Source organism: Myxococcales bacterium (genome assembly GCA_016706225.1).
Classification (GTDB): domain Bacteria; phylum Myxococcota_A; class Polyangia; order Polyangiales; family Polyangiaceae; genus JADJKB01.
The window spans coordinates 399,109-629,794 of sequence record JADJKB010000021.1 but is presented as its reverse complement, the minus strand read 5'-3'; the positions used below and the strand labels follow the sequence as shown (position 1 = coordinate 629,794).

The 230,686-nt window shown below is 66.5% G+C and carries 190 protein-coding genes, 1 other RNA gene, 2 pseudogenes and 2 riboswitches (2 of these 195 running past the window's edge); of the genes and pseudogenes, 93 read left to right on the top strand and 100 right to left on the bottom strand.

Going from position 1 to position 230,686, the window contains the following annotated elements; genetic code table 11:
- Both IPI67_27505 and IPI67_27500 read right to left on the bottom strand, forming a co-directional pair.
- Positions 1-551 carry the 5' portion of an ABC transporter ATP-binding protein gene (locus IPI67_27505; GenBank protein MBK7583929.1) on the bottom strand. 409 nt of this gene lie to the left of the window's left edge, so only the first 551 of its 960 coding nucleotides appear in the window; its start codon is at positions 549-551; its stop codon lies beyond the left edge, outside the window.
- Complete coding sequence (locus tag IPI67_27500) at positions 548-1,519, bottom strand: HlyD family efflux transporter periplasmic adaptor subunit (protein MBK7583928.1); 972 nt, start codon at positions 1,517-1,519, stop codon at positions 548-550. The genes IPI67_27505 and IPI67_27500 overlap by 4 nt, the downstream gene beginning before the upstream one ends.
- A 122-nt stretch (positions 1,520-1,641) precedes the next feature.
- Between IPI67_27500 and IPI67_27495 the strand changes: the two genes are divergently transcribed.
- Positions 1,642-2,520, top strand: coding sequence for a hypothetical protein (locus IPI67_27495; GenBank protein MBK7583927.1), 879 nt, complete (start codon positions 1,642-1,644; stop codon positions 2,518-2,520).
- A 30-nt stretch (positions 2,521-2,550) separates the two neighbouring features.
- Here the strand turns inward: IPI67_27495 and IPI67_27490 are convergent, their stop codons facing one another.
- From IPI67_27490 to IPI67_27440, 11 genes are all read right to left on the bottom strand, one after another.
- The gene (locus IPI67_27490; protein ID MBK7583926.1) at positions 2,551-4,104 is read right to left on the bottom strand and encodes a VWA domain-containing protein; all 1,554 of its coding nucleotides are present in this window, start codon (positions 4,102-4,104) and stop codon (positions 2,551-2,553) included.
- A complete protein-coding gene (locus IPI67_27485; GenBank protein MBK7583925.1) occupies positions 4,101-5,708 on the bottom strand; it encodes a hypothetical protein in 1,608 nt (535 codons plus the stop codon). The genes IPI67_27490 and IPI67_27485 overlap by 4 nt, the downstream gene beginning before the upstream one ends.
- Before the next feature lie 152 nt (positions 5,709-5,860).
- Positions 5,861-7,153 (bottom strand): hypothetical protein, encoded by a 1,293-nt coding sequence (locus IPI67_27480; GenBank protein MBK7583924.1) that lies wholly within the window; start codon positions 7,151-7,153, stop codon positions 5,861-5,863.
- A gap of 23 nt (positions 7,154-7,176) precedes the next feature.
- On the bottom strand, positions 7,177-7,569 hold the full coding sequence (locus IPI67_27475) for a hypothetical protein (protein ID MBK7583923.1): 393 nt from the start codon (positions 7,567-7,569) through the stop codon (positions 7,177-7,179).
- Complete coding sequence (locus tag IPI67_27470) at positions 7,569-8,627, bottom strand: hypothetical protein (protein MBK7583922.1); 1,059 nt, start codon at positions 8,625-8,627, stop codon at positions 7,569-7,571. The genes IPI67_27475 and IPI67_27470 overlap by 1 nt, the downstream gene beginning before the upstream one ends.
- Positions 8,624-10,015, bottom strand: coding sequence for a serine/threonine protein kinase (locus IPI67_27465; GenBank protein ID MBK7583921.1), 1,392 nt, complete (start codon positions 10,013-10,015; stop codon positions 8,624-8,626). The genes IPI67_27470 and IPI67_27465 overlap by 4 nt, the downstream gene beginning before the upstream one ends.
- Before the next feature lie 141 nt (positions 10,016-10,156).
- Positions 10,157-12,760 carry a hypothetical protein gene (locus tag IPI67_27460; GenBank protein MBK7583920.1) on the bottom strand — a complete coding sequence of 868 codons (2,604 nt, stop codon included), beginning with the start codon at positions 12,758-12,760 and terminating at the stop codon, positions 10,157-10,159.
- A 69-nt stretch (positions 12,761-12,829) separates the two neighbouring features.
- Positions 12,830-13,843: a hypothetical protein gene (locus tag IPI67_27455; GenBank protein MBK7583919.1), complete on the bottom strand. Its 1,014-nt coding sequence runs from the start codon at positions 13,841-13,843 to the stop codon at positions 12,830-12,832.
- Between the two features lie 97 nt (positions 13,844-13,940).
- A complete protein-coding gene (locus tag IPI67_27450) occupies positions 13,941-14,276 on the bottom strand; it encodes a hypothetical protein (GenBank protein MBK7583918.1) in 336 nt (111 codons plus the stop codon).
- A gap of 55 nt (positions 14,277-14,331) precedes the next feature.
- A complete protein-coding gene (locus IPI67_27445; GenBank protein MBK7583917.1) occupies positions 14,332-15,375 on the bottom strand; it encodes a hypothetical protein in 1,044 nt (347 codons plus the stop codon).
- A 31-nt stretch (positions 15,376-15,406) separates the two neighbouring features.
- Positions 15,407-17,659, bottom strand: a complete 2,253-nt coding sequence (locus IPI67_27440) for a HAMP domain-containing histidine kinase (GenBank protein ID MBK7583916.1) — start codon at positions 17,657-17,659, stop codon at positions 15,407-15,409.
- Positions 17,660-17,805: 146 nt separating this feature from the next.
- Here IPI67_27440 and IPI67_27435 point away from each other — a divergent pair, with 146 nt between their 5' ends.
- Both IPI67_27435 and IPI67_27430 read left to right on the top strand, forming a co-directional pair.
- Positions 17,806-18,549: a FadR family transcriptional regulator gene (locus IPI67_27435; protein ID MBK7583915.1), complete on the top strand. Its 744-nt coding sequence runs from the start codon at positions 17,806-17,808 to the stop codon at positions 18,547-18,549.
- A 2-nt stretch (positions 18,550-18,551) separates the two neighbouring features.
- The gene (locus IPI67_27430; GenBank protein ID MBK7583914.1) at positions 18,552-20,258 is read left to right on the top strand and encodes a hypothetical protein; all 1,707 of its coding nucleotides are present in this window, start codon (positions 18,552-18,554) and stop codon (positions 20,256-20,258) included.
- 83 nt (positions 20,259-20,341) lie between these two features.
- Here IPI67_27430 and IPI67_27425 read toward each other — a convergent pair whose 3' ends face one another.
- Both IPI67_27425 and IPI67_27420 read right to left on the bottom strand, forming a co-directional pair.
- Entirely contained in the window at positions 20,342-20,722 is a 381-nt protein-coding gene (locus IPI67_27425) for a hypothetical protein (GenBank protein MBK7583913.1), read from the bottom strand.
- 87 nt (positions 20,723-20,809) lie between these two features.
- Positions 20,810-21,676: a Crp/Fnr family transcriptional regulator gene (locus tag IPI67_27420; GenBank protein MBK7583912.1), complete on the bottom strand. Its 867-nt coding sequence runs from the start codon at positions 21,674-21,676 to the stop codon at positions 20,810-20,812.
- A 250-nt stretch (positions 21,677-21,926) separates the two neighbouring features.
- Here IPI67_27420 and IPI67_27415 point away from each other — a divergent pair, with 250 nt between their 5' ends.
- Positions 21,927-22,571, top strand: coding sequence for a hypothetical protein (locus IPI67_27415; GenBank protein ID MBK7583911.1), 645 nt, complete (start codon positions 21,927-21,929; stop codon positions 22,569-22,571).
- A 130-nt stretch (positions 22,572-22,701) separates the two neighbouring features.
- Here the strand turns inward: IPI67_27415 and IPI67_27410 are convergent, their stop codons facing one another.
- Positions 22,702-23,766, bottom strand: coding sequence for a dienelactone hydrolase family protein (locus IPI67_27410; GenBank protein ID MBK7583910.1), 1,065 nt, complete (start codon positions 23,764-23,766; stop codon positions 22,702-22,704).
- Positions 23,767-23,919: 153 nt separating this feature from the next.
- On the opposite strand from IPI67_27410, the gene IPI67_27405 reads away from it, so the two are divergent.
- The 3 genes from IPI67_27405 to IPI67_27395 all read left to right on the top strand — a co-directional run bounded on the left by IPI67_27405 (position 23,920) and on the right by IPI67_27395 (position 26,987).
- Entirely contained in the window at positions 23,920-24,651 is a 732-nt protein-coding gene (locus IPI67_27405; GenBank protein ID MBK7583909.1) for a hypothetical protein, read from the top strand.
- A 41-nt stretch (positions 24,652-24,692) separates the two neighbouring features.
- Positions 24,693-25,658, top strand: coding sequence for a glycerophosphodiester phosphodiesterase family protein (locus IPI67_27400; protein MBK7583908.1), 966 nt, complete (start codon positions 24,693-24,695; stop codon positions 25,656-25,658).
- Between the two features lie 132 nt (positions 25,659-25,790).
- Positions 25,791-26,987: an acetyl-CoA C-acetyltransferase gene (locus tag IPI67_27395; GenBank protein MBK7583907.1), complete on the top strand. Its 1,197-nt coding sequence runs from the start codon at positions 25,791-25,793 to the stop codon at positions 26,985-26,987.
- Between the two features lie 81 nt (positions 26,988-27,068).
- Here the strand turns inward: IPI67_27395 and IPI67_27390 are convergent, their stop codons facing one another.
- Positions 27,069-27,560: a hypothetical protein gene (locus tag IPI67_27390; GenBank protein MBK7583906.1), complete on the bottom strand. Its 492-nt coding sequence runs from the start codon at positions 27,558-27,560 to the stop codon at positions 27,069-27,071.
- A 135-nt stretch (positions 27,561-27,695) separates the two neighbouring features.
- On the opposite strand from IPI67_27390, the gene IPI67_27385 reads away from it, so the two are divergent.
- Complete coding sequence (locus tag IPI67_27385) at positions 27,696-28,001, top strand: hypothetical protein (protein ID MBK7583905.1); 306 nt, start codon at positions 27,696-27,698, stop codon at positions 27,999-28,001.
- A gap of 195 nt (positions 28,002-28,196) precedes the next feature.
- Positions 28,197-28,421, top strand: a complete 225-nt coding sequence (locus IPI67_27380; protein ID MBK7583904.1) for a hypothetical protein — start codon at positions 28,197-28,199, stop codon at positions 28,419-28,421.
- 61 nt (positions 28,422-28,482) lie between these two features.
- Here the strand turns inward: IPI67_27380 and IPI67_27375 are convergent, their stop codons facing one another.
- Positions 28,483-29,688 (bottom strand): MFS transporter, encoded by a 1,206-nt coding sequence (locus IPI67_27375; protein ID MBK7583903.1) that lies wholly within the window; start codon positions 29,686-29,688, stop codon positions 28,483-28,485.
- Between IPI67_27375 and IPI67_27370 the strand changes: the two genes are divergently transcribed.
- Positions 29,663-30,619 carry an MOSC domain-containing protein gene (locus IPI67_27370; GenBank protein ID MBK7583902.1) on the top strand — a complete coding sequence of 319 codons (957 nt, stop codon included), beginning with the start codon at positions 29,663-29,665 and terminating at the stop codon, positions 30,617-30,619. The two genes, IPI67_27375 and IPI67_27370, sit on opposite strands and share 26 nt — an antisense overlap.
- Positions 30,620-30,624: 5 nt before the next feature.
- On the opposite strand, the gene IPI67_27365 is transcribed toward IPI67_27370, so the two are convergent.
- The 5 genes from IPI67_27365 to IPI67_27345 are packed head-to-tail and all read right to left on the bottom strand — an operon-like array spanning position 30,625 to position 38,342.
- Complete coding sequence (locus IPI67_27365; GenBank protein MBK7583901.1) at positions 30,625-32,391, bottom strand: glycosyltransferase family 39 protein; 1,767 nt, start codon at positions 32,389-32,391, stop codon at positions 30,625-30,627.
- On the bottom strand, positions 32,388-33,368 hold the full coding sequence (locus IPI67_27360; protein ID MBK7583900.1) for an NAD-dependent epimerase/dehydratase family protein: 981 nt from the start codon (positions 33,366-33,368) through the stop codon (positions 32,388-32,390). Before IPI67_27360 ends, IPI67_27365 begins: the two co-directional genes overlap by 4 nt.
- Complete coding sequence (locus IPI67_27355; protein ID MBK7583899.1) at positions 33,365-34,510, bottom strand: radical SAM protein; 1,146 nt, start codon at positions 34,508-34,510, stop codon at positions 33,365-33,367. Before IPI67_27355 ends, IPI67_27360 begins: the two co-directional genes overlap by 4 nt.
- Before the next feature lie 11 nt (positions 34,511-34,521).
- Positions 34,522-37,428, bottom strand: a complete 2,907-nt coding sequence (locus IPI67_27350; GenBank protein ID MBK7583898.1) for a glycosyltransferase — start codon at positions 37,426-37,428, stop codon at positions 34,522-34,524.
- Positions 37,425-38,342: a glycosyltransferase family 2 protein gene (locus IPI67_27345; protein MBK7583897.1), complete on the bottom strand. Its 918-nt coding sequence runs from the start codon at positions 38,340-38,342 to the stop codon at positions 37,425-37,427. The genes IPI67_27350 and IPI67_27345 overlap by 4 nt, the downstream gene beginning before the upstream one ends.
- Before the next feature lie 111 nt (positions 38,343-38,453).
- Between IPI67_27345 and IPI67_27340 the strand changes: the two genes are divergently transcribed.
- Complete coding sequence (locus tag IPI67_27340; protein ID MBK7583896.1) at positions 38,454-38,651, top strand: hypothetical protein; 198 nt, start codon at positions 38,454-38,456, stop codon at positions 38,649-38,651.
- A gap of 184 nt (positions 38,652-38,835) precedes the next feature.
- On the opposite strand, the gene hflX is transcribed toward IPI67_27340, so the two are convergent.
- On the bottom strand, positions 38,836-40,215 hold the full coding sequence (gene hflX / locus IPI67_27335) for a GTPase HflX (GenBank protein ID MBK7583895.1): 1,380 nt from the start codon (positions 40,213-40,215) through the stop codon (positions 38,836-38,838).
- Positions 40,216-40,226: 11 nt separating this feature from the next.
- Positions 40,227-40,676: a CBS domain-containing protein gene (locus IPI67_27330; GenBank protein MBK7583894.1), complete on the bottom strand. Its 450-nt coding sequence runs from the start codon at positions 40,674-40,676 to the stop codon at positions 40,227-40,229.
- Positions 40,677-40,910: 234 nt separating this feature from the next.
- Here IPI67_27330 and IPI67_27325 point away from each other — a divergent pair, with 234 nt between their 5' ends.
- The gene (locus IPI67_27325) at positions 40,911-42,308 is read left to right on the top strand and encodes a TIGR03790 family protein (GenBank protein MBK7583893.1); all 1,398 of its coding nucleotides are present in this window, start codon (positions 40,911-40,913) and stop codon (positions 42,306-42,308) included.
- Between the two features lie 27 nt (positions 42,309-42,335).
- Here the strand turns inward: IPI67_27325 and IPI67_27320 are convergent, their stop codons facing one another.
- Entirely contained in the window at positions 42,336-42,947 is a 612-nt protein-coding gene (locus IPI67_27320; protein ID MBK7583892.1) for a hypothetical protein, read from the bottom strand.
- A gap of 145 nt (positions 42,948-43,092) precedes the next feature.
- A complete protein-coding gene (locus IPI67_27315) occupies positions 43,093-44,400 on the bottom strand; it encodes an aminotransferase class I/II-fold pyridoxal phosphate-dependent enzyme (protein ID MBK7583891.1) in 1,308 nt (435 codons plus the stop codon).
- 294 nt (positions 44,401-44,694) lie between these two features.
- On the opposite strand from IPI67_27315, the gene purT reads away from it, so the two are divergent.
- Positions 44,695-45,876 carry a formate-dependent phosphoribosylglycinamide formyltransferase gene (gene purT / locus IPI67_27310; protein ID MBK7583890.1) on the top strand — a complete coding sequence of 394 codons (1,182 nt, stop codon included), beginning with the start codon at positions 44,695-44,697 and terminating at the stop codon, positions 45,874-45,876.
- Between the two features lie 91 nt (positions 45,877-45,967).
- On the opposite strand, the gene IPI67_27305 is transcribed toward purT, so the two are convergent.
- Entirely contained in the window at positions 45,968-46,567 is a 600-nt protein-coding gene (locus tag IPI67_27305; GenBank protein ID MBK7583889.1) for a transposase, read from the bottom strand.
- A 143-nt stretch (positions 46,568-46,710) separates the two neighbouring features.
- Here IPI67_27305 and IPI67_27300 point away from each other — a divergent pair, with 143 nt between their 5' ends.
- Both IPI67_27300 and IPI67_27295 read left to right on the top strand, forming a co-directional pair.
- Positions 46,711-46,911, top strand: a complete 201-nt coding sequence (locus tag IPI67_27300; protein ID MBK7583888.1) for a hypothetical protein — start codon at positions 46,711-46,713, stop codon at positions 46,909-46,911.
- Positions 46,912-47,297: 386 nt separating this feature from the next.
- Positions 47,298-48,947 carry a SagB/ThcOx family dehydrogenase gene (locus IPI67_27295; GenBank protein ID MBK7583887.1) on the top strand — a complete coding sequence of 550 codons (1,650 nt, stop codon included), beginning with the start codon at positions 47,298-47,300 and terminating at the stop codon, positions 48,945-48,947.
- A gap of 2 nt (positions 48,948-48,949) precedes the next feature.
- On the opposite strand, the gene IPI67_27290 is transcribed toward IPI67_27295, so the two are convergent.
- Positions 48,950-50,917, bottom strand: coding sequence for a beta-propeller domain-containing protein (locus IPI67_27290; protein MBK7583886.1), 1,968 nt, complete (start codon positions 50,915-50,917; stop codon positions 48,950-48,952).
- A gap of 126 nt (positions 50,918-51,043) precedes the next feature.
- Between IPI67_27290 and IPI67_27285 the strand changes: the two genes are divergently transcribed.
- The 3 genes from IPI67_27285 (at position 51,044) to egtD (ending at position 54,114) form a co-directional block, all read left to right on the top strand.
- On the top strand, positions 51,044-51,682 hold the full coding sequence (locus IPI67_27285) for a hypothetical protein (protein ID MBK7583885.1): 639 nt from the start codon (positions 51,044-51,046) through the stop codon (positions 51,680-51,682).
- Positions 51,683-51,853: 171 nt separating this feature from the next.
- Positions 51,854-53,110, top strand: a complete 1,257-nt coding sequence (locus tag IPI67_27280; GenBank protein MBK7583884.1) for an ergothioneine biosynthesis protein EgtB — start codon at positions 51,854-51,856, stop codon at positions 53,108-53,110.
- Positions 53,107-54,114 (top strand): L-histidine N(alpha)-methyltransferase, encoded by a 1,008-nt coding sequence (gene egtD, locus IPI67_27275; GenBank protein ID MBK7583883.1) that lies wholly within the window; start codon positions 53,107-53,109, stop codon positions 54,112-54,114. The genes IPI67_27280 and egtD overlap by 4 nt, the downstream gene beginning before the upstream one ends.
- A gap of 53 nt (positions 54,115-54,167) precedes the next feature.
- On the opposite strand, the gene IPI67_27270 is transcribed toward egtD, so the two are convergent.
- Entirely contained in the window at positions 54,168-55,346 is a 1,179-nt protein-coding gene (locus tag IPI67_27270) for a M23 family metallopeptidase (protein MBK7583882.1), read from the bottom strand.
- A 177-nt stretch (positions 55,347-55,523) separates the two neighbouring features.
- Between IPI67_27270 and IPI67_27265 the strand changes: the two genes are divergently transcribed.
- Positions 55,524-56,486, top strand: coding sequence for a hypothetical protein (locus IPI67_27265; protein MBK7583881.1), 963 nt, complete (start codon positions 55,524-55,526; stop codon positions 56,484-56,486).
- A 45-nt stretch (positions 56,487-56,531) separates the two neighbouring features.
- Here IPI67_27265 and IPI67_27260 read toward each other — a convergent pair whose 3' ends face one another.
- Both IPI67_27260 and IPI67_27255 read right to left on the bottom strand, forming a co-directional pair.
- Positions 56,532-57,143 carry a hypothetical protein gene (locus tag IPI67_27260; GenBank protein MBK7583880.1) on the bottom strand — a complete coding sequence of 204 codons (612 nt, stop codon included), beginning with the start codon at positions 57,141-57,143 and terminating at the stop codon, positions 56,532-56,534.
- A 56-nt stretch (positions 57,144-57,199) separates the two neighbouring features.
- Positions 57,200-57,886, bottom strand: coding sequence for an SDR family oxidoreductase (locus tag IPI67_27255; protein ID MBK7583879.1), 687 nt, complete (start codon positions 57,884-57,886; stop codon positions 57,200-57,202).
- A gap of 171 nt (positions 57,887-58,057) precedes the next feature.
- Here IPI67_27255 and IPI67_27250 point away from each other — a divergent pair, with 171 nt between their 5' ends.
- Positions 58,058-58,231 carry a hypothetical protein gene (locus IPI67_27250; GenBank protein ID MBK7583878.1) on the top strand — a complete coding sequence of 58 codons (174 nt, stop codon included), beginning with the start codon at positions 58,058-58,060 and terminating at the stop codon, positions 58,229-58,231.
- A 3-nt stretch (positions 58,232-58,234) separates the two neighbouring features.
- Here the strand turns inward: IPI67_27250 and IPI67_27245 are convergent, their stop codons facing one another.
- On the bottom strand, positions 58,235-58,897 hold the full coding sequence (locus tag IPI67_27245; protein ID MBK7583877.1) for an SAM-dependent methyltransferase: 663 nt from the start codon (positions 58,895-58,897) through the stop codon (positions 58,235-58,237).
- 15 nt (positions 58,898-58,912) lie between these two features.
- Positions 58,913-61,150, bottom strand: a complete 2,238-nt coding sequence (locus IPI67_27240; GenBank protein ID MBK7583876.1) for a GH92 family glycosyl hydrolase — start codon at positions 61,148-61,150, stop codon at positions 58,913-58,915.
- Between the two features lie 136 nt (positions 61,151-61,286).
- Here IPI67_27240 and IPI67_27235 point away from each other — a divergent pair, with 136 nt between their 5' ends.
- Positions 61,287-62,654: a serine/threonine protein kinase gene (locus tag IPI67_27235; GenBank protein MBK7583875.1), complete on the top strand. Its 1,368-nt coding sequence runs from the start codon at positions 61,287-61,289 to the stop codon at positions 62,652-62,654.
- Between the two features lie 23 nt (positions 62,655-62,677).
- Complete coding sequence (locus tag IPI67_27230; protein MBK7583874.1) at positions 62,678-63,898, top strand: WD40 repeat domain-containing protein; 1,221 nt, start codon at positions 62,678-62,680, stop codon at positions 63,896-63,898.
- A gap of 1 nt (position 63,899) precedes the next feature.
- Here IPI67_27230 and IPI67_27225 read toward each other — a convergent pair whose 3' ends face one another.
- From IPI67_27225 to IPI67_27190, 8 genes are all read right to left on the bottom strand, one after another.
- Positions 63,900-64,508 carry a hypothetical protein gene (locus IPI67_27225; protein ID MBK7583873.1) on the bottom strand — a complete coding sequence of 203 codons (609 nt, stop codon included), beginning with the start codon at positions 64,506-64,508 and terminating at the stop codon, positions 63,900-63,902.
- 16 nt (positions 64,509-64,524) lie between these two features.
- Positions 64,525-65,562 (bottom strand): DUF1501 domain-containing protein, encoded by a 1,038-nt coding sequence (locus tag IPI67_27220; protein ID MBK7583872.1) that lies wholly within the window; start codon positions 65,560-65,562, stop codon positions 64,525-64,527.
- The gene (locus IPI67_27215; GenBank protein MBK7583871.1) at positions 65,562-65,852 is read right to left on the bottom strand and encodes a twin-arginine translocation signal domain-containing protein; all 291 of its coding nucleotides are present in this window, start codon (positions 65,850-65,852) and stop codon (positions 65,562-65,564) included. Before IPI67_27215 ends, IPI67_27220 begins: the two co-directional genes overlap by 1 nt.
- 11 nt (positions 65,853-65,863) lie before the next feature.
- Entirely contained in the window at positions 65,864-68,221 is a 2,358-nt protein-coding gene (locus IPI67_27210) for a DUF1588 domain-containing protein (GenBank protein MBK7583870.1), read from the bottom strand.
- A 199-nt stretch (positions 68,222-68,420) separates the two neighbouring features.
- Positions 68,421-68,912 (bottom strand): hypothetical protein, encoded by a 492-nt coding sequence (locus tag IPI67_27205; protein MBK7583869.1) that lies wholly within the window; start codon positions 68,910-68,912, stop codon positions 68,421-68,423.
- A gap of 5 nt (positions 68,913-68,917) precedes the next feature.
- Complete coding sequence (locus IPI67_27200) at positions 68,918-70,267, bottom strand: hypothetical protein (protein ID MBK7583868.1); 1,350 nt, start codon at positions 70,265-70,267, stop codon at positions 68,918-68,920.
- Positions 70,268-70,310: 43 nt separating this feature from the next.
- Positions 70,311-72,020 (bottom strand): hypothetical protein, encoded by a 1,710-nt coding sequence (locus tag IPI67_27195; protein MBK7583867.1) that lies wholly within the window; start codon positions 72,018-72,020, stop codon positions 70,311-70,313.
- Positions 72,017-72,532, bottom strand: coding sequence for a hypothetical protein (locus IPI67_27190; protein MBK7583866.1), 516 nt, complete (start codon positions 72,530-72,532; stop codon positions 72,017-72,019). Before IPI67_27190 ends, IPI67_27195 begins: the two co-directional genes overlap by 4 nt.
- A 91-nt stretch (positions 72,533-72,623) precedes the next feature.
- On the opposite strand from IPI67_27190, the gene IPI67_27185 reads away from it, so the two are divergent.
- On the top strand, positions 72,624-73,076 hold the full coding sequence (locus IPI67_27185; GenBank protein MBK7583865.1) for a hypothetical protein: 453 nt from the start codon (positions 72,624-72,626) through the stop codon (positions 73,074-73,076).
- Between the two features lie 3 nt (positions 73,077-73,079).
- Here the strand turns inward: IPI67_27185 and udk are convergent, their stop codons facing one another.
- Positions 73,080-73,700 carry a uridine kinase gene (gene udk / locus IPI67_27180; protein MBK7583864.1) on the bottom strand — a complete coding sequence of 207 codons (621 nt, stop codon included), beginning with the start codon at positions 73,698-73,700 and terminating at the stop codon, positions 73,080-73,082.
- A 110-nt stretch (positions 73,701-73,810) separates the two neighbouring features.
- On the opposite strand from udk, the gene IPI67_27175 reads away from it, so the two are divergent.
- Positions 73,811-75,544, top strand: coding sequence for a hypothetical protein (locus IPI67_27175; GenBank protein MBK7583863.1), 1,734 nt, complete (start codon positions 73,811-73,813; stop codon positions 75,542-75,544).
- Positions 75,545-75,572: 28 nt separating this feature from the next.
- On the opposite strand, the gene IPI67_27170 is transcribed toward IPI67_27175, so the two are convergent.
- Positions 75,573-75,929: a VOC family protein gene (locus tag IPI67_27170; GenBank protein ID MBK7583862.1), complete on the bottom strand. Its 357-nt coding sequence runs from the start codon at positions 75,927-75,929 to the stop codon at positions 75,573-75,575.
- A gap of 60 nt (positions 75,930-75,989) precedes the next feature.
- Here IPI67_27170 and solA point away from each other — a divergent pair, with 60 nt between their 5' ends.
- Positions 75,990-77,150, top strand: a complete 1,161-nt coding sequence (gene solA, locus IPI67_27165; protein ID MBK7583861.1) for an N-methyl-L-tryptophan oxidase — start codon at positions 75,990-75,992, stop codon at positions 77,148-77,150.
- Here the strand turns inward: solA and IPI67_27160 are convergent.
- Positions 77,132-77,698: a hypothetical protein gene (locus tag IPI67_27160; protein MBK7583860.1), complete on the bottom strand. Its 567-nt coding sequence runs from the start codon at positions 77,696-77,698 to the stop codon at positions 77,132-77,134. The genes solA and IPI67_27160 overlap by 19 nt on opposite strands.
- Before the next feature lie 242 nt (positions 77,699-77,940).
- Between IPI67_27160 and IPI67_27155 the strand changes: the two genes are divergently transcribed.
- The 12 genes from IPI67_27155 to IPI67_27100 all read left to right on the top strand — a co-directional run bounded on the left by IPI67_27155 (position 77,941) and on the right by IPI67_27100 (position 91,408).
- Entirely contained in the window at positions 77,941-78,978 is a 1,038-nt protein-coding gene (locus IPI67_27155; GenBank protein MBK7583859.1) for an ADP-ribosylglycohydrolase family protein, read from the top strand.
- A 56-nt stretch (positions 78,979-79,034) separates the two neighbouring features.
- Complete coding sequence (locus IPI67_27150; protein MBK7583858.1) at positions 79,035-79,919, top strand: DUF4349 domain-containing protein; 885 nt, start codon at positions 79,035-79,037, stop codon at positions 79,917-79,919.
- 153 nt (positions 79,920-80,072) lie between these two features.
- Positions 80,073-80,798 (top strand): hypothetical protein, encoded by a 726-nt coding sequence (locus IPI67_27145; protein MBK7583857.1) that lies wholly within the window; start codon positions 80,073-80,075, stop codon positions 80,796-80,798.
- A 79-nt stretch (positions 80,799-80,877) separates the two neighbouring features.
- Positions 80,878-82,329 carry a glycogen synthase gene (locus tag IPI67_27140; protein ID MBK7583856.1) on the top strand — a complete coding sequence of 484 codons (1,452 nt, stop codon included), beginning with the start codon at positions 80,878-80,880 and terminating at the stop codon, positions 82,327-82,329.
- 57 nt (positions 82,330-82,386) lie between these two features.
- On the top strand, positions 82,387-83,613 hold the full coding sequence (locus tag IPI67_27135; protein ID MBK7583855.1) for an ATP-grasp domain-containing protein: 1,227 nt from the start codon (positions 82,387-82,389) through the stop codon (positions 83,611-83,613).
- Between the two features lie 14 nt (positions 83,614-83,627).
- Positions 83,628-84,545, top strand: a complete 918-nt coding sequence (locus tag IPI67_27130) for a hypothetical protein (protein MBK7583854.1) — start codon at positions 83,628-83,630, stop codon at positions 84,543-84,545.
- Complete coding sequence (locus IPI67_27125; protein ID MBK7583853.1) at positions 84,542-85,678, top strand: enterochelin esterase; 1,137 nt, start codon at positions 84,542-84,544, stop codon at positions 85,676-85,678. Before IPI67_27130 ends, IPI67_27125 begins: the two co-directional genes overlap by 4 nt.
- Positions 85,679-85,688: 10 nt before the next feature.
- On the top strand, positions 85,689-86,399 hold the full coding sequence (locus IPI67_27120; protein ID MBK7583852.1) for a hypothetical protein: 711 nt from the start codon (positions 85,689-85,691) through the stop codon (positions 86,397-86,399).
- Between the two features lie 105 nt (positions 86,400-86,504).
- Positions 86,505-87,758 (top strand): hypothetical protein, encoded by a 1,254-nt coding sequence (locus IPI67_27115; GenBank protein MBK7583851.1) that lies wholly within the window; start codon positions 86,505-86,507, stop codon positions 87,756-87,758.
- A complete protein-coding gene (locus tag IPI67_27110; GenBank protein ID MBK7583850.1) occupies positions 87,755-88,492 on the top strand; it encodes a hypothetical protein in 738 nt (245 codons plus the stop codon). The genes IPI67_27115 and IPI67_27110 overlap by 4 nt, the downstream gene beginning before the upstream one ends.
- Before the next feature lie 13 nt (positions 88,493-88,505).
- Complete coding sequence (locus IPI67_27105; GenBank protein ID MBK7583849.1) at positions 88,506-90,485, top strand: CBS domain-containing protein; 1,980 nt, start codon at positions 88,506-88,508, stop codon at positions 90,483-90,485.
- Positions 90,482-91,408, top strand: coding sequence for a succinylglutamate desuccinylase/aspartoacylase family protein (locus tag IPI67_27100; protein ID MBK7583848.1), 927 nt, complete (start codon positions 90,482-90,484; stop codon positions 91,406-91,408). Before IPI67_27105 ends, IPI67_27100 begins: the two co-directional genes overlap by 4 nt.
- Positions 91,409-91,412: 4 nt before the next feature.
- On the opposite strand, the gene IPI67_27095 is transcribed toward IPI67_27100, so the two are convergent.
- Positions 91,413-92,630 carry an ATP-grasp domain-containing protein gene (locus IPI67_27095; GenBank protein ID MBK7583847.1) on the bottom strand — a complete coding sequence of 406 codons (1,218 nt, stop codon included), beginning with the start codon at positions 92,628-92,630 and terminating at the stop codon, positions 91,413-91,415.
- 23 nt (positions 92,631-92,653) lie between these two features.
- On the opposite strand from IPI67_27095, the gene IPI67_27090 reads away from it, so the two are divergent.
- Entirely contained in the window at positions 92,654-93,868 is a 1,215-nt protein-coding gene (locus IPI67_27090) for an ATP-grasp domain-containing protein (GenBank protein MBK7583846.1), read from the top strand.
- Positions 93,869-93,875: 7 nt separating this feature from the next.
- Here IPI67_27090 and IPI67_27085 read toward each other — a convergent pair whose 3' ends face one another.
- The 5 genes from IPI67_27085 to IPI67_27065 all read right to left on the bottom strand — a co-directional run bounded on the left by IPI67_27085 (position 93,876) and on the right by IPI67_27065 (position 102,127).
- On the bottom strand, positions 93,876-95,147 hold the full coding sequence (locus IPI67_27085; GenBank protein MBK7583845.1) for a VWA domain-containing protein: 1,272 nt from the start codon (positions 95,145-95,147) through the stop codon (positions 93,876-93,878).
- A gap of 411 nt (positions 95,148-95,558) precedes the next feature.
- On the bottom strand, positions 95,559-97,268 hold the full coding sequence (locus IPI67_27080; protein ID MBK7583844.1) for a hypothetical protein: 1,710 nt from the start codon (positions 97,266-97,268) through the stop codon (positions 95,559-95,561).
- 9 nt (positions 97,269-97,277) lie between these two features.
- Positions 97,278-100,103, bottom strand: coding sequence for a cyanophycin synthetase (gene cphA / locus IPI67_27075; GenBank protein MBK7583843.1), 2,826 nt, complete (start codon positions 100,101-100,103; stop codon positions 97,278-97,280).
- Between the two features lie 9 nt (positions 100,104-100,112).
- Positions 100,113-100,937 carry a cyanophycinase gene (locus IPI67_27070; protein ID MBK7583842.1) on the bottom strand — a complete coding sequence of 275 codons (825 nt, stop codon included), beginning with the start codon at positions 100,935-100,937 and terminating at the stop codon, positions 100,113-100,115.
- Complete coding sequence (locus tag IPI67_27065) at positions 100,934-102,127, bottom strand: beta-aspartyl-peptidase (protein MBK7583841.1); 1,194 nt, start codon at positions 102,125-102,127, stop codon at positions 100,934-100,936. Before IPI67_27065 ends, IPI67_27070 begins: the two co-directional genes overlap by 4 nt.
- Positions 102,128-102,238: 111 nt before the next feature.
- Between IPI67_27065 and IPI67_27060 the strand changes: the two genes are divergently transcribed.
- Positions 102,239-103,285 (top strand): hypothetical protein, encoded by a 1,047-nt coding sequence (locus IPI67_27060; GenBank protein MBK7583840.1) that lies wholly within the window; start codon positions 102,239-102,241, stop codon positions 103,283-103,285.
- Between the two features lie 31 nt (positions 103,286-103,316).
- On the opposite strand, the gene IPI67_27055 is transcribed toward IPI67_27060, so the two are convergent.
- The gene (locus IPI67_27055) at positions 103,317-104,045 is read right to left on the bottom strand and encodes a hypothetical protein (GenBank protein ID MBK7583839.1); all 729 of its coding nucleotides are present in this window, start codon (positions 104,043-104,045) and stop codon (positions 103,317-103,319) included.
- A 181-nt stretch (positions 104,046-104,226) separates the two neighbouring features.
- Here IPI67_27055 and IPI67_27050 point away from each other — a divergent pair, with 181 nt between their 5' ends.
- Together IPI67_27050 and IPI67_27045 are read left to right on the top strand one after the other, a co-directional pair.
- Positions 104,227-106,017 carry a serine/threonine protein kinase gene (locus IPI67_27050; protein MBK7583838.1) on the top strand — a complete coding sequence of 597 codons (1,791 nt, stop codon included), beginning with the start codon at positions 104,227-104,229 and terminating at the stop codon, positions 106,015-106,017.
- Positions 106,018-106,180: 163 nt separating this feature from the next.
- Positions 106,181-108,004 (top strand): SUMF1/EgtB/PvdO family nonheme iron enzyme, encoded by a 1,824-nt coding sequence (locus tag IPI67_27045; GenBank protein ID MBK7583837.1) that lies wholly within the window; start codon positions 106,181-106,183, stop codon positions 108,002-108,004.
- 3 nt (positions 108,005-108,007) lie between these two features.
- Here IPI67_27045 and IPI67_27040 read toward each other — a convergent pair whose 3' ends face one another.
- From IPI67_27040 to IPI67_27025, 4 genes are all read right to left on the bottom strand, one after another.
- A complete protein-coding gene (locus IPI67_27040; GenBank protein MBK7583836.1) occupies positions 108,008-109,285 on the bottom strand; it encodes a sigma 54-interacting transcriptional regulator in 1,278 nt (425 codons plus the stop codon).
- A gap of 46 nt (positions 109,286-109,331) precedes the next feature.
- Positions 109,332-110,348, bottom strand: coding sequence for a hypothetical protein (locus IPI67_27035; GenBank protein ID MBK7583835.1), 1,017 nt, complete (start codon positions 110,346-110,348; stop codon positions 109,332-109,334).
- Positions 110,349-110,608: 260 nt separating this feature from the next.
- Positions 110,609-112,594 carry a PD-(D/E)XK nuclease family protein gene (locus IPI67_27030; protein MBK7583834.1) on the bottom strand — a complete coding sequence of 662 codons (1,986 nt, stop codon included), beginning with the start codon at positions 112,592-112,594 and terminating at the stop codon, positions 110,609-110,611.
- Positions 112,591-115,437 carry a hypothetical protein gene (locus tag IPI67_27025; protein MBK7583833.1) on the bottom strand — a complete coding sequence of 949 codons (2,847 nt, stop codon included), beginning with the start codon at positions 115,435-115,437 and terminating at the stop codon, positions 112,591-112,593. Before IPI67_27025 ends, IPI67_27030 begins: the two co-directional genes overlap by 4 nt.
- 521 nt (positions 115,438-115,958) lie before the next feature.
- On the opposite strand from IPI67_27025, the gene IPI67_27020 reads away from it, so the two are divergent.
- Positions 115,959-116,489 carry a DUF2779 domain-containing protein gene (locus IPI67_27020; GenBank protein ID MBK7583832.1) on the top strand — a complete coding sequence of 177 codons (531 nt, stop codon included), beginning with the start codon at positions 115,959-115,961 and terminating at the stop codon, positions 116,487-116,489.
- A gap of 11 nt (positions 116,490-116,500) precedes the next feature.
- Here IPI67_27020 and IPI67_27015 read toward each other — a convergent pair whose 3' ends face one another.
- Positions 116,501-117,433 carry a hypothetical protein gene (locus IPI67_27015; protein MBK7583831.1) on the bottom strand — a complete coding sequence of 311 codons (933 nt, stop codon included), beginning with the start codon at positions 117,431-117,433 and terminating at the stop codon, positions 116,501-116,503.
- Positions 117,434-117,708: 275 nt separating this feature from the next.
- On the opposite strand from IPI67_27015, the gene IPI67_27010 reads away from it, so the two are divergent.
- The 5 genes from IPI67_27010 (at position 117,709) to IPI67_26990 (ending at position 123,528) form a co-directional block, all read left to right on the top strand.
- Positions 117,709-118,062, top strand: coding sequence for a hypothetical protein (locus tag IPI67_27010; GenBank protein ID MBK7583830.1), 354 nt, complete (start codon positions 117,709-117,711; stop codon positions 118,060-118,062).
- Between the two features lie 97 nt (positions 118,063-118,159).
- The gene (locus tag IPI67_27005; GenBank protein MBK7583829.1) at positions 118,160-119,194 is read left to right on the top strand and encodes a PEGA domain-containing protein; all 1,035 of its coding nucleotides are present in this window, start codon (positions 118,160-118,162) and stop codon (positions 119,192-119,194) included.
- Between the two features lie 46 nt (positions 119,195-119,240).
- A complete protein-coding gene (locus IPI67_27000; protein MBK7583828.1) occupies positions 119,241-120,689 on the top strand; it encodes a serine/threonine protein kinase in 1,449 nt (482 codons plus the stop codon).
- An 86-nt stretch (positions 120,690-120,775) separates the two neighbouring features.
- Positions 120,776-122,203 carry a formylglycine-generating enzyme family protein gene (locus IPI67_26995; protein MBK7583827.1) on the top strand — a complete coding sequence of 476 codons (1,428 nt, stop codon included), beginning with the start codon at positions 120,776-120,778 and terminating at the stop codon, positions 122,201-122,203.
- A gap of 374 nt (positions 122,204-122,577) precedes the next feature.
- Positions 122,578-123,528 carry an SUMF1/EgtB/PvdO family nonheme iron enzyme gene (locus IPI67_26990; protein MBK7583826.1) on the top strand — a complete coding sequence of 317 codons (951 nt, stop codon included), beginning with the start codon at positions 122,578-122,580 and terminating at the stop codon, positions 123,526-123,528.
- Positions 123,529-123,540: 12 nt separating this feature from the next.
- Here the strand turns inward: IPI67_26990 and IPI67_26985 are convergent, their stop codons facing one another.
- Complete coding sequence (locus tag IPI67_26985) at positions 123,541-124,464, bottom strand: hypothetical protein (protein MBK7583825.1); 924 nt, start codon at positions 124,462-124,464, stop codon at positions 123,541-123,543.
- A 167-nt stretch (positions 124,465-124,631) separates the two neighbouring features.
- Between IPI67_26985 and IPI67_26980 the strand changes: the two genes are divergently transcribed.
- The 6 genes from IPI67_26980 (at position 124,632) to IPI67_26955 (ending at position 131,213) form a co-directional block, all read left to right on the top strand.
- Complete coding sequence (locus IPI67_26980) at positions 124,632-125,615, top strand: hypothetical protein (GenBank protein ID MBK7583824.1); 984 nt, start codon at positions 124,632-124,634, stop codon at positions 125,613-125,615.
- 67 nt (positions 125,616-125,682) lie between these two features.
- Positions 125,683-126,621 carry a hypothetical protein gene (locus tag IPI67_26975; GenBank protein MBK7583823.1) on the top strand — a complete coding sequence of 313 codons (939 nt, stop codon included), beginning with the start codon at positions 125,683-125,685 and terminating at the stop codon, positions 126,619-126,621.
- Positions 126,618-127,244 (top strand): hypothetical protein, encoded by a 627-nt coding sequence (locus IPI67_26970; protein MBK7583822.1) that lies wholly within the window; start codon positions 126,618-126,620, stop codon positions 127,242-127,244. Before IPI67_26975 ends, IPI67_26970 begins: the two co-directional genes overlap by 4 nt.
- 86 nt (positions 127,245-127,330) lie before the next feature.
- On the top strand, positions 127,331-128,581 hold the full coding sequence (locus IPI67_26965) for a VWA domain-containing protein (protein ID MBK7583821.1): 1,251 nt from the start codon (positions 127,331-127,333) through the stop codon (positions 128,579-128,581).
- A gap of 75 nt (positions 128,582-128,656) precedes the next feature.
- Complete coding sequence (locus IPI67_26960; GenBank protein ID MBK7583820.1) at positions 128,657-130,339, top strand: AAA family ATPase; 1,683 nt, start codon at positions 128,657-128,659, stop codon at positions 130,337-130,339.
- An 85-nt stretch (positions 130,340-130,424) separates the two neighbouring features.
- Entirely contained in the window at positions 130,425-131,213 is a 789-nt protein-coding gene (locus tag IPI67_26955) for an alpha/beta hydrolase (GenBank protein MBK7583819.1), read from the top strand.
- A 264-nt stretch (positions 131,214-131,477) separates the two neighbouring features.
- Here IPI67_26955 and IPI67_26950 read toward each other — a convergent pair whose 3' ends face one another.
- Entirely contained in the window at positions 131,478-134,561 is a 3,084-nt protein-coding gene (locus tag IPI67_26950; GenBank protein MBK7583818.1) for a DUF3427 domain-containing protein, read from the bottom strand.
- 82 nt (positions 134,562-134,643) lie between these two features.
- On the opposite strand from IPI67_26950, the gene IPI67_26945 reads away from it, so the two are divergent.
- Both IPI67_26945 and IPI67_26940 read left to right on the top strand, forming a co-directional pair.
- A complete protein-coding gene (locus tag IPI67_26945; protein MBK7583817.1) occupies positions 134,644-137,601 on the top strand; it encodes a DEAD/DEAH box helicase family protein in 2,958 nt (985 codons plus the stop codon).
- A gap of 248 nt (positions 137,602-137,849) precedes the next feature.
- The gene (locus IPI67_26940) at positions 137,850-138,305 is read left to right on the top strand and encodes a hypothetical protein (protein MBK7583816.1); all 456 of its coding nucleotides are present in this window, start codon (positions 137,850-137,852) and stop codon (positions 138,303-138,305) included.
- A gap of 205 nt (positions 138,306-138,510) precedes the next feature.
- Here IPI67_26940 and IPI67_26935 read toward each other — a convergent pair whose 3' ends face one another.
- Genes IPI67_26935 through IPI67_26925 form a run of 3 tightly spaced genes read right to left on the bottom strand, consistent with a single transcriptional unit; the run spans position 138,511 to position 142,261 of the window.
- The gene (locus tag IPI67_26935; GenBank protein ID MBK7583815.1) at positions 138,511-140,007 is read right to left on the bottom strand and encodes a hypothetical protein; all 1,497 of its coding nucleotides are present in this window, start codon (positions 140,005-140,007) and stop codon (positions 138,511-138,513) included.
- A 56-nt stretch (positions 140,008-140,063) separates the two neighbouring features.
- On the bottom strand, positions 140,064-141,233 hold the full coding sequence (locus IPI67_26930; protein MBK7583814.1) for a hypothetical protein: 1,170 nt from the start codon (positions 141,231-141,233) through the stop codon (positions 140,064-140,066).
- Positions 141,230-142,261, bottom strand: a complete 1,032-nt coding sequence (locus IPI67_26925) for a hypothetical protein (GenBank protein ID MBK7583813.1) — start codon at positions 142,259-142,261, stop codon at positions 141,230-141,232. Before IPI67_26925 ends, IPI67_26930 begins: the two co-directional genes overlap by 4 nt.
- 141 nt (positions 142,262-142,402) lie before the next feature.
- Between IPI67_26925 and IPI67_26920 the strand changes: the two genes are divergently transcribed.
- The 5 genes and pseudogenes from IPI67_26920 (at position 142,403) to IPI67_26900 (ending at position 146,021) form a co-directional block, all read left to right on the top strand.
- Positions 142,403-142,972 (top strand): type IV toxin-antitoxin system AbiEi family antitoxin domain-containing protein, encoded by a 570-nt coding sequence (locus IPI67_26920; protein ID MBK7583812.1) that lies wholly within the window; start codon positions 142,403-142,405, stop codon positions 142,970-142,972.
- 448 nt (positions 142,973-143,420) lie between these two features.
- Positions 143,421-143,981 carry a hypothetical protein gene (locus IPI67_26915; protein ID MBK7583811.1) on the top strand — a complete coding sequence of 187 codons (561 nt, stop codon included), beginning with the start codon at positions 143,421-143,423 and terminating at the stop codon, positions 143,979-143,981.
- A gap of 165 nt (positions 143,982-144,146) precedes the next feature.
- Entirely contained in the window at positions 144,147-144,716 is a 570-nt protein-coding gene (locus IPI67_26910; protein MBK7583810.1) for a type IV toxin-antitoxin system AbiEi family antitoxin domain-containing protein, read from the top strand.
- Positions 144,713-145,436 (top strand): annotated as a pseudogene (locus IPI67_26905) (nucleotidyl transferase AbiEii/AbiGii toxin family protein). The gene IPI67_26910 and the pseudogene IPI67_26905 overlap by 4 nt, the downstream one beginning before the upstream one ends.
- A 102-nt stretch (positions 145,437-145,538) precedes the next feature.
- Positions 145,539-146,021 (top strand): hypothetical protein, encoded by a 483-nt coding sequence (locus tag IPI67_26900; GenBank protein MBK7583809.1) that lies wholly within the window; start codon positions 145,539-145,541, stop codon positions 146,019-146,021.
- 387 nt (positions 146,022-146,408) lie between these two features.
- On the opposite strand, the gene dgt is transcribed toward IPI67_26900, so the two are convergent.
- Both dgt and IPI67_26890 read right to left on the bottom strand, forming a co-directional pair.
- Positions 146,409-147,749 (bottom strand): dNTP triphosphohydrolase, encoded by a 1,341-nt coding sequence (dgt, locus tag IPI67_26895; protein MBK7583808.1) that lies wholly within the window; start codon positions 147,747-147,749, stop codon positions 146,409-146,411.
- Positions 147,736-147,957 (bottom strand): hypothetical protein, encoded by a 222-nt coding sequence (locus tag IPI67_26890; GenBank protein ID MBK7583807.1) that lies wholly within the window; start codon positions 147,955-147,957, stop codon positions 147,736-147,738. The genes dgt and IPI67_26890 overlap by 14 nt, the downstream gene beginning before the upstream one ends.
- 642 nt (positions 147,958-148,599) lie before the next feature.
- Between IPI67_26890 and IPI67_26885 the strand changes: the two genes are divergently transcribed.
- The 4 genes from IPI67_26885 to IPI67_26870 all read left to right on the top strand — a co-directional run bounded on the left by IPI67_26885 (position 148,600) and on the right by IPI67_26870 (position 153,665).
- Positions 148,600-150,114: a hypothetical protein gene (locus IPI67_26885; GenBank protein MBK7583806.1), complete on the top strand. Its 1,515-nt coding sequence runs from the start codon at positions 148,600-148,602 to the stop codon at positions 150,112-150,114.
- Between the two features lie 403 nt (positions 150,115-150,517).
- A complete protein-coding gene (locus IPI67_26880; GenBank protein ID MBK7583805.1) occupies positions 150,518-152,095 on the top strand; it encodes an IS21 family transposase in 1,578 nt (525 codons plus the stop codon).
- On the top strand, positions 152,092-152,850 hold the full coding sequence (locus IPI67_26875; GenBank protein ID MBK7583804.1) for an ATP-binding protein: 759 nt from the start codon (positions 152,092-152,094) through the stop codon (positions 152,848-152,850). The genes IPI67_26880 and IPI67_26875 overlap by 4 nt, the downstream gene beginning before the upstream one ends.
- 368 nt (positions 152,851-153,218) lie before the next feature.
- Positions 153,219-153,665: a hypothetical protein gene (locus tag IPI67_26870; GenBank protein MBK7583803.1), complete on the top strand. Its 447-nt coding sequence runs from the start codon at positions 153,219-153,221 to the stop codon at positions 153,663-153,665.
- Between the two features lie 24 nt (positions 153,666-153,689).
- On the opposite strand, the gene IPI67_26865 is transcribed toward IPI67_26870, so the two are convergent.
- The 5 genes and pseudogenes from IPI67_26865 to IPI67_26845 all read right to left on the bottom strand — a co-directional run bounded on the left by IPI67_26865 (position 153,690) and on the right by IPI67_26845 (position 159,521).
- Positions 153,690-154,838, bottom strand: coding sequence for an HNH endonuclease (locus IPI67_26865; protein ID MBK7583802.1), 1,149 nt, complete (start codon positions 154,836-154,838; stop codon positions 153,690-153,692).
- Between the two features lie 274 nt (positions 154,839-155,112).
- Positions 155,113-156,045 (bottom strand): annotated as a pseudogene (locus IPI67_26860) (IS630 family transposase).
- Positions 156,046-156,323: 278 nt separating this feature from the next.
- Positions 156,324-157,490: a hypothetical protein gene (locus tag IPI67_26855; GenBank protein ID MBK7583801.1), complete on the bottom strand. Its 1,167-nt coding sequence runs from the start codon at positions 157,488-157,490 to the stop codon at positions 156,324-156,326.
- A 123-nt stretch (positions 157,491-157,613) separates the two neighbouring features.
- The gene (locus tag IPI67_26850) at positions 157,614-158,261 is read right to left on the bottom strand and encodes a hypothetical protein (GenBank protein MBK7583800.1); all 648 of its coding nucleotides are present in this window, start codon (positions 158,259-158,261) and stop codon (positions 157,614-157,616) included.
- A 270-nt stretch (positions 158,262-158,531) separates the two neighbouring features.
- Complete coding sequence (locus tag IPI67_26845; GenBank protein ID MBK7583799.1) at positions 158,532-159,521, bottom strand: hypothetical protein; 990 nt, start codon at positions 159,519-159,521, stop codon at positions 158,532-158,534.
- A gap of 282 nt (positions 159,522-159,803) precedes the next feature.
- On the opposite strand from IPI67_26845, the gene IPI67_26840 reads away from it, so the two are divergent.
- Positions 159,804-159,965: a hypothetical protein gene (locus IPI67_26840; protein MBK7583798.1), complete on the top strand. Its 162-nt coding sequence runs from the start codon at positions 159,804-159,806 to the stop codon at positions 159,963-159,965.
- Positions 159,966-160,007: 42 nt separating this feature from the next.
- Positions 160,008-161,141: a hypothetical protein gene (locus IPI67_26835; GenBank protein MBK7583797.1), complete on the top strand. Its 1,134-nt coding sequence runs from the start codon at positions 160,008-160,010 to the stop codon at positions 161,139-161,141.
- Between the two features lie 92 nt (positions 161,142-161,233).
- Here the strand turns inward: IPI67_26835 and IPI67_26830 are convergent, their stop codons facing one another.
- The 8 genes from IPI67_26830 to IPI67_26795 all read right to left on the bottom strand — a co-directional run bounded on the left by IPI67_26830 (position 161,234) and on the right by IPI67_26795 (position 176,753).
- Positions 161,234-163,177, bottom strand: a complete 1,944-nt coding sequence (locus IPI67_26830) for a hypothetical protein (protein ID MBK7583796.1) — start codon at positions 163,175-163,177, stop codon at positions 161,234-161,236.
- The gene (locus IPI67_26825) at positions 163,174-163,716 is read right to left on the bottom strand and encodes a hypothetical protein (protein ID MBK7583795.1); all 543 of its coding nucleotides are present in this window, start codon (positions 163,714-163,716) and stop codon (positions 163,174-163,176) included. Before IPI67_26825 ends, IPI67_26830 begins: the two co-directional genes overlap by 4 nt.
- An 8-nt stretch (positions 163,717-163,724) precedes the next feature.
- The gene (locus IPI67_26820; GenBank protein ID MBK7583794.1) at positions 163,725-165,050 is read right to left on the bottom strand and encodes a DUF4297 domain-containing protein; all 1,326 of its coding nucleotides are present in this window, start codon (positions 165,048-165,050) and stop codon (positions 163,725-163,727) included.
- Between the two features lie 6 nt (positions 165,051-165,056).
- Positions 165,057-168,374 carry a DUF499 domain-containing protein gene (locus IPI67_26815; protein ID MBK7583793.1) on the bottom strand — a complete coding sequence of 1,106 codons (3,318 nt, stop codon included), beginning with the start codon at positions 168,372-168,374 and terminating at the stop codon, positions 165,057-165,059.
- On the bottom strand, positions 168,371-171,304 hold the full coding sequence (locus tag IPI67_26810) for a DUF1156 domain-containing protein (GenBank protein ID MBK7583792.1): 2,934 nt from the start codon (positions 171,302-171,304) through the stop codon (positions 168,371-168,373). The genes IPI67_26815 and IPI67_26810 overlap by 4 nt, the downstream gene beginning before the upstream one ends.
- Positions 171,301-174,828, bottom strand: coding sequence for a DUF3883 domain-containing protein (locus IPI67_26805; protein MBK7583791.1), 3,528 nt, complete (start codon positions 174,826-174,828; stop codon positions 171,301-171,303). The genes IPI67_26810 and IPI67_26805 overlap by 4 nt, the downstream gene beginning before the upstream one ends.
- Positions 174,829-174,981: 153 nt before the next feature.
- Positions 174,982-175,431: a hypothetical protein gene (locus IPI67_26800; GenBank protein MBK7583790.1), complete on the bottom strand. Its 450-nt coding sequence runs from the start codon at positions 175,429-175,431 to the stop codon at positions 174,982-174,984.
- A 743-nt stretch (positions 175,432-176,174) separates the two neighbouring features.
- On the bottom strand, positions 176,175-176,753 hold the full coding sequence (locus tag IPI67_26795; protein MBK7583789.1) for a hypothetical protein: 579 nt from the start codon (positions 176,751-176,753) through the stop codon (positions 176,175-176,177).
- 193 nt (positions 176,754-176,946) lie between these two features.
- Between IPI67_26795 and IPI67_26790 the strand changes: the two genes are divergently transcribed.
- Positions 176,947-177,213: a helix-turn-helix transcriptional regulator gene (locus IPI67_26790; GenBank protein ID MBK7583788.1), complete on the top strand. Its 267-nt coding sequence runs from the start codon at positions 176,947-176,949 to the stop codon at positions 177,211-177,213.
- On the opposite strand, the gene IPI67_26785 is transcribed toward IPI67_26790, so the two are convergent.
- Complete coding sequence (locus IPI67_26785; protein MBK7583787.1) at positions 177,210-177,470, bottom strand: hypothetical protein; 261 nt, start codon at positions 177,468-177,470, stop codon at positions 177,210-177,212. The two genes, IPI67_26790 and IPI67_26785, sit on opposite strands and share 4 nt — an antisense overlap.
- Positions 177,471-177,483: 13 nt before the next feature.
- Complete coding sequence (locus IPI67_26780) at positions 177,484-177,792, bottom strand: hypothetical protein (protein ID MBK7583786.1); 309 nt, start codon at positions 177,790-177,792, stop codon at positions 177,484-177,486.
- A gap of 88 nt (positions 177,793-177,880) precedes the next feature.
- On the opposite strand from IPI67_26780, the gene IPI67_26775 reads away from it, so the two are divergent.
- The 5 genes from IPI67_26775 (at position 177,881) to IPI67_26755 (ending at position 184,136) form a co-directional block, all read left to right on the top strand.
- Positions 177,881-179,077 (top strand): hypothetical protein, encoded by a 1,197-nt coding sequence (locus tag IPI67_26775; protein ID MBK7583785.1) that lies wholly within the window; start codon positions 177,881-177,883, stop codon positions 179,075-179,077.
- A 439-nt stretch (positions 179,078-179,516) separates the two neighbouring features.
- Positions 179,517-180,596, top strand: coding sequence for a hypothetical protein (locus IPI67_26770; GenBank protein ID MBK7583784.1), 1,080 nt, complete (start codon positions 179,517-179,519; stop codon positions 180,594-180,596).
- A 322-nt stretch (positions 180,597-180,918) separates the two neighbouring features.
- Positions 180,919-182,574 carry an AAA family ATPase gene (locus IPI67_26765; GenBank protein MBK7583783.1) on the top strand — a complete coding sequence of 552 codons (1,656 nt, stop codon included), beginning with the start codon at positions 180,919-180,921 and terminating at the stop codon, positions 182,572-182,574.
- A 210-nt stretch (positions 182,575-182,784) separates the two neighbouring features.
- Positions 182,785-182,997, top strand: coding sequence for a helix-turn-helix domain-containing protein (locus IPI67_26760; GenBank protein ID MBK7583782.1), 213 nt, complete (start codon positions 182,785-182,787; stop codon positions 182,995-182,997).
- 41 nt (positions 182,998-183,038) lie between these two features.
- Entirely contained in the window at positions 183,039-184,136 is a 1,098-nt protein-coding gene (locus IPI67_26755; protein MBK7583781.1) for a site-specific integrase, read from the top strand.
- Between the two features lie 222 nt (positions 184,137-184,358).
- Here IPI67_26755 and IPI67_26750 read toward each other — a convergent pair whose 3' ends face one another.
- The 8 genes from IPI67_26750 to IPI67_26715 form a co-directional block, all read right to left on the bottom strand.
- Complete coding sequence (locus IPI67_26750; GenBank protein MBK7583780.1) at positions 184,359-185,492, bottom strand: hypothetical protein; 1,134 nt, start codon at positions 185,490-185,492, stop codon at positions 184,359-184,361.
- Positions 185,492-186,340 carry a serine/threonine protein kinase gene (locus IPI67_26745; GenBank protein MBK7583779.1) on the bottom strand — a complete coding sequence of 283 codons (849 nt, stop codon included), beginning with the start codon at positions 186,338-186,340 and terminating at the stop codon, positions 185,492-185,494. Before IPI67_26745 ends, IPI67_26750 begins: the two co-directional genes overlap by 1 nt.
- 2 nt (positions 186,341-186,342) lie before the next feature.
- Positions 186,343-186,822 (bottom strand): hypothetical protein, encoded by a 480-nt coding sequence (locus tag IPI67_26740; GenBank protein ID MBK7583778.1) that lies wholly within the window; start codon positions 186,820-186,822, stop codon positions 186,343-186,345.
- Positions 186,819-187,031, bottom strand: coding sequence for a hypothetical protein (locus IPI67_26735; GenBank protein ID MBK7583777.1), 213 nt, complete (start codon positions 187,029-187,031; stop codon positions 186,819-186,821). The genes IPI67_26740 and IPI67_26735 overlap by 4 nt, the downstream gene beginning before the upstream one ends.
- Positions 187,032-187,780: 749 nt before the next feature.
- Complete coding sequence (locus tag IPI67_26730) at positions 187,781-188,662, bottom strand: radical SAM protein (GenBank protein ID MBK7583776.1); 882 nt, start codon at positions 188,660-188,662, stop codon at positions 187,781-187,783.
- Positions 188,663-189,192: 530 nt separating this feature from the next.
- A complete protein-coding gene (locus IPI67_26725; protein ID MBK7583775.1) occupies positions 189,193-189,822 on the bottom strand; it encodes a 3'-5' exonuclease in 630 nt (209 codons plus the stop codon).
- A gap of 1,446 nt (positions 189,823-191,268) precedes the next feature.
- Positions 191,269-192,452 (bottom strand): IS3 family transposase gene (locus IPI67_26720; protein ID MBK7583774.1). Its coding sequence is split into 2 segments (ribosomal slippage): positions 191,269-192,173 and positions 192,173-192,452, totalling 1,185 coding nucleotides; the frame shifts between segments, so codons are not numbered across the junction.
- Between the two features lie 57 nt (positions 192,453-192,509).
- Complete coding sequence (locus IPI67_26715) at positions 192,510-193,238, bottom strand: hypothetical protein (GenBank protein ID MBK7583773.1); 729 nt, start codon at positions 193,236-193,238, stop codon at positions 192,510-192,512.
- Between the two features lie 384 nt (positions 193,239-193,622).
- On the opposite strand from IPI67_26715, the gene IPI67_26710 reads away from it, so the two are divergent.
- Both IPI67_26710 and IPI67_26705 read left to right on the top strand, forming a co-directional pair.
- The gene (locus IPI67_26710) at positions 193,623-194,072 is read left to right on the top strand and encodes a metallophosphoesterase family protein (protein MBK7583772.1); all 450 of its coding nucleotides are present in this window, start codon (positions 193,623-193,625) and stop codon (positions 194,070-194,072) included.
- 397 nt (positions 194,073-194,469) lie between these two features.
- Positions 194,470-195,087 carry a hypothetical protein gene (locus IPI67_26705; protein ID MBK7583771.1) on the top strand — a complete coding sequence of 206 codons (618 nt, stop codon included), beginning with the start codon at positions 194,470-194,472 and terminating at the stop codon, positions 195,085-195,087.
- A 40-nt stretch (positions 195,088-195,127) separates the two neighbouring features.
- Here the strand turns inward: IPI67_26705 and IPI67_26700 are convergent, their stop codons facing one another.
- The gene (locus tag IPI67_26700; GenBank protein MBK7583770.1) at positions 195,128-196,537 is read right to left on the bottom strand and encodes a sigma-54-dependent Fis family transcriptional regulator; all 1,410 of its coding nucleotides are present in this window, start codon (positions 196,535-196,537) and stop codon (positions 195,128-195,130) included.
- A gap of 116 nt (positions 196,538-196,653) precedes the next feature.
- Between IPI67_26700 and IPI67_26695 the strand changes: the two genes are divergently transcribed.
- On the top strand, positions 196,654-197,487 hold the full coding sequence (locus tag IPI67_26695) for a class I SAM-dependent methyltransferase (GenBank protein MBK7583769.1): 834 nt from the start codon (positions 196,654-196,656) through the stop codon (positions 197,485-197,487).
- Positions 197,488-197,859: 372 nt separating this feature from the next.
- On the top strand, positions 197,860-198,573 hold the full coding sequence (locus IPI67_26690; protein ID MBK7583768.1) for a hypothetical protein: 714 nt from the start codon (positions 197,860-197,862) through the stop codon (positions 198,571-198,573).
- Between the two features lie 180 nt (positions 198,574-198,753).
- Here the strand turns inward: IPI67_26690 and IPI67_26685 are convergent, their stop codons facing one another.
- From IPI67_26685 to IPI67_26660, 6 genes are all read right to left on the bottom strand, one after another.
- The gene (locus IPI67_26685; GenBank protein ID MBK7583767.1) at positions 198,754-200,769 is read right to left on the bottom strand and encodes a GAF domain-containing sensor histidine kinase; all 2,016 of its coding nucleotides are present in this window, start codon (positions 200,767-200,769) and stop codon (positions 198,754-198,756) included.
- A gap of 367 nt (positions 200,770-201,136) precedes the next feature.
- On the bottom strand, positions 201,137-202,498 hold the full coding sequence (locus tag IPI67_26680; protein MBK7583766.1) for a S8 family serine peptidase: 1,362 nt from the start codon (positions 202,496-202,498) through the stop codon (positions 201,137-201,139).
- A gap of 428 nt (positions 202,499-202,926) precedes the next feature.
- A complete protein-coding gene (locus IPI67_26675; GenBank protein ID MBK7583765.1) occupies positions 202,927-203,865 on the bottom strand; it encodes a hypothetical protein in 939 nt (312 codons plus the stop codon).
- A 21-nt stretch (positions 203,866-203,886) separates the two neighbouring features.
- Positions 203,887-204,192, bottom strand: coding sequence for a hypothetical protein (locus IPI67_26670; protein ID MBK7583764.1), 306 nt, complete (start codon positions 204,190-204,192; stop codon positions 203,887-203,889).
- Positions 204,193-204,361: 169 nt separating this feature from the next.
- Positions 204,362-205,327 carry a HAMP domain-containing histidine kinase gene (locus IPI67_26665; GenBank protein MBK7583763.1) on the bottom strand — a complete coding sequence of 322 codons (966 nt, stop codon included), beginning with the start codon at positions 205,325-205,327 and terminating at the stop codon, positions 204,362-204,364.
- Between the two features lie 470 nt (positions 205,328-205,797).
- Complete coding sequence (locus IPI67_26660) at positions 205,798-206,217, bottom strand: hypothetical protein (protein ID MBK7583762.1); 420 nt, start codon at positions 206,215-206,217, stop codon at positions 205,798-205,800.
- A gap of 886 nt (positions 206,218-207,103) precedes the next feature.
- Here IPI67_26660 and IPI67_26655 point away from each other — a divergent pair.
- The 10 genes from IPI67_26655 to IPI67_26610 all read left to right on the top strand — a co-directional run bounded on the left by IPI67_26655 (position 207,104) and on the right by IPI67_26610 (position 221,116).
- Positions 207,104-207,868: a hypothetical protein gene (locus tag IPI67_26655; GenBank protein ID MBK7583761.1), complete on the top strand. Its 765-nt coding sequence runs from the start codon at positions 207,104-207,106 to the stop codon at positions 207,866-207,868.
- Between the two features lie 752 nt (positions 207,869-208,620).
- Positions 208,621-209,790 (top strand): EAL domain-containing response regulator, encoded by a 1,170-nt coding sequence (locus IPI67_26650; protein ID MBK7583760.1) that lies wholly within the window; start codon positions 208,621-208,623, stop codon positions 209,788-209,790.
- Positions 209,791-209,858: 68 nt separating this feature from the next.
- Positions 209,859-210,425, top strand: coding sequence for a PAS domain-containing protein (locus IPI67_26645; protein ID MBK7583759.1), 567 nt, complete (start codon positions 209,859-209,861; stop codon positions 210,423-210,425).
- An 18-nt stretch (positions 210,426-210,443) separates the two neighbouring features.
- The gene (locus IPI67_26640; GenBank protein MBK7583758.1) at positions 210,444-211,352 is read left to right on the top strand and encodes a response regulator; all 909 of its coding nucleotides are present in this window, start codon (positions 210,444-210,446) and stop codon (positions 211,350-211,352) included.
- A gap of 430 nt (positions 211,353-211,782) precedes the next feature.
- On the top strand, positions 211,783-212,028 hold the full coding sequence (locus tag IPI67_26635) for a hypothetical protein (GenBank protein MBK7583757.1): 246 nt from the start codon (positions 211,783-211,785) through the stop codon (positions 212,026-212,028).
- 2,120 nt (positions 212,029-214,148) lie between these two features.
- Positions 214,149-215,066: a GNAT family N-acetyltransferase gene (locus IPI67_26630; protein MBK7583756.1), complete on the top strand. Its 918-nt coding sequence runs from the start codon at positions 214,149-214,151 to the stop codon at positions 215,064-215,066.
- 681 nt (positions 215,067-215,747) lie between these two features.
- Positions 215,748-216,371: a hypothetical protein gene (locus IPI67_26625; protein ID MBK7583755.1), complete on the top strand. Its 624-nt coding sequence runs from the start codon at positions 215,748-215,750 to the stop codon at positions 216,369-216,371.
- Between the two features lie 179 nt (positions 216,372-216,550).
- Positions 216,551-218,149, top strand: coding sequence for a TIGR04141 family sporadically distributed protein (locus IPI67_26620; GenBank protein MBK7583754.1), 1,599 nt, complete (start codon positions 216,551-216,553; stop codon positions 218,147-218,149).
- A 484-nt stretch (positions 218,150-218,633) separates the two neighbouring features.
- A riboswitch (SAM riboswitch) is annotated at positions 218,634-218,739 on the top strand.
- A 695-nt stretch (positions 218,740-219,434) separates the two neighbouring features.
- Positions 219,435-220,697, top strand: coding sequence for a hypothetical protein (locus tag IPI67_26615; protein ID MBK7583753.1), 1,263 nt, complete (start codon positions 219,435-219,437; stop codon positions 220,695-220,697).
- A gap of 20 nt (positions 220,698-220,717) precedes the next feature.
- Positions 220,718-221,116 (top strand): hypothetical protein, encoded by a 399-nt coding sequence (locus tag IPI67_26610; protein ID MBK7583752.1) that lies wholly within the window; start codon positions 220,718-220,720, stop codon positions 221,114-221,116.
- Positions 221,117-221,196: 80 nt separating this feature from the next.
- On the opposite strand, the gene IPI67_26605 is transcribed toward IPI67_26610, so the two are convergent.
- Positions 221,197-221,688 carry a hypothetical protein gene (locus IPI67_26605; GenBank protein ID MBK7583751.1) on the bottom strand — a complete coding sequence of 164 codons (492 nt, stop codon included), beginning with the start codon at positions 221,686-221,688 and terminating at the stop codon, positions 221,197-221,199.
- Between the two features lie 163 nt (positions 221,689-221,851).
- Here IPI67_26605 and IPI67_26600 point away from each other — a divergent pair, with 163 nt between their 5' ends.
- From IPI67_26600 to IPI67_26590, 3 genes are all read left to right on the top strand, one after another.
- Positions 221,852-222,232, top strand: coding sequence for a hypothetical protein (locus tag IPI67_26600; protein ID MBK7583750.1), 381 nt, complete (start codon positions 221,852-221,854; stop codon positions 222,230-222,232).
- A gap of 540 nt (positions 222,233-222,772) precedes the next feature.
- On the top strand, positions 222,773-223,426 hold the full coding sequence (locus IPI67_26595) for a hypothetical protein (protein ID MBK7583749.1): 654 nt from the start codon (positions 222,773-222,775) through the stop codon (positions 223,424-223,426).
- Positions 223,427-223,491: 65 nt separating this feature from the next.
- On the top strand, positions 223,492-223,905 hold the full coding sequence (locus tag IPI67_26590; protein MBK7583748.1) for a hypothetical protein: 414 nt from the start codon (positions 223,492-223,494) through the stop codon (positions 223,903-223,905).
- Between the two features lie 32 nt (positions 223,906-223,937).
- On the opposite strand, the gene IPI67_26585 is transcribed toward IPI67_26590, so the two are convergent.
- On the bottom strand, positions 223,938-224,336 hold the full coding sequence (locus tag IPI67_26585; GenBank protein ID MBK7583747.1) for a hypothetical protein: 399 nt from the start codon (positions 224,334-224,336) through the stop codon (positions 223,938-223,940).
- Positions 224,333-225,292, bottom strand: a complete 960-nt coding sequence (locus IPI67_26580; GenBank protein ID MBK7583746.1) for a serine/threonine protein kinase — start codon at positions 225,290-225,292, stop codon at positions 224,333-224,335. Before IPI67_26580 ends, IPI67_26585 begins: the two co-directional genes overlap by 4 nt.
- Positions 225,293-225,425: 133 nt before the next feature.
- Between IPI67_26580 and IPI67_26575 the strand changes: the two genes are divergently transcribed.
- Positions 225,426-225,773, top strand: a complete 348-nt coding sequence (locus tag IPI67_26575) for a helix-turn-helix transcriptional regulator (GenBank protein ID MBK7583745.1) — start codon at positions 225,426-225,428, stop codon at positions 225,771-225,773.
- Between the two features lie 72 nt (positions 225,774-225,845).
- On the opposite strand, the gene IPI67_26570 is transcribed toward IPI67_26575, so the two are convergent.
- The gene (locus IPI67_26570; protein MBK7583744.1) at positions 225,846-226,391 is read right to left on the bottom strand and encodes a hypothetical protein; all 546 of its coding nucleotides are present in this window, start codon (positions 226,389-226,391) and stop codon (positions 225,846-225,848) included.
- A 105-nt stretch (positions 226,392-226,496) separates the two neighbouring features.
- Positions 226,497-226,594: riboswitch (SAM riboswitch) on the bottom strand.
- A 47-nt stretch (positions 226,595-226,641) separates the two neighbouring features.
- Entirely contained in the window at positions 226,642-227,277 is a 636-nt protein-coding gene (locus tag IPI67_26565) for a metallophosphoesterase family protein (protein ID MBK7583743.1), read from the bottom strand.
- Positions 227,278-227,678: 401 nt separating this feature from the next.
- On the opposite strand from IPI67_26565, the gene IPI67_26560 reads away from it, so the two are divergent.
- The 3 genes from IPI67_26560 (at position 227,679) to IPI67_26550 (ending at position 230,620) form a co-directional block, all read left to right on the top strand.
- The gene (locus tag IPI67_26560) at positions 227,679-228,971 is read left to right on the top strand and encodes a hypothetical protein (protein MBK7583742.1); all 1,293 of its coding nucleotides are present in this window, start codon (positions 227,679-227,681) and stop codon (positions 228,969-228,971) included.
- A 234-nt stretch (positions 228,972-229,205) separates the two neighbouring features.
- A complete protein-coding gene (locus IPI67_26555) occupies positions 229,206-229,454 on the top strand; it encodes a helix-turn-helix domain-containing protein (GenBank protein ID MBK7583741.1) in 249 nt (82 codons plus the stop codon).
- Between the two features lie 98 nt (positions 229,455-229,552).
- Complete coding sequence (locus IPI67_26550) at positions 229,553-230,620, top strand: site-specific integrase (GenBank protein MBK7583740.1); 1,068 nt, start codon at positions 229,553-229,555, stop codon at positions 230,618-230,620.
- A gap of 5 nt (positions 230,621-230,625) precedes the next feature.
- On the opposite strand, the gene ssrA is transcribed toward IPI67_26550, so the two are convergent.
- Positions 230,626-230,686: a transfer-messenger RNA gene (gene ssrA / locus IPI67_26545) on the bottom strand (it continues 286 nt past the right edge of the window).

Below are 230,686 nucleotides of genomic sequence, written 5' to 3'. Positions count from 1 at the left end.
ATGCGATGGATCTGCTCCCAGAACTCCCGACGGCTCACGGGGTCGACACCCGCGGTGGGTTCGTCCAGGAACAGGAGCGGAGGCTGATGGATGGTGGCGCTGGCCAGCGCCACGCGTTGTTTCCAGCCGCCCGAGAGTGTGCCGGAGAGCTGCTTCCGGCGCCCGACGAGACCCGTCGCCTCCAGGACCTCCCGGATGCGTGCACGCCGGCGCCGCAGCGGAACACCGTAGATGCCGGCGTAGAAGGACAGGTTCTCCTCGACGCTCAGATCTTCGTACAAGCTGAAGCGCTGAGTCATGTAGCCGATGCGCTCCTTGATGCGCTCGGCATCTCGGCCAATGTCGAGGCCGACGACGGTGCCTCGCCCGGCCGTGGGGTCGAGGATGCCGCAGAGCATGCGAATCGTCGTGCTCTTGCCGGCGCCGTTGGGACCGAGCACGCCGAAGATCTCGCCGGTCTTGACCTCGAGGTTCAAGTCACGGACCGCGATCAAGGCGCCAAAATGCCGGGAAAGATGCTCCGTCTTGATGATGGGCTCGCCGGCCTTCATGGGGCCCGCTCGATCTTGGCGAACGCGGGGACGCCGGCGTGCAAGCGCTCCTCCGGATCGTCGATGCGCAGGCGCACGCGCATCACCAGGTTGGGTCGCTCGCGCTCGCTGAACAGGTAGCGCGGTGTGAATTCGGTGTGACGACCGATGTGCTCGACCTTCGCCGTGAACACCGCGTTGGTCGAGTCGACGCGTACCGAGGCCTTCGCCCCGACCTGGATCCCGTCCAGCCTACCGATGGGGACAAAGACGTCGGCGTAAGGGTGGGTCGTATCTCCGAGCGTCACCACTGGGGCGCCCGGTGCGACGACCTCGCCCGATTCGACGTGGACGTCCAGGACCACTCCGGCCTTGGGTGCCTTGAGCACCTGGCGTTCGATGCGCTCGGTCTGCAGGCTCACGGTCTTGTCTGCTGCCTCGGCGCGGGAAGTTGCGCCGGCGATCTCCTGAGAGCGCGCACCGCGCTTCAGTGCCTTCAGCTGCTGCTCGATGGACTGACGGTCCGCCACCGTGATGTTCAGCCGAGTCTCGATTTCGTCGACCGCCGCTCGGGTGCTCACGCCCCGTTTCTCCAGCTCGCGCTCTCGGGCCAGGTTTTTCGCCAGCTGGGTCTCACTGGCTCGGACCGCGCGGATGCGCGCGTCCAGAGCGCGCAGCTCTTCGGGGCGTGGGCCCGCCTTCAACAGCGCGACCTGGGCCTTCGCGGCCTCGACCTCGAACGCGCGAGCTTCCCGGCTGGTCTTTTCCAGGGTCGAGTCGAGGGCGGCCAGAGGGGCAGCGTCCTTCACCGTGTCGCCGCGCATCACTTCGACCCGGTCGACGCGGCCGCCGACCTCGAACCCGAGCACCCGCTCGTCCAGCTCGATCACACCCTGAAAAGGTTCTTCTCCCTCGGGCGCTGCAGGTTTGCAGCCGAGGGCCAGAAGGGCGACGAGCGGGAGCCAACCACGCCAGTCATTCTTTATCATACGACTGAGAATAGTGCTGGCCTGCCGGTCTGCAAGGGGTTTTTTTTCGTTGGAGCGAGGCTCGGGAGAAAACCGCGGTTCAGCCTCTCATTGACTCCGGCTGGGGCGGTACCTTCGGAACGGTGAACTCGCTGCTGCGCCTGCTGGACCTGGTGCGCCAAGACCTGGGCGCCGCGGACGCGCGCGCGGAGATCGGCGGGGGGGAGCCGACTGACCCGAAGCTGGTCTGGGCCGCTCATCCCGGTGGCTTTCGAGTCGTGGTGGTTTTCAACGAAGCCCCGGCGGATCCGGGCGACAAACACAGGCGTTTGGTCGAGCTGCTCGAGTCGTTCGCCGGTGTGAACGCGGGCGTGGACGGGGTGGAGCTGAGATCGGATTCCAGCATCGAGCGCAGGCTCGACGCGGAGCTCGATGCACTTGCGGCCCGGGTCGAGGCGGCCTGCGCTTTTGTGGTCGACGCCGAGTCTCCCGTGATTTGGGGAACGTCGGGAAGGCGCCACCTCGATGACGGCGTCGACATGGTGACACGCCTGTCCGGAGTGCTCCGGCGCGCGAAACAGGCGGGAATCAATCCGTTCGAGTTGGTCTCGCTCGCCGGGGACGCCGCAGAGCTCGAGCTACGGCTGACGGGTCGAGGACTCGATCCCTGGAGCGCTCGGTTTCTGGTGCGGGAGCAGGAGCGCTGTAGCGGGGCCGGTTCCACGTTCCGACGTGAGCTGGCTGCCGCTTCGGCACTCGCGAGCTTGCGCGAGGTGTGGACCGACGGCCCGTCGTCGCCCGTCGAGCCTCGCAGCTTGGACGAACATTTCGGCGTCGTCGCCCGGTCGTTTGCGGCGAGCTATGCGCTCGTGCTCGGCTTCGACGGGACCTTCTCGCCGCTGCATGCCGAAGCGGCCGCGCTCCACGCGCTCCCCGTCATCGAACGCCTGGTCATGGCACTGCCGCCCATCGAGCCGCCGGACAAACCCGGCAAGCTGCTGCGGCTCCGGCCACCGCGCTGAGCTGCGGCCCGCCAAAGATTGGCCCTGCGCTCAAGGTTTCTTGGGGTAGCGATCGAGCAGGCTCCACATGTCTTCGAAGGCGTTTCCCGGCTGTTTCAGCGGCACCAGGCGCTCGAAGGCCTCGGTGAAGCGGTTCTTCGTTGGGGCCTTGAGCGCAGAGACGAACGATTGAGTCGCGAGTACCTGGTCCAGCCCGAGCGGGGAGCCGTTCAGCAGCTCGGTGGCCGTCGGAGTCTTTCCCGCGCTCGCTGGCTGATCGGTCAGTGTGTTCGTTGCGCTGACCTGGATCGAGAGCGGGTAGTTCGCGCCGTCTTTGAGGATGACCTTGTCGTGACAGGCTTGGAGGTTGAACACGAACGCTGCCGCGCTGTCTGGAGGCAGTGACTCGAGCTTCGTCAGATCGGCGGCCCCACCGTTCTGGGACGGCGGATCGAGCGAAGTGAGGAACCACGGCAGCGTGACGGTCAGCTTGACGTCCTTGTAGAGTTGCCCAAACACGCGATCGAAGCGCTGCCGGAGCGAAGCGTCGGCCGCTTCCGCAGCCTCGACGTAGACGTAGCTCCCGTGACCTGCCTGGCTCACGGCGTTCAGGAATGCGTCGCCAACGACGAAGCTGCCACCGACGCCCACGCTGCTCGATGAAATCCCAGCTTGGGCGGCGGACTCGAGCGGGCCAATGGGCAGGGTTGCGGGGTCGCCTTGCCCATCGCTGATGAGCACGACGCGGTTCCACTGTTTTGGCTGAAGCAGCGTCGTGGCGTGGGACAAAGCGGTCTCGAGGGGTTCGCGCAGCGTGCTCTCGTCACCGAGATCGAGTGAGCCCTCGAGCCCCAGCGTCTCCGCTGCCGGATCGGCTAGCGTTTGGTCGAAGACGAGGCCAAGTCCAGGGACGAACACACTCAGGTGATCGTTCGGGGCCAGAGCATCCGTCAGGGCGCGCAGGGCTTTCTTCGCGCGCGCGAAGGGCTCACCGGCCATCGACGGCGTGGTGTCGACCACCACCGTCAGCGCGACGGGCGGGCGTGTTGCCAAGGGTTCCGACTGAATTCCCACGAACAGCTGGTATTGGCGCGGGATGGGCGTCGTCCCGATGGTCACCGCGCGCAGCGTGGCGGTCAGGCTGAGCCCGCTGGCTGCGGTGTTCTGGCTACGGCCGACGTCGTAGTAGTTCAGGAAATCTTGGGTGCGCAGGCTGGCGGAGACCGGAGCCTGGTGGGCGTTCAACGTCTCTCGAGCCCGCGTCGCCGAAGCCATGATGCGAGCGTTCGGCACACTGGCGTCGATGACCTCTGTGGACTTGACGTCGGCGGTGCCGCATACCGTTGCGACCAGAGGCTCCGCCGAGGCTTGCTTCCCGTCATGCGGGACGAACGATCGCTCTGCCTCCTCAGCGTAACCAAAGTCCTCGGGCGACACGCCTGGGGCTGCCCCGCTGCCACCTATTCCAGAGCCTCCCCCGACGCCCGTCTTTGGGCCTCCTGGCCCTCCGAGGTCGCCGCCAGAATCCGACGAGCTCGAGCACGCTGCGGAGAGTCCCAGCGTCAGTGTCGAGAGGGCCAGCAGTGCAATACGTTGGTGTGTCATTGGGTCTTGTAACTGGGGTGCATCTTGAGCAAGGCGAGGAGCTCGGCTGCGACGTTGGTGTTGGTCTTCTGGGCGGACAGCACCGCCGTCGCTTCGGTGAAGCGGGTCACCTCCGGGTACTTGAGTGCGTCGACGAACGATTGAATGGAGTCCATCTGGTCGAGCTCCGGTGTCGCGGTGCTCAGGGCCAGGAGTTTCTTGCCGGGATGAGAAAACAGTGTGAAATCTGGCGCCGCTTTCAGGGTGCCGTCTGCGAATGCCGAGGTCACGGTGACCTCGAGTGGTTGAACGCCATCGATCGAATCGAAGATCGAGCCCTCGCTACATGCGCCGAGGTGAAACACGAAGCGCGCCCACTCGCCGGGGGCGAGGTACTTGTCGGTTCCGCCGCTGCCGCTGCCGGCGGTTGGGCTCTCTTGGGCGTCCAGAGAGCGGAGGTACTGGGGCAGGCTCACTCGAATGCGGATCTGATCGCGAGCGATGCCGAAGATCGCGTCGAACTGGGTCGGCGAGAAGAGTTTGTCCGCTTCTGTCTCGGAGTCGACGTACAGGTAGCGCCCGCGCCCCTGATGGCTGAGGCGATAGAGAATCGAGTCGCCGTAGGCGAGCTCCGGGCTCACGCCCACGGTCGTCAGGAAGATCTGGGCGTTGAACGCCGCCGAGCCGATGGCTTCGTAATCCGGCGCGTTGGCGTCCTCTTCGCCGTCCCCGATCACGAGGATTCGGTTCCAGCTCCCGGCCGGCAGCTTCTTCGCTGTCTCTTGGGCGACAAGAATGGCATCCGGCAGCCGCTTCGCGACTGACCCACCCCCGAGCTTGACGTTCTGTGCCAGGTCGGCGAGCTCCTTTGTCGGATCACTCAAGGTGAGCGTGAGCGGCTCGAAGCTCGGGTCGGTGGACATCAAGCTGACGACGTCCCCCGCCTTGAGCCCCTGGCCGAGGGCGGCGACCGTCGACTGCACCCGCGTGAGCGCGAGCTTCGTCAGCGACCCGTCGGTCAATAGCGTCAGCGCAACCTGCGGCCGCGGAGAGACCGGCCCGGCGACGACGCCGACGAACAGGTCGTACTGCGCCGGAATCACCTGCCCGTTGATGACACGGTTCCGGAGCTCATACTTCCCTGCTAGCTGATTGGGTTGTGCATCGGCTGCACTAGGGACCGCGAAGTAGTTGAAAAAGTCCGAAGTCCGCACCGCCCCGGGAACGGGCGTCTTTCCGGTGTTCAACTGCTCTCGAGCGCGGGTGGCGCTGGCGGTGTTGCCGGGATCGGTCGGCGCGGCTGTCAGCGTATGGCTGTGGAGGCTGGGATCGTAGTTCGGGCAGCTATTGACGGGAGACTTGGTGGCGGTCGCACCGGAGCCGCCGGTGCCATTGGCGCCGCCGAAGCTACCCGGTCCGGGGCCGCCCGCACCGCCCGTGGAGAGGTCGCCGGGGCCGGACTCGACGGTCGGGAAGTCTGCTTCAGGATCGCCGTTGTTGAGCCAACCGCCCGCGCCGGCTGGGATCGAGCCATCATCCCCGCCGTTCGAGGACTCGGCGGCGCACGCGCAGGCCAGGCTGCCCAGGGTCACCGCGACGAACCACTGACCTAGCACCGACCTCATCTGTAGCCTCCAGCGCGAGCGCCCCGGACCTGACTCCGGGAGCGTGCATCGGAAATCTAGCACGTGCCGTGCCGCGGCTCTGGACCCAAGATTTCCCAGGAAACGCGGCCATCGGGCCAGCGATTTGGCACATCTGTGCCAGGGGGTCCGCATCAGTTGCAGGCCGCGACGCCGCAGTTGTTCACATCCACTGCCTCTTTCACGCAGGTGGCGTCCCACTCCACGCAGCAGCAGTAGGCATCCTGCGCACACACCTTCGCCACACACGTCGGGTCGACGTTCGGGCACGACTGAGTCTTCAGGAGCGGGGGCCCCGGAATGCATTCGTCGTGGCATGCGCTGGACTTGGCGCAGGCCGCCGTACAGACGCCTCCGATGCAGATCCCATCGCAGCAATCGGGATCTTTCTCGCAGTAGATCTGGGCGCAGGCGCAGACGGGACCCTGGTCACCGACCACGCATTTGCCGCTGCAGCAGTCGCCGTTGTCGCCGCAGGCTTGGTCTACGGCGTTGCACTGGGCTCTACACTCGCCGAGGCGGCACTCGAGGCCGGTGCAGCACGCAGTGTCCGCGCAGCCGTAGCCCTTGGGCATGCAGGGATTGTCGGTCGGCAGGCACAAACTGTCATACTGTTCGGTCGTCGGGTGTTTGTTCACTGCGGGCTTGCACTCCGTGCCGGCGCAGCAAGTGCCGGGAGGATCGGTAGATCTGCATGGCTTGAAGGCCTCACGACACGCCTGCGGAAACTCGCAGGTGCCCGTCGTGGCCAGGCAGTCGGCGCCGTCGCAGCAACGGTCGTTGTCGGCTGACGAACAAGGCGTTCCCAGCGGCAGGCACTGGTCCTCCGCGCACTTTCCGTCGCGACAAAACTGCGAGCAACACTGCAAGTCGTCGGTGCAGTCCTCCAGCGCAGGACGACACACGTTCTTGCCACACGCCTGGTTCTTCGGGTTGTAGATGCCGGAGCAACACGAGTTGGCGTCCGGGGTCTGGACGCCGTCAGGCCGGCAGCACACCTTCTGCCCAGGCGCCCCCGCGTCCGAGTCGACGCCCGGGCTGGTCGAAGCATTGGCCAGTTGTTGGCAGCGGGCGGTTCCGCCGAGAAAACCACAGCACTCCTCTTCACGGTCGCAGGCGGTGAAGACCGAGCCGCACACGGGGTCGGCGTTCAGGCACTTCCGGCTCTTGCTGCAGCTCTCGAGGCAGTTCTTGCCTGGGATCTGCGAGAGCCACTCCGCGCGTGCGTCCGCGCTCGCGGTATCGAGTCGCGGCCCGACCAGGTTCTTGCAGGTGGAGAAGTCGTAACATTTCTCGGCGAGATCACACAGATCGTCGGCCGAATCGCTGTAGTCGTCGAAGCCGAGCAGCGAGCTGCAGCTCGAGAGCAGCGTCAGCGTCGCTCCAAGCAGTACTGCCAGAATCGCCGTTCTCGACCAACGCCGCATCGAAGCGGAGGTCTGCAGCGCGCTCACGGTGCACCGCCACAGATCTTGCCCGGGGTGGGTGTCGCGCAGCAATCCTCGCAGCCGTCGAGCTCACACGTCTCTCCGTCCGCGGTGCAGGCTGGTGGCATGTAATAGAGCTGGTTGAAGCAGGTGTCGCCGCTGCAGCCGCTGGAACAGTATTCGTCGAAGCTCTCCAGCCACGCGCTACGTTTGTTCGGCGTCGCGATCTGGAGTCGGCCCGACACCAGGTCCGTGCACTGGTTGAAGTCGGACAGCGCTTCCGGCCGGCACTGGCACACGGCATCCGCGGCGTCGGCCTGCTCGTCGTCGATCCCGAGCACTCCAGAACAACTGAGTGTTGCCAGCGCACCGAAGGTCGCGAGCACTCGCGGGGCGATCGGGCGAAGGACCAGCATCAGAGCGCTCCCGACAACACGAGCCCGCCACCGCCGGGCGCGAAGTACGGGGCGAGGGCTGCCCGCGCTGGCGTGACTCGGGTCTTGGCTGCCGGCACAGCGCGGGATTCTGGCGCCGAAGGTGAGGTCAGGATCAAGGTCGCGCCGACTGCGGTGAAGAGCACCCCTCCAATCCCTACCCACTGGCCGATGGTGGCGTAGCTCTTTGCGCTGTCGATGGTGTCGAAGCCGTTGGGACTGCAGTAGCCATTCAGGCACTGGTCTGGTTCGTCCGCCTTGCTCTTCTTGTTGAGGGCGACGAGCTCCAGCACGCCGGCGGTCAAGAGGGCTGCCACCCCGACACCGCCGACCACGTATCCGATGGTCTTCTGCGAGCTCGAGGGTGGCGGCGGAGGCGGGGGTGCCTGAGTGGGCGCGGCGGTCGGCGCCTGCGTCGGAACCGGGGGCGGGGGCTTCTCCTCCGGGAACTCCTGGTCGATGGCTGCCAGATCGAAGCTCACGCTGACGGTCTCGCTGGCCTTGGCAGTGACGGTCTCGCTCTTCAAGACCTTCTCACCGCGCTGCACCGTCACGGTGTGCTCTCCGGGGTCAACGGGAAGGCCGACGCCGAAGGTGCCGGGTTCGAGCGTCACTTCGCCGCGATGCACGGAGAGTTCGGCGACGGGATTCTTCACCTCGACCTTCAGCCGCGGCAGCTTGGGTTCGAGCTTGTCACGGCGGTCCGTGGCGAACTTCTCGCGTTTGTCTTTGTCGCGGCGGGCGAGATCGGCGGCCTCGTTCCACTCCGCCCACGCGGTCGCAGTCTTGCCGATGCGCTCATTGCAGTCTGCCAGGTTGACCAGAGTGCCGAGGCCTTTGTCGAGTTTGTAACTGGCGTCGAACTTGGGGCAGGCCTCGGCGTACTTGCCTGCCTTAGCCAGCGCCTTGGCTTCTTTGTACAGCGCCTCGGCAGCAGCGGCGTCGCCTTGCGCGGCGGCGGAGCCGGTGACGAGCGTTGTGATCAAGAGCGCGGCGGTGGCGTGGCGGGCGTAGGCGCTCGCAGTGCTCGTTGCTGTCATTTCCGTCCCATGTCGAGGGGGTCTTTGATGGGCGTGGGGTTGGTCGTGGTGGGCGGCGGGGTCGTGTTGACCTTGGTGCTCCCGCCGGTCGGTTTCAACGCGGGTTTTGTGGAGGGAGCAGCGCTCGCTTCCGCGCTAGGAGCCGGCAGCACCGACGGAGTCGTGGCGGGTTCGACCAGCGGCTCGGCGCTATTCTTCGGGGTAGGCGCGGTAGCCGTGAGCTCGGTCACGGGCTGGGCCGCCGGCTCGATCGGTTCGCTCTTGGGGGTCGGCGCGCGAAAGACCAGCCAAATGCCGCCGATGCCGATGCCCACGACGAGCGCGCCCGCGATGAGCACCACGTACCTGCTGGCGCTGCTCTTGTTGGTGACCTGCGCCGCGAGAGTGTCGGAGCCGATGCCCGACTGGGCGCCGCTGGCCACCGCCGTCGCCGCAAAAGCGTCCTTGCTCGACGAACGGCGGCTGCTGACGCGGCCGGGCGGCACCGAGAAGTCCGTGCCCGAATTGACCTGTGACTCCTGTCCGAGGGCGAGGGCTAGCGCATTCACGGCGTCGGATGCCGTCTTGAAGCGGTCCTCGGTCTGACGTGCGCAGCAGGAGGCGAACCACTGATCGAACTCGGGGCCCAGCGTCGACCCGCGCCCGCTCGGGACCGGCAGCGGCTCGTAGGCGATCTGCGCGACGAGGTGCGGGAGGGTCTCGGCGGTCCAGGGCTCGGAGCCAACGAGCATGCGGTGGGCCATGATGCCGAGCGCCCAGATGTCCGTCTGCGCGCAGATCTTCTCGGGCTGCCCCAGGATTTGCTCCGGCGCCATGTAGAGCGGGGTTCCAAAGATGGCGCCCGTCGCGGTCTTCGACGCCACGCTCTCGGAGCCCTGGGTGAGCTTGGCGATGCCGAAGTCGAGCAGCTTGACGCAGGGCGTTCCATCCTCGCGATGGGTCAGGAACAGGTTCTCGGGTTTGATGTCGCGGTGCACGATGCCGAGGGCGTGCGCCTTGTCCAGCGCGCGGGCCATCTGCTGCAGGTAGACCAAGGCGTCACTCAGCGGCAGGCGGTGCTCCAGCAGCTGGTCGAAGCTCTGCCCGCGCAAGAGCTCCATCACCAGGAAGGGTGCCCCGCCGAGCTCCGCCGCGACGTCCGCGTCGGTGACCTGCACGACGTGATCACTCTGGACGCGGGCCGGCGCCCGCGCTTCGCGCCGGAAGCGCTCCACCGCGATCTCGTCCTTGAGCATCTTAGCGTTCAGGACCTTGAGCGCGAGCTCCTGCCCCGTGTGGACGTGCTCGACGACGTACACCGAGCCCATGCCGCCCTCACCGAGGCGACGCTGCACCCGGTAGCGGCCTGCCACCACGGTGCCCAAGCTGATGCTGTTCACCTCGTTCATCCCAAAGCCAAGCTGTAGACCCGAGGCTCGAAGGCTAACACGCCGGTTGGAGGGCGGGCCAGGCGACGGCCTCCGCAATCCGTGCGGGGGCTCCGCTATGCCGTCCCGTGGAACAAAACCGGACAGCCGGGGCGGAGCTGCTCAGCTGCTCGCGCCGGGCTCGTCGGCGGGAGGTTTCACCTCGGCCGTCGGGCTGCTCGTGTCGGCGTCGCTGGCTTCCGATTCGGATGCCGGCGCGGATTGGGCCTGCTCGAGCGGCGCGGCAGCGGAAGGTTCAGGTTCTACCGCCGGCGCTCGCGGCTCCGGTTCGCTCTCCGCAGCGACTGACACCTCGCTGGTGGTGTCGCCGTCTGCGGGTTCAGCGAGCGGGGCCGTCGAGATGGAGTCCATCAAACCCTCGCCGCCGGCTGCTGCCGGGGCAGGGACGAGCTGAGCGGCGAGCCCGAAGTCTCTGCTCAAGATCAGCAAGAGCAGGGTGGCCACGCCGAGCACGATCAGCGCGCTCGAGTAGTAGAAATGCAGGCCGAGGTCCTTCTCGATGGCAACGAAGTATTGAGCCGCGCACAAGCCGAGTAGCGCGATCCAGAGCCCGCCGTCCGCGGCCTTGAGCGGCCAGAGTTCGCCGCCCTTCTTGGTGTCTCGGAGCTCGGTCGCCAGCATCGGCAGCACGAAGATGAAGTGGATGTAGTAGTTTGCCGGGTGGAAGACGACAGGGATCATCAGGGTGCCGAGGGTCGCGGCGAACGCCAGGTTCTTGCGCCGCCCAGCGATCAACACCATCACGGAAAACGCCGCGATGCCGGCCACGAACAGGTTGGTGCGCGCCAGCATCACCCGAGTGTGGATGCCGTCCGGACCGCCGATCAGCGCACGCAAGCTGACGTGATTCACGTGGGGGTCACGCTGCAGCATCGAGACCTTGTGCAGCCACTCGGGCCACGAGCGAAGCCCGAACATGGCAGAGGACGCGGCGAACAGCACGATGCCGGTCACCAGCGCGCCCAGCACGATCTTCAAGAACGGCATCTGCTCGCTCTTGATCAACGCGATCGACGGCAGACGTTTGGTGGTGCGGACGTGATCAATCAACCACCACAGGGTCGGTAGCGCGACGCCCACCAGCGCAAAGAATGGAAATGCGCGAATCATTCCGGATAGCATCAGGAGTGCTCCGGCCAGGATCCATCGGTTCAGCTTGAGGGCGGCGATGCCCATGGCCAGATAAGCGAGCCAGTCGTGGCGTAGGGTCGCGCCGGCCCAGCAGGTGCCGAACATGTAGAAGTCGTTGGCGCCGAAGATGATGGCGCACACCAAGGCCGTTCGGACCCCGAACGCGCGCCAGATCATGCCGAGCGCGACGATCAGCAAGATGGGGTCGAGCATCGCCGTGATGGTCAGAGTCTGGTTCGAAGCCCAGGCGCTTCTGAACAACGCGTGGCCAAACATGAACCACACGGGTGTGGCGTTTCCCCCGTGGTCGCTCATGCTCCCCAGGTAGTCGCGCACCCCCATGTTTTCCCGGAAGTAGCGCATGTCGCGCTTGAAGTCCTCCCAGCGTGCGGGTGAGAACCTGCTGCGCACCTCCTGGATGTCCGCTACCGATTCGCCGACACTCTGCATGCGGTGAGTGCGGAGGCTGCGCAGTTGCTGGGTCCGCAGGCTGTCGAGTGTCACGCTCTTGTCGTCGTCGACATAGGCAGCGACACTGCCCAGGTAGAGCCCGTCGAAGCGCAGCTCCTTGAAGTACTTCGCGATCGGGAAGTACACCCGCATGTCGAAGTTGTGGACGAAACCCGGGCGTCCGTTCTGGTAATCGTGAAACTGCGGGTGCCCGAGGTTGTAGAACGCACCGATGGCGAGCGCCGCACAAACGCCCAGGACTCCCACGGAAACCCGGCGATTTGCCAGCAGCTTGGCCGGCGCGAACACCTCGCGCACCACCAGGAGCGCTCCCACCGCCGCGACGACTCCGCGCACCAGCGCGACCTCTCGTGTACTCGGAGGCCAGGCCACGCTCAGCGCGCGCCAGGCGTCGAAGCCTGCCACGCAGGGCACCAGCATGACGAGCAGCGTCCACCAGAACGGCGCGCCCTTCCAGGTGAACACCACGAACAGCGCCAGCGCCAGGCCGAGCGCGAGGATCTTGTTCCGCAGCACCTCGTCTGGTGGGATGGAGTCCTTGACGACGGGTCGCGGCGGCCAGGTTCCAGGTTTCTCGGAGAAGACCTGGATCTCTGCGAGCGCGAACGAGCCGTCTCCGCCCGTGGCGTTCACGCGGATGAAACGCGCTGTTGCCTGAAGGTCGTCGGTCGAGCGGGGCTGCAGACCGCCACCTCCGACCGGTCGTCCGTCCCAGAGCGGTCGGAAGGTAGTGCCATCGTCCGACATGCTGACCGAGTACGTATCGTTGTCGTCGCCGAGCAGATAGATGGCGGCGATGGGTGTCGGTTTGCCGAGGTCCCACTCGGCGAACGCCTCCGATGACGAGAAGATGGTCGTCAGCTCGCTCTTCCAGGCGTCGCCGCGAGGTGCAACGACGTTGTCGGTGAGGCGCTCCTCTCGCCTCAAGCCCGATGACTTGGTCGGCGGTTTGCCGTGGATGATGCTCTCGCTGGTGCCGCCGAAGCCGAAGGTGCTGGCCGCGCGAGAGCACGCCGGGAGCACGGCCGCGATGAAGACCAAAACGACACCCAGCAGCAGAACCGCCTTCTTCTTCACGTCGACCAATTTTCGTTTTCCGTCCACGAGCGAGCACCCTTCGGCGTCAAGGACGCGGCAGGATAGCAGCGACCCCGCCCCCGCCAAGCTTCGTGCTCAATCGTAGGTTCCGCCGGGTATTTTGGGCCCTTTGTGGATGAGGATCCCGTTCACGAGCGGTATGCTCAAGATGTTTCCGCCCGCGACCCAGACGCCGCCCTTGGGATCGATCCACACGGAATGAAAGTCTGCGAACACGTCGAAGCCGAGTGGTTCGTCAACCCAGTCCCCGGCCTTGCGCCGCATCACACTGCCGCCCGTGCCCGCGGCGTAGCCATCGTCGCCTCGGGTGCGGATGCCGATCATGGCGTGTCCCGGCGTCGTCGGGCTCACGTCAGTCCAGGTGTCGTTCTCGTCTTCCAAGATCACGGCTTGGCTGACTCCGCCCACTGCGGTGTAACGCCCGCCCGGCTCCGCGAAGAGTGTCAGCAACCGGCGATTGGTCGGGGAGTTGATCTGGGTGAAGGTCGAGCCATCGAAGTGGACGATGGCGCCGTCCATGCCGACGAAGCGCACGTCGTTTGCGGCTCGTCCCCAGACCTTGAACCAGCTGGAGATGGGGACACTCGGGAAACCGTTGGCCGATGCCCAGCTCGTGCCGTCCCAGCGCCAGACGAATGCGTTCCCGGGTTTTGCCGGATCACCCCCGACAGCCCACAGGTCGTCTGCGCTCGCGCCCCAGATGCCGAACACCGTCGCGGTGCCCGGCGTTGGCATTTTTTCGAACGCGCCGCCGACGAAGCGTAAAATCGTTCCCCCGCTGCCCCCGAAGAACGCGGGACCTGCCGGGATTGTGTGGACCCACCACAGATCGACATCCTGACCCGTCGGGCGTCGAGCCCAAGCCTTGCCGTCGAAGTGGAGCACGAACGCGCCCGAGCCATCGCCGGGGTTGCCGCCGACAGCCCACACGTCTGATTCACTGGTGCCGGAGATCCCGATCAGCGCACCCGGCAACTCGCTGAAGGTCTGGACGAACACGTTGGGATCGTGTGACGGGCCACCGCCGCCGTCGTCGCTACACGAGATCAGGCAGGGAAGCCCCGCAAACACCAGCCACGCCAAGCGCATGCGCCGCAGCCTAGATCAAAGGCCCGGCGACTGCGCGCGCACATTCTTCGAGCCAGGCCCGGCGCGCGTCTCGGGTGGCCGGCGGCCGATCTCGGAGTCACTTGCCGCGGCTGGCGCGCGCTTTTGGCGAGGTGGTCTTCCGCGTCTGGCGTCGTTTCAGGTTCGAGTCCGGTTTCTGTCGATTCGACGCGCCCCGCGTCGACTTGCGTGAGGGGCTGCCGGTCGCCGAGTCCTCCAGTTTGTACGACGCTTTCTTGTCGGCATGCGCCGAGGCATTGCGGGCATCCGTGTGGCCCTTGCCTCGCTTCTTGTCCGTTGCGCTCACCCCGGGCAGCGAGGTGTCGACGGATTTGGGCTTCGACTTCGTCGGTGCCTTCGTGCGGGCCTTCGGGCGCACGGCATCGCGGTGAAACTTGGCGGCTTTCCTCAGCATGTCGACCTCTTCTTCGCAGCCTAGACTCGAGTGCGCCGCGATGCCATCGGAAGTGTCAGGGCGCCGTCAGCGACCCACACGCGAGACCGCCGCCCACGACTCGCAGTGATCCTTTCCAGCGCGACTTGGCCTTCATTTGGCTCCACTTGCCGGCGTCGACGTCGCACTGGTGTTTGGCGTGTGACTGCGTGTCGGTGAGCTCGACGCTGAGGGTCTCTTCGCGCTTGCCCTCTCGCTCGGCGCCCAAGCCCTCCCCAGTCTTGCCGAGCTTCGGCTCGGGCCAGCGAGGTGAGAGATCTGCGCCGCTGGCCTTCTCGCTGCGGTCGAGCTGCCAGCGGTTGATTTCGTAGCGGCACTCGTCTTCGTAGACTGGCTCTTGTTTGAAGCGCGGTGTGCACTCTTTGAGCTCTTTGTAGGTACCGTCGCCGCGATCGACCTTGCGTATCTTGCAGTCCTCGCCGTCCTGCACCTTCTTCTTGGAGCGTTCGGCCTTTGCTCGGCGCACGTCGGTCGCGCCTGCGGGTAGCTCGTCGCACCATTTGGTCTCCTTGACGGTCTGGAAGCGCTCGATCTGAATGCTGCGCACCCAGCTGTGACCGGTGACCTCGAACGCCGCCTCTCGCCGCCAGAACAGCAGCACCAGGACCACGACCGCAATGGCGGTAACGAGCAAACAGCCCGCACAGCCCAAGACGATTCCCGACTTCGACTTCTGCGCCGGAGGGGCTGCGAGGGCGGGCGCGCCTCCGCGCAGCTCGCGTTGGGCTTGCTCGGCGGTATCGAAGGGGACTGCGGCGCCTTCGGCGTGGAGCAGGTCCTGCCGCCGGGCGACGTCCTTGGTCCCATCGAGCGGGCTGCCGCACCCGCCGCAGTTGTTGGCGGCACGGCTGGCGCTGGCGCCGCACGCAGAGCAGAGCGCGTCGGCGCCCACGTACACGTGGTCCTCCACCGCCACCTTTTCGTCCTCGGGAGGGAAATAGCGGGGTGCGTTCTCCTGCGGCGCACCGCAGCTGGGGCAGTGTCGGTGGGTTTTTGCGAGCAGCTTCCGAGCGCCGCAGTAGCCGCAATCCCAGAGCATCTCGTAGATCTTCTCGCTCATGGTGACGGCGATTCTACGCGTGGTTGGCGGTTCAGTGGGTGGAGTTGGGGGGCAGGTCGTGGACCGCCAGGCTCAGCGTGAATTCTGCGCCGCCCGTGTCGAGCGCCCGAGCCATGAGCCGCCCACCATGCTGGCGCGCGATCTGTTGCGAGATCGCCAGACCCATGCCCGTGCCGCTCGGCTTGGTCGTGTACCCCGGAGAGAAGATCGCGACGGGATCGCTGATACCTGGACCGGTGTCCCGCACGCGGAGCTCATAGTGGTCGTCCCGGCGTTGAATGGTCAGGGTTGCGACCCGGAGATCGGCGCTGGCCATGGCTTCGATGGCGTTGCCGATCAGGTTGTGCACCAGCTGCTTGAGTTTGTCCGGGTGCCCCAGGACCATGGCCGGTCCGGGTCCAAGCTCATCGACCAGGCGGATCCCGCGGTCGGTGATGCTCGCGGAGTGCGCGCGGGCGACGCTGGTGACGATCTCGTGCAGGTCCACCGGGAGGACCGAGAGCTGCCCGGTCTTCGGGCTCATCGAGAGGTACTCGTTGGTGAGCCCCGTCAGCCTGGCAAGCTCGCTCTTCACCACCTGGACTGACGAGTCGAGGCGCTCTAGATCCGCCGTCGGCAACACCAGCTTCCTCACGCGTCGCTCGAGCAGTGCCAGCTCCAAGCTGAGGCTGTTCAACGGGTTCTTGATCTCGTGAGCCAGGAGCCGCCCGAACGCGCCCATGGTGCTCCACTGTTCGGCAAAGCGCAGGCGCGCTTCGAGCTGAACGCGGGCAAGGGCGCTGGCTGCAACCGGCGCAAGCGCTTCGGCGGCTCGCAGCTCCTGGCGCGAGAACTCCCCCGTGGTGCGCGCCAGGTGGATCGCGCCGATCACCGTCTTTTCCACCTCGAGGGGGATCGCGAGCTGCGCACCCGGCGAGCGCTGGCGCAGCACCGCGCAGCCCTCGCTCGAGTCCTCGGAAAATGCGCTGACTTTGCTGGGGATGCGTGCCTCCGAAGCGGGAGCCAGTCGTGTCAGCTGCTCGCCGTGGACAGCCCAGGTATCCTCGAGCCTCCCCGAAGCGTCGAAGAGCTCCACGAGCGCCGCGTCATGGGCGATCAGGTTTCCGAGACTCCGAGCGAGCTCCGCCGCGTCCGGATTGGTCACCAACCCACCGAGGGCGATCGCAAGGCGTCCTTGCGCGGTCTTCTGTGCGAGCAGCCGATCGGCAAGGCAGGCGATAGCGAAGATCTGCGACAGCGTGTCGAGCAAGATCTCGTCGGACTCATGAGCCGCCGCCCCGGGACCTCCGAGCCGGAGGGTACCGAGATCGGTGCCCGCCCACGCCAGGTGTTTGCTGCGCCAGACAGCCTCCCGGTCGCTGTGACTCACCAGCTCGGCGTGTTGGTGCCCGGTCGCGCGCGCGACCTCGGCGAGGGCGCCATCCAGCGAGCTCTCTCCGGCGATCCAGGCGCTCAATGAGTCTGCGACTTGGTGCGTGGCAAGCTGCTGCAGGCTGAGCTCTTCCGCTCGACGCGCTTCGGTCAGCCGCTGCTCCCGCTCGGCGGCAAGGCCACTGGCGAGCGCTTCGGCGAGGGCGTCGAGCTCGTCGGTGCTGGCTTGGGCCTTGTTCAGGTTGGTATCAGCGCTGCCTCCAACCAATGCACTCAGAGCTTGGATGCGGGCGAACACCTGCCAGATGCCGGCCGCGACGAGCATCACCAGGAGGACCGACACCACGCTCGCCCAAACACCCAGACGGGCGCTGTCCTTGGTGCGGGACTCGACGGCGCGGGCCGTCGCGCGAATCGTCAAGTCGAGCTCGTTCACCTCCAGCAAGACGTCGCGCGAGAGGGCGTCGAGTGGCTGCGGCGAGCCGTTCAGATAGGCCACGAAGCGCGGGTGGATGTCAGTGTCCCAGGTCCGGAGGTGGACCTCGAGGCGCGCGCAGACTGCCGGCGTCGGGCACGCCGCTGCGCGCTTCGCGGGCTCTCCGCGCAGGGCGTCGTCGAGCAAAGTACGCTGCTCCTGCATCAGCGTCTCGACGCGTCGCCGGGTTCCCGCGTCCTGGCGAGCCTGCGGCAGTTCGGTCAAGATCTCGAGCAGGCGGAAACGCAGCGAGCCCGCATCTTGAAGTGCGACCGCGAAGCCGTCGGTGTTCACCCGCAGGTGTTCGGCGACGACCCACGGCGCAAGTGCCAGGGCGGCGAGAGCGGTCAACAACAACAAGAAGCGCACGCGCAGCGACGGCATGGCCCGCGACGCCAGGCTCGGCCTGGGTTTGGGGGTGCTCTCCGCCGCCGACATCAGCCCGAGCGTTGCGCGTCTGGACGCTGCCGGGCATGACGAGCGTCACGGACGACCCCCGACGGGCTGCGGGGGCAACGCCCGGCTCGGGCAATAAGTCTGACTTTTGCCTTGACCTGGCTTTAAGTCAGACTTATTGGGTCCGGGTGTCCGCAAACCCCGCTCAGCGCAAGGCCGACGACGTCGCCGACGATCTGCTTCGGCGCATCGTGTCCGGCGACATTGCCGTCGGATCCGTACTGCCCCGGGAGGCAGATCTCGCCCAGAGCTACGGTGTCGGGCGCAGCGTCGTGCGCGAGGCCAACAAACTCCTCGAGGTGCACCAGCTGGTGCGCCCGACCCGCCGCCGCGGCACGGTGGTCCTCGATCCGCTGTGCTCCGTGACCCCGGCGGTGCTTCGGGCCATGTTGTTCGACGAGCGGGGTCGGGTCGATCGGGCGATGCTCGCCGAGTTCCTCGAGATCCGCGCGGAGCTCGACGAAAAAATGACGCGTCTCGCTGCCGAGCGCCGAACGCGCGACGACATCAAGGCCATCGAACACGCGGCCGCGCTGATCGACGGGGGGGTGCCCGGCTCCGCCGAGCGCTTCGCCGCCATCAATGCGTTTGGTGCTGCGCTGGCAGCCGCGACCAAGAACCGGATCTACTTGATGCTGGCCCACTGGCACGCGCAGATCGCAGAGGATCTGGAGCCGCTACTCGCTCGCGTCCGGGAGCCGGTGGCAGAGGCCCGCGGATACCAGCTGCTGGTGGACGCCATCAAACAGCGCGACCCGGAGCTGGCGGGTCGCCTCGTCGCCGAGTTTCATCAATGGGCGAATCAGCGTTTGCTTGCGGCGGCGAAAGACACCCGACGCACCGCTCGCGAAAAATCGAGCACGGAGAGTTGAGCATGCAGACCATGGTTCAGACGGCCATCGATAGCTCGGGCGCATTGAGGGCGGGCCCTCGCCCGGTGCACGAAATGCACGCTGGGCTGCACGTGCTTCGCCTCGCCGGGGACGACTACGAGATGGGCTACCAGCACGGTAGTGTGCTCAAGGAGGCCATCAGCCGCGGACCGATCCCGTACTTCGACCGCTACGTCGACAGCATGCTCGGCTCCGCCCTCGGACCACGCGCGGGCCGCTTGATCGGCAGCGCGCTCAAGCTGACCGTGGGGCGCAGGATCGCCCGGGGCTTTCCCGCCCACGTGCGGACCGCGCTCGATGGTCTGGCGGACGGCGCGGGGCTCGATCGCCGCGCGCTCCGTGGCGCGGTCACGATGCCAGAGACCTACCTGTGGCTGCTCGGGCAGGTGATGTCCGTGCGTCGCCCCCGGCTCGCCCCGCGCTCAGGAATGCCACTGCTCGGCTGCACGAGCGCGCTGGCGTGGGGGTCAGCAACCCGCCACGGGCGCCTGTTACACGGCAGAAACTTCGACTACCAAGGCGTCGGCGCCTGGGACACCGAGCAGGCTGTGGTGTTTCATCGGCCCAAGGACGGTCAGCCGTTCGTGTCGGTCTCGGCAGCGGGAGTGCTCTTCGGTGGAGTCACGGCGATGAACGCGTCGGGGCTCTCGTTGGTCGTGCACCAACACATGGCGAGCGACGCGCTCGAGTTCGGTGGCGTCCCGATCGGTGTCACCGGCGACCAGGTGATGCGACACGCCAAGAACCTGGACGACGCACGGCGAATCCTGGACGACCACGTGCCGAACGGATGCTGGACCTACGTGATCGCGTCCGGTCGAGAGAAGGCCGCGCTGTGTTACGAGGTGACACCGAAGGTCAGGGCGCACCAGGTCGTCGACCATGGTACGTTCGCCTACGCAAACGTGTTCCTCGATCGAGAGGTCGGGCGCACCGAGCGTCACCTGTATGCGTCGCACTGGCGCAACAACCTCGCTCGCTTGCGCCGCGCCGATGCTCTGCTCCGGGCGCAGCGCGGACAGATCGACGAGGACACCATCGCTTCCATCTTGGGTGATCCCGGCGCGGACGGTTGCCGGTTCGAGAGCGCCATTTCCATGCTGATGACCGTGGCCTCGGTGGTGTTCCGGCCCGAAGATGGGCTGGTCTGGGTGGCAACAGGGCGCGCGCCGGTGTCGAATCGGGACTACGTGGCGTTCGACCTCGGAAGTGAGGGGCCGCGGTCCGATCTCGAGCCGCTCACTGGCGGCCGGCTCTCCGACCCGAGCGCGGTGCTCGCGTTCGACGCCTACCGAGAGGCGTACGCTGCCTACTTCGATCGGGCAGACGTCGGTGCTGCCAGGTCGCAGCTCGCCCGGGCGCTCGAGCTTCAGCCCGAGCAGGCCCTCTATCACTACATGTTCGCGCTGCTGGCACTGCTCCAGGGCGACGGCGCTGCGGCGGAGTCCGCGCTCGATCGCGCGCTCGCCATCGGTCACGCTTCCGACGACAGGCGGGCTTCATTTCATCTGTGGCGGGCTCGGGTCCGGGATACACGCGGGAGGCGAGCAGAGGCGCTCGGCGACTATCGTGCGGCCAAGGTCGGCGACGAGTATGTTCGGACGGCGGCGGCGCGCGGTCTCACCAAACGTTACAAGGCGCGGCGCTTTGGTCTCGAGTTCGCGCTGGCCGACGTCCCCGTGCCGTGAGGGAAGGCCGCACGTTTGCAAAGCGTTGCGCGGTGTGAGCGCCGGACCCGCAGCTCGTTGCGGCGCTTGGGCGAGCCAAGCGCTCAGTCCGTGTAGGTGGCCACGCCGACGTAGTGCAGCGTCCGCGAGCAGTAGCCGGAGCCGAGCATGCCACGGCAGGTGTCGGTGCCGTCGAAGCGCGCTTCCTGGTTGCGGAGCGCGCGCATCACGACGTCGGTGATGTCGTGGCCGCCGTCGCGGCAGGCCGAGTCCCCACACGCCACCAGGAACAGGGCCGGCGCGCTTTCCACCACGATTCTGCGGATATGCGAGGAGCCAGCCAGCCCCGACGCGGACGTGCGTTCGTCGATCTCGAGCCGCAGGCTGGCTACCTTGGGGAGCGCGGCCTGGAGCCGCGGCGCCGCATCTTCGCGCTGACGGCGCTCAGCGGAGCGCTGAGCAGCCTCGCTGAGCGGGCGGTTCATTCTTCGGGCGGCCAGGTAACCTCTCTAGCACGCTCGTTGGCGTGGGTTCAAATCGCTGCGATCTGTCGGGGATCCGCCCGAGTGGGGTCACAGCACGAAATCGAGCATCTGCAGCCGCGTCAGGTGATCTTCGACCGCGCGATTGTAGTCATCGATCAACATGTCCAAGCGGATGTGTAGACCGTCGTCAGCGCTGCTGACGACAGTTCCGCTCACGGCGATCTCACGCTCGGGCAACAACAGCACACCGCTCCAGTCGGCGCCGTCCTTCGGGGCCGCACCGGTCTTTGGTAGGTGGAGCCAGTCTTTGCTCATGGCCTTGATCGTCACGATCACGCCATCGTCGAGGCGCACCGACGTCTGCAGCGCCTCGGCTGGCGTCACCAAGTAGTGGCCCTTCTTGTTCTGCTCGATCAGCGTCTCGAGCTCGTCGAAGAGCAGTTTGTTCAGCGGCGTGTCGTCGCCATCGAGCAGCGCGTCGCGCATGCGCTTCATGGCCTTCTGCGTGGTGATCAGGTTCTTGCGCATCTCCTCCACACGCCGCACGTCCCGCCTGATCTTCTCTGCAACGACCCGGAGCAGGTTGTAGTGGAACGGGAAGGCCACGTCGCCGTGGTCCTCGAAGAACTGCATCAGGTCTTTGACCGGAAGCTCCAGCAGCTCCCCGGATGTGGCCGCGACGGCGGTGGTCTTGCGCTCGAGCTGCACGAGCGCGCCGAGCTCGCCGACCGGGGCGATGGGTTTGAGGCGGAAGCGCTCCGCTTCACCTTCACGCAGGGAGATTTCGCCGCTGGTCAGGATCTGGAAACGGTCGGCGACCGAGCCCGCACGGAACAGCACCTCGTTCGGTTCGATTCGCCGAGTTTTGCAGGCCGAGACGAGCTGGGCGAGGTGCTCGTCGGTGATGTTGGCGAACAGGGGGATCTTGCGCAGCGCGGACGGAGCGACGGACATGCTGACCTCTCGTGTCGATTTGGCGTCGACAGGCGGGGAAGAAGGGGCGCGACCATAGCACCTTCTGGGGTCGAATTTCTTCGATACACGGCCAACGCGAGGCGGCGTCGGCGGTGGCCGAACCGTCGCGAACTCTCGGGGGATCCGCGCGCTCCGGAGGGACGCCGTGGCGCGGCGGGGAGGATGGGTGCCGGTGGATTGGGCTGGCGCTCGGTGTGCCCTCGGATATCCTAGGACTCGAGGTGCGCGCATGAGTGGGCGATGGATATTCTTGTCTTTGGCATTGGGTGTCGTGGTGGGTTGCGGGTCCGACGACGGCGGCGGCATCTCGGGGACCGGTGGCGCGAGCACGGGCGGTACGAGTAGCGGCGGCACGAGCAGCGGCGGCGCGAGCAGCGGCGGTAACCCTTCGGGCGGTGCGGCGGGCACGGCCAGCGGCGGCGCCGCGGGGACTGCCAGCGGCGGTGCAGCGGGGAATGCCAGCGGCGGTGCGGCAGGCACGGCCAGCGGCGGAGCGGGTGGCGCTGGAACCGGCGGCGCGGCAACCGGCGGCACGGGTGGCGCGGGCACCGGCGGCGCGGGCACCGGCGGCGCGGGCACCGGCGGCGCGGGCACCGGCGGCACGAGCGGCGGACAGTGCGCGAACATCAACACTGGCTTCAAGCCGGCGTGTGACACGTGCATGAAGAGCAGCTGCTGTCCGCAGATGAAAGCGTGCGAGGCCAGCGTGCCGTGCACGAATCTGGTCACGTGTTTGCAACAGAAGTGCGCCACTGCGCCCAATCTGACCGCGTGTGCGCTGCAGAACTGCGGTTCGTTCCTGAGCGGTGCGAGCCTCGCCACACCGATTCAGACCTGTCAGCAGCAGAAGTGCGCTGCCCCATGCGCTCCTTGAGCGTGAGCTGATCCGGGCAGCTAGAGCGCCGAACAGGTTGAACGTCGTTTGTTTTCCGGGACTTGCAAGGTGTTCTAGCGGCCCTCGGCCATCATCGGCCGGGGGCCGACTTGTTTCGGCAGAGTGCTCGTCACTTGCGTGACTGCTTCTTGGAGCGCGCGCTCTTCGGAGGCTTGGGTCGGTGTGATGTCTTCGATGCCTTGGACGGCTTGGACGGCTTGGACTGTCTTGTCGAGGCTGATCCCCGCCCGGGTTTGACCGGCTTCGCGCTCGAAGCTCCGTCGCTCGGCCGGGCAGTTGCGTTGGCATTCCCTTTCGGCAGTTTGCCTCCACCGAGAAAGGCCCACGCCTCGCGCACCTGTGCGTCCGTCATCGAGTGGCCGACGTTGGGGCGACCCACGACCAGGCTCTTCCATCCCATCGCCTTGAGAGCGCGGCCCAAGCGTGCCGGATCACGTCGGGCGCGATCCTTGTGACCGTACCCCACATAGATCGGGGGTTTGGGGCGTGTGCCTTTGGCCCAGCGCTCGACTCCCTTGGGCGCGCCACCTCCCGCGAAGATCGCGTAGCCCGCTACGTCGAGCCGACCGCGCAGCGCGAGTGACGCGGAGTAGTAAGCGCCGGCGGAGAAACCCCACACGTAAACTCGAGCAAAGGCTCGGCCGTTGCGCTTTTCCAGCGTCTGCTGGGCTGCCTTCCATTCGGCCAACACCTCCGACTCCAGCGCCTTCTGACCTTCGGCCGAAGAGGGCCAGTTCCAGTGGTCGGCGAACTTCTTCGAGCCGGCGCCGAGGCGGCCCCGTGGTGTGATGACCTCGAAGCCTCGGGCTTTCGCTGCACGCGCGAGGCCGCGCTGCCCATTCCACTGCCAGGTCGTTCCGAACTTGGTGACTCCGTGCAGGAAGATCACCAGGGTGTCGGGCGCGCTCTCGGGTGGCTTTGGTGAGTAGTGACAGACGGTCGGGGTGAGCGCCTCGATGCCCTCCCCGTCGAAACACCAGGGCTGGTCCGCGCGCTCGACCGGCGTGCCATCGGCCCCCTCATCGGGGCTCAGCAACTCGTCCGGTGCCGGCTCCGTCTCGTCCCGACCGTCGAGCGGAACGATGAGCTGGGGAGCGGCGGCCTGGGCGGCCGCGCTGCGCGTGACCGCAGATGCGCACGCGAGGGCGGCGACCGCGACGAGCGCGGTGGGCAAGAGTCTCGATCGACAGCGCGTCACGACGTTCGCGCGCTCTAACACGCGCATCCGGCTCAGGCCCATTTCGCAGCGGCACGCAGCTTGCTCACTATCTGGGTTGCGAGCCCAAATCGGGCTCTGAAGGTGACCCCCATGAGACCAGCTTTCGAAATGGACCCTGGCTTGCTCGCCCCGATTTCCGAGCGCTCTGGCACAGGTCGGCACACCCTGCCCGACGGCCCGCAAGCACTCCTGGAGACCGGTGACCGCATCTCTCTTGGTGTCGTTGCGGAGGGCTTCTTCAGCGTCGGCGACGCCGGCGGCTACGAGGGAGGGCCGGCGACCACCGACAGTCTGGCGCCAACGGCTGACGAGCCGGAGCTCGATCTCCAGCCGCCGAAGGGCGTCGTACGCACGCCGGAGATGGACGCGCGCCGCGCTCGCCTAATCCCCGTGGTCGCGACCGTGGTCGGTTGTTTTGCGGCGGTGCTGGCGCTCGGAGTGATGCGGGCGAGCGCATCACAAAGGGACACATCGACCCTGGCTGCCGCGCCCGCGCGGGTGAACACCGCCCGCTCGGTGCAACGGGTCCCAGCTCCACCTGCCCCTGAAGCAGAAGAGCCGGCAGCCGCTGCGGCCGTGGTGGCGACCGCAGTGAAGGCGCCGGCGGAGGCGCCTCCAACCGCCACGCCCAGCACTCGCTCCGCGCCCGAGTCCGCTCGGGTCGTTGCGATGCCGAGGGCACCCTCGCCGCAGCCCGCGAAGCCGCGCGCCCCGGTTGCCGAGCCCGCCAGAGCGCCGCTCACCGCGCTCCCCAGCGTCGTGAGCTTCGCCGCCCGCGCCGGCGATCCGCCCAAGAGCGCGAGCCGCCCTCCAACGGCGGCCTTTTCCACGCCGAAGTGAGCTCGCCCCACGGGCGCCTGGATCTTTGGCATCATCGGCGAGTGAACGCCGTCGTCGTCACGCTGCTCGGTTGCCTGCTGTGTGTGGGGTGCGGCTCGTCGTCGTCCGAGGAGCCTTCCGGATCCGGCGGTGCCGGTGGTGATGGCGGAAGTGCTTCGTCGCCGGCGCCCTCCAGCTTCGACTGCAGCGCGAGCGCTCCGCCGGCGCGCACGAACCCGCTGCCGGTCGCGTGTGCGACGGACCGTAGCTGCAAAGAGCATCTGGTCTCGGGGCACCGCAGCGCCGGGGGTGAGCTCGGGGTGCTCGCCCCGGAGAACACACTCTCGGCAATCCGCGCTGCAGTGGTGATCGGCAGTGACTTCATCGAGACCGATCCCCGCCCCACCTCCGATGGCGTGCTGATCAACTTGCATGATCCGGAGCTCGACCGCACCACCAACGGCAGCGGAAACGCGAGCGAGCACACGTTCGCCGAAATCCAGGCGCTCGGCATCGACGGTTCCAAGTTCGCCGGTGACTACTCCTGTGATCGGGTGCCCAGTATCGAAGAGGTGCTGACCCTGGCGAAGGGCAGGATCCATGTGCTCCTGGATGCGAACAAGACCGACCGCGTCGATCTGCTCGTCAAGGCCATACACGACACGGACACGCTCGAGTGGGCGATTTTCGACACCGACGACAGCAACAAGATCCAGGAGGCACTGGCCCTCGAGCCGAAGTTGTTCACGATGATCCGCGTCAGTGACGCCGCAGAGATCGACGCCGAGCTTGCGCTCTTCAGCGCCCACCCGCCGGTGATCGTCGAGCTGCACGACGGCGCAGATCCCAAGCTCCTGGCACCGAAGCTTCACGCCCAAGGCCACCGCGTCCTCGTCGACGTCTTCGGCGTCGACTTGGCGGCAAAGTTCACGAACGACCCCCAGAGCTACGCCCCCGTCTTCGACAACGGCGCCGACATTGCGCAGACCGATCGTCCAGAGCTGGTCGTGAGATTTCTCGACCGCTGAACGTCGGGCCCGTGCGCGGCAAATTTTTCCGGGCGCGCGGTGCCGGGGCGACGCTCCCCGAACGAGCTCTAGCTGAGCCCATGACGGGGCCGGCGTTGTGCGCTAGGTTTCGCGCCCCCACGGAGGTCTGTCATGAAGAAGCTCGCGAAGGAGATCTGGATCGTTGCCGCGAAACGCACGCCGTTCGGCGCCCTGTCCGGGAGTCTGAAGGACGTGAGCGCCATCGATCTGGCCGTGCACGCGGCCAAAGCTGCGGTTGCCCAGAGCGGCATCGCTGCCAAAGACTTCGACCACGTGATCGTGGGCAACGTGCAACAGACGAGCTCCGACGCCATCTACGGCGCACGCCACGTGGGGCTCAAGGCGGGACTGCCCATCGAGGTCCCCGGGCTCACCGTCAATCGCCTGTGTGGCTCCGGTTTTCAAGCGGTCGTGAACGCGGCCGAGCAGATCCTTCTCGGAGAGGCGAAGGCGGTGCTCGCGGGCGGCACGGAGAACATGAGTCAGGCTCCGCACGTGATGTGGGGGCTCAGGGACGGAGCGAAGTTCGGCAAGCCGCCGAAGCTCGTCGACTCGCTGTGGGAGTCGTTGACCGACAGCTATTGCCAGATGCCGATGGCGGTGACGGCGGAGAACCTGGCCGTCAAATATGGCATCACCCGCGACATGGCCGACGCCTGCGCGCTGTCGTCGCAAAAGCGCTGGGCGGCCGCGCAGGAGTCCGGCGGTTTTGCGGACGAGCTCGCGCCGATGGAGATCACCCAGGGGCGTAAGACGCTCAACGTGGATCGCGACGAACACGCCCGCCCGCAGACGACGCTCGAGACCCTGGCCAAACTGCCACCGGTTTTCAAGAAAGACGGCGTCGTCACCGCGGGCAACGCCAGCGGCATCTGCGACGGCGCGGCCATGTTGGTGGTGGTCGACGCGGAGTGGGCCAAAGCCCAGGGGCTGTCACCGCTGGCGAAGCTCGTGCAGTGGGGTGTGGCGGGCGTCGAGCCGACCTTGATGGGCATCGGGCCTGCCCCGGCAATCCGGAGCGCCCTCGAGCGTGCCGGCATTGGCATTGGCGACGTGGACCTGTTCGACGTGAACGAGGCTTTTGCACCGCAGTTCCTGGCGGTTCAAAAGGAACTCGGGTTGCCGGAGGACAAAACGAACGTCAACGGCGGAGCGATTGCGCTCGGCCACCCACTCGGCGCGTCGGGGGCCCGCATCACCGCCAACCTGATCTACACCCTCAAGAAGCGCGGCAAGCGCATCGCGGTGGGGTCGGCGTGCATTGGTGGCGGTCAGGGCATCGCGGTCGTGCTCGAGAGCGCAAGCTGAGCGAGGCGTCGGCGGAACGCCGGCCGAACTGAACGGCGCGCGGTCTCGAGCGGCGCCGTAACGCACAGGACCAGGCGCAGATCAGCCCGCGCGCCCGAGCTTCTGTAGAAGCTCCGCGCGTCGGCTGGGCGAGGCGCCGAGCAGTCTGTAGCTAGCGAGGGCGGCCAGCCAGCCCACGATGGCCAGACCGCCCGAGACGGGCGCGGCGATCGCCTCGAGCCGCGGCCCGTCGTCTTCGTAGCGCGCGACGCGCACACCGTTCGCGTTGTAGGCGGCGCTGACCTCGCGCTGGGCCATCACACCTTTGTCGAAGACCTCGTAGGCACAATAGCCGGCAACGACCATCAGCAGGATGCCTCCCATCAGTGCCCAGCCGCGGAAGTAACCCACGATCACACTCTTGTACGACATGGCGATCGGCACGCCGCGATCACCAGCTCCACTCTCGTCCACCACCAGGCTGCGGAGCGGAAGCAGTGGCAAGAACCAGACGTGGAAGAACTGCGTTGCGACGTGAGCCACGCCAGGGACGGTGTCGACCTTTCCCATCGTGCGGGTGCCGGCGATGATCATGCTTCGAGCATAGCAGCTGACCGAGGCGCGTCAGCGGATTTGCCGCCATTCCAGGGCGACCACCGCGCTCGGTTGCGCGGGACACTCGAGCGCGGCTGGGCCCCGATCGTACAGTTTGTTAGACTGTCGAGCGTCGTGGCGCTTCGAGAGTACGTACTGAGGGGTGCGGGCGCGGATGTCGAGCGCGCCGTCGCAGTTCTGAAGCGCCGAGGCATCGACTCCGTCCCGCGAGCTGCCGCGCGCGATCGCCAGATGCTGAGTGTCGCTGCCGAGCACGCCGCCGCGGCGCGAGAAATCCTGGCGGTGGGCTTTGCGCCAGAGCAGCTGGTCACGGCCATGGAGATGCTCGACTACTGTCCCGCCTGCGGCGGCCGGTTGTCGTTGGGCGCATTCCGCTGCGCGGAGTGCGGAGCTGTCGTGGGAGATCCGCATGGGCGCTGATCACCGGGTGCATCGCGTTTGCTCGAGCCGCTGCTGGCCGGCGCCAGGCCAACTTCGAGCTTTGGCCTGGAAACCGCCGCGACGCGCGGTGATAGCGTCCCGCCCGTGCAGCCCCAATATCCTGGTTCACCTCACCAAGGCCAAGCGCCTGCGGCACAAGCAGGGGGGCCCTCGCCCGGAGGCAGTGGAGGCGGTTTGCGCAAGGTCGGGATCGGTTGCGCCGTGTTTGCCCTGCTCACGGTGTGCGGCAATGGCCTGACGCTCGCGCTGCTGGTGACCCGGGTGCTCAAGCGCACGTTCCACATTCGCATGGCAACGGCGAACGCGCTCGGTGTCGGGTCGATGGTCGGGATCGGTCTCGGCATCCTCGGCATGATCATCGCCATCGTGCTCATTGCGGTGGGCCGCAAGAAGAAGTGAGCCCGCGCCGCTGAGCGCGCTTTCAGCCGACGCCTGACACCCTTGGCGGACAGGTTTCGGATTAGGCCGGCTTGGGGCCCGCGTGGTGTGTCACCGCCCGGCGCATGCGTGGGCTGCCGAAGAGCGCGGCGAGCGCCAGCAACAACAACAGCGAGCTCGCGTAATACGGCAGGTCGCCGCGGATCGCGTACAGGCTCGTTCCGCCGACGGGGCCGAGCACACGCCCGAGCCCGTGCGCCGAATGGCTGAGCCCGGCCGCCGCCCCCTGCTCGTGCTCGCCGGCAGCCAGCGAGGCCGCGGCGGTGACTCCGGGCAACGCGAGACCCTGCCCTAGACCCTGAACCGCAAGGGCTGCGGTGAGTGTGCCGAACTGATGGGAGAAGATCAGTCCCACGAAGCCCGAGAGTGCGATGGGCACCCCGGCGCTGAGCAACACGTGGGGGGGCCACCGGAAGCGTCGCACCAAAAAACCCTGCACGAAGACCGCGACGACCCCGTAAAACACCAGCGCCAACCCCACGGTTCGCGCTGTTTGGTGCACGGTCAGGTGCAGCCGATCTTGGAAGTAGAACGCGACGGTCTGCTCCATCGCGACGCTCGACAGGCTGATCACGAATCCGAGGGCCAACACCGGCCACATGCGCACCGCGAGTGAGGTCGGGTGCTCCTCGGGGGCAACCGCCACGTGTTTCTTCGGCTCCGGGAGCTTGAGCCAGACGAACACGGCGTTGAGCAGGGCAAAACCCGCGGAGAAGTACACCGGTGTGAGCAGGCTGATGGTCGACAAACCCGCGCCGATGGCGGGCCCGATCACCACCCCGAGCCCGAACGCCGCGCCGATCATGGCCATGCCCGCGGTGCGGTCGGCGCGCTCCGTCGTGTCTGCGATGTAAGCCTGCGCCGTCGGTAGGGTCGCCGACGAGAACGCACCGCCGGCAACACGCGCTCCGAGCAGCAAGCCGAACGTGGTCCAGTGACCGAACGCGCCGCGACTGCCGAGCTCCGCGATCACACCAAACGCCAAGAAGGACAGCGCGAAGCCGAGGATGCCCGAGATGAGCACTGGTTTTCGCCCGACCCGCTCGCTGCGCCTGCCCCAGTACGGGCTCATCAGGAACTGCATCAGGGCGTAGCTGGTGGACAGCATGCCGACCTGTAGCTCGGTGAACCCCAGCCAGCGCCCGAGCGGTGCGAGGATCGGAAACAGCACCGACAGCCCGAGGATGCTGTTGAACAGCGTGATGAACAGCAAGCCGCGGGGATTCACGCGCGCTACTCTACTCTACGATTCGATCCCGACCAGAGTAGAGTTTCCGAAAGTCATCAGCGTTGCCAGCCGTCTGGAGCCGGCTTTGTCCCAGTCTCCAGTCGGCTTTCGCTACCTCGACCCGAAATCATCTATCGTCGGGGGGGTGCACGTCTCCGGGCTCTCGGTTCATCCAATCAAGTCCTGCGCAGGCCTCGAGCTACCAGCTGCCCGAGTCGAGCGTCGTGGACTGGCAAACGACCGACGCTTCATGCTGGTGGACGACGCCGGTCTGTTCATCACTCAGCGTGAGGCGCCGGAGCTCGCGCGCACCCGGGTTCGCGACGCGGGGCACGGCTTCGTTGTCTCGGCGGAAGGGCACCCCGAGCTGTCCCTCGAGTTTCAGCCCACGGGCGGCGAGCGCATCAGCGTTCGAGTCTGGGACGACCTGACCGAAGGCAGCGTCCAGCCCGACGGCAGCCGTTGGTTCAGCGAGCTCCTGGAGCGCGACGTGCGGCTCGTGTTCATGCCCAGCGAAGTGGAACGCGCGGTCGACCCCGACTATGGCTCCCCGGACGACGTGGTCGGATTCGCGGACGGATTTCCGCTGTTGGTCCTGTCCCAGGCGTCGCTCGATGAGCTCTCCCGGCGCGTGGGACGCCCGCTCGAAATGAGGCGTTTCCGTCCGAACCTGGTGGTGAGCGGCGGCGAAGCTCACGCGGAGGACGAATGGCGCCGACTGCGAGTGGGAGAGGTTCGACTTCGCCTGGTGAAACCTTGCTCGCGCTGTGTGATCACGACGCTGGATCCGGCGACGGGCGAGAGCGGGAAGGAGCCCCTTGCGACGCTCGCGACTTACCGCAAGCGTGACGGCAAAGTGTATTTCGGCATGAACGCCATCCCCGACGCCGAGGGTGAGATCAGGATCGGGGACCCGGTCGTACCCGAATGAAGCTCTCAGCGTGCCCCGAGCGCGCGCTCGACGGCGACGGTGCAGGGTGCGTCGGCAGCGCGGGCCCGCTCCCGTGCGAGCAACAATTCGGTGTCGGTGCGTTGGCCTTGCGCCAGCCAGATCGCGGCCAGGCGACCGCAAGCACGGGCTGCGAGCTTCTGCTCGGCAACGACGCGCGGTATTTCGAGAGCGGCCCGATATTCCGTGGCCGCGAGATCCGGACGGCCGCGGACCTCTTCGAGGAGACCGCGGTTCACTCGGGCGGCGAGCAAGTTCGGGTCGAGGACGATCGCCCGGTCGAGGGCGACGCGGGCTTCGTCGAGCCGCTGCTCGCCGAGTAGCGCGCTGCCCAGGTTCTGCGCGGCACGAGCCGAGTGTGGTGCGCTCTCGGTGGCCGCGGTGAACAGCGTCACGTCGTTGCGAAATCTGAGGATGTTGGCGGACGTGAGCCCAAAGAACAACACACTGCAGCCGAGCATTGCGGGCGCACTGAGGTCCGGTCGCTTCAGCGCTTCGGGGAGGCGCTCCGCCACCGCCCACGCCAACATCAACGCGACGCCCACCGCCGGAAGATACAGGTAGCGATCGGCGAGCGGATTCAGGAGCAGTGTGGGGACCGAGATCGGCACACTCGCCGCGAAGAACCAGCCAATGCCGAGGCTGAGTCGCCGTCGCCCGCGCAGATCGCGGTACAGGATCCAAGCCAAGAGCGCGAGCGCACTTGCGCCGAACGCACGCGCCCACGGCGTGCGGAACGGTGCAAGATCATACTCGGGTGCGGTGGGCCAGGGGACGACGAGCTGCCACGCGCGGAACGCTTCGAGGGCAGGAGCGTCGGCAAGGGAAACCGCACCTTGAGGTCGGCGGCGCTCGGCGGCCAGCGGAGGAACGCTGGGCTCGCCCGGCGTGCTGGGTTCCGCGCGGGGTCCGCCCGCGAGCTGCCACGCGACCAGGCTCCGGGCTCCGAGCATGGGCGTCCCAATCGAAGCGCGCTCGAGCCCCGTGCCGCCCGCGGCGGGCAAGAGCGACGGGTAGCCGAGGCGCAGTTGAAATCCGGCCCAAGCCAGGGTGACCGCGCCGAAGACCAGGGCCACGTTCAGCCACCGGCGTCGGGCGTGCTCGCTCGCACGAAAACTCGGTGAGGCGACGGCCAGCACGACCAACAGCAACGGGACGGAGAGCGCGCTCTCTTTCGCGAGCAAGCTGAGCGCGTAGGTCAGCCCGACCAGCGCGAGAGATCGGGTGCTCCCTCCGAGCGCTCGCCGGGCCGCCAGCAGGCACAAAACCCCGAAACAAGCCGCCAGGACGTCCTCGCGATTGCTGATGCCGGCCACCGCCTCGACCAGAGCGGGGTGCAAAGCGAACAGCACGCCCGCGAAGCCTGCCGTGCGTAGGTTGAACCTCAGCGTCTGCGCGAGCACGAACACCAGGACGGCAGTCAGGGCGTGCCACAGCGCGCTCTGCATGTGGCAAGCGCTCGCGCTGCCGCCGACGGCGCGGTCCACGAAGTGCGACAGCACCATGACGGGGCGGGCTTGGTCCGGAAATTCGCGTCCGAAATAGCGCCAGGGCAAGAGGTCCCGAAGATTCCCGAGATCTTGCACGAACGCGTTCTTGAGAAAGTGGTGGTGATCGTCGTAGGTGAAGTCGAAGTCGAGAGTGCGCAGGTAGGTGGCAAGGGCAGCGGCCGCGACAATCACCGCCACGGTCGAGCCACCGGTCACACCGGGTTGGGCGCGATCTGGGGAGACATTTTTTCGGGAGCGAGTCATCGCGATGGCACGAGACCCCGGTCACGGTAGAAGGCCACCGTGCGGCAGACTCCTTCGGAGAACCTGAGGGGTGGGCGGAAGCCGAGCGCATGTGTCGCGGAGGTGTCGAGCGCAGAGTCGGAGGTCAGCGTGTGCAGCCGCGCGCGACTGAGCGGTGGATGGCGGCGCAGGATGCCAAACACGGCTTCGGTCAGGAGCGCGGTGGCGTGGGCGACAGGCAGCGGAAAGGGGACCGGCGGAAGCGGTCGCCCCAGCGCCCACGCCAGCGTCGAGACGATCTGGCGGAAGCGGAGGGCCGGCTCGTCGGCGATGTGGAGCACACCCCGCGCGTCGCGTGTCTCGAGGGAGAAGGCGCAGGCGGCCGCCAGGTTTTCCACCGCGCAGAAGCTCATCCGATTTTCGCCAGACCCCGGCACGAGGAAGAGTCCGGTGTCCACGGCCCGTGTCAGCGCCAGGAAGTTCCGCATCTCGCCCGGCCCGTACACCGTGGGTGGGCGCAGGATCACCACGCGCATCGCCCCGAGCGCTGCCCCGAGCAGGCTCTGTTCCGCCGCCAGCTTGCTCTGGCCGTAGGTCGTCGTGGGTCGGGGCTCGGCGTCGGTCCGGACCAGCCCCGACGCCGTGTGATAACCGATGGCCGCCTGAGTCGAGAGGAACACGAACGCCCGCGCCCCCGCCTTCGCTGCCTCGTGGGCCAAGAGCACGCTGCCCTGGTGGTTGATCCGTTCCGCCTGCTCGGGATCTGAAATGGGATCGAGCAGCGCCGCGGCGTGCACGACTCCTTGAACGTCCCGGCAGAGTGGCGTGAGGCTCGCCGGGTCCGAGAGGTCGGCGCGTACGGCTTCGACGCCGGCCGGCACGTCCGGGTCATTGTGGACCAGCGCACGCACGGCATAACCCCGGCCGAGCAGCGTCCTGACCACGTGCTGACCCACGAAACCACTTGCACCGGTGACCAAAACACGATCGGTCGTCATGCCAGCCGGCTGCGCGTTCCACGCACGAAGTGATAGAGCACCTCGGGCAGCGCTCCGAGGTTCATCAGCGTGTTGCTGTAGGCGACGTTCGAGGTCTCGCAGTGACAGCGCTCGCTGCGGATCTTCGCGCGCGCCGCCTCCGCCAGCGGGGCCCGCCAGAGGCTTGGAAAATCCAGGTCGAAGTCGCGCAGGTTTCCCATGTCGTCGGCGCGTTGGGTGTTGGACCAGACCTGACCGTGGGCCGTCACGGAGCAGGTCGTGAACGAAGAGAAACAATCGTGCCCCGTCGGCCGAAGGCTCTCCCGCTTCACGTCGGCGTAGTACTTCTGGCGAAACGCTCGCACCAGCCGCGACACACCCCGCCGCGCATGTTTGTCTGATTTGGCCAGGAATGCGTCGATGACCTGGCGGGCGCGGGCGCCGTCGGGGGCGATCGAATCACCCTGGTTGTGGTACTCCGGGCGAAGTTGCGCGAGCTCGACCACGTACGAGTCGGGACGAATTTCCCCGAGTACGTAGTCGAAGATCTCCTCCGCCCGCTCGAGGTTGAAGCGTGAAATGACGGTGTTGACCCCCAGCGTCAGGCGAGGATCGCCGAGTCTCTTGAGCTCGCCGATACAACGCTCGGCCAGGGCGAAGTTGCCGGCGAAACCCCGGACCAGGTCGTGGCTCTCACGCACGCCGTCGATCGAGACGTTGACGACCAGCCGGGTGTTGCCAAGACGAGGCAGAATGGCTTCCACGCCGCGCGTCGTTCCACGCACCAAGCTGGCGTTGGTGGGAATGTTGATCACCAGCGGCCGCACACGCTCCGCCATGCGCGCGACGATTTCAGGAAAGTCCTGGCGCATGAAGGGCTCGCCGCCGCTGAACGTGACCCACAAGGGCGGGCTCAGGCCATTGAAGAGCCGCGTGTACTCCTCGAGCGTCAGCTCGCCATCGGCGACGCTGGGGTCGTCGAGATATCGCTGGCCGATGTTGCAGGTCTTGCACAGCGAGTTGCAGCGGTCGGTGACGACGAAGCTCATCGCGAGCGGTGGTAGGTGGGGCTCGCCGAAACGTCGGAAGGCGCGATACAGCGGGATCTTCGCCGCGACCAGCGCGCCGCGCGCAGCTCTGGACTCGGCGAGCGCGGAGAACATCAGTGCCGAGCCTAACGCCGATGCCAGCGGTTCTCCACGTCGCCGTCCGCCGCAGCCAGCTTTCGGCCGTCGTCGGAGTCGGACGGTGCCCGGAGCTCGGCTTCCCCGTTCTCGGGCTGCACGGCGAAGGTCGAGTGTGGTGTGTACCGCAGCGTGAGCCCCGCGCGTCTCCAGCCCGCGGCGAGGGTCTTCAGACGCTCGGTTCGGGCACGAACGTCGAGCGGCAGGCGGCTCTGGCGGAGCAGCTCGACCGTGGTCGCGAAGACCAGCGCGTGAGGCGCGCTCGTGGGCTGAGCGATGTCCCACCACTCGGTATTCGTGTCATCGGGTCTGCCGTCCCACAATGTGGTGCCGTCGCGACGCACGAGCTTGGGCGAGACGGTCGCGGTATGGGGCAGGGCCAGCTCCGAAAGCAGGCCGTCGAGCCAATCTGCGTGCAGCGCCTCGACCCCCGGGTCCACGAACACGATGAACCGATGCGAGCCGCCGGTGCTCGAAACATCGAAGTCCTCATGCCCGGGCACGCCGACGATCTGCACGTGGACACCGAGCGCGCCACGCTGAAGGGACGCAAGCGCGCGCGCGCTACGCAGCTTGGAGCGCGACTCCGGCACGACGACGAGCACGTCACCGTTCGGCGGCGCGGCGCGGACGCGGAACGTCCCGGCGACAGGGCCCGGTTCTGCCGTTGCGTCGAGGCCGCGGCGCAGGAGCGCCTCGCGCACGGCGCCAAGCTCTGCGGCGCGCGTGCGGTGGGCTGCGGCCAGGAGCTCGGACTCCGGGTGTGGACTCTGCCAGACCTGACACAGCACATGCGGAAGGTGGACGATGCGGGTCGCGCGTTCGGTGGACCGGAGTGCGGCGTCGTAGAGCAGCGCGTCTGCTGGGCACTGGCTGGGCGGCGAAGTCGCGAAGGAAAACACTCGGCTCGCGTACAGAACCGCTGGCCCGAGTGACGAACGAGCGAGGAGCCGCTCCGGCGAAAACTCCTGCTTGGGCTGCGCTTCGAGCGGTACACCGCGGGCGTCAATGACACGCTCGAGTCCGAATACGATCTCGGCGTTCGAGCTGTCCGCGTGGGTCACGAGCTCGGCGATCGCGTCCGGGCGCAGCAGCGTGCCGGCGGCCAGCAGGAGCACGTAGTCTGCACTCGAGACTGTGTAGTGCTCGGTGAGCGCCGTGGGGCCGAGTCGCACGACCTCGACTCGGTCGGGGCGGTGTCGCTCGCCACAGCGAGCGAGGGTCTCGGCAAGCGGGCGTGGAGGCTCGCCGAGTGTCGCTATTACCAGGCGGAAACTCTGAAAATACTGGAGCTCGAACTGGGTCAGCGTCCAATCCAGCACGTGGGGCTCGGCCGTTGGCTCGAGCAGCAAGAGGACGGCGACCTTGGGCATCGACTTCAGGCTCGCCAAGCGCTCTCGCCACTGGAACGCCGCCAGTCGCGGCGCCTCGAGCGGCGGGGCTTCGGGCGCTGCCGGTTCGAGCGGCAGGTCGGCGGAGGTGAGCAGCCCCAATCGGCTCGCGATGCGCTCGGTGCCATGCCGGAGCTTGCGCCAACCGAGCTGGCTGGCCTTGTCGAGCGTCTCGCGCGCCCCGCGTTCTTGCAGCTCGCCGCGCAGCAGGTTGGCCTGTTTGCGAGCGCGCGTCGCCAACGTAGGTCGCCACTCGAGCGGCAGCCGATGTTCGAGATCCGGCGCACGCTCCGGACTCCTCGCCCACTCCAAGAGCGGCGCGAGCTGGCGTTCGGCGCGGCAGACTTCGTGGGCAAAGCAGCGCCCGCGTTCACCGCGAGCGCGCGCGGCTTCGGGGTCCCGGACCAGCATCAGGAGCGCGTTCGCCAGGCCGCGGGGGTCGCCGCACTCGGCCAGGAGCCCCGCTCCGGCCTGCTCCACGTCGAGGCTGATCTCCGACAGGCGCGTCGAGACGATGGGCAGACTCGCGGCGAGCCAGTCGAGCATGCGGGTGCGGGCGCCGAGGGTGCCCTCGTAGGAGAATCGGTCCACCAAGATCGCGGCGTGCGCGCCGGCGTAATAAGCAGGGAGCTCCGCGGTCTGCACCCAACCGGCTAGCTCGTAGCGTTTCCGGTGTCGCGACCGCGCGACGTGGTCCTCGAAGCGCTGGTAGGCGTCGGTGTGGTGGCCCCCGATCGCTCCACCAGTGGAGACGAAGGTGAGCTCGGGTGCGTCGTCCATCGCTAGCTCGATGGACTCGAACAAGACGTCCGGATCCGTCCAGGTATTGAACCCACCGCTCCAGAGCGCGACGAAGCGTTCACCCGGCAACCGCGGCCGACGCGGCATGCGTCCCATGAGCTCGAGCTCTTCGTCGTCGATGGAGTTGGGGACCGCGGAAACGAAGTCGTAGCCGTCGTTCTTTGCGGTCAACCGCCCCAACATGCCGAGCTGTCCGATCAGCGCGTGCCGTTGCGCGCGCGAGCAGGTCGAGAAGTGATCCCCCCGCGCGAGCACGGGCACCAGCGTTCGGTACCACTCGTTGACGTTCCAGTCTCCACCCAGCGCGCTGGCTTTGACCTGGGCTTCAGCGAGCGGGTCGCCGTTGATGTCCGCCCAGAACGGCAGGCCGCCGGCGAAGTTCACCGCGACCGCGGCGGGATCGCGGTTGACCCCGACGATCGCACTCGGCGAAAACTCGTCGATCTTCCCCCCGATGAGCTCCGGTCGCTCGTGGCACATGTGCTCGGAAATCGACCAGACGGTCACACGACCGCGCCGGACCCGAGTGATCTTCTCCGGTGGCCACCCCTCGGAGGCGTGTCCCCGGATCGCGAACAAGAGCACCTCGTGGCCCGCGCGAGCCAGTGTGTTCGCGAAGTGCCAGCTGCGCAGGGCGAGGGCGAAGAGGCGCGTGCTCGCTTCCCAGCGCATCGGGCCATGCCCGAACACGACGATACGGCTCATGACTGGCTCCCGTCGAAGCTATCGGACACGATGTCGTCGTTGCGCGGGGTGCCGCGCGCGGTCTCGCGCCGGGTGCGCCACGCTTCCAGGTAAGAACGGGCGCAGATGCGGCGCTCGCTGGGCGGGCAGTGTCGACGGAGCCAGGCGATTTCATGCGGCAAGAAGCGCGTCAAGAGCTCGGCTCTCGAGTAGTTGCGCAGCACGAACCGAACGCGGCTGTCGTGGAAGCGGCGCAAGTAACGCGCGGTCTGAGCCGTCCCGCTGGACACCCCTTCGTGATGGGCCGCGACGGCGTCGGGCGCGTAGACGACGCGGAAGCCCGCCTTCCTCGCCCTGACGCACAGCTCGGTCTCCTCGTAGTACGCGGGGAAGTAGCTCGGTGAGAGGAACCCCACCTGGTCGATCACCCGTCGGCTGACCGCTATGGCCGCGCCACATACGTAGTCCACGTCCATGGGGCGGTCCCACTGGCCCACGTCGCGCTCGCCGCGCCCGTAGTGGCGACTCAGGGCGTTGTCGTGGAGCACACCGCCTGCATGCTGCAGCACATCGGTGCCGGGATAGAACAGCTTCGAGCCCACCACTCCGACGTCGGGACTCTGGAGTGGTGCGAGCACGGCAGCGAGCCAGCCGCTCTCGGGGATCGCGTCGGGGTTCAAGAGCGCGATGTGTCGCCCACGAGCGTGCCCGAGGCCGAGGGCATTGCCACCGGCGAAACCGAGATTTCGCCGCGAGGTGAGGAATCGCACACCGGGAAACTCTCGCGAGAGCCCGGCGACCGGCGTCGGTGAGGCGTTGTCCACCACGATCACCTCGAATTGATCGCGAGGCAGGCTGCTCCGCTCGATGGCAGCAAGGCAGCTCGGCAGAAACTGCCTGGTCGAGTACTCGACGATGATGACCGAGGCGAGCAAGAGGCGTATCCGGCATCGTCGGGCCAGCCGGCGCAGGGGTCAAGCCGAGCGAAAGTCCGAACCTTTACGGTTTTCCCCCGTGGCCCCCGGGAGTAAAGGAAGCGTGCGCGAATGAGCTGCCCCGCCAGAGCCGTCTTGATCGTGACCCACAGCGTCAAGGGCACCTCGACCAACGTCGCGCGTCGGCGCGTCGAGCTCGCCTGTGCCGAGCCCGAGGGCCACGCCGGACCGCACTCCGATCGCACGCACGACGAGGCGTGGGAGGGTGCCGTCGACCAGGTCGTGACGGTCCTGCGCCACGAAGACTAGCGGGGCACCCGCGTCTTGCCTCGGAGGCCGAGAGCGCCGAACAGGTTGGACGTCGTTTGTTTTCAGCGACTTGCAATGTGTTCGGCGCTCGCGCGCGGAGCGCGCACGGCCGGAGGCCGGGGGTTTGGGGCGCAGCCCCAACGTAAGTGTCCTAGAACACGAGCAGCGCAAGCTGATCGGTGTTCTAGGCTCTCGCGAGCGCCGCTCGGAGGCGCGAGAGCGTCGGGTCGTCGGTCTTGACACGCACCGTGACGCCGTCTTCGCCGTAGACCTCCTCGAGCACACGCCCCGAAGCGTGCATCTCCGACACCAGGCGCTGTTTGTCCCAGGGCACGAACAGCTCCGCTTCGGAGTAACCCTGCTCGAAGAACTCCACCAGGCGGTCGCGGATCTTCACCACGTCGGCCGGGTCGTGCGCCGAGACGAACCAAGCGTCGGGCAGCAGCGTCTCCGCCGTCGCGAGCTGCTCGGAGGAGAGCTGATCGACTTTATTCATGACCAAGCGTGACGGGATGCCCGCAGCGCCGATCTCGGTCAGCACGGCTCGGGTGACCTCGAGCTGGCTCTCCCAGCTGGGATCGGCTGCGTCGACGATGTGCAGCAAGAGAGACGCCTCCAGCGCTTCGTCGAGCGTCGACTTGAAGCTCGCCACCAGATCGTGGGGTAGCTTCTTGATGAAACCGACGGTGTCACTGACCAGGATGCGAGGCTGGGCCTCGGGCTGTAACGCACGCACCGTGGTGTCCAACGTGGCGAACAGCTTGTCCTCGACGTGGACCTGACTGGCAGTGAGTGCGCGCATCAGCGAGCTCTTGCCCGCGTTCGTGTAACCGACCAGCGCCACGCGCCGCGCTTCGCGGCGATGAGCGCGACGCACACCGTGCTCACGCTGGATTGCTGCGAGCTCCGTGTTCAACTCGGCGATGCGGTCCCGGATCTTGCGCCGGTCGAGCTCCAGTGCCGCTTCGCCAGCGCCGCGACCGGCTTGCCGCTCTTTGCCCGATGGAGACTCACGGAGACGCGGCGCGGTGTACGCGAGGCGGGCTATTTCCACCTGCAGCCGGGCCTCTCGGCTCTTGGCGTGCCGGTGGAAGATCTCGATGATGACGCCAGTGCGGTCGAGGACGGTCACCCCCGTAGCGCGCTCGAGGTTGCGGGCTTGGCTGGGCGAGATGTCGTGATCCACTGCGACCAGGTCGAGTTTGTCGGCGTCGGCGTCGGTCTCTCCTCCGGCGTCCGGCGAGTCCTCGAGCTCCTCGTCGCCCGGGTTCGCTTCTGCTTCCCAGCGGAGTCGTGCCTTGCTCTTTTTCTTGCGCTTGAGCGCCGGCGATTCAGTCTCGCCGCTTCCGCCGGTGAGCGCCGCGAGCTCTGCCAGCTTGCCCTCGCCCAGTACCGCGCTTGGTGCGAGGTTCTCGCGGGACTGGGTGACACGCTCGGTCACGTCGTAGCCGAGCGTCTTCACCAGACGCCGGAGCTCGGCCAGGCTGGCGTCGAGCTCCGCGTCGCTCACCTCTGGCAGCTTGACGGCGACGAGCACCGCCCGAGGGCGCCGATTGGAGCTCATGTCGCGGGGGGCTACTTGGTCGTGCGCAAGATGTCGCGCAGGGCCCGGACCAGGTCGAGCGCAGTCACGATGCCGACCACACTCTCACCCTCGGTGACCACGATCCGGTGAATGCGACCGCGCACCATGGTGTCCGCGGCCTCGTCGATCTCCGCGTCGGCGGCGATCTGGAACACGACGGGGGTCATGACGTCGCCGACCACCTGGGTCGGAGCGCCCTCCACGAAGAGGGTCTCCAGCTCGTCTTCGTCGAGCGGCCGCTCGAGGGACGCCGCAAAAAAACTGCCCTGGGTCGACTCGCGACCGTCTTCGGAGCGCAGCAGGTCGGTCGACGAAACCACGCCCACCAGTTTGCCTTTTTCGTCTACCACCGGTGCGCCGCTGATGCCGCGCTCCAGCAGGAACGCCTTGAGCTCGGTCAGCGACCAGTCCGCCGACACCGTCAGCACTTTTTGGGTCATCAACTCTCCGACCAGCACCGCACACCTGTTCTTTCGGGCCAGCGGCCCAATTGGGGGCGTGAGCATACTCATCGGCGGGGGATGTGCGAGGGGATTCCCGCGCCAGCCGAGACAGCTCGATCTCGGGCCGGAAAGCGCGGGTAATTTCGGGAACGAGCCGCCGAGCTCGGCTCGTTGGCGCCAACCCGACCGCATCCGTGGGCAGCACAGTCCGACGAGTGGCATCATGCAGCGATGAGGCGCGGCCGTACGCGGACGATCGGAGCGGGGATGTGCGCAGCGGCGCTGGCGTGGGGCGCGGCGTGCAGTTCCGACGCGGGGGGCGGCGGAGGGACGAGTGATGCGGGCCAGGATGCCTCGCCCGACTCGGCGCCCGACGCAACGCTGGACGCAGGCACCGACGTTGCCCCGGACGGCGTGGTCGAGGCCTCGCTGCCACCCAAGGTGCTCTTGCCGAAGGTCGGGCTCGCCCCAGAAGAAATCGGCGTGCTGGTCAACGAGGACGACCCGCAGTCGAAAGAGGTGGCCGACTACTACATGGCAGCGCGCAAGATCCCGGGGGCGAACCGGGTCTCACTGACCTTCCCGCTTCTCGACATCATGGCCGAAGACGTGTTTGCGGCCCAGAAGGCCAAGGTCGACGCGGCGCTCGGGGCGGGCGTGCAGGCGCTCGTGGTGACCTGGACCCGGCCTTACCGCGTGACTTGCATGAGCGTGACCAGTGCGTTCGCGCTTGGCTTCGACAAACAATACTGCAACACCACGGGTGGAAGCTGCGGTCCCACGGCGATCGTCGATACGTTTGACTCGGACTCCACGGCGCCGTTCACGGATCACGGCGTGCGCCCCACGATGATGTTGGCGGGCAAAGACAGCGCCGCTGCCAAGGCGCTGATTGATCGCGGTGTGCTCGGGGACGACAGCTTTCCCACCGGGGACGGCTGGCTGATCCGCACGACGGACACCGCTCGCAACGTTCGCTGGCCCGAGTTCGTGACCTTGACCAGCGCTTGGACCGATCCGAGCGTGATGAAGCTGACCTACGTCGATAACTCGGGTGGAACCGCTCAAAACGCCATCGAGGGGCAGGCTGGCGTGCTGTTTTATTTCACGGGGCTGGCCACCGTTCCGAAGATCGAGACCAACACCTATCGCCCGGGCGCCATCGCCGATCACCTCACGAGTTACGGTGGCCAGGTCCCGACCAGCAGTCAGATGAGCGTGGTCAAGTGGCTGGAGGCCGGCGCTACCGCCAGCTTCGGCACCGTGGTCGAGCCGTGCAACTACACCAACAAGTTCCCCGACCCGCGGGTGATCGTACCTCGGTACTACCGCGGCGAGACGCTGCTCGAAGCGTACTGGAAGAGCGTCGCCTCGCCCGGTGAAGGGCTGTTCGTCGGTGAGCCGTTGGCGCGACCGTGGGGTGCGGAGCCCGTCAGTTTTTCAGCCGGGCAGCTGACGATCGAGACCACACACCTCGATCCAGCCAAGACCTACAAGATCGAAGGCGCAGACTCCGAGAGCGGCCCCTTCAGCTTGGTTCAGGCTGGCATCAGCGTGCCTACGCATCAGCGCATCCAGCTGGCGGTCAAGCCCGTCGACCGAGCGGTCTACCGTCTCTCGGCCGAATGACTCGAGTGACTCGCGTGACTCGAGTCACTACCAGCGACCGGCGTGAACGACACGAAACGCCGGCGGCTCGCAGTGCTGGGCCGGTGCGCGGTCGGTATCGTGCAGGAGTCGTCGGCGATGAGTCCCGGACGCGGGTGCGGGCGGGTGAGCAGCCGGCGCTGGCTCGGTCGGGCACTCGGAGCGCGCGCGAGCTACGTGGGACGAGCGGCGCTCGGCGGCCTCGAGGGTGAGCGCGCACTCGGCTGCCAGACTCGCGAGCACGCTGCTCGCTCGGCGTACGCTGGTGGGCAGCGATACGGCCACGGCGCCGAGCAGAGCCGCGGGGGATTCGATCGGCACCACCAGGAGCTCGTGGCACCCGAACGCGAGCGCGAGCTTCGGGGGCGTCGGCCGAACGACCACGCCGGCTGCCTCCTGCAGCCAGGCCATGAGCACGGCTTCCTTTTCATCGCTCAGCTCGACGGGCGAGCCGACGAGCGCGAGCCTTGCCACGCTGCCGCTCAGGTCGAGGACCGCGGCGACCTCGCTGCCCGCGGCGTAGCGCACACGCTCGGCGATCGCAGTCAGATCGGCGGGATCTGCGCTCTCGAAGACTCCGCTGTTCAGGTCCGGTTCGAAGTAGAAGCTGCTCTCGTCCATGCGCGCGTCCCCAGGCCGCAAACAAGCCGAGAACGCCGGACCGGGCCAAGCATAGGGCGAAAATGTCTGGGTGAGTGTGGGGCAGGGGCCGACACCGGTGCCGGTCGTTGGCCGGGGCGCCGTCTCGCGGGTCTCGGCGGCGCGTTCAGGTGAGAGCGCGAAGTGTCTCGCCAATGCGTGGCAGTGCGTCCTTGATTTCCTGCAACGACACCGCGCCGACGCTCAAGCGGAACCAGCCGTCATCCCCTGGGTAGCCAAACGCCTGAAACGGCACGACGCCGACGCCCGCGCGATCGAGCAGCATGCGCCGCACGTCCTCGTTGGTGGAGAGCGTCGCGCCATCCGGAGTCTTTTTCCCGAACGGCGCCACGCGCACGGTCAGGTAGATCGCCCCTTCGGGCGACAGGCTCTCGACCGGGAGCCCCTGCGCCTTGAGTGCCTGGAAGCCCTCGTGGAGCACACTGAGACGGCTGACGATGCCGCCCTTGATCTGGGCCAGGTACGCGGCGATGGCCGGGCCGTCGTCGAGCAACTTCGCGGTGGCGAGCTGTTCGGCGCGGGGCGCCCAGGCGCCGATGTGGCCCAAGATCGAGCTCATACGCGTGATGACGTCGACGGGACCCACCGCCCAGCCGACGCGCACGCCGGTCGCCGCGAAGGCTTTGCTGATGCCATCGACGAAGATGGTGTAGCGGGCCATCTCCGGCGCGACACCCGGCGGCGTGAAGTGGGTGGTCCCTTCCGCCGTGAGCATCCAGTAGATCTGGTCGTACATCAGAAATACCGGACGTTTTCCAGCTTTCTCCCGGGCGTGGTTCTCGCTGAGGATGGCCTCGCTGATCCCCGCAAGCATCTCCCGGCTCATGGCCGTACCGGTCGGGTTGAGCGGCGAGTTCAGACACACCAGGCGCGCTTCCGGCAAGCTGGCAAGAATGCTCTCTCGAGTTGGGAGGAATCGGGTCTCGGCCTGACACTTCACGGCCACTCCCTTGGCGCCGGTCATCTGCACGTAGTGGTTGTTGTTCCAGCTGGGCAGCGGAAAAACCACCACGTCTCCGGGATCGACCACCGTTCGGTAGACACCGTAGATGATGGGACGCGCTCCGCCGCACACGAGGATGGAGTCGAGGGGGACCTCGAGTCCCAGGTCCCGCGCATAGAACCGTCGCACCGCCGCGCGGAGCTCCGGCATGCCGTTGGAGGGCGGGTAGTTCGTCTCGTTGGCGTTGTAGGCGGCGATGATTCCGTCGCGCAGCAGCTCCGGGATGGGGAACTGCTTTGGGTTGAAGTCGCCAACCGTGAGGTTGCAGATCTTCTCGCCCTTGGCGACCAGCACGCGAATGTCGGCGGCGATCTTCAAGATCTCCGAGCCGACGATGCCCGCGGCCATGCTCGAGACACGCGGCGCGCCGCCTTCGGTCGGACGGACGAACGTGGACAGGTCGATCGTCATGGCAGGAGACTGCCACGGGTCGGGGCAATCGCACGCCACAAAGCGCCCGACGTTTCGAGGCGCGGTGCGTCAGGCTTTGAAAGCCGTCACGAACGTGCGAAATCCTTGCGGGCGGCGGCGCGCTGCTGACCGTTGCAGCGCCAACCTTCGGCGTGCGGTACGCCGCGACTCCGCGCGCTTGCGCGGAACGGGTGCATCAGTGGGCCAGCTCAGGGAATTTTCCAGCAGCGAAGTCGTGGCTTGCCAGCGGCGTCCAGCGTCGGCAGCGTCGGGCTTCCTGCGTCGGAGAACAGCATGCGAATCGGCACCCCCCTCTCAGCGTCCGCGACCAAGGTCATGTTTCTCGGCGCCGGCGAGCTCGGCAAGGAAGTGATCATCGAGCTGCAGCGTCTGGGCGTAGAGGTCGTGGCCGTCGACCGCTACGCGAACGCGCCCGGGCAGCAGGTTGCTCACCGCGCCCACGTGATCGACATGACCGACGGCACGCTGCTGCGCGAGCTCGTGCTCGCGGAGCGGCCTCAGCTCATCGTGCCCGAAATTGAGGCGATCGCCACCGACACCCTCGTGCAGCTCGAGGCCGAGGGCATCGCACGGGTGATTCCGACCGCCACCGCCGCCCACATCACGATGAACCGCGAACGCATTCGGCGGCTGGCCTCGGAGTGTGGGCTCGCGAGCTCACGGCACGCCTTCTGCTCGTCCTTGGCGGAGCTCGAGGCCGCCATCGACGGGGGGATCGGCGTGCCATGTTTCGTCAAGCCGGTGATGTCGTCGTCGGGCAAGGGTCAGAGCAAGGTCAAGGATCGCGCTTCAGTGGCGGATGCGTGGCAATACGCGATGCAGGCTGGGCGGGTGAAACAGCCTCGGGTGATCGTCGAGACAGAGGTAAAGTTCGATTTCGAGATCACCCTCCTCACCGTGCGCCACGCAGGGGGCACCGCCTTCTGTGAGCCCATCGGCCACGTGCAGGTCGACGGTGACTACGTCGAATCCTGGCAGCCGCAGCCGATGAGCCCGTCCGCGCTGGAAAGGGCGCGGGCAATGGCCAAGGAGATCACGACAAAGCTCGGCGGCGCTGGGATCTTCGGCGTGGAGCTGTTCATCAAAGGCGACGAGGTCTGGTTCTCGGAGGTCAGCCCACGGCCGCACGACACCGGGCTCGTCACTCTCGTCAGCCAACACCAGAGTGAATTCGCGCTGCATGCCCGGGCGATCTTGGGGTTGCCAGTCGATACCAGCCTGAGGACTCCGGGCGCGAGCGCAGTGGTGTACGGCGCAGTCGACGCGAAGGGCATTGCCTTCGACGGAATCGCGGAGGCTCTGTCGATCCCAGGCACGGAGCTCAGACTGTTCGGCAAGCCGGAGTCGTTCAAGAAGCGGCGCATGGGTGTGGCGCTGGCGCGGGGTGAATCGATCGAAGTCGCGCGTCAGTTGGCCAAGCGCGCCGCGGCGCTCGTGACCCCGGTCCAGGTCTAAATGACCGATCGCAATTCGCGTAGCGATTTGCGATCGGCTGCGTCAGGCCGCCCGCCGCAGCGCGAGGCCGCGAGTGTGGCGACGGTTGAAGTCATTGAGGAAGCGTCGGACATGGCGCATCAACTCGGGAAGTGTGACGCAGCGATGGTTCCTGGTGACATTGGCGTGGAGGTCGAGCCAAACGCGCTCGATGCGGTTGGCGTCCGGGCAGTAGGGGAGGCAGGAAGTGTAGCTGGATCTTGTCGGCGAAGTGAGCGAGGACCTCGCGTGTGACCTTGCTGCTGTGGATGACGTAGTTGTCGACGATGAGGTGGATGGTGCGGGCTTGCGGGTTCTGCTCCACCAAGCGCCAGAGGAGCTTGCAGAAAAGCCAGCTCGCCTTGCTCTCGGCGTCGACCCAGACGAGCTGGCCGGTTCGGGCGTCGAGAGCGCCGGCGATGTAGGCCTTGTGGTTCTTGCCCGGCGTGACCACCCGGCGTTGGACCCCGGGGAGCATCCAGTCGCGGCCGATTTTCGGGTTGAGGTGGATGTCGACCTCATCGCAGTAGAAGACGGGCTGCCGGGCAGATGCGGTCTCCGCCAGGCGCCGAAGCGCGCGAAGGCGGTGCTCGCGCTTGGCCTTGCGCCAGGGCAGAGCACGATGGGCTTGGGCGCCGAGCCGCGCCCCGATCGCGCGCAGTGCGCGGCCCATGGTGCAACGGCAATGCGGCCGAAGCCGCGCCGCCCAACTCGAGACAGAGCAGCTCGCGGGTCCAGCTGGGACGTTCCCAGCCGAAGTCGAGGGGAACGCGCTCGAGCACCCGCCAGAGCTCGTCGCGGAAGTCAGCATCGACCTTGGGCGCCCCGTTTCTTGCGCTGGTCGTAGAGGCCGAAGATGCCCTGCTCGGAGAATCGATTCGCGGCCTTGACGACGGTCGAAACGGCAAGGTCGAGCGCACGAGCAACCGCGACGGTGCGCTGACCGCAGAGCAGCTTGTAAACGGCCTGAAATCGCAGGGCCGTGGCGGGGTCGCCACTGCTGCGCCCGATGTGTAGCAACGTCGTCGTTCGTGTCGCGGCAAACGCGGTAAGATGCCCACGGGAACCTCCGATGTTGGTTGTCTTGCAACCCGTCATCGTCGATGGTTCCCAACTTTTCAATCCATCCCACGACGTTTTCCCCTGAGGCGCGCAGCGGCCGATTTGGGGGGGAAGCCCGCGCGCAGGCGCAGCCGAGCACGGGCGTGGGGGGGCAACTTCAACTCCTAACAGCCGTCCGCGATCGACAATCGCGACCGGTCATTTAGTTAGCGTCGACGATCGCGGGCGTCTGATCGTGCAGGAGCGCCGCGCAGGGAAGCTGGAGAGCTTTGTCGTCGGCATAGACGAAAAGCGATATCCACTCTGAGGTTTGCCCGGCGCGCTCGTGCTAAAAGCGCGGCATGAGCGCACGAGGCACGGTCGACTGGCTCGGTGTCGCTGTCGCCTACCACGAGCGTACGAAGCATCGTCCGGGGCGCTTCGCGCGCTCGCTCGGGTACATGGACTGGGCCACCCAGCCCGATCCCTTCCGCCGTTTTGCCGGGGCGCCGGAGCTCGTGTTGCCGCTCGGCAGCACGGATGGCGGCCCTCCCCTGGACGAGCTCTCCGCAGGCTGCCTGCCGCCTGCAGCGGAGTTCGACGCGCTCTCGATCGGGCAACTGTTTCGTGACTCGTTGGCGCTCTCGGCGTGGAAAGAGCACGGCGAAACCCGCTGGCCTCTGCGGGTCAACCCTTCCAGCGGGAACTTGCATCCCACCGAGGGTTACCTGGTTGCGCGGTCGATCCCCGGGCTTTCGGACTTCGCGGCGGTCTACCACTACCGTCCGCATGATCACCTGCTCGAGGTGCGGGCGCACATCGAAGAGGTCGCGCCGGCGTTGTTCGAGGGGCTCCCGCCCGAGGCGCTGCTCGTCGGGCTGACGTCGATTCACTGGCGCGAGGCCTGGAAGTACGGTGAACGCGCCTTTCGTTACTGTCACCACGACCTCGGCCACGCGCTTGCGGCGGTGAGCTACGCGGCTGCCGCTCTCGGCTGGCATTGTCGCCTGCTCGACGCGCTGACTCACGACGAGCTCGCCGCGGTGCTCGGGACCGGCGAACAAGTTGGACCCGAGGCCGAACGCCCTGACGCACTGCTTTTGCTCTCGCGGGTCGAGCCCGAGCCGCTCTGCTCGCGCTTTCGACCTTCGAACCGCGCGCTGGACGTTCTCGGTTCGGTGACCTGGCTCGGCAGTCCCGCCCCGCTCAGTCCGGACCACGAACACTGGGAGGTGATCGACGAAGTAGCGCACGCGACGGAGCGCAGGCAGTCTCCCAGAGACTCGTACTTCACGCCGCACTCGGTGACGCAGCCGTTCGAGCTGACGCCGCGCTCCGGGCCAGCGCGCAGGCTCATCCATCAACGCCGTAGCGCAGTGGAGATGGATGGGACGACGAGCATCGGCAAGGACTCGTTCGAGCGCATCTTGCTCGCCACCCTCCCTAGCCCTGGACATCTGCCGTTCGCGGCGCTGCCCTTCGCCCCGCGCGTCCATCTGCTCTGCTTCGTACACCGTGTCTCAGACCTCGATCCGGGGCTGTACTTGCTCGAGCGGGCGCCGGGCGCGGCCTCCCGTGCGAGGGCGATATTTCGGGAGGGCCTGCTCTGGGAGCGCGCGGAGGTCTCGCCCGCCCTGGGACTGCACCTTCTGGTGCCAGGGGACGTGCGGCAGGCAGCGAAGCTCGTCAGCTGTCACCAGGATATCGCCTCGGACGGTGTGTTCGCCGTTGCCATGCTCGCGGAGGTCGAGCCCGGTCTCGAGGTCCACGGCGCGTGGCTCTACGAGCGGCTCCACTGGGAGGCGGGTGCCATCGGGCAGGTGCTCTACCTGGAGGCGGAAGCCCTGGGGATTGGCGCTACCGGGATCGGCTGTTTCTTCGACGACGCCGTGCACGAGATCCTCGGCTTGCGCGGGGGCGGCATGCAAGCGCTCTATCATTTCACGTTGGGTGGTCGGGTCGACGACCCACGCTTGCGCACCCTCGAGCCCTACGCCCACCTCAGCCGCTGAGGTCAGCGGGCGATCTTTGGCAGGCTGGGCGCGAAGCTGACGCGGCGTTTTTCCCGGATGCGGCCGTCGCCCACGTCGCCCTCGACCAACTCGTAGCCGAGCAGCGCGAACACTCGGCCGCGGAGAAACAGCGGGCGGGCGTTGCCGTACCAATCGACACACGAGGCGCGACAGCCGTCGTCGGCGCTCTGTTCGGGACGCGCGCCGAGCGTGCCGAGCTCGGTGAAGCGCAGCAGATCGTTGCGCAAGAACAACACCGAGGCCGAACCCTGGGTCAGGTGCTCGTAACCAGGCCGCCCAGCCTCCGCTACCGGCAGACCCAGCATGCCGGACTTTTCGTCCAGCGGTTTGTAGAAGAACCCGTGACTTCGCAGCTCTCCTTGCGAGGCATCCTTGCGGGTGTAGCGCTTCGCGACACTGGGTCGCTGCCCGAGGGCGATGGGTGAAAAGTGGAGATCCTTGCCGTCGGTGCCGATCACTACTGCATCGACTCCCAGCGCTTCGATGCGATCGACGCCGTGCGAGAGCGGCAGCCTGGCGGGTGCGGCGCTGCCGTCGTAACGGTACGCGACGAGGCCGCCGCGCTCGACGCTCTCCGGCTCACCCCAGCCGCTGCCGGTGCCGTACAGCAGGTACTTGCCGACGAAGCGGTTCTGGAAGGTGTACCCCTTGGGTTTGGGCAGCGAACGGTAGCGCGAGGCCGGCACTTTGTCGGCGCCGTCCGAGAAACTCTCGAGTCGCACCCGCATCAGGGCCACGTCACCCCCGGTGACCTCTGCGTTCCACATGCCGTCTCCGGCGGCGTCTGCCCGCACGAGCACGTTCAAGTAACCTTCGGGATCTTCCAGGAACGAGAACTGATCGACCGGGCTGCCCGAGGCTTCGAGGGCAGAGGGGCCCGAGCCGTCGAGCGGCATGCGATACACGACGGCCCGGGGCAGAGAGCGATCCCCCACCTGTTCGTAGTCGGAGGCCCAGACGTAGACCGAGCCGGGCGAGACGTAGAACACTCGGCCGGCCGGACCGAGCACTGCCGTCGCTTCGCACGCGAGCTCCCGCTTCGCGAGGTCACACACCGTCACCGTGTGCAGGGTCAGCGAGCTGCTCTTCTGGATCGGGCGATACACCCGGGTCGCCGAGACGATGCGCCGGAAATCGGTGTCTTTGGCGCCCTTGCGCCACTTGCGCAGGGCCGGAAACGACTGAAACGGATTGTCATCTCCGACCGATAGATAGAGCGGAGTGTAGAAGATGAGTTTGTCGCCGATCAGACGGCTCGCGTAGTTGCGACTCGAGTAGTAGTCGTTGGAGCGCAGGTGGTACGTGGCGCGGTACGCTAGCTTACCGGCGCCATCGAGGTCGAAGAGCCCGAGTTCGGTGCCGCCTCGCGAATAGCTGTAACCGACGACCACCACGCTGTTGTCGCCCACCAGCATCTCGTCGTACCAGGTGCCGCTCGGATCGATGTCGGGTCCGAAGGCATTGACCGCCGAGATGGGTGCGAGCTCACCGCCGCCGACCGAGACGGTGAACAGGCGCCCGCGTCGGAGCACGACCAGGTGGTTGCCGTGCAGTTTGACGATCCCGCCCTCGTCGACGCCGGCATGCTGGGTGTTGGTCACCGACTCGTCGCTGCTCTTGGAGGCCGAGGCGCTCTCCGTCGTCGGGGCAGGGGAGGGGGGGGCTGCCTGGGCCGGCGCTTCGGCCTGGGCCCCCGGCTGTGGGGAGCCATCGCTGTCATCCGAGGGGCCGGAGCGGGCCTGCGCCTTGGCCATATCCTTCAGGAACCTGGACAGATCCGCGTCAGAATCGAAGGCGGTCAGCGTCTTGCGTGAGTGGTGAGCAATGACCTTGGCCAGCGTGTCGCCGCCGTTCGTCTTGTGGCAGGCCGGGGCGGCCGCCGCGGTGAGGCCGAGCAGCAAGGCAAGCAACGATTTTGGCAGCTTCGAGCGAAATCCGGCAGCTCGCATGGAAATCTCCTCCGACTGAGGTGGCCTTGCCTGAACGAGGGGTGGGGCTCGTGGCTTACACCGGGGGCGGGCGGCTTGACCCTGCGGGGGGGGCGGGGCGACGCTGCTGGGTCGAAGGATCGTGGAATGAAACGGCTCTCGGTTGCAGTGACGTTGGTCGCGATGGCGGTGGCGGGCCTCGCTTGCACGCCGGAAATGCGAGCCAAGCGCCTGCTCGGAAAATACGAGAAGGTGTTCGCCACATGCAAACAGCTGACCGAGGCAGCGAGCTTGGCGCCGGGCGAGCACTCGTGCTCGAAGGTCGCCAGCTTGGCGGTGGAGGGCTCGCTCAGGAACACGGGGCTCGAAGAGACGAGCTGGCGGCCCATGCTCGGCGGTTGGCTGACCGAGACAGGCTTCACCGGATACTACGTCGACTCGTCCCGGCCGACGCCAGAATTCACACCCTCGCCGGAGCTCGCCGCCGCGCCGTTGCCCGCGTCGAACACCGGAGGCTCGAGTGCGCGCACTCCGAAGACCGCCGGCGCTCAGACTGCGAAGGTCGCGCCGACCTCCGAGGACAAGCCGCTCGTCAAACCGGACGCAGGCGCGGAACCGACGAAGGCAAAGTCCGCGTACGGAGTGGGAAGCAAGGTCAGCGTGCTGTGGGGCGGCAAGTACTGGCCTTGCACAGTGCTCGCGGTGAAAGGTGACAAGTACCTGGTCCACTACGACGGCTGGGCGAGCAAGTGGGACGAGTGGGTGACGACGGCGCGCATGCGCTGACGGCTCGCGGAAATCGCTGACCGCGGTGCGGCGCGCACGGCCCACAAGCCACCAAGATCGGTACACTTCTCGGCGCTGCTAGCCCGGGCGGTGGCAAAAGATCCCCGCGCAGGGTTGCGATCCGTCGAAACGGCCCGATAGATTGGCCTCCCGCGGGGGAAGGAGGCCACGTTGCGCCAACGACGTGACGCGCTCATCGATCGATTTCGTCAGGTACGGTCCAGGACAGAGAGACTCGCCGCGCCGCTCAGGCCCGAGGATCAGGTCCTTCAGTCCATGCCGGACGCCAGCCCCACCAAATGGCATCGGGCGCACACCACCTGGTTCTTCGAGACCTTCGTGCTCGAGCCCCGTGGCGTTCCGGCTTACGACCCGCGCTTCAGTCTGCTCTTCAACTCGTATTACGAAGCAGTGGGGCCGCGCCACCCTCGGCCGCAGCGCGGCCTGCTCTCCCGGCCCGACGCGAGCGAAGTGACGGCCTACCGCCACCTCGTAGACGGTCGTGTCGTCGAGCTGCTGCAGTCGCTCTCGGAGGACGACTTCGAGGTGACTCGTCCCGTCGTCGAGCTGGGGCTCAACCACGAAGAGCAGCATCAAGAGCTGCTCCTGACGGACATTCAGCACGCGTTTGCCCAGAACCCGCTTCGGCCGGCGTATCAGCCGGCGGCGCCGCAGGTCGGGGCGGAGCCCGTGCCGCTCACGTTTGTGCCCTTCGATGGCGGGCTGTTCGAGCTGGGAGCCGTGAGCGATGCGGGTTTCGCTTTCGACAACGAGGGGCCGCGGCACAAGGCGTGGCTCGAGGCGTTCTCGCTGTCCTCGCGTCTCGTTTGTGTCGCGGAGCTGTCCGAATTCGTGCATGCGGGCGGATACCGAACTGCGTCCTTGTGGTTGTCCGAGGGCTGGGACTTCATCCGCGCCCACGGCATCGAGGCTCCACTCTTCGGACGCTTCGACGCCGGGGCATTCATCCAGTTCGGCCTCGACGGCGAGCACGAGCGCTCCGCAGCGGAGCCCCTCGTACACGTGAGCTACTACGAGGCCGACGCCATCGCGCGCTTTCTCGACGCTCGGTTGCCGACAGAGGCGGAGTGGGAGGCGGCGGCGTCACAGTGCCGCGCCCAGCCCGCGCTGCCGGTCGACAAACGGCTGCGCCCGAGTCCTCTTGGGCAAGCGGAGTTGACCCAGCTGTTCGGTGCGGCCTGGCAGTGGACGGCGTCGGCCTACGCCGCCTATCCGGGATACCGCGCCGCGCCCGGTGCACTCGGCGAGTACAACGGAAAGTTCATGGTGGGACAGACGGTCCTGCGCGGCAGCTCTCTGTTCACTCCGCCCGGCCACTCTCGCACCAGCTACCGCAACTTCTGGCCCGCCAACACGCGCTTTCAAATGACCGGGATCCGACTGGCCCGAGATGGGAGAATTTCATGATCAGCCACTCCTCTGCCGCTCGGGCGCTGCCTGAACTCAAAGTGCGTCACAGCGTGGCCGACGTCGTGCGCGCGGGTCTCGGCAGCGCTGACAAGACGCTACCCGCGTGGTTGTTCTACGACGAGGAGGGGTCGAAGCTGTTCGAGCTGATCACCGAGCTGCCCGAGTACTATTTGACCCGGACCGAACGCGCGCTGTTCGAGCAATACGGGGAGGAGATCGTCGCGCAGGCCGCTGGCAGCGCGCCGCGGCTCAACGTCGTCGAGCTCGGCGCCGGTACGGCCACCAAGTCGCAGATCTTGCTCCGCGCCGCAGTCGAACGCCAGGGTCGGTGCCTGTACGTTCCCATCGACGTGTCGCTGGCGGCCCTCGACGTCGCCGCGACACGTATCAAGCGGGAGGAGCCCGGCGTCGAGGTGCGGCCCATCGCGACTCACCACGCCGAGGCCATCCGTCGCCTGGCGCAAATCCCGGCGCGGCGACTGGTGCTCTTCATCGGCAGCTCGATCGGCAATTTCGAGGATGCCGAGGCCCAGGCGCTGCTCTCTTCGGTCCGCGGGTCGCTGGCACCCGGCGACGCGTTCCTTCTCGGGGCCGACCGCAAGAAGAGCCCGGAACGCCTGCTGCCGGCCTACGATGATGCGAGCGGGGTGACTGCGGCTTTCAACAAAAACATCCTCGCGCGCATCAATCGCGAGCTTGGTGGGGAGTTTGAGCTGGACGCCTTCCGTCACGTCGCGCTCTGGAACGAAGAGCTGTCGCGGGTCGAGAGTTACCTCGAGAGCCTGCGGCCGCAGCGGGTCAGGGTTGCCGAGCTCGACGCCTGGTTCAGCTTCGCCCGGGGTGAGCGCATCCACACCGAGTCGAGCCACAAGTACAGTGACGCCCACATCGAACGGCTGTTGAGCACGGCCGGGTTCGTGCGCGAGCGCAGCTTCTTCGACGACGAGGGGTTGTTCGGCGTGCACCTCGCGCGGGTGGCAGGCGCGACTTCCGCTCCGTGAGACACGTCGAACGGCGCCCGAGGCGCGGGGCGCGGGGCGCGGCTGGGTGATGGTCAGGGACAGTTCTGACTCTTCACCGTGGTGCCTGCGGAGATGGTCGAGTCCTCGACGAACTTGAAGGGCAGGGACTGACACCACCAGATGCCGCAGTTCTGCTGGACCTGCACGTGCAGGTGTGCGCCGGTGGACCAGCCGCTGTTGCCGGACTTCCCGAGTGCGTCTCCTTGGGCGACTGTTTGCCCCTTGGTCACCGAGCTCTTCGAGAGGTGCATGTAGAGGCCGACCGTGCCGTCGGAGTGCAGCACCTCCACGGTATTGGCGTAATTCGCGCAGCTCGGGGCGCCACTGTTGTAACAAGAGCTGCCGGGCGGCGAGGGGTTCCGGACATTCAGCACCTTGCCGGCGCGCATGGCACGCACCGTCGTGCCAATGGGCATCGGGAAGTCGAAAGCGTACTCGTCCTTGCCGGTGTGGGTGTTCGTGTGGTTCCCGTTGCTGCAAGTGCGGGTGGTGTTGCAGTCGAACGGGAGTTTGTAGTTGCTGGAGCTCTTGCACGAGTCCGGCGTGCCCGAAGGTGCCTCGACACACCCGAGCGGGCAGTCCTGTTTCACCGACCACTTTCCGCCCGGGCAATACAAGATGTCGCCGTTGTGCGCCGGCAGGAGCGGGATCTTGCAGCCCATCTTCGCGGCTTCTTTGGCCGCGCCGGACCCGCACCAGGCCACTTGCACGAAGCAGTCACACACGGGCAACTCACACTGATCGTCGAGCTTGCTCGACCCCGCGGAGTATTTGCAGCTGCCCTTGCAGTTCTCCAGCACCGACCACGTGTCGTTCTCGCACTTCAGGAGATCAGTGGCGTGGCCGGCGAGGGCCGCGATGGTGCACCCCGCTTTTTTTGCCTCGGCTGCCGCGCGAGCGGCGCAGTACGGTCCTTCCCCCAGCAAACACTTGCAGCTTGGTGTCGCAGCGTCGGCACCTGCGTCGGTGGTCGGCGCGCCCGCCTGACCCGCGGCGCCCGCCTGACCCGCCGCACCTGCGGCCCCGCCGCTCGGGTTCCCTCCGGCGCCCCCGCTGGTCCCGCCGCCGCTGCCGCCGCTTTGACCCGCGTCCGCCTTGCCACCCGTGCCGCCAGAGCTGGGAGTGGAGTCAGCTCCGCCGTCGTCACCCCCGCACGCGGTGGCGAGCAGAGCCGTCGAGAGCAAGACTCCCACGAGTTGAAGCAGGCGCATGCTCCCAACGGCTGCACGCCACGTGCCAGCGATCGTTCCAGGGATTTCCGTGGAACTTCGCGCGCTGCCGCCAACCTGCGCTTGGCGGTCGGGCAACCGCGGGTCGGCGCGCGAGCTCGCCGTTCGCCGGATGCTCGCCCCGCGTGAAAAGATCGGCTAGGGGGAAGGCTCGGGCCGATGAACTCAGCCACGCTGTCACAGACGGGGAACCTCGCGAGCGAGCTGTTTGCTCTCTTGCGCGAGACCGACCCTGCGCGCCTTACGCCCGCGGTTACCGGCAGCGTGAGTGAACGCTGGACGCGGATTGGCGCCAGCGTCGAAGCGCTGTCGAGCGAGACCCCCACACCGAGCCCCATCAGCGAACCCCTGGCCACGCTGCGCGAGTTGATGGACGGGAGCGTCGACTCGAGCCAGGCGTCACCGGGTTACTGGCTCTCGCTCCGGCCGCACCTGATGGCCGCCTACGAGCGGCTCGCCGGCGAGCTCCGGCACCGTTCGGTTCGCGCCCCGACGCTGAGGCCCACCAACTGGGCCCGCATCACGTTTCACGTCGGGTCGGCACTCGGCGCGCTGCTCTTGCTCGAGGTGATCCTCACCAAGAACGGAACACTCTGGGCCACGGGTGCGTTTGCCGGTTGGTGTTGGTTCTTGGAGACCGGTCGCGCCATCAGCAAACGCTGGAACGATCGCCTGATGCGCGTGCGATTCTTCGCGCTCATTTGTCACCCCCACGAACATTACCACGTGAATAGCGTAATTTGGTACGGTACGGCGCTCTTCATCCTCGCGCTGGTGAGCCCGCCTTACGCTTCTGCGGTGGCGCTCGCGGTGCTCGGGCTCGGTGATCCCGCGGCGGGGCTCGTGGGGCGACGCTGGGGACGGCGACCGCTCCGGGGTGGACGCACGCTGGAGGGGACAGTGGCCTTCGCGCTCGTGGGGACACTTGCCGCGTTCAGCGTGCTGAGTTTGTGGCATGGCGCCGCTGCGTGGCCGCTGCTGCTGACCGTTGCAGCAGCAGCGGGCGTCGCGGGTGCCGTCGCCGAAGTCGTCAGCGTCAAGCTCGACGACAACTTCGCGGTTCCGCTCGCGGCCGCGATGGCGGCGGCGCTCGTGGGACGCGCGTTCGGCGTGCCGATCTGAAGCGAGTGAGCGGCGGCTCTGCTTTTCCCACAGCCCGACGCCCCGTCACTGCTCGAAGCAGTACAGGTGGTGAAAGCCGGTGCATGCATCCAAGCTCGGCGCCTGGGTCCACTTGGCGCCGTAGGCATCCAAGAGACCGATGGTGGCCTGACCGGACCCCGTCCAATCGTTGCAGTCGTCACCGGATGCGGAACCGTCCGCCAGCGTGCCGGTCCATGCCTCGGGTGCGACATCCACCTCGTCGCCGAATTCGTCGTTGTTGAGTCGGGCTTGCAGTGTGCCCGAGGTCAGCCCTTCCCAGCCGCTTGCGAGCACCGTACCGGGGACGGTGATGTAGTTCGAGCTCGGGTGCGTGAAGCGGGATCCCGGCGACGAGGTCGAGTCGCTGAGCCAGGCGCGGTACGTTCCTTTCAACTGGCCTGCGCCAGCCTGCGTCTGACAGGCCGCGTCCGCCTTGGCGACCGCGCCGAAGTCTGCTGTGTACTCGACGGAGGTCACGAACGCGGTCTTTGGTGCCTCGACCGCTCCACCGCTGCCGCCCTTCCCGCCGCCGCCGCCGACACCAGGTGGGCCCTGGCCGTCATCACCTCCGCAAGCAAACACTCCGAAGGCGCTGAACGCCAAACACACACCGGCGAAGAGGCCAAGCCGCGGCATTTCTACGACCCTCAGTCTCCCCTCCCAGGCGCGCTGGCGCAAGCGCCGCTGTCGTCTCACCAGGGAAATGTCTCGCCGTCGTAGTTCAAGAAGCGGCCGGTGTCGCCGATGCCGATCGAAGCCACGATGCCGAGGATGCGCTTGGCGGACTCCTCGACTGGCATGTTCGCTCCGCGGCCGCCCATGTCGGTCTTGACCCAGCCCGGGTTGACCGCGATGCAAACGATCGCTTCCGAGCGGAGCATGAGCGCGAGGTTCTTGGTGGCCATGTTCAGCGCGGCCTTGGCCATGCGGTAACCCCAGGCGCCGCCGCTGCCGTTGTCCGAGATCGACGCCATGCCCGTCGAGATGTTCACGATCTTCTTGGTGCTGCCGGCCGAGAGCAGCGGAAGCAACGCCCGCGTGACCCGGAGTGGGCCCAGGGCGTCCGTGCTGTAGGTGGTGAGCAGGTCGTCGAAATCGAGCTCGTCGAGGGGGCCGGATTTGCCGACGACGCCCGCGTTGTTGATCAACACGTCCAGCGGACCGGTCACCGAGTCCTTCAGCCGCGCGGCGCTGGCATCGCTCGCGACATCGAGCTCGACGACCTGCACTCGGTCGGGGAGGGAGCTCGCGAGCTCTGACAGGCCGACAGCGCCTGCCGGCTTGCGGGCCGCTGCCACGACGTGATCTCCGCGCGCCGCGACCTGTCGGGCGAGCTCGAGTCCGATCCCGCGGCTTGCACCTGTGATGAACACCCTCATGCCCCGAGCATGGCGCCAGGGTCAGCGAGGTAACAGTCCCATGATCGCGGCGACACGGTGGTGTGGCGACAAATGCACGGACTGACGGCCCCTCGCGTGGACAACCCCCTGGAATCGTGGAGAAGCGGTGCTGGCACGGCCTGTGCTCCTGTCCCTGTCAGAGGCATGTCGATGAATCCCCGTCTCCCCGCCGAAAAGACCCCCTGGCTCGCGCTCCTCTCCACCACCAAGCTCCGGGTCGAGTTCGTTCGAGCCCGGGAGCGCGCGCTCGTTGCGACGCAGAACGAACCCTCGCAGGCTCGCCCTCGCGCGTCGAATCCGCCGCCCAGCAAACGAGCGGCCTGAGCGTCAAGTCAGGGGGAGCTCGAGAGTGCGGGCGCGGCTCGCTCGTTTGCCCGAGCGCTCCACGCCGATCGCATCGAGGCCGTGAGCGTTGGCCACCGCGAGCAACGTGCCGATGCCGCAGAACGGATCGACCACCGTCGTACACGCGGTGCTCTTCAGCAGAAATCGACACACCGCCGAGCAGGCCTCGACGCCCATCGCGCGCGGCCAGGGCATGTGACCCAGGCGCGGCAGCACGTCGGCAAACGACTCGGCTGGATCCAGGCGGAGCCCACGGGAAAAGCACGAGAGGTGGGCGTACGCGGGGCGCCCGAAGGTCGAAGTGCCGGCCGGTGCGCGGCAGACGACCTTGTGCCACAAGAGCTCCGCGCCGGCCTGCTCGGCACCCTTTGCGACCAAGTACCCTTTGTCAATCCAGCGCCCGTCGCGCTTGACGTCGGTCTGAAAGAAGATTGCGACCGAGCGCTCCGCGATCTGTCGCATCGCGAGGGCGGCGGTGTCGACGAACCAGGCCTGCCAGGCAGGGAACGCGAGGCTCGACAGCTCCGACGAGTCCGGCATCGAAGTGACGACGGCGTGCGTTTCCGGTAGCGCGCTCGCGGCAAGCCACGCCACTCCGTCGCCGTGGTGGACGACCCGGGACGGTCTGTGGTCTTCAGGCACCATCGGTGGAGGCGGTCGTCACTCGTTGACGAGCGTGAAGCGGAGCTCGTGGGTCCCGCTGAGCTCCGCGTGGGTCAGCGTGCGCCCCGCGAGCGGTGCGCCGTCCAAGGTCACTCGTTTCGGTTTCATCCCGAGCTTCGGGGCAGGCGACACCAGGAACGTGAGATCCCCGCTCGCTCGGTGCAGCACCACCTTCGGGTAGCGCGGCATGGACACGATGTAGCGATCCGTGCCCGGCAGTGGATACAGCCCTGTGCCTGCGAACAGCAGCCATGCGCTCATCGTTCCGCCGTCGTCGTTGCCGGGAAGGCCATCGACGCCGTCGCCGTAGAGCGTCGTCACGGCCCAGTCCACCCAGCGGTAGCTCTCCCCCGGTGAGCCCCAGGCCGCGAACAGCCACGGCGCGCCGATGTCGGGCTCGTTGCTGGCCCAGTAGTGGGTGCGAACACCGACGATGGGGGTGTCTTCCTCACTCAGAGCGAAGAACTCTCGCAGCCGCTCGAGGGCTTGCTGCTCCCCGCCCAGGCTCTCGGCCAAACCCTCGGGATCGTGAGGCGCCATCCACAGGTAGTGCCAGGCGTTGCCCTCCACGAACATCTTGTCCATCGCCCCCGGATCACCGAACGGTGCCCAGCTGCCGTCGCTCTTCTTGCCGCGGAAGAAGCCGCTGCCCGAGTCGTAGAGCGCGGCATAGCTGCGACCGCGTTTGCCGAGGGTGCTCGCGTCGTCGCCGCGCCCGAGCTTCTCGGCCCAGAGCGCTAGCGCTGCGTCGGCAACGGCGTACTCCTGGGTCTTGGCCACCGAGCCGTTCGTGACGTCCGAGGGCACGTACCCCTTGTCGATGTAAGCGGTGACGTCCGCGTCGCGCCCGCCGACGGGACCCGGCGCGGGCCCGAACGCGCTCACGCGAGCAAGCTCGTAGGCGCTCTGCTCGTCGTCGAAGCTCACCCCCTTCAGCGCCGACTCACTCAGTACGATCTCGCCCGGCGAGCCGATCATCGTGCGCGAGTCGCCGTGGGCGATGCCCCAGACCGGCACCGCGCCGCCCTCTTTTGCCATGTCCGCCAGCGACGCGGCGAAGTCGGCGTTGTGCTCGTCCTCGCCCAAGAGCAACCAGGGGTGCAGCGTGCGATAGGTGTCCCACAGGGAAAAATCGTTGTAACGGCGGCGTGAGCCCGCGGCGATCCCGCCCGAGACGTTCACGTGGCGCCCGTCGCTGTCACTCATCAACGTGGGCATCAGGTTCGCGTGATAGAGCGCGGTACCCATGATCTTGGTGTCGTAATCGCTGGCCCCCCACAGCTCGAGGCGATCGGTGACAGTCCTCCACTCGGCCTCGGATGCGGCTCGCATGCCATCGAAGTCGAAGCTCGGCGCCTCGGCCGCGAGGTTGCCGGCCGCTCCAACTGCGTCGACGAAGCTGACTGCGATGCGCAGGTTCACGCGGGTCGTACCCTTGGGGAACCCGAGCCATGCGCCGAGGGGTGTGCCATTCGCTGCGGTCTGTCCGGCGTGCAGACCCGCGCCATCGAAGGTCCCGACTGCCTCGGGCTGAACGTCGAGTACACCTCGCGCAAACAGATCGTAGCCGCCGGCCGAGCCGGTCATGTTGCCAATGTGACGCACGTGGGCGCTGAATCCCTTCGCGGCCGCGTCCAGGCTGACGTCGGCGGCGGTGATCTCGCCCTCGAGTCGGTGATCGAGGTCGAGGAGCAAGACGGGATCTTGCCCTTCCGCGAACGTGAAGCGGAAAATCGCGGCCCGTCGGCTGGAGGTGAGCTCGACCCGGATGCCGTCGCTGAGCGTCACAGCGTAGTAGCCCGGTTTCATCACCTCGCTCGCTTTGTCGAAGCCGATCATGTGGCCGGCCTCCGAACGCTTGGCGTCGGTCATGCCCGAAGTGGGCAAGATGCCAAAGGTCCCGTAGTCGGGCACACCGGTGCCCTCGAAGTGAAGCAGCGAGAACGCGCGGATGAAGGCGTCGTCGGCGTAATAACCCGAGCAGTGATAGAAGCTCGCCGCGCCGCTCTCGGTGCGGGTGTCCTGGCTCGGATGGATCATCGCGAACGGGACGGCCGGCCCCGGGTAGGTCGAGCCGACCGCGAAGCCCACACCCGCCGTGCCGATCGCGGGCTCGATGGCCGCGAACAAGTCCGCCCGAACGAGCTCCGGCTCGGGGAGATCTTCGCCGTCTTCGCCGCAAGCGACGAGCGCGGCGCTCGAGAGCAAGAGGAGCATGAACGGGGCGCGCCGCATCGAGGTGAAGGTTACCACGTCGGAAGGGGCGGGCCCCCTCACACGGGCGAGTGAAGCCCCGCCATCTCGCGCTGGCTGACCCCTAGCGCCGGGCCCCTTGCACGTGGGATGATGTGCCCTTCGAACGAGGACGAACGTGAGTGAAACCCAGCGTTATCACGTGATCGAGCGGATCGCGGCCGGCGGCATGGCGGAGGTCTTTCGCGGCGAGAGCGCCGGCATCGAGGGCTTTCGCAAGAAGGTCGCCATCAAGCGCGTGCTGCCCAAGCTGAGCGCGAACCGCGAGTTCATTCAGATGTTCTTGGACGAAGCGCGCCTGTGCGCCTACCTGAGCCACAGCAAATGTGTGCAGGTGTTCGATATCGGCCAGGGCGGCGGCGCGCACTTCATCGTGATGGAGTTCGTCGACGGCGCGGACTTGAAAGAGGTCCAAGACTACCTGGCTCGGCACCAGCAGCCGATGCGAATCGAGGTCGCGTGTCGCATCGCAATGGATGTGTGCGAAGGGCTCTCTTATGCCCACGCGGCCTGTGACAACTCCGGGCGGCCACTCGACATCGTCCATCGCGACATCTCGCCGCACAACGTGCTGATCACCCGCCGGGGTGAGGTCAAGCTCGTGGACTTCGGATTGGCCAAGGCCAGCTCGCACCTGACTGCGGAGGACGAGGACATCGTCAAGGGCAAGTTCGGCTACCTCGCGCCCGAGGTCACGCTGGGTCAGAAGGCCGATCGACGCGTCGACATCTTCGCCGCGGGGATCTTGTTGTGGGAGATGCTCGCCGGGCGGCGGCTCTTCCTGGGTGAGAGCGACGTCGAGACCTTCAAACTCGTGCGTGCCGCGGAGATCCCCGACCCGCGCCAGTTCCGGCCGGACATTCCGGAAGAGGTCGTGCGTGTGGCGTTCAAAGCCCTGGCTCGCGAGCCCGCGCAGCGTTACCAGAACGGCGACGAATACGCGCGGGATCTGGGGCTGGTGCTGCGCCGTCTGGCGCAGCCGGTGACCTATCTCGACATCGCGGAAATCGTGGAGCTAGCCGCCGACGACCGGGTGAAGCGGCGGCGCGCCGAGGGCAAGGCGGCGGGGGCGGAGATTGGCGATCTGATCATCGATACGCTGCACGAGTTCTCGGGCTCGCCAGGCAGCCTGGCGTCCGAGGCGCTGCACGCAACCCTCGGTACCCCGGGCATCGAGGCCAAGGAAGGCGCCTTCGAAGACCCGAGTGGCTGGGGACTCGACGCGATGTTCGAGGAGGCCAAACAACAAGCGGAAGCGCCTGCGCCTGCGCGCGCACCCGCTACGGTCGCCGCCGCGGTCGCCCCCGCGCCTCCGCGCGCCGCCCCACCGCCGCCGCCCAGGCCGGCGGCAGCGGCCGCAAAGCCGCCAGCCCCCGAGGCCTCAGCGCCCGCCGACGGCGAGCCTCCGCCCCCACCGCGCGAGCGCATGAAGACAGACGAACCCAAGAAGGATGGCCCCTTCTGGCGTCGTTGGTTCGGAAGCTGAGCCGCTCTTCGCCGGGGGGCCGCGTGCGAGGTTCGACTCAGGCGCTTGCCGCTCTGACGCTGTCCGCTCCCATCCTGCTCGCTACCTGTACCGAGCAGCATGTCGGGGTCCGCCCCGTGGTGCCAGCAGCGGGGCCGTCGCTCACGCAGGCTTCCGCGGCAGCACCAAGCGAGGCAGCGAGCGCGCCCCCGGTCGCCGAGCCCATCAGCGGGCCAGCGCTGAAACCCAGCGAGGTGAGCTTTCATGAAGCTCCGACGATCCAGTTCAGCGCGGGGGCCACACTGAAGCCGAAAAAGCTCGCCGATCGGACGGCGATCTACGCGTTGTCGCCAGACACCAAGAGCTGGGTCATCGACGGTCCGAACAACACTGCCCTCCTGATCACACCGGCCTTTCCCAAGGGGATCTCTCATTCGGTCTGGGTCCCGAGCGCCGTGTTCTCCGACGACGGCTCGAAGGTCTTGATCTGGAGCACCTCGGATCTCGTGGTGCTCGACGTCGCGACGGGCCGAACGCTGGCAAAGCACACGGGGGACATCTGCGCCGCGCGCTTCTCGGGCGCGAGCACGATTGTATTTCACGAGTCATCGAAGGACGAGAAGGCACGCTTCTGGCGCTGGGCGCTCGACGCTCCGGCGCCCACCGCGCTGGGCGCGCTGCGTGACGCCGAGTACTGCTACGCCTCGAATGACGGGGCGAGCTGGTTGGTCGAGAGCTACGACAAACGTTGGTACCTCGACGGACGTACCGGCGCCGTACGACCGCTCGCCCCTCCGGCCAAGGGCGCGACGCTGTCCGGCGCCGGAAACCGCAGCTGCATCGGCAGCAGTGCGGGCTTGGTGTGTGTGCGCCACACCGACGAGCGTACGGAACGGGTCTGGAGTCGCCCGACCAGCGAGCGGATTGTCTTCGAAAGCAGCGGCTCCCACGCGATGGTCACGTTCGCGGAGAGCTCCGACGGGGTCTACTCGAGCTTCGCGCTGGTCGACTTCGAGACTCTAACGGTGCGCCGTCTTCGAGGTGCAAAGGCCCAGAGCGGCAGCTTGTTTGCGCTTTCGCCGGGCGCCAAGCTGCTGACCATCGGAAGCCGAAGCGGGCTCTACGCCTACGATCTCGAGCGCGCAAAAGTGCGCTTCGCGGCTCACAGCCCGCTGTTCGGCAACTTCGTGTTTCCGCACCACCCGCGCGTGCTCGTGGCGGGCACCGACGAACCGATGGATCTGTTCTTGGTCGACGTCCGCTAGCTCAGCCCGGTCCGGCGTCGCTGGGTGAGCCACCAGTGGAGCTTCCGCCGCTCCCGCCCGTTGCGGACGTGCCGCCGGTGCCGCCGGTCGTGCTGGTGCCGCCGGTCCCGCCGGTTGTGCTCGTACCGCCGGTGCCACCGGTCGTGCTGGTGCCGCCGGTCCCGCCAGTCGTGCCGCCACCACCGGTCGTGCCGCCGGTTCCTCCGCTCGAAGCGTCCTTGCCGCCGTCCGTGCTGGTGCCGCCGGTTCCTCCGGTCGAGGCATCGGCTTTGGTGCCACCCGTGCCGCTGCTGCCGCCGCCCCCGCCGCTGGTCGTGCCGCCGCTTGCGCCGGAGCCGCCGTAGCCCGCACCGCCAACCAACTCGTAACCGTCGGGACAAACCTTGCCGGTCTCGCACGTTCCGGCGACCAGCTCGCCCGCAGCGTTCTTGCACAGCACGTCCGGGCAAGGTCCGATACCGGCCACGCCCCCGCCGCCGCCGCCCTCACCGCCCGCCGCGCCAACGCCTGGCGTACCGCCGGAGTTCACCGTGTCGCTGATTTCCCCCGGTCCACACGACCCCGCGAGGAGCAGTCCCAGAACCGAGAGCGTCGAGCCCAGACGTGGCATGCGGAGAGCGACTGTATCAGCCAAATAGCGGGAGATCCTCTCCCGGCAGCTGGAACTGTTTGTCGAGCTCGGTGCCGGCGACCTGAGCCACATTGCGGAGCGCACGGTGAATGTGCTCCGGCCGCAGCCGAACCCCCGCGTCCCCGTCCACCACCGCCAGCGAATTGGGGTCGATGTTCTTGGGCTTTTGCGCGTCTTCGGTGGTCCCGCCGATGGCCCGGTTGCCTGCGATGCCAGGGCCCATCGCCAGGAAGCTGGTGATGGACCAATGGTCCTTGCCGGCGGTGGTGTTGGTGGCGTTGTAGTGAGGGCCGCGGCCGAAATCGCTGGCTGCGAGCACCACGATCTTGTTGCCGAGGCCATTGGCAGCGGCCTCGTCGTTGATGAACGACAAAGCGTACAGGAACTTCGCCAGCTGTCGGCGCTGATTGATGTCGTGACTGCCGTGGGTGTCGAAGCCGCCTAGGCTCACGTTGGCTGCTACAGCCAGGCCCGACTTGAAGGCAGCGATCGCGAGCTGCGCTTGCTGCAGCATGCGCTCGAGGTCGTTCAGCTGGTTGCCCGGCAGATCGACCAAACTCGTCGGGATCTGCAGGTTCTGCAGCTCGTTCTCGGACACGCGCGCCGTCAGCAAGCCGCTCATCGAACGCTGGATCGTGGGCAGGCGTTGGCGCTCGCGGAGTGACGCGATGCGCGCCGCCTGTGCTGCCGCGATGCGATCGAAGGTGCCTTGGGTGTGGTACTTGTCGCCCGCCAGGTTGTTGGGGTCGACGACGTTGGGGAAGGCGACCTTCTTCAGTGTCGCGACGCTGCTGACGCGCGTCAGCGGCACGATGTTCTGGGTCGAGTCGTAACCGCCGCTCGAGATGAAGGCCATGGGTTTGTCCGGCGCGCGCACCCCGGCGATCAACGCCCCGAGCGTCGGATACCCTTCGGAGATCCGCCCGGACCACATGGTGCGGTTGCCCGCGTCGTGGTTGTTGGTCGAGGTGTCGACGCCGTTCAGGACCGTGAGCTTGCTGCCAAGCTTGGTCAGGAACGCCTCGTTGTCCATCAAGTAGGGTCGTAGCCCGTGGTCGTGTCCAGTCCCATCGCGGCGAGATCGAGGGGGATCGGCGCGTAGGAGATGTTCCCGATCTTCTTGATCTCCGTGTAGAGCCGGTTGTGGTTCTGGTTCAGAGTTGGGTTGAACATGAACGTCGGGTCCCAACCGCCGCCCGCGTTGACCATGATGTAGAAGGGGCCGCCGTAGGGCGCGGAGGCCCCGGCATCCCGGGTGATGACGGGGGCCGAGATGGCGAGGCCCGCGAGCGCGGCTGCTTTCAAGAAGCTTCGTCGTTGCATGGCGGTCTCCCTCACTCGTACAAGAAGTGGAAGTCGGACAAGAGGTAGGTGATGACGGCCATCCAAGCTCGCACCGTGTAATCTGGATCCTTCTCCAGACGGTCGGCGGTGGGTAGGTCCGCATCGGTGTAGGGGTTCTTGCGCGCTCGGCAGGAGTACACGAGATCCTCGGTCAAGCTCTTGGCGGTGATGGCGGCTTTGCCTTCGTCGCGAGTCTCGACGAAGAGTTTGTAGGTCCGCTCCAGCTCCGGGTCCCCAAGCTCCAGGGCCTCGCCCAGTATGTGGGCGTGCAGGTACTGGATGTTCTTCTTGATCGCGGTGGCGTTCGACTCCGGCGTGTCCTTCACATCCACGTAGGGGAACAGGAAGCGCTGCGACGTGTCGTCGATCGACAGGTCCCAGGCCGTGGTCTGGCACGCCACCTCGTTCGCCATGCGCCAGCCGACATTGGCCATGACCCCGTTCGGTGATGAGAGGCGCTGGGTCACGTCGTCGGAATCGATGCCGCCATAGAGGATGCGGTAGTCCGAGCCCAGGTAGTCGGTCTTGTAATAACCCACACCCTTGCCCCAGGGCAGGCCGGTGATCGCGCGGATCTTCCGCGACATCACCTCGGGGATGATCAGGCGGCCGGTGCCGACGCCGGCCAGCTCCGCGCTCCGGTCAGCCGAGACGTCGACCTTGGTGTTGTGGCCGCGGAAGTAGGGGGACAGCACGATCTCTCGGACGACCACCTTCAAGTTGAAGTTCTCCTTCACGAAGGTGTCGCCGATGCGGCGGAAGAGCGCGTCCTGAGCGCTCCATGCGGCCAGATCTTGCGTGAACGTGGCAGCGGCGGCGTCCGGTGGATACTCGAGCGCGTTCTGCCCGGTGAGCGCCGTGTACATGGTGTAGACGGCGGACAGAGAGAAGCGCGGGTCGGCGACGACGTGTTCGGCGAGCCAGGGCAGGGCCGTCGCGTAGTCGCTGGTCGCCATCACCTCTTTGCCGTAACCCGGCGGGAACATCTCCTGGTGCCAGGTGTTGCCCGGCTCGTACTTCTCCTGGTCGTTGTCGTCGAACTTCTGGAACGACCCCGCGATGGGGTCGAGCATACGGTGGCAGACGTTGCAGCTCTTGTCCTCGCGGGTCGGGTTCGGATACGCCGTCGACAAGGTCGGGTCGATGGGGCGCTCGGCGATGCGCAAGATGTCCGTCGCCAAGAACAGCTTCAAGATCATGCGCGCGCGGTGCCGGTTCCGGTTCGTGGGCGTGGTCGGGAAACGATTCAACCAAATCGGGCTCGTCAGCACGCCGGCGTGGGGAATGTTCATCTGCGCCGGCTCACCCTTGGTGGTGTCGCCGAAGGCGATGATCTGGCCCTCCTGGAAGTCATTCTCGTCGTTCGGGTTCTTGAATGTGAGCTTGGCGTTGTAGATCTTGGCCGAGTACGGGTTCATCACCGTGTAGTTCGCGGCGACGACGTCGGTGAACGGCTTGTCGTTCTTGACGATGTGCGCGACGAGCTCGAGGGGCTCCCGGGCGAGCGCGCGATTTGCCTTCACCTTTTCGGCGTCGGCGAGGTTGTCGAACCAGGCCGTTCCGGCGTTCGGGTAGTGGGTTTTGTTCAGCAGGTTCGGCGCGTAGCTCGAGTACCCCATGTACCGATCAGTCAAGTAGAGGTCGTTGAAGATCTCCTTGATGCGGTCGTAGAAGGCGTCCTCTTTCATCACCTCCATCAGCGCGGGACCGAGCGCCGCTTCTCCCCCGGCGACCACCGCCTGAATTTCGTCCGGGTTCGGCAGGCGACCCGCAAGCTCCAGCGTAGCCTTGCGAAGCGTCTTCAAGGCGTCGAGCTGTGCGACGTCGTCGAAGGACATCGCCGAGCCCTGTCCGACGCACTTTTCCAGCGCTGGCAGGGTCTTAACGAACTGTTCGAGGGCTTTGTACTCGGCGCTGTCTGGCTCGAGCTGTTTTCCGCCGCCGTGTTTCAGGCCGCCGAGCGGCTTCTGCAAGAGTTTGCTCTGGCCGTCGACCTCGGTGTTGGCGAGCGCCACCACGCTCTCCAGATTCGCGTCCAGGAACCCCGGGTACGCCGACGGTAGGAGCAACAACTCCGAGCCCTCTTCGGTCGCGACACCGTCGGGGGCGTGACACTTCACACACACCTTGTTCAGGACCGGCGCCCACAGCTTCTCCGCGAAGTACTCCCGGGAGCTGAGGCACTGCCCCGTGGTTCCGGTGCCGCCGGCGCCGCCCTTGCCGATTGGATCCGGGTCGCTGCTGCAACCCGAGCCGGAGAGGCCAGCCCCGGTCGCCACGACCAACGCGACGAGCCGCGTCGTCGAGAGCCAGGCTGCGCCGTGTTCAGACCGATTGGGTCGTCGCATCCGAGTGTCCTCCGATGTGGCGAGCCAAGAAAAACAGCCCACCAGACTAGTTGACGCTACGGGACTCCCGAAATGACGTCAATCAAGTCGGACGCTGACGCGCACCGAGGCACCACTAGGAGCACACATGCGCGCACATCACGAGGCCAAGACAGCCGGCTTGTGCGTGGAGTCAAACGTCACTTCACCACTCACGCGCTCAGCGCGCGCCACTTCGCCAGCGGCCGACGAGCAGCGCGACTGCGGCGAGCGCTGCGGCAATGGCGTAGCCATCGATGGGACCCTCGGGCTCGACGCGCGCACCACAACCGTAGGTGGGTCCACACAGCTCGCCTTCGCCCGTGACGTTGGGATCCCGACCGGCCGCCAGCTCGTCGATGTCGCTCACGCCGTCCCCGTCGCTGTCGATCTGTTCGTCCCTCAGCGACTGGACCGCGGGAGCAACGAGGTCCGCGTCTTCGCCCTCGAGTCCGCCGAAGTCGATCATCGACTCTGCGAACGGCTTGAGAGCGGTTCCCGTGCCGCCGTTGGTCGTCAAGTGGCAGACCGTGCACGGCGGCGGGCAGGGTGAGCCTGCTGCGGTCTGCACCTTCTGCGGGTAGCTGTCGGAGGCCCGAGCAGACCCGGCGTGGAGGCCAGAGAACGTCATCGCGCCGATGAGGACGAGCCAGTGTTTTGAGTTCCGGGTCATGGCGGTCACAGGAAGACGTGGAGCTGAGCGAGCAAGCTGAACGCGCTCTCTTGGCGCAAGATGGCGTCGACGCGCAGATCACAGTGGGGCAGGAAGAACCAGTCGGCGGTCAGCCAGCCGCCGAAACGCGGTTTGCCCACGCCGACGGTGCGAGGGGTGTCGATGCCGGCGATGCTGCCGGCGGTTTTTTCGTAGCCGATGTCCAGCGCCTCGCCGGTCCCGCCGACGTGCAGCCCCTGGACGAGCTCGTAGTCGAGCTGGGCAAAGCCGACGTAGCCGAGGTCACGGCGGGTCGCGTGCAGTGCGTCCGCCTCGAGCAGCACGACGACGGGTTGCGTGGGCGCAAATCGGGCGAACGCGCCGTGGGCACCCCGCAAGGTCTTGGCTTGCTCCAGCGAAACGCGATCCGCCTGGGCGACCGTGACGAGGCTGCTGACGCCTGCGGCCACGGACTTTGCCGCCAGAACCTCGACCGTCGCGCTGTAGCCGCGCTCGCGGTACTTGTCGGGGTTGACCTGGTAGTTGCCGGCGATGGCCATCACCTCGGCGCGCACGTTCATGCCGCTGTAGGCGAGAGCGACACCGTGTTGCTGATCGGACTCTCGGTCGGTTCGCGTGCCCTCGCGCACCCACATCAGGTGTTCGCTCATCCGGATGCCGAACGGCAGGTTCATGCGCCCGGCGCGCAGCAAGAGATCACCGCGATCACCCAGATCGAGCCCGACCCAGTGGGTGCGCGAGATAAGGTTTATCTCGTTGCCTTGATTGGTCGTCACCTGGGCGGCCCGCGCGTGCGGTGAGCTCGCCTTGACCTTCGCGGCGCCGATGCTCCCGGCGACCCGCACCGGCCCGAGCTTCAGCTGACCGTAGAAGTCGTCCTGCATCGGAAAGACTCGGACCTGTCCGCCCCGGAGCAGTGCGGCTGCCCGCAAGCTGCCGCCGAGGAGCAACCAGTCGGGCTGCTCGAACAGGCCCCACAGGAACCCGGAACTCGAGCTCGGACCCGACTCGGTGGATTCAGCGCTGGGTTTGGTCGCGGGTTTCGCGGGTTTTTTCGCCTTCTCGTCGACGCTGAAGTCGTCGTCGAAGGAGTCGAAGGAGTCGTCCTTGGGTTTTTCCGTCTGACTCGCGGCGGCTGAGACGCTGTCGGACCCGTAGCGCATGCGCAGGAGCAGGTCGCTCTGCGCGCGCCCGTAGCGGGTCAAGAGCTCACCCCCCGACGGGTCGGCGTGGCAAGTGGTGCAGCCGCCGTAACCGTGACGGATCATCCAGGTGTAGGCGCTCGCCGGTGTGGCGATCGCAGACAGCAGCGTGAACGCCGAGAATGCGAGCAACGCGCGCAGGAGCGGGCGCATGGGTCGGGCCTTTTCCCGCAGTCTCGCCGCTCCGTCAATCACGTCAGCGGCTCTCACCATCGATGCGATAAGAAACTCCGCCCCAGCCACCGAAGTACTCGTCGATTGCGCCGCCCGCGATGTTCGCCTCACCCGGCTTCGGGTTCATGCTCAGGGCATACCGCCGGAAGTCGAAGCCGGCCATCAGCTCGAAGCCGGTGAAGAGCTCATAGCCCGCGCGCACGCCCGCGTCGAAGCCGCTCGCCCTGGCGTGAGGGAACCAGTTGCGGGTCGCGATTTCGCCAGCGCCGAGCACGAAACGATGGCCGAGCTCGGCGCCGATGGAGACCCGCGAGACCCGCACGCGGCCATCGATGCCGATGCGCGCGTACTCGTACGACGTGTTGGGAACGAGGGGGTTCGAGGGCGAGTCATCGACCCGGAAGCTGTGGTTGCCGTAGGTCAGCTGAACGCCGGCTTCGTGTACGTCGAGCGGCACGCGCCCGCGAACGCCCACGAACCACTCGCGCATCATGGTCGAATAACTCTGCCCGCTCGGGTCCCGGCTCTTCAACGCGAAGCCTTGTTCGTACGCCGCGGCAATGCCGAGGTGGGCCGGGACGCCGCCCATGAAGTGTGCGGCCGGATACCAGCGCAGCCACAACATGCCGGCCGGGGCCGCGCCCAGCTTGTACGAGCGGAGCACACCGAACAGGTCGTCCGTGTAACGAAAGTTGCGCGCGAAGGCCCGCATGCCGAGGCCAACCTCGAGGGCCGACGGCTTGGAGCCCGGCATGGGGGATTCCGTCTCGGGTTCGGGATCCGCCGTTGCGTCCGTTTCCTCGCCGGGCGCGGCGTCGGGCTCACTCGCTTGCGCGGTCTCTTCGCCGGGTTGCTCCTCCGGCAACATCGGCCCCGTCGCCTCGCCCAGTGGCCCCGCGAGTTTTTTCGCCAGATCCTTCTGGAGCGTGCGGCCGAGCGCCGCGAGGCCCGCCCCCTTGAGGGTCGTCTCGGTCATGAGCTCGCCGTCGCTTCCGTTGTACAGCGCGAGCGCGACACTGGCCGAGCCTCCAGAGATCTTCACCTCGCCCCCGATCAGGGCGTGAGCGCGCAGCGACGCAGCGGCGGCCGCGCGTTCCTTGGCGCTCGCGTCCTTCGCCGGCAGGAGCCCCTTCGTGTCCTTGTCGGACAGGACCTTCGTATCCTTGCTTCGCTTCACCGCCCTCACGATGTAGCTCTTGACGGTGCTCGCCTTCGAGCCGCTCAGGTCGAGGACGACGATGCGTTTGCCTCCGCCGTTCGGAAGTCTTGCCGCCGACAAGCTATTGCCGAGTTGTTTCCAGGCGCGTTCCTGGATCTTGCTCGCCAGATCGGCGGCACCGTCGCCGCGAAACTGATGGCTCTCGGCGACGTCGCCGTCCGCGGTGGTGCGCACCCTGAGTGCGACGGAAAGGTCCTTGCCCTGACCCTTGATTTCCAGCTGCACGACCGCCGCCACGCCCAATGATTTTCCCAGCGCCACCGAGCCACTGGGCTCACTCATGCGCGCGACCAGGCCGCTCGACGATTTTTTCAGGTAGGCGAGGCTCACTACGCGGATCTCAGCGTGCCCCAGCAGTGCCTTGACGACGGCAGACCGAATCAGCTCGGCGTTGGGTCCGCGAGCGTCATCGACCACGATCTGACGCACCTCTGCTGCCCGCGCGAAGCTGGACCACCCGAGGCAGAGACAGATCATCGACGCGAGCCACGCGAGCCGGAAGGATCGCGTCACCCGCCGCCTCCGGCGTCATCCGAACCCGAGTCCACGCCCCCGCCATCCGCGCCGGTACCCACCAGCGTGTACAGCCAGAGCTTGATGCACTCGACTTCGGTCGCACTGAGCGGCTTGGGGCCCGGAGGCATGCGGTCTCCGCACTCCGGAACCTTCTTCGTCACCTTCTCGAGGAAGTAGCTGTTGGTTGGGTCGGCAGAGTCGACCATGAGGCGGCCCGCGCAGTCCGTAGCGGTCGAGGGCACATCCACCACGCGTGCGGCAACGTTCTTCGACACCAGATCGAGCCCGCCGCCACCATCGACCTCGTCGTGACACAAGGAGGAGCCGCAGGCCTTGGGGAACAGGTCTCGCTCGACATCGAAACCAGGCGGGCAGGTCGGGCCGCCGTCCATGCTCGCGGTGAGGAAGCGGTCGGGATCGTCCAGGGTTCCGGGCGGGCAGCCACCCAGCCCGGCCGGGAGGAAGAGCGCTAGAGCGAGCGCCCATGAGGAAACCGAGCGAAACGACACCGACCGCGCATCCTACTACCGAACTCGGTGGTGGACGATGTTTCGCAGATATCCGTGGCGCGATCAACGCGCGCGAGAGTATTGAGCCCGCATGCGCAGCGTCCTAGTTCTGTCGATTCCGGCCGTGGTCTGGGCGTGTGAGCCGAGTGAGCCGGCCCGACCTCCACCGCAGCCAGGATACGCTCCGACGTACCAGGGTCCTCCGCAGACCTCCGCCGTCGACACCTCCAACCTTCCAGAGCGGAGGCCCGAGGACGTGTCGCGAGTCGTCGAGGCCGCCACACCCCGGTTCTCCGACTGCTACTTCCACAGTGAGTCGTACATGTTCGGCAAGAGCGGCACCTACACCGTGTTCTTCGACATCGACCAGGCGGGCGTGGTGACGGCGGCGACCGATGTCATCCCGCCGGGAGTCACGCTCCCCGGCGCGCCCCTCGCCGATCCGAAGCTGGGGCAGTGCCTGATTGCGGGCATGTACAACACACCCTTCGGCTTCGCCCGGGGCCCGCTCCGAGCCAGCTGGACGTTTCAGTTCGCCCGCTGAGCTTCAGCCGGAGACGACACTCTTCAGTTTGCTGACCAGGAGCTCGATCGCGACGCTGTTCTTGCCGCCCTCCGGCACGATGACGTCCGCCCAGCGTTTGCTCGGCTCGACGAACTGCAGGTGCATGGGGCGCACACTCGAATAGTACTGGTCGCGCACGGACTGGAAGGTGCGCCCGCGCTGCTCCAGATCGCGGCGGATCCGTCGGAACACCCGGATGTCGGCGTCGGTGTCCACGAACACCTTGAGATCGAAGCGCTGGCGCAGCCGTTCGTCCGCGAACACCAGGATGCCTTCGACGGCGATCACCGGCGCTGGCAAGATCTTGTGCCGCTCAGCGCGGCGCCGATGAGTGGAAAAATCGTAGGCTGGAACCTCGACCGCCTCACCGCGCCGGAGCGCATCGAGGTGTTCAACCAGGAGCTCGGTCTCGAGGGAGTCCGGGTGGTCGAAGTTCAGCGCCGAGCGCTCCTCGTAGCTGATGTCGGGACGATCGCGGTAATAACTGTCGTGCTCGAGCAAGGTGGCGGCGCCATCGGGCAAACCGGCCGTAAGCGCCCGTGCCACGGTCGTTTTCCCGGATCCGGTGCCACCGGCGACCCCCACGATGAAAGGACGAGTCACGGGCCGCGGATCTAGCACGCCGCACCTTCCGTCGGTGGACGGCTTGCAGAGCGGGGGCGCGTGGCCCTAAAAACCCGGGGCTTGTGCCTCGGGGGCCAGCAGGAAGCTTCATGCGTGCGCTAGTGGTTTCACTTTTGATCGGCTGCACCGCTGGTGCGTGCTCGCCGCCGCCGCCCAAGGTCGAGGTTGCGCCCGCAGCGACCGGCCCCCGCGTCGCCGAGCCGCGCAGCGCCGAGTGGCTGTACGCCACCGAGGGTGTGGCGGGCGGCCGCAAGGGAGAGTGTCGTGCGGTGGCGGAGGCAGTGATGAACGAGGCGCCGTGCAAGGGTGCGCTGTGTCGACACGGCGCGGCCCTGAGCCGGGACTGGCTGAGTCTCTGCAAGGCGCTGGTGCCCGAGCGTGCGGTCGAGGTCGATGCGGAGTCCATGGAGCTCTCCAAAAAGGCGGGCGGTCCGCCAGCGCCTTGTGAGCAGGAGGCGAGCCGCCTGTTGTCGAGTGGTTGCGACAAGGGCGAGGAGTGCGGTGCGAAAGTCCAAGCCTGGGCCACGCGCTGCTCCGAATGGAGCACACCCTTGGTCGTGCGCATGCTCGAGGTGATGGTCGAGCGCGGTGGCGGAGAGCGGACTCGCATCGACAGCCGGGGCTGCCCGGACTTGCTGCGAGAGGTGGTCAAAGCAACGAGCTGCGCCCAGCAGTTCGCCTGCCAAGATGTCCTGCCCGCCGTCGACCAGTACCGTCAGCGGTGTATCTCCGCCCAGAAGCCCGCAACCCTGACCGCCGCCGTGGTCGAGCTGTCGGTGCGGGCTGGCACGGCCACACCCGTGGAGCCGCTGAGCATCACCGGCGCTGCGAAGCTGGATCCCAGCATCGTGCCGCTCGGCCTGGAAGACGGGGCGGGCGCAGTGGTCATGCTGTGTGGCAAGCGGGTTCAGACCGTCGACGCGTATCTGGAGCTGCGCAAGGGCTGCAGCGATCAGGAGCTGGTCATCGCCCGGCGCTTCGAGGGTCCAAGCGGGCCGCTCGTTCGTCTGGGTCGCCTGCCATACACGAACGACGCTGGATTTCTGCTGCGCTACCCGTCTTTGCGGGCCGAGGGTGAACCCCGCGCCCGCTACGCCGCGGCGGCGCCCGCTTTTGTCGCGGCGCTGGACCAGGCCGCGAAGTTGTCGGCGGAGCCCAAACACAACGCGGCGGCGGTCAAGGTGTTCATCAACGCGCTGGTGGAACATCAAGATGCCGTGCGCAACTCGGCGGAGTTCGAGACTCGGTTGAAGGAGCACGATACCGCGCTCGTTCCGCTCTTGCGCGAGCTGGGGGACGCCAAACGACGGCTGCTCAACCCCACGCTCGATCTCGACAAGCTCGGACCGGCGCTCGAGCGAGCGAAGCGTTATCCACTCGCTGACGTGGACGTGGAAGGCCGCGCGCGTCTCGGGGCGCTGTCGCCTGCAGCGGCTTTCGAGCTGGATGAGCTGTTGCCGAAGGCGACCGCGGCCTACGCGGAAGTTCTGTCCGGCCGCATGAAGATGCTGACCAAGAGCAAGATGACGGAGCGCATGCTCTCGAAGCTCTCCTCGGCGGCGGACGCGGCGGCGTCGCGCTGTGGTCAGGCGATGAAGGGCATGGAGACGGCCGAGCGCGCGCTGATCGCCTGTGCCTTCGGCCTCGAGACTTGCGACGAGGCCACGCTCGCCGCCACGACCAAGGAGCTCGATCGTCAACGCGCGGCGGCGGAGGCCGCGTGGCCGACTGCCGTCGTCATGCTCGCTGGCCTGCCGCGTGAGATGCGCATCGGTGCGGCGAAGGCCTCCGAGATGGCTGGCTGCAAGGAGCCATGGTGGTGAAGCGCTTCGCCCGCTGACTGGCTGGCGCTCACCCGGGTTCGACCGCGGTCCAGACTCCGAGCTCATTGCCCGCCGGGTCGAGGAACTGAAAACGCTTGCCGCCCGGGAACTCGTGGTGCGAGGTGACGGTCGCGCCGGCCGCGACGACCGCAGCCTCGCTGGCCGCGAGATCCGTGGAGTACAGAATCACGAGCGCACCGCCGCGGGTCGGCGGCGTGCTCGATGCGCGCAGCCCGCCCGAGACTCCGGCAGCCTGAATGTCCGCATATTCGGGGCCGTAGTCGACGAAGCTCCAGCCGAAGACCTCGCTGTAGAAAGCCTTGGCGCGGGTGATGTCCGTCACCGGCAGCTCGATGAAGTCGATGTGGTGGTGGTGTGACGCCATGTCTCGACGCATAGCTGGTTTCCGCGCGCTCAGAAAGCGCCGCGTCGGCGGGGTTGATTCGTGCTGAACTCGACCGGAGTGGATCACTACGACGCCATCGTGGTCGGGGTAGGCGGCATGGGCTCGCTGACCTGCCACGCGCTTTCGCGGCGGGGCGCGCGTGTGCTCGGGCTGGAGCAGTTCACGCTCGGGCACGATCGCGGCAGCTCGTACGGTGAGACTCGGCTCTACCGGCGCGCCTACTTCGAGGCGCCTGAGTACGTGCCGCTGATGGATCGCGCGCTCACTCTCTGGCGAGAGCTCGAGGCGGCGACGGGAGAGGAGCTCGTGGTCGAGACGGGGCTCGTGCTCGCAGGCGGCAGAGCGAGCGAGATCATTCGCGGCGCGGAGCTGGCCGCTCGAGTGAACGAGCGCGCGTTCGAGCGGCTCACGCCCGCCGAGGCCCGGCTCCGCTTTCCCGACTTCGCTTTCTCGGACGACCAGTCGCTGCTATTCGAGGCCGAAGCGGGCTTCATCCGCGTCGAGCGCGCAGTTCGAGCCTCCGCCGCCGCCGCGAGCCGGGCGGGCGCCGCGTTGGTCTACGACACGCGCGTCACGGGCTTCGAGAGTGACGCGCACGGCGTGCGAGTCTCGACCACGCGGGGTGAGTATCACGCGGGCAGTCTGATCTTCACCGCCGGTCCATGGTCGGGGCCGCTGCTCGGCTCGCTCGGGCTCGTGCTTCGAGTCCAACGGCAGGTCCTGCTCTGGCTGCGCGTCGATGCGTCCGCCCACCGTCTCGACGCCGGCGCACCCGCCTTCGGTTTTGATACGCGTGGCGGATTCTTCTACGGCTTCCCCTGTCTCGAGCCGGGTGTGTTGAAGCTCGCGCGGCACCGGCTCGGTGACGCGATCCCGAGCCCAAAAGAGCTGGATCGCGGGCTCGGGCCGGGCGACGTCGAGCCTGTCGCAGAGTTCGTTCGCGCCCACCTACCCCGCGCGCGAGCGGAGGTGCTGCGGCACCACGTGTGCATGTACACGCTGACGCCGGACGAGCATTTCATCGTGGATCGCCACCCGGAGCACAACCATGTCTGGGTGGCCGCGGGCTTCAGCGGGCACGGCTTCAAGTTTGCCTCGGTGATCGGCGAGGCCCTCGCCGAGCTGGCTACGGCGGGCAGCACCCACGAGCCGATCGGCTTCTTGAGTGCCGCACGCTTCGGTCACTTCGGCGCGGTCTGATCGAACTCGTAGGTCGGCGCGGGAGCGCCGTTCGGCCACTTGACGCTGAGCACGCGTTTGCCCCACTGGCTCCACTCGTACGTCCACTCGGCTTCCATGCCGGGCTTGACCCGCGTCACGATGCTCGCAACACCCTTTTTGACGAAGGGCGGGATGCCGCCGGAGTCCTTGCCGCCCGTGAGCATGACGTTGCTGATCTGATTCGGCGAGCTGTCGGGGGTTCGACACGAGACCCGCAGCCACTCGCGCACCAGCTTGGTCTCGCAGCCGAGCGGTGTGCTGTGGCGCACCGTGATCTCTCCGACGGCGCCCCACTCCGCGACAGTGGGCGGCTTCGAGGTTCCGCTGGTGGGGATGCCCGTCTTGGACTCGGTGTTTGCCGCCGGCTCCGCGCTAGCCGCGGGGGCGGCGGGCGCGGGTGTCGGCTCGGCGACGACTGCCGTCGCGGTGGTCGGCGGCGCAGCCACCTCTTCCTTCTTCGCCTCTTGTTTGCACGCGAGGAGCGTCACTCCCACCAACATCGCCACGGAGATCGTCGTCTGTTTCATTTGCCCTCTCCCAACCCAGAAGATGAAGGCGAGAATGGGGCAGGGTCGGGCCGGCGCGCAAGTCGCCTTGGTGCCCCCGGCTCGTGCGCGTGATGGCCCCGGTTCCGTCGTCCCGGACGATCTGACAGCGCAGTCCCCTGGCGCGCGCCGTTTTGTCTCCGGCAGCCGTGCGGCAGGGCGCCGATCTCTCGGCAAACAGCCCAGCCTCCCGTTGGAACGCGGCTTGCCATGCACACCTCCGGATGACGTCAACCACCACCGAAGCGTTCGCGGGATGTCTGCTGGGCACGGCCGCCGGAGATGCCGTCGGGTTGCCCTTCGAGGGGCTGTCACGCCGCAGAGTTCGCCGCTGGCTCGGCGCGGCACCCATCGAACACCGTCTTTTGTTCGGGCGCGGGCTGGTCTCCGATGACACCGAGCACGCGTGTCTCGTGGCTCAGGCGCTGCTCGTTCATGGTGACGATCCCGAGCGCTTCGCCCGAGCGCTCGGCTGGAGGTTGAAGTTCTGGTTGGCTGCGCTGCCCGCGGCGGTGGGCTTCGCAACGCTGCGCGGGATCGCGCGACTCTGGCTGGGATTTTCCCCAGAAACGAGCGGGGTCGTCTCCGCCGGCAACGGCGCTGCCATGCGCGCACCGGTGATCGGCGTGTGGGCGGCGGACGATGTGGCGTTACGTCGTGCCCTCGTGCGTGCGTCGACGCGGCTCACCCATCGTGATCAGCGCGCCGAGGACGGCGCTCGAGTCGTGGCGGCGGCGGCGGCCATCGCCAAACGCTCGGCCGGTCACACCCTCAACGCATCCCAGATCATCCCACAGCTCCTGTGCGAGCTGGAAGACGACGAGCTGGGTCGTGCGCTCGAAGCCGTGCCCGGCGCGGAGTCCGTCGAGCGTTTGGCCGAACAAATGGGGCTCGCGCGCGGCATCACCGGCTACGTCAATCACACCGTGCCCATTGCCATCGCGGCCTGGCTGAAGCACGCCGGCTGTTTTCGCACCGCCGTGGAGCACACCGTCCGCCTCGGCGGCGACACCGACACGACCGCCGCCATCGTCGGCGCGCTGGTCGGGACGGGGCTCGGTCCGCAGGCGATCCCGGCAGCGTGGCTGGATGGAATCATCGAATATCCCCGCTCGATCGCCTGGATGCAGCGACTGGCGGAGCGCCTCGCAACACGGGGTGCGCCGCTCTCCAGCCTCTGGCCGCTCATTCCGATGCGGAACGCCGCGTTCACCTTGATCGTGCTCGCGCTCGCGGGCCGACGGATGTTGCCGCCGTACTGACTCACAATCGTCTTTCGCCTCGACTTCGCCAGGAGCCCGGGCGTTATCATGTCGAAATGAAGCGCGCTGTCCTCGTGGGACTCCTCATCACGCTGCTGCTCTGGGTCGCGGGCTGCGGCGGCGGCATGCCGGGTGCGCACAGCGCCGGCACGCGAAACGGTGCTCCGCAGGCGGACTCCGACGACTCGGTTCAGATCATGGAGGCCGAATCCGCGCGCGACGAGGCACCTCCAGCGCCGCCGCCGGAGCCGATGCCGGTCTCTGCCGCGGCAACCGGGGGCGCGGCGCCTCCCGCCCAGGCGCCGATGAAAAAACCGGCGGCGCAAGACAAGAGCGTCGAGTTCGCGGGCCAGGCCGGCGAGTCGAAGCCGAAGCCAGGCGTCGATACCCCGGCCAAACCGGCGGTCGCGTCTCAGCTGCTCGTGTACACGGCCGACGTTCGTGTCGCCGTGCAGGAGGTTTCGAAGGCCATCGACGCTGTCGAGAAGCTCGCCAAAGAACGGGGCGGTTACCTGGTCTCGCGCGAGGACAACAGCATCACCATTCGAGTCCCGAGCGCCAAGTTCGATCTCGCCCTCGACGAGCTCGGCAAGCTCGGCGAGGTGCTGCACCGCAACGTCAGCATCGAGGACGTCACGGACCTGTACTTCGACATGCAAGTGCGCATGAAGAACCTCGAGATCGTGAAGAATCGCCTCGAGGAGCTGCTCAAGAAGGCCGCCACGGTCGACGAGGCGCTGGCGGTGCAGCGGGAGCTCGAGCGGGTGACCAGCGCGCTCGAGAGCATGCGCGGCAAGCTCAAGCTGTTGACGGAGCTGGTGCTGTTTTCCACCATCACCGTGGCGTTCGAGCCGAAGTCTACGGAGCACATCGACTCGAAGGTGCGCCTACCGTTCCCGTGGATGGACCGCCTGGGGCTCGGGGACCTCATGCGGCTCTGAGCTCGGGTTATTCGGTCTTGTTTCGCAGTCTGGCCAACGCAGCGCGGACCACGCGGCTCTCACAGGCGAGCAGCGGAGGCTCGGCGCCTGCGGCCAAGAGTTTGGCGCCGAGGGCCAGTGCCACTTTCCGGCACATGAGAGTACAATCTCGGCATGTTGCGCCGAGCGATGCTCTTGTTTCTGCTCTTCGGCCCGAGCGCCTGCGGCAACACCTCGGCCGCCGACGACTCACCCAAGAGTGGTAGCGGGGGCTCCGGAGCGGGTGGCTCCGGCGGCAGCTCCATCTCGGGCGGCGCGTGGGGTAACGGCGGAAGCTCCGCGGGCGGTGGCGCCGCGGGCAGCGGCCAGGGGGGCGGCACGACCAAGCCCTACTACCTTCACGCCGGACGCACCTACGATCAGGAGAGCGACTACATCGAGTGGGAGGGGCAGGTCTCGGTCGTCACTCTGAAGCACAAGGATCAGACCGCGCTGCCGGCGGACGAGGGTGGCGCGGCTTGCTCCGGCGGGTGCGACGAACAGGTGACGCGCCTCGAGGCAGGCGCTGCGCTGTGGGGTCGCTTCAAGGGCATCACCGGGATCAACATTCAACTGGCGTCGACCAACGAGGCCGGCGTGGGGCAGGGAGTCCTCACTGTGTGCAACACTCCACTGCCGGCGTTCGACCTGGCCGCTACCTCGACCGGGCTGCCCGGGTTCAACAACATGCCGACACCCGCCCATGGAGTTGCGCCGAGCGACGACTGCGAGTGGCGTGTGCAGGCCGAGGGCGGTTTCATCTATTTCCGCGCGGTCACGGTCACTACTCCCGCCGGCAGCGGCGGCAGTGGTGGAGCGGGTGGCACGGGCGCAGGCGGCGTGGGCGGCAATCCCGCCTGAGCGGTCCCGCGTCCAAGGCTCGAGCGATTCGCATCGAGCGCCGCCGCGGTCCAGCGAATTTGTGCCATCATCCGGCGCCGTGCGTCTCCTGTACATCGCGCCAGAAGTGGCGCCGTTTGCCAAGACGGGAGGCCTCGCCGACGTGCTGGGGGCGCTCCCGCGTCAGATGCACCGCTCCGGTCACTCGGTGCGGGTGTTCCTGCCGGCCTACAGCCAGATGGATCAGCGGAAGTACCGACTCCACCCGGTGCCGGGGCTGGGTCCCATCGAGCTGCCCCTCGGTCCGCATCGCATTCAAGTGGCGTTTGCCCGGGCGCTCATGCCCGGCAGCAACTTCGAGGTGAACTTCGTCTACTGCCCGGAGGCTTATTCGCGCTCCAGCATCTACACGTCCGAGGGTGACGAACACCTGCGCTTCTTGGTGCTCTCGTACGCCGCGCTCGAGGCCTGTAAGCGGCTGCGCTTCGCGCCCCACGTCGTGCACGTTCACGATTGGCAGACGGCGATGGTGCCGCTCGCGCTCAAGACCATTTATGCGCGGGATCCGGTGCTCGGACGCGCTCGCTCCCTGCTCACGATCCACAACCTGCAGTATCAGGGCATGTTTCCCTCGGGGGTGGTGGGGGACACCGGGCTCGCGCGCTCCGCGCACCTGTTTCACCAGGATCACTTGCGCGAGGGGCGGCTCAGCTTCCTCTTGCACGGTGTGCTCTATGCAGACGGCATCACCACGGTCAGCCCGACGTATTCCAGGGAAATTCAGACACCGGAGCACGGCGCCGGGCTCGACTCGTTCCTGCGCGGTCGCAGCTCCACGGTCGTGGGGATCCTGAACGGCGTCGACTACGACGAGTGGAGTCCCGAGCGCGATCGCCTCATTCCGCACCGCTATGACCGTGACGACCTCTCGGGGAAGGAGCTCGACAAACAGGCCCTGCTGAGCACGCTTGGGCTCGAGTATCAGGCTGGCACACCGGTGATTGGCTCGATCTCTCGCCTCGTCGGCCAGAAGGGTCTCGACCTCTTGGTGGGGGTGTTGCCCCATCTGCTCCGGCGTCACGGGTTTCAGTTCGTACTGCTCGGCAGCGGCGAGCGCCGGCTCGAGGAGGCTTACACCCAGTTGCAGCAGACGTTCCCCCGGCAGGTGTGTTTTTACCGGGGCTTCTCCAACGAGCTCGCTCATTTGATCGAGGCCGGTGCGGACATGTTCGTGATGCCGTCACGCTACGAGCCTTGTGGGCTCAATCAGCTCTACAGCTTGCGCTACGGTACCGTTCCCATCGTGCACAAAACCGGCGGCCTGGCCGACACCGTCCAGCTCTGGAACCCCACCACGGGTGAAGGCACCGGGTTCCCGTTCGAGCAGTTCGACGCGGCGGGACTCGTGTGGGGCATCGAGGCGGCCCTGCGCGCCTACCGGCAGCCGGAGAGCTGGCAGCGCCTGATGCACAACGGCATGACGCAGGATTTTTCCTGGGGTGTGCAGGCGAAGCGCTACGAAGCGCTGTACTCGCGGCTGCTCAGGAGCTAGTGACGCCCGCACGTCATCGACACGCCGGCCGCCCCGGCGTAGATTCCGCGGTCAATCATGCACGTCGTCTTCATCGAGCCCCGCTTTCCGGGCAACCAGAAGCTCTTCGTCAAGGCGTTGGCCGAGGTCGGCGCCACGGTGACTGCCATCGGCGAGGGCAGCAAGGACTCGCTGGACGACGAGCTGAAGCGCTGGATCTTGCACTACGAAGAGGTCGGCTCCGTTTGTGACGAGGGCGCCGTGCTCCGAGCTCTGCGCTTCATTCAGCGGCGCGCCCACGTCGATCGCCTGGAGGCGACGGTCGAAGCGCACATCATGCCCATCGCCAAGGTGCGCGAGGCCGCTCAGATCCCCGGGACCTCCGTGCGCACCGCCTTCCTGTGTCGGGACAAACCGGCCATGAAAGAGGCGCTACGAGCCGGCGGCGTTCCGTGCGCGCAGTCGACGGGTGCCTCCTCGGTCGCCGAAATCCGCGAGTTCATCGAGCGCGTCGGGTTTCCCGTGATCTTGAAGCCACGTGATGGCGCGGGCGCCTCCGGCGCGGCGCGCGTGGACTCGTTGGCCGAGCTCGGTCCCGCCCTCGCATCTCTCGGCCTCGACCGCCCGGGTCGGTCCATCGCCGTCGAAGAGTTCATCGAGGGCCACGAGGGTTTCTACGACACCCTCTCGATCCGCGGCCAGGTCGTGCACGATTTCGCGACGCACTACTACCCGAACGTGCTCGAGGCCATGCGCAAGCGCTGGATTTCGCCGCAGTTCATCGCCACAAATCGCATCGACTCCGCGTCGGGCTACGACGAGGTCAAGCTGCTCGGGCGCAAGGTGGTGCAGCTCCTCGGCATCGAGACCTCGGCGACACATATGGAGTGGTTCTCGGGCCCGAAGGGCCTGAAGTTCTCCGAGATCGGCTGCCGCCCGCCGGGGGTGCGCGCCTGGGATCTCTACAACGTCGGCAACGACATGGATCTCTATCGCGAGTGGGCGATGGCCATCTGCCATGCCCGGCCGAGCCAGCGTACTTCGCGGCGTTTCTCCGCCGGCATCATCGCGCTCAGGCCCAGCCAGGACGGACGCATCAGTGGTTACCAGGGTCTCGAGGCCATCGGCAAATCGTTCGGGCAGCACATCATCGACGCCCACACCCCGCCCGAGGGCACGCCCACTCAGCCGGTCGAGGCCGGCTACATGGCGAACGCGTGGCTGCGCATGAAACACGAAAACTACGACGAGCTCCGCCGCATGCTGGACATCGTCGGACAGACGGTGAAGGTGTGGGCCAACTGAGCCGGCTCCCTTCGGTGGTCCTCCTGGGACCCCAGCAAGCGAAACCCGACGTTGGCGCCGCGCTGGCGGAGGCGGGCGTGCGCGGTCAGATCGCCCTAGTGACTGCCGGCTGGCAGGAGCGCGAGGCCGACGACCAGGCGCTGATCGCGGAGCTGGGCGTGAAGGCGGTGAACCTCACGTTACACGCGCGCTCCGAGCAGCTGTTCGCGGCGGACAAGGAGCTGGCGCAGGCGCACAAGGCGCGGCAGGCGCGGCTCCGAAACGTCAACGACTTCTATCGAATCCGCCTGGACCACGCCTTCGAGGCAGCGCGGGCCATCTCGGTTCGTCACGTCGACCCGGAGCTGTTGGCCGAAGAGGTGCACGAGTCAGTCGAGGGGCTGCGCCAGCTGGACGGAGACCACCTCGAGCGTTGCCGGGCGACCCACGCGGCGTTCGAAGAGAAGTGGCGGCTCGCCGAGCGCACGGCGGTCGCCAAACACCGGGCCGAGATCAAGAAGCTCGTGGACGACTCGGAGGCAGTCGTGGTGATGGGCGGGCACGTGGCGTCGCTCCTCAATCGCATGAAGCTGTTCGATCTGACGGGGATAGCCCGGAAGAAACGCTGGTTCGCCGCCGCCGCTGGCGCAATGGTGCTGACGGAGCGCATCTACCTGTTCCACGATTTCCCCCCGCACGGCACCGGCATCGCCGAGGCGCTCGATTGGGGCTTTGGGCTGGTGCGCGATCTGGTGGTGCTACCGGATCCGAAACATCGCATTCGGACCGACGACGCGCCGGGCATCGCCCGCTTCGTGCAGCGCATTGCGCCGGCGACCTGCGCCGCCCTCGACGAGGGGGCCCGAGTATTTTCCGAGAACGGTCGCGTGACTGGCGCTAGCTGCCATCGACTCTGGCCGGACGGCGAGTTCGCCGTGGGGTGGACGGGATGAACGCCCGGGCCATCGAAGAGCTGGCACAGGGCCCGCGCACGCCGGAGGCGGTCGACAAGTTTTTTGCCGAGCGCACCTTCCCCATCGTCGAAGGCCCTGCCATCACGATCGTGTTTCGCGGCGACGCCGAGGCAATCCACCTCAAGCACTGGGTGTTCGGCCTGCCCTCGAGTCAGCAGCTGACCCGCGTCGAGGGCACCAACGTCTGGTATCTGACCCTCGAGCTGCCGGCGGCCTCGCGCGTCGAATACAAACTCGAGGTCGTACGCAACGGCCGCGGCGAGTGGATGGAGGATCCACTCAACCCGAACCGCGCGCGGGATCCCTTCGGCGCGAACTCCGTCGCCCACGGGTCGGGCTACGAAGCGCCGACCTGGATCAACCACGACCCGGAGTCCCGCCCAGGGAAGATCGACGAGCTCTTCCTCGATGGTCCGACTTTTGGCCGGCGGCGCGTCGAGATCTACCTGCCGGCTCGCTTCCGCAGGACACGACGCTACCCGCTCCTGATCGTGCACGACGGGCACGACTACCTGCGCTACGCGTCGCTTGGCACGATCCTGGACAACCTGACGCACCGGCTGGAAATCCCCGACATGATCGTGTGCATGACCAGCTCCCCCGATCGGCTGGTCGAGTACGCCAACGACGAGCGCCACGCGCGGTACTTGACGGACGAGCTGGTGCCGCAGCTCGAACGCGCGCTGCCCGTCGACAGTCGACCGCAGGCGCGGTGCCTGATGGGCGCGAGCTTCGGGGCCGTAGCGGCGCTGTCCGCTGCCTGGCGCCGGCCGGGGTTCTTCGGGCGCCTGCTCTTGCAGTCGGGGTCCTTCGCCTTCACCGACATCGGAGATCGCAATCACCGCGGGCCGCTGTTCGACCCCGTGGTCGCGTTCGTCAACCAGCTGCGCGCGCGGCCGGTCGCCATGGCCGAACGCATCTTCGTCAGCTGTGGCATGTACGAGTCTTTGATCTACGAGAACCGATCGCTGGTGCCGGTGCTGCAGGCGACCGGCATGGACGTGCGTTACATCGAGGCCCGAGACGGCCACAACTGGGAGAACTGGCGAGATCGCCTGCGCGAAGGCCTCTCGTGGCTGTTCCCGGGACCACTATTGTTCGTCTACGAGTGAGGATCTGCCGATGAGTGCGACCTACCTGATCATCAGCCGGCTATCACCCCGAGAAATGCTCGAGCTTGGCACGGCGTGCGAGCGCCTGGTCGAGAGTTATCTCGAAGAGCACCCCGAGGCAGAAGACGAGTGGGGTGAGATGGGTGCCGGCGGCAAGCTCCCCACCGCCGATGAGGTCAGGGATGGGTATGCGCGGCTCGGCGAGAAGCTCGCCCCCGAGCTGCTCGACCGACTCGCGGAGTGCCAGTCCGTGTTCAGCATCGATCACCCCGGCGAGCTCGAGGCCGGTGGCCTGCAGCTGTCGATCTTTCGGTTCCTGCTGGAGCGCACGCAGAGCTCGCTCCTCTTCCTGAACGACTACCCGCTCGAGACGAGCGAAGCCTTCCTGGAGCGTTTTGCGTCGCGCCCCGGCGCGAAGGGTTTTGGCGAGGCGAAGGCGCCCAAGAAGCGCAAGGTCGTGCGTCGCGACGCGAGACAGGGCGAGGTGCGCGCCACGCGCATCCTGGGTCGACTAGAGCGCGCCATCGCGGACGTGCGGGTGGCCATCGACGTGAAGAGCGCACTGCACCGAGCCAGCCCGGCGGCCCGAAACTACGCCGCAGCGCTGATGGAAGAGGGGGCGGTGTCCGACGCCCAGGCCGCCAAGGCCCTCGGCACCCCGGTCGACGAGGTGACGGCGGCGGCCGACGAGCTGGAGCGCGAGCTCTTCGGTCGGGGCTGAAATCGGCTGCCAAAGCCCTCGGCGGCTCGGGCCGTGGCCGACTCCCAGAAAGTCACGCTTTCCCGTGGCGCCGGGCGGGATTTGGGCATAGGAGGGACCGCCCAAATGGCCAACGTCACCCGCAACATCGGCCTCTCCCTCGGCGCCGACATCTGCTGGCCGATCTGTTACGAAGAAATCGTCAAGCGGTTGGACCTGTCCATCGACTGGCAAGGGGATCGCGTTGGGGTCGCGGTCGATCGAGTGACCATCGAGCCGTTCGACCTGCGCCAGCCCTGCAACTACGACGTGGTGCTCGACCGTTTGACGCACTGGTACCACACCAGTCGCGAGTGGATAAAAAAGTCCATCTTGATGGATGGCCTGTACGTCCTGAACAACCCGTGGGCCGTCCAGTCCATGGAAAAACAGACCACGTACTGCGCCATGATGCAGCTGGGGATGCCGATCCCTGACACCTGGATGGTGCCCCCCAAGTCCTACGAGCCGCTGCCGGATCTCAAACCGACACTCAGCCGTTACGCAAAACTCTTCGACCTGGGCAAGGTGGGGCAGTCGCTTGGGTACCCGCTGTTCATGAAACCGTACGACGGGGGCGGGTGGAAGGGCGTCAATCGCATCGCCGACGAGGCCAGCTTGCGCGCTCGCTACGACGAGAGCGGCAAGCTCGTGATGCACCTGCAGAAGGCCATCGAGCCGTTCGACCACTTCATCCGTTGCGTCGGGATCGGGCCCCAGACCCGCATCGTGCGCTACGACCCGAGCGCAGCGCTCCACAACCGCTACACGATGGACGCCGAGGCTAGCTTCTTGTCCGCGGATGACGCACAGGTCATTCGTGACACCACCCTGACCATCAACGCCTTCTTCGGTTGGGATTTCAACTCGTGCGAGGCGCTCTCGAAGCAGGGCGTCTGGTACCCGATCGACTTCGCCAACGCCTGCCCGGACTCGCAGGTCACGTCGCTGCACTATCACTTCGCCTGGTTGGTGAAGGCGAAGATCCGCTGGAGTGTGTTCGCTGCCGTGACGAAGCGAAAGATGCGCAAGAACCTGGATTGGGAGCCGTTCTACGCCATCGCCGCCGACCAGGACCGCCCCTACAAGGACAAACTCCGGGCCTACGCCCAGATCGCCGAAGCACGCTTCGAGCGTGAGCGCTTCGAGGAGTTCTGCGAGAAACACTTGGGGCACCTCGACGCCGTCGCCCACGAGTTCTTCGGCAGCGAGGTGGCCAAAGAAGAGGCCGTGCGCAAGAAGACGGCGGCGCTCTTCCCTGCCCACGAGGTGAGTGAGTTCACCGAGCTGTTCTGGCAGCGGGTGCAGAAATGGCGTGCGGAACAAGGAGCGTCGGCATGAAGGCCGTCGAACGTTGGCGATCCCCATGTGTCGAGCGCGACGTGACCTTGGTGCGCTGGGGTACCTTCGGTCAGCCGGTGCTGGTCTTCCCGACCGCCGGCGGTGACGCCGAAGAGATCGAGCGCTTCCAGATGATCGACGTGCTCCGACCGTTGATCGACGCAGGCCGCATCAAGGTCTATTCGGTCGACAGCGTGGCGGGCAAGGCCCTCTTGGCCCGCGAGGGTTCGGCCCGCCACCAGATGTGGCTCCAGAATCAGTTCCACTACTACATCAAGACCGAGGTGGTGCCGGCCATCCACAGCGACTGCAAGAACTCGAACCTCGAGGTCTGGGCCGCGGGTTCGAGCATCGGCGCGCTGCACTCCATCGCGATGGTGTGCCGCTTCCCGCACCTATTTTCACGCGCGTGCGCCATGAGCGGGACGTACGACATTCGTCGCTTCTACGACGCCCACTCGAGTGAGTTCAGCGACGATTTCTGGGTCTCGTCCCCCGTTCACTTCGTGCCCTCCCTCGCGGGCCGCCACCTCGACGTGCTCCGGAGTCGTTTCATTCTGATGCCGAGCGGCGAGGGACGGGCCGAGGACATCGGAGAGTCCTGGGCAATGGCCAACGCCCTCGGTCGTGCGGGCATCCCGAACCGGGTCGATTCGTGGGGAAAAGACTGGCATCACGACTGGGTCACCTGGCGCAAGATGCTGCCTCAGGTGCTGAGCGAGTGGACCAAGTGAGAGGGCAGAGGGGATGACCAACACGCGGCCCCACAAACAGGTGGAAGCCGACCACGACGCTCAGCGCCGTCGTGAGTTCATGCACGCCATTTTGGCAGATCTCCGCGCGGTCGAGCGCATGTTGCGTGAGGGGCTGTTCGAAAAGGGAGTGCGCCGGGTCGGGGCGGAGCAGGAGATGTTCCTGATCGACAGCGCCTGGACGCCTGCGGGTGTGGCGCTGGAGCTGCTCGAGCGGCTGAAGGACGACCACTTCACCACGGAGCTCGGCAAGTTCCAGCTCGAAGCCAACTGCGATCCACAACCGTTCTCCGGTGATGGACTGCGGCGCATGGAAACCCAGCTCGACGAGCTGATGGAGAAGACGCGCGTGGCCGCTGCGGAGCTCGGCATCAAGCCGATCTTGGTCGGCATCTTGCCGACGATGCGAAAATCCGATCTCGGGCTCCACAACATGGTGCCGAGCCCGCGCTACCTGGCGCTGGCCAAGGTCATGCACGAGCTCAGGGACGGCAAATTCGAGTTTTCGCTGAAGGGGCTCGACGAGCTGATCATCGAGCACGACTCGGTGATGGTCGAGGCCTGCAACTCCAGCTTTCAGGTACACTTGCAGGTCGACGCCGACGAGTTTGCGCGGATGTACAACGTCGCCCAGCTGCTCGCGGGCCCGATGATGAGCATCTCGGCGAACTCACCGCTCCTGTTCGGGCGCCGGCTCTGGGCCGAGACTCGGATTGCGCTGTTTCGCCAGGCCGTGGACACCCGCAGTCACACCCACCACCTGCGCGAGAGCGAGGCCCGCGTGAGCTTCGGCACTCGCTGGGTGAAGAACTCGGTCGTCGAGATCTTCCAGGAGGACATCGCGCGCTTCCGCACGCTGGTCGGCACGGACCTCGACGAGGATCCGATGGCGGTGCTCGACCGCGGGGAGATGCCCCAGCTCAAGGCGTTGCGCCTGCACAACGGCACCATCTATCGCTGGAACCGCGCCTGTTACGGCGTCGCCGACGGCAAGGCCCACCTGCGCATCGAGAACCGGGTGATGCCGTCCGGACCGAGCATCTTGGACGAGGTTGCGAACGGCGCGTTCTGGTTCGGCATGATGGCGGAGCTCGGCGCCCGCGGCATCGACGTCAGCAAACGCATGGACTTCGACCAAGCCGGCGCGAATTTCTACACCGCTGCGCGGGAGGGGCTCAGCGCCAACTTCACCTGGCTCAATGGCAAGGACATCGCGGCCTCGACCCTGGTCCTCGATCGGCTCTTGCCGATCGCGGAGGCGGGGCTCAGGCGCCAGCAGGTCGACGAGCCGGACATCAAACGCTACCTGGGAGTGGTGGAGGCGCGGGTGCGCAGCGCCCGCACCGGTGCACGCTGGATGATGTCGTCGTGGAACGCCCTGAAGGACAAGGGAACCCTGGGGGAGCGCGCCAACGCCTTGGTCGCGGCGACGGTACAGCGCCAGCTCACGGGGCGCCCGGTGGCCGAGTGGGAGCGGGCCCGCCTGGACGAGGCCGACGTCTCGCAGCAGAACTACCAGCGGGTCGATCAGTACATGACGACGGATCTGTTCACGGTCCACGCCGACGATCCCGTCGAGATGGTCGCCATCTTGATGGATTGGGAGCGCATTCGTCACATCCCGGTCGAGGACAAGGACCACCGGTTGATTGGCCTCATCAGCTATCGCTCGGTGATGCGGTTCTTGACCAGCGGTGGTTCGACCAAGGACACCCCCGTCCGGCGGCTGATGCGCACCGACGTGACCACGGTCGGCCTGGAGACCGAGACCATCGAGGCCATTCGGTTGATGCGGCGTTACCGACTCGGCTGTCTGCCCGTGGTTCAGGACGACCGGCTGGTGGGCATCATCACCGCCGAAGATTTCATGGCCATCGCCCACAAGTTGATCGAGCAGCGCTCGGGCAGCCCGCCAAGCGAGGTGCTGCCAAGCGGCGTCAATCACCCGAGTGTCACTGGTGAGGACGACCTTTGACCGCGAGGCAGATCAACCGCATCGACGGCAAGGACCCGGGGCCGACGCTCATCATCGTGGGTGGGGTGCACGGCAACGAGCCCGCCGGCATCGAGGCGGCTCGCATCGTTTTGTCTCGCCACCGCCATGACAAGACCCCGCTGGTCGGTGAGGTCGTTGCGCTGGCCGGAAACCTTCGGGCGTTGGTCGCGCGTCGGCGCTACCTGGACTGCGATCTGAACCGGCAGTGGACCGAGGAGGCGGTGCTGCACGCCCGTCGCTCCGTGGCCGAGGCCTCGGAGGGCGGCGCGGAGGCGGAGTTCCACGAGACGGTGGAGCTCGCGGACGTGCTCGACGCCATCATCGGGCGCGCGCGGGGACCGGTGTTTGCGCTCGATCTGCACACCACGTCGGCCGAGGGCACACCCTTCGGCGTCGTGGGTCCGACCGAAGCGCACCGGGCGTTCGCCGCGCACTTCGCCCTGCCCACCCTGCTGGGACTCGAAGAGCAGCTGCCCGGAGTGCTCACCGGGTACCTCGGCGCGCGGGGGTGTGTGACGTTCGCCGTCGAGGGCGGTCAGCACGACGGGGCGAAGGCCCGCGACAACCTGGTGGCGGCGGTCACGGTGGCGCTGGTGGCCAGCGGCGTGTTCGAAAAGCGTCACGTGCCCGACTACGATGCCTCCAACGAAATACTGGATCGGGCCCGTGGGGATCTGCCGCGCTTGATCGAGGTGAAGTCGAGGCATGCGGTGACCCCGGATCACGGTTTTGCGATGGAGCCCGGGTTCTCGACCATCCATCCTACACGGGCCGGAACACTGATCGCGCGCGACAAGAGCGGCGAGATCCGCGCACCGAAGGACTGCCTGGTGCTGTTGCCCCTGTATCAGAACCAGGGCAGCGACGGATTTTTCGTCGGCCACGCCCTCGGCGCGAGCTGACTCCTCACTCCGCGTAGAGGGTGATCTCCGTCGCGGCCGCCGCGGCCATACGACGGGTGGTGTCCCAGTCTGGATGGCGCAGGAGGATGTGCCCATCGGAGATCAGCGTGTGTTTCCAGTTGCGACGCTGGGTCCCCACTTTCAACAGGCGCTCCTCGACGACGTGCTCGCCGTATTTTCGCATGAACTCCCCGAGGCCCTCGATGCGAGAGATCCGCCCGCGCCCTTTGGCGCGTTTGAAGATGATGGCGACGTTGTATTTTCGAGCCGTGGGCGCCTCGAATTTCCCCCAGCAGACCGCGCGGGCCCACTCCCGGAACAGATCGATGTCCGAGGTGTAGTTCATCTGATCGACGATGTGGGCGCCGCCCGGGCGGCAGCCGATCTCGCCGAACACGACCTCGCCGTCGGGCTTTCGGAACCACTCCATGTGGGTGAAGCCGTCGCCCATGCCCAGGGCTCCCAGCACCTTTTTGCCGAGCTCGATGCCGCCCGCCACGTGCGGCTGCTGCATGTCCTTGACCGTGATGATCACCGGGCTCACCCACTCTTCGGAGCGGGCAATGAGCGGGGGCGGCAGATACTGGGTGACGTTCATGTAGACGGGGCGCCCGCCGATACACACGGTGTCGAAGGTGAACTCCTCGCCGTTGATGTACTCCTCGCAGCTCGCTTCCTTGATGTGGCGCATGCGACCGAGCACCTCCTCGAGCTCGGCCTCGTCGGAGATCTTGTAGGTGTCGGCGCTGCCGGCGCCAGAGATGGGCTTCAGGATCAGCGGGTAGCCCGTGCGCTCGGCGGCGGCCCGGGCTTGGTTCACCGTGCGCACGCGCTCCGACCGCGGGGTGCGCAGGCCGGCGGCCTTCACGCGCTCCTTCATCAGCTGTTTGTCGCGGAAGCCCAGCACAGTGTCGACGCTCATGCCCGGCAGACCAAACTGCTCGCGCAGGCGCGCCGCGGTGAGCACCATCACCTCCCAGTTGGAGAGCACGCGGTCGACCTCGCGGCCGCGCAACCACTCGGTCACGCGTTCGACCACGTCGTCCTCGTCGAGCATCCGGGGCACCCGCAGGTAGTCCGCCAGATGTTGTTTCAGGGAAGGGGGTAGCTGGTTCCTGGGTGTATCCCCGACGCCGTAGACCTCCGCGCCGACCTCGGCCAGCCCGCGGGTGTACTGCTGCATCTCGGGCGGATAGCTGGGTGCGAGGAAGACGACCTTCATGGCCTGATGGTACAAGGCAAAGCATGAAAAATGTGGTGTTCGTCGCGCCGTTTCCTCTCGAAACCACGCTGCGTTTCGCCCGCGCTGCCCACAAGCTCGCCGGCGTCCGGCTGCTGGGCATCGTTCAGGAACCCCCCGCCGGTGCCGACGCCGCGATCTTTGCGGACGTGGTCCAGGTCTCGGACGGGCTCGACGCCCGTCAGCTCATCGAAGCGGGCCGGTTGCTCGAGCGCCGGCACGGCAAGCTGCACCGGGCGCTCGGGATCCTCGAGCCCTTGCAGGTGCAGCTGGCGGAGCTCCGCCAGGCCTTGAGTATCCCCGGAACGGACCCCGACACCGCCGATCTGTTCCGCGACAAAGCTCGGATGAAAGACGAGCTCAGGCGCCATGGACTGCCCTGTGCGCGTCACCAGCTGATCCGGTCCTGGACCGACGCCGACGGTTTTGCGGAGGCGGTTGGTTTTCCGCTGGTCCTGAAGCCGCCGGCGGGCATGGGTTGCAAGGCCACCTGGCGGGTGCGCTCGAAGGAAGAGCTCCGTGCGGCGGTGACTGCCATCCATGCGTCCCCAGAACGTCCCGCGCTGGCCGAAGAGTTTCTGCGCGGTCAGGAGCACAGCTTCGAGACGATCACGGTGGATGGGACCATCCGTTTCGAGTCGGTGTCGCGTTATTTCCCGACGCCGCTCGAGGTGATGGAGACTCCGTGGATCAAATGGGTCGTGCTCTTGCCGCGCGTGATGCACGGACCGGAGTTCGCAGACGCTCGCCAGCTAGCGGCGCGTACCATCTCGGCTCTCGGGCTCGAGACTGGGTTCACCCACATGGAGTGGTTCCGGCGGGACGACGGCTCGCTCGCCATCGGAGAGATCGCCGCACGGCCCCCCGGCGCACACATGGTGCTGGCCAACAGCTACGCGCACGACGCGGACATGTACCGAGCCTGGGCGCGCGCGGTCGTGGACGGTGAGTTCGACGGGCCGTACGAGCGCCGGTTCGCCGTCGGGGTCGCATACCTGCGCGGGGTGGGGCGCGGCCGGGTGAAGCGCGTCAGTGGCGTCGAGTTGGCCAACGAGCGGGTGGGCCGGCACGTGGTCGAGAGTCGACTGCCCAAGATCGGCGCGCCGCGCTCCGACAGCTACGAGGGCGACGGTTACCTGATTGCGCGCCACCCCGACACGGAGGTGGTCAAGGCGGTGATGCAGACCGTGATCGAGACGATTCAGATCGAGTACGCCTGAGACACGGTCAATTGACCACGGGGCCCGGGCAGCCGTAGACCACGTCGATGTCGGTCACCGTGCCGCTCTTCAGCTGAGTGCACGCGGTGCCATTGAACGTGAGCTTGTTGGTCGTCGGATCGTAGCTCCAGCCGTTGTTCGGATCGCTGGGCACGCCGGTCGGGTCGTCGTTGAAGTAGACGTAGACCCCAGTCGAGTTCGGCGGAGCCTTGTCGAGCAGGTATTCACAGCTGGCGACGGCTGCGGCGATCTTGTTGAACGCGGCGTCGAGCTCGGTCTGGTTGGAGGCCGGGACGGACTTGGTCGTTCCGCCGGCAGCGGCGATCTGATCGATGGCGCTGGGGTTCACGCCCAGGCCAATCACGTAGGTCTTCACCGGAGGGTTCTGCGCCAGCAGCTTCGCAGCTCCGCAGGGGCCGTCACACGAGCCCTTGCACTCACCGCTCTCACTGCCGTCGGTCAAGAGCAGCACGGCGTTGGTGCGCGACGGATCTTGGAGTGACGATTGGCCGACCAGGGCCGCCAGGGATTTCCCGGTGCTCGTCTCCGGGTTGCCGCTGTCACACAGGTACTTGAGCAAACCGGACGAGGTCTTGCCTTGGCCGTTCGAGCTGCCCTGATCGACCGTTGAACCCAGAAAAGCGTTGATGGTTGCGGCGTTCTTGTCGGCGATCGGCACGACGATGCTGCCGGCGGAGCAGCCGCCAGACGCACACGACGAGTACGTTGCCAGACCAAAACGGAGCTGGGCGTCGAACTTCGTGGTCACCTGCGACACGGCTTGTTTGGCGACGTTCCAGCGGGTGCTGCCGCCTGCGTCGCCGCTCATGCTGCCGCTGCGGTCGAGCAGGATCATCAGGTTGGGCGGCAGCTCGGTGAGCTCGAACACACTCTTGCCGCAGCCGCCGCCGATCTCACACAGCTTCGTCTGGACGTTGCAGACCTGATTCTGGTCGCAGTCCCCGTCCGTTGCGCAAGTGCCGGCCTCCAGGCATTTCTTCGAGCCCAGGCCGCAAACCTGCGGCGCCGTGCAGTCACCATCGGCGCCGCACGAGCCGTTGTCGACGCACTGCTTGGCGACGCTGCAGAACTTCCCGGACCCGCAGTCCGAGGTCTTGCTGCACGGTTTGCCCAAGCTGCCGCCGCTGCCGCCCGCGCCGCCGCCCCCGACCGCTCCGACGCCGCCCTTCCCTCCGCCGGCGATGCCGCCTTCGTCTTCGCTGGAGCACGCGAGCAGGACGAGCGGAACCGAGAGCAGCAGTCCAAGGAATGCGCGCATCCGACTAGCATAGCGCGAGAAACGAGCATCGCGAAGCGGGCCGCCCTTTTGCGCTCTCCGACGCGCGGAGACCTGCGGGCGGCAAACTCCCACTCCGCGCAGCTGAGCAGCGCTCAGCCGCCGGTATCGTCCCCGGCGGCGAGCTTCGACTGCGAAATCCAGGTCATGGCCACGTGGCCGCGAGCGGCGGCGATGGCAATGTGTGAGCCGTCGAAGCCAGCCAAACTGAAGGCGCTCCCGGAGACCGAGAAGTCCGCCGTCTGGGCGGGTTGGGTCGCCAGCGCGCCGTCGGCGCCGTCGAGTCGGTGCAGCGTGATGCCGCCGGCGCGCGCTTCCGCGACGAGCAGTCCTCCGCAGCGCGTCGCTCGGGTGAGGGTCCGGCGAGTGTGCCCCTCGCGTCAAGCTGGCGGGTCACTCGGGCAAAGCGTCGAGGAAGGCGTGCACGGCCGCCCGCTCCAGGTGCACCAGCACGACCACCAGATCCCCGGGGCGCGCTTCTTCGAAGGCCGCGGCGAGGCCCGCGACCTCCGACTCGACGATCTCGACTCGCGCCTCCGAGAGACCGCGCGACGTGAGCGCGCTCTGGAACAGGCCTGGGACTTCGCCGGGCGCGCGGCCTCGAAGGTAGCCAGGCAGATCGCGCAAGAGCACACGATCGGGGTTCGCGCTGAGGATGACATGTGCCACCTCCTCGAAATCGCGGTTGCTGCGATCGCCCGCGGCGCCTGCGATCACTGTCAAACGTCCGGGAGTGGGTTGGCGGAGCCGGGCGACCCACTCGAGCACCGCGCGGATGCCCTCGGCGTTGTGCCCGAAGTCGAGCAAGACCCGAACGCCGCGGTGCTCGCTGAGCTCTCCGCGCCCTGGGTTGTCGGAGAGCTGGAAAGCGAGCAGGCCGCGCACGATTGCTTCGTCTCCGATGCCCAGGGCGAGCGCCATGGCAACACAGGCGAGGACGTTGTCCACGTTGTAGGCCGCGGCTCCACCACACGTGATCGGTACCGCGTCGACGCGAACTAGTGCGTGCGAGTCCGCGCCCGAGGCGATGTAGATGCCGCCGTCCTCCGCGAACACACAGCTCTTGCCGCGAGTGCGGTGGTCTTTGAGCACTGCGCGCGCGGTCGCGTCGTCGCGCTCGAGGTTCGCAAAAAACACTACCTGTGCTCCCTGCGCGGGCTCGAGCTGTACCAGCTTGGGATCGTGAGCGCTGACCACGACCGTGCCCGTCGCACGCACGGCGTGGGCGATCACGGACTTGACTCGGGTCATGGCCGGCAGATCGTCGATGCCGTAACCGCCGAGGTGATCGTCACTCACGTTCGTGATGAGCGCCGCGTCACACTCACTCACGGCGAGGCCGCGCCGCAGGATGCCTCCGCGCGCCGTCTCGAGCACCGCGAGGTCGACGTCGCTCCGGCGCAAGACGGTTCGCGCGGCGGCGGGACCGGTGCAGTCGCCGGTATCGATGACCTCGGCGCCGACGGCGATCTCGTCGCTGGACGCGCTGCCGACCCGGACTCCTGCCTCCCGCGCGATGCGAGCGAGCAGTCGGGTGCACGTGGTCTTGCCGTTGGTCCCGGTGACCAGCGCGATCGGGATCGAAGTCAGTGTGCCCCAGGGAACTTCCGCTGGGTCCGGCGGCGTCGTGCGCGAATAGGTCTTCGAACCGCTGCCGGCGCCGATGCTCACGGACTCGTCGTCCCACAGGAAGGGCAAACCGCGGCGCTCGGCTTCTGCCTGGAGCGCGACCAAGCGCGGGTTCCGATCACGCCGCAGGATTTCCTCGACCTCTCTCTGTTTCGGTTCGAGCGGGAGCGGCGGGCGCCCGGCGAGCGTCTCACAGGCCGACAGCGCCGCCCACTCACTCATCTCTGCGCAAGCGAGCATCACGTCGATGGCGGCGTCGTAGCCCACGTCCGCTCCGTGAAGGTGAACGCGGACGGTCGGCGTGACGGCTCCTGAGAATCCGAGCGCAGTGCGCATGCGGGCGAGCTCGATCAAATAAGGGTCGACGGCTGCGCCAGCGTCCTCCCCGGAGTCGAAGCCGAGCTCGACGACCACCTGCGGCGAGCGCGAAAGCAGGTTCGGCCCGGTGAGACGGCGTGCGTCGAGGAGCTGCATGCGCGCCGGTCAGTCGTCCTGCTCGCGTGCCAGGCGCACACCGCGCTCGTCCTGGATCACCTGAGCGCCCTCGGTCAGATCGCGGCTCACGCTCAGGCTCGCTTTGTTCGCCTCGAGCACGGGGGTGGCGCCCGCTTCGCCTGCGCCGGAGGCCGGCGGTGGGCTCGATTTCTCCCCGGACTCGGGCTTGAAATAGATGACCTGCTTCCAGCTGCGGCTGATCCGATCCGCGAACATGACCAGCAGATCGCCGCGCTTTGCCAGTCGAAGCCCGGCGTCGATGGCGGTCTGTTCGTCCGGGATCACTTCCAGGCGTTCCTCCGGGAACCCATTCTGTAGCAACTCTTCCCGCATCATCAGCGGGACCTCGTCGGAGCCACGGCCGCGCAGATCGTCGTCTCGGCGCAAGATCAGGTGATCGAAGGTCTGACCGCCGATACGGGCGATGTCGCGGATGTCTTCGTCGCGCCGGTCGCCGGGCGCGGACAGTACGCAGATGCGCCGCCCGGAGCACTCGAGCTTGGAGGCAAGATCTGCCATGGCCTGCACGGCCGCGGGGTTGTGTCCGTAGTCGAGGATCACCTTGAAGGGCAGCTCGTCGTACACGTTCGTGCGCCCGGGGACCTGGAAGTACGACGTGTCGAAGGTGCGGAGACCCTGCCGGATGTTCTCGATTTTCACGCCCATTGCGTAGGCCATCACCGCGGCGAACATCGCGTTCTGGACGTTGTGCATCGCCTTGCCCTCGATGGGCGCAGGGATCAGGTGGGTCCAGAGCAACGGCAGGTGCGCACCCTTGTCGTAGAGGGTGATCATGTGGCCGTTGATGCCCTCTTCGAGCACGGCCGCGAGCCCGCCGGCGCGCAGGTGTTGCCGGACCAGGTCGTGCCGCGGATTCATCGTGACGTAGGCGATGCGGGCGGCGCTCGTGTGGTCGGCCATGCGCAGGCACAGGCGGTCATCGGCGTTGAGGACTGCGCAGTCGCGCGTGACCTCGATCACGATGCGTTTCACCTCTGCCAGCTGTTCGAGGGTCGTCACTCCCTTGGAGCCGAGGTGATCGGCGGCGACGTTCAGCACTGCGCCGACGTTGCAGCTGCGGTAACCCATGCCCGCTCGCAGCAGCCCCCCGCGCGCCGTCTCGAGCACCGCGAGATCGACCGAAGGATCGCGGAGCACCATCTGCGCCGAGTGCGGTCCGGTCATGTCGCCCGCCACCGTGCGCTCTCCGTCGACGTAGACGCCGTCCGTGGTCGCGAGGCCGACCGTGTGCCCGTTCATCTTCTGGATGTGCGCGAGCATGCGGGCAGTCGTGGTCTTGCCGTTGGTGCCGGTGACCGCCGCGATGGGGATCTGAGTGGGGGTTCCGGCCGGAAACAGCATGTCCATGACCGGTCCAGCGACGTCCCGAGCTTTGCCCTCCGTCGGCGCGACGTGCATGCGAAAGCCCGGAGCCGCGTTGACCTCGCAGATGCCGCCGCCGATCTCGCGATAGCTCTCCCGGATATCGGACGTAATGAAGTCGACCCCGCACACATCGAGGCCGATGGCCTTCGCCGCGCGGATCGCCATCTCGCGGTTGTCGGGGTGTACGACGTCGGTGAGATCGATGGCGGTGCCGCCGGTCGAGAGGTTGCCGGTGCCGCGCAGGAAGAACACCTCGCCCGCGGGCAGGACCGTGTCCCGCGTTGCGCCCTTGGCCTCCATCAGGCGTTCGGCCTGTGAGTCCAGCTCGAGCCGCGTCAGAACCTTCTCGTGCCCGATGCCGCGCCTGGGATCGGCGTTCACGATGTCGACGAGCGCGGCGATGGAGTGTTGTCCGTCGCCGACGACGTGGCCGGGGACACGTTTTGCGACCGCCACCAGCTCCCCGCCGACGACCAGCATGCGGTGATCGAAACCATCGAGGAAGGTCTCGACGACGACGCTGCGGGCGTGCTCCCGGGCTTTGTCGAAGGCGACGCGCACCTCGGCCTCGGTGTTCAGGTCGAGGGACACACCCCGACCGTGATTGGCGTCCAGGGGTTTGACCACGACTGGATAGCCGAGCCGCTCGGCGGCCCGCACGGCGCCATCGGCGCTCCGCACGAGCTCCTGCCGCGGCACCGGCAGCCCGAGATCTCCGAGGATCGTGTTCGTCTCTTCCTTGTCGGAGGCGATGGCCACGGCGATGTGACGGGTCTCGCTGGTGACGGTCGCCTGGATGCGCTTCTGGTATTTTCCGTGCCCGAACTGGATCAAACTGTAGTCATTGAGGCGCAACCAGGGGATGTCGCGAGCCTCCGCTGCGCGCACCAGCGAGCCCGTGGAGGGACCGAGCTGCCGCCGCTGAGCGAAGTCGATCAGCTCGACCAGCTCTCTATCGAAATCGAACGGCTCTGCCGACTCGTCAGCGGCGGCTTTCTCGGGCTTCAGCTCCGGAGGAAGCAGGTGGTGGAGCAGCCGCAGCGCGAGGTCGCCCGCGGCCCGCGCCACGCGCTCTTCTTCGTACTCGTAGACGACGTGATAGCGGCCCGGTGTGCCTTCACCGCGAGTCTTGCCGAACACGACCTTGGCGCCGGTGAGCTGCTGGAGCTCGATCGCAACGTGCTCGAGCACGTGACCCAGCCAGGTGCCTCCGTCTTCGGAGAGGCGGCGCACGAAGCCCCCCTCGGTATCGAATGAACAGGTGTGGCTCTGCAGCGAGGGGATCGCTGCGAGCAGGCCCGCATTGAAGCCGGGGAGCTTTGCGCTTGGCCAGGCCTCGAGGACGCCGAGGTCGACCGTCAGTCGAACGACGGGGAAGTGAGCATACAGGCTGGGGCCGCGGTACACGCGACGCTCGAGAAGTTCCATCGGTTGACCTCACCCACCGGGGGTTGCGCGCCTCGTCTCGAGATCGAAGGTACCCCCCTCGATCAACACATGGAGTCGGATGTTCGTCATACACACGGGATTGCCCTGTTTTGCTTCGGCAATTGACGAGTGGGTGAGGTCCATCGCGTCGATGATGGTGAGGGCGCCGCTGCCGACCACGGTGAGCTTGCGCTCGGGATCGATGAAAGCGGCGGTGTCTTCGTCGAGGCCGACGCCGACCGCGAAGGGGTTGTACGCCAGGGCGGTGAGCAGGCGACCCAGGCGATCTCGCTGACGGAAGTGCTGGTCGAGGATGATGCGGTTGGTGAGGCCGAAACCCGGGGCCAGCGCGACAGCGCCCGCGCGCGGGGTGTGCCCCTCGACGCCGTAGGCGACCATGTGCTCGCTGAGGATCGCCGCGCCGGCGCTGGTGCCGCCGACCGCAACGCCGCGGGCGTTGGCCCGCCGGATCGCCTTCGCGACGGGGGTGCCGCCGAGGATGGTGGTCAGGCGCAGTTGGTTGCCCCCGGTGATGAAGATGCCGTTCGCCGCCTCGATGTACTCGAGCCACTCGCGCTTGGCGGCGTCGTCCCGCGTCGCGAGGGGTAGGGCCTTGGCTTCGTCGGCGCCGAGCTTTCGGAAGACCTTCTCGTAACGGCGACCGGTGTCCTCGAGCTTCGAGGCCGTGGGGATGATCACGATGCGGGAGCCGCTACCGCCGGAGACGTCGATGAAGCGGCGCAAGATCTGGGACGCGCCCTCTTTGTCCTCCGCGCCACCGATCGGGACGATGTAGCCGCGTGTGTGGTCTGCCTCGATCTTTGCCGGGCTCATTTCGGTGTTCTCGCTGACGGTCGTTCGAATTGGCCGAGCACGGTCGGCTCGCCCGCGCGGACCAGGAAGCGCCCGCGGGCCATCACCTCGCGTATGCCGTGCCTGTCGTCAAGGACCACGAGATCAGCATCGGCGCCGACCGCGATCCGGCCTTTGGTCGGGAGGCGCAGCACGTTGGCGACGTTGCGGGTGAACACCGGCAGCACGCTCTCCAGCCTGAACCCCCGTCCGAGCAATATCCCGAGAGTTTCGCCCAGCGCTCCGGGGGAGCCGACGTCCATCGTCAACAGGCGTCCGGCTCGGTCGAAGGTCGGCAGGCAGCCGCCGCCGTCGGAGCTGCACGTCAGGCGGTCCTGGGGTGCATCGGTGGCGAGGTACCTGGCGATGGCGTCGGGGGCCGAGTAGGCGTCTTCTCCATCCGCTACGGGGAATGCGGTCACGTCGATGGGGACGCCACGTCGTGCAAGCGCGATGGCCTCGTCGAACAGGCGTTTGTTCCGGTTCACGTGCGTCGGGTAGAAGACCTGTGCCGGCAGCTCGGTGTCTTCGAGCAGACGGCGGACGAGGTCGAGCCCGCGCGGGCCATCCCCGAGGTGCAGGTGCAGCACGCCCGCCTTGTTGCTCATCAAGCCAGCGACGTGGATGTCCGCGGCGAGGCGTGCGAGCTCGTCCAGCGTGGGTTGTGAAGACCGGTGATCACTGATGGCGACCTCGCCGACACCCAGGATCGGCTCGACGAACACGATGTCGGAGCGGACGCTCCCGGTGAGGGTGATGGGCGGCATCTCGTAGCTGCCGGTCCAGCACCAGGCCGAGAGCCCTTGTTCGCGCAGTGCGAGGGTCGAGGCTACGAGGTTGGCGACGCTGCGGGTGGTGCCATCGGTGCCGAGCACGCCGATGGCAGTGGTCACGCCCGCCCGGCTGAGCTCGCTGAGCTTCACCTCGGGCACACGGGACGCGGGGCCCGACTCACCACCGCCGCCGGTGAGGTGTACGTGGGCGTCGATCAGTCCTGGAATGAGGCGAGCTCCGCCGAGATCGACGCGCTGGCACAAGCCCGCGTCGAACGCAGGAATCGTCGGCCCAATGGCGAGAACGGTGCCCGCGCCGACCAGCACGTCCGCGCGGCCGATGGGGTCCGGGCAGAACACCTCGGCATTTTGCAGGAGGGTGAGCGGCGGAGACGACACGGCCCCCGTCCTCTAGTCGAGGTCGAGGCCAAAAGCGACGGCGGAGATGGCTGAGGGGTTCGGCACTTCCTGGCCCGGCCTGCTACGCTCCGGGCGCGTGGGAGGCGAACGATGCGAGCCGTTTATCTTGGAGTTGTGTGTGTGGCGCTCCTGTCCGGGTGCAGTGGCAGTTCGACCAATGATGGGAGCGGCGGCGCCTCGAGCGGAGGCAGCGCAACGGGTGGCACGGGAGTAGGTGGCAGCAGCGCGACGGGCGGTACCGGAACCGGCGGAGCAGGCGCCGTTGGCGGCAGCGCGGGCGGTAGCACGGGCGGCAGCGCCGGCACGAGCACTGGGGGCAGCGCTGGGACGAGCACGGGCGGCAGCGCCGGCACGGGTGGCACCAGCACCGACGCCGGGGTGTGCGGGGAGGAATGTACCAAGGCTGGTTTCGTTTGTTGTGGCAACAAGTGTGTCAACCTCGACAACGATCTGAAGAACTGCGGCAAGTGTGGCATCGAGTGCACGACGGGGGAGCACCCGAGCTGCAACGCCGGCAAATGCGGTGCTCCGCCGTGTTCGAGCGCGGCAGGCTGCACGTCACCCCAGCTCTGTTGCGGTGATACCTGCTGCGCGGCGGGCAAACTCTGCTGTGACGTTCCGGGGCCCCTCGTCGTGGGCGTGAAATGCGTCGACCCGGTCGATGGCACCTGTCCAATGGGGTGCAAGCAGTGCAAATGCGCCGCACCCGACACGCCGATCGCGACGCCGCGGGGTGAACGGAAGATCGCAGAGCTGGTCGCCGGCGATTGGGTGCTCAGCGTCGATCACGGCCGCGTCGTCCCGGTGCGCATCCTGAGCGTCGGTCGAACTCCCGCCAAAAATCACAGCGTGCTCCGCGTGACCCTGGCTACGGGCCGCGTGCTTCAGATCTCACCCGCTCACCCCACGGCGGATGGTCGGACGTTCGCAGAGCTGCGCGCCGGGACCACACTCGACGGCGTGCGGATCCGCTCCAGCGAGCTCGTGGCGTACACTGAGCGGTACACGTTCGACATCCTCCCGGACTCGGACTCGGGCAGCTATTTCGCGGCGGGCGTGCTGGTGGGGACGACGCTGCGCGCGTTCGGCGGCGCACACGTCGACCGCTCGGACGCGTCCGGGCTCAGCTGCCAGTAGCTCGGCACGCCGGGCACAGTTCGCGGCGGGTTCACAGACAGAGAGGACAGCCGATTGGGCAGGTCGTCTGTGCTGGTGTGGGTGTGAAGCAGGTGGGGCCCGCTGACGGGCCGCCCTGTTGCACGTCACAACACAGCTGGCCGGGGCCGCAGTACGCCTGACCGCAACACACACCGCCGGGTGGCGGAGGCCCTGGCGCGAAGCACGGCGGTTTCGCGCAGTTGCCCGAGCAGTACGGGTTCGGGCCGGCGCAGGCGAAACCACAGCCGCCGCAGTTGAAAGGATCGTTCTCTAGGTTCACGCACTTGCCGTTGCAGCAGCTGGTGCCCGCGGCACAGCCATTCGGTCCGTTGCATGCCCCGCCGCCACCGCCGGAACCGCCGCCGCCGCCGCCGGTCGTGCATTCCCACACGAGTGCCGAGGTGCAGTTACACGAGATGGTCGAGCCCGGTCCCGCGGTGCCGCAGCCTTCACCCGGACTACAACACTTCGCGCCGCTCGGGCCGCAGTCGAGATCCACACAGGTGCCGCCACCATCACCACCCACGCCGGTCCCTCCGATGCCCGCCGTGCCGGCGCCGGAGCCTCCCGCGCCGCTGTTGTTGCCGGAGCCGCCGCCCCCCGACGTCCCGCCGGTGCTCTTGCCGCCGCCGCCACTCGAGCCTCCGGTGCCGTTCGAATCGCTGTCCGTCGACCCGCCGCACGCGAAGATGATCCCACACACGACCACGCTCAGCACAGCACTCTGGATCCGCCGCATGCCCGGAGCGTACGCCCTCGAGGCGCGAAGTGCCATGCAGCGCGCGGATGCATCGCGCAGCGGCTGCATGCCGGCAAATCGCAGCGATCTCGACTGCGCAGCGGGTGACGGGTCGGTGCTCGGATGGTTGATGGCGCCCGCGCGGCCGAGCCGATGCTCGGTTGATGTATCCTTGGCGGGGATGTCTGGATTTCAGCTCGCTCCCGGGGCGATCTTCGCCCGCGACTTCAGGGTCATCGAGCCCCTGTCGGAGGGCGGGATGGGAGCGGTCTACGTCGCGGAGCAGCTGAGCACGCAGGCGCGGCGGGCGCTCAAGCTGATGCACCCGCAGCTGGTCCGGGATCCGGGGCTGCGGGCGCGCTTTGAACAAGAAGCCACGGTCGTTGCTCAGATCCCCAGCGACCACGTGGTTCAGGTCATCGCGGCCGGTGTCGATGCCGAATCAGGCATGCCCTGGCTCGCGATGGAGCTGCTCGACGGCACCGATCTGAGCGAGGCCGTTGCGACGGGGCGCTGCGGCTCGAGCGCGCTCCGCGAAATCATGGAGCAGCTCTGCCATGGCTTGAGCGCAGCGCACGAGCGGGGCGTCGTGCATCGGGACTTGAAACCCGAGAACGTGTTCCTGGCGGCGCCCCGCCGCCCCGGCGTTCACTTCACCGTCAAGATCCTAGATTTCGGTATCGCCAAGGTGACCGAACAAGCGCGGGCGCCGACCGCGACCGCGGCGCTGGGAACGCCGTTGTGGATGGCGCCGGAGCAGGCCGGGGCAACGGGCGGTACGATCAGCCCAGCGACGGACATCTGGGCTCTGGGCCTGATTGGTTTTTGGTTGCTCACCGGACGCAGTTACTGGAAGGGCGCAACGAGCCCGGGCGTCACCCTCGAGTCATTGATGCGAGAGGTGTTGTTCGACCCGCTGCCTCCCGCGTCCGAGCGCGCGCACGAGCTGGGCTTTCGCGGCGCCTTTCCTCCGGGCTTCGACTCATGGTTCGCAAGGGCCGTGCAGCGCACTCCCGGCGAGCGCTTCCAAGATGCTGGGGTGGCATTCGAGGCGCTCTCGCAGGCCCTGGCTGCGCCGCCGCCGAGTGGCAACGAGTTCTCCGACGCGGCGACCGCCTACGCTGACGCGCCGAGGATGGAGCGAGCCACCACACCCAAGACGGTGGACGACATCCCGCCCCTCAGGCTGGCCACGGTGCCCGGGTTTCCAGCCGCTGCGAACCTGAATCCGGCGCCGCCGGCCGTTGTTCCACAGCCGACACCGGCAGCGGCGTTCTACCATCCAGCGCCCACGCCGAACCCCGAGCCTCCGCACTACCCGCCCGCCGCGGGATACGGGTACGCGGCCACATCAGCAGCGTCGAGCGCCGGTCGAGGTCGCGCCACCGGTTTCGCATGGGGACTCGCGACCCTCGCGGTGATCGTTGCGGGGGTAGGCGCCGCGCTGATTCTGACGCGGGAAGACTGGCAACCCTATCTCGAAGCGGCACTGGAGCCCGAGGCCACGACGGCGCCGCCGCCGCCGTCTGCACCAAGCCCGACGCCGGTGTGTCCTCCCGGAACGAGGCCGAGCGGCGGCCGCTGCGTCGCATGGGTCGATCGCAGCTGTCCCTCGGGTCTGCGCTTCGAAGAGGGCAAAGGCTGCGTCGCGATCGTTGCAACCCCGAGTCCGCCCGTCCAACCTGCGCCATTGCCGATGCCGACGAAGGCGCCGACGTCCACCCCGACGCCGGCGCCCACCCCGGCGAAGAAGACTGCGACCCTCAGCATCGACTGCGTGCCGTCGTGCGACAGCGTGCGCATCAACGGCGTGGAGGCCGGCCACTCTCCGATCATTCGCAGAGTGGTCCCCACGGGTCAGACCACGGTCTTCTGCAAGCGGGCGGGCTACCAGTCCTCTAGCCTGCAACTCATTCTCTCCTCCGGCGCCTCGGTCGCGCGCCGGGTCAACCTGATCCCGTTGAAGAAGTGAGCCCTCGCGCGGTGCAACGCCGGCACCCGCGGGTTCTCGCCGTATCCGACCGCCGAGACTGAGGAACGGGTGAGCGGTACACTCGCCCAGTGACCCTCGATCTTCGCGCCGGCGCCGTCATCGGGGCAAGCTGCGCCTGCTGAGACCGCTGGGGCAGGGCGGCATGGGGGTCGTGTGGGCCGCGCGTCACGAGGCGCTCGACACGGACGTCGCCGTCAAGCTGATCCGCCCCGAGCGAGTCGCGGCCGATCCCGCGCTGGTCACGCGTTTCGAGATCGAGGCCCGGGCGACGGCGCGCATCGCGCATCCCCACGTCGTGAAGGTGATGGACTACGGCACCCTCGACGGCACGGTGCCGTTCATCGTGATGGAGCTGCTCGAAGGCTTCACCCTCGCCGAGCTGCTCGAGCAGGGCGGACGTCTCAGCCTGGCGACGACGCTGGTGCTGTTGCAGCAAGTGGGCGGCGCGCTCGGCACGGCCCACGAGCGCGGCGTCGTGCACCGCGACATCAAACCACACAACGTGTTCCTGCTGGCAGCGAGCCCGGACTACCCGGTGTTTGCCAAGGTCCTGGACTTCGGGATCGCGAAGCTGCTCGGCGAAACGCAGGTCCCCGGCGCGAGCCACGCGCTGACCGAGACCGGAGCCATCATCGGCTCCCCGCCGTACATGAGCCCGGAGCAGATCGAGGGCAGCAAACACGTCGACCTGCGTTCGGATCTCTGGTCCCTCGGTGTCATTCTGTACGAAGCCTTGACCGGGCGGCGACCGTTCGGGGGTGGCTCGTTCGTGGCGGTGGGCTCCGCCGTGCTCGAAGGGAAGTACCCACCGCCGAGCACACTGCGGGCCGGATTGCCCGGGGACATCGATGATTTTTTTGCGAAGGCCCTCGCCGTCGATCCCGACGGACGTTTTGCTTCCGCCCGCGAGATGGTGGATGCGTTTCAGGCGCTCGGGCTGGAGACCGAGGTCGACATCGTCCGGGTCACGTCCGACACCGCCCTTGATGTGGGCCTCGCCTCGACGCTGGACGCGTCCGCGCCGGAGCGGCCCGCGCCGGCAGCCCTCACCCTCAGCCACGCGCCGGTGGCGCTCAAGAAGCGGTCGTTGTCACGGCGGCGCGTGGTCGTGCTCACGGCTCTCGTGGCGTCGGGCATCGCAGCGGCGTTCGCGCTGTCGGCAGCTGGCGGGGCGCGGGGCGCGCTCGTGTGTCCGGCCGGCATGCAGCGGATCGACGCCGCCAAGTTCCGCATGGGCTCGGCGGCGGAGGGAAATACTCCTGGCGACGAGCTCCCCGCTCACGAGGTGAAGCTGCAGGCGTTCTGCCTGGACGCGACGGAGGTGACCCTCGGCGCGTACCGGGCGTGTGCATCCTGCTCGAGCCTCGCAACGAGCCCGGTCGGCGAGGAGCTGACCCCGAACGGCGTCACCCTCTACAGTCAATTCTGCAATCGACCCGAGCGTACCGATCACCCCGTCAACTGCATCGAGTGGCAGAGCGCGAACGCCTACTGCGAGGCTGTCGGCAAGCGGCTGCCCACCGAAGCCGAGTGGGAGTTCGCCGCTCGAGGGGAAGGCTCGAGCACCTACCCGTGGGGTGAGGCGGCGCCGTCCGGCGAACGGCTCAACGCCTGCGACGGTGAATGCAGCCGATTGCTCACCGCCGAGCGCGCGAAGTTCGAGGGCCAGCCTTACCCGAAGATGTACGCCGACGACGACGGTGATCCGTCGACGGCTGCGGTGGGCAGCCGAAAGCTCGGTGCAACACCGCAAGGCGTGTTCGATCTCGCAGGCAACGTCTGGGAATGGACGAGCAGCCACTACTGCCCGTACAGCGAGCCGGAGTGCGGTGACTCGCGTCGCGTCATTCGCGGCGGAGGCTGGGACACGGTCGAGAGCCGGGATGTGCGTGCGGCCCGTCGCAAGGCGAGCGCCCCTTCAGCTCGCAGCTGGGCCGTGGGCTTCCGCTGCGCGAAGTCGCTCTGAGCTTCAGCCCTTCTTGCTACGACCGAGCAGGCGAAGCAGCTTGCCGCGTGACACACCGAGTTTGCTCGCGGCGGCGGTCACGTTGCCGCCCGCGGCGTCGACGGCTTCATCCACTACTTCACGCGTCAGTGCAGTCTTGTTCGTCGAACGCTCACCCGTCACCTCTTCGAGCGACCAGAGCCTGAGGCCGGGTTCCGGATCGACACGGCGCACCGCGGCGAGCAAGGCGTCGAGCTCCCGCACGTTGCTCGGCCAAGCTTCGAGCAGGAGTCGCTCGATGGCCTCGACCTCGACCTCCGCCGCCGTCAGTCTTCCGGCGCCCGCTCGCGCGGTCAGTGCCTGCGTGATGCTGAACAGGTCTTCGTTCCGCTCGCGCAACGCTGGCACCCGGATGCGCGCCATGGCCAGGCGTGCGAACAGATCGCGACGAAACTCGCCACGCTCGACCATCTCTTCGAGGTGCCGATGGGTCGCGGCGACGACCAGCACGTCCACGCTCACCGGTCGCCCCGCGCCCACCGGCAAGACCTCTCGATTCTCGAGCAACCGCAGCAGTTTCGCCTGTAGCTCGAGGCTCAGCTCGCCGATTTCGTCGAGGAAGAGCGTGCCTCCGTCGTGAGCGACGACGATGCCGCTCGACGCCGTCTTGGCGTCCGAGAACGCCCCGGCCACGTGCCCGAACATCTGCGACTCGAACACCCCGCGGGCGACACCGGCAACATTCACCGCCGCCACCTTCTGAGCGCGTCCGAACGCGGCGGCGAGCGCCTGCGCCACGAGCTCTTTGCCCGTGCCGGTCTCGCCTTCGACGAGCACGTTGCCCGGTTTGCTCGCTGCGAGCGCGGTGATGGCGTCGGCCACGCTGCGCAGACCAAAGGGACCCACCAGCTCACCGACCGGTGCTGCGGGCTCGAGCGGTCCGCTCAGCCCTTCGCGAAACACGAACAGCGTATTCCCGAGGCGCAGCGTCGCTCCATCATCCATCGGCGTCAGCTCGCCCTTGGCGAGCTTGCAGCCGTTGATCCAGGTCCCGTTGCGCGAGCCGGCGTCGGCGATCTTCAGCACACCGCCCGCGCGGTCGAACTTGATGTGAGCCCCGGAGACCTCGCTGTCGGCGAGCCCATTCGAGGCCAGCCACTCGCGCCCGACGGTGCTCCCGGAGTCCGGCAGCGTGAGCGCGAGAGGCCGCGGGAACGCACAGACGAGCACCGGTCGGCGCACTCCGGCTCGGGGCGCAGAGGGTCCGCGGTGCTCGACGGTGCTCGACGCGTCGCCGGTCATGATCGAAGGCAGGTTGCCATGACCGCCCGCTCCGCGGAAGCGCGCTTCAGAACAGCGGCCTGCCGTCGAGGCCGCAGCCGGGATCCCCTTCGCGGCAGGTGCGTCCGGTCGTGGTGGTTTCGTTCGTGACCAGAGGTCCGGCCTGACCCGCGCGCTCACCGAGCTTCGGGCGAGCCGCATCGAGGGCTCGTTCGTAGGCAACCAGGGCGTCGGGGCCTGCCCCGGGTTTTCTTGCCGCCAACGCCGCACTCTGTACGTCTTGCAGCGCGGACGTTCGCCTCACGCTCGAGGCCCAGCTTGCGAGATCGGCGTGTCGGTGTTCGAGAGCCGAGAGTCGTTCGAGACCTTCGACGCGGGTCTGCAGTGCATCCAGTGCATCACCGAAGGCGCGCAGCCCGTCCTGTCCCGGCGAGCGGGCGTCGAGTCCAGCGCGCGCGGCGGCGGCGGTGTCCCGCTCGCTCGCGGCCTTGTCCGAGAGCGGTCGTGCCAGGAGGTTCGCGTGCCGGCGGTCGAGGGCCGCGAGATCCGTACGCTTGGCGTCGTTGTGCTCTTGGATCAGCGCGTGCTCCCGCTCTTTGAGCTCCAGGCTGGCGCGCTCCCGCGTTGTGATTCGTTGGTTCGCGTCGTAGGCCGCCACGGCCCCCACGGAAACCAAGAGCGCGAGCGCAGCGCCGAGCACGTACTCGCGCCGGCGCCGCCCGGTCTCGCGTCGTACACGCAGGGACGCGAGCTCATGAGCGCGCGCGGCGTTCTCGAGCTCCAGGCGGGCGCGGGCGTCGGCCTCGATGCGCGCGACGTCGGCGGCCGCGCGTTCTCGGGCTTCGGCGCGCGCCTTCTCGGTCACTGCCTCGCGATTTCGTCGGGCCTGCTCCTCCGCGGCCGCGGCCAGCCCTGCTGCTTCCTCCGCCAGGCGTCGAGCTGCTGCTTCGCGTTGTTCGCGGGCTCGCTGCTCGCGGGCTCGGGCTCGGGTGGTCTGTTCTTGCTCGATGCGTTCGTCCTCGATCTTGGCGAGATCGGCGAGGGACATGGCGACGGAGGTATCGGTGGTGACTCGGCTGGACATTGACTTCAGGTCTCCTTCGAGGGGAGGCCTTTGCAGCCGGTGTGCCTGGGGCGATCGGGGGGAAAAGCAGCGGGATCCAGCCCTGGGAAGGCGATCGCGATCGGGGCTGGGGCGGGCGATCGCGATCGCGATCACGGGGGCGGCGGAGCGATGGCGCGCTCAGGAGAGCCGCGCGTCAAGTCGGATTCGGAAAGCGCGCGTCGCAAGCCGATTCCCCGGCCGGACACACAGGGAATGGTAGCGCGACGGCCCGTGTGACATCAGGGCAACGCCCCCTGCGCGCGCACGATGCTCCGCCCGAGGTCCGCCAAGAGGTCGCCATTGCCGAGCAGCTTCTCGGCGCCTCGCGCCCCCAGCACCACGAGCGAGTCCGTGGCCTGATGCACCTTGAGCGCGATCTTGCCGGTCATGTTCACCTTGATGGCGGCCGGAACGGTCTTTCGATCCGGGTGCTGAGTCGCGAGCACCAGGTGGATCCCGGCGGCGCGAGCCTTTGCGCCGAGGCGCTGGACGGATGCCAAGAACTCGTCCTTGGTGTCCTTGCTCGCGAGCAGATCCTGGAATTCGTCGATGAGTAGCACGTAGCGCGGGAGCCTGTCGTTCGCAGCGGCCGCCGCGTTGAAGTCGTCGATGTGTTCGACGCGCTGCGCAGCGAAGCGCTGGTAGCGGTCCTCCATTTCTGCCACGAGGTCCGTCAGGATCCCCACCGACTCAGCCGCGTCGAAACACACCGGGCGCGCAAGGTGCGGTCCGAGGCCAGCCTCGACCGAGCCGAAGGTCACACGCTTCGGATCGACGAGCATGAGCTGAATCAGTGACGGCGGTTGATACTGGACGAGGCCGGCGGCGATCGACCGGAGCAGCACCGATTTTCCGCTGCCCGTCGTCCCGCCGATCAACAGGTGGCACGAGGTGGGGTCAGACAGATCCGCACGCAGAGGCTCGCCTTCCACGTCTTCGCCGAGGACAAAACGCCCGGGCCGAGCGCTCAGCCACTCTCGGCACCGTCCGAGCAGCGGCGACAGGCGCACCGAACCAGGTTTGCTCCGCTGCGCGTCGATGACGCGGCGGGCGCCGAAATGCGCGTAGTCCGCCGAGATACCGTGATCTGCCTCCAGGTGGTGCAGCACGTCGACACTGGCGCGGTCGAGCTCCTTGATGCTGCCGCGGTTCAGTGTGACCTCGACGCGAATGAGCCGAGACCCAACCCGAGGTGGCTGGCGCACGGTCGCCTCGACACCTTGATCCGCGTACAGTTGCACGACGCGCTCGACAAGTCGGGAGGCCTCGGCCAACGCATCGCGATCTGCCGGGGCCCGCGCGCCCTCGGGTGCGCCTGGCGCCTCGCGTGTTGGCAGTTCGACGTCGCCGGTTGGGCTCGGCCGGGGGCGGTATGCGTTAGCGGGCGGATCGTCCCGGGGCGGGACGGCGTCGCGGTGCAGCGCGACACACTCGGCTCGCAGTGGGCACGAGGGACACAGATCAGTCCGTTTCGTCGCGGGGGCGCTCTCCGGCTTCGCTACCCAGCCGGCCATCTCACCGAGCAACGGTATGAGCTCGCGTTCCACCCAGTCGTCGGCGGCCTGAGGTTCGAGCCGTGTCGTCACGAGTCCGGGCCCAAACCGCAAGATAATCGGCACTGCTTCCCGATCTCGCTGGAGCATGCGGCGGTAAAGCGCCACCTGAGCTCGGTCGAGCTCCTCCGTGGACTCGTCGGTGAGTTTGTACTCGACGACCTCGTAGGAGTGTTCGTCCGGCGCGTGGATCGCGTCGATGCGACCGGATAGCTGCACCGTGCCCGCGGGGGTAGACAGCTCCCACTGGACGGTGACCTCCGCGCCGTGGAGAAATCGCCGCAGCACGTCAGCGACGCTGCCGGGGCGCCGGGCGATGCGCTGCGCCAGGTAGCCGCCGTACGCGCGGAGAGCCTCGGCGAGATCGTCAACCTCGCTGGGCATCGACCGGTAGGTTGGGTTGCGATCGAGCTCGTGGACCAGCTGGCGGAGGAGCAGCCCTTCGATGGCATCCGCCAGCTCATCTGCGGGTGCCGAGGTGGGCAGCGTCTCGAAACGTTTTGGCAGCTGCGTGACATTCGCTGCGAATCGGTCCGCGATGCGGTGAAATGCGGAGCCGAGCGCCGAGGCACCGACGGGAAACACCACTCGCTTGGAAAAGCGCCGTCCCAGGGCGAACACGCGCGGGCAGCGGAGCGCGTTGCGTACTTCGGTGACCGTCAGCGCCGTCATGGCCCGGGCTCCACGAAGACACAAAGACGTCGGCCATACCAGCGGACCTTGGGCCCGCCCCGCAGCAAGTCTTCTGCGACGCTTGCCGCCGTCGCCCGTGGATCGATGTGCCGGACCTCGCGCAAGAGCCGCTCGACGCTGGCGACGCGCAAGCGGCGAAGCACGACCAGGGTTGGGGTCGGAGGAGCATCGGCATTGAACGGAACCGTCGTGTCCGCCGCGCGCGGCGCGTGCGCATCCAGTGCTGGCTCGCGCTCCGATTCTGCCGAGTCGTGGCCGAGGAGCACAGCGCGCACGAAGGGCCACTCGCGCCAGGCAAGACACTGCTTCACCCAGCTCTCGACCACCTCGAACTCGAGAGATCGGCCGTCGGAGCCGGCGAGATCTTGCGAGCGCCCCGCGGCAAAAAAATCGTGCAGTGCGATCAGCCGAGCGGAGTCTTCCGCCGCCAGCCAGCTCCAGGCGGCACCACGGGCGGTGGCCTCCCTCGCATACTCCTCCACCTTCGTCCAGGTCGGTGGGAAGGCCAGGTTGTGCTCGCGCACGATCACCGAGCGTGCCGGAGCATCCAGGGCGGCGGCGTGCTGGAGCGCCGCCGCAACGGAGCGCGGGTGCGGGTGCTGCACGATGCGGATTTCCCGGTCCGCGTTTCCCAGCGTCACGGTGCGTGTGATCCTGTCGGTGGTCGTAGACGGGTTGAGCCCCGCCAGCTCAGCCGCCACCATCAGCGCACTCGCCAGACGCTCGGCATCGAGCCCGCGTCCATCGGACGCGATGTCCTGAAGCTCGGCCCGTCCGCGCGCGACATGGATGGCCCAGAGCTCGGACAAACGGTCGTCGACGTTGGTATTCGGGGGTGACTCCACCGGGGAGAGAGCCGCTTCCCCCGCCGGACCGGAAGCCGAGGGCGACGGGTGAAATAGGTCGCGACACGAGAGCATCAACATGCGCGGGGTCATCACCTCGGCGGCGCGCCAAGTGTCGATTTGTTCGGTGGTGAATGGCCAAGGGAACGGCTCGGTTCGCTCCGCCGCTGACAGCCGATCGAGCCAAGCTCGGACGAGCTCCTCGCGCTGGTCAGCAGTGGGAAGCGAGAGCTCGAGGAGCTTGGCTTCGACGCGCGAACGGTGGGAGGCGGCGAGCTTTGGGCGGATATTGCGGTCCCACTCGGCGTCGAGCGCAAGCTGAACGATCACCAGTCCTCGGACGGTGTCGTGGAGCTCACTGATCAGATTCCCGTGCGCCGCGATGCGTGACGATTGCCGATCCGCGGTCACCAGGTTCTCCAGCTGGTCGAACACGAGCACGATGGGTGCGCCGTGGGCAGCGACGACGGCGAGTGCCCGCAGCGCTGGCAGAACATCAGCGTCAGTGAGGCTCGCGCCGCCGCCGAGCCGACTCAGCTGCACGTCGTTCATCTCGCGACCGGCGAGCCATGCGTTCGCAGCCCGTCGGTCCGGTGCTGGCAAGAATGGGGCGCGCAAGAAGCGCTCCAGGTAGTCGGTCCACACCTCCGGGTACAAACTCTCGAGGTGGGTCGTCGCGCGTTCGATCAGGTCTTCCCGCAGGCGCTCGTCACGCTGGCGCATCTGCTCGAGCAGCACGTGAGGGCCTACCCGCTCGCCCGACACCACGCTGAGCATGGACGCTGCGATCACGTCCAGCTGGCGGTCAGTGGTTCCAGACGCAGGATGCTGAAGTGAGTCGACGACCTGCGTCAGCACGTGTCGTGGGGTCGCCTCGATGCCGATCTCGGGGCGCACGAGCACAAAGGCCGCGAGCGGGCCGAGCTTGCGGCGCACCCGCACGAACAGGTGGGTCTTGCCAGAGCCCGCCGGTCCCAATCCCAGGACCGTGCTCGAGTGCAGCTCGCGCGGGCCACGCGGTGCGGCGCGACGCACGTCCTCGATCCGGGCGATGACGGCGTCGCTCACGTGGCAGTTGAGCGACTCGACATCGACGATCTCGCTGCCCCACGGATCGGCGTGTTCGAAATCGAAGGGGCCCCTCATGTGCCCCCTCGGGATCACTCGAGCGTAGGAGATCACGGTTCCGTGGACGTCGGATGGGCAGAGCGCGCGATCGGAAGCGGACAGGTTGCCGACGCCGCTCTCCGGCCGAAGCTCGATGCGGCCGGCGCGAGCCAGCGCAAGCAGCCTGTCGTGGGCGAGGGCAGGCGCGTGTGGGGGTGCGAGCGCGCGGACCAGATCTGGAACGAACACGGAGCGGCCTCGGGCTTGTTCGAGCCGCGTGAGGAGGTCGAGCACATGCTCGGCGGGCAAGTCGCGGACGTCGTCAGGTGAAGAAAGGATTCCGATGAGGGGCTCGAGCAGGCTTCGCGCCTCCGCCCGCGTCAGTGTCCTTGGGGGCATTCCCTTGCGAGGTCGTACGCGGGCGACGAGCTTGGGGAGCATTTTGGCGAGGGCGCGGAGAGTGTCGACCTCCGCGAGCGCGAGCAAATCCGTTCCCGGTAGCGCGATCTCGTCGGTTCGCAGGCCCGCCACGAGCACGAGTTGGTCGGCGGCGATGAGCTCGAGGGAGGTCCGCTTCAGCTCGGCCGCGGTCGCGCCGCTCACGCGTTTGGCCAAGGCGGCGAACGGAATGGGAGTCGCGTCCTCGACGCTCGCCTTGATTTGATCGGCGAGGGGCGTCCGTACGCCCTTCGTCGTGCGTTCGAGGCCGCGTACGGCGAGCTTCTCCAGCAACAGCAGTTCGTCGTGCCGCGACAACTTGCCGCGCAAGAGCTTCTTGTTCGGGACGAAGCGCTCCGCCCGCACGTGGGCCTCCACCTCCGCCACCAAGGCGTCGGTGAGCTGGATCGGAGGCGCCCTCTTCGTAGCCATTGTGGGGGCAGCGAACGCCGCGTGCGCGAGCGAGTCAAGCGAGGCGTGCGTTGCCAGGCTTGCCGCGCTCCGACCCCGCCGCCGGATCCGACGAAGGCTCGCGCTGGCGCATCGACAGTCACCGTACTTCGGCCTCGAGGTGACGCAGAAGCGGCTGCTCACGAAGATGCTATCGATCATCGACGGCGGACTCCTACGTGCCGGTTGCTACGCGCGGTCCATGATCGAGGAACCCAGGGTCAGAGAAGGTCAGCGTGATCGTGCCCCCGTCGCGAAGTGGCCCGAGCTCCACATACACGTTCGTCCAGTAGGACATTCCGTGTCCCGGCTCGGCTTGGCTCGCAGGCGCAGCGTGTTCAGACTGTCCCTACGCCGATGGCTCTGCCGCTTGCAGCTTCCGTTCTCCAGCCCAGGTTGCCCGCCCCGCCGGAGGCGCGCTGCACGACGCAGCGCTGGCTGAATTCGCCGCTGGGCACATCCAGCGAGCGATGCCGCGGGAGGGCTGTCGTCCCTACGATGGAGTGCCGGTCCAGTTCTCGTGTCACGTCGAGGAATCGAGCGGAGGACTCCGTCACCACGAGTGGCTGGCCGAGGGCGCAGGCGATCCGCGGCCGGCCCTGGCCGAGGCGCTCGTCCACGCACTCCGGGGCGCAAAGACCATCGTGGCCTACAACGCGGGCTTCGAGCGGGGCTGCATCCGAGAGCTACGCGAGCTCGCTCCACACCTCGACGGCAAGCTGCGAAAGAGCGAGCGTCGAGTCCTGGATCTGCTGCCGATCGTGCGCGAGCACGTCTACCACCCTGATTTCGGCGGTAGGTTCGGGCTAAGATTCGTGCTGTCGGCGCTGGTGCCGGAGCTCAGCTACGGGGGTTTGGCCATTCAGGACGGCGGCTCCGCAACCGTCGAGCTCGAGCGCCTGTTGCTGCGCGGCTCTGAGATGCCGGAGGCAGAGCGAACCGAGCTCCGGCGTGCACTCCTGGACTACTGCCAATTGGACACGCTCGCGATGGTGAAGATCGTCGAGCGGCTGCGCGTGTTGGCGAAGCGCTGAAGGCGCAAGTCTCACCCCGCCGCCGCGCAGTGGTACACTGCGCCCTTCCAGACTGCCGCCGCGTACGTGACGCGGCCCGAGCTCCCCGTGAGCGTCTCGCTGTTCGTGGGCGACCGCATGCGGGTAGTCTCGGCAGAGCCGAGCTCTCGCAGCGCTGCGCGGACGGTGTCCGCAGCGGACGCCGCGTGCTCTGCGTCTTTCCCGGGTTCGTGCGGCAGATCAGCGAGCGTCCCCCGCAGGCACTTCTGGAACGCCCGGGCGAAGAGCCGACTCGAGCCGAAGAGATCGATGAGCACCACGCGGCCGTCGCGTACGACCGCGAGGCCAACCTGTCCCGGTAACGGCTCGAGGCTCTTCAGCGCCTGTTCGGTCTCTTCGCCGCGCTGCTTGCGAGCGTCCTCGTAGGCGCTGGTGATGGACTGAGTGCCCGTGGCCTCCATGTACTCGCTCACGTCCGCCCAGACGCTGCGCTGGTCCGAGTCGTAGGTGCCGGACATGCGGATGGATTCACTCACGCGCTTCAGCTTGCGCGCGCGGATCTCCGGCGCCAGCGTGGTCGCCCCCGCCACGAAGCTGTGGGTCGTGTGGCGCCAGCGCCCCTGCTCCACGCAGCTCACCGGCAGCACCACCTCCTCCCCCGGCTCGACCAGGAAGCTGGAGTTGAAGGAGCGGTTCTGCTTGGCGCCGAGGATCTGCTCCCCCTGCAGCACGAGCAGTGGAACGACGCCGCGGTGCAGCACACGCACCTGACCCACGATGCCGCCCTCGCCAATCTCGTTGACCTGGGTCTGACCCGAAGCGATGCCCTCCTCGAGTAGCAAGGCGTCCGCCTGCTCGTCGGACTCTGACAAGAGCAGCGGCACCAGCTGGACCCCGAGCAGGACGGCGGCGTCGCCGACCGCGAGTTTCGCGAACAGGGCTTGGGTCTCGAGCGGTGCGTTCATGGGGTTCCTTCTTCCGCATCCGAGCCGGCGGTGAAGGTAGGACACCGATCGGGTCACGGGCTTTGGCGGGTAGAGCGCTGCAACCTCAGTGTGGCGCTCGTGAACGACACAGTGGGTCGCTGGCGGCACGTGCGCAAGGTGTCGCTCGAGCCGGCAGACCTGGCTTCACATCCGCTCAGCCGACACCGCGCGGCGACGAACGGTTCCCCATCGGGTGGGACATTGATTGCCCGCGCGTCGGCCTAACTCCGCGCGCGCTCGCGGGTCTCACCCGCATGTTGCCATTCACCCTCTCTCGTTTCTCCGTTGCATCACTCAGCGTCGGCGCTGTGTGTCTGGTTGCGCTCGCCGCGCTCGGCCACCAGCGGGCGTTCGTGACCCACGCGCGGCTCGAGCGACTGCCCGTGCCCGTGGTCCCCGTGCTCAGGGCCGCGCCGGTGGCTCGAGCCGGAGTCGGCGAAGCGCTCACACCCGCTGACGAGTTCTCTCCGCCGCCCTGCCCCACCGGTCCGACCATCGATGCGTTTTTCCGGAGTTGGTGCCCGGAATGGCCCGACGTGGGGCGCCCGCCACTCGTGGAGAAGGGGGCCTGGCGTGGAGGTTCCGCGCCGAAGCCGTCCGCTCTTTGACGCGCCGCTCGGAGTGAGTAGCTGCGCAGGCTGCTGACCCGTGCGAGAATCGCCCCGACACGACGGGTAGGGTAGGTTGATGGGTCGACGCTCTGGCGTGCAACGTTCTATCGCTCTGATCGTGATGGCTGTGCCGTTCTGGTCCAGCGCGAGCCGCGCGGACGAGGCGCCGACCGCTCCGACCGCGGCGGAAGACCCGAAGACGACTCGGGCGCGTCAGGACTTCCAGCGCGGAGTGGAGCTGGTCAAGGCAGCGCAGTGGGGGGAGGCGTTGTCCGCCTTCGAAGCCTCCGAGCTCGCGCGACCCCACCCCGTCACGACGTTCAACGTGGGGGCCTGTCAGAGGGCGATGAGCCACTACGCGCTGGCGCGCAAGACCTTGTTGCGGGCTCTGGCCGAGCAGCGTCCGGGTGCCGAGCTCCCGCCCAACCTGGCTGCGGATGCCAAGGGCTTCGTCGATCAGATCGAGTCGACGCTGCTCTCGTACGTTGCCGTGACGATCCACCCCGCCCAGGTCACGATCGTGGTGGATGGTCGTCCACTGGCGGTCGACGACCGGCCGAGCAAGCGGCCGACTCTGATCGCAGGCGTCCTGCCGCCGGGCAAGGGCCGACTGGCGCCGGCCGCCGAAATCGAGCTGGTCCTCGACCCTGGCGTCCACGTGATCACCCTGACCCGCAAGGGCTTCGCCGACGTGGTGGTGAACAAGACCTTCTCCTCCGGGAGGCAGCCTGCCCTATCCCTGGAGCTCTCCAAGCTCCCGGCCACGCTCCGAGTGTCCGCGAACGTGCCCGACGCCCTCGTGAACGTGAATGGGCAGGACATCGGCCCGGTTCCGGTGGACGTGCTCCGCCCGGCGGGCACGCACAAGGTGGTGGTGCGCAAGGCCGGCTACGGGGAGTCGGAGACGGTCATCACGGTGAGCGCGGGTGAGCAGTCGGATCTGCGCGCGCGCCTCACGCTCGAGCAAGTCCCGCTCACCAAACGCTGGTGGTTCTGGGTGAGCGCGGGCGCCGTGGTCGCTGGAGGCGTCGCGCTGACCTACGCGCTCACGCGCCCCGATCCCTCGGCGCCCCCCTACGATGGCGGCAGCACGGGCTGGGTCGCGAAGCCCCAAGGCCTGCGCTTCTAGACACGGCTCGCCACCCAGTGCGGGACCGAGTAACATACGCCTGCAGATGTCGGGGGAGCTTTGCCCGGGGACGGTCATCGCGGGGCGATATCGGCTCGAGCGCATGATTGGCGAGGGCGGTATGGGCTCGGTGTGGTCTGCGACCCACGAGCTCACGCGCAATCAGGTCGCGCTGAAATTCTTAAAGGCCGAAGCAGCACAGAACACCGCTGCGGTCAGGCGGTTCATGCGCGAGGCGCGGGCTGCGATGGCTGTGGATCACCCGAACGTGATCCGCATCCACGACATCTTCCTCCAAGACGACCGCTCCCCAGTGATGGTGATGGACCTGTTGGGTGGGGAGTCTCTGGGCCAGAAGCTCGAGCGAGAACGGGCCATCCCGTTGTCCGCCCTGGCGCCGATCATGCTCCCCGTGATCTCCGCGGTTGGCTCGGCGCACGCTGCGGGGATCGTTCATCGAGATCTCAAGCCCGACAACATCTTCCTGGCGCGGACGCCAGACGGGCGCATGACGCCCAAGGTCCTCGACTTCGGGATTGCGAAGCTGGACGTCAAGCGACCCGAGGCGGCGCAGTCGGCGGAGCTCACTCGCACGGGGGCGATGCTGGGCACGCCCTACTACATGTCGCCGGAGCAGGTTTTTGGCGAGAAGGACATCGACGCGCGCTCGGATGTCTGGGCGGTGGGAGTGATCTTGTACGAGGCGCTTGCCGGGGTGAGGCCAGTCGACGGAGACAACCTCGGGCAATTGCTCAAGGTCATTGCGACCGGTGCGATCCGTCCCATCGACGAGCTTGCTCCGGAGCTACCGCTCCCGGTCCGCAGCCTGATCGGCGACATGTTGAAGACCGATCGTTCGGCGCGTTGCCCTGACCTCCAGCTGGCGTTCGACGTATTGCGACGCTTCACGAACGAGCTGGCACAGTCGTTCTCGGAGGTGCGACCGATGCCGACCGAATCGCTGTATTTGCCCGGCGGGAGCGAGCTTCCGGGCGGCGCGGCGCAGGCGCTCACACCCATGGCGACGCCAGGTGATTCGGCCGCGCCGCCCCACCCGCCGACGGGAAATGCCTTTTCCGCTACCAACGACCGTCCACAGATCCCGGTGCGGCGCATCCCGAAGTGGATGCTCGTCGCGGCGGGCCTGGGAGTTGTGGGGGTGCTGGGGTCGATCATCATCGCGCGCGCTGCGAGCTCTGCCGACGCAAGGGCCAGCGCAGAGAGTGCCACGGCCGCAGTCGCCACCGACGCGCCATCGGTCGTTCCAATGGGCGGCGCGGCGCCGCCTGCCATGAGCGCTGCCGCCACCCCAACCGCGTCTGCGGGCGCCGCGCTCGCGGCCGAACCCGTCGTGCGGAGCTCCGCGGCGGGCTCCAAGCCGAGCGCGGCGGCGGTCAAGGCGAAGCCCGCACCGAGCGTCGGCGACGCTCCGGCAGCGAAGGCCGCTGGCACCGGTCCCTCACTGGGTGGAGTCGCGGTCGACTCGCCGTTCTGATCCGCGAGAACGCTCGCTCCCCGGCTGGACGTATGGGTACATCAAAAGAACTTGTCCCCCGCGCGCCACAGCGGTTCGCTGACGGCGTGAGGGGAGGGTTGGTCGGCTGGGTCGCACTGCTGACTGGCAGCGTCGCCGGTTGCACCCCAACGGCGGAGAATCGCCCACAACTCGTCGTCATCCTGGACACGGACTTGCCCGTGTCGGGTCAACTGTTGAGCGACCCCAAGATTTCGCCCGATGCGGCCATCGACACGTTGCGCATCGATTTGCTCGACGATACGGGCGCATCGAGCGGGCTCTTGACGGTGGTTGCGTCGGATCCCGCGGACTGGCCCGTGTCCTTCGGCATCGCGGGGGGCTCTGGTCGCGTTCGCGTGCGCGCGCGGGCGTTTCGCAGCGGTTGGGCTGGGTCTGGCGAGTCCGGAGGCGAGTCCGTGTTCGAGCCGGTCGATGCTCTGACGGTCGGCCGGGTGATAGAGCTCGACTTGCCCAGTGACGGAGTGCGTCGCGTACGCGCCGTGCTGCGTGGCGACTGTTTGGGCGTCCCGTCGTCGTTTGCCGATCCCGCGCAGACCTGCGTGGGCAAGGGCAACGAAAGCGTGGCTGCAACACAGGGCGTCGAAGTGCTCGACGGCCACACGCCAGCGACGGAGATCGGGACCTGGGCGCGCGCCCGGGACGTCCCGTGCTCCGGGTCCGCCCCTGTGGGCGCCACGTGCATCGCCGGTGGGTACGCGGTGATCGGTGAGCCGTCACTCAGCCACGTGTCTGATGGAATCCTCTCGCCGTACGACCCAACCCCCGCTCGGCCGGTCGCCATCTCGCCGTTTCACCTGGACGTGCGGGAGTACACCGTCGAGCGATTGCGCGCCGCGCTCGGCGCCTCGCCGTCCCTGCTGGTCGGCGACGAAATGCCTACGGTACGCGATCTGGCCTCCGAGACTCTGCGAACCTGCACGTTCTTGGGGCTGAGCGATGACGGCCACGACGCTTATCCCCTCAACTGCGTCTCGCTCGCGGCAGCGCGCAAGCTCTGCCAGCAAGCCGGCGGTGAGCTGCCCAGCGAAGCCCAGTGGGAGTTCGCCGCTCGCGGTCGCGGCCAACGTCGTTTCTATGCTTGGGGCGATGACCCGCCGACCTGTTGCGACGCAACTTTCGGGATGAAGTACGGGGGATGTCCAGGCGACGGGCCGGCCGAGACCAACGGAGGGCCCGGCTGCGGGGATCACATTGATGCGACTCGGGACGGCGTGCTGGACATGACGGGCAATCTCCAGGAGCGCACGCGGAGCGCGCTCGCCCCGTACGAAGCGCCGTGCTGGGGCGGACAGGGCGTGCTCGACAATCCGGTTTGTCAGACGTCGGACAGCACCCACGCCGCTCGGGGCGGCACCTGGTCCTTCAGCCCCGCGGTCGCGATGCTTGCCCTGCGTTTCACCGCGCTCGATCAGCACCACTCGCCCTATCTGGGCTTCCGCTGCGCCTACCCGGACGTCGGAGCCAAGCCGTGAACGCTCGCAGTTTGTGGTTCGTCGCGGCGTTCGCGGCCCTTACAGCAGGCTGCACCGACTCGGCAGCAGAGCGAGACCAGTGGCTGGTGACGGTGTCATCGGACGCCACTGTGCCCCAATTTGGAGACCGATTGCTCGTCGAGATCGACGACGGGAACGGTAACCCGTGCACCGGCTGCCGCCGACTCTTCGATGCCTCGAAAGAAGTGGGTTGGCCGGTGTCGTTCGGCGTAGTGGCGTCGGCGGATGCGAAACGGATTCGATCTCGTCTGGTGCGGTCGGCGCTGCTCGGGTCGCAGGTCTCGTCGTCGTTGGGGCTGCTCCTGGACACAGCCACTCTTCTGCCCCGGGCGTCCGGCGTCACGCCCGTGGGCATGCGTCTGTCGATGGCATGCATCGGGGTCGGCTCCGACCTCGAGCAGGGGCGTACCTGCGATCCACTGACCGGTGAGCTCGCCCCCCTCGCAATGGCCGGCGCTGCACCACCGCTGGTGGTCGGGAGCTGGCCTGGCGCCAAGGTCGGTGCTTGCTCGTCCGTCGCGCCCGAAGGCATGGTCTGTGTACCGGGGGGCGCGTTCCTGCTGGGTGACGCCACCCGCGCGGGCCTGGGCGGTGCCGACAAGGCGAGCGTCCCCGAGCACTTGGTGGTCTTGCCGTCCTTCCATCTGGATCGAGAAGAGCTGACCGTCGGGCGTCTGCGCGCACTTCTGAGCGCGCACCCCGAGCTCACTCCGCCACAAGGCAAGACCACGGGAAGCTCCTCGCTGTTCGAGTTCTGCTCGTTCGATCCCAGCGGGACGAACGACGCGTTGCCCGCGAACTGCCTGGATTGGCATCAGGCCGCGGCCTACTGCGCCGCGCGTGGGGCCCGCCTGCCCACAGAAGCGGAGTGGGAGTTCGCCGCTGCCAATCGCGATGCCGAGACCCTCTACCCCTGGGGCGACAGCGACGACTTGTGCGCCATCGCCATCGTGGAGCGCGGGCCGTCGAGCGCGCCGTCGGGCTGCCGGATCACCGCGTCGGGCGTGCTGGATCCAGGTCCGGTCGTCGGGGGCGGCCCGCTCGATTTCACCCAGCTCGGGATCCACGATCTGGGCGGATCACTGCTCGAGTGGGTGCAGGATTCCTCCGATCGCTATGACGGCGAGTGTTGGGCCAAGGCCGGCGCGCTCGAGGATCCGGTGTGCAGCACGAGCGGCCCCGACGCCGTCGTTCGCGGGGGCAGCTTCGCAGATCTCGGGATCGACGCGCGGGCGGCGGGGCGAAGGCACGCTCCACGGACGGGCGTCTCCGGCGCATTGGGCGTGCGCTGTGCTGCGGACTGATCGGCCTTGCGATCAGACGCCGCAGGACTGTACGCAGTGCTGGGTGACGCATACCCCGAGCCGTTCGTAGAGTTTGTCGCCGGCGACGAACTTCTGGCGGCACGCCAGGCCGCAGGCCACGTCGTCCTTCGCGCAGGTGCTGAAACAGTGGAAGATCCGGAAGCAGTCGACGTTCGTGACGCAGGTTGCGTATTCACAACCGCAAGAGTCGTACTGGCACTGAGCGCAAGGGGTGGGCGACTTGCAAGCGCCCTTGGCGCTGCAGTTCAGCGCGTTGCACGCCTGATATTCACCGAAGGCCTGGACCCCGTTCGGGAACTGGTCGTAGCAGTCGTTCTCGCATTGGGGTGAGGTGCAGCCCAGCCAGCAATCCTTGAGATCCGTGGCGGGCCCGCCATCGAACACCGCCGACACGGAGTCGCAGCATTTGCTGGATTGGCAGTCAGTGCAGGCAGTGCCGCCGGTGACGGGCGCGCAGGTTTGGGTGATCGTCCCCGGCATCGTGCAGCCGGTCGCCCCCGCGGCGCCTCCTGCATCGCCCGCGTCGGGCGAACGCCCGCACTCCGTGCAGCCACTCCCGGCGCCGGCATAGCGGCAGGCGCTCAGCGTGTCGAGCTTGCCCTGGCCGGTGCTGCTCGCTGGTGACTTGCAAGCAGCTTGGCAAGTCGGGTCGACGTCGCCCGCGGTTCCAACCGGGCACTTCCCTTCACAGGCCAGGTAAGCCGCGCACTCTGGATCGCTCTCGCAGGCCTTCACGTCGGCATCGCACGCACTGCGCTCGCACTTCGCGCATGCACTTCCTGAAAAGACGGCCCCAGCCGATCCGCCCGTGCCACCACCCGAAGGCCCGGAGGAGTCGCCTCCGCCGCACCCCGCGCCCGGTGACGCCAACAAGGTCCCGCCGCCGACCATGAGCAGAGTCCACAACCGCCCCATGGGCGCAGCCTATACCGCTTCGCCTCGGCAATGGGAACGGGGGAATCGGGCTGCGTGAGAACTTCGACGCCGGGGACGGAGTGAAGCACCAGGCCGGACTCGACGCTGCGCCCGGCCCTCGCCGGATCGACCGAACGTGGACCGCCTCCCGCGCTACTCTCGCCTTCGTGTCGTCTCTGGCCGCGCGTCGCTCCCATGTGAACCGATTGCTCACGGAGGCTGGCTCGTACAAACTCTTGCGCGCCGGCACCTCGCACGCTCTCGAGCGCGCCCGCGAAGCCTACGAGCTGGCGAGCGCGCCACCCAAGCTGCAGCCTTGGGCAGCGCTGTCGGCGTATCGGCTCGCACATCTCATGCTCCGAGAGCCGCGCACGCAGGCGGTCATCGAAGAGGCAGACGCCCTGTTCGCCGAAGCGGCACGCGAGCCACTGCTCGGCCCGTACCCTCGCATCTATCGCCTGGCTCTCCTTCAGCGTCTGAACGCACCCTCCGCTGTGATCGAGCGGACCTTTCGAGAGGCGGTCAATGCCTACGATGCCTGGATGCGCGCGCGCGAATGCGGCGACGAGAAACCGCCGAGCGTGCCAATCCAGACGGATCTCTTCGCAATGCTCGAGCTCGCCGGTTACTTCTTGGATCTCGACCGCGCGCCCCTGGAAGGGCGAGGCGCTCGCTTCGACGAGCCGTATCTGCGCGAAACTCACTGGCGCTTGGTCGGCCCCGATCCGAAGCTCGCTGACGTCAGCCTCTCCGAGGCAACGGCGCTCGCGGAGCTCGAATCCCTGGCGCTGGCCCTCGACGCTGACTTCGTGTTTCGACTGCCACCGGATCGGAACGGCGCGGTGCTGCGTGTCGCCGAAGGCGCTTGGGAGTCACTCCCGCACCGAGCCGCGCGCTTGCTCGCCTGCGTGCTGCGCGAGCACGCTGCGGACGCCCGCGAGCTGACCGAGCGTGTGATGGGCGGTGACGGGAGCGCGCAGCGGACCGCGTTTCGCCAGGTTCGGCATCGTCTCGGGGAGCAACTTCGGGTCCGCGGGCTCCCGCTCCAAGACGACCTCGTCCTCACCCTGGCAGGTGAGCGACCCCGGCTCGCGCCGGGCGTCGTGGTCCTCGGCGCCGTGAGCGACGCCGGCTACGCCGACCGCGAATAGCAAGAATCCCCGTCGGTCACGCGCCGGTCACGCCCTCGCTCTCACGTTGGGAGCGAAAGGACGAACCATGCGCCACCACGAACCTGCTCTCGATGTCTACTACCGCCCCGAACTCGCCGCCCCGGACGCCCGCGGCAACTTCTCCAAGAGCCCGACGAAGCCACGGCGCTTCGTCGGGTGGCTGCTCCGCTCACCGCTCGCCGCGGCAACGCACCTTCGAGAAGACTTCGCGCCCCTCGACCGAGCGGACTTCCTGCTCGCCCACGACGCGACGTACGTCGATGCTTTCTTCGCGGGAGGCGAGCCGCACGCAACGCGCAACGGTCTGGCCTGGAGCCCCGCGTTTGCCGAGAGCGTTCGTTTCACCAACGGCAGCCTCGCCGCCGCGCTCCGGGCAGCTTGCGATCGCCCGAGCCGCATCGCGCTCAGTCCAACCAGTGGTTTTCACCATGCCCGCCCGGCGGGCGGCGCGGCCTTCTGCACGTTCAGCGGCCAGGTGATCGCGAGCGTGAGCCTCTATCGCGAGCGCGGCCTCTCGGGTGCATGGATTGATCTCGACGGCCACTACGGCAACAGCATCGAGGACTCGCGAAGCTTCGTGCCAGATCTCGATCGGGCGATCCCGCTGAACCTGAACCCCTCGGGCTCCCACGGCGTGTACCTGGCCGACCTCGAGCGCGGGCTCGCGGAGATCGAGGAGGCGGTGCTCTCTGGCCGCGTGCACTACGTTGCCTTCGCGCACGGCGCCGACTCCCACGAGGACGATGACCTCGGTGGTCAGTGCAGCACTGACGAATGGCTCAGCGCGAGTCGACTCGTGTACGACGCGGTCGCTCGTTTTGGCCAGCGCCTCGGCAGACCCGTGCCGCTCGCGCTCGCGCTCTTTGGGGGGTACCGCAGCGATGACGCCGAGTTCGTCCTGCGACTGCACGGTGCCGATCTGGCGCTCGGGCTCGATGTTCTTGCGGGCACATCCCTCGCTTTCGACCCGGAGGAAGCGCGATGACGAAGAGTCCGTTCCGGGCGATGTGCGATGCGATCGAGGAGATGACTCCTGCGACCGGCTTCAACCTGGTCGGTGTCGACGAGTACGAGCCGATGGGCGAGGAGTTGTTCCTGGTCGCGCACTACGAGGACAAACAAGCGGCGCTCGCCGCGCTTCGCCGGACCAAGGCTGCTGATCCGAGCGGCGTCTACTACCTCTACTCGGCTCCGGGCGAGGAGGTGATCGGCTCCGACGATCCCCGAACGCAGGTCTCTCCACGCGAGGTGGTGCTGTGCGTCGGCGCGGAGGGCGGCTCGTTCACCTTGTACCGGGAACGCGGGTCCGACGCTGGCTGGCAGTTCTTCAGCGAGCTGAACCAGATCGCGCTCGTGGAGATGTGTGAGGATCTTGGTGACCCAGGGCCTGCGAGGCTCAAGCGGAGCTCGCCGGTGCAGAGCTTCGAAGAAGGCCTGGGGCTGCTCGATGAAAAACCCGGCTGGGCTTCGCTTTACGTCGTCGAGGTTCATCCCGAGTATCGGGAGAAGGTGCTGGCCGCTGTCGAGGCGAGGGTCGGGGACGACGAACAGGCGCTCCGCTGGTGGAGGCAGAAGTGCGAGGCGGATGGGGCGCGCGAGTGGTCGTGACGCAGCCCATTGAGGGGCGTCGGCGCGCGGTCTGGCACACTTTGACACGCTCCACGACGGCACGAGGTTTGCGATGGCGACTGGACATGAAGTCGCTCATCCGAACCAAGTTGCAGTTGGTGACGGTGGCCTCGCTGGTCGCCGCGTGTTCCGGTGCGCCGTCGGTGAACGACGCCGCGGGCGGCGCGGCAGGTCAGGCCGGCACCGCAGGCACGACCGGCACGGGCCCCGAGGATGGCGAGGTCAAGGGCTCCGGTGCAGGAGGCCTGGGCGGAGGCATGGGTGGAGGCGGCGGAGCGAGTGCCGGCGGAAGCGCGGGCGCAGGAGAAGGTGGAGAGGGAGGAGATTCGGGGGGCGGAGGAGCGGGAGGTGAGCCTGGCGCGGGAGGCGCGGCTGGCGCGGGCGGATCCGGCGGGTCCGCTGCGGGCGGCGCGCCAGCCGTGGGCCCCGGCGTGCTGACCGCCGGAGTGTGGGACGACAACCGGAACTTCGAGCGCTTCCTCGGTTATCGAGCGGAGCTGACGGCCGCACAGACGCCCGGATTGCTCGGGTTCTCTCTGGCCGAGCACGAGGCGGCCCACACCGCCAGCCCGAGCTGGCTCGTGCCGCACGAGAAGCTCGACATCGCGCTCGTGATCGACACGACGGGCAGCATGACCGACGAGATGGAGTACCTGAAGGCGGAGCTCATCGCGATCTCCGACACGATCACGAAGCTTCACCCGAACGCCGAGCAGCGCTGGTCGCTGATCGTGTACCGCGACACCACGGACGACTACGTGGTCCGCTGGTTCGGCCTCCGCAGTGACGTCCAGGACCTGCAAGCGAAGCTCGCGCTGCAGACGGCCGACGGTGGCGGAGACTTCCCGGAAGCGCCTCACGCTGCGTTCGAGAAGCTCAACCAGCTCTACTGGCGCAGTGGTCCGAACGTGTCCCGGCTCGCCTTCTGGGTCGCGGACGCACCGCACCACGACGACAAGGCGGCCGCCTTCACCACCGCACTGCGTGGCACCCGCGATCTCGGCATTCACGTCTACCCGATCGCCTCGAGCGGGGTTGACGAGCTGACCGAGCTGTCGATGCGTTCGGCGGCGCAGATCACCGGTGGGCGGTACATGTTCCTGACCGACGACTCCGGCGTCGGCGGCCCGCACAAGGAGCCGAGCATCCCGTGCTACTTCGTCACGAAACTCGACGACGCGATGGTCCGCATGGTTGACATCGAGATGAGCGGCAAGTACCGCGAGCCTGCGGCCAGCGAGATCATCCGCACCGGCGGTGATCCAAAGAACGGCGCCTGCCAGCTCGAGTCGGGCGCGACGGTTACGGTGTTCTGAGGTTGGGCCGGCGCGAGCAGGGGGCGGCGCGCATCAGCGCGCTGCGCCGGTGAGCGCCCGTGTATCATCCGATCGGTGTCCCCGATCGGCCTGTACCCTCGCGGTGGCCCGCGCCCGACGACGAGTCATGCGGAGCAAGCGCTCCACCGCGCGCTTGCGGCGGGTCTTCCGCAAGCTTGGACCGCGTGGCACTCGTTGAAGGCGCGGTCGGAGTCGGGGTGGGAAGGGGAAGGGGACTTCGTGCTCGCGATCCCCGATCGCGGCATGCTCGTGCTCGAGGTGAAGGGCGGCGCCATCGAGGTGCGAGATGGGCAGTGGCTGCAGAATGGCAGGCAGATGGCCCGCACGCCCCGCGACCAAGGGCATGCGCTCGCCCGTCTCCTCTTGCAGAAGCTCGAGGAGCGCGGAGCGAGGAGCACACCCCCGTTCGCCATCGCGACGGCGTTTCCGGACAGCCCCTTCAGCAACCCGCCGCGCCAGGGTGATCTCGACGGGGCGGTGCTCGGCCAGCAAGATCTTCCCTACTTGCGCGAAGCGCTCGAGGCGATGCGCGAGCGCCTCTTTTCTGCGCAGCAGCGGCCGCGCGATGCGCGCTTCATCGAGCTCTTGCACGAGCTCTGGGGTGAGACCTGGACGCCGCGCCTCGTGCTGGGTGACCGCGCGCGCCTGCGGGAGCAGGAGCTCGTCCCGCTCGACGAGCAGCAGCTCCACGTGCTCGACAATCTGAAGCGTAACCAGCGCCTGCTGATCACGGGGGGGCCCGGCACGGGCAAGACGCTGCTCGCGTGCGAGCTGTGGCGGAGGCTCCGCGCCCGAGGCGCGCGGCCCGTGCTGATGTGCTGGACCAACGCGCTCGCGGCCGCGCTGCGCGCGAGCGGCATCGACGACGCGTTCACGGTACGAGAGCTCGCGGCGGGGTTGATTGCCGAGGTGGGCATCGAGCCGGAGGGTGGTGCACCGTCGAGCGCGTGGTCGGCGGAGACGTGGGACATGGTGCCGCTCCACGCAGCGGCCGACGCGCTGGAGGTTGCGCGCGAGCGCTACGACGCGGTGGTGATCGACGAGGCGCAGGATCTCTCGCTGAACGACTGGGAGCTCGTGCGAGGTCTGGCAGAGGGCCGCTGGCTCTGGGGTTTCGCCGACGACGGCCAGGGTTTCTGGCGCGAGCGTCGGGTTCCGAAGGAGTGTTTTGGTGCCGAATACGAGCTGCGCGAGCGATACCGCTGTCCCGAGCCGCTGGCGGCGTTTGCGGATCACTATCGGGTGAAGGAGCCCGCGTCGGTGCCGCCGGCCGGTGAGGTGGCGCCCGTGCGTTTCTCGTCGGCGCCCCCACCGGGACCGATCGTCGCCATCGATGAGCTGAGGGTGATGCGCTTGCCGAGCGCGACGGCGCTCGAGGAGTACGCGGCGCGGGAGATCCAGAAGGCGCTAGCCGAGGGCGTGCAGCCCCACGACATTGCGGTGCTCTCGCTCGGCGGGCAGCTGAAGACGGAGCTCTGCGCACGCGAGCGCATCGGCCAGGTCCTCGTGCGTCGCGCGGACGCACCCGATGCTGGCGAGCGCGTGATTGCGGACACGTTCCTGCGCTTCAAGGGGTTGGAGCGCCCGCTCGTGCTGGTGGTGGAGCTCGACCGCGGCAAGCATCGGTACGACGTGCGCATGCACGTGGCGCTCACGCGGGCGACGGTGCGATGTGTGGTGCTTGCGACCAGAGAAGAGCTCGAGGCGGATGAAAGGTTGGGGGCGGTGTTGAGTTAGGCGACGGCGGCGGCGAAGGGCTCGTCGGGGCGAGGGGCCTGGTCGTCGACCGACGCAGAGCGGTTCATGAGAGGTTACAGGCCGGATGGAGCAGGTCGAGATTGGTGGTCTCAACATCGCGTTCGAGCGGAAGGGCTCGGGGCCTCCCGTCGTCCTGCTTCACGGCGGACTCTCCGATGGGCGTGAGTGGCGGAGGCAGCTCGATGAGCTTTCGGACGAGTTCACGCTCGTGGCGTGGGACGCGCCGGGCTGCGGAGGTTCTGCTGATCCTCCCGCTTCATTCCGCATGCCGGATTACGCCGATTGCCTGGTCGCGTTCATCGGAGCTCTCGGGCTGGGCCGCCCGCATGTGCTCGGGCTGTCCTGGGGCGGCACGCTGGCACTGGAGCTGTACCGCCGCTGGCCGAACATTCCCCGGACGCTGCTGCTGGCGTCCAGCTACGCAGGCTGGGCGGGTTCGCTCCCAGCCCACGTGATTACCGAGCGGCTCGACGAGATGCTGCGCGCGCTGCTACGACCTCCGGAGCAGCTCGTGCGGGGATTCATCCCGAGCTTGCTCACCCATCGCGCGCCCGCCGAGATGGTCGAGGAGCTGGTGATGGTCATGTCCGACTTCCGACCGAGTGGATGCCGCCCGATGCTTCATGCGATGGCGGAAGCCGACCTCCGGGACGTGCTGCCCCGCATCGAGGTTCCGACCCTGCTGCTCTCCGGCGATGCCGACGTACGGTCACCTCCCGAAGTTGCCGAGCAGCTGCACGCGCAGATCCCCGACTCGACGCTGCGCGTGCTTCCCGGCGTGGGTCACCAGAGCAACATCGAGGCAGCCCGCGCGTTCAATGCTGCCGTGCGGGAGTTTCTGAGAGGGAGGTAGGCGCACCACGCCCTGCCGTCCCGGGGTGGAGGCTCCGGTCTCTACCCCAGCGGCGCACCGCGCCCGACGACGAGTCACAACGCGCGCGCGACCGCATCGGCCAGGTCCCGGTCCGGCGCGCCGACGCCCCCGACGCTGGAGAGCACGTGATTGCGGACACGTTCCTGCGCTCCAAGGGTCTCGAACGCCCGCTCGTGCTGGTGGTGGAGCTCGACCGCGGCAGGAGGAGATCGAGGCGGATGAAAGGTTGGGGGCGCTGGTGGGCTAGGCGACGGCGGCGGCGAAGGTCGTGAAGAGATCGCCGGGCAGTGCAAAGTGGAGTCGCCAGGTGATCGCCATTGGGCACTCGGACTCGTGGCGGACGTAGCTGGCAGGTCCCAGAAACCAGAAGGCGCGGTCGTCGGTTCGCAATCGCGCAAACAGGAAGATCGAAGAGCCGAGCCCGGCGTGGTTCTGGTAGCGAACGCCGGTAGCGCTGGCCTCTCGCACGGCCGACTGGCTCTCCCAGTGGATGAGATCGCGGCTGATGGCGTAGTCGCGATAGCGCGTCGTTGGCGAGAACTGGCCGCTGGTCTTGTCGAGGGTGAACGCCAGCAGATCGGCGTCTTGAGCTTTCAAATAGCGAACGCCGGTCTGCCAAGCGGCCACCTTTGCGCCCTCGCCGACGCCGAACGCGGCGAGGAGCTCGACGCGGGAATAACGCCCATGCACAGAGAGTGGAACGTCAGGGTGAGCGGAGAGCGCCGGGTGGACTCGATCAACTCGTCCCGCCAGCAGCGCCAGCAGCTCGAGAAGCTCCGCGCGCACCTGTGGATGGGACCAGAGCAGCGAGCTGGCTTCATCGAGTGAGGCGCTCTTGTCGATCGCTCGGCCGGCAATCGACGCCACCAGCATCCGCAAGAGTCGCCGGTCTCGCTCCGAGAGCTCCTCGCCTGCCGGCGCCTCGTCGCGCGAGAGCAGGCGCCGATAGCCGTCGATCCGGGTCACATCGTCCACGTGGAGCAGCCGGCCGATCGCGCGACGGAGAACGCTCTCATGCGGGCCCGACGCCGCAACTGGGAGCCCTGCGGCCTCTCTAAGGTCAGACCAGGTCCGGTCGCCGACGAACACGTCGTCGAGATCGAGATCGGTATCGTCCAGGTACTGCGCGAGCGTGACCCCCGCACCCTTCGCACCGGCGAGCTGAGCCAGCGCTTCGACCTTGGCGGACCACTGGGAAGGGATCCCTTGCCGGATGTTCTCGAGCACGATCTCGCGCGCGACGGCGTCGAGCTCCATGTGACACCCGGCCGGTAAGAAAGGGAACCGCTTGTCGATAGCGTCGAGCAGATCTCTTCGCGTCCCGCCGAGCAGTGCGCGGAAGCGCCGCTCGAAGCGGAACTCGCGGCGATGCTGGCCGACGAAGTCGAGCACCGTGCAGGCGTTCTTGTCGGCGCTCCGCCGCAGTCCGCGCCCGAGTTGCTGCAGGAAGAGCGTCGGGCTGTCCGTCGGGCGCAGGAACAGCACCGTGTCCACCACCGGCACATCGATGCCCTCGTTGAACAGATCAACGGAGAAGACCGCGTTCACGCGCCGAGCCGCGAGATCCGCAAGCGCGGCGATACGCTCGTTCATGGGGCTGTCGGCCCACACGGCGGTCGCTCGGATGCCCGCCTCGTTGAACACTCGTGCCATGAAGCGCGCGTGATCGACGCTCACGCAGAAGCCGAGCGCGCGCATGGCACCGGGCTCGTCGATGCGCTCGAGCAACTGCTTGATGACCCGCTTGGCCCAGACGTCGTTGGCGGTGAGCAGGTTAGACAGCCCCTCCACGTCGTATCCGCGTCCGCGGCGCCAGGGCACGTCCCGCAGATCGAGGCCGTCGTGGATCCCGTAGTAGACGAAGGGGGACAGGCGGTGCTGGTCAATGGCGTCCCACAGACGGAGCTCGGCGGCGATGCGGCCGTCGAACCAGTCGAGCACTGGAAGGCCGTCGCTGCGTTCGGGGGTTGCCGTCAGTCCAAGGAGCTCCCGCGGCCGAATGTGGTCGAGGAAATCTCGATAACTCCGCGCCGCCGCGTGGTGGAACTCGTCCACGATCACCACGTCGAAATGCTCTGGGTCGAGGTCGGCCAAGTCGGCGGCGCCGAGGCTCTGGATGGATGCAAAGACGTGCTCGAAGCGACGCGGCCGACTGCCGCCAACCCAGAGCTCGCCGAACGCTGCATCGCGGAGCGCGTAGCGAAAGGTAGCCTGGGCTTGCGTGAGGATTTCCTTCCGGTGCGCGACGAACAGGAGCCGGCCCCGAGGCAGCGTTCCGCGAAGGCGGGCGTAGTCCACCGCGGCCATCACGGTCTTGCCGGTACCCGTCGCGGAGACGAGCAGGTTCTTGTGGCGACCGCGCTCGCGCGCGAAGGCGAGCTTCTCGAGCATCCGCTCCTGGAACGGCTCGAGCCGCACTTCTAGCGGACTGAGCAGGATGCTGGAAGCGGAGCGCACGCCTTGCTCGACCCGTTCGGCGAACTCCGCCGCCTCGTACGGCACGAAGTCTCCGCTCTCCCAGTAGCTCTCGAATACCGCGGACACCTTGTCGACGACCGATGCGTTGCGTGCACCGGAGACGCGCACGTTCCACTCGAGCCCCGTTACCTGGGCAGAGTGAGTCAGGTTCGACGAGCCGATGTACGCAGTCGAGAAGCCCGAGCGCCGGTGGAAGAGCCAAGCCTTGGCGTGCAGACGCGTCGTGCTGGTGTCGTAAGAGACACGAACCTCGGCGCCGATTGCGCGAAGTTGGTCGAGCGCCTTGCCTTCGGTCGACCCGGTGTAGGTGGTGGTCAGCACGCGCAGTTTGCGCCCGTGTTCACGGTGCTCGCGCAACGCGTCGAGTAGCGGAGCGATGCCACTCCGCCTGATGAACGCCATCAAGACGTCGATGCCGTCGGCGGAGGCGATCTCCGTGAGGAGCTGACTGCCGACGCGCGGCTCGCCGGGAGCGTTGGTCAGCAAGATGGTGTCGAGCAACGGAATGAGCGGCTCGGCGAGGTCCTCCGGCGAGCCGTCGGGCAGGATCGAGCGGACGCTGCGCAGGATGCTGCCCGGGTCCACGGGGGCCTCGCCCTCCGAGACTGCGGCGTCGATCTGAGCGAGCAGCCGACGCGCGAGCGTCAGCCCCGCCACCACCCGGTTGCTCTCGGACTCCGACGCGACAGCCCGCTCCACGATCCGCGCGACGTGGAGCGCGATCCGATCTGCCGCCTCCGCGGCGCGCAGCTCTGCCGTCAACGGCCCGCGTGCGTCGACCTGTTCGAGGCGCGCGGCGAGAGCCTCGGTGAGAAGTTGTTCGTAGAGGCCGCGCGGCAGGCCGGGCATGGGAGTGATGGGCAGCATACTCGAGGCGCCCCGGGGGAGGACGAGCGAGTCGGGACTGCGCCGTGGTAGCCTCGGGCGCGACATGCCGCTGCTCCCGATGTGGGAAGGCGAAAGCCCGGAGGAAGGAGCAGAGACCCTTCCTCCGGACGTCTATCAAGTGGTGTTGGCGCAGGCAGCGCACCGGGTCGCTGGTGAGCTGGCGAGCGCGCTACGGCGCGGTGATGGCCAGAACGCATCGCGGTTGGCGGCGAAGCTCCGCGCTCTCGTGACCGGCTTGGATGCGGCCCCAGCTGCGTCGGGCCTGACTCCGTCCCTGCGAGCGGGCTGGGCGATCCGCCAAGGCGACGCGGATCCCGCGGCTGGCGCGCGCCTGTTCTCGAGCGAGACGCCGTCGCTCTTCGACGGGCTGCGCGCGGTGGCGTGGAACGCCCGTGAGCTCGACATTGTCGTTGCGTACGCGCAGCCCGCTGGGGTCAGTCTCCTGCGGCAGCTCCTCGAGCGCCTGGTGCACCGAGGCGCCCGGGTTCGGATCCTGCTCGGTGCGTACTTGGACGGAACGCATCCGGACGCGCTGCGTCAGCTCAAAGAGCTGCTGGGGACTGGAGCTTCGGCATCGATCCGCTTCGTACCCGACCGATACGAACATTTTCATCCCAAGGTCTATCGGGTGCTGGACGACGCGGGTCGCGAGCACCTGTTCGTTGGTTCGGCGAACCTCTCCTACTCCGCGCTGACCGGGAGCGAGGCCGTCGAGTGGACACTCGGCATCGACGAGTCCACGGCGCCTGCGCTGGTGGCACTCGGCAGGGCTCGCGTGGACATGCTCCTGACGACGCGCGGCGAGCCGCTCACGGACCAGCTGATCTCGGAGTATGACGCGAGTCGTCGCCGCCGGGTGCTGCCCCCGGACGATATCATCGAGCTGGACCTTCCCCGGACCAGCGAGAGCGCCAACGCAGCGCAGGTGAAGGCGCTCGAGGCCCTCGTCGAAGTGCGCCGTGCCGGTCACCAACGCGCCCTCGTGGTCGCGGCAACGGGTCTCGGGAAGACGGTGCTCGCGGCGCTCGACTCACTCGTCGTGGCGCCGAGCGGTCGGGTGCTGTTCGTCGCGCACCGGCAGGAAATCCTGCTGCAAGCCCGGCGGACCTTCGAGCGCTTCCGAGCGGACGGAACGTGTGGGCTCTTCAACCAATACGAAAAAGCCATCGACGCGCGCCATGTCTTTGCCTCGGTGTTCAGCCTGGACGCCGTGGGGGCCGCAGAGCTCACGCACTTCGACTACGTGGTGATCGACGAGGCGCACCACGCTTCAGCGCAGACCTATCGGGACGTCCTCGGGCGGGTGTCGCCGACGTTTGTCCTCGGTCTCACTGCGACACCGGAACGGCTCGACGGCGGCAACATCTACGAGCTGTTCGACAACGTGGTGGCGTACGAGGCTGGCATGTTGGATGCCATCGCCAACCAGTGGCTCGTGCCATTCCACTACTACGGACTCCCGGATCCAGTGGATTACTCGAAGCTGCGCTGGGTTGGTGGGACGAGTGGGTACGCCCAGAACGAGCTCGAATCGGCGCTGGTCGACCGCGAGCGGCTCGAGCGCGTGACCGCGGCGCTGACCTCGGCCGACTTTCCCGGTTCGCGTAGCCTCGTGTTCTGCGTCGGCATCGGGCACGCGGCGCAGACAGCGGAGAGTCTTCGACAGGCCGGCTTGCGGGTGGCGTTGGTGCACAGTGGCCCCGGAAGCGACGACCGTGCCTGGTCGGTCGATGCGCTGTCGAGAGGTGACCTCGACGCCATCGTCAGCGTCGACGTCTTCAACGAGGGTGTGGACATCCCGGCCGTGGACCGCGTGGTGTTGTTGCGGCCCACCGACTCGGCCACCGTCTACTTGCAGCAGATTGGGCGTGGCCTCCGTCTCTGCCCCGAAGTGGGGAAATCGACGCTGACCGTCATCGACTTTGTGGGAAACCACAAACGTGCACGGGTGCACTTTGACCTGCTCGGTATGTCGCTCGACGACGTAGCGAGCGCTGTGTCTGGCACCGCCCTGAGGCGTTCCTACAGCGACGGCCGGGTGATCTACGTCGCACCCGAAGCGCTCGACGCTGTGCGCGCGGTTCATGTGGCGACTCGTGGAACGAGAGCGCGAGTGGATGAAGCCTTCGACCTGGCGCGAGACGAGCTTGATGTAGCGCGTCCTTCACTGCTTGACGTCGCGAGTCGCTGCGGGCTCTCTCCGACGACCCTCGTCCGACTCTACGGCAGCTGGCTGGACTACCTCGGCCAGCGGGGCGCGCTCAGCGCGGACGACCGGGCGCTGAAGGCCGATTCGCGCGTCTCTGCGCTGCTCTTGGATGTGGAGACCACGGCCATGAGCGGACCGCACAAGATGGTCCTCTTGGGCGCGATGGCGGACCGCGGTGTCACGCGGGTGACCATGGCGGAGCTCGCGGGGTCGCTTCGCCGGTTCGTGGAGGTTCGCCACCCGGCGGCAATCGCGCACATCTCGCAGCCGGCTTGGGCCAGCGACACCGGTCTCGCGAACAACCTTCGCGAGAACCCAGCGCACCATCTGAGCAAGAGCCACCCGCAGTCTTTTGGGTTGGAGGATGGCGTGTTCGAGCTCCTTATTCCGGCGGGCGTCGAGGCTACTCTGGTCCTTGCCGCGGTCGCCGAGCGCACTGAAGCGCGCCTCTATGACTTCCTTCGCCATCGGCCCACGAGCGGAGCGGAGGTCGTGGGGTCGGTCATCAAGCAGGGGCGGGGCCTCACGCTGAACGTCGCCAAACAGCGTGCGCGACTGCCGCCGGCGGAGACCTGGATCCCTCTCCGGGCCCAGGGCGCGACCTATTTCGGCAAAGTGATGGCGAAGTACATCAACGTCATAGCGCGTAAGGAGGACGGCACGAACGAGGCGACGCAGTTCTTGTTGGAAGTCGTGGCTGCTGCGACGGTCGAGCAGGCGCTCGGCCGGACCGTTCGGCTGACGCCGTCCGTGGAGCAAGGCCGCACGGTCTGGTTGCTCGAAGCGACCTAGGACTCAGTACTTCTGCTTCTTCTATGTGTGCCCGGCGCCCGCTCGCTCTCGTGGTCGTTATGTGCGCCCTCAGCTCCGGCTGCGCTCGCCCGGGGTCACGCGTCGTAGCGTCGGGGTCGACCTCGACGAGTGGTTCGAGAGCGCCGCTCGCTGTTCCACCGCGGGTGGTTCCGAAAGGCGAGAGCAGAGACGAGCTCCTTGCGAGCGCGCGCAACTCCGTCAGTCTTGTGCCCGATGCCTGGAGTGCCATGACGAGGGACATCACGGGGAACCGGACGAAGTGCTACGCCCTCTACTGGTGCACCACGCCCGATGGCGACGAGGACTGGTTCGTTGTGGCGCCCTCCGCCCGCGCCGCTCGTGCTTTCCACGAGATAGCCGAGGGATACGACCGCGGCAGCGCTACGGCGGAGCGAGTCGTCGCGCTGCCGCCGGAATTGGTCGAGGGCGGCGGATGGTGCGATCCAGAAACGGGTGAGCGGTCATCCCGCGCGGCCTGGCCAAGCGACGCGATGCTGAGGGCCTGCGGTGGGGAAGTGGCGCCGCTCGAGTCCGACGACCTGCGCGGCGCCCTCGGCGTCGTGTGCAAGCTCGTGCGGTTCGGCGCGCGGGTCTTTCGGCCCGGAGACATCGTTTCGAACCGCGAGCGCCGGAGTGCCGGAACCCGGCGTCCGCGTCTCGGCGTGTTTCGAGGCGGTGGTTGATCCAAGGCGGGACCGAGAAGGCGGGTGCCGGTGGATGTGCCACGCGCTCGCCCCCCAGCCGCTTGGACAAGCTTGCGAATGCACCGGCGCGATCGCAGCGCCGGGGCGAGTGCTCTTGCCTTGCGGAGCCGAGGGGCGACTGCCGACACGTGGCCTGATGGCTCACGTGCCCTACGAGTGAGTGAGCTCCCGCCGCGGCGACCCTTCAGGGCTTGGTGAACTTGATCACGCGATCGAGCGCCAGGGTGCTGATGTCGGGCGCCGTCTGCGTCTTCGGCTCGAGGTAGGTGCGGAAGGTGATGGTGCCGGACTTCCCCGCCCCGACACCGGTCGGACAGGCGGCATCGGGGATCGCGAGGCAGTGCGGATCACTCCCGCACGTGCGAGCCACCTTCCACGCGTACAGCTTCGCCGCGCCGGGATCCCCGGGCAGAAGCGCCGTCGCGCTCCCGGCGTACTGCACGTTGCTCACCGAAGCGACGCCGACCAGGTGCTCGATGGCGTAGACGCTGAAGTTCGCGTACGAGGTCTTCCCCGTGAGCGTGTGATCGACGCCAATCACGATGAAGAAGTCGTCCGGTGACGCGAACAGGGGTTGGGGGATGGTGGACGGGTAGTTGGTGTCGCGGTTGTCGCCCGCGCAGAAGGTCTGACCCTGGATGCACGCCAGCGGATCTGGAGTCCCCTTGGTGACGATCATCGACTTGCCCGTCCAGCCGGGATTCTGGGCGATGACCGCGGCTTCGAGCGCGTCGAGCGCGCTGGTCAAGCTGGTCTCGGTGTCGGTCATGTTCTTCGCGCGGCTCGGCGGCGAGGGCAGCGGGTTCGGCGTGGTCGGGCTCTTGGGCGTCACGCGCAGGAGCACGCCCGGAATGGCGTCGAGGTAGGCCTTGCCCTTCGCGGCGTCGTCGAAGATCGCGACGCGCGACAGCACGCCGACGGTGTCGTCCGCGTCGGCGATGCCCAGCTTGACCAGTTTCGAGTCGAAGGTGAGGGTGTTGACCACGGTCGCGGGGATCCCGGCGGTCGTCAGGGCTACTTTGACCTGGGTCTCCGTCGTCTGATCGGCGGTCGCGATGATGGCGACCTCGGCATCGAACGGTTCGGCCTTCCCGCCCACCTGGATCACCAAGTTGTTGAGCGTCTCCGAGAGGCTCGCGAACACCGGCTTGCGCACGCCCAGGGCGCCTTCTCGGTCGATGAGATACGGGGTGAAGCCGAAGTACTTCGCTTTCGGCGGCGTCGTTCCGACGTACACGAGTGCCTCATCCGCGCGCAGCCGGAACGACGAGGCGAGCCCGCCTGGCTCTTCGTTCGGGTTGGCGACCGTCTGGCCCGGGGCGCGAGGCACGAAGAACGCACCGTAGGGACTGGTGGGGTTGTTGCCCGAGCAGGTCTTGCCCACGTCGCAGCAGTCGCTCAGATCGAGCAGATCGAACTTGCCAGCACGAACCTCGAAGCCCTGGGCCTCGAGCGCGGCCGAGAGGCTCGCTGCTCCCGCGCTTCCCCCGCTCGCGGCGTCGCCGGCCGCTCCGGCCGGGCCACCCGTCCCGGCGGCGCCGCCGCCGGTCCCGGCAGTCCCGCCGCTGCCCGCGCTCCCACCGCCGCTCCTCGCGTCCGAGTCGCCGTCGCTGGAACAACCGGCAGCCAGCGCGGTGAAGAGCAAGAGCGTGCCAAGAAGAGACTTCGCCAACGAGCGCATCTCACAAGGTCTACGCCAGCCCCATGACCCGGGCAACGTCGACCGGGGCCTGCGCGTCAGTGTGCAGCTAGCGCGCGTGCGGGGTCGATGCGGATCAAGCTGACGTCGGGGTGCACCGTCACGATCAGCGCCTGGCCACCCCAGAAGAAACCGGCCACGGGTGTGTCGCGGTACATGGGCTCTTCCCCGGCGCTGAGCTTCCACATCTCAGTTCGGAGCGTCACGACCTTCACGAACGGACCGCCGACGCGCTCGGCCAGGCTGCCCGAGTCGACGAGCACGCGCCCGGACGGATCCACGTCCAGGTGATTCTCGTTGGTGAAGTCCGTGGGCAGCGCCGGCAGGCTCCGCACGCCACGCGTCTTCGGGTCGATCGAGAAGACCTTGCCGCGGACGCTCAACAGGAGCTGTTCGCCCGCCGCGTCGAGGGTGCCGAACGGCGGGAAGTCGCCTTCCTGGTGCGGCGGGAAGGGCAAGTGCACGACACCCGCCAAGGAGAGATCCAGGGAGTAGCTGCGAAGCTCGATCCGAGGTCGGGTCACGAGCACGTGGATGCGCTCGTTTCGCACCAGGAGCCGGGCCGGGTATTCGTCGAAGGTGGTGATCGAGCCCGGATGACGCCGCGCCGCCACGCGCCGGCCGGTGGACATGTCGAAGCGCACGAGCTCGAAGCCTGAGCCCGGAGGGAAGGTGTCGTACACCGCGACTGCGTGGCTCCCGTCGACGCTGACCTCCGACGCCTGCTGGGCGAGCACGTGAGTCCACCCGAGCTCGAGGCGCTCGTCGTAGAACGCGATCTTCGCCTCTTCTTGGTCCCTCCAGGTCACCGCGACGCCGACGGGGCTCGCGGCCAGCCGGCAGAGGGCCTTCCCTTGCGGAGCCGCGGTTCGCCGAACGACGCTGCCCTTGTCGATGTCGAGCTCGATGAGCCCTTCGCGCGCCGCGAGCACCAGCGTGCCGCCGGGATGCTCCGCGGTCGGCGCCTGCCAGGGCACCGCGTCGTTGACCAGAGCCGATTCTTCGAGCAAGCGGGTCTTGACCACGCCGGGTGCGAGCTCTCTTGCCTCAGGCGCGCTCACGGTGGCCGGGCGCACGGGCTCGACGCGGATCTCCGGCGCGGGCGCGGGCTCGGCGCGCTCGTGCAGGCGGGTGCTCCAGCACGCGAAGGGCAGCCCGCCGCCGGTGATTGCGAGCGCCAGTGCGTACGACCAGGCGCGGCGGCTCATGGCTCCCTCCGCGGCCGATACACCGCGTCGAGCTCATGATCGTACGGGCCCGCGCTGACGCGAAAGTCCCCCTTCGGGCTCCAGTGCCCCCAGAGCCCGCTCTTTTCGTTCTGGACCCAGACGCGGCGCTCCACGCCGCCCGACTCGCCCGTCTCGCCGCCGCCCCAGGCAGAGTCGACTTCCATCACTCGCAGCGTGGGCTTCGTGCCGGCAGGCCACCCGTCATCGACGAACGCGCGGGGGATCTGCTTACCCGAGACCTCCAGTCGAGCGCCTTCGAGCTGCCGCGTGGCGTTCGAGCGCACGATCACGTTGTGATCGCGGCCGCCCTTGTCGGGGTTCAGGTGAACCCAGTCGCCAGCGCGCGCGTCCTGGATGCGCACCTTACGAAACGCGTTGTTCGGTTGCTGGAACGTGGAAGGATCGAGCCCGTAGCGCTCGGCTGAAGCGGGCTTGTCTCCGTCGCCGCGCGAGCGCAGGAACGCGTGCCCGACGTAGCCGCGGCAATCCAGACCGATGCGGTGGTCCCACATCATGCGGCGGATGGCCTGCTCCAGCGGCACCTTCCCGTACCTGCGGTGCACGCCGGCATCGAGCATGGCCTGAACCGTCTTGCGTACGTCGGCGGCGGCGCCCCGCGAGCTCGTCGCACGGGCTGCCGACATCGCAATCTCCTTGAACTTCTCCGGGCCGACCGCCTTCCGGATCCTGACGACGTCGGCGGCGATGACCTCGTCGGTCAGGCCCTTCAGTGAGTGAAAGTGGGGCGCGACCTTCACCTCCCGGCCATCCACCTGATACGGGCTGTGCATCTCGGCCATGACGCGGTCGAGGCGCGCGCGCAGCTGGGCTTCCGGGCTGGGCCGACTGAGCGCGCGAACCGCTTCCGGTGAGGGCGCCTTCTGCGCGAGCGGGCCTGACCTGCCCACCAGGGGTCGCCCCGCAGCGACGGCGCGCCCGAGCATGGGAGAGGAAGGGGGCGCGGCATCGACCTCGACCCTGCGCCGCGAGGTGCCTGTGATATCCATGCCGCTCCCCTCGGTGCGGTCGGGGCGCGAGTTGCGTGACTAGCTCGAGGTGAAGGCTCGCCGAGCGGGCCCGCACAAAACTAAACCACTGGTTTAGGAGCGTACTTGCGCAAAACTAAACTATCGGTTACGTTCTGTGTCGTGCCTGCTCATGTTGAGCCTGCGCCGAGCTGGGACCGCCTGTTCGAGTTCGCAGTCGGTCAGGAGGGTCACTTCACCACGAAGCAAGCGGCTGAGGCGGGGTACTCCCCGCAGCTCCTGCTCAAGTACCTGAAGAACGGGCGGATTATCCGCGTTCGGCGTGGCGTCTATCGAATCGTTCACTTTCCAGCGGGCGAGCACGAGGACCTTGCCGCAATCTGGCTCTGGTCGGAGAGGGAGGGGGTCTTCTCGCATGAGACCGCGCTCATGCTCCTCAACCTCTCGGATGCGCTCCCGCGAAAGGTGAACCTGACGCTGCCCGCGGTCTGGGCCAAGCGTCGCTTCCGCGTGCCGAAGGGCGTCCTCCTTCACCACGAGGACATTCCGAAGAACGAGCGCATGGAGATTGGCGCGGTCCCCGTGACGAACGCGCTTCGGACTCTGCTCGACTGCGTGGACGCGCATGTGTCTCCCGAGCTCATCGATGCCGCAGTTCGACAGGCGCGGGCACGCGGGCTCATAGACAGGGACGGCGCGAAGGCGGTTCAGGCACGCCGGAGGGCCGCGTGAACCGCTACGCCACCGCCGCCGCGTTCAAGCAAGCCGTCGAGACCCGCCTGCGCTCCACGTCGTCCAGCGGGAACGACTTCGCACGCAAGCGTCAGCTTCTAGTCTTCGACCGGTTCCTCGCGCGCACAGACCTTCACCGCGCGCAAGACGCATGCACTTCCGGACGCTCTTCCCGCGCCGCCTCCTGGGTGGGAAGCTCCGTATGCGCGAATGGTCGCGGAGGACGAGCTGCCTTGGGCAGACGTCCATGCCCTCACACGCGCTCTCGAGGCATTCCTGACCCCCGTGCTCGACGGTACGGCGCGGCGGACCTGGACGCCGTCGGTGTGGAAGTGGGGCCCGTAGCCGAGAGTCGGTCGCACACCTGGGATGGTCGCGTTGGGTTAGGATGGAGAACGGAGCGTCCTTGCGCGCTCTCGAAACGGCCGCCCGAACATCTGAGCGCTCGATGAAGTCCGCCAGCTTGTCTGTCTCGTTCTGGCATGTCGGTCTGGAGAACATCCCGGAGGGCAACTTCGTGCATCGCCGGGTGATGCCAGAGCAAGCCAAACGGCTGATTGAGGAAGCTCGGCACGCGGGCACCCTCTTCTGCGCGAGCCACGACGATCTTCTGGCGCCCTACAACGAGCGAGAGAAGCGCAACCACGAGGCGCTTTGTCGCGTCCTCGGCGCGCACCATGGAATCGCGTTGTCGTTCGAGGACTTCGTGGTCAAGGACAAGATTGATGGTGAGGACAGTTTCACCATCCAGCCGCTCGCGCTCGTCGCCGGAGAAGCCGGAGGTCGGGCGGCCGTTCTTTCGGGTCCGGTGCAAATTCGAGAGTCTGAACCTCCTCGTTGCGGAAGGAGGTTCGCATTCATTGCATTGGTGGAGGCGCCGGGAATCGAATTCTCACGAGACGCTCTTTCAAACGCGGCGATGTCGCTTGTCTTTCCGTCTCGAGTGTTCGATGTTCCGGCGCTTCCACGGCGCGCGCGTGTCGACGTGAGTCGACATGGGTTTGCGTAGATCGACCGGGGTCGTGGAGACATTTTGGAGACGGGGCGTGAGCCCGGTGGCGCGGGCGCCATCCAGCTCGAGGTGAAGGCTCGCCGAGCGCGCCCCGCACAAAACTAAACCACTGGTTTAGAAACGTACTTGCACAAAACTAAACTATCGGTTACGTTCTGTGCCGTGCCTTCTCACGTCGAGCCTGCTCCGAGCTGGGACCGCCTGTTCGAGTTCGCGGTCGGTCAGGAGGGTCACTTCACCACGAAGCAAGCGGCTGAGGCGGGGTACTCCCCGCAGCTCCTGCTCAAGTACCTGAAGAACGGGCGGATTACCCGCGTTCGGCGTGGCGTCTATCGAATCGTTCACTTTCCGGCGGGCGAGCACGAGGACCTTGCCGCAATCTGGCTCTGGTCGGACAGGGAGGGGGTCTTCTCGCATGAGACCGCGCTCATGCTCCTCAACCTCTCGGATGCGCTCCCGCGAAAGGTGAACCTGACGCTTCCCACGGGCTGGATCAAACGTCGCTTCCGCGTGCCGAAGGGGGTCCTTCTTCACCACGGTGACGTTCCGAAGAACGAGCGCATCGAGATTGGCGCGTTCCCCGTGACGAACGCGCTTCGGACTCTGATCGATTGCGTGGACGCGCATGTGGCACCCGAGTTCATCGAGGCCGCAGTTCGACAGGCGCGGGCACGCGGGCTCATAGACAGGGACGGCGCGAAGGCGGTTCAGGCACGCCGGAGGGCCGCGTGAACCGCTACGCCACCGCCGCCGCGTTCAAGCAGGCCGTCGAGACCCGCCTGCGCTCCACGTCGTCCAGCGGGAACGACTTCGCACGCAAGCGTCAGCTTCTAGTCTTCGACCGTTTCCTCGCGCGCATCACACGCGAGCTAGGCGACAGTGCCATGCTCAAGGGGGGGCTCGTCGTGGAGCTTCGCGTCGAGCGCGCCCGCGCCACCAAGGACATTGACCTCCGGCAAGCCCTACGGCCAACGGTTCGGCCTCGACATTGCCTTCGCGGACCCCATCTTTGGCGAACCGGACATGGTGGTGGCCGGGGACGTGCTCGGGTTCGCTGGCATCGAGCCCCCCACGCTGCGGCTCTACCCGCTCGAGACGCACATCGCGGAAAAGCTTCACGCCTACACGCTTCCGCGCAAGCGTCCGAACTCGCGAGTGAAGGATCTTCCAGACATCGCGCTCCTCGCGGGTGTTCGCGAGATCGAACCTGAGGGGCTTCGTCGGGCGCTCGAACAGACCTTCAGCGCGCGCAAGACGCATGCACTTCCGGACGCTCTTCCCGCGCCGCCTCCTGGGTGGGCAGCTCCGTACGCGCGGATGGTCGCGGAGGACGACCTGCCTTGGGCAGACGTCCATGTCCTCACGCGCGCTCTCGAAGCATTCCTGAACCCCGTGCTCGACGGTACGGCGTCGCAGCTCTGGACGCCGTCGGTGTGGAAGTGGGGCCCGTAGCCGAGAGTCGGTCGCTCACCTGGGATGGTCGCGATGGGTTAAGATGGGGACGGAGCGTCCTTGCGCGCTCTCGCAACGGCCGCCCGAACATCCGAGCGCTCGATGAAATCCGCAAGCTTGTCTGTTTCGTTCTGGCATGTCGGCCTGGAGAACATCCCGGAAGGCAACTTCATCCATCGACGGGTGATGCCAGAGCAAGCCAAACGGCTGATTGAGGAAGCTCGGCACGCGGGCACCCTCTTCTGCGCGAGCCACGACGATCTTCTGGCGCCCTACAACGAGGGCGAGAAGCGCAACCATGAGGCGCTTTGCCGCGTCCTCGGCGAGCACTATGGAATCGCGTTGTCGTTCGAGGACTTCGTGGTCAAGGACAAGATTGATGGTGAGGACAGCTTCACCATCCAGCCGCTCGCGCTTGTCGAGATCGACGGGCCGAATCGACTCATGATCGTCAACTGCCACTACGTCATGAGCGACGAACGAAAACGGGGCACCCTCGCATTCGACATCGACCCCGTTTCAGTGACGTTCCATTTGCTCGAGGCGGCGGCCGACGCGCTGCCGCCCGAAACAGAGAGCACGTGACCGGGAGCTCAGCGCTGGCGCTCCGGCGGCTCACCGGCCCAGTGACCCTCACACCGGAGAAGCCGGAAGTCGGGCGGCCGTTCTTCCGGGTCCGGTGCAAATTCGAGAGTCTGAACCTCCTCCGGGTCGCGGAAGGAGGTTCGAATTCATTGCAATGGTGGAGGCGCCGGGAATCGAATTTTGAAAACGACCTAGCGAGAAACCGCGCGGGCACGCGGACTTGGCCAAGAACCTCGCGAAGTCGTTGACGATGTTCGATCCCGGCGCGGTCCGCGCCGTACCGTCTGGTTCCGTCGGTTGGTGCAGGGTCGCGGCAACATGGCGGCAACGGCGCCGGTGGTGTCAAGTTCGGCGGGTCGTTCCTTGCGCACTACGTTCCCACCGCTCCTACAGGACCCGTCCATCGAGGGCAGACCCCGGCGCTGTCCCGCGGAGCCGACGATGTAGCATCAGCGCTTCCTGGTCGGTCATGCTCGACACGATGTCCGCGACGAGTCGGACGCGCCGCTTGGCTGGGCTAAGACCTGCGTAGAGTTCTTTCGACGTTCCAGCCGGCTGATCTGCGAAACGTCCCGGAAGGACGTGTCGTTTCTTTTTCTTCACCGCGTCAAGGTAGTCCTCGAAGAGTTCTTCGACGATCCGCCTGTGCCCGACCTGCTGCGTGGCGAGTCGTGGATTCAAGATCACGTAGACCCAGGTCAGCTCTTTCAGAATTTCGATACGGTTGCGAAGATTCTCCGGAAGGCTGAGCAACACCTGCCCCGACTTCTCCGTGACGTTGATCCCGTTCACGAGGTCTTGGATCTGGTCAGAAGTCCACATTCGGAGCTTGGCGCGGTGGTGATACGTGCCTCTGTAGGACTCGGCCACCGCGCACGCAGCCATGGCGACCTTGAAAGCATCTGCGAGCTTCTGCTGCGTCTTGCCAGTAGTGCCGCTGCGGTCAAACGCTCGCTTCAGGAATCGCTCCGCTTCGGGGGATAGACCATCGTCGCTCGCGGCCAGCCGATCCAGCGGGACGATTCCCGCACGATAGAAGTCCTCAGCGTCATGGATCGAGTACGCGATGTCGTCCGCCAGCTCCATGCACTGAGCTTCGATGCTGCGAGCGTCTCCGGGCGGGCCACCGCGCCGACAAAACTCGAAGTCCTGCTCTTCGGTCCTGTAAGCACCCCACTTCTTGTGCTTGTCGAGCCGCCCGCCATCTCGCTCGATGACGTCCTTCCCTTCCTTGGCTGCTCTGTACCAGGGGTACTTCAGAACGGCCGACAGAGTGGCGCGCGTCAGGTCGAGCCCGAGGTGCTTGTGGGTTCGAACTGCCAGCTTGGTGACTATTCTGAACGTCTGGGCGTTGCCCTCGTAGCCGTCCGACAGACCCTCGGCGGTGACCAAGTCATCCAGCGCCGTCTCTGCTGCATGTCCGAATGGCGGGTGTCCTAGATCGTGCGCAAATCCAGCGGCCTCCGCCACCTCCGGGTCCGGCTTCAGCTTCTCGTCCTTGAGCCCCTTCGCGACCTTTTCAGCGATCCGTCGCGCAACTTGCCCGACCTTCATGGAGTGCGTGAGGCGGTTGTGAAACACGTGCCCCTCCTCAGGCGCTACGACCTGAGTGACCGAGTCCAGCCGTCGGAAAGCCGACGTGTGCAGAACGCGATCACGGTCGATCGCGCTCCAGCTACGAGCGTCCCCGGCTTTTGCAGCGGAGTGACGTCTCTTATCGCGCGCCACTCGCTGTCCGACTCACGTTCCCGCTCTGATCCAGAGTAACCTTGCCGTCAGCCTTTAGCCCGAGAATCGCTGCCTTCGCGTCACTTCGACCGTATCCCGTGCCGTCTTTGCCGAAGGACTCAATGACTTCCGCGATGGGCTTCGACCCCTTCGATGGGATCACGTCGAGAACGCGCCGCTCAAGCGCCGCGAACTTCTTGGGGTCCATGGCTGCCTCCGATCGTGGTGGTACTGTACGCATGTTGCCGGCTCTGGGCAACTCCGCGCCGCCGCTAGATTTGGGGTCGTCAGCCGCGGTCCGGCTCGCCGTCACTCCAAACGGCGACGTCGGCAGCTCCCAAGTCTCCTCGGCGTTCCCGCCAACTCCTCCACTTCCGATACCCGTCCAAGACCAGGACTAGGAGCCGGTGACCGGGACTCGGTCCGCCCCCCATGCTATTTGCGCACCTCTTGACAGCCTTGGCCCGCCAAGTGAACACGGAGACAAAAAATGTCCGTTCATTTTTTGTAAACATCCAAGTTGATTGCTTTTTTGTGGAAGTCTCAAAACATTCGGATTGACGGACACTGAACGGATGAGCCAAGAACCCGACTCGGGTTCTTGGCTTGCGTGCGAATTTCAATGGAGGGTGTCGCCATGAACAAGACCGAAAAGCCCGCCGCCTTGCGGACCCTTTCGGACGAGGCACTCGCGGCTGCTGAGGCTGCGAAGCCGTCCAACGAGCACGAAGTTCAGGAGGCACTGGAGCGCGGGAAGCGCGAAAGGCAGAAGGCGCAGCAGACGCCCCCTGCCATCGGGGTGCCGCCAAGCGTTCGGTTCCGGTGACGAATGTCCGACGCTCCTAGCGTCGTGGTTCGCCCGTTTGCAGAAGGGGAGCTTGAACACTGGCTGCGTGGCGGGTCGCGCGCGTCGCTGTACCTGTTTGAATACCTCACGGACCTAGGCGCGCACAGCATTCTTGTCGAGACGCGCTACGTCGATCGGCACTTCCTCGATGACTTCGTGAGCTACTACGCGAGGTCCTTCCGCGCGCCTCCGCCGCAGTGCAGTCGCCTGCACTTCTTTACCTCGTCGCCCGAGGACTTGCTGGCCAGGCTGCACGCGGCCTGCAACGGCCAGACCGAGTCGGTGGAGCGCGAACTCCAGGAGGCGTACCTGGGCTTTGTTGTGGTCCGTCCTCTTGACGGGGCGAGCATAGGGCGGACCGTGCTCAAGACGTACCCAATCGCCGGTCGTCGGCACTATGAAGTGGTGCGCCCGTACCATGTGCACTTGCTCGGATTGCGCTTGCGCGTTGACGGCCTCGCTTACCAACAGCAGGACCAGGGCGCCGCCGTCTGCGCATCCACTGCGCTGTGGTCGGCGCTACAGCGCGTGGCGAGAGTTGCCGGGTACCGCACGCCGACGCCGTCGGCGATCACCGTCGCGGCGAAGAGCCCGTTTCCGGCCCAGAACGGGCTGACTTGGACGCAGATGGCGGAGGCGCTCAACGCGCTTGGCTACGTCGCAGATGTGCTTGAGCCTTCGGATAACCGAGACTTCTTTCGCGCCCAGATGGTGGCTTGCCTTCGGTCGCAGCTCCCCGTGATCCTGCTGCTCACCAAAGCAAGACCAGGGCGCGACGGGGGAAAAATGAGGGATGGCCATGCTGTAACCCTTACAGGCTTCTCCGAACCAGCGACGACACGTGAGTTCGAGCCGTCTCAATCCCGAGTCGAGCCGTTAGGGATGGCCGCAGCGGCTGTGGAAGTCGTCTACACACACGACGACAACCTGGGCTCGCACGCGCACTACGAGCTTCGGGACTCCACCGACCGCGACGAGAACAACAACCCGAAGCTCATTCTGCATCGGGGGCGCACGGGCAAGGCATCGACTTACTGGGAACCAGACGACTGGGAGATAGAGGGTGCGCTGGTCCCGAAACCTCCAAAACTCCGTCTTTCTGTGTCAGCGCTCTTCGAGGAGCTGTTGGCGGTACGACCGGTGGTCGATTGGGCGCTGGAGAACACACCGGTTCATTGGGATGTGCGGTTTTTGGCCGGCGTCGATTATAGGAGGACTCTCTTCGACTCCGGACTCGATACCGCCGAGCTTCTTCAGTTCAACGCTTCGCTGTGTCTACCCAGGAACATTGGCGTGATTACGGCACGCCTGACGAGTCAGTCTCTGCTCGATCGCGGGAGAGTCCTTGACGTGTTGATTGACGCTACAGAAGTGAACCGCCTGAGCCCTGCGCAGCCGGCGTTGCTTGGACTCGTGGCACCGATGGTAGACAAGCATTCCCGGGCCTGGGTCAAGCTCCGCGTACTTGCTAGTAAGCTGGGCGTGCCGATCATCACCGCGCCTGTGGCCGCGCCCTAAGTCTGGCCGCCGCCGAGCCGGCAATCTGTCTTGGCCGGGCGTCACGCCGGCAGAGAGGTCGGTGGACGCGACTCCTGGCAGACGAGCCGTCGGGTCGCCCGCGAAATCTGAAGGACTTCTGCGTACCGCGCTCGTGGACGCACCGCACCGCGCGCGCAAGTTTCTGCGAGTATCCTGTGTGGTAGTGCGAATTCCGGACGCACTTGAGCGCTCGTTCCGACGGCACTTGAGCACCGATTCCGACGCGACTTGAGCGCTCGTTCCGACGCACTTGAGCACCGATTCCGGGCCACTTGAGCGCCCGTTCCGGCGCACTTGAGCGCTCGGCTCTCTGGCCGGAGCACAGCGGCGGGTCCTTCCCCGAAGCGTTGGTCGCCGCTGCCGTGCGGTGCGACCGGCGCGCATGGAACGACTCAGCATGCGCAAGGTTCGAGAGACTCTCCGTTTGACCGACGCTGGCCGCAGCCAGCGTGAGGTCGCTGCGTCGCTCGCGATCGCGACGGGCACTGTCGCGGGTTACCTGCAGCGCGCGCGGGAGGCGGGGCTGACGTGGGAGCGCGCGGAGGCCATGACCGACGAGGCGGTCGAGGCGGCATTGTTCCGCTACCTCGGCCACAACGAGCCGGCGGCGCGCGCGGTGATCGACTTCGCGCACCTGCATCGCGAGCTGAGTCGCACTGGCGTCACGCTGCAGCTGTTGTGGGAGGAGTATCACGCCGCGGCGACCGGCTGCGGCGAGAGTCGGCTACCGTACCGCTACAGCCAGTTCTGCGAGCTGTACGGTGCCTGGCGGAGCAAGCTGTCGCCGACGATGCGCCAGGTGCATCGCGCCGGCGAGAAGGCGTTCCTCGACTACTCGGGCAAGAAGCCGCACATCGTCGATCCGCAGACGGGCGAAGAGCACGAGGTCGAGCTGTTCGTGATGGTCCTCGGCGCCAGCAACTACACCTTCGCCGAGGCCACGCTCACCCAGAAGATCGTCGACTTCGTCGGTTCGACGATCCGCGGGCTCGAATACTTCGGAGCGTCGCCGGAGGTGCTCGTTCCTGATCAGCTGCGCAGCGCCGTCCGCGGTCCCGACCGCTACGACCCGCTGCTCAACGAGACCTACCTCGACTTCGCGAGGCACTACGAGCTCGCGGTGATCCCGGCGCGGCCGCGCAAGCCGCGGGACAAGGCCAAGGTCGAAGCGGCCGTGCTGCTGGCGCAGCGCTGGATCGTCGCGCGGCTGCGCAACAGTAAGTTCTTCAGCCTGAGCGAGCTCAACGAGGCCATCGCGGAGCTGCTCGAGGACCTCAACGCTCGGCCGTTCAAGCGGCTGGAAGGCTGTCGTCGCTCGGCATTCGAGAGCATCGACCTGCCGGCGATGCGGCCCCTGCCCGCGCTGCGCTACGAGCTGCGCGAGCGGCGCAAGGTCGGCGTCAACATCGACTACCACGTCGAGTTCGACTTCCGGCACTACAGCGTGTCGCACACGCTGATCGGCCAGCAGGTCGAGGTGCGCGCAACAGCGAGCATCGTGGAGATCTTCCGGAACAATGAGCGAATCGCGTCCCACCCGCGCAGCTATGGCAGGCGCGGCACGCCGGTCACCTGCGACGCGCATCGTCCGCTGCAGCACGAGCATCGGACGTGGCCGCCCGAGCGCATGATCGAGTGGGCCTCGACGTTCGGGCCGGCGGTCGCCACCGTGGTCGAGCGCACGCTCGCGCAGTACGTGCATCCCGACCAGGGCCACCGCGCGTGTCTCGGCCTCCTGCGTGTCGCCCAGAAGCACGGCGCCGAGCGCATGGACGCCGCGTGCGCCCTCGCGCTGACGGCGAGCATCTCGCGCGCACCGCACCGCAAGTACATCGAAGCCATCCTCCGGCAGGGACTCGACCGCGAGCAGCGGTCGCCCGCCGCCACCAGAGCTGCACCGCTCGAGCACGATAACGTGCGCGGCGGTGAGTATTACGACCGAAAGGAGATCGTCCATTGACCACCATCGAAGACACCCTCACCAAGCTCGACGAGCTGCGGCTCGGCGCCATGGCCGAGGCGACACGCGAGCTGATGCGCGCGCCGCCGGATCAACGACTCAACTTCGACGAGAAGCTCGGCATCATCGTGGATCGCGAGTGGACCGCGCGCGACAACCGGCGCACTGCACGGCGCCTGAAAGAGGCCAAGCTCGCGACCCACGCGACGTTGGAAGACGTCGCGTGCGATCCCGAGCGCGGCATCGCCAAGGCCACCGTCCGCCAGCTCGGCACCTGCCGCTGGGTCAGCGAGCACCACAACGTGATCGTGATCGGCAAGACCGGCGTCGGGAAGAGCTACCTCGGTGCCGCGCTCGCGGACGCTGCATGCCGTGCCGGGCACCGCTCGCTCTTCGTCCGCGTGCCGCGCGTGCTCGAAGAGCTGGCGCTCGCGCGTGTCTCCGGCACGTCGAACTCGCTGCTCGGCAAGCTCGCGCGCATCGACGTCCTGGTGCTCGACGACTTCTTGCTCAACCCGATGACCGACGACCAGCGCCGCGACCTGCTGGAGGTGCTCGAGGATCGCTACGGCAAGTCGTCGACCGTGATCACCACCCAGCTCGCGACGAAAACTTGGCACGCAGCGCTCGGAGATCCGACGATCGCTGACGCGATCTGCGACCGCGTCGTGCACAACGCCCACGTCGTCTCGCTCGGCGGACCCTCCATCCGCGCGAAGAAGGCCCTAACCAAGGAACCGACCAAGCAGTCCTGACCCCAACCCCACCCGTCGCTGCGCTCCGATCAGCGCTCAGATGCCTTCGGAATGACTGCTCACGTCAGCGCGGAACGGGTGCTCAAGTCGGTCGGAATACGCATGGTAGGGAGCAAATGGACCTAGCAACTGCGCGGGAGCGATTCGACACGGCGATGGCGCACTGCGACAACATCATCACAGTGCATCGAACGCACGGAGGAGGCGGACGCGGCTTGCGCACGCTGGAACCATCGCTCAACAGAGCAGTGGTGGTTCTCTCAGTTGCGGCGTGGCAGTCGGCTCTGCAGGATCTCGCGGAGTCTGCACTCGATCATGCTCATCCACCTGGCGGGAGCGGTCTGGGCAGCTTGCTACGAGGACAGGTGTTGAAGCACATCCAAGACTTCAGTACCCCCAATGCAGAAAACTCGCGTAATCTCTTGAAACTAGTTGACTTCGATCCCTTCCATGCCTGGACCTGGACTCAACATCAAGGGCGGGGCCTTGGTATGATGACAATTCGACCTGCCGACGCGGCCGAGAAGATCCGGGACTGGCTCAGGCTGCGACACGACATCGCCCACGGACACGCCAAGCTGACTGTTGTGGGCGTCCTTGAAGACGTCCGTCAGCGGGCGCAGAGGTGGCTGCGCTCACATCGAGGTGCGGACCGTCAAGCCGCCATGAACCACCTGAAGAATTTACCGGAGTACTCGCCTTCCCTTCGGCTCAAGGACGCTGAGAGCTGTGTCAGGACCTTTCGGCGCCTCGCGCGACTAACAGCACTCGGGCTTGCTGCAGCGACCGGCGCGGGCCCCGCGAACGCCTGGTGAGCTTTTCGTCCGAATGTCACCGATCTACCTTCTCGCCTGACTCCTCGGCGGCACCTCAAAGCGCGACGCGCGCGCTAACTGCTCGCAAAGATCTGCGAGAACGCCCGTCGGATTCCCCGAATGCTTTTCGACGAGGAACTCTGCCAGGGGGGTCGGCCCGGCGCAGCGGCGCAGACCCGGGGCGACGACCCACGCCGCACCACTGTCGCCCATGTGGCCGCGCCAGTGGTTCGGGTCGGACGACATCACCAGCGCTGCGCCATGCCTTCCGTAAAACACCACGACCATCGCCAACTCCCCCCCGGACGGGAAGAGGGCGAGAGTGTGACAACTCTCCCACCCGAACGTTTTCACCAGCTCCTCGTTGGACCCCAGGAAGCCCGATCCGCGGATGGGCACATTGTCGCGCTCGTCCGAATTGCGCCCCCAAAGAAACCGGCGAAGCTGAGCCGCGTCGGAGCTGGTCGCAAACCCGGGCGACAAGAAGAGGCAACCGAATCCGAGGGCGAGCTTGGCCAGAAAGCGCGCGCCGAGATCGGTTGAGATCGCTACCTCGTGGTCGCGCATCTCCCCCACTGGCAATGACTTGATGAACTCGATGTGATGAGCCCGCTCCGTCGGTACGGGCGGGTGCGGTGGCAGATGGCCTTTGGGCGCTGCGTTCACGAAGTGAATCGGGGCCCCGCGTAACGCGGCTTTTGCGCTTCTCCAGATGATGTCGTGCCAGATCGGATCGCGCGTGACGTATGCGATGTAGACCGCTCCGGGATCCCAGTCTGAGTTGCGCACATGCGGAGGTTTCCCGACAAAGGTGGGCTGATCCGGGTGGGATTGGTGAACGTGGTAGATGTGATCGCCAAAGGGGCCAAGCCAGAAGTCGCAGATTGTTCCGTCGTGAGACCAAGCCTTCATCGCACCAATGAAGGTCAACGGGACAACCGGCTTCGCGGTCGGGTCACAGAACTCCACGGCGCAGGCCGCGCGCGCGTTGTGGATCAACCAGCTACGGACAAATGGACCGTCGATCCAGCGCCCGCACGCGGAATTGCAGGGTTCGCAAATGCGTAGGATGAAGGGATTTGTCGGTTGGACGCCGCCGCCGAGGGCTCGGGGGACCACATGTTCGTCCGTGAACTCGTCCGGCTTGTCGTAGCCACAGTATGGGCAATGCATTGCCCGGAACCGTACGAGAACGCCGCAGCTGGCGCAAAGCTGCCAGCGCCGCGCTGGAGGGCGGGGCTGCGGGGCTCGGGCGTCACGCCGTTGAACACCGCACAGCAAGGCGCACTACGCGGCAGTGACGACAGGCTCAGTATTCCTTCGAGGAGCGCTGGCTAGCGCGCATTCGCTCTCGCCCTTCGTGCTCCTTCCACTCCGCCTCCAGCACCTCGTCGCTGGGTTCTAAATGACCGATCGCAATTCGCGTAGCGATTTGCGATCGGCTGCGTCAGGCCGCCCGCCGCAGCGCGAGGCCGCGAGTGTGGCGACGGTTGAAGTCATTGAGGAAGCGTCGGACATGGCGCATCAACTCGGGAAGTGTGACGCAGCGATGGTTCCTGGTGACATTGGCGTGGAGGTCGAGCCAAACGCGCTCGATGCGGTTGGCGTCCGGGCAGTAGGGAGGCAGGAAGTGTAGCTGGATCTTGTCGGCGAAGTGAGCGAGGACCTCGCGTGTGACCTTGCTGCTGTGGATGACGTAGTTGTCGACGATGAGGTGGATGGTGCGGGCTTGCGGGTTCTGCTCCACCAAGCGCCAGAGGAGCTTGCAGAAAAGCCAGCTCGCCTTGCTCTCGGCGTCGACCCAGACGAGCTGGCCGGTTCGGGCGTCGAGAGCGCCGGCGATGTAGGCCTTATGGTTCTTGCCCGGCGTGACCACCCGGCGTTGGACCCCGGGAGCATCCAGTCGCGGCCGATTTTCGGGTTGAGGTGGATGTCGACCTCATCGCAGTAGAAGACGGGCTGCCGGGCAGATGCGGTCTCCGCCAGGCGCCGAAGCGCGCGAAGGCGGTGCTCGCGCTTGGCCTTGCGCCAGGGGCAGAGCACGATGGGCTTTGGGGCGCCGAGTCGCGCCCCGATCGCGCAGTGCGCGGCCCATGGTGCAAACGGCAATGCGGCCGAAGCCGCGCCGCTCCAACTCGAGACAGAGCAGCTCGCGGGTCCAGCTGGGACGTTCCCAGCCGAAGTCGAGGGGAACGCGCTCGAGCACCCGCCAGAGCTCGTCGCGGAAGTCAGCATCGACCTTGGGCGCCCCGTTTCCTTTGCGCTGGTCGTAGAGGCCGAAGATGCCCTGCTCGGAGAATCGATTCGCGGCCTTGACGACGGTCGAAACGGCAAGGTCGAGCGCACGAGCAACCGCGACGGTGCGCTGACCGCAGAGCAGCTTGTAAACGGCCTGAAATCGCAGGGCTGTGGCGGGGTCGCCACTGCTGCGCCCGATGTGTAGCAATCGTCGTCGTTCGTGTCGCGGCAAACGCGGTAAGATGCCCACGGGAACCTCCGATGTTGGTTGTCTTGCAACTCCGTCATCGTCGATGGTTCCCAACTTTTCAATCCATCCCACGACGTTTTCCCCCCCTGAGGCCGCGCAGCGGCCGATTTGGGGGGGAAGCCCGCGCGCAGGCGCAGCCGAGCACGGGCGTGGGGGGGCAACTTCAACTCCTAACAGCCGTCCGCGATCGACAATCGCGACCGGTCATTTAGCTCCGTGGCCAGCTGCTCGACCTCGTTGAGCGGGTCGACCGCCTTCGCGTAGCGCTTCACAGCCGCGAGCCAGCGCTCGGTGACCGAGTCGAGCTGCTTGGTCCCGAGAGCCTGCTCGTAGGCGGTCACGAACGCTTGAAGGTCTTGCGATTTGCGCCAGTCTGCGGCCATGCGCTCGAACGCCTTCGCCAGCTCGCGCTTGTACCAGCCGAGACGCTCAGTGCGGAGACGCCTGCGCTGCTCGGCTTCTCGCTCGGCATGCTGCCGCTCCATGTCGATGCGGCCCTGCCGGAGCTTTTTGGCGGCGCGCTCGACGTCCACGACCACGCGGCCGAGCAGTTCTTCGAGTCGCACCGCCTTCGAGTCGGACCAGATCGAGCCGCCCTGGACGCGGAGCTTGAGCTGGCCGGACGGGTAGCGGTCGTGTTTCGGGACCTGGGTGCCCAGGCTCTTGTGGTCTCGCTTCTCGTCCTCGGTGGCGAAGTGAGGGCGCCAGCCGACGACCTCTTCGAGGGTCAGCTCGACGTTCTCGCCCTCGACGGTGACCTTGATCGCCAGGTTCTTCTCGTAGCCGGTCTCCACCAGGAGCACCTCGTGCTCGCGCTCCGCCAGCACCTTGAACAGCGCGTCGAGCGCTCGGAGCGTCCTGCTGATCGAGTCAGGGCCGATCTTGAGCGCGGTGTCGGTGACCCTTGTCTGCGAAACCCGCAGCAGGCCATTGTGGTCGGGCCCTGCTTCGCGCAGCTCGGCGCGAAGGCGGTCGACGACGGCGTGAGGCGACCGAAGCGCGTCGCGCACCACGACTTCCGGCGCGGGCGGCTCCGGCTCCTCGTGCCGCTGCACGGGCGGCTTGCGGAACGTGATCTCCAGCTCCCACGGCTTGAGAGATTTCGGCGGCGGTGGCAGCTTCGGGCGCTTGAGCTTCTGCCCAGCGGCCAGTCGGGCCCAGTAGCCCACCCCTGGGTACGGGATCCCGAGCCGCTTGCACCGCTTGGCAAGCGCGACGTCGGACATGCCGAACTCGGGAGCGAGCTTGGACATCGGCTTGGACCAGACCAGGTCGAAGAGGTCTTCGCGGGTCAGCGTAATTCCGTTATCGTCGTCGGCCTTCAACGCGGAACTCATGGCCCGCTGCATACACCGTCGCCCCCACGACGACCCCGACACAAAGTCGGGTGAGCGCGGACGCTAGTCGAATTGCTGGATCGCCCCGACGAATGAAGGTCCCCGCCTGCGAAGTGGCCCGGTTCAGCGCTTGTCGGAAGGCCCCTGAAATAGATCAGAAAGCACGCGCGCGAGCACTGCGTGCGATTGCCACTGAATTGGCCTCCAGAATTCGCCTTCGAACAGCAGCGCTTCGAGCTGCACGCTGGAGCCCAGATTGCGGAAATACTTCCGCAGCTTGTCTGAGAGGTCCCGATCCTGTGCGGATGGGCCTGGGAGGAAGCCCAGCATCTCCGTGAAGAATTCTCGTTCCTCACTGGGTGGGTGATTGTGAACCACGAGTGCCGCTGTTGGCCGGTCAAGTGCAGCGCGCTCTTGAAGTCCGAGCAGGCCTGCACGGGGAAGAGGCACGGCTTCGGTTGCACCACTGGAAGCGGCGATGTGGCGATACAAGTTCGGGTTGTCCAAATCGGTCCACGAGATGAGCCCGATTTCGTGCTTCAGGCCCTCCACGTAGATCTCAAAGCCTCGCAAGATGACGTTTCGATCCACCGCTTCGTCCAATCGAACTGCTTCGCCGCTCTCGACCGACCGCCGAATCGCGTCAGCGACTGCCTGGGCGCCAGACAAAGGTCCTTCAGTGAAGGACCAATCCTCCGACCGACTGGCAAAAAGGTTCACCAAAAGCTGTCCAGCCAAGCCAAGAACCGGCGGATTCTTTTTGTCTTCCACGGCCGCTCCGGTCGCAAAGTAAGACCTGCGAACTCCCGGTCAACGGTCCAAGCGGAAAGACCGGCGGCTAGCGCGACGGTCGGCGGGTCACCACCCCCCAGAAAGGTGGGCAGGTGAAAGCGGCGTGACAGCCGCTGAGCCCCAAGCTCACCCGGTGGCCGGCCGCGGGCCAAACGGGTGCGTGGGCGGCGAAGCGAGAGGTCAAGACGCCAGCGTTGCGCCTAGCGCAATGGCGTGGGCGTCCGGCCGAGCTGAGTGTCCGCGTTGCCGTCACTGCACAACTCCAGCGCCTGCGGATGCCTTGGGGATCGCTTGGGCGGTCCAAGAAACCGCGTACGACGACTTCGCGTTCGATGCGCGGAACTCACCGGATGCGGAGAGCGATGAACTCACGGTTACCGGCTGCATCGCGCCTCGTGCGATCTGGGTTGACGACGTGACATGATCACTGAAACTTCCGGACGTAGCGCACTCGACCCTGTCACCATCGAACGCCGAGATACGCGTAACCCATGACAGGTTGACGCTTTCCGGGCTGTCGACGCGCTGGGCCTCCAGGACCGTTGGGTCTGAGACCGGGACAACCGTAGCGTTCAGCAGGCAATCGGCGCGAAGATTCCACGGGGTGCTGCCCCAAGTTCCATCTTCGGAAATCTGAACCCGGGTGAAACGGATTTCGACTTCGATTGGGTAAATCCACGCCATTTTTCCGGGGAGTTCTGAGCGGTAGGGGATCTGCCGGAACTCTGTGAAAATGGGCACAGCAGGACCTTCGGCCCGGTAGTTCCCGTAGACCTCCGAGGGGCTCTTCGCGAAGATTGCCTGTCCGCTAACTGGGACCAATCCGCGGCCAGCCATCTTGCTCGAAAGCTTGGACCTCTGGGTGAACGCGGAGATCGCTCCGCCCCAATTGAGGAAGCTCGCGCGTGCGTCTGCGTTGAAGGTTCGCGCGTCCCCGGAAATCACTTCCTCGTAGCTGTGGCCGAAGTAGATCCTCCAGGGGTAGTACACCGCGCCGGGCGGCGGCTCCAGCATCGGCCCCGAGTCATCGAGCTCGACGACGTAGGAGAGTTGGTATGCTCGATAGGAAGCGTACTGCGTAGCTAACCCGACACCGCCGCCGACGGACACGATGCCCCAGGCACTGGCGTTTGCGGCAAGTTGTTCTTCGGTCTCCACCGCGAGGGCCTCGTGCCTCATCTCGTTCAGCGGAGTGAACCGAGGCGGGCCCGCTTTGGGAAACAACGAACCGGTGGTCATTGGAGCGAAACGCTGGTCATGCGCGACCCCAAGATGGACGACTCCGATCGCCGGTGACGCGGAAGCCCGAACGGACCTCGGTGCGCCGAACACCTGCGGGCGTGGGGCCAGGTTCTCCCCTGCTGTTTCTCCCCACGCCAAGGGAGATGGCATCCTTGTGCCAGCACGCATGAAGTGATCGCGCTGCACGCCAAGTGAATCGCAACCGTTGGGCACCGCCAGCTCAGCATCGTCATTCTCCCGCTCGCGCCCGCCTCAGAATATCGTTACGATAGTCCTAACGTGGACGACGACAACAATGAATCAGGCCGCGACATGGGGAATGTGCGCCGTGCGGTGAAGGAGCACTACGAGCATCGGAGCGGCCCGCTGTTCTTGGCGCAGCTCGGGCAATTGCTTCCTGAGCCCAAGAGCGATTCGCCGCCTAGCATGCCGTTGCATTGACGGTCGCCGTCGGTCACCTCGCTCCCCTCTGTGCGCCGGCAGGTGAACGCCGATACGTTGGGCGGACCGTCAGGACGCCGCGGCGCGATCGTCCTGATGCTTGCCTCATCGATGCGGATGCATCATCTTCCTCTTCCTGCGGCTGACCTCGATCCCATGTGGAGCACCCAAGCGCAGTTCTCCGCCGATCAGCTTGATCAACTCGATCTTGCGCTCGACCAGCTCGCGCTCAGAGACCGAAACTTTTCGCGCTTTGGGCTCATGCTTGTCGACAATGTCGTAGAGCTTGCGCTGCACTCACACGCTCGAACTATCGCCGCGGAGAACCAGCGCCGTTGGGATCGCAACAAACCTCCCGAAGTTGATCTCAAAGTCGTGTCGCGCGCCCAAGGCCAACACTTCGTCGACAAGGTGAAATTGGCTGAAATAACCAAGCTCCTCGATTCGGATGAAGCTGAGTCGATTCGTATCCTTCACGAGTTCCGCAACAGCGCGCACCACGCTGGCCATCGGCACGAAGGCATACTTCACTCGATAGCCCTTTTCTATTTCGGCCTGGCGTGCGCGATTATGACTCGGGCACGTGGTCCCTCGCATTGGTCAAGTTCTTCTGCTGACGAGGTTCCACACCGGGCAAAGAAGCACCTCGGAGTGGGTCGTGGAATCACTGCGGCGCCCACCCGTGAGGACTTCGCGCAAGTGTGGGTCCGCCTTCGCGGAGTGGCTGACGACATGAGCGACGGCCTCATAAAGTCGCTGGGCGCGGACATGGAACGTACGATTGATGACATCGATGAGGCCCTGCGCTTTCTCAGCGAAGACGCGTTTGAACCAACGACGCGCGACCGAGCCACCGTCCGAGCCCAGGTAGCTCCACTCACCTTTACAGACGAAGGAGAGAAGTTTGCAGCTGAGCACGACTGCAAAGCGCGGACCGTCGCCGAGCGCTTTCAATGGATGGAGGTCAACTATCCACTTCCGATTCCTCGAGATCCGATTGGTGGATGGCGCATGCGACTCGATGGCCTGAAAGCAGAGCGCAACCTCCACGTCGGACTCAAGAAGTACAGCAACTTCATGAAGCAAACGGAAGCCTTCCGCGAACAGGTGTTCGAGGCAGCCGGTTCGTTGAATGCGGGCATTCAAGCAGCCATCGATGAGGCGAGGGGAAAGTGACGGTCCGCCGCCCAACAAGGCGCTGCACACTGCCCGGCCCGGCCGCCTATGCGGGTTTGTGCTGCACTTGCTGGTAGTGACGGCGGCTCTGGCTATTCCCTGAAGTACCCGATGAGGGGTGGGTGCGCGTCGCTTGTAGGCGCCATGAGTCGCTCCTTCAGGCTCCTGCTGAAGCTCTCGGGCGGAACTCGGAATTCCTTGTCGATGAGGACGAACTGAGTCTCCTTCAACTCGGTTCCGGCGAGGTCGTACACCATGTCGTAGAAGGACTCGAAGATAGGCCGGTTGTTGCGCTCGCTGATGTTCTTCATCGGCGTGTCTATGATCAACAGCGTGGGCAGAGGACCGTTTACGCGAGCCGCGAGACGATGAAGGGCGATCGCATAGCAGCATTTGAAGATGGTGACCTTCCCTCCGCTGCTGAGATTGCCATGGTTCGCGACGATGAACTCCTCCTCGCCCGGTCGCACGATCTGTGGGTAGAAGTTCGCTGCCTGGATCTTCACAACGTGCTCTGCGCCGATCCCGGGAAACTTCGCCCGAACAAGGCAGTCCTTGAAGAGATCCTCCAGGAGCCGGAGGTTGCCGGCATCTCCCTCGGCTTTCTCGCGTGCCTCGGCCAATTCGCGTCGGACACGACTCTCCTCAGCGGCAAGTGCGTCAGCAGAGGCCAACAATTCGGTGACTCGAACGGGAAGGACGCGGAGCCGTTCCAGGCGCTCGCCTTCAGCGACCAGCGCTGCCTTCTTGTGCTCCAGGTCGATCAACGAGGACATGAGCAGCGAGTCGTACTGCTTGAGTGCCTCCGACAGCTCCCTGTCCGTGGTGGACTTGGCTCGTCGAAGTTCGTCGAGATCGCGCTTGAACTTGCGCAATTGCGCCGTCCGTCGCTGTATCGACTCCAGAAGCTCGACCTGTCGAGCCTCTGCGTCCTTTTCAGCCACGTCGAGTTCAGACAAAGACACTTCGCCGCCGTCGGGTTGGCAGCATAGACCGCACGAGCCGAGCTTCCTCGGTGGCAGCGTCTTGGAGCACAGCGGACAGGTCTCGAACGCGACGCCCGCGAGGAGCGCCCTCGCTGCATCCGAGCGCCGGAAGCGGACGCCCAACATGCGAAGCTCGTTGAGATGTCGCTTCTCGTCGGAGATCATCTTTTGGACCGTTCCGACCGCGTTCTCCGTTGCCTCGATCTCCTCACCAAGGCGCCTCCCCCTGAGGCGCAGGGCGTCGGCGCCGTGCCCTTCGGCCGGCCTGGTACGCTCACGAAGACCACCGGCCTGCAGCTCGACGGCCGAGCTTTCTGCCTTGATGGCTTCCAGTCGCACGTCTATCTCCGCCTCTGACGCCAGGTTGGCATCTGCCAACGCCGATCGCAGCGTTCTCGCTCCCTCCTCGGTCGCACGGCGTCTGACGCGAAGGTCATCCAACTCCCGCTCGAGGGTGGCCACCTCCTCGTGGTGGAAACCGAGCACGAAGCGCAGAACATCCCGGCTCTTGAGCCGTCGCGAGAAATCTGCTGTGGGCTCCAGGTGAAACAGGCTGCTCTCCATGTGCGCCTGGTCCAGGTAGCAGTACCAGAGGAGGTCGCGGAGGCTGAGACGGACGAGATCCGAGTCCTCCTTCAGCTTGCTCTTCCGAACCCGCGGCACTCTCATGCCCGCGAGGTGGAAAAGCAGGTCCGAGAGGACCCCAACACCTGTGCCCGGAAGCACCTCGTCGCCACCGACCCGAGCAGGAATGTTCACGTCGAACGGCTCGTCGCCGTCGTGCCAAGCGGCGTGAACAGTAGTGGCATCTTGCGGCCGGACCAGGACCACATCGGTCTCACCGACGCGCACGATCAACTCGGCCTGCACGAATTCGCTCTGAAGAGCAGGCGTGTCGTGCAGCGTTCCGCCGAGGCAGTAGTCAACGAGATGAGCGATACTCGACTTGCCCGCCCCGATCTCCCCGTGGAAATAGGAGATGTCGGCGAAGTCCACGGTCTCCGTCGCTCGCTTGCAGACGAGAGTGAGTCGAACGATGCGGAGCTTCACAGGACGATTTCCTCACCCCAACGCATGTTCGTCAGCTCTGGAAACACCTCATAGATGAAGTTCTTCAAGCGCGAACCCGTTAGGTCCCCAAAGGCTTGCGTGACGACACGACTTCGAACCGCGAGGTCCTGAAACGCCTCCTGAGTCGCTAGGCTTGCAGCCAAGGAACGGCCCATCGGAGTCAGGTGCAGACGCACGGTGCGGCCCTCCACGGTAGCTCCGACCAATCGGCGTGCGCTAAGCAGCGCGATCCAGCGTCGATAGCGGTGGTCCCAGGGACCATAACGAAACCGGATCATCGAAGTCTCGATATTCGCCCGCTCATAGGGCTGGACGTGCGCCCTGCTCGGATCCTTCTCGGCCGCCTTGAGCGCGCGCTCAAGACAGTTGGGATAGCGCAGCAGGAAGTCGAGCTTGGCCAGCTTCGTCAGACCATCAACAGGACGCTCACTCTTCTTCTCAGCAGCGAGCAATAGCAGGAGAAGACGGGCCTCGTGGGGCTCATCCATGAGCCCGACGCGGGCTGCGGACCTGATCATTCGGAGGCTCACCTCGCCCCCCCGAGGTCGAACTTCGGCCCCCACCAAAGGTGGCACTCGGCCGTGAGCATCGCCGCCACGCCGACCAGCAACTCGTAAGGCTGGCGCTCAACCATTTCAGGTCGGTCCGTCGCAGCGGCTCGCAGCCGACCATAGACATCCTGCAACAGTCGGCGGCCGTAGGGCTGCGACAATTGCTCCGCCGCGAGAAGCGCTTCTGAGTACTCGCCCTTCACCACACCTTCGATTTGGTCGAGCAGCGGCGCGGTCCTCTCGGGCGCTGCGTCGGTGACCTCAAGTAGACGCCTTTCGGTCGCCAACATCCGGTCGCGAAAAATCTCCACCTGGCTCTGCAAGCCAGCGGCAAGCAGCTTCGCCTCCAGCACAGGGAGCTTCCTCTCAACAATTCCGGGTTTGAGCGATGCTGTTCCCGGGAGGTAGCGGAACGGCGCTGACTGTCGGTCTGCGACCACATCGAAGAGGTCCTGGATGGTGATGCGCTTCGCGGCGATCTCCGGATGTTTACGGTCATCGCCGGAGACGCAGCACCAGTGACGCGCCGGATCGTCGCTCCCAAGGGAGGACGCCCTGTACACCCGGGCAACCAGCTCATCTCGGAGGGAGTTGAGCTGTGCCCGCGCGAGTCCCGCGCAACCGGCTAGAAGGGGGACGTGGTTGTGCGCTATCTCTGCATCGAAGCTCTCGCGTTTAGGTCCGTTCTCCAACGACATCTTCCGGAGGGCAACGAACAGCGGCTCGTGGGGGTATTCGATGTCCGTGGCCAGCTTCTTGAAGGCCCCATCGAAGGGTGCAGCCACGGAATTCGGATCCGAAGCCCTTCGCACCGCGTCCAGAAGACGTGGCAGGGAGCGGTGGGCGTTCGTTTCCCCATCGGTGTCGAGGAATCGCGCGTTCGAAACGACGTGCAGGTTGGCGATACGGTTCGGAAAGCGCATGTCCAGATGCACGAGGTGCTTGACGGCACCACACATCTCGGTGTCCCCGAGGGTCCACTCACCCTGTTCGCGCTGGCGCGTCTTGACTTGGTAGCCCTCCCATTGTCCGTCACTGCGTTCCGCCAGAAGGTCTTCGTGATGTTCGCACCAGATGGCAACGTAAGGCTGCTTTTTGAGGGCGGCGCCGATGAGCAGAATCACGCCGTAGGCGTGCTGATAGCGGAAGTTGCGCTGGGTCTCGTCGCCGCGGTCTTCTGTGTCGAGAACGTGGTTCGGCGGCTCATCCGTGGGCGAGGGTGCGCCCCGCTTCGGGGGGCCCGGCTTCTTCTTCACAGACGGAGCGTCGCTACCGTCCGCGGACTTCTTCCTGCCGGCCACGATCGACTACTCCCTCTCAAACGCCGCCGTCTGAAACTTGAGCGTCTTCGCGTTCTCGCTGACGGTCCGGACGGCCGTCTCCTTGATGCCCTCAGGGACGCACACTCGCATCTCCAGGGTCACCTCGACTTCGGCATTCGGCAGCGTGGAAAGGTGCTCCAGGACCTCTACGACCGCCCGCCCGACGTCTTTCACGACTCGAGCGGGGTCGAGTTTCACGGATGCGACGAAGGTGTTGGGCGGCAGCTTGGGAGCGCCCGGAGCCGGCATCTGTTGGGATGCCGGCGGCCCGTCGCTGCCGGTCGGGGCTCGTCCGGTGTCGTGAGCACCGGGGGCGGCCGCGGGACCCCGTTCACGTTCCCGCTGGGCACGCGCCACCGCGGCCTTCACGAGCAGCGTGTTCCGATCGACGACGGCGATCTGGCCCTCACCAACCTTCAAGCCGCTGTAGCGCTTCTTCGTCTCGTCGAAGGTTGCGGCCACCGCGAATGTGTCGTCCGCAGTGAGCACGGAGGCGCCGTCTTGAGCGGCGAGTTCGAGGACGCTGCGGTTCGTCACGCGCGGCAGGTACAGGTAGCGAGCGAACCACTCGGCAAGTTGGGCGACGCTCACGTGCTCGCGCTCGCCCCAGAGGTGCTTGTCGAGCACTCCGCGAAGCTCGACGCCGCCGAGCTTGGAGCGGAGGACCCACTCCGTGGTGAAGCGGGATGTTGCCCGCTCCGCAAGGGATCCCTCACCACCGACCTTGAAGTCCTCCCACTCGATCTCGGCGCTGGGGTCCGCCTGCCTGGGTGCGAGCCCCCATGCGTACGTCGCGTGCAGGCGCACATCCAACGTGTTGTCGAACTCCTCGACCTTCGTTCCGACCTGGTTCTCCTGGAACTTGTCGAGGTTGAGGGGCGTGGACTCCTTCTGTATCGACTTCCACGCGAGGAAATGAGCGGTGGCGTTCAAGACGCCATCGAGGTCCTTCAAGTCGGGCGCGAGGAACAAGAGGCAGTTCCGTTCGAGCCTCGGCCCCGTGCCCTTGCTCTCCAAGATCGCTCGTGCTGCCTGGACCGCGGGGCTGGCGTTGTCCTTTCCGGTCTGCCCCTTCTTGTGGGGCTGCGTCGGGGAGAGCACGACCAAGCGAGCGGAGGGCTCATCCACCACGTCTCCGCTGGTCTCTGGGCAAGCGTGAACGGCGGCGAAGTCGCCGCGCTTCTTCGCGTCCCTCTGGATGCGCGAGACGACCTCGGCGTACAGGGTCTCAGCGTCGCGGAGGTTCGTGCTCGCCCGATCTTCGGCGAGCCGATTGAGGTTGGCCTTCGTCGAAATCCAGTAGCGGTTGCCGTCCTGATGGATGTACTTCGCCCGATCGCTGATCCGACGGAGCGCGTCCCCGAAGGTTGCCACGGACTCCCCGGGCTGAACGCATCCGAGGCGGACGCGGCGGTCGTCGATGCCAGGGTTCTTGTTGTCCGCGCCGGGGGCCGTGCCCATGTAGAGCGTCCGTGCGACCCGACGGCAGGCAGAGACCTTCCCGAGGTTGGGTGAGGCCCGATCGAGTTCGAGAGGTAGCGAGTGCTCTCCGTCTATGTCGAGCGAGATGATCGGCTCCCACACGTCGGGGAGGTAGCGCGTCAGCTCGGACCGAACGGCGCCGTCGTACATGGGCACGCTCGACGGCAGGATCATCAGGCTCGCGTCCTGACTCTCCCAAAGGCGGTGGACGACCTTTGCGAGCAAGCGGAGAACGCCGCGAGTGCGCTGGAACTTGTCGAGCGTGGACCAGTCGTCGTAGAGGCGCCGGAACAGCTCGGGATGGATCGGGTAGGCGTTGATGATGTCGCGCTCATACGCCCTCTCCCCGCAGCCGAGCGGGAAGTCATCCGACGAGTCCTTGTACATCTTCACGAAGCTCCGGACGACGGCCTCGCGTGCGGTGATGCTCTCCCTGGCGTCGATCGGCTCGAAGAGGCGGCGACGGACGATCTCGAAGCCCTCATCCGCGCTCGCCGGGCGCCACGGCTTGCCGACTCGGGTGAAGACGTTCTTCAACGTCTCCAGCGCAAGCTCGCCGTTCTCGCCGCCGATCTCGATCTTCGAGGCCGGGATGGCGGCCACGACGAGGGTTTTCTCCGCGGCCTTGGCTGCCTCGGTGAGTGCTTGGGCGAACGAGGCCTGTGCCTCGAAGTCGCCCGCGGGAAGGTCACGCTTGCCGACCACCTGCCGTGCGTAGGCGACCCACTCGTCGATGAGCACCACGACCGGCCCATACATGCGGAAGAGATCGACCAAGACCTTCGAGCCCGGGCTCGTGCCCTTGGCGTCCGAGTCGGCGACGAGCTTGTAGGCCTCCTTGCCCTTGGCGCCAGCAGCCGTCCCCAACTGCCATGCTAGCTCGCCCCACAGCGTACGAACGACAACGCCATCGTGCTTCTTGGTCTCCTCCCCGGGGGAAAGGGCTGTCCCGACCAGCACGACACGTCGAGCTTTCGGAAGATCCTTCAGCTTCGCATCGGCGAGCACCTCGTCCATTCCGGCGAGCTTCCCCCTCGGGTCTCCGAAGATGTGAAAGAGCGCGAGCATCGAGTGCGTCTTGCCACCACCGAAGTTGGTCTGAAGCTCGACGACAGGATCGCCTCCGGATCCGGCGATGCGCTGAACGGCCCCAACGAGCAAGTCCTTCAACCCCGCCGTCAGGTACGTGCGCCGGAAGAACTCGATAGGATCGCGATACTCGTCGCTGCCTTCTCCGCGATGAACTTGCGCGAGGTCCGCAGCGAATTCGGCCTGCATGTAGCGGCCGGACGCCACGTCCTTGTGGGGCGTCACGATCTCACGCCACGGCTTCAGCCCTGCCTTCGTGGCCATTTCGATGGCCAGAGGGTTCGTTGCATCGACCGCCTTCTGCTCGGCCAGGACCCCCTGCTGAAGCTCTCGCTTGAGCTTCCCGCATTCCTCGGCCTGCTTCTGGGCGTGAGCCGCTTCAAGAAGGCGTTGGGCGGTATCGATGGCCCGGTAGGCGTCATCGTTCGTGAACGACTCGTCATGCGAGTGCTTGTTTCGCACGTCCCGAAGTTCGATGGCGTAGTTCCGATCCACCTGCTGGAGCGACATCCGGAACACGTCGCTCCAGAACTCGTTGCCGATCGCTTTCAAGAGTGCCTGCGTGTCCCAGTTCGGGGACCCGTCGCGCCCCGTCTGAAGGGTCAGCCGGGCCCGCGCCATCTCTTGCCAGTTGGTTCCCAGGCGATTCCGAAGCTCGCGCTCGACGTAGGGCTTGAGCCCCTCCCGAACGTGGTCCAGCGCCTTCCGTACACGATCCCGAGTCGAGGTCATCCGTCGTCGTCCCCTTCAAAGAGTCGAGTCTGGCCCTTGGCCGCCGTCTTCGCCTTCACGCTCTTCCTGCCGGGCTTGCTTGGAGTGGCAGGCGCCGGTTCATTCCCCACCTTCGCCGCGAGCTTCTCCAGTTCAGTCCACGCTAGGATCAACCCGTTGTACGAACGGGCGTCCTCCGCCCACTTCTTCCGCTCGCAGGTGTTGTAGAGGCGGTAGGCCAGCTCGCGGGTCGCATCCGAGGCGGAGCCGAGCTTCTTCAGCAGGCGACCCGCTGCCTCTTCGCCCTCCTGTTCGAGCAAGCGAATCATGTGCTGGGTGAACTCCCAGACCGTCGGACGTTCGTCGGTGGCGGGGTCGTAGTCGAGCGGTCGCATCTCGTGCCGTTTGAGGATCCGGACCTTGCCGGCTCCGCTGTGACAGATGCCGGCTTCGACGACACCGCCCACGGAGACGTTCCGGGCCTTGGCGAGGGTCTCCGCTTCGCCGAACGGCCCTGCGGCCCAGCCGTGCTGCTCGTACCAGGTGATGGCGAACCTGGTGTCGGCGTCGAAGTCGCCCTCGCCCGATGCGAGGTACTCGTCGAGCACCTCGTTGATCAGCTGCAGAGCCCCACGAACGCTCATCGGCGAGCCGTCCGCTTCGAGGACCTGCTTGTGACGAGAGAAGATCGCCATGCCCGGGCCGATAGACGCCTGCGCCACGTCCACGGGTGCGATGTTTCCCTGCTGGAGCTTCCTCAGGGCGTCGGGCAGTTCCTTTCGTAGCAGTCTCCGAAACTCTCCCCGAGTTGCCGCCGTCCCGCTGGTGGCTCGAACGCGGCAAACCAGGACAATGGAGGAGGCCAACGCATTCCGCTTCTCCTCGCGAAGGCCGCTCGACTGCTCCGTTCGCATGGGCCAGGTTCCCCCGATCTCGAACCCCGCCTCCACGAGTGCTGAAAGCATCTTTTCCCAACCCGAGGACACTGCGGTCTGGTCAGTCCCTTCCCCCGAGGTGACCTCTTGTTGCTTGAATGCGTAGTAGATCGTTAGCGGAGCGTCTGTGGCAGGCGCGTCGTGCAGTGCCCGGAAGAAGACGCTGAGGCCATGCTCGAAGTGTGCTGCGGCTGCACGCGGATCTCCACCGAACCTTCCTGGTTCGGCCACGAGTTCCTGCTCTTTCGGAGTGAGTACGGTCCGAAAGTACTCAGGGTAGAGCCGGCCGATGCTGGGTCGAAGCCAGGCATAGAACCAATCCGACAAATCCGCGTAGCCAATGTTGTCGTAGTACGGGGGATCGGTGCTCACAACGGTTGCGCGGTCGCGGTGCCTTTCAGCATCAGCGGCATTCGCCTGCTCAACCAGTCCGACGGGCCCGGAGGCCCAGGCGTCGAGAACCTCGGCAACCGAAACCGTGGTGCCGTAGAAGTCCCCTCCTGCGCCAGCCAGCGGATTCGTTTCCGCATACGTCATGATCATCGTGAGCGCCTGACGACCAAGGGCGCCGGCAAGCCTGCCCATCCCTACTTCCCAAAGCGCCAGAGCGCAGTTTCTCGTGGTTGCCTTGCTGACGGAAAAGCCGAGGTAGGTCGCGATCGCGTCAGCGTAGGAAGGGTCTCTGGGATCGGCATCCGCCAAGTCTCGAAGAACTCGATCGCGGGCGGCGCTCACGAGCTGAGACAGTGTCGTGAGTGCCAAGAGTTGGCGCGGCGTGAACAGGTCCCTGTGACGCCGCAAGCCGTACGCCTGCACGCGAAAACCCAGAGCCTGAGCAGGTAGCTCCGTCCCGGGTGCATCGTCGGGAACTGGAACATCGGCGGCCAGGCGCTCTGCCTCGGGGGTGGGGGGGAGATACACTCGACCACCCGGGGCATCGGCAACGACGGCGAGCAGTCGAGCCCCCATCCGGCCTGCCTGCCCCATTTCACGAACATAGGACGCTGGAATAGGAGCCCCACTCATCAGGCAGGTGAAGTCACCGCGACCTTCCTTCGTGCCGGCCGCGACCGCGCTCGGGTCGGGGGGGTCGCCCAAGCCGATTTCAAAGTGCCAAGGCTGACCGCCTTTATTCACCACCGGGCGAAGCCAGGCCTTCTTGCCTGCCTTCGTGGACAACCAGTAGGTGGAGACAAGCGGCACATGCACTGAAGAAAACGCGGGGTTTGGGCTCGGAACAGTGCGGGCCCATAGCCATGCAATGACGGTGGCCTGTCCGCCTCCGTGCTCCTTCGGCAGCTTCACCTCGGGGTAGAGGTGACCGATCTTCTTCTTCGCCTCATCGCGAAGCCACGCGCCGTAATGCCGCACGTCTTCGGCGAGTCCTTCGGCGGCCCGCCAACTCCCAGGTGTTCGTGTTGCTCGCGACCCAGGGTTGATCGGCGGCATTCCAGCGAAGCGCGCCGGGATCTCAATGAGCGCCTTGTTGATCATCACCGCGACGGGATTCAAATCGCTCGCGATTGCGCGCAGGCCGAGTCGCTGCGCCTCGAGCGGTATCGTGCCGCCGCCAGCGAAGGGGTCATGCACTGGCGGCACCTCGGTGGCGAGATAGTCGTTGACGACCGAAGGTCCCGACGCGTCCGACAGCACCAGCTTCGCCTTTGGTGAGGAGGACGCTCTGGCGTGACTCCGCGCGATTTCCCTCCTCACGGCGGCGAGAACATCGTCTCTGTTCGAGTTCTCCCAAGTCACGAGCTGCTCGATCAGGCGGAAGAGTCGCTGGCGTTCGTGGTTCTGAGCCTCCTCGGTCGGGAACAACTCCGGCCACGAGGAAGGGTCGTCGACGAGCTGCGCGAACAGCACGGCCCGCGCTGCCGCCAGTGGCCGTCGCGCCCACCACAGGTGGAGGGTCGATGGGTGGCCGTGTCTAATCGACTTCTCCTTTGCCGACGCCGCGTTGATCGCTTCCAGCGGCAGGGAGACCTCGATCAGCTTCTTCCGGTACGTGCTCATCGCGGCGGGCCCCCGCAGTCTAGGAGGTGCTTCAACGAGTACGTCGCGTTTGTCTGCGCGAACCCCGGCTGGCCGAAGTCGAAGTGGGTCACGTAGACGGGCGGACGAGCGACACCGTTCTCGATCAGCACGATGGCAAGCCGGAACCTTTCGGGTGCGTTCAGAGCGCAGAGGATCTCGTTGCGGGTGAGGGTCACGGAGTCCGCGTGCGCCAGGCGCCCTTTGACTTCGACGAAGAAGAGGTGGCTCTCCTTCGACTCCTTGGACTCGATGTCGTAGCCGAGCCCGCGCTCGGCGCTTCGGTCCGTAGTGATGCGCCCGAGAGCGCGTTCAGCAGCGAGCACGGCTTCCATGGCAAGCCGCTCCGTCAGCTCCCGGTCCGCGTCGGATTCGACGGGCTGCGCCGCTCCGCCGACGTCCAGCTTCGCGAGTAGACCTCGGGGAACGACGAGGGCACCGCCCTTGATCACCGGCGGTTGCGAGAGGAACGTCCGCTCCGCTGAGAGCTGAAGCATCCGTGCCTTGAGACGATCACCGAGGCGGTTGGCTCGGTCCTCGGCGACCTGTGCGGGCAGCTTGGTCTTTTTGCCGGCACGCTCCTTCGCCCTCAACTCCTCGGCTCGCGCGTCCCAGAAGCGTATCTCCTTCATCAGACGCGACTTCACCTCAGCCTCAATTTTCGCGACGAGTGGGAGCCGGTGCCGTTTGACCTCTTCGTAGTGACGGGGTGCGACGGTCTGGATCGCGAAGCTCATGACGAGGGCTTCCCACTCCTGGTTGAGCCAGGCGCTCTCGACCTCGGCGCCCAAAGCGACGCGCTCTGCCTCCGTGGCCCCCCGATAGTCGAGGTACGGGGCGGCACCCGCGTGGCGGAAGCTGCCGTCCGCTGATGCCTCGACGAACTCCAAGCGCTGGGAAATCACGTTGTACGTCCCGTGCCGACCCTTCCGGCCGTCTTGGAGAGTGTGCTCGAGCGTAAACAGCATACGAGGGACGATGCCCTCGTCACCGTCGTCGACGAGGATCGCTCCCCGCTTCAACAGATCGACATGCTCATCCAGGGTGCAGGAGATCGTCGCTTCGAGTAGGGGACTGCCGGGACAGACGAGATGGGCGCGAGGCTGCTCATCCACGTACTTCTTGTCGAAGGTCACGCGCTCGTAGCGGAGCTGTACCGGAGCCCCTGTGCCGACCACGCGGTCCCTCTCCCGAACCTTGGCCGGCACGTGGGTGATCTCGAAGCGCCCCTCCTCGCGTCGGTGCATCTGACCCCCGAGCCGTCGGAAGGCCTCCGCAAAGAAGCTCTGGATGAAGTGCGGCTGGAGCCGCTTGGCGTAGGCGCGCTCCATGTCCTCGCGGATCGACATCACCTTGGAGATGTCCATCTCGTTGTGGACGAGCGCCCGCCGTTCCATCACGGAGATAATGTGCTGGTGATCGACTGCGCCGTCGGTCTGGCGTAGGAGGTCCGCCTTTCGAGCGGGGTCGGAGCCGTAGCGGATCGCCTCCATCAGCAGCTCGCGTAGCGGCTTCTTGTCGAAGAGCTGCCCGAGCACGTCGAAGACCTTGCCGCCGAGGGCATCACGCTCAGCCTCCAACTTGGTCAGAAGCCGGATGTAGACATCACCCTCCCGTGTCTCCTTCGCGACCAAGTTCCAGAGGTGGCAGACCTCCTTCTGACCGATGCGATGGATGCGACCGAAGCGCTGTTCGAGGCGGTTGGGGTTCCACGGGAGGTCGTAGTTCACCATCAGGTGAGCCCGCTGGAGGTTCACGCCTTCCCCGGCAGCATCGTTGGCGACCAGCACCAGCACGGTGGGGTCGTTCATGAACGCTTCGACGACCCTACGACGGTCTTCTCGGCTCACTGCACCGTGGATCTCCACGACGGCCTCTGGTCTGCCGAGGCGCGTCCGGATCCGGCGAGCCAGATAGAGCAACGTGTCCTTGAACTCGGTGAAGACGACGAGCTTCCGTCGGTGCCCGTGTTCGTCCACCATCAGCGGGTCGTCGAGGATGCGGCTCAACTCCTGCCACTTGGTGTCCTCGCCCGACGTGTTGACGGCCTTGGCGACGCCTTCGAGGTCTTTCAAGCGAAGGATCTCGGCCTGAAGCTCCTCGACCGTTCGAGCTGCCGTCGCGTGATCGACGACCTTCTGCTCGATGTCCTCGCGCTCTTCCTGCGGGGCCTCGTCGTACAGTTCGTCGATGTCCTCCTCGTCGAGCTGCGGGGCCCCATCACGTGTCGACAAGCCGCCCGCCTCCTGGCCCCGCAGGAGGAGCTTCTCCTCGCGGATGCGCGCCTCGAGCCGCTCGCGACGACGTTGGATCGAGCGAAAGATGGCCTCGGGTGAAGATGCCAGACGCCGCTGAAGCGTCATGAGCGCGAAGCCGACGTTGACCTTGCGGGCGGCTTCCTTGTCGGCGAAGCGCTCCGCCCGGTTCATCTCGGTTCGGACGTACTCGGTGACCTCGGCATAGAGGTGGGCTTCCTCGGACGATAGCTCGTACTGCGCGGTGTACGACTTGCGTTCCGGGAAGAGCTTCGACCCGTCGAAGCGAAGGAGGTCTTCCTTCACCATCCGTCGCATCAGATCGGAAGGATCGCCGGTGTGCTCTCCCTCGCGGAACCGGCCTACGAACCGGTCGCCATCGAGCAGTGCGAGGAAGATGTTGAAGTCCTCTTCGTTGCCGTTGTGCGGTGTGGCGGTCATCAAGAGCAGATTGCGCGTGTGTTCGCCGAGGACCTCCCCGAGCAGGTACCGCTTCGTGTACTTGATCTCGTCGCCGAAGACGTGCCCGCTCATCCGGTGCGCCTCGTCGCACACCACGAGGTCCCACTCAGGCGCAGCTTTGAGGCGTTCTTGAACGTCTTCGTTTCGACTCAGCTGGTCGAGTCGCGCGATCAGGAGGTTCTTGGACTCGAAGGGGTTCGCCGTTCGCGCGGCCGCGATCATGTCACGCGTGAGGATGTCGAACTCCAAGCCGAACTTCTCGGAAAGCTCGTCCTGCCACTGCTCCGTCAGGCTCCCCGGCGATACAATCAGGCAGCGCTCCAGGTCGCCGCGGATCATCAACTCCTTGATGAGCAAACCCGCCATGATGGTCTTGCCAGCGCCGGGGTCGTCCGCGAGCAAGAAGCGCATGGGCTGCCGCGGAAGCATCTCCTCGTACACGGCGCTGATCTGGTGCGGCAACGGCTCGATGGTCGAGCAGGTGATCGCGACGTAGGGATCGAAGAGCCAGGCCAGCTCGATGCGGCGGGCCTCCGAGACGAGGCGGAACAGGTCGCCATCGGCGTCGAAGGACCAAGCGCGGACGGACTCGACGAGATCGAGGGAGGGTTCATCCTCTCTCGAGACGATGCGGGTGTGGAGCCCGCCCTGGGCGTCGGTGAAGATGACCTCCGCCGCGTTCGCCCCGTGGAACTCGATCGACTTCACTGTGGCGACGCCGTCGACGGCGAGGCCACGGACGCGGGCGCCCTTCTGGAGTTGCTCCAGCTTCATCGGGTTGGCCCCGATCGCACGCCCCGGCTGACGCCCTCCACCCACATGTGCGCCGAGGCTACTCCAAAGACGGTGGCGTGCGGGGCGTGTTCCGCGCACAACGCAGCGTGCCGCCCGACCTGCAACGAATGCGCACGCGATGCTTGAGTCTTGAGCCTATCGGCCAATTCAGCCCTCCCCTGCTTCGCGCCGGACCCTCTCGGCGCTTCGGTAGTCTCCGGGGAACTTCGTCTCGACGTGCCCCGCGACGGTGTACAACCAGACCTCGCGCGTTTCGTCCGTCGCGAAATCCGCAAAGTGCTCTATCGCCCCACGGCGCAGCCTGGGCGGGTCGCCTAGGATCATTTGCAGGGCGAAGGGGTAGTGAGCGACTTCCGACGCCAGCTCGGTTCTGCCGTTGTTCAGGTTCGCGATGCCGTACAGCCCAGACAGCCGCGCGAACCTTCCTCTGACCAGCACAAGTTCAAACTTGTACTCCGGTGGCAGGCCGCGCGTGCGTCGGTCGAGGACGAATCTGACGAGTTCGGGGTGGAGATCTGCGAACTCGTCACCGTTTGCGGAGAACAGCATCGTGACGACTTGCTTGAGGAACCGCAATGGCTTGCCTGTGAACCGCACGAAGAACCGTTCCTCGCGGTCAGGCGGAACTTGCAGCAGGCGCTCCAGTCCCTGTTGCGCCCAGGATGCGTACTCGGCTCCGTACCAAGCACCAGTGTTGTTGTTGCACGGTTCGCAGAGCGTGTATGCGCCTCCGCCCCGCTGCTGCGTTCGCCCGCTCCGCCCATCCCACCGCCCGGGCGTAAGCAACTGCCGCGTGTGTGCGCGAACGATCGGTCTACTATTGAACGCACTCTCGGGCGGGACGTGCTCCCACGACAGCGGCCCAGAGACGCCGCAGATGCGGCACCTTCCTTCTGGTCGAGGCCGGCCCATACCTTACCTGCCGACTCCCCGAAGGGCTCGCGGGCGCTGTGGCCGGCTGCGCAGGTGCCGGGGACCCATGCCAGCGAGACTACCGCGACGTCGGTACTCGCGGATGGCGCCCCAGCGGCGCACGAACAAGAAATGTCGCGCCGAGTGCCATGTCGAGTCGGCCGCATGCGAGCTGCATTGCGGTGCGTCAGGTCCCGTCGCTTGACTGCGTCAGATGTTGTCGCACCCGGGCTCGGTGGAGGCCAGCGGGTGTTCGTCTGTGACGACATGGCGGGTGTGGCCGTCCGCGGCGAGCAGGATGGTCGGAAGACCGGTGGCCCTGCCAACCCATTGACTTGGCGATGGATTCCGGACTTGTAAATGTTTCAAATGACGGCCCAGCGTGGCTCAGCGGTATCGGCCGCGCCTCGCTGGGGCCGCCCGCACTGTCAGTGGAATGTGATCGTGAACGCGCCCGCGCCGTTCCGACCTTTCCCGCTGCTCCCCGGCCCGGCGTACTTCGCCGTGAACGTGCCGATCGGGTCATGCGCGGTGAGATCCTTGTCCACAGCGGTCACGGTCACGCTGTCGCCCACAGAGAGTTTCAGCGTGAACTGAGCGTTCGCGGTCTGCGTGTCCTTGTACCACTTGGTGTCGGTCTGACCGCTGCTGGACTGCACGGTGAGGGTCGGGTCCGCGGCGTCCCCGGCGGCGTCCCAGGGTTGCCCACCGGGTTTCGCGAGGTCCACGACCAGCGAGACGCCCACCGTGACCTCACGGGCACCGGCTGGCGCGCTTGGGCGCGGCACGGCGGGCTGGACAGGGTCGGACGCGGTCTCCGTCGGGGGAGTTGGCGACGGACTCGGTGCAGCTTGCTGCTCCTTGAGTTTCGCCTCTCGTTCCCTCAGGTCCTGTTCTTTCCTGCGCAGGTCGTCTTCCCTGGAGGTGTCGCCGCTTTTGCACGCGAGCAGGCCGGCGAAGACGACTGCCAGCACCCCGAAAGCATCGCGCCGTACCCTGATCGACATCGCTCATCCCCGCAGTTCTGTATTAGGTATACTGCTTACAGTACTCCGCGGGTTGTAGACGGACAAGCGCGTGAAACGGCAAAGCGCACGGCGGTGGGCGCACCGGCCGTCACGCCGGTGGCCCGCCCGGCGCCCGGTCGATTGTTCTTTATTGAGGAAACCGGCATTGGGCTGCCCGACGACCCTCTGAGGGGTGACGAAGGCGCCTGAACGTCGACTGGAGCACGTTCTTGCCCGGCGCATCCGGGAGCTGGCTGCGGAGCGGGACAAGCCGGTAAGCCACTTCGCCGATCGTGCCGGCATCGCCCGCTCGCACATGTGGGCTGTGCTGAACGCTGAGCGCTCCGCAACGCTGGCGCTCGTGCAGCGTTTGGCCGATGCGCTGGAGGTCGACCCACTAGAGTTGCTCCGCGGGGAGCCGGCAAGGCTCCGTGCGCGGCGCACTCGCACGAAGCGCTAGCCAATGGCGTCCGCTTCGTAAGCGTCATCGAAAGCGCCAGGCGGGGCGTCACGTGGCATGCGCACCAACGCCTGGTAAATTGAATGCAGGTTTCGGTGCAGCTCGGCCGGACGGATCTGCTGCCGTCCCCACGCTGCCAGACTCAGCCGCAGCGAATCCAAGGCATCCGCGGCGTTCGACGAAACGTCGAGGCGCCGCAGCAGGAGCCCGAGTATCTCGGACGCCAACTGCAGCGCCTCTTCGTCCGAAGCGGTCATCCTGGTGCGCCGCTCACTCGGCATCCGCGTCGTCGTCCGCGTCGTCGTCCGCGTCCACGTCCTCCAGGTCTTTGTCGTCGAGGTCGTCCTCATCGAGGTCCTCGACGAATTCCATGGCAGCGTCACGGCCGAAGACGAACGTCGTTCCGCAACGGCGAACGTCGTGCTCACGGGCCCAACGGCGCACGACACCTTCCGACTCGCCGGCAAGCGTTGCCAACTCACTCACAGTCATCGTTCCGTCGTGGTCGTCCAGAAATGCCTCTACATCTTCGAACATATCGATCTCCTTGAATGTGCGCGCCAGCGCAACGACCGTCATCGTACGAAGCGCCAGACGCGATGCCATGGAAGGAAGTCGCATTCCTTGGCAATGGCATCAGCGGTCTTGGTGGGCTGAGATCAGAGCCATGGCTGACGCAGGAGCTAGCGACTGGGTCTGCATTAGCGAAGCAGAGGAGAAAGGGCGGGTGCCGCGTCGCACGCTCTATGCGCGCGTTGAGCGGCGCCAGTTGCCGAGCAAGATGATCGACGGTGTCGTCCACGTGCGGCTGGCCGACGTTGCTGCAATCGCAGCGCAACGTGCTGCCGGCATTGCACCAGAAAATTCCCAGGGAAACAGCCCTGCAGCACAGAGTCTGCACAGCGCGCATCCCGAGGAACTCCACCTGGCGCGCACTCGCGTTGAGCTACGCAAGGCAGAGGCTGAGGAACTTCGGGCGGTCGAGGGTGTTCGCCAGACCCGCGACGAGATCATTGCCGCCGAGGCCGAGCGTGATGAGCGGCGGAAACGGCTCGCTCTCGAGACCGAACGCGAGCGCATCGAGGTTGAAAGTGCTCGTCGCGCGGCCGAGCTGACCTGGAGGCGTCAGGCCGCTGCGGTCCAGGACGAGGCTCGCCAGCGCGAGGAACACGCTCGGCGTGAGGCGGCCCGACGTCGCCGGGAGGCCGAGGCGCGTCAGGAAACAGAATTGCGAAGGGTGTGGGTCGGTGAGTGGCTCGATGACGTCACCGCATGGACGCTGGGTGCGCTGGGTGCCTCCGCTGTGCAAAAGGCGCGTGATGCGGCGCGGCGCGTCTTGGAGCGCTTGCCTCTCGGGACCAAGGTCCGCCGGATCGAAGAACTCATCAATGCGGAGTTGCAGGTCGACCTTTCCGAGCAGCTCGCTGCTGCCCACGCCGACGAGGAGCGCGACGCCCGGGCTCAATTCGTCGACTCGGCGACGAGGGAGTTTCTTGGTCGGTATGAACCGAGCCAAATCGCTCGCATACGCGAAGCCGCCCAGCGCGCTGCCGACGGGGTGAGCTGCGCAGACGGTGCGGCTCGTTGGATCGTGACGCGGGCCGCACGCGATGAGAGTAGGCTGATCGACGAAGATGTTCGTCGCGTGGCGGCGGAGCAAGATGGGCGGCGCGCGTGGGCGCGAGTCTATGCGCAGCTTCCTTCAATCGTGCTCAAGATGCTACCCGACGACGCCGCCGTGGCTGACAGAGAGAAGGCCCTGACGCTGCTGACGCAACTCTACGAGGACCGGCCACCCGAGATGAAACCGCGAGAGTTCGAAGGGCTCGCCAAAGATCGTCTCAAGCTGCTTGTCGATTCGTAGCACAATGACCACCGCGTCACCGCGTGAGTGGGCGTTTCAGGGCAACTCTACGGTGAGCGCCCGCCCGAACTGGAAGCCGGGGAGTTCGGCGCACTCGCCACGGGCAGACTCAAACTGCTGGCGGGCCCGTAGCACGACGCCCATCGGGTCGTGGGCGGCGCGGAGAAGACCCGCTGGCGGACCAATTCCGAGATGGTCACGTCGAGCACGCGCGCTTCCTGCTCTAGTCGCGCGCGCTCATCCTTGCGGAGCACAACGGCGATGCGTGCGGTGCGGGGTGAGGGAACGCGTCGACCCATGAGGGGAATACTACTCGCACTGGGTAGGAGATGCAGCTTTCCGTAACGCGGGGACCGATCAGTCGAATGGCTGGCCGATGAGCCAGGAACGCGCCATGTCCGCTTGCGCGGTGGACGTGTTTTGAATCAACGTTGCTGTCATGGCATGGGTATCAGACAGTTGGACCAGCACCGCGTATACTGGCCTCACTCTACGGCAAGCGTTCTCGGGTTTCCCGAAGCCGGCCGGCGCCGCGCTGCTCCGCTGGGCAGGATACTTTGCAGCCAAGGGCTCGCCAGACTGCTACCTGGCAAGCTCGGTCCTTAGCGAAGCGCTCGCGCTTGCGAAATGGGCGGCGGCCAGGGCGGCCACGGTCGAGCACGCCGACTGGGATGCCTACCGGTCATTGATGCTGAAAGAACTGGCCGCAACGGTTCGCGCGTATCGGGCCTCGCTGAGGCAACTGCAGGAAGACGCCGAGTGGGAGCTTGGCAAGCATCGCGCGAAAGAGCTGGCGGTGCTCGAGCGAGCCAGGCACGTCCACCTTCTGGCACTCGTGAGCAACTGCCGTTCGGAGACCGCCCACTCGCGAACACAGGAGTTCGCGCGGAAGTTGCGGTACCGAGCCGCCGCTCCCGCGAACGCAGCAGCCACCAGGACACAGCACAGGAGCAGTAGTCGGCGATGGGTCAAGGTGCGCTATTGGGACCAGCAGGGCGTAGAACTGCCACCTCACCTGAGCGCATGGTGCGACCTGGCCAACGCCATCACGTTTGTGGAGCAGGTCTACGACCTCGCCCTGGAATGCTTTGCTGATCAACGCACACGCGATTTTGACTGGACCGATGCGTACCAGGTCGCTTGTCGCCTGCAGACGGGCAGGATCAATGCGCGCCGTGCCGCGGTGGAAATGGCCAAGGCTGCTGGCACCTATCCGGCGGGCGCGAGCACGCCGGGGCTTGTCCGGTCGGCATTCTCGGCGTCTACCAGGTGGGGAGTCGGTCTCCACGACATGCAGCCCACCGGCGGCGCAGGGATTCGGCCCGGTCCCCTTCGCATAGCTGCCGAATCGCAACTGCCACTGACGCCCATTTTCTCCCGGGCGTGCGAGTCGACCACGGCGCGCTGCACGCCATTGCGAGTGTTCCCGCGGACCGAGCGTTGCTCGGCGACCGTGCCGGTGTGTGGATTCGCCTGTCCTCCGGGCTCCGGGCTCCGGTGTCAGGTTCAGCCGGGGTAAACCCGAATCGACACGCGGCCCGAATGAATCAACTTACTCGGGCCATGAGCGAGATTACGCACGAACATGCCCAGGCGATGCGCCGCGCTGCTGGCATCAGTCTGGTGCAGGTGGCGGTTGTGGCTCGGTGTGCCGCTGCCACGGTGAGGGCCTGGGAGTACGGGGCACCGGTACGCCCTGACATCGAGGCACGACTGCTAGAGGCGTACCGGATCCTCTGCGTGCCCGGTCCACAAGTGCCTGGGGCGGACCAGGTGGACCACGGACGGCGCGCCCACGCTGGATCCGGGCCGGGGCGCAGCACCGCGCGGGGACGAAACCCTTGAATCAGCACACACCCACACACCGAGTCGGACCGGAAGACGGTCGTCAGGATGTCTCGAGCGCGGTCACTCGTGTCCCACCCCACGACCTGGACGCCGAGGCGGTGGTGCTGTCCGCGTGCCTTGCGGCCTCCGAGAATGTCGCGAAGGTGCGCTCCATCATCGAGCCGACGCAGTTCTACTCCGAAGCAAACCAGTGGATTTTTCGTGCGGTTTGTTCGGTCGCAGACGCTGGAGATGCAGTCACTCTGGCATCGGTCGCTGGTTGGCTGCTCAGCCAGACCACCGCCGATGGAAGTCGTCTCAGGCAGGTTGGCGGGTCGCAATACCTTGCGCTGATCGCTGACGAAGTCCCAGCGGTTCTGCATGTCGAGCGTCATGCTGCACACTTGCGAGACCTCGCAGATTTCAGGTACGCAGCCCAAATCGGCCAAGAACTTGCGGTGGCTGCGTACGCGAGCGACAAGGGCGAAGTTGCCCGACTGCGCGAGGCGGTCGCACGATCGACAGCCAGTGTTCTCCGGTCGTTGACGCCTGCCCAGGTTGTCGCCCGCTGGCACGCGGAAGGCCCGCTCGTGCGTCTGTCGACCGGCATCGCGGAGCTGGACGAGGCGACGCGCGGCGGATTGCCGGTGCCCTGGCGAACCGTCATCGTCGGTGCCCCGAGCGCCGGGAAGACCTTCATAGCAGTGGCGATCGCAGACCATCTAGCGCGCAATCTCGCCGCGCAAGGTGTGACGGTTGGAATCCTCGCCGTGGATGAAGATCCGGACGACATGACCGTACGCCTAGCTCAGATAGCCGGGTTCACCGTGGCGCAGGCCGAACTCCGTGCTCCGGAGACGCTCCGCGCAATCGAGGCTGCACTCGCGCCCTTGGCGATCTATCTGTATGACGCTTCGTACACGATCGAATCCGCCGCAGAAGCGCTGGCTGCCCATGTCGCATCGCAGCAGCGCGGACATGGCTGTCTGTTTGTCGACTCGATTCAGGCCGCATCATCCGTCGGTGCGCGCAGGGCCAAGGCGCCGCGCGAGGTCGTAGAGGCAAACATGCAGGCCGTGCGCGGCGCGTCGACGCGACACCGTATGCTCGTGGTCGCCACGAGCGAGGCGAACCGCGCGAGCTACCGGGACGAGGATGCGTCCCTGTCCACAAATGATCTGGCGGCTGGAGCCGAGTCCCGCGCCATCGAGTTCGGCGCGCAGACCCTCTTGGTGGTGCGCACGCCGAAGGACCACCGGGATCTGGTTCACGTCCGCATCGCCAAGAACCGCCGGGCACATGTTGGAGAGTTCTGGCTTCGGCTCGACAGAGACAGTCACAGCCTCTCGGCGTGCCGTGAACCGAGCAGGGACCCTGCGGTGGCTGAGCGCGAGGCAACCCGGAAGCGCGAAGCAGCGCGTCGCTTGGTCGAAGATGATGCATGGGCGCTCGCTGACGTGGTTCGACAGAGTCCCGGGCGCGGAGAACGGGAACTCCGCGCCGCCGTCCGGGCAATGGGTCACACGTGGGGGCGCGAGCGACTCGACGCGGCTCAGGGTCTGCTGGTCGAAGGTTTGGGCGGTGTTCACCTGGTCAATCGTGGCGGGCCTAGCAGTCACAGATGGTTCATCGAGGAGGGTGCTGGGGTCGCGGAGGGAGACGATGGCTGACCTGTGCCCGTGTGCCCAAAGCGTGCCGGGCACACCCCCGCGCAGACGCCGTGTGCCGCGCGCGCCCCCCTATGGGGAGGCGCGCGCGGCACACGGTCGTTCACGCCTGAGTCGGCGCGCGCCGCGGTCGAGCGAGGTGCCGTGATGGCTGCGGGTGATCTGAAGACGCCGGCGATGGCGGACGTCGATGCGGATGCCGTGCCCGCAGCGATGGCGCCCGTGGCACTCGCTCCGGTCCTCACCGTCGAGGAACTAGCAGGGCTGCTGCGTGTCGAGCGGAAAACAGCCTACAGCGCCATCAACGCTGGAGAAATCCCCGGGGTTCGCAGAATCCGAGGCGCCATCCGCGTCCACCGGGACACAGTGCTAGCCTGGCTGGCTGAAGGCCAAGCCCGCGTCCCGCGCCCACGGAGGAAACCGTGAGCGTCCGACTCGAAAGACGCCGTGACTCGGCAACGGGCACGGTGAGGCAGTTCTGGATCGTGGACATCAATTTTGACCACCCCGACGGTCGGCAGGAGCGAGTCCGCAAGGTCTCGCCCCTGCAGAGCAAGCGCGGCGCGGAGCAGTACGAGAGGCAGCTCCGTCAGGCGCTGCTCGACGGCACGTACGGGGGAGAGGAGGCCGAACCGGCGCCGAAGCTGAAGGACTTCGAGAGCGACTTCATCTCGAAATACTGCGAGGCGAACAAGCAGAAGCCCAGCGGCATCGACACCAAGCAAGCCGTTCTTCGCAACCACCTAATTCCGCTGTTCGGCGACCGTCGGCTCGACAGCTTCTCCGCGGCCGACGAGGACCAGCTCAAGGCGCGGTTCAAGGGGAGTTCGGCATCGACCTACAACAACTCGGCCTCGGTGCTGAACGTCGTCCTCAAGGCGGCGCAGCGGTGGGGCAAGATCACCCACGTCCCTCACCGCTTTCAGCTCTTGAAGAGGGAGAAGAGCCGGCCGAAGTTCTACGACTTCGATGAGTTTGAGTGGCTTGTTGAGGCCGCCGGCAAGTGCGATGCTCGCATCGAACTTCTGGTTCTCCTGGGCGGCGAGGCGGGGCTGCGACGCGGCGAGATCATCGCTCTGGAGCGGGCTGACGTGGACCTTCGGCGGGGGCTGATCACCGTCGAGAGGTCCGAGTGGAAGGGAAAGGTGACCGCCACCAAGGGCATGAAGTACCGCGTCGTCCCCATGACGAAGCGGCTGCAGCAGGCCTTGGCAGCCCACCGGCACCTTCGGGGACCGCGGGTGCTCTACACCGATGCCGGCGAGACCGTTACCGCCAAGGTCTTGCAGAAGTGGATGGCCCGCGCTCAGCAGCGAGCCGGGCTCCGGGCGACCGGGGCGCTCCACATCATGCGGCACACATTCTGCAGCCACCTGGCCATGCGCGGGGCCACGGCGATCAGCATCCAGCAGCTCGCCGGGCACGAGAACATGCAGACGACCTTGGGCTACATGCACCTGGCCAAAGGCGAGACCGAGCGGGCCATCCGGCTCTTGGATGACCGCTCGGCCGCGCTCGCCAACGGCAACATGGCGGCAACAGAAGGAGACGTTTCTGTGAAGTAGCAGGAATCCTGCTGCTTTGATGGTGGAGGCGCCGGGAATTGAATTCTCACGAGACGCTCTTTCAAACGCGGCGATGTTGCTCGTCTTTCGGTCTCAAGTCTTCGATCTTCCGGCGCTTCCACGGCTTGGCCGTGTCGACGCAGGTCGACGTGGGTTGGCGCGAACCGACCCGGGTCGTGGAGACATTTTGGAGACGGTTGGCGTCGGGATCTCGCCAGGACCTCACGGGGCCTTCGGGTACTCCGCCAGTGCCCGCCGCCATGGTCGAAGCCAGCTTCCGTTGTTCCTCACTTCTTCCATCAAGTGGTCGGCCTCTTCAAGCGCCTGCCACTTCGCCTCGGCTGACTTGAGCAGCTCCCCGAGGTCGGTTTCTCGGCTGGTGATTCGGCGCTGGACATCAGTGAACCAGTGCATGTACTGCCGCCAACCCAAAGCTAGCCAAGACTTGCCCGGCGACGCCTTCATTTGCGCGAGGATGTGATCCCCGAACGGGTTATTGGGCGTGGCAGAGAGCAGACCCGCAGAAGCCAGTCGGCTGACATCCGATTCGCGCAAAGACGCGAGCAGGGATTCCTCGAACCAGTATGGAAGCTGCCCGCCACCGCCCGCCGGATCATCAAAGCGTCCCGGCGTGAACCTCCGTAGGTTGAAGAACTTTCCGGTCGCACACGACGTTGCTCCAGCTGCCTTCCACAAGACAACCTCGGGTCCGGTGAACGCGATCGTCACTCGAAGGCCGCTGGTTTCCAGCGCCCGGATCAGGCGCATGGCACCCTTGAGTTGCTCGGGATCACCGAGTTCAAGTCGGGGGACAACATCCGCCTGAAAGACCAGATACACGCCGCCGGCGCTCGTACTTGAGGCGATCGAGGCTATCGCCATCACCCGCTCGTAGTCGGCCAGTTCGCTAATTCTTGCCAAGACGGTCAACAAGTGCGGCCGACTCCCGTTGAGCTGTGCCCCGAGTCGATCGGCGATCGCCACCGTGGCTGCGTAGTAGTCGTTCGTGTATGTGGCAGGCACGATCGCCGGGCTGCACACTCGGCTCACGTTGAGGTTCGCAGCTTCCTTTGCCACGCCGGCAAGAACGCCGTCCCACCAAGACTCTGAGCTGAAATCGGCCGTGTCGAAGTCGCTCGGGAAGTAACTCCACTCGCGCAAGTGACCCCGCTCGCTCCGGGGAAAGTACAGTTGTGGGTCAAGTAGAACGTCGAGCCCTGCCTCGACCCACTTTTTCGCGTCGTCAACTGCTTCTGCAGGCTCAACGTTCATCGGGCTGAGGATCACTCCGTCGTAGCCCTTCACCTCCTCGACGAGGTTCTCAGTCTGATGCCCCATCTGATGGTAGGCGCCCATTACTTCTCTCCTTCAAGCCATGCCTGCCGCAGCATGTTCGGCGTGCGGAAGCGACCGACGGGCCAAGGGGCGAGCATCCGGAGGAGCGCGGGGAAGTGAGCCCCGGCCCATCCCCCAAACGCATCGCTCACCGGCTTTCTTGTTCCCATCGCCTCAACAGCCGTCCACGCATCCGCTCCCTCCGCGAGAAAAGGGTGACGCCCGAAGCCCGCCTCCGCGAGTACAAGCCCGAGGGAGAATTGATCAGAGCGCCAGTCGATCAGCGCCTTCTCGTTGTTCAACTGCTCGGGAGATGAGTAGTAGGGAGTGCCCGGGCCCCGTGGTGCCCACGTCTTCGTCAGTGAAGTCCGCGAGAGATCCCGGACGAGCCCGAAGTCCACGAGCACGAGGTCCCCGGAACCAATGCGCAGCATGATGTTGTCTGGCTTGACGTCTCGATGCACGAGCCCGAGGGCCGCAACATGCTCGAGGGCATCCACCAGTTGCCTCGCGTAGCGGCGAAGGACGTCCGCTGAAACCGGACCGACTTTCATCACGTCCGCCAGCGTGCCGCCGTCCAGGTACTCCTCGATCGAGAACAGTACCTTCGTACCAGCCGCATCCCATACGTCGAGGCGCTCAAAGTGAGCGATGTTCGGATGATCGCACTTCTTTATGGCGGCGACCTCCCGGTCGGTCCGCTCGTTGGCTGACGCCTTGTAGAGCTTGAGCGCCTTCTTGGTGCCATCACCGCCCTCAACATGGAACGTGTGCTTGAACGCTCCGGAACCCACAAGGCCGTAGCACGACACTCCGAGATGCTCCGCGATCTCCTTGGCCACACCCTTAAAGTCGAGCGTCTCGTCCATCCCTACTTCCTCCGAGACTCCTCAAGAATCACCGCTCTTACACGGGCTTCCAGCCAGTCCTGCCATGGAGGTTCGTCGGCGGCGTCGATGATCATGTCAACGCGACCGCCGGCGACGACGCAGAGGCCAACGCCCCGACGGACGAACTCTGCGTGAAACCTGAGTGCGCGCGAGACGCCATCTGCTGGGAGCACCACGAACGACCTCCGAGCGAAGCAACGGTTTCTGTAGGCCTGGTGGAGTGCGTCCCGCCACCGCGTAAGTTTCGCCTCAAAGGACAGCACACCAATTACCGAAGACAGCGCGACGACATCCGGCCGTCCACGAGCGAAATCAAACTCCGTCGCGGCCCGTAGCGAGCCCCACGGCGAGGAACGCCGTTTCAATCCATCCAGGAAGTCGCCAACAAGGGCCGCCTCACTGGTGTAGGCGACCGGCGCGACGCGGTGCAGGCGTTTCCGTGAGTCTATTGCCAACGTCACGCCGCCCTCTCACCCTCGACGAGCCTCCGACCGAGCTTCAAGATGTCGTCGCGCAAGTGCGCGCGGTAGGAGGCGAGGGGTTGCCTAGGTCCCCGGCACTTCCCGCTTTCGTCCCATCGTTGAAGCATTGGAACGCTGGCGGCGAGCAGCTCCTCGGCCTGGGCGATCGTGACCAGGTCCGCGGGTTCTGCCTGACGCCTGCGTTGCACGGAGACCAGGCTAGCCAACGTTGGTCGCATAGGCAACGTGGCCGCCGGCATGAAGGCTCAGGCGTGCGCCCGAGTCAGGACCCGGGCGGTAGAGTCGTCCCTGCCGCCTTCGTCGGCGAGATGATCCTCTCACCACCCGAGCCCGCGCGACGAGCACCGAACTTCGCCGGCGCTCGCGGTCGCGAGCTGCATCGCGAGGATCGCGTCGAGTAAGACCGCGTGCGCACGTGCGCGAACTCGATCGACGCCTGACGCGAAGGCACGGAAGTAGACGGCCGCCCCCGCCAGGCTGCGGACGTTGTACCGGGCGGCAGCGCTCACCGTCGTCGCACCGCCAGGCCCGCCGGACCGCCGCCGCAAGAGTAGCTCGCGCACCGCGTCCGGCGGGGCCGCGGAGAGGCCACGAAGCGCGGTGGCGCTGGAACGCCAGGTCGGCGAGAACGGCGTCCCAAAGGTAGGAGCCTTCGAGCCGGGTCGGCGGGACCATGTCGTCGAGCAGCGCAGGCCTGTGATGCTCCCGGCCACTTGGCGACAGATACGATGGCGCGCTTCGCTCGCAGAGCCGCCGGCCCTGCGAACCGCGCAGATGAGGTGATTGCTGGCGGCGCGACAGAGCCACACGAGGCACTCGCCTCGCCGCCCTCGCCGTGAGTGCGCCGGCGGGCGCGCACGGGACGGCGTTGCTCCCGTGTCCCTTCCGCCGGTGTCGCCCGTACGGCCGCTCTATGGCCCGGGGCGCAAGGGGGAGCTCATCGCACTCGGAAGGAGTGGGCGGCATCTGGTGTTGCGCCTACGAGTGCACGGAACGTCTCCCAGGAGAACGAGCGCGGGAAGTAGCTGAAGGATTTGAGGTCGAAGTAGTCCCGCGCCGACATGAACGATCGGGACAAGCGTAACGCCTCGGATTTCGCGGCCTCGTGCGAAACCGCCGGACTCAGATGCAGGGATGCGTAGCCGTCGCGGTCGAGCGCTTCCGGGTCGGTGGCGCTGGCACCGTGAGTTGCGAACTCGCGGAGAAGACCCAGACTCGCCTGCCCGTACCGGAAGAGTATCGTGGGTCCCACGGACAGGCCCTTGATTGCGTTGCGGTGGGCTTCGAGCCACGCCTCAGTTTCGGCGATCGTTGCCGGAGTCTCACCTGGGTGCAGGAGGACATTGACCTTCGTCCAGATCCCAGAGGCATGGCAGGTATGCAATAGGTCCGAGGCTCGTCGGAGGTACACATCTGGCTTCGTCGTTTTCCTCATCCGAACGAGCTGCTCGGGACTGGCGGACTCGAGACCCAGGTCGAGGACCCGGAGCCCCGCCTCGGCGAGCGCGCTGATCTGCTCGGTCGAGATCGTATCGACGCGTGTCTCCGCGCGCCAGGCAAGCGCGACGTTACGGCGTTGGAGAGCACGCCCAAGACGCGCACTCCACTCGCTGGAAGGACGGAAGAGAGACGCTTCGAGGTATGGGTGAATGTCGCGCGACGCGTAGTGCTTGACAAGTTGGACGAACTCCTCGGCGAGCGTGTCTGCATCCATGAGGGCCGCCAAGGGCTCCGTCGCCTCCGCGCAGAAGACGCAACCCATGCCGCACCCCCTCGAGACTTCGACACTTGGCTGGAACTCTCGGTAGTCCTCGAGCAATTCGTAGTTCAGGCGTGTAGCCCCGCTGGCGTTACGCGCATGCCGGGCGAGTGGCATCGCAGCCGAGCCGGAACTCCCGCGCACGACGTCGACGATCCGCGCATCCGCCACTCCTTGGACGAACTCGTCCGCGCCGGGCAGCTGAGCACGTATCCACGCTTCGTCGTCCGCGACAACCCACCTGCCACCGACGATGACCCGAGTCGATGGCGTAAGGCGGCGGACCTCGGCGGTTGCCCGCCGGGCCCAAGGAATCGCGAAGCTACTTGGCAGTGAGAGGAGCAATGGAGCAGTGGGAGCGACCGAGTCTTCGGCGAAGATGCGGCGAACGCACTCCTCCGGTTCGGAGAAGCGCCCGTGGACGACGCGAGGCCGATATCCGGCGCGTTCGAGGATGCTCGCGAGGGCGAGCAGGCCGTAGTTCAAGTAGAGCTGCGCTCGCGCGATCGCGGTGTCGTGCTTTTTTGGCGCGAGCATGCCTGCCGAAAGGCAAACGACGTCTGACCGCGCCGCACTGCCTGTCGGTGGCACTAGAAGAGGCTCCGTTGACGGTCAGGCGCGCTCGCCGGCAGTAGGGCCAGACGCAGGAGGTCGCGCAACGAAAGGTGCCCGCGTGGCAAGCCTGCGGCCAGATGCAGGAAGAGGTGAGTTGCCGCGAGTGCGTCGTATCCAGCACGATGACGCCGGCCGTACGCCGTTTCCATGCGATCGGACAGGCTGAATGCGGCGAGGAGTTGGTCGAGACCGTACGACGGTCGTCCCGGGCACATTGCGCGGGCCAGCTTCAAAGTGTCGATAACGCCAAGGGGCTTGAAGTCAGGGAGCCTGCGACGCAGTATCGCCCAATCGGTGCCCGCGTTGTGCGCCACAAGATAGCGACCGCTCAGAGCCGACATTACGGCTTCCGCGACGCTCTCGAACCGGGGTTCGGCCGCGACGGCCGCGTTCGTGATCGCGTGGATTGAAGTCGCACGAGCGGTGATCGGTTCCTCGGGTCGCACCAGCCACGTGATCAAGGAGCCCGACCGGCCTCCGTCGAGCGGGACCACGCCAAGCTCGACCAGATCGTGGGGACGAGCGCCGTTTCCCTCAACATCGATGACCGCAAACCGTGCGTCGCTCCAGGGCGCATCCAATCGAGTCGGCGGGCCGCCCGGCATTCTCGCATTGTACCTCGCGTTGCCGAATCATCCAGCTGTCCGCTCCGCGCGCTCCGCGTGCAATCGGAGGCCAACCCGCGCCGGCGCCGCCACGAGTGCGCGCACTCGGCTCGGTTGGCGCCAGACATGACGAGTTCCGCGGACGCGTAGGCACCACTCCTGGTTTGAGATCGCCGGTTAGCCATGAGCGCGCCTCAGAGATTCGCCCTCAAAACGCAGATCCGATCGGCAGCTGCCCGGATCCGGGCAGTCGCTCGTCGGATCCAACCGCTCACGGCGACCCCGCAGATCTCCGCGGCGTTGAGGGTCCCTTGTGCGGCACGAACACTGCGCTCGGCCCCGCAGCCTGCGTCGAGGCTCGCCCAGTTCCACGTCACGATGTGGCAGCGAGCTTGACCTTCGAATTCGGCGAGGCTTCATCGGGGTCGCAGGTTCTGGACACGACGACCGATAGGCGGCCCTCTCCATCGAGAGCGGACGTCTGATGACCTAGAAGCCTCCAAACCCGTCGCGACTCGGCGACCAGATTCCCATGAAAGAGCCGAATCCATCGCGGCTCGGCGACCAACCCGGGCGCTCCGCACTCGATGAGGTGTTCTCGTGCTCGCGATGCCGCGTGTTTGCGGTGGCCTTGGACGAGCGCCCGAGGGAGCTCGTCGAGAGTGCCCTGGCTTTGGGTTCGCGACGGGCGATCGACCGTTGACGCTTGGCAAGGCCATCCAGCGCCGTTGGGTGGCGCAGCACGTGGGCGATGAGCGACACGGACGCGGCGGCGGCGAGCGATTGGTGTGTGTCCCCCTTTCCCAAGCCCCAATCACAGATCCCTTTGACGACAATCCACTCGCACTTCGCGCGCACGCATGCGGCATGGACGCCAACAGCCTCCATCTCGCCACCGATCGCGTTGGGATGGTCGTCGAAGAGCCGCGCCTGAAGTCCGCGCTGTCGACCACTTTCTCCCCTGAGAGCACCTCCCCGACGCGCACCTCAGCACGGCGGCCGCCGGGAAGCAGGAACTTCCAACGAGCGACGTTGCGGAAACGATTGACCAGTATCTCGCCGGACCGCGGGGTTGGGCCGCGGGAAATCGTCCTGTCGCCTCCGACGCGTTGCAGCTCGTAAGCGCAGATCTGTTCGGAAACTAGAACATCTCCAATCCCCTGTTTTGAGGGGTCTCGACCGAACGCAATGCCGGCGGCGATCACTGCCGCCGGTTTCCAGAAGTCGATGGCGTGCTTCACGGCCAGTGTCGATGCACCTGGCTTGACCGACGAGCCCATCTCGCACAGGAATGCGGCGACGGGGTGAGCGCCCAGGCCCCCGACGAAGTAGGTCGCGTGATCGACAAACACCTCGGCGACGTGTCTGCGACCCTTGAGCGGGCGCATCGCACTCAGCACCGCCTGCAACTCGACTGAAGTTCCCCCGCTTCCGTGGACAGCATGACTATGCCGCAGCCTTCACTGTTCGTGAACGCAATTCGAACTCGATCGGGTTGACGTAGCCGAGGTGAGAGTGGCGCCGCTCGATGTTGTAGAAGTTGTCGATGTAGTCGCCGATCGAGGTCTGGGCTTGGGTGGCGTCGACGTACAGCGCATGGTCTACGAGCTCGGCGCGCAAGGTGGCGAAGAAGCTCTCCGCCACCGCGTTGTCCCAGCAGTCGCCCTTTCGGCTCATGCTCGCGACCAGACCGTGCGCGGCCAGCGCGACCCTGTATTCTACGCTGGCGTAGGGGCTTCCGCGATCAGAGTGGTGCACGAGACCTGCAGCAGGGCGACGCGCCCGAAGGCCCTTCCGGAGCGCTTCGAGAGCCAAGGCCGTGTCGTTGTTCTCGCTCGCGGCCCATGCAACAACCCGACGGGAATACAGGTCGAGCATCACGGCCAGGAACAGCCAGCCCTCGAGGGTCCAGATCGCAGTCACGTCGGTGGCCCAGACGCGATTGGGAGCGGCGACCTCGAACTTTCTGGCGACCACGTTGGGCGCGATGGGGTTCGAGTGTTTCGAATCGGTGGTCTTCCTGAAGCGGCGCTTCCGCCGCGCTTCGAGGCCGTTTTCCTGCATGAGCCGCTCCACTCGCTTCTTGCCGACGCGGATCCCTTGGGCTCGCAGTTCCGCATGCACCCGCGGGCTCCCGTAGGTCCTGCGACTGCGCGCGTGGACCGCAACGACCTGGGCCGCGAGCTGTGCGTCGGAGCGAACACGAGGCGCCTGGGGCCGCTTGCGCCATGCGTGGAACCCGCTACGCGAGACCTCGAGAACGCGGCAGAGCATCGTGATTGGGTAGAAGGCCTTCTCGGCGAGGATGAACACGAACTTCATGTGCTCTCCTTCGCGAAGAAGGCCGCCGCTTTTTTCAGGATTTCGCGCTCCATCTGCAGCCGCTTGTTGTCCCGCCGCAGTTGCGCGAGCTCCGCCCGCTCGTCACTCGTGAGTGCACCCGGCGGTCCCTGGCCGGTGTCGATGTCGGCCCGTTTCACCCATTCGCGCAGGGCCGTCTCGGTCAGGTCCAGGTCCCCAGCCACCTGCGCGACGGTGCGATCTCCCACCTTGCAGAGGCGCACTGCCTCGGCCTTGAACTCGGGGGTGAACGCTCGTCGCTTTCTACGCTGCTTCTTTCGCTTGTCCATGGATCGCTCCAGGCGCATTGTCGCGCCAGTTGGGGTGTCCACGAAACCGGGGGAAGATCAGACAGACGTTGCCACGACAGCGACGACGTTGACGCTGGAGACGACACGGCGAGCCTTGCCCCTCACGACTGGTCGGGTGATCGTGTCGCTGGCGGGGGCCCACGGCTGGACCTCGGGGTCGTAACGGGGGAGCGGCCAACGTTCGGTCTCGGCTTGCCTGCCTTGCATCGGTGAAACGCGACCCCAGGCGCGTTGTTCGACCCGGGTGCGACGCAGCGACTGGGCGCGCCGGTACAGATCCTCCGCGCCCTTCGCACTCCGAAGGTCGACGCCCTGTTCTGGCGAGACGCCCCAGTAAGAGGTCGAAGCGTCTTTCATGTCCGACGCCACGCTCGACATGCCCGTGTACAGCCCGAACTGGGCGATGACTGTGCGCGCAAGGTGGTATTGGTTCGATGTCGCCACGCCCGCAGCCTCCAGCTCCGGCCACGTGAAGCGGTCGAACCTGGAGCGTCTCCGCTCAACCTGCCCCTGAAAGTACTTGAGCCACCGTTCCGCGAAGGTGATGACGGCGAGTCGACGGCTGCAGATGAGCAATCCGGTGGGCGTCACGTCGATCCTTCCGCGGATGACGTCCAGGCAGTCCTTCTGCCTGAGGGAAGCGATGGCTTCTTCGACCTGGACCTGCCGTAACGCCGGGTTCTCGAGTAGTACGTCCGTCTCGGGAACTGAATCGCCGCATCTCAGTTGCTGGCTAGCGGCGAGATTCAGCACCTCCCGTTGCAACGGTGGAAGGCGAACAGCAACGACCTCGGGCCTTCGCTTCCTAGCTTTGGGCATTCGTTGGTTCTCCAGCCAATCGATCCTCGCGGATCCGCAAGTCGACGTGAACACCACTATAGCCGACGCTGCCAAGGGTAACCGTGGGGAGGCGGGCCCAGGTTTTCGCGAATGGGCGGCGTGACGTGCGAGGATGTTGGTTGCTCTGGCCTCGGACGCCCCGGAGCCCCGAACGACCCATTTGGCGCGGAGACCATCGCGCTGGCTGCAAGCCGCGAATTGGGGGGAGGTGGTTCCAGCAGAAGATGACCACCTGCGTCATTCCCGCGCGTAGCGCTGCCGCCTTCACGCGGCGCGAGCCCGCAAAGTCCTTATAGGTAGGAGGACTTCATGCCCACCAAGATCGGTTTCATCTCCGACGTCCATGGCGACATCCACGCGCTGCGCGACGCCCTGCGCATTCTCGATGGCATGGACGTGCGCGAGATCGTTTGCCTTGGCGACGTGGTCGACTACGGCGTCTTCCCGGACGAGACGCTGGCCCTGCTCGCTGAGCGCGCGATCCCGACCCTGCGTGGGAACCACGACAGGTGGTGCTTGACCAACAAGTCCGTGGGGGCCAACGCCACAGACTTGACGCCTGCGTCCAGGCGTTCCTTAAAAGCGACCGTGCCGGCCTGGTCGGCGACGATCGAGGGCGTGCGCGTCGCGGCGTGTCACGCGCGACCAGAGAACGACATGCACGGGGTGATGCCCGACGCGACGGCGGCCGAGGTGCACGACGTGCTGCAGGCAGCGAAAGCCGATGTGGTCGTCGTCGGACAACCAATTAGGGCGTGATGAGGTCATGACGGTCCTGCCTGAGGTTGCCCGGAAGTCGCGCTTTGCGGTCCTGGATCGAGCACTCCCGGTGGGTATGTCGTCTGCGTGCTCCTCCGAGATCGGTCGGCCCACAGCCCAGGCGGCAAGCATCGCGAGTGTCGCAGCGGTTGAGCGCGCTGCCGGGACGGGCGAGGTTGCCCATTTCCGGGCACCCCCTGGTCGGATCCGACCAGCGAGGGCCGGCGGCGCCTGAGGATCCTCGCGGTTTCCGCCGCCCCACCCCGGGCACGAAAAGTGCGCTCGACCCTGCATGGACGACCGGGTTGGGATCATCACGAACGGGAACGGGAGTCCTCGCGCGACCCCGCTGGGGCCCGGCGGTGTGCAGCTTCGGCCTCCCCGCCCGAAGGTGCTGGTGGGCGAGGATCCGGTAGAGCTTGCCTTTGCCGAGATCCAGTGCGTGGTGCGCGCTGGGTCGCTCGCCATCGCGCTGAACGTCGGCGAGATCGTGTTTCGGCATCTGTATCGGGGCGACGTCGACCTCCTGCGCGACAACGGTAAGAAGGACGTCTCGTTCCGCCGGCTCGCGGACCATGGCGGCCTGCAAATGAGCAGGGCAAAGTTGTGGCAGTCCGTGGCGATCTTCGAGCTCTCCCTACGGTTGCCGGAGATCAAGGCCAGCAAGCATCTCGGGGTCACGCACGTGCGCGCGGTCCTCGGCCTGCCGGCACGAGCGCAGGAACGGCTGCTCGCACGCGCCGAACGGGAGTGCCTTGATGCGAAGGCGCTCGAGACACAGGCGGCCTCTGCGCGCAAAGGCCACGGCGGACGGCCGATGAAGCCAGCGATCTCCAGGGCGCTGGACGGACTCCGGCGCGTCGCGAACATGCCACTAGAGACGTTCGCGGACCCGCGGGCCTTGAAAAAACTGAGCCAAGAGGAGCTGGAATGCGCCGTCGCGACGCTCCACGAACTGGACGAGCGGCTGAAGGTCCTGCGCGGTACGCTGCGCGCAGCAGGCGCGCTCCGTTAGAAGAGCGCCCGCGCCACCGCGCTGCCAGGTCGGTCGTCAGCTACCCGCTCGGGTCGTCGCCGGAATCCGGCGGACGTCCGCACCCTCGCTCCCAGCGTCGCTCGAACGCTTTCCGCTCTAATCCTACCAGCCGCGCCGCCGCGCTCTTGTTCCCGGAAGAGAGTTCGAGGGCACGTTGCAGCACTGCAAGCTCAACGCTGTCGAGCTTGGATCCTGTACCGGCCGGCAGGGCCAGAATGCGGGTCGCCAAGCCGTCGACCTCAGCTCCCGAGTTGCGGGCGCTCTCGCCAACCAGTTCCTGGAGCGTTTTCGCGTCCACGTGATCGGTGTCGGAGAGGAGCGCGACGCGGATGAGCGCGTTCTTGAGCTCGCGAACGTTGCCCGGCCACGGCCGGCCTGCGAGCCACTCCACCGCGTCGGGGCTGAACGACAATCTGCGCCGAAGGTCCGGGAGCAGCGACGCCAGGAGCTCGCGAATGTCACCACCTCGCCCCGCCAGCGACGGCAGCGCTATGGACACCACGTTGAGGCGGTAGAAGAGATCCTCCCGGAACCTCCCGTCGCGGATCCTCTCCTCGAGGTCAACGTGGGTTGCGGCAAGGATCCGGGCGCGGAGCGGCGTCTCACGCTCGGCTCCGATCGGCCGGAACCGCCGGTCCTCGAGTACTCGGAGCAGCTTCGCTTGGAGCTCCGGGGGCATCTCGGCGATCTCATCCAAGAGCACGGTACCCGAGCCTGCTAGCTCGAGCTGGCCGCGTACCCGCCGGTCAGCACCCGAGAACGCGCCGCGCTCATGGCCGAATAGGATCGACTCGACGAGGGTGCCGGGCAGCGCCGAGCAGTTGACCGCAACGAACGGGGCGTCGGCATGAGTGCCCAACTGGTGCAGAGTCCGCGCAACCAGCTCCTTGCCCGTGCCGGTCTGTCCCCGGAGCAGGACGGAGCAGTCCGACCCCGCGACACGCTCGACCAGCAACCGCACGCGTTCCATCTCAGGCGAGGACCCGACCAGCGCTCCTGTGCCGAAGCGCGCGTCCAGGTTCTTTCGGAGCCTGCCGACCTCGCGCAGCAGGCGGGCCCTCTCGGCGATGCCGTTGACGATTGGGAGGAGCATCTCCGGACTCAGCTCGTCCTTGAACACATAGTCGCTCGCGCCCTGCCTCATGGCCTCGCGGATTTCCGCGACCTCACTGAAGGCGGTCACCATCACCGCCGGCGTCGCGTAGCCCGAGCCCCTGAGCCAGCTCATGAGCTCGAGCCCACCTCGGTCCGTGGGGGATTCGCCCAGGCGGATGTCGACCAACAACAGGTCCGGGTTCTGCTCCTCGACAGCGGCTCGCGCTTCTGCGAGGGAGGCCGCCTCCAGGATTTCGGCGCCCTCGACAGCGGCGAGCATGTGACAGAGCAACCTGCGAGCGCTCCGCTGGTCGTCAACGACGAGGATTCTCATTCTGGCTCGAGCGCTGGGGCCCCAAACGCCACGTGCGCCGACGAATCCTAGCGGAGGCGCGAATACCCGGCGAGCCCGGAGTGCGGGTCGCGCCGCCAACCGGTATCATCCGCGTCGTGGGCAAGACTCCGGACGAACAGATAGCGAGAGTCGTCGAATACTACCGGGCGACGAACGAGCGTAGCTACCTCGCCAACTGGTCGGGGCGCGCTCTCTCTTTTCACTACGGGCTTTCCGACGCGTCGACAAGATCGCTCGACGAAGCGCACGAGAATTCGAATCGGTACCTGGCGGATCGCCTGGGCATCGGCCCAGGAAGCCGCGTTCTGGACTCAGGCTGCGGCGTCGGCGGTACCGCGATCTGGCTCGCCAGGGAACGCGGCGCGAAGGTCGTGGGGATCACGCTGGATCGCGGTCAAGTCGAGCTCGGCATGCGCTTCGCTCGCGAACGGGGCGTCGAGGACAAGGTCCAGCTCCTGGAGATGGACTACGCCGCGACCACCTTCGCGCCTGGCAGCTTCGACGCGGCGCTGAACCTGGAGAGCCTGTGTCATGCCGCAGACACGGGAGGGTACTTCGAGCACCTTCATGGCCTGCTCGCGCCCGGAGGACACTACGGCGCGATGGAGTTCTTCGTCGGCGAAGGGCGACCGGAGCTAATCGAGGACGTAATGCAGGGGTGGGCGATGCCCGCGTGGCAGTCCATGAGCGCGGCGGCCGAGGCGCTTGCCGCCGCCGGATTTCGGGACGTCGAGCTCATCGACCTCCGCGCTGAAGTGCGGCTGAGCGCCGAGCAAATGCTGTCGATGGCGACGCGAACGCTGCTCGACTTGCGCAAGGACGGCGCGCGCGATCCTGTCTTCGAAGGACACGTGAAGGGTGCGATCGCCTGTTGCCGCGGGCTCCTCGAAGGCGGCGTCGACTACGGGCTCGTGACGGGCCGCGCGTGACGCGAGCAGGGCGCTGCGCACGCGGAGGGCGCTCCGAATATGGCCCCGCCCCGGGCTCGGGGCCGATGATGAACTGCGACGACGAGACCATCGTGGCGGAGCTCCTGGCGCTGGCGGACGGCCCGTGACTCGAGATCACCTCGTCTCGCCCTCGGAATCCAGCGGGAGCTGACGAGCGAGCGTCGAGCGGCGGAGTTCCTCGAGCCAAACCCGTTGGCGGACGACCGCGTCATCTCCATCTGGACCGAGGGGCTCGCCGAGATCCGCCTGCTCTGCCCGGTGCCGACGTCCTCGGTGACGCGGACCTCGAACTGGCACGGCAGGGCGTTCGCTGTTTCGGAGCGACCGGGTCATGATTGGCCTGGAGTCGCGATGAGTGCACATGGGAAACTCGGACAGCAGAGGACGACCAATGCGAAGGCATCGCCCCAGGTCGTTCACATCATAGAGTCGCTCACTCCTGACGATATCCTGTCGGGACGGGAGGAAGGCGAGGCCCTTCGACGCGTCCTTGAGCAGGTTGGCCTGGGCTGCCGGTACTACCGAGTGGTAAGTGGGCAGACCTTCATCAAGGCGCTCGTCAAAGTCGGAGAGGGGCACGTCCGCGGTCAGCTCCCGGTCGTGCACATCTCCGCGCATGGCTCCGAGGCGGGGTTCGCTCTCACCGACGGCACCCGCCTGACCTGGGAGGACTTCGGCAAGATCTGCCAAATCCTGAACCCACAGCTCGACAGCAAGCTCATCCTCTGCATGTCCAGCTGTCACGGGCACGAAGCGTACCGAGCGATCAGCAAGAGTAGCGACGACAGCTTCCACGCCCTGGTGGGACCCAAGGGGACGATATCGGTCCCCGACTCGCTCATCGGGTTCGCGACCTTCTACCACCACATGGCGAAGAACACCCCGATCCACGGTGCGGTGTCCGCCATGGGCGCCGCCACCGGGCTCGCGCCGGGCACATTCGTTCACACGAGCGGTGACGCGCTGAGAGCGAGCCACCGGCAACGGGAAACAGCGGAAAAGTTCCGCGCTGCGCTCGAGACGTTCGCGGCCGCGATAGCGGCGCAGGCGAAACGAGGAACGTGAACGCGCCTACGAATGCCACGCCCTCACTTTCCTCGCCTTGATTCTTCCTGGGGCACTCCACAGGTGCCGCCGGTGGCGTCGTGGCCGTATTCGAGGGACATCTGAAAGCCGCGACCGCCTGCAGCCGCGGGCTCCTCGAAGGCCGCGCTGACTACGGGCTCGGGACGACGCACACCCGACTCAGGCGACGCGCGCGTCGGACACGTCGCCAGCTCCGCGCACGCACACGTCCGCCGTGGGGATCGCGACCGTGAAGACCGTGCGGCCGTCGCGCCGCGCCGCGGAGATGGTCCAGCCGTGGCCACGAATCAGGCGATGCGAAATGGCCAAACCGAGGCCGGTTCCGCGAGGTTTCGTGGTGTACCAGGGCGCGAACAGGCGTGACGGGTCGCCGACGAACCCCGCACCCGAGTCCCAGACGGAGAGCTCCGCGCCGCTCGCATTCGGCCGCCATTCGATGCCGATAGCGCCGTCCTTCCCGGCAGCGTCGAGCGCGTTCGCCACCAGGTTCACCAGGACCTGGGTGATTTGGTCGAGATCGCAACGCACGTACGCGCCCGCGGGCACTTGGACGTGCAGCTCGTGCCCGGTCAGCGCGTCGCGCAAAAGGGCTTCAGCCCGCGCCCAAAGCTCGACGACTGGGACCTCTTTTCTGTCGAGTCGGTGAGCCGCTACGCGCCGGAGCCCCGACACCAATCGCTCGAGACGCTCGACCTCTTCCCGCCCGATATCGACGTCTTCGTCTTCCAGCCCGTCGCTCGTCCCGAGCCGCTCGAACGCGTGGCGAAAGAAGTTCAGCGGGTAGCGGATCTCATGCGCGATCTCGGCGGCGACGGTCTCGACTAGGGCCTCTCGTTCGCCCCGCCAAGCTGCGGCCTGCTGGCGGCGCCGTTGCTCCAGCTCCTGATACGCGACCGCGTGGGCCAAGGCGAGCGCCCCCTGATTGGCGATGGTGCTCAGGAGGTCCAGGTCGTCCCGAGTGAATAGTGCCCCGCCTCGCTTCTGGCCGACGTCGAGGGTCGCGACCCTCCGGCCCTCGAACTCGACCGGGATTGTGAGCCGGGCGTCGGTGCCGACCGCGGGTGGAACGCGAAGCTTGCTGCCGGACGCGCTGGACGGCGCCTCGGTCGCCTCAGTCGCCTCGTTGAGCTCCAATCGGAGGTCGTCGCAGGGAAGCCAGCGCGCGACCGTGCGCTCGATGGCCCGCGCAACCTCGGTTGGCGACGTGATGCTCAGGAGCTCGGCGCTGAGCTGCTCGATGGTTGGCTTGTACTCGGCGCGGGATGGGAACAAGCGTCGCTCGGTCCAGTACAGCGCGGCAGTGACCAGCAGCGCTCCGAGGACGGTGGTCGAAGTGGCGGAGAACAGCGCCATCTGAATGGGAAACCCGAGCTCGACACTGCCGATCGTTCCGATCGCGATCGCGATCGCACAGGCCACAGCGCCGGCGAAACCCTTGGCAAGCAGGCGGGTCAGGAGCGCGCGGCTGTCCCACAGGTCGTGACGCACGAGGGCGTACACGCTCGCGAGGGGGGCAAGTGCGAAAGCTGGGAAGGCGAAGACGTTGATTTCGTGCTTCCACATACCGAGGCGAGCGAACAAGAGCAGGCCTGCGGCCGCCAGATACGGCGGGACCATCGGGAGAAATAGGGATCTGAGCACCGCCCGACGAGTCCCTCGCGCGCGCGCGAATCGCACAACGAACGTCACAACGAAGAAGACCTGCGCGGCTCCCATCGCGATGGTCCAGAACGCTTGAACCCTTGTCGTTGGCCGACCTGCTGCCCAGAGGCCCACCAGGGTAGTGGCGACCACCAAGCCGACGGCGTCCACGATTCTCTCGATCGCCGGAAACCGATCCAGGGCAGGCGCGTCATCAGGAAGGCGCAGGGCAACCAGCACGAAGCCGCCAGGGACGAACGCGAGCGCGGCGAAGAACACCGGCACCAGCCGGCGGGTGGTGTGCAGATCGAACAGTGTCAGAACGAAGAATCCGATGCTGAACGCCAGCTTCGCGAACGAACGGGCCAAACGGCCGCCCGGGCTAGCCCGCATGGCGACCAGGCCTGCGGCGATGTAGAGGAGCCCGACCAGTATCAAGGCCCCGCCGTACGACCACCAGACGATCGGCTCGAGCAGGTGCAGCCGTAACTCCACTTCACGCGGGCCACTCGGCGGTCCGACGACCGCGCGCACGTGCGTCTTTCCTGCGCGCGCCGCCCCCGACACGAGACGATCCCAGTCGTCGCCGCGCCGTGAGGCTGACTGTGTCAGGGACACTCCGTCGACAGATTGAAGCGGCGTGGGGAACTGAAGTCCGTGCCTCTTCGCCTCCCTGGTCGAAAGTCCGATTTCGGAAACCACCCCGTTGGCGTCGACCAGCACGCCTGCGGTCGGACGCTGGTAAGCAGTAAGAGCACCGTGCAGGGCGACCGCTCCCACCACGAGCGTGAGGAAAGACAACAGGGCGGTGACCCGCCCCACGTACCTTCCACTCCCCGCCTGGCCCCGACCTGGCATCGCGAGAAAGGCTACGGCTGGGCCGCTCGGGCGCCAAGCACCGTCAGGTGGCGGCCAAGGAAGCGAGCGCCTTCGACTTCCCCACGGCGTCTGGCCAGAGGCACTGAGACGCCTTGCTCACATAGCGACTCCAGGCGGAACGCAGATCGGGCATGCGCGACGACGCCAACGCGGCACGCGCCAATGCTTCGAGCTCCGCGTCGACCGCCGGAGGTGCGGTGTCTCTGAGCGAGAGCAACGCGCGAAGCAGGACCGCTGTTTGGCGCGCGACTGCACCGACGGCGTGCCATTCGCCACGGCCAGGATCTGGCGCGAGAAGGCGCGCGTGGCGGACCAGGGCGCTGAGCGCCTGCCTGAGCTCCGGCCGCGCGAAGCACGTCTTGGCAGCCCAGCGCGCGAACTCCGGCGAGTACCAGCTATCGGCAGCAACCAAACTCTGCCAAGCCCGCGCTGCGCCGTCTTCACCCATCGACACGAGCGCTCCGGAAATGGGATCTCGCGCGAGCAGACATGCGCGCGTTGCGTGAATACGTCCGTAGCCATGTTTGACGTTGTGGCCGTCTCGGTCGACGCTCGCAGGTTCGATTTCGCGGTGGACCGTAAGTCCGCGTCGCTCCGAGCTCTCGCCCGCCAGCGGTGTCGCGCTTTGCGTTACGAGCTCCACCAGCTCGAACACGGTGAGCCCTGGGTTTTGTCCCAGGACGAGCAGAAGCGCTCCGGCCGCTACCGCCGCCGCGCCACTGGACTCCGCGTGAGCGAGCTCACCGGGGCGGAACGGGTCGGCGAGATCATCACCGGGCGCAAGCCATCGCATGGCTGGCCCGCGGTTGGAAAACGGCCGGTACACTCCGCGGCGGTCGCGGTACAAGAACCACCCGCCTGCCGCCGAACTTGGGCCGACGCAGAGCACGCGCGGGTCACTCGCGGGATCTCCGAAGCCCAAGCTGAGGCTTGCGTGGACGGCTCCCTCCGGGCTGGAGCACTCGCGCCCAGCGGGCATGACCACTGCGGTGCCCAATCCGCGCCGTCCCACTCGGGTCGCGAGCTCCAGTGCGTCGTCGAGGAGCGGACTCCACGTGCCTTCGACGTGAGTCGCGCACAGGACCACGTCGGCCCCATCGTCCACAGCTCGTGCGATTGCCAGGGCAAGGGAGACGACGTCGCTTCCGGGCTTCGGAATGTAGTAATGGCGAAGCGTCGCGTCTGGGGCTACTCCCGCGAAGGCGGCGTCGCGCGTCCCGACCGCCCAGGCCGACAGGCTGGCGCCGTGCCGAGAGCCGCTGGAGACGCTCCGTGCGCCGACAAGCTCCACAGCGTCCAGCTCGAGGTGATCGGTGGCTCCCGCGTCGTTATCGATCACCGCGAGGCGCGTGCCGGCGCCCGTTCCACACGTCGTCCGATCCACGGCAATTCCGTTTTCGCCCAGGAACCATAGCCCGGGGTCGTCGCGGTCAGAATGCCAGCGTTCTTCACGCGCGCGCCATTGGGTCGGGCGTCGCCCAGCACTCGGGGACCAATCGACGGGGGGCGCCAGCTCATCGGAGCCCGCGCGCGAAAACGCGGTATAGCGCACGCCAACGCCAGCACGCTCCAGCGCGCGGATCAGCTCCAAAGGACGGGCTAATCGCGTGGATCGAATTCGGCTCCAGAACAGGGGGTCCGTCACCAGGATGGGCTCCACCTCAACGTCTTCTAGCAGCGCGCCCAGGACAGCGCTGAGGTGCACAGAGTCGACCTCCGCTCGGGTTGCCACGACCATGTCGAGATCAGCATCGGCGCTGCCCCTGTGCGATTGACCCACGGGCCGGTAGTCGAACTCCCAGCCCTCGCGCTTCACCGAAGCACCTCCGCCGCGAAGGGTGCCAGTCGGAAGAGACGTACCGCGTAGCCCGCGCTGGCTTTCTCGGCTCGGCACAGGGCCGTCAACTTCTCATGACGCTCCTGTGCCCACGCTGCCAGGCCGAGCGCGCCGATTGCTCGTGCCCGGCGCCAGGCGCCGCGGTAGTGGCGCCGCGAGCGTTCGAGCAGCAAGGCGAGCACGCCGGAGCCGAGCACGTAGTGCCGAATTGCGTGGGCTTCGGCTGCGGTAAAGCCGGCCGGCGCGCCACGCGCCAAGCACACGGCCCAAGCGCCTCCACGCTCCCAGTCGTCCTCCCAGTCCACCACGTCGTCGTGGTGTTGGAGACCGAGCCACACGTCGGCGAGGAGCCGCTCGAGGGTCACCACCTGGGCGGGCGAGCCGCCTGAAGCGCGCGCCAGCGCCACCGACGCGGCAAACCCCACTGCTTGCTTGTCGAGCGAAAGGCGCGCGTACGTCGGGTAGCTCGCAGGTAGAACCCGAGCGAGCCACTCCCGTTCACCCGCCATTGCCGCGCGCGAGCGCTGATCCGCCACCTCATACGAGGCCGTCGCGTCCAATTCGTGGAGCGCGCGGTCCCGCCCGTTTCGAACTTCCTGGAGGGCCCCCAGCAGCGGTCCACTCGCACACACCTGTCGGTCGGCCAGGCGGTCCGCGCCGAAGGCCTCGATCACCGCGAGCATGTGCGCCAGGACCGCGAGGCGGAGCATCGCCGGTTCCGCGCGGGGGAAGGCTTCAGCGACCAGGGCCGGCGCGGCAAGCGTCACGGCGTTCCCGAACACCTGGCTCCACGGCACTCCTGGCACCGGCGCGAGGCCCAGCCGGTGCGCAAGCTCTTGCGCAACCGGCCGGATCTCACCGGGCACCGAGTCGCAGTAGCCGGAGTAGAGCGCGTCGATGTCGACCCGGTGCATGGCTCTACCCGCCCGAACGGGTCAGTAGGTGTTCGATTCCTTCCACGGGGACAACGCGACGTTCAAGCGCTCCTCCACCAGCATCTGCCTGAGCAGCGTGATCTGGAGCGCGCTCAAGCCGGAGAAAGGGAAGTCGACCCAGTTGTTGATTCGCTGGTTTAGGGAGGTGCGTACCGACGTGGCCTCGGCGGTCTCCGTCCCGCGGTCATCGTTGTCAGCCGGATAGAGCGCGAGGAGTTGCTTGAACTCGTCGAAGTGCTCCTGGCTCTCCAGTACGGAGAAGTACACGCGTCGGAGTTGTTCTTGGGCATCGAGCACGGATTGCATTGCTGGCTCCTTCTGGCGCCGTCGGCACCAGTGGCGGCAACGCAAGGCGCGTGCTCAGGGCCCGGGTTCGCGATCTCTGCGGAAACGCGAGGCGGTCCAGCTGCGAGCGCGAACGTCGCTGGTCGGATCCGCCCAGTCGGTGGTCAGTTCCGACCAGCCATGACGAGTTTCATGCGGCCGGCAATTTGATCTCGAACTGTGCGCCGGGACCGGGATCCGACAGTCGCACGTCCCCACCGTACGACCGCATCAGCGCGCGGGTCACGGAAAGGCCAACGCCGTTGCCTTGCTCGCCTTTCGTCGTGAAAAACGGCTCGAAGATCTTCAATCGAAGATCTTGCGGCACTCCTGGGCCTTCGTCGCGCACGCTCAGGACGACGCCCTCCTCACGTCGCGCGACGCTGAGCGCGATCTTCCCGATGTGCTGGTTGGCATCGATGGCGTTGAGCAGGAGGTTGAGGACGGCGCATTCGAGCTCCTGCCTCCGGGCACGGACGATGCAGGCACCGTCGATGGAGGTCTCGAATTCGCAGCGGTGGCCGCGGGCGAAGAGCGAAGTCAGTCTCACGCAGTCCTCGACGACCTTGGCGAGGTCGACGTCAGCCGGCGGGTAGGTCGAGGTGTTCCGCCCTCCGCGTCCGAGGAGCTCCCCCGTGACGGCCGACAGGCGGTCGAGTGACTCGCGGATGTCACGAAAGACCTCCTCCGTTTCAGCGTCAGCTCCGGCCGACGGACCAACGAAGTCGAGGTTCGTTATGGCGGCGGCGAGCAGGTTTCGCATGTCGTGCGCGATGGCGCCCGTGACGACTGACAACGAGGCCGCATTATGGGCCTTGGCAAGGGCCGTTGCTGAGGCAGCTAGCTTTGCCCTCGCTTCGAGGATCGCAGAGTAGTCCCGGTGGAGAACGACGCCGAGCGCGACGGCCGTGACCGCCACGAAGCCGATCCCCTTCAGCGTCTCGAGCCAGGCGTGGTCCCGGTGCCCGATTGGTATCTCGCCGAGGAGCAGGCTCGAGGCGACGATGTACGCGCCGGCCAGCACGCCATACACGAGCGCCAGCGTTACCGCCTTCCGGCGAGCCCTCCGCTTCAGCGCAACCATCGGTAGCCCCGCCCGAAGGAGTTTCCCAACCATATCTGCTTGCCAGCCCGATCACGGATCCAGCGGAAAAGATGCCGGACGGCGCGTCCACGTCGTGGACGCGCCCGTCTGGGGGTCATCGGTGCAGTCATGGACGCCGACTATACCGGTCACCCCGCTACTACCGGGCATGCGACCTGACGCGCCAGCTTCTGGCAATCAGTCGCCAGCAGGTGATCGAGCCGAAGGTGCTCGACTTGAACCGGGCCGTCGTCGAAGACCGCGAAGAAGACCACCACGAGGAAATCCGGGGAGTCTGGGTATTGGGCTTGTGCACTGGAGGTTGCAGTTGGATTGGTGGCGGAGGCGCGATCTGCGAGAGGAGATTCACGAACGAAACACGTATCGCCGCTGACTTCCCATTCCGGCGAGGAGTCCCGATCTCAGTTTGGCCGCGGAGGCTCCATGGCGTGAGTTTGGCGTGAGTTTGGCGTGCCTTGGTGCCCGCACTGCCCGGCAGCGCGTCAGGTACGGCCGGGTGATCTCGGCGCGTCCACGTGGTCGTAGGAGCTTCCGCTGTCCGCAGCGGTGCCACAGTTTCCTGACGATCCATCCCAGTCAGAAATGCAAACATATGCGTAGATCTTTCCGCCGCCCCCGCCATTACCGTAGAGCCGTGTGTCGTTGGGCAGCCATGCCTCGATATTCACAGTTGTCCAGATGTTCTTGGCGTACAGGTTGCTATCGGGCGCAGGGCAGGCGACCTGTTGTTCGCTGCCTGAAATGTTCTTCAGGCGCATGTCGCTCGTGGGATTGTTGCCGTTATCGTATCCGACGCAATCGTAGCCCGTCTGCCGCCACCACGCGGCGTCGCTTGAAGTCGCACACAGAATGACCGCCCAGAAGGCTGCGACCGAAGCACCAAGAGTCAGAATTCGCGTCATCATCCACTCCTTCCTTTCAACCAACATCAACGAGACACAGTCACCAACACCGATCGTCGAAGACAAGCTTCTTGCTGTCGACGGTGTCGCCGAGCAGGACGTACTGGGGAGACGACTACATCGGGGACTTCGGGTTCATCGTGGTCAAGCTCCCGTCTCCTTATTCGAACTACTACGCCTCGCTGGCCGGTATCTTTTATGCATAGGGAGAGACGCGCCCGGTCATTGCTCTTCGGACTTCTCGTAGCAGCCGCCGCTGGCGCGGCGGCTGCTGTCGTTGTCGTTCTGCTTGTTCCGCCCCAGAGTAAGGCGGATCGCGGAAGGGCCAAGCAGGGACGCATCGATGAAGGCCGAAGCCAATTCCTCCCGCCGCCCGCGGCACATGGAGAGTCTGCTTCGGACCCGCCTTCAGGTGCCGCCGTGCCCGCGCGGAACTCTGAGGGCAGCGACGCCGCAGCGAATGGCGCGGCTGATGCGGACCCAGGAATCACCACTTATGCCGAAGCGCGCGCTCGGTGGAAGGAACGGCAGGCACAGCGGGAAGCGCAACATTCGTCTGAGCCACGTGACCCGACGTGGGCGGCTGGAGCCGAAGCTGACTTCCTCAAAGATCTCCAACGTCAGCCCTCGAACGGCGGATGGCAGGTAACGTCCGTGGACTGCAAGACGACTCTGTGCACGGCGAAGGTGACCTGGCCATCTTACGAATCCGCGAGGCACGCATGGAAGGAGCTAGCAACATCCCTGTATGCTCGCAATTGTGGTAGAGAAGTATATAACCCTCCGCCCGTGAATCCTGCGTCGACTTCCTACGTGGGAACTGTCGTGTTCGACTGCACCGACGAAAGAGCCGGCGAATGACTGCGGCCCTCAGAGGAATTGTGCCATGAGACATTTGTTTTTGGTTGCTTGCTGCTCTTTTCTTGCTGCGTGCGGTGGCGCTTCATCCACAGACGGAGACCCGGGCGGAACGGGCGGGATTGGGGGGCAGGGTGGAATCGGCGGAACAGGAGGGTCTGGGGCGGGCTCAGGCGATGGCGGAACGACGAGTCTACTGGTCGGTGTCTGGAAGGGCTACGTCACCAACTTCACGCTCGCTGACGGGACCGACACGGTGACGCTCACCATCGACGATTCCGGGCCGGTTCCGGGCGGGCACGTAGTCTTCGGTGATGCTGCTTCCCTTCCAGCGCCAACCAATCCCGATATTGGCTACCCTCCTGGCGTGGAGAGCGTGGCTTCGAACGCGGTCGTTACAGGATTCGCTTACACAGTACTTCAGGGCAGCTTGGTCTCTGACCGCCTCAAGTTTAAGCTCACTCCGGGAGAAGTCTGGACGCAGTGGTGTGAGATGCAAGCGCCCATCGCCGACGAAACGAACCCAGGCAGCTACTCGTGCGTCCACAATTGGGGATACGGTAGCGACGGTACCAAGTGCTATCAGGACAACCCGAACACCGGCCAGAAGGTGTTCATCGACTGCGGGAAGCTGCACTTGTGTCAGAACGTGTGCCAGTGCAGCGCAACGAAGTGTTCGACAAACCTGACACCTTCCGTGGCTTTCGACTTGCAGTTGCAGGGTTCGAAGGCAACTGGCGGCGTTCTTGGATTGGACGACAGCGAGCACAAAGTCGATTTGACTCACCTGTGACGCGCCGGGGGCTCGAACGACAGGTGCAGGACTGGCCAGCGATCGCCGACCAGCTCGGGCTCGGGCTCGACACGGTTCGCTGGTGGTGTCTCCAGCCATGGCTGCCGCGCGACAGCGCATCGCGTTGGTTTGGTTGGCGAGTACCAATGTGGCGCCGGACGATACCCTTGGCGGTTGGGCGATCCTCGGCTGCGCAGAGTGAATTCGGCAGTGCTCCGAGGGTCGCGCTGACGCGCCGTTCTGTCGGCCCTCATGAGGATGACCGCCGGCGACGCAAACTTCCGCGGGCGAAGAGCGAAGTCAGTCTCTCTCACGCAGTCCTCGACGAGCTTGGCAAGGTCGACGTTCTGACGGGTAGGTCGAGGCGTTCCGCCCTGCGTGCCGGTTCAGGTCAAACATCGCGAGCCCGTCCCGGAGGGCGCGGCGAAGGTTTCGTGACCATATCTACTTGCCAGCCCGATCACGGATCCCGCCGAAAAGACGCCGGACGACGCGTCTACGTCGTAGACGCCCCCGCCCGTGAGTAATCGGTCCAGTCATGGACGCCGACTATACCGGTCACCCTGTGACTCCCACTCGAGAGCCCACGACCGCCCCTCCGGCGGCGGCAATCTCGCCGACATGCAGCGGATAGGGCAGTTCCATTTTCGAATCCGCGGGCGCTGCTCAGCGGGTCCCGTCGCAGTTTCGACACATGATGTCGGAACCCGACACTACCGTCGGGTCGCGGGCCGCTCCAAGCTCTTGGCCTGATGAAGGGTGAGCGCATGGAGGGAAGCCGCCGCACGGTCCTGTTGGTCGACGACGATGACGCCGTCCGAAGTGCCTACTTGCGAGTGCTGACCAACGCTGGCTTCGATGTCCGCGCCGCTGCTGACGGCGAGTCTGCCCTCCAGCAGCTCCGCAACGAGTCGTTCGACGCCGTCGTGAGCGACATCTCGATGCCAGGCATGGACGGCGTGCAGCTTCTGCGAGAGGTGCGCCAGCACGATCGCGACCTGCCTGTGTTGCTGATGACCGGGAGGCCGAGCCTGGAGACTGCCACGCAGGCCATCGATCACGGCGTGATGAAGTACCTGTCGAAGCCCGTCGGCGCGGACGAGCTCACCGATGCCGTGCGCCGCGCCACGCAGCTCCAGCAGCTCGGCCGTGCGAAGCGCGAGGCGTTGAGGGCCCTCGGCACCATGACGGGCGAGGGGTCTGACCGGGCCGGACTGGAGGCGAGCTTCGAGCGCGCGCTGGAGTCGCTCTGGGTCGCCTTTCAGCCGATCGTGAGCGCCGCCGACCGGCAAGTCTTCGGGTACGAGGCTCTGCTGCGCACGGAGGAGCGGACGTTGCCGCATCCCGGCGCCGTGATCGACGCCGCGGAGCGGCTCGGGCAGCTGCCCCGCCTTGGGCGCGTAGTGCGCCAGCGCGCCGCCGAGGCGTTTGCTGCTTCTGATCCGACCTGGCTACTGTTCTTGAACCTGCATCCGGAGGACCTCCTCGACGAGACGTTGCTCGACGCCGGCGGCCCGCTCTCCACGCTCGCGGGCCGCATCGTGCTCGAGATTACGGAGCGCATGTCGCTTGACAGCGTCCCGGATGCGCGCGCGCGGGTGGCGCGGCTGCGCAGCTTCGGCTACCGCATCGCGGTTGACGACCTGGGGGCCGGCTATGCTGGGTTGGCCAGCTTCGTGCAGATGGAGCCAGACTTCGTCAAGCTCGATATGTCTCTGATCCGTGACGTCCACAAGAGCTCGCTCAAGCGGCGCCTCGTCCGCTCCATGACCTCGCTCTGTCAAGAGATGGGGCTGGGCGTGGTCGCAGAAGGGGTCGAAATACCGGAGGAACGCGACGCGCTCGTCGACCTCGGACTGGACCTCCTGCAGGGCTACCACTTCGCAAGGCCAGCCCAGCCATTCGCGCAGCCCACTTGGTGAGGGGCGGTCAGGATCAGATGGGCACTGCACCGCCAGACGCTGTCTCCCGCGAGAAACTCGCTAGTGAAGTGCTGGAGCGTCTGCACGAGGGCTGCCAGGTCGTGGGCTTCGACTACCGGTATCTTTACCTCAACGAGACCGCAGTTGCGCAGGCACGTCGACCCCACGAGGAGCTCCTGGGCCGTACCATGATGGAGTGCTTCCCGGGCATCGACGGGACGCCGATGTTCTCGGAGCTGCGCAGGGTCATGGCGGAGCGCGTCCATCACCGGATGGAGAACGAGTTCGCTCACGCCGACGGTTCGAAGGGCTGGTTCGAGCTGCGGTTCGTCCCGGTCCCCGAGGGCGTCTGCATCTTGTCGCTCGACATCACGGACAGGAAGGCCTCGGAGTCGGCACTGATCCGCACGGAGGCGCAGCTCCGCCAGTCGCAGAAGATGGAAGCTGTGGGTCGCCTGGCAGGGGGCGTTTCCCACGACTTCAACAATCTGCTGTCGGTGATCCTGACCTACGCCGAGTTCCTGCTGAAGGACCTCAGCGCGGACGACCCGATCCGCGCTGACATCCAGGAAATCCACACGGCGGGGCTGCGGGCATGCGACCTGACGCGCCAGCTCCTGGCAATCAGTCGCTAGCAAGTAATCGAGCCGAAGGTGCTCGACCTGAACCAGGCCGTCGTCGGAATGGAAAGGATGCTCGCCCGCCTGCTCGGCGCGGACGTCGAGCTGACCCTGCTCGCGAGCCGGTCGATCGGCAAGGTCGTGGCCGACCCCGGGAACATCGAGCAAATGCTCCTGAACCTCGTCGTCAATGCACGGGATGCGATGCCCACGGGTGGAAAGCTGACGATCGAGACGAAGGACGTCGAGCTCGATGAAGACTACGCGCGCGCTCACCTGGGCGTGAAGCCGGGGCCGCATGTGATGCTCGCCGTGAGCGATACGGGCATCGGAATGGACAAGGACACGGTATCGAAAATCTTCGAACCCTTCTTCACCACGAAAGAGAAGGGCAAGGGCACCGGGCTAGGCCTCTCGACGGTATTTGGCATCGTGAAGCAGACCGGCGGCCACGTCTGGGTCTATAGCGAGCCCGGCGCCGGGGCGACCTTCAGAGTCTACTTGCCGCGAGTCGACGCCGCGATCGCCGTCGAACCCTCGCAGCCGCCACCGCCTTCCCTCCGAGGGCACGAAACCATCCTCCTCGTCGAAGATGATGATCAGGTCAGGGCGGTGGCACTGAGCATCCTGCGGCGCAGCGGCTATCGCGTGCTGGAAGCTTCCAATGGCGGCGAGGCCCTGCTGATCTGCGAGCAACACCCCGCAACGATCCACCTGCTCTTGAGCGACGTCGTTCTGCCAAAGATGAGCGGCCGGCAGATAGCCGAGCGGCTCGCCACATTGCGCCCGCAAATGCGAGTGCTCTTCATGTCCGGATATACGGACGAGGCGGTCCTCCAACACGGCATCTTGGAGTCCGAGGTTGCGTACCTCCAGAAGCCGATCACTCCGGAGACGCTGACTCGGAAGGTGCGGGAGGTATTGGGCCACAGCGGCAGGTGACCGCCAGGCACTTGCGCGTCGAGGCCGCGGGCATTGGCCCGTCGAGTCGACGCGCTTTCGCACCAGTCGCGCGCGTGCCCGACTCGGGAACTAGCTCGAGCTCGAACGGCGCGAGCCTGGCCGGCACGGTTTCGAGATGCGCGGGATGCCGTGTCCGTCGTAACCGTTCAGGAGACTGCGCCCGGGACCTGCCCAGCGCATCGAGCAGTTGATTCAGGGTTGCGCGTCCGGTGAAGACCAACCCGGGGGAGAAGCGGCCGTCGGCAGACATCGCCGGGCTCGGCGAGCAGTTTTACCAGCGAAACTGACTCATCCCCGGGAGGAACTTCAAAGGTGCGGGTCAGGATGCGGGCGCCAAGAATCTCCTTGGGTCTCTGACCGACTGGAGTACTGAGGCTGAAGGCCACTGTCGTGGTGCCCGGAGGTCGCGATGCGGACGGGGGAAGATCACGTGGATTTCGTACTGCGAAACGGTGCATTTTCTGCAAAGTTCCGTGCGGAGCCGACCGATCTTAGTGCGACGGTCCAGGGGAGCTACGGCGTGCGGTGCTGGGTTCCACCCGAGGCGCTAGGCGAACCGCAAAATGGGTACGGCATGATGCCAGACGGCCAACCCATGAAACAGCTCGTCTTGGATACCGCCAAGCAGAGTGACTTCTGTCAGAACTTCCGTTGATGGGGAGAGTGCGCTCTGGGTTGTAATAGGTTGGCCAAATTGGTCCATCTCGCCAGGGAATGTACGCGCCGGCACGCAATTGTCGCCGCCGAGAGGGTCTCGAACTCGCCAACGTTGCCCGTTCTCTGGCGGGCCCCCCGCGTGAGCCGCCGTGTGGTTTCGATGCTCGGCTTCACTTTGCAGTGCGGCGTCTTCTCTTGGGCGCAGATTTCTTGGGCGGACGAGCAAACCCATGCCGAGCCTGTTCGCCCGAGGGTCATTGGGGCTGGCACCTACCTGTTGGTCTTGCCGACCAGAGTCTGCAGAACCAGCGATGACGGGCAAGCTTGCACGCGCCCCGGGTTCTGGGGGCTGGAGCTCGCGATGCACGCAGATATTGCATCGGCTCTATCGGTGGGTCTCGTTGGATCTGCCGCGCGGTCCGGCGAGGTCATCTCCAGCGTGAGGCGCAGCTTCGCATCGGCTGGTGCCGACGCAAGATACGCGTTCTACCGCGCGCAACCGGTGACCGCATTCGCGGCGGTGGGGTTGGGGTGGGCCGCAATCACCGAGTCCGAAGAATTGCCATCCCAGACCAGCAGCCGCACGCAGCACGGGGGATATGCAATTCTCTCCGTCGGGAGCGAACTTGCGTTGACCGAGACCTTGGGCCTTGGCGCTGAGCTTCGTGCCTTGTTGCTCGTCTTCGGATCGGTTTTTTTACGAATCTCACCAACGGCGGAGGCTGGAGAGTACGGCATTCGCGTCTGGGCGTCGGTTCTCGTGACGGCCTGCGTGCGATTCTAGCCCCCGCACCGCCGGCTCCGCCAGAGCCGTCCTCATCGCTCCTACCACCGCAACGAGCGCGAGCCCCAAAGCAAGAACGGAGCGCGCAGCGCGCTTCTCGAAACCGAGGGACACGCATGAGACAGAAGACGGGTAAGATCCGGAGACCGCCCAGCGATCCTGATGCGCGGGGGATCGGACGACCTTCGTCTATGGTGTCGCCAAGGCTGATTGTGTCCAGTCGATGAAAACTGGTTTCGGGCACTTCGACAGCTCGCGCCGCGAGAACTTCTGTGCAGCGGTTCTGCTCCTGGCGATGGACGTGGACGCCGCAGTCGAAGCCCTGATCTGCAGTACAGTGAGGCGGGAGCTCGGCATCGATGACGCGAGCAGACTCTTGGGCTTCGGGCGTGAAGCTCACCTGGCGAGGACCGACGACGAGAACTACGCCCGGACTGACCTGTGGCTGCTCTTCGAATCAGCAAGCGGACGCTTCTACGCATTCGTAGAGATCAAGATCCACAACAACTGGGACCCCTCTGCCGTTGTGCGGCAGGTGCGCGATCAAGCTCATCGCACCCGCTCCCGTGGTCCACAGGACGTCCGCGGCAGCCTGCTTCTTGCGCCCGCGCGGCTGCCTGCGGGTTGCGGAATTAGATCGGGCGGTGCGCGTAGTCACGTGGCCGACGTTGTTGAACCAACTTCGTGCGCTCGCTTCGAAGGCGCCAGTCACGGAGCTTGCGATTCGTCACTTGGAGGAGAACATGGACCGCCCTGCCGGACTCGACCGACCACTCACGATGAACCACTTCGAGCAGGCGACGACCACCGTGGCCTGCCTGCGCCAGTTTATCATCGACTGCATCCTCGACATCGTGGGTCGGGTGCAGGGGGAACCCGCCTGTTTCACGCCGGGCGATAGCAGCCCACGCCGCGGAGGTGGCTGGGCGTGGCATGGGCTGTCCGTACCGTTCGCTTTTGAAGGGAAGCGAGGCCGCGTGGGCGTCTACAAGTATGGGGAGGCGCCGAAAGGCGAAGAAGGCGCGCTCCAAACTCTGGCTCGAGGCATACCTCGGAGAGGGGGACTCGCCGGTCGCGTTCATCGCGTTCGCGCCGGCAACGCTCGAGAGCAAGGAACTCGACGCAGCCATGCGGCGCTCAAGAACAAGTAGGACGACGCGGCGAGCCGCCGGAGCCCATGCTCGACCCGAGACCACGATGAGTGATCAGCGTGCGGTCGGGGGCACGTCAGAGGCCGAGGTGGTTCCTTGATCTCATCCCGCTGCTCACGACCGCTTGGGCGGGCGCCCGAGCGACCTCATCCGCGACGAGTAGCTCATGCATGAGTCACCGACATGAAGTGGAAGAAGACGACCGATGCCGACGTGTCGCTGCTCGCCGGCATGAACCGGCAGCTCCGCGAGGATGAGGCTCCGCTCGCCGAGCCGCTGCAGATTGACTTCGAACAGCGCATGCGCGGATGGCTGACCGGTGATTATTCCGCTGTGCTCTTCGAGCTGGACGGCCAGCCCGTCGCCTACGCGTTGTGGCGGGACAACGAAGGAAGAGGCATCTACCTCCGCCAGTTCTTTGTCGTTCCGGAGCGCCGTCGGCAAGGACTGGGGCGCACGGCGATGGAGCTTCTCGTTGCGGAAGTCCTGCCGCCCGGTACCGATGTCACGCTCGAGGTCCTCGAGCAGAATCCTCCCGGTCTCGCGTTCTGGCGGGCCCTGGGGTTCGGAGCCTACGCGAGGACGTTGTTGCGTCCGAGTCACGCTGCTCCTGTCATTCGCCCGATCGGACCTGATGACGACTGGGCCATGGTGACCGAACTGCTGCACCGCGCGTACGCGCCGCTGGCGGCGCGAGGCCTGAAGTTCCACGCGAGCTACCAAGACGAGACGGTGACGAGACGAAGAGCCGGCGAGGGCGAATGCTTCGTTGTGCTGTTAGATGGCAGGCTCGTGGGCACAGTTACGGCACTTCCTGGGGGCCGCGAGAGTAAATCCTCGTGGTACCGGCGCGCCGATACCGCGAGCATGGGCCAGCTCGCCGTCGACCCAGTCCACCAAGGCCGCGGCATCGGTCGTGCGCTGATGGGTCGTGCGGAGCAACGAGCGGTGGAGAACGGCGCGCAGTGGATCGCCATCGACACCTCGGAGCATGCCTCCGAGCTGATCGCGACCTATCGTCGACGCGGGTACGAGGTCGTCGAGTCGGTGAGGTGGGACGTGACCAACTACCAGAGCGTTGTGCTCGCGAAGCGGCTTTAGTGCATGGGGGCGATCGCGCGCAACCTAACGATTTGGACGGCGCTCGGGTTGGGAGTGTGCGCGTGCGGTTCCCGGAGTGGGTTGGCCGATAGCGCTGTTGGGGGCGATGGTGGCACTGGCGGGAGCGGCGGTGCGGCCGCGGGAACGGGTGGTGGCATTGATGGCGGCGGTGGGCTTGGTGGCGCGCACACCTGCGAGAGTTTGGTTGAAGTCCAGCCGGTCGCCGTGATCGATCAGGGAGGCGAGCCTGGGGTGGACGCGAATCCGGCGCTTTCCTACTCGAGCGAGACCCGCGAGCAGGTGACCGTCGCTGTGACGCGGGTGAACTCTGCAGGGCAGATTCGGCTAGCTTACGCGACGTTCATCCCATGGATGGGCTGGCCCGCATCTGGAGTCCTGAGCGCGCCGATCACCGCCTTCGCGACAGCCGACACCGTCTTCGCAGCAGGTGCGGGGGCCGATGGACACTGGGGCGTGTTGTTCGAGTCGGCTGGCTCCTCCGCGTTCGCCCCACACATCAAGGCACAATCCGTCGGGACAGGTTCAGCGGTGACGCTAGCTGGCCACGGGCGGCGGTTTGTGGCTCGCGGGGCACCGAACGTTCACTTGGTGGGCACGGCGAGCGCGGGGACGCTCCATACACACGTAGTCACTTCGACCAGCGCTGGTTCCATTGCCAGCGTGCTGTCGACGGACATGGGCTGCGACAACGCAGATCCCATCGCGGACGCTACGGCCTTCGGCGACGGGTGGTTGGTCGCCTATTCCGACTGGGCCGGAAGTATCACGAGCTGCGGCGCTTTGAATCCGGAAGCCGCCAGCCGGCTCAACATAGCCAAAGTCACAGCTGACGCGGCCACCAAGATGATCGCGAGCATGGACGTCGGCGGGTCGATTGCGGAGATCCATGCAGTACCCCATCCTGACGGGATCCAGCTTGCCTATCGACTGATGGGACTCGCGGTCGCGCCCATTCAGCTTGTTCGAGTGAGTGCGCTCGATGGGCTGGTTGTGGGGACGACGGCCATCACCGCTCCGGGTGCCATGCCGCGCGAGGGGTTTGCCACAGCAGCCCTCGGCAGTGGTATCGCGATTGCGTGGGTTGAAGGGTTGGCAGGAAGCCCTGGTGACCTGCACGTTTCTGTCCGAGACAGTTCGGGCGCCGAAAGGGCGACGATCTCGCTGGGTACGGTTAATTCGGTAGGACCCATCGCGGCGATCGGTGCGCCGAACACCGAGAGCCTCGTGCTTGCGTGGGCGACAAGTACGACGGTACGTCTCACACGGCTCGACTGCACGATGTAGCAGCCCGTTCACGAGCAGCGGCGCCTGATGGATTGCAGCGGTGATTCGTTCGCAAAATCCGGATGACCCAAGGCCAGGCGGCCGTCATGCGGTCAGAAAACGCGAGCAGCGCGCAGAATCTGATTCTCAGAAGTTCCGCGCGCAGCGCAGACTTGTCGCAGCGCTACGTTGCCTGGCGCATGCCCAGCGCGTCGAAGCCGAAACCGCATCCGATCACGCTCACGCTTTACCTCTTGAAGTCGGACATCAGGGCGCCCGAGTCCGCGCTGCGGGATCCGGGCGACCCTCGGCTCCACGTCGAGAACGTCGCGCTTCCCGGAACGAAGATCGCAAAGCTCTTCGCGCGGCAGAACCCGACGAGTCCTCCCAAGTGGACGACGTTCTTCCCGGACTCGCCAATCATCCGGCAGCGCCTCAAGACCACGAGCGCGGCGGGCGTGTTCGTCTTCCACTCGGGGAAGCGGTTCTTGGCGCTAACGTTCGGCCACGGACGGCACCTCTTGGCTCCGGGGTCCTGGGAGGACGGCTTCGGCCTGCGCGTCACGCTGAACAGCATCGACCCGGCGCGGCTCAAGAGCATCGACCACAAGAACTTCGAGTCCATCACGCGGCACGCCCGCACCCAGACCAGCGTAGAGGGGACGGCGGCGGACTTCGGACTCAACATCGAGCAGGACCTGGTGCGAGCGGTCGCTGGAACGCCCAGGGATCTGGCTCTCGGAAAGAGGATGGCCGGCATGGACGCGCTGGTCGTCAGCGTGCCGGTCGAGCTGGATGGGCTACCGGAGCTCGCCCGCCTGTACCTGCGCAAGTACCAGAGCGACGAGTACAAGAAGAACTTCGACTGGATCGACCATATCGGGGAAGTGCGGGACGCAGCGCTCGTCCGGGAGTTGGATGAGGCGCTCGCCGACCGGTTTCGCCGGGGTGAGCACGAGCGCCTCTGGATGGTCCCGCCCGACCTCGTCGACTGGTCGAGCCTAAGCGGGTTCAAGTACCGAGCGACCGACGAGGCGGTTTGCCCCGACCTGCACGTCTCCGACTTCGTGAGAAGCGTCCGCGACCCGAACAGCATCACGGTGAAGTCTCTCAAATCGCGGCGCATCCTCGCCATCGCGGCGGACGAGGAGCACGAGATCGACAGCTGGTCGGCATACCAGTGCATCTACTTCGAGCACGACAGGAGCGACGAGACGTTTCTCCTCTCGGCGGGACGGTGGTACCGCATCGCCAGGGACTTCGCGGGCACCGTCAACGCCGAAGTGAAGAGGCTGGTGTCGACGGATCCCGCACTGCCAGCGCTCGAGAAGACGGACAGGGACGAGGGCGAGTACAACGCCCGTGTTGCCAAGGGCTCGGGCAGCAAGTACGCCCTGATGGACCGCAAGAACATCTCGCATGGCGGAGGCCCTTCGCGGGTTGAGCTGTGCGACCTGTATTCGTCGGGGGGTGCGTTCATCCACGTCAAGAAGTACGCAGGCTCCGCCGTGCTCAGCCACCTGTTCGCCCAAGGAGTGACGTCCGCGAGCCTGTGGTTTGGCGACGCCGACTTCCGCGCCAAAGCCAACCAGAAGCTCCCGACGACGCACCGACTCGCCGACCCTGCGGCGGCACCGATCGGCAAGGCGCACCGCGTCGTGTACGCCGTCGCAAGCCGATCCAAGAAGCCCATCGACGAGAGTCTGCCGTTCTTCAGCAGGCTCAACCTGCGAAACGCGGCGAAGCAGCTCCGGCCGCTCGGTCTGCGCACGTCCCTCGTCAAGGTCGAGTGGCGATAGACGCGCGCTACGGGTGGTGCGTCGGGGGTAGGCGCCGCCGGACACGGTGGCGGTGGAAACGGTGGCAGCGATGGGGGAAGTGGTGGTGGTGATGGAGCGGTCGAATCCGACGTGGCCGACGCAACGGTCGGCGAGGCGGTTGGCCAACCCTGGCCGTCGATCATCCGGTGCGCGTCGGCGCCGGCGCGTAACAACACGGCCATGCACTGCTCCCGAGCCGGATCGCGCAACGGGAGTCCCTGCGGGAGGAGAGTGAGCCGTGGCTGAGGTGGCAGCAACGTTCCATCATGCCACCGGTGGCACCACCACTGCGATCCGCAGAAGTCCGGACATCGAGGGCGGGTTGGGCATGGCAGCCTGGGTTCGCCGGCCTGGCGCAGAACGTGTTGTCCGCTCCGCCGCGGAACAGCTTCGAGCGCTTCGAGCCGGGTGGGGTCCCGGATAGTTCTGCTGCGCGAGTCGCGCACTGGCACTATGCTCACGGCCAACATCAAGACGGGCGGAGGGACCCGGCCCCACGAAGCCCGGCCAACCTACCCTCGCGGGCAAGGTGGCAACGCCGGAGCGGCACGCGCCGCTGACGATGGAGGTTCCGATGGTCGTCTGCTCTCGCTCCGCCTGCCGGGACGTTCTGGTTGAATGCGGCCGGTCCTGGCGCTCCGACGGCACTGTGGTTCGCAAGTATTCCTGCGCTTCGGACCGGATCGCCGCCCGAGTCTGCGGCGAGCGCGTCGAGCTCAAACGCAACTTCGGCGTGGTGTGTCCCGGCCTCGACGTCACGCTAGCTGAGCTTGCCCGGCTCGTAGCATTCCTAGGCTGGTGGCAGGGGCACCGGACGCGCTGGGCAGCCTTCTACTGGACAGGCGAGGCGCACCCGCCGGGCTGGGGCGGCGAGACGCCGATACAACTCGTTGCGGTTTTCTTCAGCAGCTCCCAGGCCGCAGAGTCGTAGCTTGCGTTCATGTAGAAGACGCCCATGCAGTCCTCGGAGGGCCACTTGGCGGGAGCTAGCGAGTCACTGACACAGGACGCGACCGAAACGCAGTCACTATCTGAAACGCAGGCCTTGTTGGCGTGGACAAAAGCCAACAGAAGGCCAACTTCGTCCGCGCAAACATGACGTCAGCCAGGTTGCCCTGATCTCGAGCGACAGAGTGCGCTGGGTCACCGAGAAGCGGAAACGTAACTATCGATTGTGGCTTCGCGACAACGTGAAACCGCTTTCTGGACGTGGGGCGACGCACCGATGTTGCGGTCAAGGAGGTGTCCGGCTATCCGACGTCACATGCTCAAGATCGCGTTCCAAGCAGCGGCAGTCGGTCGTTCAGCGTTCTTCCTGGTCGCGGTGCTCGGCGCACTCTCTTGCGGGGACCGGGCCGAGCAAGCCCCGACCCCGATTCAGACATCGAAGTCCTACCAACAAGCCCTCGTGGCAGGAGTCGCGCCTGCGCCTGAGCAGACAACTCCCATCTCGAACGTCGCATTCCTAGAACCTGCTGAACAAGGGCAGTTCAAGCCGCCGGTCTCCTCCGCCATCGCCAGTTCGCCCGAGGCTCCGGTAGCTGTGCCCGCCGACACCGACGTCGTATGGCTCGACTTCCAGAGCAAGTCCGCATTCGCAGTCAAGGTGGACGCGGCCGGGTTGGACGCGGTGCGGGCTGCGCTAGCGTCGCGCCCTGTTTCTGACCCGGCAAATTCCGGCGAGAGCTCGGACGAGGGCGCGACCGCAAGCCCAAGTTCGAAACCGATGGGTTGGTCGAACGCCTACGACGCACGCGTGAACAAGGCGATCGGCTACGGTTATCCCAAGTATGACCCAGTACTCTCTAAGATCGGCATGTTTGCCTACGGTGGCAGCGGGCAGCTCTTCGGGAGACGCTTGGTGATGACGGCTGCGCACGTGATCTGCCGAGGCGGTGGTTGTTCATGGCCAGCCTTCTCGCCACGGCGAGATACAACAACCTGCTGCAACTCGACGCCGTTCGGTTCCGCAACTCCGATCGCTGCGTGGGTGGGCGGGGGCTTCCTGGCAAACCAATGCCACGTTACCTACAACTATGCCGCGTGCGCCAAGGAGGATTGGGCTGTTCTACTCTTGCCGGACACCGCGTTCTCAGGGGATCACCCCGGATACATGGGGTTCATTAGCACCGACGAAGCGACGCTGCAGTCGTACACGTCGAAACGGAGCGACGGCTATCCGCTTTGCGACGCAATCTATCCTGATCGGCCCGCAGGTTGCGTGTTCGGTTCGGCGTTTGGGCAGACCACCGCGTGTGGGATCGGCCGCTTCCATAACGCCAACGGCTCGGGGGGCTACAAGAACCTATTTGCCCACGGTTGCGACACCAGCCCAGGGCACTCCGGAAGCGCGTTGCACACTTTCGTCGGGAGCAGCGGGCCATATATTCTTGGCATCACCTTCTGGAACGATTGCGACACCTGCTACGGACAGACCGGCGACATCCTGGCGTATCCGACGGTCGCGGTCCGCATCAACGACTGGCTCTTCAGCTACATGCTGAACAAGCGCGTGCAGTATCCATGAGGCCAAACGAGGCGAATCTGATGTCCCGACTCTCTGCCATCTTCATGGTCCTGGCGTACGGGTGTGGAACCAGCGATCCGAAGGTGGCCGAAGAAGGAGGGACGGATGCCGGGGGGGACGCCTGCTCGTGCGCGGCCATCGAGGCGCGGCTGCTGGCTGAAGTCTCCGGAAACCGGTCATGCGCAACGGACAAGGAGTGCAGCACCATCGCGCTCCGTTGTTTGCTGGTCGACCGCCCGACTTGTAGCGACGCTTTCTACATCAACCTCGACGCAGATGTCGCCCAACTCGAGTCGGACTCCGCGGCGCTGGATGCCTGTGCCGCGACGTGCGATCCGGAACGCCATTGCGGTGGATGTCTGATGGGCTATCCGGCCGTTTGCGACAACGGGACGTGCGCGCCCGACATCTCGCCATGACGTACGTGGGTGCGACGCGACGACGCGACGACGCGAACCCCTCGCGTCTGATGCCTCCGGCAGGGCTTTCCAGCTGGCGATCACCCGAACCGCAGCACGCGCTCCCTCTTCCGCATCGACCTGGTCCGCAATGATGACACCGCCGTGCTCGGCGTCCTCAGCGCAGCGGTCGGCGCAAGAAGTTCTGCGACACCGACCTCCTCGACGAGATCCCCGTCCTCGGCCCCGCGCTCAGCCTCGGCTTCGAGAAGGGCATCTACGAGGGCGCCTGCTTCGAGGAGTGGCTCCTCTCGTACGATGGAGGCGCGGTCTACTTCCTTGATTCCCGACGCGTTGGCGGCAGCTCCGATGTAAGGTTGTACTGCGGTTCCTCGTTGGAAGTTGTCGGCAAGCTCCAGATCGTGACGAGTGACACCGCCCTCCAGGTCGTCCTGGACGCGCCAGTCCAGTTCCAGGCCGAAGTTCTTGACGGCTCCGTTTCCATCCAACTCGCGGACGACGAAATCGGCGGCACCTATGCGTACGACTGGACCAAGACTTGGGCCCTCAGCAACCGCGTTCTCAAGACACACTTCAAGCACGATAATCAGGCGTATGGAGAGCTATTGGAAGAGGGACACAATACCAGCGCTGACTCCGGCCCCGTCGTCATCGACGGGGCCGTTTTTCGGTCCGCGGATTGGACTTGCACGCCCTAAGGCGAGGCACAACCCCTCATTCTGACGCCTGACGACAATGAGAGGGGCGATTGCGGGAGTGCGCCGCGCGGAGGTGGGCTGCGAGCGGCTGGCGCGGTCGCGGCGCAGTGCGGCGCTCGAGAGCGTGGGCGCCGCTGGCGGGACAGGCATCGATATCGACGCCCGTGAGCAGCGTGATGACGTCCCGCCATTTGGCAGAACGGACGGCGCTGGTCGCCGGCGCCGAGGCCAGTGGGTCGGCGGCAGGCAGCGCCGGCGGGCCTTGATGCGTGAGCAAGATCTGTCGCGCGTGTTCGAGGCGTGTGGTGGTGTGCGCTGCCGACATCAGGCCGAAGTGGCGGATCTTGACGAAGCCCGGCGGGAGCAGGTGACCGAGCCAGCGGGCGAGAACGTCTCTGCGGGGATGGTGGCGAGCTGACCGTTCTTGGTGCGGAAGGTGAAGCGTTCGTCCATTGCGACGAGCCGGTGGTTGGAGATCGCGACGCGATGGTGCGGGTTCGAGTCCCGCTGGCTCTACAGAACTCCCGGCTATCGACGCCGCATTAGCTTCTCGACAAGGGTCGGGTTCGCTCGGAATCCGAGTTCCCCAAGGGCCCTCACCGCTTCGTCCACGTCCATCTGGATCAACCCGCGCCGGTGCCAGTCCCGAAGTTTCGATTCCACAAGCTCCGGCGCGGCGGCAATGCGGTATCTCCGCACGTCGTCGTTCTCAATCACGAAGCATCGAATCTGCCGAGGCCGTATGGCCTGGCGGTTCACGTCTTGGCGGAAGAGTTCGTATTCAAGGTGGAACCGTCGGTCGCCCCAGGATGCCATTGAGCAGCACCACGAAGATGGAGGGACCCGCGCCCGATCCTGATCACGTTTCGTGAGGGGCAGAGAAAAAGCCCCCTCAGAAAACTTGCGAGAAGCTCTCCGAGAGGGCTGCCTCCGGGTTGCAAGGCTCGGAGGTGATGGAATGTGGCATGGGGTCAGGCTTTTCGGGGAGTTCTTCGCGAAGCTGGCGGAGGCGGACGAGAAGATCGCGAGGCAGGTGGCGGCGGCGGGTTGCCGGTACTGCGGTGGTCCACTGCACCAGGGCAACTACCCCCGAAAGCCGCGGGGCGCCGAGATCGCCGGGGCGGGCGAGGCCTTCAAGCTCCGGCATTCGCTGTGCTGCGGCCGGCGGGGTTGCCGGCGGCGGGCGCTGCCACCGTCGCTGCGGTTCCTCGGGCGGCGGGTGTACCTCGAGGCAGTGGTGTTGATCGCGACGGCGCTCACGCTGGTGATGGCGGAGCTCGAGGACGTGAGCGGCGAGACCGGCGTCCCGGTGCGCACGCTGCGGCGCTGGCAGACCTGGTGGACCACCAGCTTCCCGCGACTTTCGAGCTGGACGGTCCTGCGAGCGCGCTTCGCTCCCCCGCCGCCGGAGGAGAAGGAGTTACCGAAGTCGTTGCTCGATCGTTTCGCCGCCTCGTTGCCGGGCGCGACGGCTAGCGATGTTCTGGAGCTCGTGGCGCGCTCGCTGGCGCCGCTGACGACCGGGTCGGTCCCCGACGGATCACGTTTTGTGTACGCCGCGCTCGGCCGCCGACTTCACGCAAGAGATGGTCCTTCGCCTGGTTTTGTCTGACCCGTAGCGTCGTCGGTGTCGAAGGCGCCGCCGCTGATCGAGGCAGCGCGAGACCGAGGACGGCCATGAGTGACGAAACATCCCCATCGACGCGCGTGCGCTGGGCACGGCTGCGTTTCCAGATCATCGGCCAGCTTCTGAGCTCTCCGCCGGAGCCTGGCGAGCTCGCGGCGCGTCTCGCCGAGCTGGCGGCGCGGCCGTGGCGACACCCGACCACCGACGACACGGTGCGTTTCAGCGCCAAGACCATCGAGCGCTGGTACTACGCGGCGCGGGACGCGCAGGACCCGATCGTCGCGCTCGAGCGCAAGGTGCCCAGTCACGCTGGGACGTTCCCCAGCGTGTCCGAGGCGGTCGGCGCGGAGGTGCGGCAGCTTCGCAAGGACCACCCGCGCTGGAGCTTCCAGCTCGTCCACGACAACTTGCGGGCTGTCGCGCGGCGGGCACAACTGGTGCGCGCCCGCGATCGAGGCGAATAGCACCAGCGCGAGCACGACTGCGGTGCACCGGTTCATCGCCGCCACTCTTTCCAGTCGCCTGTGCCAGCCTTCGCACCGCCTCCCGCGTCGGGTTTCCGTGGCATGGGCTTCCCCGGCTTCGCCGTAGGCAAGTCATCCAGCGCGACCACGGGCTCGGCGTGCGCGGACGCGTCCCGGGGCGAAGGCAACGCGGGGGTTACCGAGACAACCTGTGTCGGCGCCGGCACCCCCGGCGCGCTCGCCTGCTCCGGTCCGGTGGTCAGCGTCGCGGGTGCCCTCGCTCCCTTCGCAACCACGACCGCCAGCGCCACGGTCAGCACGAACACCAGCGCCACCCCGACACCCCCGACGGCCGCGAGCACTGGCCGGTCGAGCACGGTTCGCACGATCGAGGTCCCGGTCCTGCCCGTGGCCGCGGGCATCGCGCTCACGTCCGAGGAGATCCCCGGCGCAAGCGCCACAACCTCCGCGCTCGGCAGCGTCCTGTCCGCCACGCTCGGCGGGACCGTGAGTTTCGGGTGGGTCGAGATCGGCGCCCGGTGCATCTCCTGGTAGGCGTGCCGCACGGCATCGCCCGCGCGCCAGGCCACCGACGAGGCTTGTCGAACGCCAGCGCGCGGTCGACGACCGCGGCGACGGCGGCGTGGACGGTCGGCTCGAGCGACGCGACCGATGGCGCGGGCTTCGTCATCGCTGAAAGGAGCAGCTCGTTCGTCGTCCGGCCCTCGTGCACGTTCTTGCCGGTGAGCAGCGAGAACATCAACGCGCCCACGGCCCACAGGTCGGATCGAGCGTCGACCTCGTCCCACAACCCTCGCGCTTGCTCCGGCGGCATGAACGACGGCGTGCCCATGCTCGTGCCGTCGCGCGTGGCGCTGCTCGCGGTGGAGAGCTCGCGGAGGCGCGCGATCCCGAAGTCCAAGACCTTGACCGCACCGTCGCGGGTCAGGAAGACGTTCTCAGGCTTCAGGTCCCGGTGGACGACGCCCTTGTCGTGGGCCGCCGCGAGCACGTCGAGGATCTGGTCTGCAGCCGAGAGAACCTCGTCGGCCGGGAGTTTGCCGCCCGAGCGCGCCGCGCGAGCGTCGAGGTGCTCTCCGTCGAGCAACTCCATCACCAGGAACAACGCTCCGGTCTCGTCCTCGTCCTCGTCGACCACTTTCACCGCGCCGGGATGACCGACGGTGTTCGCGACCTTTCCCTCCTTGAAGAACCTGGCGCGGATGTGCGCGTGGGTGCTGAGCTCGGGGTGGAGGATCTTCAGCGCGGCCCGGGTCCCGTTCCGGTGGGTCGCCGCGTAGACCGCCGCCATCCCGCCTACGCCCAGGAGAACATCGAGCCGCCACTTGCCCCTCAGGACGGTGCCGACCCTGGTCTGGGCCCGCATCGCGGTCGGGTCGATGGCGGTAGTGAGGGAGTCGGAGGGCATGATCGGCGAAATTCGTGACGTTGCGACGCCAGAACGTAACACGAAATAACGATCGTGTTTAGGGACGGCGCCCACCGCTACGTGCCGCGCGATGTCCGACAAGCGCGTGGGAACCGTCCTCGCGAGTATTGGTGCGAATGTTCGCCAGTTGAGGCTGCGGCGAGGGTTGACGCAGGAGGCCCTTGCCGAGAAGTGCGCTGTCGAGCCCCGAACCGTACAGTCCATCGAACGCGGCCGTACCAATCTCTCGATCGCGGTGCTCGTTTCGGTTGCAGCAGCCCTCGGGGTGGACAGCCGGATGCTGATGCGTCCGGGTGAGCTCCCCCCCGCCCGCGCCGGACGGCCTCCCAAGCCCAAGCGGAAGGTGCCGAGGCACGACGCGCCTGGGGTTGACGGCGCTCCCGCGAACCCCCGGGCGAAGCGCACACCCAAGAAGTGAGCTGGTCACCGGTTGGCCGCGCGGGCCGCCCGCGCCACTGTGATCGCCGAGCGCAGTCCGTTTGGTCTTCTTCTAGCGCCGCTCCACCGCCAGCAGACGCTCGAGAAACAGGTGCTCCTCGGGTTCGAAGGCGATCCAGCGTCGCCCACGCTTCACAGTCACGGAGTCGCGGTCGGCCTTGACGCGGAAGTCGCCGCAGCGAAAGACGCCCCCGACCTCCTCACCGGCAGGATTACCGAGCCGCTCGCCGCGGCGGACCACGCTCGCCTCCAGAACAGCGATGCCGGCGACATGCTTCGGCGGAAGAACCCGCACGCGCACGTCGCGACCCGTGAAGTCCGAGCCCTGGAGGCCGCCCATGCCCTTGGTGGCGACCCGAACCGGTGGCGAGGCGCCGGCCGCCTGATGGAAGGCCGTCTCGCCGCCCCAGCCGGGCGGGTGCCCCGTGCCAGTCCAGTAGAACGCTGCCCAGCGAGTTCGGTGCCTCTCCCACCAACGTAAGAACGCAGCGAGCGGCACGAGCTCGGCGAGCGTGATATCGAGGCCGGGGCACACCACGCCGAACTCGCGCTTGAGCTCGACGCGACCTCCGCAGACGCGCGCGGCGATCCGGTCCAAGCCGCAAGAGTAATTGCGGATCGCAGTGCCATCGGAGCGCCAAGTACGGCCTCCTTCGACGAGAACGTCGCGGCTGTGGCGAGAGCGGGCGACCATCAGAACCTCCATCGTCTGCGGCGCGTGCCGCTCCGGCGTTGCCACCTTGCCCGCTAGGGCAGGTTGGCCAGGCTTCGCAGGGCCGGTTCCCTTCGCCTGTCTTGATGCTTCGAGAATCGTAGCATGCCTGGGCGGCCGGCCCACGAACACGTCGCTACTTTGCCGCCCTCACGATCTCGACCGCGCCCCCCGTCCGGGCCCTGAACACGGTCCAGCGCTTATCCGGCAGCTCGAGCACGCCGAAGGTGCCCGGCGTCGGGAGCTCGCGCTCCCAGCCGTCGGCGGGATCGCGCAACAGGGCACCGGGGTTCAGGACGAGTCGGTCGCCCAGACGCAGCTCCATGGCGCGGTGGGTGTGCCCGACGACGACCACGTCGGTCCCTGCGGCGCGCAGCACCTCGTGGAGCTCGTCGGCCGTCGCGTCGGGCATGACGCCGTGCATGTCGTTCCCAGGCCGCGCGTGGTGCGCGGCGACGCGCACGCCCTCGATCGTCGCAGACCAGGACGGCACCATCGCCTTGAAGAAGCGCCGGCCGGCGGGGGTCAAGTCGGCGGCGTTGGTCCCGACGGACTTGTTGGTGAGGCACCACCGGTCGTGGTTCCCTCTCAAGGTCTTGATCCCGCGTTCCGCGAGCAGAGCTGCACTTTCGTCAACAAAGACGCCATAGTCGACGACGTCTCCGAGACAGACGATGCGCGTCACGCCCATCTCGTCGAGCAGGCGCAGGGCGTCGCGCAAGGCGTGGACGTCGCCGTGGACGTCCGAGATGAAGCCGATCTTTGCAGGCATGGGGGGCCTCCTACTAATAGGGCTCAGCCGGCTTAGCGTGCGCGCGAGGGCTTCTCAAAATGGGACGATGACTGGCCGCTCGCCATGGGCCGCCGGCACCTTCCCGCGTCTTTCACCGCGGCTCGGACCCTGTCGGCGCTCGGACACCCCAGGCCGCCCGGTTTCATTTACCCGACCACGCTCCGTAACGCGCGCGGGCTCGACCTTGGTGCTGCTCAAGCTCCACCCTGACATCAGCGTGGAGCGTCTCGTCGACGGCTTACCTCGAAACCTGATCAGCGTCCCGCTCGAGAATCGTCCACGGCCCCGTCGACGCGACCGAACGCATGCGATTCGCCACGCCGAGCCGCGCTTGCGCTGGCGTCGTTACCGGGTCATATCTCGCATGTTGGGAGTGCCGAATGGTGGAGGAAGTGAGCCGGACGCTGTTGACCGTGGACGAGTTCGCGCGCCTGGTGGGCGTCAGCCCCGGCACTGTACGGAACTGGAAAACGTCGGGAGCGCTTCCGACAGAGACCGTCGAGGGGACCACCCTTGTGGACTACGCCGAGGTCGCAGGTCGCAAGCTGCTCCGCGAAACGGAGCTGCTGAACTTGCCGGCGGTCAAGCAGGCCCAAGTTTCAGAAACCGACGTGACGGCCGCGATCGTCGCCGGCGGCATCGCCCCGACTGCGGCGCCTGACCGACGCTATTCGATCAATGATGGCGCGGCTCTCGTCGCGTGGAAAGGGGGCGGAAGCGCAGTCGCCGTGGCGGGAGTGCCGCTAGAAGGAGGCCCGCAGCAGAACACCGATTCCACTGGTGCGGCTTTGGAATGCGGCCCCGACCACTCCGGGCGCTTCGAGGCCTTGATCGAGTACGTAACGGTGCACGCCGACCCCGCGCGGATCCCGGCGACATTCTGGGACACTCGTGTATGCCCGGAGTTCGTCCCACCGGTTGGGGTCTTTAGGGCCTGGTACGGTGGGCGCGGCGCCGAAGGGGACGACTCCGGTCCACTCCAAATCGGCACAGCGATCGGCCGGAGCGCGACTTGGGAGTTGGAGGACGGACAGCTGGTGCAGCAACCTGCGACCGATCTCTTCGGGTTTGCAGAAGGTGATGATTGGCACGAGCCGGGCAGCCTGCCCCCCGAGTACGCCGCCGTGAGTTTGCGCTATCGCGAGCTGGAGCGGGCGTGGCGGGAGGCGTGGCTTCGACGCCGACGCGAGCTGCTGGCGGCCGGCGTCAGCATCGAGGCGCTGCCGCATGCCCTCGCATTCGAGCGGCGCGATCGTGTTGCCGCCATTGAGCGTTATCACCGCGAGCATCTGTCGCCGGCTGACCTGCCCGACTGGTTCTTCTGCACCGAGGAATGCCCGCCGTTCGTCCCACCGACCGGGGTTTTCCGATTTGAATACCGCGAGTCGGACGCCGATCCCTACACCGGCCAGCCGCGGACCTGGGTCTGCAGCACGGAAGGGTGGGCGCAAGAAATCGGAAAGCCGGGTGTCTCATTCATTCCAGCCCAGCGGGTGCACCGGGCGCCCGGCACCTTTCGCAGCGGAGCGACTCCCCCGGAACACGGCGCGGCCAACCAACGCTACGGGCTGGCGGAGCACGAGTGGCGAGAGGAGTGGCGGCATCGTGTCGCGTTCTACCGTGCAGAAGGCGGACTTCAGCGCCAAGCGGGCGCCGTTTTGATGCCGAAGTGATTCCGGACTGAACGCGCCTTGAACCCACGTTTTCGTCACTCTGAGCAACGTTTGGATGGGTTCTGCGCGCGGGCGGGCCCTCGGCCTGGGCGGTTTTCAGGGGGAGCCGACTGCGTTCGAAGTTCAGCCCTCAATGCGAGCTCGAACCCTTGTGCCGAGTTTGCGCTCGCATTTCGCTGCATTTGATCACGCATTGCAGTCGTCGAAGGTCGATTTCTGGGCTTCGATCCAGGGGTGAGCAAGCGCTCGCCCGCACACGCGCTTCCGCCGGTGACCAACCTGTCGGGGCTTCCCTACCTGCTGACCCCAGCGGAGGCGGCGGCGTTGCTCCGCACCACTCGTGGCGCCCTCTACGCCCGCGCAGAGCGTGGCCTCCTGCCCGGAGCCGTCAAGGACGGCCGGCGCCTCCTCGTCCGCCGAGACGATCTGTTACGCTCTCTGGCCGAAGGACGAGCGCCATCGCCGGGAGGTTCCCGGAGATGACGGTCAAGGTCAGAAAGTACAGGCGCGGAGGATGGGAAGCCGACATTCGCTTCACGTGGCCAGATGGAACGCCGTTTCGACGGCGGCTCCTGACGCCGGTGAGCGGAAAGACCGCTTCCCAACGCTGGGCGGAAGCGAGGGAGAGCGAGCTGCTGCGCGCCGGCAAGGCCGCTCTCGACCCGCCGCTCGAACTGAAGGAGGTGCCGACACTGGGAGAGTTCAAGCCGCGGTTCATCGAGGGTCATTGCCGGGCGAACCGGCAGAAGCCCTCGGGCATCGAGAGCAAAGAGAGCGTGTTCCGAACACACCTCTTGCCTCGCTACGCCAGCAAGCGGCTCGACCAGTTCACCAACGAAGACATCCAACTCCTGAAGGGCGAGCTCGCGATCAAGAGCTCCAAGACCGTCAACAACGTGCTGAGCACGCTCAGCATGACGCTCAAGATGGCGGTCGAGTGGGGCGTGATTGTCCAAGTGCCCTGCCGCATTCGGTTGCTGAAGGTCAGCGAGGACGTGCCGGGTTGGTACGAGTTCCTCGAATACCAGCGGCTCGTCGAAGCTGCGCAGAAGCTCGGTCCAGAGATCTACCTGTTGGTTCTCTTGGCCGGCGATGCGGGGCTTCGGCGCGGAGAGATCATTGCTCTCCGGGGTTCCGATCTCGATCTCAAGCGGCGGCTCATTGCTGTGCGCCGCTCGGTCTGGAACGGCATCGAGACCGAGACCAAGGGCTTCAAGCACCGGTTCGTGCCGATGACGGAGTCTCTGGCCAAGGCCTTGACCGCGAACCGGCATCTACGCGGTCCGCGGGTGCTCTACACGGACAAGGGCGAGCAGCTCTCGAACAAGCACGTTCGGGCTTGGTTCGAGCGGGCTCAGCGGCGAGCGGGGCTCGAGGTGACCGGGGCGATCCACCGCCTTCGGCACACCTTCTGCTCGATGCTCGCGGCCCGGGGCGCGCCGGTGAAGGCCATTCAGGAGCTGGCGGGTCACCAGCACATCACGACGACGATGAAGTACATGCACCTGTCGCCGGCGAATCGGGAGAGCGCGATCCAGCTCCTGGACGCGGCCCGACGGGAGCAACAGGAGCCGCGCGCCGACGGAAATCGTGGAGACATTTTGGAGACGGGCCGAGGCCCGTCTCCAGTCTCCAACGATGTCCGGTAGTTGAGTTGTGGAGGCGCCGGGAATCGAACCCGGGTCCGCGAGGCGTCCAGCTAACCTTCGTTCACG

Excerpts from the sequence above, each read along its gene's own strand:
- IPI67_27500 (MBK7583928.1), bottom strand. The coding sequence starts at position 1,519 with ATGATAAAGAATGACTGGCGTGGTTGGCTCCCGCTCGTCGCCCTTCTG.
- IPI67_27490 (MBK7583926.1), bottom strand. The coding sequence starts at position 4,104 with ATGACACACCAACGTATTGCACTGCTGGCCCTCTCGACACTGACGCTG.
- IPI67_27485 (MBK7583925.1), bottom strand. The coding sequence starts at position 5,708 with ATGAGGTCGGTGCTAGGTCAGTGGTTCGTCGCGGTGACCCTGGGCAGC.
- IPI67_27480 (MBK7583924.1), bottom strand. The coding sequence starts at position 7,153 with ATGCGGCGTTGGTCGAGAACGGCGATTCTGGCAGTACTGCTTGGAGCG.
- IPI67_27475 (MBK7583923.1), bottom strand. The coding sequence starts at position 7,569 with ATGCTGGTCCTTCGCCCGATCGCCCCGCGAGTGCTCGCGACCTTCGGT.
- IPI67_27470 (MBK7583922.1), bottom strand. The coding sequence starts at position 8,627 with ATGACAGCAACGAGCACTGCGAGCGCCTACGCCCGCCACGCCACCGCC.
- IPI67_27465 (MBK7583921.1), bottom strand. The coding sequence starts at position 10,015 with ATGAACGAGGTGAACAGCATCAGCTTGGGCACCGTGGTGGCAGGCCGC.
- IPI67_27455 (MBK7583919.1), bottom strand. The coding sequence starts at position 13,843 with ATGCGCTTGGCGTGGCTGGTGTTTGCGGGGCTTCCCTGCCTGATCTCG.
- IPI67_27450 (MBK7583918.1), bottom strand. The coding sequence starts at position 14,276 with ATGCTGAGGAAAGCCGCCAAGTTTCACCGCGATGCCGTGCGCCCGAAG.
- IPI67_27445 (MBK7583917.1), bottom strand. The coding sequence starts at position 15,375 with ATGAGCGAGAAGATCTACGAGATGCTCTGGGATTGCGGCTACTGCGGC.
- IPI67_27440 (MBK7583916.1), bottom strand. The coding sequence starts at position 17,659 with ATGTCGGCGGCGGAGAGCACCCCCAAACCCAGGCCGAGCCTGGCGTCG.
- IPI67_27430 (MBK7583914.1), top strand. The coding sequence starts at position 18,552 with ATGCAGACCATGGTTCAGACGGCCATCGATAGCTCGGGCGCATTGAGG.
- IPI67_27425 (MBK7583913.1), bottom strand. The coding sequence starts at position 20,722 with ATGAACCGCCCGCTCAGCGAGGCTGCTCAGCGCTCCGCTGAGCGCCGT.
- IPI67_27420 (MBK7583912.1), bottom strand. The coding sequence starts at position 21,676 with ATGTCCGTCGCTCCGTCCGCGCTGCGCAAGATCCCCCTGTTCGCCAAC.
- IPI67_27415 (MBK7583911.1), top strand. The coding sequence starts at position 21,927 with ATGAGTGGGCGATGGATATTCTTGTCTTTGGCATTGGGTGTCGTGGTG.
- IPI67_27405 (MBK7583909.1), top strand. The coding sequence starts at position 23,920 with ATGGACCCTGGCTTGCTCGCCCCGATTTCCGAGCGCTCTGGCACAGGT.
- IPI67_27395 (MBK7583907.1), top strand. The coding sequence starts at position 25,791 with ATGAAGAAGCTCGCGAAGGAGATCTGGATCGTTGCCGCGAAACGCACG.
- IPI67_27390 (MBK7583906.1), bottom strand. The coding sequence starts at position 27,560 with ATGATCATCGCCGGCACCCGCACGATGGGAAAGGTCGACACCGTCCCT.
- IPI67_27370 (MBK7583902.1), top strand. The coding sequence starts at position 29,663 with ATGAACAGCAAGCCGCGGGGATTCACGCGCGCTACTCTACTCTACGAT.
- IPI67_27365 (MBK7583901.1), bottom strand. The coding sequence starts at position 32,391 with ATGACTCGCTCCCGAAAAAATGTCTCCCCAGATCGCGCCCAACCCGGT.
- IPI67_27360 (MBK7583900.1), bottom strand. The coding sequence starts at position 33,368 with ATGACGACCGATCGTGTTTTGGTCACCGGTGCAAGTGGTTTCGTGGGT.
- IPI67_27355 (MBK7583899.1), bottom strand. The coding sequence starts at position 34,510 with ATGTTCTCCGCGCTCGCCGAGTCCAGAGCTGCGCGCGGCGCGCTGGTC.
- IPI67_27350 (MBK7583898.1), bottom strand. The coding sequence starts at position 37,428 with ATGAGCCGTATCGTCGTGTTCGGGCATGGCCCGATGCGCTGGGAAGCG.
- IPI67_27340 (MBK7583896.1), top strand. The coding sequence starts at position 38,454 with ATGAGCTGCCCCGCCAGAGCCGTCTTGATCGTGACCCACAGCGTCAAG.
- hflX (MBK7583895.1), bottom strand. The coding sequence starts at position 40,215 with ATGAGCTCCAATCGGCGCCCTCGGGCGGTGCTCGTCGCCGTCAAGCTG.
- IPI67_27330 (MBK7583894.1), bottom strand. The coding sequence starts at position 40,676 with ATGACCCAAAAAGTGCTGACGGTGTCGGCGGACTGGTCGCTGACCGAG.
- IPI67_27325 (MBK7583893.1), top strand. The coding sequence starts at position 40,911 with ATGAGGCGCGGCCGTACGCGGACGATCGGAGCGGGGATGTGCGCAGCG.
- IPI67_27320 (MBK7583892.1), bottom strand. The coding sequence starts at position 42,947 with ATGGACGAGAGCAGCTTCTACTTCGAACCGGACCTGAACAGCGGAGTC.
- IPI67_27315 (MBK7583891.1), bottom strand. The coding sequence starts at position 44,400 with ATGACGATCGACCTGTCCACGTTCGTCCGTCCGACCGAAGGCGGCGCG.
- purT (MBK7583890.1), top strand. The coding sequence starts at position 44,695 with ATGCGAATCGGCACCCCCCTCTCAGCGTCCGCGACCAAGGTCATGTTT.
- IPI67_27305 (MBK7583889.1), bottom strand. The coding sequence starts at position 46,567 with ATGGGCCGCGCACTGCGCGCGATCGGGGCGCGGCTCGGCGCCCAAGCC.
- IPI67_27295 (MBK7583887.1), top strand. The coding sequence starts at position 47,298 with ATGAGCGCACGAGGCACGGTCGACTGGCTCGGTGTCGCTGTCGCCTAC.
- IPI67_27290 (MBK7583886.1), bottom strand. The coding sequence starts at position 50,917 with ATGCGAGCTGCCGGATTTCGCTCGAAGCTGCCAAAATCGTTGCTTGCC.
- IPI67_27285 (MBK7583885.1), top strand. The coding sequence starts at position 51,044 with ATGAAACGGCTCTCGGTTGCAGTGACGTTGGTCGCGATGGCGGTGGCG.
- egtD (MBK7583883.1), top strand. The coding sequence starts at position 53,107 with ATGATCAGCCACTCCTCTGCCGCTCGGGCGCTGCCTGAACTCAAAGTG.
- IPI67_27270 (MBK7583882.1), bottom strand. The coding sequence starts at position 55,346 with ATGCGCCTGCTTCAACTCGTGGGAGTCTTGCTCTCGACGGCTCTGCTC.
- IPI67_27265 (MBK7583881.1), top strand. The coding sequence starts at position 55,524 with ATGAACTCAGCCACGCTGTCACAGACGGGGAACCTCGCGAGCGAGCTG.
- IPI67_27260 (MBK7583880.1), bottom strand. The coding sequence starts at position 57,143 with ATGCCGCGGCTTGGCCTCTTCGCCGGTGTGTGTTTGGCGTTCAGCGCC.
- IPI67_27255 (MBK7583879.1), bottom strand. The coding sequence starts at position 57,886 with ATGAGGGTGTTCATCACAGGTGCAAGCCGCGGGATCGGACTCGAGCTC.
- IPI67_27250 (MBK7583878.1), top strand. The coding sequence starts at position 58,058 with ATGAATCCCCGTCTCCCCGCCGAAAAGACCCCCTGGCTCGCGCTCCTC.
- IPI67_27245 (MBK7583877.1), bottom strand. The coding sequence starts at position 58,897 with ATGGTGCCTGAAGACCACAGACCGTCCCGGGTCGTCCACCACGGCGAC.
- IPI67_27240 (MBK7583876.1), bottom strand. The coding sequence starts at position 61,150 with ATGCGGCGCGCCCCGTTCATGCTCCTCTTGCTCTCGAGCGCCGCGCTC.
- IPI67_27225 (MBK7583873.1), bottom strand. The coding sequence starts at position 64,508 with ATGCCACGTCTGGGCTCGACGCTCTCGGTTCTGGGACTGCTCCTCGCG.
- IPI67_27220 (MBK7583872.1), bottom strand. The coding sequence starts at position 65,562 with ATGGACAACGAGGCGTTCCTGACCAAGCTTGGCAGCAAGCTCACGGTC.
- IPI67_27215 (MBK7583871.1), bottom strand. The coding sequence starts at position 65,852 with ATGCAACGACGAAGCTTCTTGAAAGCAGCCGCGCTCGCGGGCCTCGCC.
- IPI67_27210 (MBK7583870.1), bottom strand. The coding sequence starts at position 68,221 with ATGCGACGACCCAATCGGTCTGAACACGGCGCAGCCTGGCTCTCGACG.
- IPI67_27205 (MBK7583869.1), bottom strand. The coding sequence starts at position 68,912 with ATGACCCGGAACTCAAAACACTGGCTCGTCCTCATCGGCGCGATGACG.
- IPI67_27200 (MBK7583868.1), bottom strand. The coding sequence starts at position 70,267 with ATGCGCCCGCTCCTGCGCGCGTTGCTCGCATTCTCGGCGTTCACGCTG.
- IPI67_27185 (MBK7583865.1), top strand. The coding sequence starts at position 72,624 with ATGCGCAGCGTCCTAGTTCTGTCGATTCCGGCCGTGGTCTGGGCGTGT.
- IPI67_27175 (MBK7583863.1), top strand. The coding sequence starts at position 73,811 with ATGCGTGCGCTAGTGGTTTCACTTTTGATCGGCTGCACCGCTGGTGCG.
- IPI67_27170 (MBK7583862.1), bottom strand. The coding sequence starts at position 75,929 with ATGGCGTCACACCACCACCACATCGACTTCATCGAGCTGCCGGTGACG.
- IPI67_27160 (MBK7583860.1), bottom strand. The coding sequence starts at position 77,698 with ATGAAACAGACGACGATCTCCGTGGCGATGTTGGTGGGAGTGACGCTC.
- IPI67_27155 (MBK7583859.1), top strand. The coding sequence starts at position 77,941 with ATGACGTCAACCACCACCGAAGCGTTCGCGGGATGTCTGCTGGGCACG.
- IPI67_27150 (MBK7583858.1), top strand. The coding sequence starts at position 79,035 with ATGAAGCGCGCTGTCCTCGTGGGACTCCTCATCACGCTGCTGCTCTGG.
- IPI67_27145 (MBK7583857.1), top strand. The coding sequence starts at position 80,073 with ATGTTGCGCCGAGCGATGCTCTTGTTTCTGCTCTTCGGCCCGAGCGCC.
- IPI67_27135 (MBK7583855.1), top strand. The coding sequence starts at position 82,387 with ATGCACGTCGTCTTCATCGAGCCCCGCTTTCCGGGCAACCAGAAGCTC.
- IPI67_27125 (MBK7583853.1), top strand. The coding sequence starts at position 84,542 with ATGAACGCCCGGGCCATCGAAGAGCTGGCACAGGGCCCGCGCACGCCG.
- IPI67_27120 (MBK7583852.1), top strand. The coding sequence starts at position 85,689 with ATGAGTGCGACCTACCTGATCATCAGCCGGCTATCACCCCGAGAAATG.
- IPI67_27115 (MBK7583851.1), top strand. The coding sequence starts at position 86,505 with ATGGCCAACGTCACCCGCAACATCGGCCTCTCCCTCGGCGCCGACATC.
- IPI67_27110 (MBK7583850.1), top strand. The coding sequence starts at position 87,755 with ATGAAGGCCGTCGAACGTTGGCGATCCCCATGTGTCGAGCGCGACGTG.
- IPI67_27105 (MBK7583849.1), top strand. The coding sequence starts at position 88,506 with ATGACCAACACGCGGCCCCACAAACAGGTGGAAGCCGACCACGACGCT.
- IPI67_27095 (MBK7583847.1), bottom strand. The coding sequence starts at position 92,630 with ATGAAGGTCGTCTTCCTCGCACCCAGCTATCCGCCCGAGATGCAGCAG.
- IPI67_27090 (MBK7583846.1), top strand. The coding sequence starts at position 92,654 with ATGAAAAATGTGGTGTTCGTCGCGCCGTTTCCTCTCGAAACCACGCTG.
- IPI67_27085 (MBK7583845.1), bottom strand. The coding sequence starts at position 95,147 with ATGCGCGCATTCCTTGGACTGCTGCTCTCGGTTCCGCTCGTCCTGCTC.
- IPI67_27080 (MBK7583844.1), bottom strand. The coding sequence starts at position 97,268 with ATGCAGCTCCTCGACGCACGCCGTCTCACCGGGCCGAACCTGCTTTCG.
- cphA (MBK7583843.1), bottom strand. The coding sequence starts at position 100,103 with ATGGAACTTCTCGAGCGTCGCGTGTACCGCGGCCCCAGCCTGTATGCT.
- IPI67_27070 (MBK7583842.1), bottom strand. The coding sequence starts at position 100,937 with ATGAGCCCGGCAAAGATCGAGGCAGACCACACACGCGGCTACATCGTC.
- IPI67_27060 (MBK7583840.1), top strand. The coding sequence starts at position 102,239 with ATGCGAGCCGTTTATCTTGGAGTTGTGTGTGTGGCGCTCCTGTCCGGG.
- IPI67_27055 (MBK7583839.1), bottom strand. The coding sequence starts at position 104,045 with ATGCGGCGGATCCAGAGTGCTGTGCTGAGCGTGGTCGTGTGTGGGATC.
- IPI67_27050 (MBK7583838.1), top strand. The coding sequence starts at position 104,227 with ATGTCTGGATTTCAGCTCGCTCCCGGGGCGATCTTCGCCCGCGACTTC.
- IPI67_27045 (MBK7583837.1), top strand. The coding sequence starts at position 106,181 with ATGGGGGTCGTGTGGGCCGCGCGTCACGAGGCGCTCGACACGGACGTC.
- IPI67_27040 (MBK7583836.1), bottom strand. The coding sequence starts at position 109,285 with ATGACCGGCGACGCGTCGAGCACCGTCGAGCACCGCGGACCCTCTGCG.
- IPI67_27035 (MBK7583835.1), bottom strand. The coding sequence starts at position 110,348 with ATGTCCAGCCGAGTCACCACCGATACCTCCGTCGCCATGTCCCTCGCC.
- IPI67_27030 (MBK7583834.1), bottom strand. The coding sequence starts at position 112,594 with ATGACGGCGCTGACGGTCACCGAAGTACGCAACGCGCTCCGCTGCCCG.
- IPI67_27025 (MBK7583833.1), bottom strand. The coding sequence starts at position 115,437 with ATGGCTACGAAGAGGGCGCCTCCGATCCAGCTCACCGACGCCTTGGTG.
- IPI67_27015 (MBK7583831.1), bottom strand. The coding sequence starts at position 117,433 with ATGAACGCACCGCTCGAGACCCAAGCCCTGTTCGCGAAACTCGCGGTC.
- IPI67_27010 (MBK7583830.1), top strand. The coding sequence starts at position 117,709 with ATGTTGCCATTCACCCTCTCTCGTTTCTCCGTTGCATCACTCAGCGTC.
- IPI67_27000 (MBK7583828.1), top strand. The coding sequence starts at position 119,241 with ATGTCGGGGGAGCTTTGCCCGGGGACGGTCATCGCGGGGCGATATCGG.
- IPI67_26990 (MBK7583826.1), top strand. The coding sequence starts at position 122,578 with ATGCGTCTGTCGATGGCATGCATCGGGGTCGGCTCCGACCTCGAGCAG.
- IPI67_26985 (MBK7583825.1), bottom strand. The coding sequence starts at position 124,464 with ATGGGGCGGTTGTGGACTCTGCTCATGGTCGGCGGCGGGACCTTGTTG.
- IPI67_26975 (MBK7583823.1), top strand. The coding sequence starts at position 125,683 with ATGCGCCACCACGAACCTGCTCTCGATGTCTACTACCGCCCCGAACTC.
- IPI67_26970 (MBK7583822.1), top strand. The coding sequence starts at position 126,618 with ATGACGAAGAGTCCGTTCCGGGCGATGTGCGATGCGATCGAGGAGATG.
- IPI67_26965 (MBK7583821.1), top strand. The coding sequence starts at position 127,331 with ATGAAGTCGCTCATCCGAACCAAGTTGCAGTTGGTGACGGTGGCCTCG.
- IPI67_26955 (MBK7583819.1), top strand. The coding sequence starts at position 130,425 with ATGGAGCAGGTCGAGATTGGTGGTCTCAACATCGCGTTCGAGCGGAAG.
- IPI67_26950 (MBK7583818.1), bottom strand. The coding sequence starts at position 134,561 with ATGCCCGGCCTGCCGCGCGGCCTCTACGAACAACTTCTCACCGAGGCT.
- IPI67_26945 (MBK7583817.1), top strand. The coding sequence starts at position 134,644 with ATGCCGCTGCTCCCGATGTGGGAAGGCGAAAGCCCGGAGGAAGGAGCA.
- IPI67_26940 (MBK7583816.1), top strand. The coding sequence starts at position 137,850 with ATGACGAGGGACATCACGGGGAACCGGACGAAGTGCTACGCCCTCTAC.
- IPI67_26935 (MBK7583815.1), bottom strand. The coding sequence starts at position 140,007 with ATGCGCTCGTTGGCGAAGTCTCTTCTTGGCACGCTCTTGCTCTTCACC.
- IPI67_26930 (MBK7583814.1), bottom strand. The coding sequence starts at position 141,233 with ATGAGCCGCCGCGCCTGGTCGTACGCACTGGCGCTCGCAATCACCGGC.
- IPI67_26925 (MBK7583813.1), bottom strand. The coding sequence starts at position 142,261 with ATGGATATCACAGGCACCTCGCGGCGCAGGGTCGAGGTCGATGCCGCG.
- IPI67_26915 (MBK7583811.1), top strand. The coding sequence starts at position 143,421 with ATGAAGTCCGCCAGCTTGTCTGTCTCGTTCTGGCATGTCGGTCTGGAG.
- IPI67_26900 (MBK7583809.1), top strand. The coding sequence starts at position 145,539 with ATGAAATCCGCAAGCTTGTCTGTTTCGTTCTGGCATGTCGGCCTGGAG.
- IPI67_26890 (MBK7583807.1), bottom strand. The coding sequence starts at position 147,957 with ATGGACCCCAAGAAGTTCGCGGCGCTTGAGCGGCGCGTTCTCGACGTG.
- IPI67_26880 (MBK7583805.1), top strand. The coding sequence starts at position 150,518 with ATGGAACGACTCAGCATGCGCAAGGTTCGAGAGACTCTCCGTTTGACC.
- IPI67_26865 (MBK7583802.1), bottom strand. The coding sequence starts at position 154,838 with ATGCATTGCCCATACTGTGGCTACGACAAGCCGGACGAGTTCACGGAC.
- IPI67_26855 (MBK7583801.1), bottom strand. The coding sequence starts at position 157,490 with ATGAGTTCCGCGTTGAAGGCCGACGACGATAACGGAATTACGCTGACC.
- IPI67_26845 (MBK7583799.1), bottom strand. The coding sequence starts at position 159,521 with ATGACCACCGGTTCGTTGTTTCCCAAAGCGGGCCCGCCTCGGTTCACT.
- IPI67_26825 (MBK7583795.1), bottom strand. The coding sequence starts at position 163,716 with ATGATCAGGTCCGCAGCCCGCGTCGGGCTCATGGATGAGCCCCACGAG.
- IPI67_26815 (MBK7583793.1), bottom strand. The coding sequence starts at position 168,374 with ATGACCTCGACTCGGGATCGTGTACGGAAGGCGCTGGACCACGTTCGG.
- IPI67_26810 (MBK7583792.1), bottom strand. The coding sequence starts at position 171,304 with ATGAGCACGTACCGGAAGAAGCTGATCGAGGTCTCCCTGCCGCTGGAA.
- IPI67_26795 (MBK7583789.1), bottom strand. The coding sequence starts at position 176,753 with ATGTCGATCAGGGTACGGCGCGATGCTTTCGGGGTGCTGGCAGTCGTC.
- IPI67_26785 (MBK7583787.1), bottom strand. The coding sequence starts at position 177,470 with ATGACCGCTTCGGACGAAGAGGCGCTGCAGTTGGCGTCCGAGATACTC.
- IPI67_26780 (MBK7583786.1), bottom strand. The coding sequence starts at position 177,792 with ATGACGGTCGTTGCGCTGGCGCGCACATTCAAGGAGATCGATATGTTC.
- IPI67_26775 (MBK7583785.1), top strand. The coding sequence starts at position 177,881 with ATGGCTGACGCAGGAGCTAGCGACTGGGTCTGCATTAGCGAAGCAGAG.
- IPI67_26770 (MBK7583784.1), top strand. The coding sequence starts at position 179,517 with ATGGCATGGGTATCAGACAGTTGGACCAGCACCGCGTATACTGGCCTC.
- IPI67_26760 (MBK7583782.1), top strand. The coding sequence starts at position 182,785 with ATGGCGCCCGTGGCACTCGCTCCGGTCCTCACCGTCGAGGAACTAGCA.
- IPI67_26750 (MBK7583780.1), bottom strand. The coding sequence starts at position 185,492 with ATGGGCGCCTACCATCAGATGGGGCATCAGACTGAGAACCTCGTCGAG.
- IPI67_26745 (MBK7583779.1), bottom strand. The coding sequence starts at position 186,340 with ATGGACGAGACGCTCGACTTTAAGGGTGTGGCCAAGGAGATCGCGGAG.
- IPI67_26725 (MBK7583775.1), bottom strand. The coding sequence starts at position 189,822 with ATGCCGGGCGGCCCGCCGACTCGATTGGATGCGCCCTGGAGCGACGCA.
- IPI67_26710 (MBK7583772.1), top strand. The coding sequence starts at position 193,623 with ATGCCCACCAAGATCGGTTTCATCTCCGACGTCCATGGCGACATCCAC.
- IPI67_26700 (MBK7583770.1), bottom strand. The coding sequence starts at position 196,537 with ATGAGAATCCTCGTCGTTGACGACCAGCGGAGCGCTCGCAGGTTGCTC.
- IPI67_26690 (MBK7583768.1), top strand. The coding sequence starts at position 197,860 with ATGAGTGCACATGGGAAACTCGGACAGCAGAGGACGACCAATGCGAAG.
- IPI67_26675 (MBK7583765.1), bottom strand. The coding sequence starts at position 203,865 with ATGCACCGGGTCGACATCGACGCGCTCTACTCCGGCTACTGCGACTCG.
- IPI67_26670 (MBK7583764.1), bottom strand. The coding sequence starts at position 204,192 with ATGCAATCCGTGCTCGATGCCCAAGAACAACTCCGACGCGTGTACTTC.
- IPI67_26665 (MBK7583763.1), bottom strand. The coding sequence starts at position 205,327 with ATGGTTGGGAAACTCCTTCGGGCGGGGCTACCGATGGTTGCGCTGAAG.
- IPI67_26660 (MBK7583762.1), bottom strand. The coding sequence starts at position 206,217 with ATGACGCGAATTCTGACTCTTGGTGCTTCGGTCGCAGCCTTCTGGGCG.
- IPI67_26655 (MBK7583761.1), top strand. The coding sequence starts at position 207,104 with ATGAGACATTTGTTTTTGGTTGCTTGCTGCTCTTTTCTTGCTGCGTGC.
- IPI67_26650 (MBK7583760.1), top strand. The coding sequence starts at position 208,621 with ATGAAGGGTGAGCGCATGGAGGGAAGCCGCCGCACGGTCCTGTTGGTC.
- IPI67_26635 (MBK7583757.1), top strand. The coding sequence starts at position 211,783 with ATGCGGACGGGGGAAGATCACGTGGATTTCGTACTGCGAAACGGTGCA.
- IPI67_26630 (MBK7583756.1), top strand. The coding sequence starts at position 214,149 with ATGAAGTGGAAGAAGACGACCGATGCCGACGTGTCGCTGCTCGCCGGC.
- IPI67_26620 (MBK7583754.1), top strand. The coding sequence starts at position 216,551 with ATGCCCAGCGCGTCGAAGCCGAAACCGCATCCGATCACGCTCACGCTT.
- IPI67_26615 (MBK7583753.1), top strand. The coding sequence starts at position 219,435 with ATGCTCAAGATCGCGTTCCAAGCAGCGGCAGTCGGTCGTTCAGCGTTC.
- IPI67_26610 (MBK7583752.1), top strand. The coding sequence starts at position 220,718 with ATGTCCCGACTCTCTGCCATCTTCATGGTCCTGGCGTACGGGTGTGGA.
- IPI67_26600 (MBK7583750.1), top strand. The coding sequence starts at position 221,852 with ATGAGAGGGGCGATTGCGGGAGTGCGCCGCGCGGAGGTGGGCTGCGAG.
- IPI67_26595 (MBK7583749.1), top strand. The coding sequence starts at position 222,773 with ATGTGGCATGGGGTCAGGCTTTTCGGGGAGTTCTTCGCGAAGCTGGCG.
- IPI67_26590 (MBK7583748.1), top strand. The coding sequence starts at position 223,492 with ATGAGTGACGAAACATCCCCATCGACGCGCGTGCGCTGGGCACGGCTG.
- IPI67_26580 (MBK7583746.1), bottom strand. The coding sequence starts at position 225,292 with ATGCGGGCCCAGACCAGGGTCGGCACCGTCCTGAGGGGCAAGTGGCGG.
- IPI67_26575 (MBK7583745.1), top strand. The coding sequence starts at position 225,426 with ATGTCCGACAAGCGCGTGGGAACCGTCCTCGCGAGTATTGGTGCGAAT.
- IPI67_26565 (MBK7583743.1), bottom strand. The coding sequence starts at position 227,277 with ATGCCTGCAAAGATCGGCTTCATCTCGGACGTCCACGGCGACGTCCAC.
- IPI67_26560 (MBK7583742.1), top strand. The coding sequence starts at position 227,679 with ATGGTGGAGGAAGTGAGCCGGACGCTGTTGACCGTGGACGAGTTCGCG.